Genomic DNA, 230,686 nt, shown 5'->3' with positions numbered 1-230,686 from the left:
TCTGCATTATATGGAGCAAATGCTTTTAACGGTATTATGTTTATGACAAGTAAAAATCCTTTTGATGATGCAGGAATTAGCTTTGTATTTAAAACTGGAATTACTAGTCAAAAAGCTGCTGGAGACAACAATTTTTACGATTCAAGTATTAGAATGGCATATGCTTTTGATGACAAGTTTGCTGCTAAAGCTAGTTTATCTTTCTTAAAAGGAGAAGAATGGCATGCAACTGATTATAGAGATGAAACAGACATGACATCTCTAGATCATTCTACAAATCCTAACTATAACGGTTTAAACGTGTATGGAGATGAAGTTTCAACAAACATGGCTTCGGTAGGTCAATCTTTAGTAGATGCAAATGTATTACCAGCAGCGTTACTACCGTTTATACCTAACCAAGCGGTTAGTAGAACTGGTTATAATGATGTAGATATGATTACTAATGAAGCTAAAAGTGTTAAACTTGGTACTTCTTTACATTATAGACCTTGGGGTAATGATCGTTTAGAGATTATTTGGAATTCAAAATTTGGTATTGGTAGTACTATTTATCAAGGGCAAAATAGATACAATCTTCAAAATTTCTTTATGGAGCAACATAAATTAGAATTTAAAGGAAAAAGTTTTATGGTACGTGGTTACGTTACTTCTGAAGATGCTGGAGATTCCTATGATTCTCGTTTTGCAGCAATTAACATTAATAGAAGATGGAAATCTGATTCAAATTGGTTTGGACAATATGTAGGTACTTATGCGCAAGCAATTGCGGGTGCTATTCCTGGTGTTCCTGCTGGAAACGCAGATGTAGCTCACTCTGTTTCAAGATCTGTTGCAGATACAGGGAGATTAATTCCTGGTACTGCAGGTTTTTCAAAGGCTTTTAATACAGTTAAACTAGACCCTTCTCTGATTACTGGCTCAAAGTTTGAAGAAAAAACAAAGTTATACCATGCAGATGCTAACTTAAACTTACAAGATTACATCGATTGGGCAGAAATACAAGTTGGTGCTTCTTATAGAAAATATATTTTAAACTCTAACGGTACACTATTTACAGATTATGATGGTACTATTGATTATGATGAATACGGTGTATATACACAATTACAAAAGAAAGTATTGGACGACCGTTTAAAAATTACAGCTTCTGCTCGTTATGACAAAGCTCAAAATTTTGATGGAAACGTTTCTCCTCGTTTATCATTGGCGTATGCTGCTGGTGAGGATAAAAACCATAACTTTAGAGCTTCTGTACAAACTGGTTTTAGAAATCCAACTACACAAGATCAATACATTGGTTTAGATGCAGGTAGTGGTATTTTATTAGGTACGGCTCCAGATAATATTGATAGATTTACTTCTAATCCATTTAATTTAGGTATTCCTGCTGGTTTAGCAGGTTATATTAATGGAACAACTGGTTCTTCTATTGGAGCAACTGGTACATTAACAGGTAGAATGGCTTATGAAAACTCTTGGACTGCGTCTTCTGTTGAAACATTTTCTGATAGTGGGAACCCTGCTGACTTAGTTAAATCTGACGTAGAGTTTGTAAAACCAGAACATGTAACTGCTTTTGAAGTTGGTTATAGAGGTATTATAGAAGGTGTTACAGTAGATTTAAACGTGTATTATAACAACTATAAAGATTTTATTGCTTCTCAAAATGTTGTAGCTCCATTATATGGTAGTGTTACATTAGCAGACCAAGTAGATTTAGCTCCTATAGTTGGATCTCCAGTTCCTGTTAATACACCAATTTCACTAATTGCTTTACAAAATGGCGATTTTAAAGGTGTAGCTTTAGATAGTAACTCAGAAGAAGATGTTAGTTCTTACGGAGCTACAATTGGTTTAAATACAAAAGTATTAAACGGTTTTGACCTAGGTTTAAACTATACATACTCTAAACTTAATATTGATGAAGCTTCTGATTTTGAAGCTGGATTTAACACTCCAGAGCACAAAGTAAAATTACAATTTGGTAAAACAAGTGTAATTGAAAACTTAGGTTTTAACGTAAACGTAAGATGGCAAGATGAATTCTTATGGGAATCTTCTTTCTATGATGGTGTTGTAGATGCTAGAACTGTAGTTGATGCACAAATTAACTATAGAATCCCTTCTTGGAAATCTGTATTAAAAGTAGGAGCTGCTAATATTGGCGGTAAAGAATACTTTAGTGCACCAGGTGTTGGAGCTATCGGTTCTCAATACTTTGTTTCTTGGACAATTAATAACTAAGAGTACATTTTTATAAATTAAAAAGGCTTCATTTTAAAATGAAGCCTTTTTTTTGTGATTTTATTTATTGCTATTATCAATCCATTCTTTGATTTTCTGATCGTTTAGAATGTATTTCTTGTATTTATTATCTCTATAACGATAGTAAATAAACAAAGGCATTAGAATAAACGATAAAAAGAATACTCCTAAACCCATTACAATTTGCGCTTTTTCATGTTCGGTTTTTATTAAATAAAAACCTGTACACATCCAAAGAATAAAAATGACAAATAAAATTTTTAATACTGTTTTCATCTATTTAAAAAATTAAAGTAAATTGTTATTCAAAAAATTAATCAATTTGAATTGATATTAATTTGTTAAATACCCATTATGGGTTTCATATTGCAAAGCTACAAAAGTTATACTTTTAGATCATGAAAATAAAATTACTTTTAGCATTATTGTTAATTTGTTCTTGTAAACAACCTAAAGAGAAAAAGGATATGACACCAAAAACTGTAATTGCACATCGTGGTGCATCAGGTTATTTACCTGAACATACGCTAGCTTCTAAAGCAATGGCTTTTGCTATGAATCCTGACTATCTTGAGCAAGATTTGGTGTTAAGTAAAGATAATATTCCAATCGTTATTCATGATATTTATTTAGATGATGTAACTGATGTTGCTTTAAAATTTCCCAATAAAAAAAGAAAAGACAATCGGTTTTATGTTATTGATTTTACATTTGAAGAACTAAAAACACTACAAGTTAGTGAGCGTTTTAATCCAAAAACTGGCGAACAAGTTTATAAAAATCGTTTTCCGAAAAGGAAAGGAAATTTTAAATTACATTCTTTACAAGAAGAAATTGAATTGATACAGGGTTTAAATTTTTCTACTGAAAAAAATATTGGAATATATCCTGAAATTAAAAACCCTGCTTTTCATCTTTCTGAAGGGAAAGATATTTCTAAAATAGTTTTAAATATACTTTCTGATTATGGCTACAAAAACAAAAAAGATACCTGTATTTTACAATGTTTTGACGCCAAAGAATTAGAAAAAATAAGAAAAAAGTATAAGTCTGAATTATTCTTAGTACAACTTATAGAGTTTCCTGAAGAAACAAAACAATTGAACCATTTTGCAACCTACGCAAATGGAATTGGGCCTTGGTACAAACAAATTTTAGATAAAAAAGTTGATGATAAATGGACGTTTACTTCTTTGGTTTCTGATGCTCATAAATTAGATTTAGTTGTACATCCATATACGTTTAGAGCAGATGCTTTAGACGAGTTTTCTTCTTTTGATGAAATGGTGCAAACAATTCTTTTTGAAGCGAATGCTGATGGCGGGTTTACAGATTTTCCTGATAAAATGGTTTCTTTTTTAAATAAGAGATAGCTTAGTGCCTAGCAATAACAATTAGTTAACAAACAAGTTTAGCCCTGATTGAGCCTTTCGACTTCGCTCAAGACAAGCTAATTGTTTGAGCTCTTTTGAGGAACGAAAAAATCGAGTAGCGAAAGCAGGAAATAGCTTCTTAAAAAACTAACTTGTTACTTCTATCAATTTATTTCTATAGGCTGTTAATAGCTTCGATTTTGATATAAAGCCAACATACTTATTCCCTTTTAAGACAGGTAAATTCCAGGCATCGCTTTGCTTAAATTTTCGCATTACTTTTTCTGGAGAATCGTTATAGTTAATGATTGCTGGCGCACTTTTCATTAAGGTTTCTACAGTTAAACTGTTGTACATTTCTTGCTCAAACATTACAGGTCTAATATCATCTAACAAGACAATTCCTAAAAATTGTTGGTCTTTATCTATAACTGGAAAAATATTTCTAGTGGAATTTGCAACCGCTTTTTTAAGCATTTCTCCAAGTTTCATTTCTGGATGCACTGCTTTAAAATTAGTTTCTATTAAGGTTTCTAAACGCATCATCATTAATACGTTTTTATCTTTATTATGTGTAATAAGTTCTCCTTTCTTAGCTAATTCTACGGTGTAAATTGAGTTAGAAACAAAGTACTTAGTAAGTGCAAAAGATATTGCAGCTACTAACATTAATGGTACAAATAAATCGTAACCGCCCGTAATTTCTGCTATTAAAAAAATGGCGGTTAAAGGCGCGTGTAAAACTCCTGCCATTAATCCTGTCATACCAATTAAGGTAAAATTGGTTTCAGAAACATTAAAGCCAAATTGATTGATAATTTTTGCAAATACGTTTCCAAGTGCACTTCCCATTACCAAAGTTGGAATGAAAATACCTCCAACTCCACCAGCTGCAAACGTTGTTGTCATTGCAATTGCTTTAAACAATGTAACTATTAACAGGAAAATAATAACCATCCAAACGTTAGAGAAATCTATGTCGTACGGAATATCTTCTAAGGCAGCAACGGCATTACCTTCTAGTAAATTATTTATTAATCCGTAACCTTCACCGTATAAAGGTGGAATTAAAAATAACAACAACCCAATTACAATTCCACCAAAAACTAATCTGTGAAATGGGTTTTTAAAGCGTTCAAAAAAGTGTGTGATTTTAAAATATATTCTAGAAAAATAAACAGATGCAATACCTGTTCCTACACCTAATAAAACATAAAACAATATATCTTGTATGGCAAAGCCTTCTTGTAAATCTACACCTAATAAAACATCCTTTCCTAAGAAAAAATACGAAGTTACTACTGCGGAAACCGATGCTAATAGTAATGGAACCAAACTTGCAAAAGCCAAATCTAAACTAAAGATTTCTACTGCAAAAATAATGGCAGCAACGGGCGCTTTAAACATGGAAGACATTGCTCCTGCAGTTGCACAACCAATTAATAACATTCTAGTTTTGGTATTCATGTGAAACAGTTGCGCTACTGTAGAACCTAAAGCAGCTCCTGTACTAACTGCTGGACCTTGTAAACCGGCCGAACCTCCAAAACCTACCGTAATTGGCGCAGTAATTAAAGATGCATAAATTTTATACTTTTCTATAATTCCGCTGCGTTTAGAAATGGAATGTAAGGTTGTAGAAATACCATGACCAATTTCTTTTTTTATAACGTATTTTTTGATGTAAAACACTAGAAATAATCCAATAATTGGAAATATAAAGTACAAAGAGTAATGGTATTCTTTAATTAAATTTCCTTCTAAAACATCTTGAAAAAAGAAGGTTAAGTTCTTTAAAACTAAGGTTCCTAAACCAGCTAAAAAACCAACCAAAATACTTAAAACATACATAAATTGATGTTCAGAAATATGTTTATATCTCCAAATAAGAATTTTTCTAAATATGCTTTTAATTGATAACATCTATGCAAATATAAACTTACAAGCGGTAAATTAACATTCTATAAAATCTTTTATTTACTTTTATCGTTATAAAATATTTTTATGCTTAAAAAATTATCACTTCCAACGCCACATACTATTCTACTAATAATTACTGCTGCTGTTACGTTGTTAACGTGGCTTGTACCTGCAGGTAAGTATGATACTTTAAAATATAATTCAGATACAAAGCAATTTGTAAAAACACATTTAGAAGTAACAGAAAACTTACCTGGAACGCAAGAAACATTAGAGAGTTTGAATATTAAAATTCCGTTAGAAAAATTTGTTTCAGGCGGAATATACAAACCCATTAGTATTCCTGGAACCTACAACCAATTAGAAGCTAATTCGCAAGGTTTTATCGATTTAATAAAAGCACCAATTAAAGGAATTATAGCTTCGTCTGATATTATTCTATTTGTTTTAATTTTAGGTGGAATGATAGCAATTATGAACTTTTCAGGAGCTTTTGATGCCGGAATTGCAAGTTTAGCTTCCTCTTTAAAAGGACGAGAATATTGGTTGATTATTGTGGTTACAACATTGGTTGCTCTAGGTGGAACAACTTTTGGTTTGGCGGAAGAAACCATTGCTTTCTACCCTATTTTAATTCCCGTTTTTCTCGCCGCAAAATACGACGCTATTGTAGCGTTAGCTTGTATTTACATTGGTTCTAGTATTGGCACAATGTGTTCAACTGTAAATCCGTTTAGTGTAATTATTGCTTCTGATTCCGCAGGAATAAATTGGACAACAGGCTTTACAGGAAGATTATTAATGTTAATTGGTGGTGTTGTAATCTGCTTAATTTACATTATTCGATATGCTAATAAGGTTCAAAAAGACGCATCGAAATCTATCATTTTTGATCAAAAAGAAATGATTGAGAATTTATTTGGAAGCTCTACAGACTCTAATCAAAAATTGAATGGTCGTTTACGTTTAATCTTAGTAATTTTTGCGCTTTGCTTTGTAGTAATGATTTATGGCGTTTCTAGCTTAGGTTGGTGGTTTGAAGAAATGACTGCTGTCTTTTTAGTTGGGTCAATTATAATAGGAATTTTAGCTAAAATTAAAGAAACTGCATTTGTAAATACATTTATAAAAGGAGCTACAGATTTATTAAGTGTCGCCTTTATTATTGGTATTGCAAGAGGTGTTTCCGTAATTATGGAAAACGGATTAATTAGCGATACACTTTTATACAACGCAAGTACAATTACCGAAGGTATGTCTAAAGGAATTTTTGCAAACGCCATGCTATTTATCTATTCTGGTTTGTCATTTTTTATTCCAAGTTCTTCTGGAATGGCAGTTTTAACAATGCCAATTATGTCTCCATTAGCAGATACTGTTGGCGTTGGTAGAGAAGTTATTGTAAACGCGTATCAATACGGAATGGGTTTATTTGCATTTATCAATCCAACCGGATTAATATTAGCCTCTTTAGCAATTGTAAAAATTGGTTACGACAAATGGTTGAAATTTGTATTGCCTTTAGTATTAATACTTACCATTTTTACAATGATAGTTTTAACGATTCAAGTATATTTATAAAACACAAAAAATCCGTTCTAAGTTTTAGAACGGATTTTTTTATTATCTCTTTTAATTCCTTATTTCTTACTCAAAAAATCGGTTCCTAAATAACCATCATCTTTGTTATAATACCAAGCTCTATTCTTCGGAAACTTTATATCGTTAATCGTTTCTTCTTCGGTTAATAAAATATATTCTCCATCGTTTTTAGATTCATCTTTAAAAAACTGATAGATTTCCATTCCGTAGTTCTTCGGATTAAAATAAAAGTACCAAGTATCTTTACCAACTTCTTTTTCATAGGATACTTTTAAAACCAAGTATTCCTTTCCTTTAAAGGTTTTACGTTCCGTTTTTGGGTGAATTATAGTTCCGTTGTCTTTTAACTTCATTGGTAAACCATACAAATACGTGTAATAATTTTTATACATATTTGCGCGTTCGCAACTTAATTTGTTTTCCTTTTTAATTTCTTCAGAAGGAGTTTCTCCATTAAAACCAATAGTACAGTTTTCTTTTTCAACCGTATATTCTGTAGTATTTTCTCCTCTTGATGCTTTTACATAAAAGTATTCCTGCGGAAGATTAATTTTAATTTGACTTTTTCTCTCACCGCTTTTTGGTGTTTTCATAGAAACAAAAAGTTCGCCATTAAAAGTGTTCCAATTTCCATTTGGATCGTGGTATTCAATTGCTTTTTCTACTAATTGTTCTCCTGTAAGTTCTTGTGAAACTCCTTGAAAAGCGAATGCTAAAAATAAAACTGTGATTAATTTTTTCATTCTATAAAAATACTAAAAAATCCCAACCTAAAAAGATTGGGATTTTGATTTATCTGTTATTCCTGCAAAGGAAGAATCTCTATATAAAACAGAACAATTATAAACAAGATTCCTGCCTTCGCAGGAATGACAAGTGTTATTCTTCAATAGCTAACTGAAGGCTCAATTCTTTTAATTGTGTATTATCTAAAACTGCTGGCGCATCAATCATAACATCTCTACCTGAGTTATTTTTAGGAAAAGCAATAAAGTCTCTAATAGTTTCTTGACCACCTAAAATAGCAACTAATCTATCCAATCCAAAAGCTAAACCTCCGTGTGGTGGCGCTCCGTATTCAAAAGCATCCATTAAGAAACCAAATTGTTCTTTTGCTTCTTGTTCTGTAAAACCTAAATGTTTAAACATTATGGCTTGTGTTTCTTTATCGTGAATTCTTATAGAACCTCCACCAATTTCGTTTCCGTTTAAAACTAAATCGTACGCGTTTGCTTTTACATCTCCAGGATTAGTGTCTAATAATTCTAATTGTCCTGGTTTTGGTGATGTAAATGGATGGTGCATTGCATGATAATGTCCAGTTTCTTCGTCTAATTCTAACAATGGAAAATCTATTACCCAAAGCGGAGCAAATACTTTAGGATCTCTCAAACCTAAACGTTCTGCCAATTCCATTCTTAAAGCAGACATTTGCGCTCTTACTTTATTTGTATCTCCAGATAAAACACACACTAAATCTCCAGGTTTTGCACCTGTAATTTCTGCCCATTTTGCTAAATCTTCTTGATCGTAGAATTTATCTACAGAAGATTTGAATGTTCCGTCTTCGTTAACACGTGCGTAAATCATTCCTAAAGCACCAACTTGAGGTCGTTTTACCCACTTAATAATATTGTCTATTTCTTTTCTTGTGTATGCATTTCCGCCAGGAACAGCAATACCAACAACCAACTCAGCCGAATTAAAAACTCCAAAATCTTTATGTTGTGTAGCTGCGTTTAACTCGCCAAACTCCATTCCAAAACGAATATCTGGTTTATCATTTCCATACAAACGCATAGCATCATCATATAACATTCTTGGGAATTTATCCACCTCAACATTATTCACTTCCTTTAATAAGTGACGTGTTAACCCTTCAAAAATTTCTAAAATATCTTCTTGCTCAACAAACGCCATCTCACAGTCAATTTGTGTAAATTCTGGTTGTCTGTCAGCTCTTAAGTCTTCATCTCTAAAACATTTTACAATCTGAAAATATTTATCCATTCCACCAACCATTAACAGTTGTTTAAAGGTTTGTGGCGATTGTGGTAATGCGTAAAACTGACCCGAATTCATACGTGAAGGCACCACAAAATCACGTGCTCCTTCTGGCGTAGATTTAATTAAATATGGTGTTTCAACATCAATAAAACCTTTATCTGTCAAGTATTTTCTAACTTCCATAGAAACCTTAGAACGGAAGATTAAACTGTCTTTAACAGGATTTCTTCTAATATCTAAATACCTGTATTTCATTCTAATATCTTCACCTCCATCCGTTTCATCTTCAATAGTAAACGGCGGTAATTTTGCTTGGTTTAAAATCTCTAATTTAGAAACCAATACCTCAACATCTCCAGTAGCTATTTTTGCGTTTTTAGATTCACGCTCAATAACAGTTCCGGTTACTTGAACAACAAATTCTCTTCCTAAAGATTTCGCCTTTTCCATCATTTCTTTTGGAGTGCGTTCTTCATCAAAAATTAATTGTGTAATTCCGTATCTATCACGTAAATCTACCCAAATCATAAAACCCTTATCGCGGCTTTTTTGTACCCAACCTGATAAAGTAACTTCGTTATTTATGTGTGACGCTCTTAATTCGCCACAAGAATGACTTCTATACATTTCTCTTCAAAATTTGCTTCCGCAAAGCGGAATTTCCTAAAACTGTTCTCGGAGTTTATTTCCGATTCTAAAGCTGCAAATTTAAACAAAACCTAAGAATATTAAGTAATTAAGAAACTCATTTGTTGGTAGAATCTTATTTAAACTTTTTGCTTCAAATTTAAAAAAACTAAATAATATTTTTTTTAGTTAGGAATCCTTACTATATTTGTATCATAATAATTCAAATTTATATAACATGAAAAAATCAATTTTTTATCACGCAGGATGCCCTGTTTGTATTAGTGCAGAACACGACATTGTTACACTTGTTGGAGAATCTAACGTAGAAATAGTTAATCTTGGAGAAGACCGAAGTAAATTAGATACCGCAGAAAATGCAGGTGTTAAATCTGTGCCTGCATTGGTAACGCCAAACGGAAATGTATTGCATATTAATTTTGGTGCATCTATGGCAGATGTAAGAGGTTAATAATGAAAGTTTCTGTTTACGATACGTATGTTAAAAAAGATTGTGGGGCGCTAATGCATTTTGATATTTTGGTTGAAACAAACACTTCGGTTAATGATGTTTACAAATATGGAAAAGAGTATTTAACACTAAAAAAAGTACAACAAACTAATCTTAGTACAAAAAAATGTAGGTTTTGTCATATTGAAGAAGCCCCCAAGAAAGTAATCGATTCTATTAATAAAGAAGGATTTTACATTATTGAAATGGAAAATTGCAATTAATATAATTAGGATTACTAACTTTGCCTATCAACTTTAAAGTTGATAGGCATTTTTATGAAGAAGGAAAACAAAATAACTCAAATAGATAAAAATACTAATGTAACCAACAAGATTGTTGTTGGTTTACAACGTATTTCTGAAGCTTTTAAGGTATTACTTTGGGAAAAAGCAAAAGAGTTTGGGTTGAGTCCAATACAGATCCAAATTCTTATTTTTATTCAAAATCACAAAGCAACCTATTGTAATGTAAGTTATTTAGCTAAAGAATTTAATGTAACCAAACCAACAATTAGCGATGCAATTAAAGCCTTAGAAAAAAAGGAAATGATTGTAAAAGATTACTCTTCTTCTGATAGCCGTAGCTACACTATTTTCTTATCTGAATTAGGAAAAAATACGGTGTTAAAAAATGACGATTATGGAAACCCTATTTATTCAGAGATAGAAAAAATACCACAAAAAGAACAAGAAAAATTATTTTCTACATTGAGTTCTCTGATTTATCAGTTAAACCAAAAAAACATTTTAACAGTTCAAAGAACTTGCTTTGCTTGTAAGTTTTATTCAAAAAACAATAAGAAACATCATTGTAATTTACTTGAAAAAGAATTATTAAATTCTGAAATTAGATTGGACTGTGATGAGTTTGAAAACGCTTCTTAATAATTCTTTTGTAGATTTGTTTTTATGAGTGTAATTAATCTTCAAGAAAAATTTAAACTTTTTTCAGACCATTGGTCGCCCAAAAAAGTAGGTGAATTAAACGGACAACAAATATTACTAGCAAAACTAAAAGGCGAATTCGTTTTTCATAAACACGATAATGAAGACGAGCTTTTTATGGTAGTAAAAGGTTCTTTAGATATTGAATTACGTGATAAAACAGTAACTTTAAACAAAGGTGAATTCTATATTGTTCCAAAAGGAGTAGAACACAAACCTATTGCAAAAAAAGAAGTACACATAATGCTGTTTGAACCACTTTCTATAAAACATACTGGAGATATAATTGCTGACATTACCGTGGAAACCTATGAATCAATTTAGGAAAACACCCCTAATTAATTGATTTTCAATAAAATCACTGTTTAAATTCGTACATTTGGAATGCCCTTATTTATGAATTCATACTTCTTGGGCAATTTTCTGATAGAAAAACAAGATTGGGAAGTAACAATTCTTTTACGAATCTAAACTTTATTATCATGAAAAAACTACTCATTCTTGTATTCGGTATTGCTTCCTATTTTATCTTTTTTGCAACATTTTTATATTCCATTGCCTTTGTAGGTAATCTTTTTGTAACTAAAACAATTGACACTGGAGAAACAAGTTCTTACGCAATTGTTATCAATTTATTATTGCTTACCGTTTTTGCATTACAGCATAGTATTATGGCAAGACCAGGTTTTAAAAAATGGTGGAATACTATTTTTGGAGCTTCAATGGAAAGAAGTATTTATGTACTCTTTTCAAGTTTAGCACTGATTTTAATCTATTGGAAATGGCAACCAATGACAGCAATTGTTTGGAATGTTGAAGGAGAATTATACGCAACAATTATAACTTGTATTTTCTGGTTAGGTTGGGCAATTGTACTAATTTCTACTTTTTTAATAAGTCATTTTCATTTATTCGGATTATTACAAGTATTCCAAAACTTTAAAAGTAAAACACTAACAGATCCACAATTTAAGATGAACTTTTTTTACAGTTTAGTACGTCATCCACTAATGTTAGGTTTTGTAATTGCATTTTGGGCAACGCCCATTATGACACAAGGTCATTTACTTTTTGCAGCAGTTACAACTATCTACATCTTTGTTGCTGTTAAATTTTTAGAAGAAAAAGATTTACTAAAAATACATGGAGAAAATTATAGAGATTACCAAAAGTCTACACCAATGATTATTCCTTTTACAAAGTTTAAAAAATAAACAATCACACTAAAACACATTCTAAAGCCGCTTTTTTAGCGGCTTTTTTATTGTAACTTTACAGCTTTATATCAGGATATATGTCAAAATTATATTTAGTACCAACACCAATCGGAAATTTAGAAGACATTACTTTTAGAGCTATTAGAGTTTTAAAAGAAGTCGATTTTATTTTAGCAGAAGACACACGTACAAGCGGAAAACTCTTAAAACATTTTGAGATTGCTACGCAAATGCACAGTCATCATATGCACAATGAGCATAAATCTATTGACGGTGTTTTAAACCGATTAAAAAACGGAGAAACTTGCGCACTAATTTCTGATGCTGGAACTCCTGCAATTTCTGATCCTGGTTTTTTATTAACCAGAGCTTGTGTACAAAATAATATTGAAGTGGAATGTTTACCTGGCGCAACAGCTTTTGTACCTGCGTTGGTAAACTCTGGTTTGCCAAATGATAAGTTTGTTTTCGAAGGTTTTTTACCCGTAAAAAAAGGAAGACAAACGCGTTTTTTAGCGTTGGCAGAAGAAACTAGAACCATGATTTTTTACGAATCTCCTCATAAATTAGTGAAAACGTTAGGGCATTTTATAGAATATTTTGGAGCAGATAGACAAGTTTCAGTAAGTAGAGAACTCACAAAAATGTTTGAAGAAACCATTAGAGGAACTGCAACTGAGGTTTTAGCGTATTACACAAACAAACCTCCAAAAGGTGAAATTGTTGTAGTGGTTGAAGGGAAGAAGTAATCAATTTAAATGTAACAATTGTCAGTTCGAGCGCAGGAGAGAACTTAATAAAAAAACCTCCAGAACCTGAAGACAAATCTATCACAAATTTTTACTTGACAAGGAAGATTTGTAAATATCAAATCAAGTTTTTTTATCCTTACTATCAAAAAAATAATATTTCTTTTTGGTTTTCTTTATAAAATCTCCAGACTCTTCGATAGTTGAATTAGGATAAATTTGATTGATTTTATCCATCTTTTTTAAAATTGACTTTTCATCTATAACTTTAATTATAACTCGAATTACTCCAGTTACAACTGTAGATATAATTAGTATATAATGCCATGTTTCCATAATTTCCAATTTTGTTTTGCAAAAGTAATTTCAACTTTACTTATTTATTCTTTTTTTGAAACTACAATTCCGTAGTTTCACTTAATTAATGAATTCAAGTATACTATTATTGAAGATTTCAAAAAAGGACATTAAAATCGCACTTAACTAAACCTCTTTAAAAACAATGCTTTCAGGGAATTATAGTATTATATTGCTAAAATATTTTATTAAAATTTAAATCTTCCTTAATAATGGTAATCTAGTTTTTTACAAATTTAAAAATCTGAATGTAATTTCTTAAGACATGTAATTTTATAAAACACAAAAATTAAAAAAGTAAGAACCAAAAATAAGGACAAAATTAACTTAAAAACACAAATAATTAATTAACAGTTAGTTACGGGTTCTAAAAAACAAAACTTACATCTTCATATTTTGTTCTTTTCGTGAAAAAAACTATATTATAATTTCTAATAAAAAACTAAATGATAATCCAAGAATTCAAAACCAAATTAAAAGCGAATCCAACTTCCATAGTATTTGCAGAAACCATGCAAGTAATTGAAGACAATTATACGTTTACGCCAACAGTTTTTACAAATGGAGGCATTAAAAACAATGCTGGAGAAAATTCAGGTTCTTGTAAGTTGTTTGCGTTTGCAAAGCTTCAAAAACTACAAAAAAAAGAAGCACTATTTTGTTTTGGTGAACATTATAAGAATGTTTTAGAAGACGAAAACGGAACAAGTCATCAAAATATTAGAAACTTTATGAAATCTGGTTTTGAAGGTTTGTCTTTTGAAAGTGAAGCTTTAGCTTTGAAAAGTTAGCATGTCATTTCGAAATGAGAGAAGAATGAACGATTGAGAAATCTCACTCATTTAGACACAAAAGAGATTCCTCTTCCTTCGTCATTCGGAATGACACTGGATTTGTCATTTCGAAATGAGCTTTTTTGCGATTGAGAAATCTCAGAATAATTTAAAAAAGATTCCTCATAGTACCTCTGTCGGAATAACAAAAACTTATACTTTTAATAAATGCAAAACCTACTTTCAGAAATAAAACAATGTACCATTTGCGAACCTCATTTAGATTTGGGCGCAAATCCTGTTGTTACGGGTCATAAAAAATCTAAAATTGTAATTATTGGTCAAGCTCCCGGAACAAAAGTTCACAAATCTGGAATTCCGTGGGATGATGCCAGCGGAAAACAATTACGTAAATGGCTCAATGTTTCTGATGAAGATTTCTACAACGTAGAAAATTTTGCAATTGTACCTATGGGTTTTTGTTATCCTGGAAAAGGAAAAACTGGCGATAAACCTCCACGAAAAGAATGCGCTCCACAATGGCACAAACAATTGTTTGACAACATGCCAAATCTAGAAATGATTATTCTAATTGGAATGTATGCGCAAAAATATTACTTAAAAGAAACCGCTAAACGAACGCTTACGGAAACGGTAGATAACTATCCGGAATACTTGCCAAAGTACTTTACGCTTCCTCATCCTTCACCTAGAAATAGATTTTGGCTAACAAAAAATCCGTGGTTTGAAAAAAATGTAATTCCGGAATTGCAAAAAAGAGTCGCTTCAGTTTTAAGTTAATAATTTGTCATTCCGATGACGAAGGAAGAGGAATCTAAAAGATTTCTCAATCGTTCATTCTTCTCTCATTTCGAAATGACAATTATTTTTCATTAATTAATACTTAGAACCATCGTGTTTTCCAACCTCAAAACCATGTTTTCCTAAAAACTGATTTCCAGAATCTATTGCATCTTCCTCTAAAGTTGTTCCCATAGAATCGTTCCAACGGTTTAAATATCCGAAGAGAGAAATTACACCTAACATTTCTACAATTTCACCTTCGTCCCAATATTTATACAGTTCTTCTTTAATTTTTGCATCAACTGCATTTGGCACCATAGAAGCCGCCAAAGAAAAGTCTAAAGCGGCTCTTTCTGCATCAGAAAACGCTGCATGTGTTTTATATTCCCAAATATTATCTAATTGCTCTTGTTCTGCTCCATAACGTTCTGCAGCTCTAATTGCATGTGCTTGGCAATATCTACAACCTGTTGCGTTACTTGAAACCCAAGCAATCATTCTTTTTAAGGCTGAAGTAACTTTTCCTTCATTTGCCATAACTGCTTTATTCAAATTGATAAAAGCCTTAGAAATGGCGGGTCTACGTTGCATAGTTAAAACCGAATTCGGACAAAAACCCAAGGTTTCATTAAAAAATTCTGCTAATTCTTTTGTTTCTAAATCGTGTTCTGCTGATAATGGTGTTACTAATGCCATATTTTATATTTTTAATTGTCTTATTTTTGTATGAAAGCACAATTTAATACATCATTTTTTAATAATCGAGAATTTAACAGCAATTATGAATACAAATACAGTAACTACCGTTTGGACAGAAAAAGTACAATTTGAATCTGACAATCCAAGTGGACATAAATTAACCATGTTTTCTACTTCTGATGAAGAAAATGACAACACAGTTGGTTTTGGTCCAAAAGCATTAATGTTATCTTCTCTTGCAGGTTGTTCTGGATTAGACGTTGTTTCTTTATTGAAGAAAATGCGTGCTGAAGCAGAAGAATTTAAAATTGAAATTACCGCAGAATTAACGGATGAACACCCAAAATTTTACAACAAAGTACAAGTTGATTATCATTTTACTGGAGGTGACTTACAAACTGAAAAAATAGAAAAAGCAGTTAATTTATCTGTAGAAAAATATTGTGGTGTAATGGAAATGTTTCGCCAATTTGCTGATGTAAAAACAGCTATTCATTTACACAAAAAATAAAACTCTCAATTGCTATGAGATGGACTTTAAAACCCAAACCAAATACAGAAACTGTTTCACTTTTATCTAAAGAATTAAATATAAACCCAACGTTAGCAAAATTAATTGCACAACGCGGTATTACTTCTTTTGATGAAGCCAAAAACTACTTTCGCCCAAGTTTAGAAAACATTCATGATCCGTTTTTAATGAAAGACATGGATCTTGCAGTTGCACGTATTGAAAAGGCAATTGCAAACAATGAAAACATTTTAGTTTTTGGCGATTATGACGTGGATGGAACAACTGCGGTTTCATTGGTTGCTTCTTACCTAAGAACCATTTACCCAAATGTAGCAACCTATATTCCTGACAGATATAAAGAAGGTTATGGCGTTTCTTATGCAGGAATTGATTTTGCACAAGACAACGATTTCTCGTTAATTATTGCTTTAGATTGTGGTATAAAAGCCATTGATAAAGTTGCCTATGCTACTGAAAAAAACGTAGATTTTATTATTTGCGATCATCATAAACCTGGAGCAGAATTGCCAAAAGCAGTTGCTGTTTTAAATGCCAAAAGAACAGATTGTAATTATCCTTATGATGAGTTATGCGGTTGCGGAGTTGGTTTTAAACTAATTCAAGCTTTAGGTGAAAAAAGAAACCAAACTATTGAAGATTTTATTCCGTATTTAGACTTAGTTGCCACAGCAATTGCAGCAGATATTGTTCCAATGACTGGTGAAAACAGAACCTTAACTTATTTTGGTTTACAAGTCATAAATTCTGAGCCTAGAAACGGAATTAAAGCAATTATCAATCAAGTTAAAAAAGAAGAGTTAACCATAACAGATGTAGTTTTCACAATCGCTCCGCGGATTAATGCCGCAGGAAGAATGAAACATGGAAATTATGCTGTTGAATTACTTACCGAATTAGATTTTGATTCAGCTGTAAAGTTTGCAGGCGATATTGAAAAATTTAATTCAGACAGAAAAGATTTAGACAAAAAAATTACACAAGAAGCATTGCTTCAAATTGAAGAAAACAACGAACAAGAACGTTTTACAAGTGTTGTTTTTGATGAAAACTGGCACAAAGGTGTTATTGGAATAGTTGCTTCAAGATTAATAGAGAACTACTACAGACCAACATTAGTTTTTACTAAAAGTGGCGATAAATTGGCAGCTTCTGCTCGCTCTGTAAAAGGGTTTGATGTATACAATGCATTAGAAGAATGTAGCGAATTTATTGAGCAATTTGGCGGACATAAATACGCAGCAGGTTTAACATTATTACCAGAAAACTATGAGAATTTTAAAAATAAGTTTGAAGAAGTTGTTGCAAAAACCATCGATAAAAAATTATTATCTCCAGAAATTTTAATTGCTGCAGAGATTGATTTATCAGAAATAGATCAGAAATTTTTTAACATTGTAAGCCAAATGGCACCTTTTGGTCCGCAAAATATGAAACCTGTTTTTAAAACTTCAACTGTTAGAGATAATGGTTATGGAAAACAAGTTGGTGCAGATAAAAGTCATCTAAAATTGAATGTTTTTCAGGGTGATAACAAGCACACTTTTAATGCAATTGGTTTTGGTTTAGGTAAGAAAATAGCTGAAGTACAAAACGACTTTGATATTGTTTATACTTTAGATGAAAACGAATGGCAAGGCAGAAAATCTATTCAATTAATGCTAAAGGATTTACAATAAAACAACTCCTTTCGGCTCTTTAAACTACTTTGTTTCTTTAATTAAATACATATAAACTGGATAATGATCTGAATAACCACCAATGTAAGTTCCCCAAGAAAAACTTCTTTTTGGGTAACCTTTATATTTTCCGCTGTTAGTAGTTAAAAACTGTTTATTAAAAATGCCAGATTTAAACATTTTATAACTAGAAAAATCTTTTTCTCCTTTATCTAATAACGGAGAAGTAAACATAATTTGATCAAATAAATAAATTTTATCTCTAAAACTCAAAGTACCAAACCCTCTGCGATACATGTCTTCATAAGGATTGTAAATATCTCCTTCACTCACATTATTCTTTTTAGTTTTTGTTTTTAAAACCGATTTAAAACTAGAGTTTATTGGGTCATCGTTAAAATCTCCCATAATTATAATCTTCGGATTTTCTTCTTTCTCTTTAATTTTTTCAATTATTTGAGAAACTTTATAAGCTGCTTTTTCACGATACGGATTGCTTTTTGCTTGTCCGCTTCTACGAGAAGGCCAATGATTTACAATTACATGTATTAATTCATCATCTAAATAACCAGTAACCAATAAAATATCTCGAGTATTTTTCTTAAAATTATCTGCATAAATATTCGGGTTAAAAGCCTCATAATGAACTGGCTTAAAATATTTTGATTGATATAATAAAGCTACGTCAATTCCTCTCTCATCAGGAGAATCAAAATGAATTACTTCATATCCTTTTTCCTTTATGAAGTCGGTTTTTGTTAAGTCTTCTAAAACTTGTTTGTTTTCAACTTCAGCAACACCCAATATAGCAGGACTTGTATTTGATTTTTCTTTACCCAATTGTACAATTACAGAAGCCAACTTGTTTAATTTATCCTTATAAACAGCTGTTTTATCTCCTTTAATCTTCATTATCGGACTTGCTTCATCATTCTTTAAAGTGTCATTTACTGTATCAAATAAGTTTTCAAGATTGTAAAAGGCAACTGTTCTAATAGTGTATTTTTTGTCTTTCTTTTCTTGAGAAAAACCGGTAAACACTGTTAAAAATACAATAGAAAAGAAAATTATTTTTTTCATTTTTTCAATTTAGGATAACAAAGGTAAAACAAATTTTAGACCAATTTTAACTTTCATGCAATAAGCACATTAACTAAACATTATTATTTTTTCATTATATTTATAACGCTATAAAAAAGAAAAACTATGAGAAAAATTATGTTCTCAGTGTTTTTGGGTGCCTTATGTTTAAGCGCAACTGCCCAAAACACTGTTAAAGGAATTATTTTAGATAATAATTCAGAAAAACCGCTACAAGATGTTCTTGTTCATGTAAATGAAAACACAGTAAAAACTACAAATGGTGTTTTTTTATTTCAAAATTTACCCAACGGAAAATACTTATTGGTAATAACCAAAAAAGGATACGAAACTCAAAAATATCCTATCAATTTATCTGGAAAAACAATAGATTTTGGTACAATTTTGCTTTATTTAGATGTGTTAGAAACAGAAGATTTAAGCACAATTACAATTTCTGATGATGAGTTAAATGATGATGTAAGTTCTGCAGATAACATTTCTGGCTTACTACAATCATCACGAGATGTCTATTTAAAAACCGCCGCATTTGAGTGGTCTTCTTCATTTTATAAAGTTCGTGGTTTAGGCTCCGAAAACGGAAAATTACTTATAAACGGCATAGAAATGAACAAGCTCTATAACGGAAGACCACAATGGAGTAATTGGGGCGGTTTAAACGATGTTTTACGAAATCAGGAATTAAGTAATTTCTTAACTCCTTCTTCTCAAACATTTGGAGGTGTTTTGGGTACAACCAACATTAATGTCCGAGCTTCAGCAGCAAGGCCTGGAAGTAGAATTACATATTCTTCTTCCAACAGAAGCTACAGTAACAGAATTATGGCTTCTTATAATTCTGGTGTGAATAAAAACGGTTGGGCATTTACTTTTTCTGCAGGAAGAAGGTTTGGAAATGAAGGTTTTGTAGATGCTACTTCTTATAATGCAAATTCATTTTTTGCTTCCGTTGAAAAGAAAATTAACGAGAAACATAGTATAAATTTTACAGGAATTTATGCCCAAAATAAAAGAGGAAAGTCGTCACCGAATACACAAGAAATTTTCGATTTAAGAGGCATAAAATACAACGCATATTGGGGTTTTCAAAATGGAGAGAAAAGAAATTCGCGTTTAAAAAGAATTGAAGAACCTATTTTAATGTTGAATCATTATTGGACAATTTCCGATAAAACTACACTAAACACAAACATTTCTTATCAGTTTGGAGAAATAGGAAATAGCCGATTAGATTATAACGGAAGTACATTCGATTCTAATTCTGTTGATGGAAATGGAGATCCTTATATTCTCGATTTAGATGGCGCAAATCCAGATCCAACGTATTATCAAAAATTACCAAGTTATGGCTTGCGTGAAGGTTTTTCTAATGTCTATGAAATGGAACAGGAATTTCTAAACAACGGACAAATAAACTGGAACAATTTATATACAGCAAATGCGAACGCAAATTCGGCTTATGTGCTTTATGAAGATAGAAATGATGATAAACAAATTACTGTAAACACAATTTTTAACACCGAATTGTCCGACAATATTACATTTAATGGTGCTATAAACTTCAAACAATTAAAATCGGAAAACTTCGCAAGTGTCTTAGATTTATTAGGAGGAAATGGATATTTAGATGTTGATGTTTTTGCAGATTCGTTTAGTGGAAAACAAAATAACTTACTAAATCCATTACATATTGCTGATGTTGGAGATAGATTTAAATATAACTTCAACCTTACTTCAAGCGTGTTAAATGCTTTTGCACAAGCACAATTTAAATACAATAAATTAGATTATTATGTTTCAGGAAACGTTTCTCAAACTACACATCAACGAGAAGGATTATTCCAAAATGGAGGCTTTTCAAAAAACTCTTTAGGCAAATCTGCAGCACAAAATTTTACCAATTTTGGTGTAAAAGGAGGTTTAACATATAAAATTACTGGTCGACATTTAATTGACTTTAACACAGCTTTTATAAGTAAAGCACCAACTTTACAAAACACGTTTTCTAACTCTAGAGAAAATAACAATGTTGTAGATAATTTACAAAGTGAAAAACTACTTTCTGTAGATGCTAGTTATATTTTAAGAACTCCAATTGTACAAGCAAAACTTACAGGTTTTTATGCTAAAACAGAAGATGCAACAGAAATTTCTTTCTTTTTTGCTGATGGAATTGGTGGAGATAACACTGCTTTTGTACAAGAAATATTATCTGATATCAGTAAAAAACGTTTTGGCGCTGAGCTTGGTGTTGAAGCAAAAGTAACACCTACAATTACCTTAAAAGGCGCTGCAAACTTTGGTCAATATACCTATGATAATAATCCAAATTTATATTTAACTACCGAAAATAATGAAGACTCAAAATCTGCAGGATTTATTAACGGAAGAAAAGATTTAGGAAAGTCAAACTTAAAAAATTACAAATTAGCAGTTGGTCCGCAACGCGCATATTCCGTAGGTTTTGATTATCGAGATCCAGATTATTGGTTCTTTGGCGCAACTGCAAATCATTTAAGTAATACGTTTGTTGATGTTGCTCCACTAACAAGAACTAGCAACTTTGCCGATGATGGCGGAACTCCTTTTAATGATTATGACGAAACCATAGCAAGGCAATTATTACAACAAGAAAAATTTAATGATTACACGATTGTAAATGCTGTTGGAGGAAAGTCTTGGAGAATTGGTGACCAAAAGTACATTGGATTTTTTGCAAGCATTGGAAATATTTTTGACACCAAATACAAATCTGGCGGATTTGAACAAGGCAGAAATGCAAACTACAGACAATTAAGAGATGACAAAGCGTTAGACAAACAAGTTTTTGGGAACAAATACTGGTACGGAAGAGGAACTACTTATTTCTTAAATGTTAATTACAGATTTTAATAAAATGACTTCAACAATTTAAAAAATTCAAAAATGAAAACTCAAAAATTATATATCCTACTTTCAATTCTAACAATCACTTTTACTAACTGTGTTAAAGATGATAATTTTACCAATCCAGAAATAACGATAACAGAACAAACCGAAATTGCAGAAAATGCAGCTTTAAATGGTTCTATTTCAAAAATTCAAACAGATTTAATTCAAGAATATAACTTAAACGGAAGTATTATTTACACCTATCGAGAAAACGACATACCAACTTATATTAGCGGTTACGTAGTTTCTAATTCGGCTGCTGGTAATTTTTATCAGACTCTAATTGTACAAGATAAAATTGAGAATCCGACTGCTGGAATAGAAATTATGATAAGCAGCAATACCTTAAGTGAAACCTATTCTTTTGGACAAAAAGTATACATTAAACTAGACGGATTATCTGTAAGTTATGATGATGGAGAATTTGAAGCTGACCCGAATCTATTTGGTGCAACAGGAAGTTCTAATGTTCCTGGAAAATTCTCTTTGGGTTTAATAGATCATACAGGTCAAGTTGAAAATATTCCTTCAACTACTTATCGAGATTATGTTGTTAAATCATCAATAATTGAAGAGATAAATCCAACTTCAATTAAACTAGAAGAAATTGAGCAGAAACATATAAACACCTTGGTTACATTAGAAAATGCTCAGTTTGAAAAAAGTCAACTCGGGAAAACTTTTTCAAATGAATTAAATGATACTTTTGATGGATTTAGAACCATTTTTGAATGTGAATCTCAAGCAACTCTATTTTTACAAACAAGCACATTTGCTAGTTTTAATTCCAATACTATTCCGTCTGGAAAAGGAAAAGCTACCGCAATTTTATCTAAAGATTATAGAGCAGAATTATTTGTATTAATTGCTTCTTCACCTGCCGATTTAGATTTTTCAAATCCTGATAGATGTGATCCACCGGTTTTAGAATGTGGAACAGTAAATTCTAATGGAACTACCACTGTTTATGATGAAAATTTTGATGGTATCTCTTCTACTTCAGCTTTATCAAGTGCAGGTTGGACAAATATTAATATTAACGGCGGAAGTAATTCGTACAATGTAAGAACCCGAAGCGGGAATAAATATGCAGAAATATCTGCTTATAATTCTGGCGAAGATCCTATGGAAGTTTGGTTGGTAACGCCAAGTATTAATCTAGACGCTTCTACAGATGAAATATTATCATTCGACACAAGAACGGGTTATAACAATGGCGCTGCATTGTCTGTGTGGATTTCCTCAGATTTTACAGGAGATGTAACTACGGCAACTTGGGTACAATTAGATGCAGAACTTGCCGATGGTCCTTCAAATGATTATCAAGCTAATAATACAAATTCTGGAGATTTGAATATTTCTTGTTTGTCAGGTAATGTTCATGTAGCTTTTAAATATTTAGGAGCAGATGGCGGCGTTACCACAACTTTTCAAATTGATAATATAAAAGTTACTGGAAACTAAACTTCCTCTTTTATAAACAAAAAAGCCAACTAAATAGTTGGCTTTTTGTATTAATTTAAATTTCGTTTTTCTATAAAAAATCGTTTTAATAATTGAGAACATTCATTCTCTAAAATACCGGAAACTACTTTTGTCTTTGGATGAAGAGTTGTTCCTAAAATCTTAAAACCACGTTCTGGCTCAGAAGCGCCATACACAATTTTACCAATTTGGGTCCAATAACTTGCACCTGCACACATTTGGCAAGGTTCTAAAGTTACATACAAGGTGCAATCTTTTAAATATTTTCCGCCTAAAAAATCTGCCGCAGCAGTAAAAGCTTGCATTTCTGCGTGTGCTGTAACATCCGTTAATGTTTCTGTAAGATTATGGGCTCTTGCAATAATTTGATCTTTAAAAACCACAATAGCACCCACAGGAACTTCACCTTTATCAAAAGCAACTTCTGCTTCTTGATAGGCTTTTTTCATAAAATAAGTATCGTCAAAAGGTTGTATCATAATGCCGTAAATGTAAACAAATTATCTAAAAAGGTACATTTAAAAAGGCTGTCATTCCTGCGTAGGCAGGAATCTCAATGTAAATTAGTTCTAAATATTACAAGATTCCTGTTTTCACAGGAATGACAGAAAACTAAATTTGAAGTTGTACTTTTGTTTTTCAAATGAAGAACTTATTAAATACTATTTCTTTTCCTTTGGATGTACGCAAGTTACAACCGGAACAATTGCCAGAATTGGCAAGAGAATTACGTGCATTTATAATTGATATTGTTGCTACAAAAGAAGGTCATTTAGGAGCTAGTTTAGGTGTTGTGGAATTGACGATTGCACTACATTATTTATTTAACACACCAAGAGATTTATTAGTTTGGGATGTTGGTCATCAAGCGTACGGACATAAAATTTTAACAGGAAGAAAAGACGTTTTTCATACAAACAGACAATTAAATGGTATTGCAGGTTTTCCTAACAGAAGTGAAAGTGAATATGATGCTTTTGGCGTTGGACATTCATCTACCTCAATTTCTGCAACCTTAGGTATGGCAATTGCTTCCGCCTTAAAAGGAGAAATAAAAAAACAACATATTGCAGTTATTGGAGATGCTTCTATTGCTAGTGGAATGGCTTTTGAAGCCTTAAATCATGCAGGAGTAAGTGATGCAAACTTGTTAATTATTTTAAATGATAATGCTATTGGAATTGATCCATCAGTTGGTGCGTTAAAAGAATATTTAACAAAAGTTAAAACCGATAAAAGATTAGCAGTTCAAAATAATATTATAAAAGCTTTAAATTTTGATTATTCAGGCCCAATTGATGGTCATAATTTTGATGAATTAATTGCTGAATTAACACGATTAAAATCAGTTAAAGGCCCAAAGTTTTTACATATAATTACTACAAAAGGAAAAGGTTTACCGCAAGCGGAAAAAGACCAAGTTACGTATCACGCTCCAGGAAAATTCGATAAAATTTCTGGTGATGTTTTGCCTAAAGCTGTAAGTGAATTTACTAAATATCAAGATGTTTTTGGAAAAACAATTGTTGAATTAGCAAAACAAAACGATAAAATTGTTGGTATTACACCCGCCATGTTAACAGGTAGTTCGCTAAAATTAATGCTGCAAGAATTTCCAAACAGAACTTTTGATGTTGGTATTGCAGAACAACACGCAGTAACACTTTCTGCAGGAATGGCAACACAAGGTTTAGTTCCGTTTTGTAATGTATATTCTACTTTTTTACAGCGTGCTTACGACCAGATTATACATGATGTTGCCTTACAAAATTTACCTGTAATTTTCTGTTTAGACAGATCTGGTTTGGTTGGGCAAGATGGGGCAACACATCATGGTGTTTTTGATATTGCATATTTACGTTGTATTCCTAACTTAATAGTTTTTGCGCCTAGAAACGAAATTGAATTGCGTAATATACTTTTTACTGCTCAAACTGGCTTAAAACAGCCTATTGCAATTCGATATCCACGTGGTTATGGCGAGATTGAAAATTGGCAACTTCCGTTTGAAGAAATTGAAATTGGAAAAGGAGTTTGTTTAAAAGAAGGGGGAAATGTTGCTATTTTGTCTATTGGGACCATCGCTAACAGCGTTTCTAAAGCTCTTTTAAAGCTTGATAACAGCACTGAATCATCTCATTATGATATGCGTTTTATTAAGCCTTTAGATGTAAAATTATTGCATACTATTTTCAAAAACCATAAAACAATACTTACTGTTGAAGACGGCACAATAAAAGGTGGGTTTGGTTCTGGAATTTTAGAATTTGCTTCAGAGAACAACTATTCTAACACTATAAAATTATTGGGTGTTCCTGATACTTTTATTGAACACGGAACTGTTGAAGAGTTGCAAGAAATTTGTGGTTTGGATGTGCAGTCTATTCAAGAAGAAATAGAAGGTTTACTTGAATAAATTTATAACAATCAAGACTAAAATTAAAACAATAAAAGCTATAAGATCTCTCTTTACCATTCTTTTATATGTTTTCCCCTTATCATTATTTTCTTTATGAACTTTCTTTGTTCTAAAATAATCTTCGTTAAGCTTTTTATTCATTGACATATTCGAAAATAAAAAAAGCGAACCAATTGGTTCGCTTTTTTTATAAAAATTTAATAATTTTCTAATTATTCAAAGCTTCCGCTCCACCAACAATCTCTAAGATTTCATTGGTAATTGCCGCTTGACGTGCTTTGTTATACGTTAATAATAACTCGTCACGTAATTCTTTTGCGTTATCTGTTGCTTTGTGCATTGCAGTCATACGAGCACCGTGTTCTGATGCAAAACTATCTCTAATTCCTTTGTATAATTGCGTTTTTAAAGATTTTGGTATTAATGCTAATACTATTTCTTCTTTAGATGGCTCAAAAATATAATCTGAATTTGTAATTGCTTCTCCGCCTTCAATAGGTTTTATTGGTAAAAATTGCTCTACTTGTGGCAATTGAGTAGCGGCATTTTTAAATTGATTGTAAATGATTTCTATTTTATCATAGGTACCATCTACATATAAAGCCATTAATTTTTCTGCAATTTCTGCAACATTATCAAAAGTTAAATCATCAAAAACATCGTTTCTGTTTTCAATTACTTTATTTGTTTTTGATAAAATATCATCTCCTTTTTTACCAATTGTAAAAAGGTCTACAGTTGCATCGCTGTATTTTTGATTGATTGTTTTAACTGTTTCTTTTATAATTGAAGAGTTAAAACCACCACACAAACCTCTGTTAGAAGTAATTGCAACTAATAACACATTATTTACTTCTCTTTGTTGAGAGTAAGCACCTCCAGCATCAGAATCTAATGTTGCGCTTAAGTTTTGTAACAATTCGGTAAGCTTAGAAGAATATGGGCGCATTGCCGTAATAGCATCTTGGGCTTTTTTCAACTTTGCTGCAGATACCATTTTCATAGCACTTGTAATTTGCATTGTTGAACCAATAGAAGTAATTCTGTTACGTATTTCTTTTAAGTTTGCCATTGTTTATAATTAGGTGTTAGTAGTTAGTGTTTAGTAGTTTGTACTATTTACTAACTACTAAACACTAATTCCTAATTTTTAATATTTACTTGAAATTTCTTTTGCTACTGCTGTTAATGTATCAGTAACTTCATCAGTTAATTTACCTGATTTTAAAGTATCTAAAGCATCTCTATGTTTAGCATTTAAGTAAGAAATAAAATCTTTTTCAAATTCTTTTACTTTGTTTACTGGTACATCTTTTAACAAGTTTTTAGAACCTGCATAGATAATTGCAACTTGATCTTCTACTGAAAAAGGATCGTTTTGAGCTTGCTTCAAAATTTCAACGTTACGTTGTCCTTTAGAAATAACATTCATTGTTGCAGCATCTAAATCTGAACCAAACTTAGCAAACGCTTCTAATTCACGGAACTGAGCTTGATCTAGTTTTAAAGTACCAGATACTTTTTTCATTGATTTAATCTGAGCGTTACCACCAACACGAGATACAGAAATACCTACGTTAATTGCTGGACGTACACCAGAGTTAAATAAATCTCCATCTAAGAAGATTTGCCCATCTGTAATAGAAATTACGTTTGTTGGGATATATGCTGAAACGTCTCCTGCTTGTGTTTCAATAATTGGTAATGCAGTTAAAGAACCTCCACCTTTTACAATTCCTTTTAAAGAATCTGGTAAATCGTTCATTTCACTTGCAATTTTATCGTCATTAATAACTTTTGCAGAACGTTCTAATAATCTTGAGTGTAAGTAAAATACATCTCCAGGATACGCCTCACGTCCCGGTGGTCTTCTTAATAATAAAGAAATTTCACGGTAAGCAACAGCTTGTTTAGATAAATCATCATAAATGATTAAAGCTGGTCTTCCTGAATCTCTAAAGTACTCTCCAATTGCTGCTCCTGCAAATGGTGCATAAACTTGCATTGCTGCAGGATCTGATGCATTTGCTGCTACAATCGTTGTGTATGCTAAGGCACCTCTTTCTTCTAACATGTTTGCAATTGCTGCAACTGTAGAAGCTTTTTGACCAATAGCTACATATATACAGTATACTGGCGCACCAGCATCGTAAAATTCTTTTTGATTTAAAATGGTATCAATAGCAACTGTAGATTTACCAGTTTGACGGTCTCCAATAATCAACTCACGTTGACCACGACCAACAGGAATCATTGCGTCAATAGATTTAATACCAGTTTGTAACGGTTCTGTTACAGGCTCACGATAAATTACACCTGGCGCTCTACGCTCTAATGGCATTTCGTAAGTTTCCCCTTTGATAGGACCTTTTCCATCAATTGGACTTCCTAAAGTATCTACAACTCTACCTACAATTCCTTCACCTGCTCTTAAAGAGGCAATACGTTCTGTACGTTTAACTGTTGATCCTTCACTAACTCCTGTAGAAGCTCCTAATAATACAACTCCAACGTTATCTTCTTCTAAGTTTAATACAATACCTTCAAGTCCGTTTCCGAAATCTACTAATTCACCGTATTGAACATTAGATAAACCATATACACGTGCGATACCATCACCTACTTGTAATACAGTTCCTACTTCGTTTAAAGAAGCTTTTGCTTCGAAGTTTGTTAATTGTTGTTTTAAAATTGCTGAAACTTCAGCTGGTTTAATTGCCGCCATCTGTTATAATTTGATGTATAATTAAATTTTTGGGATAAAATGACTGTTGTCAAATTCCTTTCTTAATTCACTTAAATGATTAGAGATACTTGCATCATATTGCACATCTCCTACTCTTAATATAAATCCACCTAAAATAGTAGGATCTATAGTATTCTCCAGGCTAGATTTATTGCCTGTTAGTTCTTCTATTTTAGCATGTACTTTAGCTTCCATTTCTGGTGTTAAAGCAACTGCTGTAGTAACTTTAGCTACTTGCGTACTTCTAAAGTGTTCAAAAATTACAGTATACTGCTTTGCAATAGACTCCAACATTGATAAACGTTTGTTTTCTTCTAATAAATTAAACAAACCTGCTATTACACTATTAGAGTTTTCTGCAAATAATGCGTCTAATACTTTCTTTTTGTCTGAAGCTTTAATAACTGGACTTGCAAGCATTGTCTCTAAATCTTTGCTTTCATCAATAGTAGCAGCAATAACTTTCATGTTATCGTTTACTTCTGCTTCACTAGAATGATCTTTAGCAATATTTAATATAGCTTTTGCGTATCTTAATGCTGGTCTAGATTGTTTCATTACCGCTTCTTAGTTTAAAGTAACCTCTTTTAACATACCTTCTACCAACTTAATTTGATCGTCTTTAGAAGCTAATTCTTTTCTGATTACTGTTTCTGCTATACCAATAGATAAATCCGCTACGTTCTTTTTTATCTCAGCTAATGCAGCTTGTTTTTCTTGCTCTATAGATGCTTGTGCACTTTCTATTAATTTAGAAGTTACTTCTTTTGCATCTTCTTTTGCATCTGCAATCATCTTTTCTTTAATCTCACGAGCATCTTTCATCATTGCATCTCTTTCTGCACGTGCTTCTTTGATTAATTTTTCGTTATCTGCTTGTAAATTTTGCATTTCTTTACGTGCATTTGCTGCAGCTTCTAATGCATCTTCGATACCAGACTCTCTTTCTTCAAGAGAATTCATAATTGGTTTCCAAGCAAACTTTGCTAATAAAAATAATAATACAAGTAAGATTACAGCTTGCATTGCAAATAATCCTATTGAAAAATCATTAAAAATATCCATACTACTAATTTTTTATGCTGTTTAATTTTTTAAAAAACACTTCTGTAACCAACCGTTACAGAAAGTGTTTTTGTTTCTGTGTATTGAAAAAATTATTTTCCTAAAAGTAAAGCACCAAATGCTAAACCTTCTAATAATGCTCCAATAATGATCATCGCTGTTTGGATTTTACCAGCAGCCTCAGGTTGACGAGCAATTCCTTCCATTGCTTTTCCTCCAATTTGACCTAGTCCGATTCCTCCACCGATTACGATTAATCCTGCTCCAATTAAATTGTACATACTAATTGATTTTTATTAAATTAAACAAACTTTTACTATTACTTTCAATTCCTTAATGATCATGTGCATGATCGTGCTCTTCTACTGCCATACCAATAAATAATGCCGATAACATTGTAAAGATATATGCCTGCAAAAAAGCTACTAATAATTCTATAACTGTTAAGAACAACGTTAATACAAATGATATTCCTGTAGCTCCAACGGTTCCAAATTGTGCTTTCAATAAAATCATTAACGCTGCAATACCCATTACTACTGAGTGACCTGCTGTAATATTTGCAAATAAACGCACTAATAATGAAAATGGTTTAATTAACAAGAAACCTGCTAATTCTAATACTGCTAAAATAGGTCTTAATAACATTGGTACACCTGGCATCCATAATGTATGTGCCCAGAAATCTTTACTACCGTTAGTTATGTATATTATAGTTGTAATTACAGCTAAACAAACTGTTACTGCAATTTGACCTGTTACGTTAAAACCTAACGGAGTTAAACCTAATAAGTTTAATATCCAGATAAAGAAAAACACCGTTAATAAATAAGGCATAAACTTTCTATATTTCTTTTCTCCAATATTTGGTTTTGCGATATCATCACGAACATATAACACTAATGGTTCTAGTATACGACCAACTCCTGTAGGAATTGCTCCTTTCTTGTATCCTTTAGCTAAAGAACCAAAACCTAAAAACATTAATAATGCTGCTAATAATATTCCGAATACACTTTTAGTTATCGAGAAATCTAAAACTTTATGTGCATTTGTTGCGTGGTGTTCTCCATCAAAAGAAACCGTAGATGCACCTGCGTCTAATTCGTAAATCTTACCGTGAATTTTAGTTAATTTTGTATCGCCTTTTTCAACTAACACATGACCATCATCATTATGATGAAACTCCGAAGACATAAAGGTCTTTAAACCGTTACTTGTCCAAACAATAACAGGAAGTGGAAAACCAATATGTTTTCTTTCACCCGCATCATTTGAATACGAAAACAACGAAAAATCGTGAGAATCTTTAAGGTGGTGTTGAATATACTCTTTAATACCTTTTGGAGTATTAATTTGACCATCTTTATCAGAAGAAGGAGTATCTCCCCCAGCAAAAGCTGTAAAAGATGTAAACACTATTGTAAATAATACTAAAAACTTGATAGATTTTGTTGCTATCGCCATACCTTAAATTAAATATAGAATTATGCTTCCTAAAATTCGGTGCAAAGGTACATAATAAATTAAAAATACGATAGATTTTTTAAGTTAGTTTTTAGAGTTTTTTTTTATGCCCAACAATTACTAAGAAAAATAGTGAACTAATTGCTATTCAATAGTTTTGACACTCCTATTGCTTCACTAATTAAAAAGATAAATAACGGAATCACTAAAGAAACCCTTTCTACTTTTGTTAAGTCTACTTCCGTAAAAACTGACGCTTTAAAAATTAAAACAAAGAAACCAAGTTTTAAAAACACAGAGGCTAAGTAAGCATAACCTGCTTGATTTGGTATTTTAAAAAACACCAAAACCACTAAAGTAAAGACTATTGCAGATGCAATTAGGTGAAATAAATAAACTTTTAAAAGTGAATATGATAACTGAGAATTAAACAAATCGAGCGATTTACTATGACCTAAATAACTTATTAGAAATACAATTATAATAGCCGATAAAAAAGGAAGTATCTTTTTAATCATTAGTTTTAGAAATTTTAGAAACCTGCATAATTACAGAAAACATTGAGACAAATACAGCGAGTAATGTAACTCCCTTGGTGTAAGCATCATTTTCATTTGGGTATTTTTGATCCAAATATTCACCTAACAAATTACCTAAGTAAATTGTTAATCCCATTTGAAAAGCAATTCCTGTAAAGCGAACAAATTTATTAAGCGGTTGCCTTTTCTTTGTCATTTTTTAATTCTTTTACAGCACCTTTCATACTACAAGTTGCATTAAATGTAGCTCCTGGTTCTACAGAAAGTTTACCAATAACAACATCTCCAGAAATAGTTGCAGTTCTTTTTACCGTTAAGGTTTTAGATACTTTTAAATCTCCAGAAAACCCACCTTCAATATCTGCATTTGCACAAATTACAGACCCTGTAACAAGACCTTTTGCACCAATTACAACACGTCCATCAGTAGTTAAATTTCCTTCTAAAGTTCCATCAATCCTAAAATCTCCATCAGAAGTTATGTTACCAATAATTTGTGTGTTTTGTGCTAAAATATTTCTTTCTGAAGATTTTTTTTGTTCGTTAGTAGTTTGGTCTTTTTTAAACATTTTAAATAATTGTAAGGGTTAATTTAATTGTTTTACTATTTCTTTAGCTTTTTTCCCTTCTTCTGTATTTGCATATGTTAATGCTACAAACTCCATAGCTGTTTTGTAGGTTTCTTTATCTTTTATTTTACCAATTGCGTAGGCTTTTAGTAAATCGAATTTCGGCAATAAATTAGATTCTAAAATAGTTGGCAGCAACACATCAATCTTCGTTATTACCTCATCAAACTTATTCTCTTTATATAAATAATAAATATCTTTATAAGCATCTGCTATTTTATCAACCTCTTCATCTTGTGCTAATTTTTTGGTTGGATACTTTATAATCTGAGCGTATTTTGTGTCTGGATACTTCGTTAGAATAACGTTTTTATACTCGTTTGCTTTCGGGCTATTTAACGATGTATAAATTTGATACAAATGATAATTTATTGGCAGATTTAATCGTTCGTCTGTATTAACCGTTTGCAAACGTTCTAAGTTTTTAATTGCTAATTGCGGATTTTTAAATTGCTCTTTATAAATTAATCCTAATTGATACAACGCATCATTTCGTTGAAACGTTAAACTATCAATAGCTACTTTATCTGTTGGAATTGTTTCTAAATAAGTTGCCAACTCGTAACGCTTATTAGTTTGATTGTCAGCATCAACATCAGTATCATTAGAAGAAACTGTTGTTTTATCACTCCAACGCCAATTATCTTCTAAAGACCTTGTTCCCCAAACTCTTTGAAATTCCGCTTCACCAAAAGCCTTTGCTTGTGTATTATAAAAATACCATTTTCCGCTATTGTTTGTTGTTGATATTGAAGATCCTCCGCCAAAAGAATTACCAAAAGAAAGTGCATTTAATTGTTGTTGCGCATTTTCTTCATCTTGCTTTTTAATCTTAGCAATATAGTTTTCAAAATATATTTTTTGTTCACCTTCAGGTAAATTAGCAATATGTAAAATGCTATCGTTTATTTTTAAAACGTTTTCATATTTACCCAAAGAAGCCAAAGATTTATGTCTTCTCTTTACTTTTCTTATACGTTTTTCATTCACAACATCTTCAGTTGCAACTTGTAAAACACTGTCGTAAAAAACACTTGCTTTTATAAACTCAGCATTTTTAAAATGAATATCACCTAACTTTTCAAACGTGTATGTTTTTTGATAATCATCTGCATCTTTTGCTTTTAATGATTTTTGATAATATGAAATTGCATCTGCAATACTATCTTGATTTTCATGTAAAACCGCAACGTGGTAATACAACTTATCTAAATACGGACGATTATCTCTATTCTTAATCAGCTTTTCAAAACGCTTTATTAACGCTACTGAAGAAGAATCTGCCGATGTGTTTTTTACCAATTCTATGTTAGAATGAATGCGGTATTTATATGGCATTTTCTTGAAGTCTGCCAATTTTTGAAACACTACAATTGCAGAATCTTTTCTATCTAACTCACTATAAACTTGCCCTAAAATGAATAAATTACGAGCAGTTTGCTCTTTATTTTCATGTGTTCTAGTTGCAAGCGTTAAGTGTTCTATTACTTTCTGAATTGTATCTGTCTTCGCATACGCCATTGCCATTGCAGTGTGTGCTTGTTCTTTAATTTCGTCGGTTAGTTTATCGTCTCCTTCTTGAACGTCTAACAATAATTTTAAAGATTCTATTGCTAATTTTTCATTTTCTAAACGAATATTAGTTTTTGCTCTCCAAATCTTTGTCTCGTTAATTAAATTAGCATCCGGATATTCTGCAATTACATAATTTAAGGCTTCTAAAGCCGGAATAAAACGTTGTGTATAATAACGCGATTTACCCAAAAGTAAATACGCATCATCAATTTGACGATTACGTTCTCTACCTTTTATATTCATGGAATGTTTCTGAACCGCTTTTATCGCTTTTTCTTCTGCTAGTTCAAATGAAGTTAGATTTTTATTCTCGTCTTCTTCTCCTATAGAATTTTTGAATTTTGGCGCTTGAATTTTAGTGTCCTCAAACGTTATTGGCTCAATTAATAAGCGTTTCCAGTAATTATCTTTGTGTTTGCTGCTTATTTCTTCCAAGCCTTTTATAAACGCTTGTTCTCCATTAAAAAGCACGTTGTATTTTGTGGTTAATGCGTGAAAATTACGACTAACAAGAGTGTCTTTTCTTGTGCTACAAGATAAGACTGCAATTAAAAGGACTGCTAAAAGGACTGTTTTCTTAAGGTTTTTCATAAAAAAATTACGCTCTAACATACAACTAAAATCAATGATTATTATTGTAATGAGAGCGTAAAAATAGGAATAAAAAAGGATTTTTTTGCTTACGCAGAAAAATAGCTTTCTAATTCTGTTAAAGTTTCTTGAGATGTTGCTATATCTTTTACCACATTTCCTTTGTCTAAAACTACAATTCGTTCGCAAACTTCGGTTACATGCGTTAAATCGTGACTAGAAACTAAAACGGTTATTTCTTTGTCTTCCGTTAGCTTTTTAATCATCGTTTTTAAACGTATTTGCGTTGTTGGATCTAAGTTTGCAAAAGGTTCATCTAAAATTACAACTTTCGGATTGCCCATCATTGCGCCAACAATTCCTGCTTTTTTCTGGTTTCCTTTACTTAAATCTCTTAAGTATTTTTTCTTTCCAATGATTTCTCCGTTAAAAAACTCATCAAACTGACTTAAAAATGTTTTTACATCGGCTTTGTTCATTCCGCGTAAATCGCCAATAAAATCGAAATATTCATCTGGAGTTAAATATCCAATTAAAAAACTTTCATCTATAAAAGAGCTTGTAAAAGTTTTCCATTCTTCACTTTTATTTACAACAACTGTGTTATTAATAATTTCGCCAGATGTTGGTCTAATTAAATCTAACAACATATTAAAAAAGGTAGTTTTTCCTGCTCCGTTGTTACCAACTAACCCGAAAGATTGTCCTTTAGGAATTTCTAACGATTCTATATTTAATACTTGTGCTTTTCCGTATTTTTTGGTGATGTTATTTGCTTGTATCATTTTATATATTGAATTAAAGTTGGTTAGTCTTGTTGTTTAAATCCGTGAATGGTTGCGTACTTCTTTTCTTGATATTTCTTTTCAATAAAACTCATAATTGGGTTTTTTAATAGTAAAGAAACAACTCCAATAAGTGCAATTGCAATAATTGCGGCATTAAAACCTAAGAAATGATTTACAATTGCATACACTATTATTGGTAAAACAAGTACCGGAATCATAACCAAAAACTGTGCTGCACTTGTTCCTTGCGTATTTGCTAATCCTCCTGAAGAAAGTTCAATTCTTTTTTTATTAAATGCGCCCATATACAGCATTATTAATGGTGTAAAACCTAAATTGAAGAAAAAACCGGCAACAATTAATAAGTATTTATGTATTCCGAAGTACAAATAAGGTGTACATAAAACGAATAAAATAACCGTCATTACAATCATTAAATACCATTTGCTTTCTAGAAATTTTCTGTACGAAAGATTTTGAGTCATTAACATTCTATAATGTTCACTGTCCCAAGCCGGAACAAACTGACCATAATTCATACTAAAACCAGCTGTTACAAAAATAGCTCCGTATAATTGCATTACTTCCATGTCTTTATAACTTTCCATGGTAAAGAACATTAATCCGAAGAGTAGAAAGAAAAACGACATAAGAAAAACCGTTTTTGTTCTTTTGTTTCTCCAAATTAGTCGCATATCATTTTTAATAAACGGAGCAACGCTACCCAGACGATCTACAAAAGATAAATCTGAAGTATTAACTTCTTGATTTTCTGTTTTTACAGCACCATCTAAATATATAACGTTCGATAATTGTTTAAAATTTAAATAATATAAAATTCCAGCAAAAATTACTCCTATAATTGATAGTAATGGGTTTTGATACACTGCATAAAATAGATCACCAAAGAAACCTGTTACGTTTCCTAATTCATATTTAAAAGCGAGCCACAAACCACCTAAAAGAGCAACTAAAACTCCTAAAGCAATGTTGTTTTTGTTGATTAAAAAATTAGTAAAATTGAGGCAAATAGCCAACATAATCATAAAAAATGTCCAACCAACAACGCCTGCAACATTATAACCTTCCATAATTAATACAATAGCAAAAGGTATGTATAAAACTAAAGAACCGAAATTGAAAAATGAAAAAACAGATTTTGTTAACACATAGTTTACCAGTTTGTTTTTCTTAATTGGTAAAGCCAACATTGGCTTAATATCCATTACTGGAATCTTTTGCATTAAGTACCTAAAAATTAAATCGGAAATGACCATGAAAATCATAAACTGATTGACCAAAACAAATGGATCTTTACCTGGAAATAATTCCTCTAAAATAGAATATCCTTTAGCTCCTAAGAATAAAAAGTTTACTAAAATAATAATAGCAAAAAAAGCCATGAGGATTTTTATTCCTACATTTTTTCCAAATGAAGCAGATCTAAAAAACTGCTTCCATTCTAAGTTTAAAAAGTGTGAAATCATTGGTAGTAAATTAGTTTGATTATCTAATAAGTAGCAAACGAATTCATTTTGTTACAAAGAATTAACCATTTTATATTCTGGGTAGGTTTCTTCTAAGAGTTCTTGAGCTTTTTGAGGCATTAAAAAACCAGTGACGTAAAATAGAATTGAAATAGCTACCGCAACAAAAGAAATTAATAATATAATATGGTTTTCGAGTTGAGAAAAATCAGTTTTAAAAGCATTAACCAGGTTAAAACTATTAATAAACATAATTCCAGAAAAACCATTTCTTGTATCGCCTATCATTGCTTCTAATAAAAAAACTTTGTCTTTCTTTTGTTGTTTTTGCTGTTCTTTTCTTCTGATATATAGGTTTCTTAAATCAATTACAACTAAAATAAATAAAACACCTAACAATATATATTGCGAAAACGGAATTTGTAACAAACAAAAAAGCCCTAAAACAAGCGTTAATGTTGTAATAATTTTAGGCATTGTATACCATTCTTTAAAAAAACGCCACATAATCTTTCTATACCGTTTATTCATTTGTTTTTGCTTGGCTTCTATAACATCCATAAAACCAAAAATTCCGAATTTTTTGAAGGAAGTATCTCTCGCTTTTTCAAAGGAAAGCTTTGGGCTTTCTTCCCAAATTTGCTCTATATCATTTGCTAAATGATCTACCAACTCTGTTTGTACATCGTAATGATACACGTAATGTTTTCTGGTGAATTTATATAGGTTTTGTATGTTTTCTTGGGTTAGTTTCATTCTTATACAATTACGTTTGGATATTGTTGTTGTACTTCTTTTTTATTTTGATAATATACATATTCTCCAGACCAGAATAATAAAAACAATAAAACATATGCACCAATATGTAGATAATTATGATTTTTATTTAACAAGCTTATTTCACCTCTGTTATTAAAAAGCTGAAGAATAATAACAAATGAATGAAAAAAGGTTACAAACCTCATTGTCATGTTTAAAGTTAAAAATGTTCTTTCTTTTTTGCTTCTTTTCATACCTATAAAAGCTAAAGAAAAAGTTAGAATTAAGGCGAAAAAATTTAAACCTAAGAAGAAATATTCTTTATTTTCAACAACATCCATTATTTGAAGTAAAACAAAAAATAAAGCAATAGAAATTATCACTTTAGGAAGTTTAAAAAACGTCTTAAAATTTAAAAACGTCTGTTTTATAAAACGTTTGTGAGTAGATTTTGTCTTAGTTTCCAACAGTTTTTTAAATCCATTATCACTAAATTTCTTATGTTCTTCTACAATTGCATTTTTAAAATATAAATTTGGTTCTTTCTCTAATCTATATTCTAAAATTGATGCAAAATGGTCTACAATTTCCATTTTTACATCATAATATTTTATTCCGCAAGCGGAAATATAATTGTCTATTTGTAAAACTTGATCTTTTGTTAATTCCATAGCGTTAGTTTAACAAGTGTTTGTACTTTTCTAAAATAATTTTACGTTGTTTTCTTAAAACTATAAATGCCGCTAAGCCATAAATAATTGCAAATGAAGCATAGATTGTGAATAAATAACTATTGGACATTAAGAAATATTTAAACTCAAAACCATCTGCTAGATGAATCATAAGAAAAGGTAACCATATTTCTGCTCCTAAATACTTTACCTCATCAACTTTACTTAATTTCTTTTTATTTATCATCCCAAAAAAAGCAGATAATAATAAAATTACAGATTGAAGAATCAAAAAAGTTCCCCAAAGCCATTTATTATTTAGTTTTTCAGCTAAAAAATAAAACATGCTAAAAACGGCAATAGAAATTGGTAACAATTTTAAATCAGTAAAAAAATCGAAAAAATGATTCCACGTTTGTTTTCCGTAGGTTTTTTTAAATTCGCTTACCCTTCGGTTTGCAAATCTTCTTATAAAACCTAATTCATTAGATAAATATTGAGATAAATTTCCGTTTTGTGTTGTTGCTTCAAAGTCAGAAATTAAATGGTCTATTAATTCAATTCTAACTTCATCTTGGAAATTTGGATATTTCCTTTTCAAATAATCTTCCAAAAAAGCGAGTTGCTTTTCGGTTATTTCGTATTTATTTTCCATCTTACTCCAAGCTAAATTTAGGGTTTACCAAATGCTGCATCGTTTTTAAAAACTCTTGCATTTCGGCTAATTTATTGGCAGTTTCTTTGGTTCCACTTTCGGTAAGCTTGTAATATTTACGCAATCGGTTCCCTACTTTTGCAACCTCAACATCTAACAAACCTTCGGCTTCTAATTTATGTAAAGCAGGATACAAAGCACCTTCGGTTATTTTGAGCTCGCCTTTGGTTAATTCTTTTACTTTCTGTGTTATTTCGTATCCATACATTTTATCATTTTGTGCCAAAAGTTTTAAAATGATGGTTTGTAAAGAACCTTTATATAATTTCTGATTTCCCATATTTTGAAATGTTTAATCGTGTAATTGTTGTTTTCTGTTTCTAATTACCAACAACATTGTTATAATTAAAAAGACACTTCCTAAAATTCTGAGCCAAAACCCAAGATTCATATCATCTGAAGTAAACATAAAATTAAGAATTATTAATACTGTACTTATAATAATTAAAATCACTGGTAAATTATTTTTTTTCATGTTATAAATTGATTTTATTCAATCGTTTTGCAGTTGCAGTCACTTCGAGTGATTTCTGTTTTTCTACCGAAATTGTATCGAGAAGTCTTTTTTGTTCTCGACTACGCTCAAACGGACATTTAAATTTTCCTTTTCAATAAAAAAGATTGCTTCGTAAACTAGCAATGAAAGTTTTTCTTGCCGTAAATATATACATAATTTTCTTATGTATAAAATTCTTAGGTATACATTTATTAAAATGCTAACACTTGGTTTGTTAGAACTTCGTTATTTTTGCAATTCAAAATTTAAGAATGAATACATTTTACAAACTAAAAATAAAAGAACTAATACAGGAAACTAAAGATGCAGTTTCTATATTATTTTCTGTTCCTTCGGAATTAAAAGAATTATTTTCATTTAAAGCTGGACAATACATTACCATAAAAAAAGAACTAAACGGAGAAGAAGTTAGAAGAGCTTATTCTATCTGTTCTTCACCTAAAAGTGGCGATTTAAAAGTTGCTGTAAAAGCGGTAGAAAACGGGTTGTTCTCTGTCTACGCAACTACAGAACTAAAAGCTGGTGATGCGTTAGAAGTACATCCTCCAGAAGGGAAGTTTATATTGAATTCGCAAGCAGCTAAAAACTACATTGCGTTTGCTGCAGGAAGCGGAATTACACCTGTTTTATCCATGATTAAAACGGTTTTAGAAGAAGAAAGTACTTCAAAATTCACATTGGTTTATGGAAATAAAATGGCGGATAGCGTTATTTTTAAAGACGAATTAGAACATCTTGCTGCAGCATACCCAAATAATTTTAAACTACACACAATCTTTAGTAGAGATAAAGTGAAGAATGCTTTACAAGGTAGAATTGATAGTAGCGTTTGTAAGTATTTTGTAAAAAATATGTACAAAGAAACTACATTTGATTCGGCTTATTTATGTGGTCCAGAAGAAATGATTACAGCAGTTACCGAAACTTTAAAAGACAACAACTTTACTTCAGAAAATATTCATTTTGAATTATTTACAGCTTCTTCTGATGAAGAAAATATTGGTAAGATTAAAGATGGAGAAACTACCGTTACTATTTTGCTAGATGATGAAGAAACTACCTTCACTATGAAACAAACCGATGATATTTTAGCAGCAAGTTTACGTAATAAAGTGGATGCTCCGTATTCTTGTCAAGGTGGTGTTTGTAGTTCTTGTTTAGGAAAAGTTACAGAAGGAAAAGCCGTAATGACTAAAAATTCAATTTTAACGGATTCAGAAGTTGAAGAAGGTTTTATTCTTACTTGTCAAGCACACCCAACTACTCCAAAAATTGTAGTAGATTTTGATGATGTATAATTCAGTTTGCAGTTTTCAGTAGCAGTAAACGGTTAATGTGTAAGTAAAAATCTGAGTTTTATAAATTGTATATTTGGATTCTCTTTGATTATTTTCTATGGATATTTACGATTTTAAAAATGCTTTTTTTGTAGGAGTCTTTATGGCTTTTATGATTGGCCCTGTATTTTTTATGCTGATTAAAACCAGTATTTTAAAAGGTGCTAGAGCTGCTTTTGCATTTGATTTAGGAGTAATTTTAGGCGACATTACTTTTATATCAATTGCATATTTTGGAAGTAGAAGTTTATTAGAGAAAATAAAAGACGATCCAAGATTATTCTTAATTGGCGGTTTGGTATTAGTTGTTTACGGACTAATAACGTACTTGGACAAGAGCAACAAAAAGGAAGCTGATGAAACCGAAGTAAAAGTACCGGAAGAAAACAACTATTTTAAATTACTGATAAAAGGATTTTTCTTAAACTTTATTAATATTGGTGTTTTAGCAGGTTGGCTTGGAATAATGGTTATTGTTGGCCCAACTTTAGACATGAATCCAGTTTCAATTTTTTGGTATTTTGTTATAGTTATTTTAGGTTATGCAGTTACAGACTTAGGTAAAATACTACTAGCAAAACAACTTAGAGATAAAATGACACCTTTAGTTATTTATAGAATAAAACGCGGAATGGGAATAATGCTCATCGTTTTTGGAGCTATTTTAATGCTAAAAGGCTTTATTCCGAAGGAAAAAATAGACAACTTGATTGACAAAGTTGAGATAAAAAAATAAGCGAAGTTTTCACTTCGCTTATTTTTTTTGAGTTATAAGTTAGTAATTACTTTCCAAAAGTATTGTTATCCATTTTAACGTCAGCCATTAATTTAGACTTGTCAATTTCAACAGATTTTACTGTTTTAGAAGTAGTAAAACTATACGTTGGATGTGCCCAAGTCCAGTCTTTTAAAACTGTTGCGGCTGTTGGTTTTTGACCTCTCATAATTCTTAATGGAATATTAAACTCTTCCGAAGAACCATCTGCATACGTTACAGAAACATCTATTGGCATTGGCATTTTACCAATTCGTTCCAAAGTTATTTTGTTTCCTTCAACAGCTTTAACACCATAATCAATTGTATGCGTTGTTTGCGTCCATTCGTTTAAATACCAATCTAAATGAATTCCAGAAACTTTTTCCATACTTCTTTTAATATCATTTGGAATTGGGTGTTTAAAAGAAAAGTCAGTAAAGTATTTTTTTAATCCTTTTGCTACATTTTCTTTCCCAATAACATATTCTAATTGGCTTAAGAAAAGATTTCCTTTAGAGTAACTTGCCATACTATAAGCCGCATTTGTGTTATATCTATCTGCATGAGTACTCATTGATTCTTCAATATTGTTTGCAACAATACCAAAATAATGTCTATAAGAACCTACTTGAGGATTTTCTATATTTCTACCACTAACTTTATTCATTGCTTTGTTAGAAATATGAGTTGTAAAACCTTCATCCATCCAAGGATGTAAACTTTCATTTGTTGCTAACAAAAATTGAAACCATGTATGTGCCAATTCATGAGATGTTACTCCTAATAAACTTCCAAAAGAACGTTCTCCAGTAATTAATGTAGACATTGCATATTCCATTCCACCATCTCCACCTTGTATAACTGAATATTGCTTGTACGGATATTGACCAACATTTTCACTGAAATATGTCATTAATTCAGCCGTTTTAGGTTGTAAATTTTTCCAATTTTCTAAATACTTTGCTTCTAAAGTTTTCTTGTATAAAAAGTGTAAATCGATTCCATTATTCATTTTAAAAGTATCGTGAATATATTCTGGATCTGCTGCCCATGTAAAATCGTGCACGTTTGGTGCTTTAAAATTCCATGTTAATTTTTCTCCTGAAGGAAGATTTAAAGACTTGTTTTTGTCTTCATAACCATGACCAACTTCTTGTGGGTTTTGTAAATATCCACTTCCTCCAACTACATAATTTTTATCAATATGAAGTGTTACATCAAAATTTCCCCAAACTCCGTGAAATTCACGAGCAATATAAGGTGGTGTATGCCAACCTTCAAAATCGTATTCTGCCATTTTAGGATACCATTGGCTCATAGATAAAGCAACGCCTTCACTACTATTACGCCCAGAACGTCTAATTTGAACTGGTACTTGCGCATCAAAATTCATAGAAAAGGTTGCACTTTCTCCTGGTTGAATTGGTGTGTTTAAAGTTACTTCTAAAATTGTACCAACAGTTTGGTGCTCTACTGAAGTTCCATTTTGAGAAAGGGTGTTTACTTTAATGTATCCAATTTCAGAAGGACTTAATTTACTTATTCTATCCCCAATTTTTTTACTTGGATCTTTTATGTTTCTAGAACGAACATCCATTTGAGAACCTGGCTGAAACGCATTAAAGTACAAGTGATAAAAGACTTTATTTAACGCATCAGGAGAATTATTGGTGTAAACCAACTCTTGTTTTCCTTTATATTGATAGTTGTTTACATTCATATCAATATCCATAGTATAATCTACATGTTGTTGCCAATAAGCATCACTTTTTGAAGTAGTTGTAGTAACAGTTGAGGTTTTTACTGATGGTTGTTGAGTTGTTTCTGTATTAACTTTTGTTTTTACTGAAACACAAGAAATCATTACTGATAATGTTAATCCGAAGAAAAGTGTTTTTTTCATTTTTATAAATTTATGTTAGAAAAAACGTCATTGTTTGCTGAATTTTTTCAGTGCACAATGACGTTTTATTTAAAAAATCAGCCTGCGACTGTTTTATTATTTTCCATTTACCATTTGGTCTGCCATTACTAAGGCATTGTACGCATTTACAACACGTCCAGAAACTGATAATGTAGAAAAAGGAACTAATTTCCCTTTAGGATTTTCTCTACTTCTTGAACCTGGTTGTAAAACTTCTAAATCAATTTTAGTTCCAGAATTCATTAAGATACGCTTCACCTGACTTGCTGATAATTGTGGGTAGTAAGAACGAACTAAAGCTGCAACACCTGCAGTTGCTGGTGAAGCCATTGAGGTTCCACTGAATTTTTTATATTCACCTTCTGGTGTAGTAGAATGTACTTGAACTCCAGGAGCAAAAACATCTACATTTATTTTACCGTAGTTAGAAAAACTTGCTGGTAAGTTTTCATCATAATTAGCGCTCATTGCACCAACAGTTAAAAAGTTATTAGAAACTTCGTTTAATAAATCTGGTGCATCATTAGGAAATGTTTTTTCAACATCGATGTTTTTACCATCGTTTCCTGCTGCATTTACAATTAATACATCTTTAGAAGCAGCGTATTTAATTGCATCATAAACCCATTCTTTATTTGGTGAAAATGCTTTACCGAAACTAGTATTGATAACTTTTGCTCCATTATCTACTGCATATCTAATTCCTAATGCAACATCTTTATCGTATTCATCTCCATCAGAAACTGAACGAACTGCCATAATTTTTACATTATCTGCAACACCATTCATACCAACACTATTGTTACGAGTTGCTCCAATAATACCTGAAACGTGAGAACCGTGTGCTTCTCCTTTTTCTGAATGACCAGAGTTACCATTTCCATAACCTGGTTTATCTTTAATGTCATACGCATTATCACCAACTGGAGTTCTATAATCTGTTTTAAGATTATCTCCTTTGATAGTTTTATCCGCAGTATCAACTAACTTAGTTAATTCTTTTCTTGCTTCTGATAAAGACGGTAAACCAAAACCATACATCTGTTTTGCTCCTGCAACAGCCATTTTTAAAGTTTCGTCAGTTGGTGTAAGCGCTAAAACTTGTTCTTTTGTATAATCAGCTTTTCCAAAATGTTTAGTTAAAGCATCATCAGCCATGGTTACTCCTGCTAATATTTCAGTATAACGTGATTTATTTGCTTTAGCTCCGTCAACTTTTGTTTTTTGAAATGCTTTTACTTCAGCAAGTGTCGCCGCATCAGCAATAGAAGGATTCATTAAAATACGTTCATATTCTAAATGTTCTTTATATGTATCACCTAAAAAGTTCCAACCGTTTATGTCATCTACATAACCATTGTTATCATCATCTTTTCCATTACCTGCAATTTCTCCTTTGTTTACCCAAGCAACATCTTTTAAATCTTCATGTTTTAAATCTGTACCAGAATCTACAACTCCAACAACAACCTCAACACCTTTTTTACCTGCTAAAAAGGTATACGCTTTATCTACACTCATACCAGGAATAGTATCAGTAGCTAAATCTAAATGTTGCCAATTATCTTTTTCTGAATCTGTTAATTTTGCTTTTTTTGCTGAAATTAATACTGCATTTTCCATTCCTGTTGGAACTGCAACATTAGTTAAATTACTAACTGTTTTACAACTAGTAAAAGCAACAGCAGCAATTGCTGTATAAAAAATTGGTTTTAAAATTCTCATATGTATATTCTTAATTTAATGTAGGTATTTATATAATTTTTAGTTGAAAATATCTGTAAATTTATGACTCTCTTTTAATCGAACTCCTTTTTCGGTATGTTGTACTGTACAAATTTCATTGTAAGCGTCGTGTTCTAAAAACAGAAAGTAATCTCTATCTGCAGCTTCATTTAAAAAATCTGCTTTTTCTTTAATCGTTAATAACGGACGTGTATCGTAACCCATTACGTATGGCAAAGGAATATGACCAACTGTTGGTAATAAATCTGCCATAAAAACAATTGTTTTTCCTTGGTATTGAATCTTCGGAAGCATTTGTTTTTCGGTGTGTCCATCCATAAAAAGCACATCAAAACCAACTTGATCTTTAGTGTTTCTATGTACAAAGTTTAATTGACCACTTTCTTCAATAGGTAAAATATTTTCTTTTAAGAAAGACGCTTTTTCACGTGGGTTTGGTTCTACTGCCCAATTCCAATGACGATCATTAGACCAAAATTTTGCGTTTTTAAATGCTGGCTCGTAGCCTGTTTTGTCTTTGTTGAATTGTATTGAACCTCCACAATGATCAAAATGTAAGTGTGTTAAAAAAACATCAGTAATATCATCTCTATGAAAACCGTGTTTTGCCAAGGAAGCATCTAGAGTAAAGTCTCCAAACATAAAATAATATCCAAAAAACTTTTCAGATTGCTTGTTTCCCATTCCAGTATCTACTAACGTAAGTCTATTTCCATCTTCAATAAGCATGCAACGCATACTCATATCAATCATATTATTAGCATCAGCAGGATTGGTTCTTTGCCAAATAGATTTTGGAACAACGCCAAACATTGCACCACCATCTAACTTAAAATTACCTGTTTCTATTGGATAAATTCGCATAGTTTACAAATATGCGAAAATTTAACTTAACGTTTTGTTAAGAAAAACAAAAAAGCAACTCGATTGAGTTGCTTTTTTTTAAACTAAAAACTCAAATAAATTGGGTTTATCGTTAAGATATTCACCAAAAAAATTATGTTTTTTCATTTTTGTTATTAAGGGTTCTAAGTCTTTTGGCGATTTTAATTCTAACCCAACTACCGCAACATCATTTTCTCGATTTACTTTTTTGGTATATTCAAAATGTGTAATATCATCTGTTGGATTTAAAATATTTACAACAAAATCTCTAAGCGCACCAGCTCTTTGCGGAAACTTTACAATAAAATAGTGTTTTAAGTTTGCATACAATAATGCACGTTCTTTTATATCCGCAGTTCTTGTAATATCATTATTAGATCCACTAACAACACAAACTACGTTTTTACCTTTAATTTCATCTGCAAAATAATCTAAAGCCGCTATACTTAAAGCACCTGCAGGCTCCACTACAATTGCATCTTTGTTGTACAAATCTAAAATTGTCTGACAGATTTTTCCTTCTGGTACCGTAATCATATCGTGCAAATTCTGTTGACAAATTGCAAAGTTTAAATCTCCTACTTTCTTAACTGCTGCTCCATCTACAAAGGCATTAATTTTTTCTAAAGCTGTATTTTTTTTATTTCTGATTGATGTTAACATAGAAGGTGCTCCTTCTGGCTCTACACCAATTATTTTTGTTTCTGGAGATAAATACTTAAAAACAGATGATAAACCAGATGACAAACCTCCGCCACCAACTGGAACAAAGACATAATCTATTTTTTTATCAGTCTGATTTAAAATTTCTAAACCAACTGTAGCTTGTCCTTCAATAACTTTTTCATCATTAAAAGGATGAATAAAAGTTTTACTTTTTGCTTCGCATTCTATAATTGAAGCATTGTAAGCATCATCAAAAGTATCGCCTTCAATAACCACATTTACAAACTCTTCCCCAAACATTTTTACTTGTTCAATTTTCTGATTTGGAGTAGGCAAAGGCATGTAAATTGTGCCTTTTATTTGGAGTAATTTACACGATAAAGCTACACCTTGTGCATGATTTCCTGCGCTTGCACAAACAATTCCATTCGCTTTTTCTTCAGCGGTTAAAGAGGCTATTTTATTGTAAGCTCCTCTAATTTTATAAGAGCGTACAACTTGTAAATCTTCCCTTTTAAACAAAATATTGGCATCAAACTTTTTTGAATTCTGTAAATTTTGAGTTAATGGAGTAATAGAAGCTACATCTTTTAATTTTAAAGAGGCAGCTTCTATATTTTTAATACTTGGAAAAAAAGTTGTTTTGGTTTCCATAAATGGAATTATGCTTCGGTTTTAATTACTTTCATTGCTGTCATAGAAGCTCTTAATTTTGCTCCTACTATTTCTACTGGATGGTTTCTAATAATAGCATTTATTCTAATTAACTCTTGGTTATCAACTCCATTTTCTGAACTAAAAGATTTACCAATAACATTCGTTTTCACATCCTTCATAAAGTCTGTTAATAAAGGCTTACAAGCATGGTCAAATAAATAACAACCATATTCTGCCGTATCAGAAATTACACGGTTCATTTCTGCTAATTTCATTCTTGCAATTGTATTTGCAATTAATGGCGTTTCGTGTAAAGACTCATAATATGCAGATGCATCTATAATTCCAGAATCTGTCATTGCCTCAAAGGCTAATTCTACACCAGATCTTACAAAAGCAACTAATAATGTTCCATGATCAAAGTATTCTTGTTCTGGAATTTCATCAGAAGTAATTACTTGTTTTTCAAAAGCAGTTTCTCCTGTTGCAGCTCTCCAAGTTAATAGATTTATATCATCATTAGCCCAATCTTCCATCATGGTTTTTGAAAAATGACCAGTCATAATATCATCCATATGTTTCTGGAACAACGGACGCATAATGTCTTTTAATTCTTCAGAAAGTCTAAACGCTTCTACTTTTGCAGGATTAGATAATCTGTCCATCATATTGGTAATTCCACCATGCTTTAAAGCTTCCGTTACAGTTTCCCAACCATACTGAATTAATTTTGCAGCATAACCTGGTTCAATTCCTTCTTCAACCATTTTATCAAAAGATAAAATTGCTCCTGTTTGTAACAAACCACATAAAATAGTTTGTTCTCCCATTAAATCAGACTTTACTTCAGCAACAAAAGAAGATTCTAAAACTCCTGCTCTGTTACCTCCAGTTGCTACTGCATAAGCTTTTGCTTGTGCCCAACCTTTTCCTTCTGGATCATTTTCTGGGTGAACTGCCGTTAATGTTGGCACTCCAAATCCTCTTTTATATTCTTCTCTAACTTCAGAACCTGGGCACTTTGGTGCTACCATAATTACTGTTAAGTCTTCACGAATTTGCATTCCTTCTTCTACGATATTAAAACCGTGAGAATACGATAAAGTAGCTCCTTTCTTCATTAAAGGCATTACAGCATTTACAACATTTGTATGCTGCTTATCTGGTGCTAAATTAATAACAACATCTGCAGTTGGTAATAACTCTTCGTAAGTACCAACTGTAAAATTATTAGATGTTGCGTTAATATAAGACTGTCTTTTTTCACTTATTGCAGCTTGTCTTAAAGTATAAGAGATATCTAATCCAGAATCTCTCATATTTAAACCTTGATTTAAACCTTGTGCACCACAACCTACAATAACAATTTTCTTCCCTTTTAATGCTGCTACTCCGTCTTCAAATTCTGAAGCGTCCATAAAACGACATTTTCCTAATTGTTCTAATTTCTCTCTTAATGTTAATGTGTTAAAATAATTTGACATTTTTTTTTATTTAGTTGTGTTTGATTAGAATAGAGAAAAAAGAGGAGAGAATAAAGACTAATTGTGTTCGATTATCTGTATTTTTTCTTTTCTCTATTTTCTTTACTCTATTTTTTATTTTAGTTGTTGTATGTTTCTAATAATTCTGATATTCTCATCTCATCTTTAGTTACTGCTATAAGACCAGAACGTGTATATTGCATAATGCCATAAACACTTAATTGCTCATGTAACTCTGCTATTTCTTCTTTTTTTCCTGATTTTTCTAACACAAAAAAATCTGTATTAACAGTTACAATTCTTGCGTGACTATTTTTAATAATATTCTGAATTTGAGGCTCTTCAAACAACAATTCAGACTTTACCTTAAACAAACCAGATATTTGATAAATAACTTGATCTAGTGTATGATAATAAGCTTTTATTACTTCTACTTGTTTTTCTATTTGTCCGATAATTTTCTTAACATCAACCTCTATCATATTTACCACAATCGTAAATCTAGATACATTATCTATTTCTGAAGGAGAAATATTTAAACTCTCAATATTAATGTGTCTTCTTTGAAAAATTGCTGAAATTCTATTCAACAATCCAATATTATTTTCAGTATAAACTGATATTGTATAAAGTTGTTTTTCTGTACTCATGCTTTTAAGTTCAAGGTTTAAAGTTTAAAGTTTCAAAGTTGCTACTCTTCTCTTTAATCTTTGTTCTTTATTCTCTTTTCTTAATTCTTTTTTACTCTAATCTAACATCTGAAACACTTGCTCCTGTAGGAATCATTGGAAAAACATTTCCTTCTTTTTCTACACAAACTTCTAAAAAGTAAGCTTCTTTACTTTCCATCATTTCTTTAACAGCATCTGCTAAATCTTCACGTTTAGTAACTTTTCTTGCTTTTATATAATAACCTTCTGCAATAGCAACAAAATTTGGATTCACCATTTCTGTTGATGCATAACGTTTGTCAAAAAACAATTGTTGCCATTGGCGAACCATTCCTAAGAAATCGTTATTTAAAACCACTACTTTTACAGCTGCTTTTTGCTGAAAAATAGTTCCTAATTCTTGAATTGTCATTTGATAACCACCATCACCAGAAATAGAAACAACCTCTCTATCTGGAGCAGCCATTTTTGCACCAATTGCTGCGGGCAAACCAAAGCCCATTGTACCTAATCCACCAGAAGTAATATTACTTTTGGTTTTGTTGAATTCTGCATATCTACAAGCAATCATTTGATGCTGACCAACATCACTTACAATTGCAGCGTTACCTTTACTCTGAACGTTAATTTGATGCAGCACTTCACCCATTGTTAATCCTTCTTTCGTTGGATGAATATCATCTTTAATCACTTTTTCATACTCAATAGCGTATAAATCGGCAAATTTTTGACGCCATTCTGGATGCGAATTTTCGTTTAATAATGGTAACAACAACTCTAAACTTGCTTTTGCATCACCTAAAACTGCAACATCAGTTTTTACGTTTTTATCTATTTCTGCTGGATCAATTTCAAAGTGAATTACTTTGGCCTGCGTTGCATACGTATCTAATTTACCAGTTACACGATCATCAAAACGCATACCAATTGCTATTAAAACATCGCAATCATTAGTTAAAACATTTGGCGCATAATTACCATGCATACCAACCATACCAACATTTAATGGATGTGAAGTTGGAATTGCAGAAGCCCCTAAAATTGTCCATGCAGAAGGTATTCCTGCCTTTTCAATAACCGCTTTAAACGCTTCTTCCGCTTCACTTAAAATAACACCTTGACCCCAAACAACTAATGGTTTTTTAGCAGCATTAATTAATTTGGCAGCTTCTTCTACAGAAGAAATTTCTGTTTTTGGTACTGGATTATAACTTCTTACTCTTGTACATTTTTCATAAGAAAAATCAAATTCATCTAATTGTGCATCCTTTGTAATATCGATTAAAACAGGTCCTGGCCTTCCGCTTTTTGCAATGTAAAATGCTTTTGCAATTGCAGCAGGAATGTCTGAAGCTTTAGTTACTTGGCAATTCCATTTTGTAACCGGAGTAGAAATACCAACAATATCTGTTTCTTGAAATGCATCCGAACCTAATAAATGAGAAAAAACCTGACCCGTAATACACACCATTGGTGTAGAATCTATTTGTGCATCTGCAATACCGGTAATTAAATTGGTTGCTCCTGGACCAGAAGTTGCTATACAAACACCAACTTTACCAGAAATCCTAGCAAAACCTTGTGCAGAATGTGTTGCACCTTGTTCATGACGTGTTAAAACGTGATGAATTTTATCTTGATACTTAAATAACTCATCATAAACCGGCATAATTGCTCCACCAGGATAACCGTAAATTATTTTTGTGTCTTCAGCTATTAAACATCTTACAATTGCTTCGCTACCAGAAATTCTTTCTGTAACTGTTGTTGTATTTTGTTCGTTTTTTATGGTTTGTGTTTCCATATTCTTATATTTTTAGATGAAAGAGTAGAGATGATAACATAAAGACTTTACAATCTTTTACTTTTCTCTATTTTCTTATTTCTCTCTTCTTGATTCTTTTATTATTCGTCAGTTATACATCCTTTAGATGCAGATGCTACCATTTTAGCATATTTGTACAAAATCCCTTTTTTATGCTTTAATGCTGGTGCAACCCATTTTGCTTTTCTTTCTGCTAATTCTTCTTCAGAAAGTAAAACATTAATAGAGTTGTCTTCTGCACTAATTCTAATTTTATCACCTGTTTCAAGAATTCCAATAGTTCCTCCAGATTGTGCTTCTGGTGTAATATGTCCGACCACAAAACCATGCGTTCCTCCAGAAAAACGACCATCTGTAATTAAAGCTACAGATTTTCCTAAACCTGCTCCCATAATTAAAGAAGTTGGTTTTAACATTTCTGGCATTCCTGGTCCTCCTTTAGGTCCAACATACCTTATGACGACTACATCTCCTCTTTCTACTTCTCCGTTAGAAATACCTGTATTTGCTGCTTGCTCTCCATCGTAAACCACTGCTTTTCCTTCAAAAAGCAACCCTTCGTTTCCAGAAATTTTTGCAACAGCTCCTTCTTCTGCAAGGTTTCCATAAATAATTTGAATGTTACCTGATGATTTTAATGCTTTATCTTTTGGAAAAATCACATCTTGATCTTCAAACTCCATAGCCTCAACATTCTCTAAATTTTCTGCTAATGTTTTTCCTGTAACCGTTAAACAATCGCCATGTAAATAACCATTGTCTAATAAATATTTCATAATTGCTGGTGTACCACCAACTCCATGAACATCTTCCATTAAGTATTTTCCAGATGGTTTTAAATCTGCAATTAATGGCGTTCTATCACTTACTTTTTGAAAATCTTCTAATGTAAATTCAATATCTGCTGCGTGTGCAATTGCTAAAAAGTGCAATACTGCATTTGTAGATCCTCCTAATGCATTTACAATTGCGATTGCGTTTTCTAAAGACTTTTTAGAAATAATATCAAGCGGTTTTAAATCTAATTCTAATAAGTTTTTAATAGCTAAAGCAGTTCTTTCTGCTTCCGATAATTTATTAGGATTTTCTGCTGGTATAGATGAATTATAAGGCAATGCAAAACCCATACATTCAATAGCAGAAGCCATTGTGTTTGCAGTATACATTCCGCCACAAGCACCTGCGCCTGGAATTGCTCTCTTTATAATTTCTCTATATTCGTCTTCTTCTATTTCTCCTGCTACTTTTTGACCTAAAGCCTCAAAAGCTGATACTATATTTAATTTTTTTCCTTTGTAATTTCCTGATGCAATTGTTCCGCCATACATCATAATTGACGGACGATTTAAACGCAACATGGCAATTACGGCTCCTGGCATATTCTTATCACAACCAACCACAGAAATCAACGCATCATAACTTTGTGCATTCATAACAGTTTCTATAGAATCTGCAATAATATCTCTAGAAGCTAATGAATAATTCATACCCGAAGTTCCCATAGAAATTCCGTCTGAAACACCAATTGTATTAAACCCTAAACCTACTAAACCCGCAATTTTAGATTCCACTTTTACTTCTGCAGCCAAGTTGTTTAAGTGCATATTACATGGATTACCATCGTAACCTGTACTTGCAATACCAACTTGCGCTTTGCTCATATCTTCATCAGTTAAACCTACAGCGTACAACATTGCTTGAGATGCTGGCTGAGATTCGTCTTGTGTTAATCTTTTACTGTGTTTATTCAAATTCATTTTTAAACAGCTTTATTGCTTTGATTTTTCGAAATTATTTTATTCTCTTATTATTAACGCTACTTATTATTGTTTTAAATGATATCTATTGAATAGATTTAAAACTTAAAAACCTAAATATCAAATTATTACAAGTGTTTTATTGTAATATTCAAAACATTAAAAAGGTTGTTTTTTAATTAAAAAAACATAAAATTATATAAAAAGGCTTCCTAAAAAATTAGGAAGCCTTTTTATAAAATATATAATACACTTCCTATCCTTGTAAAAAAATTACAATGACAATAATAGAAATGATATTTATAATTTGTTTTCTCACTTTATATAACAAATATTTAAAATATTTATTGAATTATCCTAACTGAAGTGACGTTTTTAGTGAATTATTTTTAATTTCTCAAAAAAGAGGATTAATTATTTTTTTTATTCTTGAATCAATGAAAAAAGGGCTTATTTTTTTTCATATTCATAAAAATCAATGTTTTATAAAAAATAAATCGATTTTATTTTTGTTAGAAACAAAAACATTATAGATTTACACCATGATTACTTCATTAAATAAAAACGAAAGACCCACAAGTTTACCAACAGGTAAACGACGTCGCTAATGCACTTCTTAAAATGCATTTTAGTTAATAGTTTTTATTTTTTTTTACAATGAACAATTTATCACCTTCTTTTTTATCTCTAAGTAACGTTATTTTAAACAATAACAAAGCTTTATTACGCTGTATTTCTACACGACGCCCGTAAGGGTATTCTTTAATTACTGAATTAGGTGCGTCCAATTCTTCATTCAAAAACAACTTAATATTTACTTATAAATTAAAAAAACCAATTACAATGGAAATTGTTATTGCAAATAAATCACATACTGTTTACGCAGAAATTATCTGTAAAACCATAGAAGAAGCTTCTAAGGTAAGAGGAACTGGTATTGCTAAAAGAAAACCAGAATATGTTGCCACTAAAATGGAAAACGGTAATGCTGTAATTGCTTTAGATAACGACAAATTTGCTGGATTTTGCTATATAGAAAAATGGGGACATGGAAAATTTGTTGCCAATTCTGGTTTAATTGTGCATCCAGATTTTAGAAATAGAGGTTTAGCAAAAAAGATTAAACAAGTTATTTTTAATCATTCTAGAACAAAATTTCCAGATGCTAAAGTTTTTAGTATTACAACAGGTTTAGCTGTTATGAAAATGAATAGCGACCTTGGTTACAAACCTGTAACATTTTCTGAATTAACAGACGATCAATCTTTTTGGAATGGTTGTCAAACTTGTAAAAACTATGATATTTTAACAAGAACAGAACAAAAAATGTGTTTATGTACAGGAATGCTATACGATCCTGCTAAAAAAGAAAAAACAGGAAGTGAATCAAAAAAACATGATAAAAAAGTGTGGACAAGATTAAAAAATATTAAACAATCTATGTTCCTTAAAAAGGATAAAAAATGAAAAAATTAGTAATAGCTTATAGTGGTGGTTTAGACACTTCTTATTGTGCAGTAAGTTTATCAAAAGAATATGATGTGCATGCGGTTAGTGTAAATACTGGTGGTTTTACAACTGAGGAGATTAAACATATAGAAAGTAACGCGTATAAAATGGGTGTTACAACTTATAAAAATATTGATGCCGTAGCAACTTTTTACAACAAGGTAGTAAAATATTTAATTTTTGGAAACGTGTTAAAAAATAGTACATATCCGCTTTCGGTAAGTGCAGAAAGAATTATACAAGCCATTGAAATTATAGAATATGCAAAAAGTATAGATGCTGAATATATTGCACACGGAAGTACTGGCGCAGGAAACGACCAAGTGCGTTTTGATATGATTTTTCAAACATTGGCGCCAAACATTAAAATTATTACTCCAATTAGAGATCAAAAACTAGCTAGACAAGAAGAAATAGATTACTTAAAGTCTGAAGGAATTGACATGAATTGGGAAAAATCGAAATATTCTGTAAACAAAGGTCTTTGGGGAACAAGTGTTGGTGGTGTTGAAACTTTAAAGTCTGAAAAGCCTTTACCTAGTGAGGCATATCCTTCTCAATTAGAAAAAGAAGGGGAAGAAAAAGTAACATTGACCTTTAAAAATGGCGAATTTGTTGCTTTAAACGGACAAGAAAATAAACCAGAAGTAAATATTGAAAACCTAAATAATATTGCTTCAAAATTTGCAATTGGTAGAGATATTCATGTTGGAGATACTATTGTTGGTACAAAAGGAAGAGTTGGTTTTGAAGCTGCTGCTGCTTTAATTACGGTAAAAGCACATCATTTGTTAGAGAAACATACTTTAACAAAATGGCAATTACAGCACAAAGAATATTTGTCTAGTTTTTACGGAATGCACTTACACGAAGGTCAATATTTAGATCCTGTAATGAGAGATACCGAAGCGTTTTTACAAAGTTCTCAAAAAATGGTTTCTGGTAATGTAGTGGTTTCTTTAAAACCGTATCATTTTTCTTTAGACGGAATTATTTCTGACCACGATTTAATGTCGAGTGCTTTTAGTACCTATGGTGAAGAAAATAAAGCTTGGACTGCGGATGATGCAAAAGGATTTATCAAGATTTTAGGAAATCAGAACAAAATTTATAGACAAGTAAACAATTCATAACTATGTTACAAGTAGGAATTATAGGAGGAGCAGGTTATACAGCTGGTGAATTAATCAGATTGTTATTAAATCACCCGGAAACAAATATCAATTTTGTGTTTAGTACTTCTAATGCTGGCAACAAATTATATAAAGTACATCAAGATTTGGTTGGTTCTACGGAAATTAGCTTTACAAGTGAAATAAATGCAGATGTAGATGTTTTATTTTTGTGTTTAGGACATGGAAATTCAACTGCTTTTTTACAAAAAAACAGCTTTTCTGACAATACAAAGATTATAGATTTAAGTAATGATTTTAGATTATTGGCTGATAAGAATTTTGAAGGAAAAGAATTTGTGTATGGTTTACCAGAATTAGATAAGGAAGCGATAAAAACAGCAAAATATATTGCAAATCCTGGTTGTTTTGCAACGGCTTTGCAATTGGCAATTTTACCTTTAGCGGCAAATGGTTTGTTAAAAGATGATGTTCATATTAATGCAGTTACAGGCGCAACTGGTGCAGGAACTTCGTTTTCTGCAACTACACATTTTACGTGGAGAGATAATAACTTCTCGCATTACAAAGCATTCAACCATCAGCATTTAGGAGAAATTAATCAGACTGTAAATCAATTACAAAACGATTTTAATTCCGAAATTAATTTTATGCCAAATCGTGGTGATTTTTCTAGAGGAATTTTTGCAACTACGTACACAAAATTTGAAGGTTCTCTTGAAGGTGCCAAAAAAATATATAAAGATTATTATAAAGATGCTGCTTTTACATTTATTTCTGATGAAAGTATCTTTTTAAAGCAAGTTGTAAACACCAACAAATGTTTGGTGCAACTAGAAAAACACGGAAATAAATTATTAATAACAAGTACAATTGACAACCTTTTAAAAGGAGCTTCTGGTGCCGCAATTCAGAATATGAATTTGATGTACGGTTTTGAAGAAACGTTAGGTTTAAATTTAAAGGCAAATTACTTTTAGTAGTAACTAGCTCTCGCGTTAGCGATTGAAGTGACATCCTTTTTTTGCTGCCATAAATGGCAAAAAAAGATATAACGGAAAGCGCGACTTGGTCCTGAATGCTTTCAGGATAAAGTAACGCCAAAAAAATATTTATTATGAAAATAGCAATTATAGGAACAGGAAATTTAGGAAAATCTATTGCAAAGGGTTTAATTACCAACAACGCAATTACTAGTTTATACTTAACCAAAAGAGATTTAGAAGGAATAAAGGAGTTTGATGGTTATAAAAATGTGTATTTAACTACAGATAATATTGAGGCTGTTAAACAATCTGACATTATTATTTTTGCTATTCAACCTGCTCATTTTGAAGGAATTTTAAATGATGTTAAGCCTTTTTTATCCGAAAAACATGTTTTAATTTCTACAATTACAGGGTTTTTAATCCCTAAAATTGAAGGAATAGTTGGTAAAGACAAATTTATTATTAGAGCGATGCCAAATACAGCAATTGCTGTGGGTAAATCGATGACGTGTTTGTGTAGTAATGAACAAGGTGAAAAACGCATTAAGATTGCGGAAGCTATTTTTAATCGTTTAGGACATTCTTTGAGTATTCCTGAGAGTCAAATGCAAGCTGCAACGGTGGTTTGTGCAAGTGGAATTGCCTTTTGGATGCGCTTAATTAGAGCAACTACGCAAGCGGCAATTCAGTTAGGTTTTGACGCCAAAGAAGCACAAGAATTGGCAATGTTTACAAGTGAAGGAGCTGCTAATTTGTTGATAACAAATGGAAATCACCCAGAAGAAGAAATTGATAGAGTTACTACGCCACAAGGTTGTACAATTGAAGGTTTAAATGAAATGGAACACAAAGGATTGAGTTCTTCTTTAATTCAAGGAATGGTTGCTTCGTTTAATAAAATTAATAACATCAAAAAAGAACAGATTTAAAGTTGAAATCTGTCATTTAGAGCATAGCGGAGATTCTTAAAATTGTAGATTCTTCGGTTATTCTTCCCTCTGAATGACAAACAAAAAAAGAACAAATATGAGTTTATTTAATGTATATCCACTTTTCGATATCACTCCTGTAAAAGCAGAAGATGTGTATGTTTTTGATGAAAATAATACCAAATATTTAGATTTATATGGCGGACATGCTGTAATTTCTATTGGGCATTCACATCCTAAATATGTAAAACACATTAGTGAGCAAGTTAGTAAATTAGGTTTTTATAGTAATTCTATTCAGAATCCGCTACAGGTTGATTTAGCAACTAAACTTGGCAAATTATCTGGCTGTAAAGAATATCAATTATTTTTATGTAATTCTGGTGCAGAAGCCAATGAAAATGGGTTAAAACTAGCTTCATTTCATAACGGAAAGAAAAAGGTGATTGCTTTTAAAAACGGTTTTCATGGTAGAACTTCTGCTGCTGTTGCTGCAACAGATAATGCTAAAATTGTTGCGCCAATTAACGCACAACAAGAGGTAGAAATTTTAGAATTAGGAGATTTAGTTGCTCTTGAAAAATCTTTAGCTAAAAACGATGTTTGCGCTGTAATTATAGAGTTTATACAAGGTGTTGGTGGTTTAGATGAAAGTACCGCAGAATTTTACGAAGCAATAAACACGCTTTGTAAAAAGTACAATACGTGTTTTATTGCCGATGAAGTGCAGTCTGGTTTTGGAAGAACTGGCGATTTCTTTGCCTTTCAAAAATACAATGTTACTCCAGATATTATCTCTATTGCCAAAGGAATGGGAAATGGTTTTCCGATTGGCGGAATTTTAATTCATCCAGATATTAAAGCTTCTTTTGGTTTATTAGGAACCACTTTTGGCGGAAATCATTTAGCTTGTGTAGCTTCTTCAACCGTTTTAGAAGTTATTGAGGAAGAAAAATTAATGCAAAATGCAACAAAAATTTCTGCTTATTTTATTGAAAAAGCGAAAGAAATTTCAGAGATAAAAAACATAAAAGGACGTGGTTTAATGTTAGGATTGGAATTTGATTTTCCTATTGCAGAGCTTCGTAAAAAATTGATTTTCAATCAAAAAATATTTACAGGAAGTGCAAAAAATCCTAATTTATTAAGAATTCTTCCGCCTTTAACCATCAAAAAAGAACATGTTGATGCACTTTTTGATGCTATAAAAAGTGAACTATCATGAAAAAATACACACATATAGACGACATTGACAATATTAATTCTTGGATTGAAGAAGCAAAAGAAATCAAAGCAAATCCATTAAAAAATATAGCATTAGGAAAAAATAAAACCTTAGGATTATTGTTTTTTAACTCAAGCTTACGTACGCGTTTAAGTACCCAAAAAGCGGCATTAAACTTAGGAATGAATCCGATTGTGATGAATGTTTCTGGTGATGCTTGGGGAATTGAATTTGAAGATGGAACTGTAATGAACGGAACCACAGCAGAACATATTAAAGAAGCTGCAGCAGTGGTTTCTCAATATTGCGATGTAATTGCAGTTAGAGCATTTCCTAGCTTAACTGATAAAGAAAAAGACGAATCTGAACAGGTTTTAAATTCGTTTGTAAAATATGCTTCTGTGCCAATTGTAAATATGGAAAGTGCAATAAGTCATCCGCTTCAAGGGCTAACAGATGCACTTACAATTTCTGAAAACTCAACAAAAAAGAGACCAAAAGTAGTTTTAAGTTGGGCGCCACATGTTAAGGCATTACCACATGCAGTTGCTAATAGTTTTACACAAGCAATGCAAAAAATGGATGTTGAGTTTGTAATTGCAAACCCAGAAGGTTATAATTTAAATTCAGAAATTACCAAGAATACTCGAATTACTCACAACCAAAACGAAGCTTTTAAAGATGCCGATTTTGTGTACACCAAAAACTGGAGTTCTTATGATGATTACGGGCAAGTTTTAAATACAGACCCTAATTGGATGATTACTAAAGAAAAAATTGATGAAGCAAAGTTTATGCATTGCTTGCCTGTTAGAAGAAATGTTGTGGTAGAAGATGCTGTTTTAGATAGCGATTCTTCTTTGGTTATTGAACAAGCAAATAATAGAACGTATGCAGCGCAATTGGTTTTGAAAAAAATATTAGAAGACTTGTAAAGTTTTCGTAATTCTGAACTTGATTCAGAATCTAACAATAAACAAAAAGATACTGAAACAAGTTCAGCACTTATGGAAAAACTATCAATCATAAAAATTGGCGGAAATATTATTGAAGATGAAACTTCTTTAAATGCTTTCTTAAAATTATTTTCTAACCTAGAAGGAAATAAAATTCTCGTTCATGGAGGCGGAAAACGTGCTACTCATATTGCATCTAAACTAGGTATTGAATCTAAAATGGTAAATGGTAGACGTATTACTGATGGAGAAACTTTAGAGGTAATTACCATGGTTTATGGAGGTTTAGTCAACAAAAATATAGTGGCTAAATTACAAGCTTTAAACGTTGATGCAATTGGTTTAACAGGAGCAGACATCAACAGTATTCAATCAGAAAAAAGACCTGTAAAAGAAGTCGATTTTGGTTTTGTTGGTGATGTTAAAAAAGTTGCATCTAATTCAATAGATAAACTAATTAAAGCCGATTTTACACCTGTTTTTTGTGCAATTACGCATGATGGAAACGGACAATTATTAAACACAAACGCCGATACCATTGCAAGTACAATTGGTGTTGGAATGAGTAAAATCTACGACACTTCAATTTACTATTGTTTTGAATTGAATGGTGTTTTAAAAGATTTTAATGATAAAAATTCAGTTATAAAAACTATAAATGCTGACACCTACAAAGAATTATTAACAACTGAAATTATTACTGACGGAATGATTCCGAAAATAGATAATTGCTTTGATGCTTTAAATAATGGAGTGTCTAAAGTACATATTGGAAATACCGCTATGTTAACAAAAGAGAACGACAATTTTACAACTATTACATTATAAAATGAATATCGAAAAATTAACAAAAAACGCAATTTCACTTTTAAAGAATTTGATTGAAACACAATCATTTTCTTCCGAAGAAGAAAATACAGCCAAACTTATTGAAGCTTGGTTTCTAGAGAACGAAATTCCGTTTAAAAGAACTAAAAATAACATTTGGGCAACCAACAAACATTTTGATAAAAGTAAACCAACATTATTATTAAACTCTCACCACGATACTGTTAAACCAAATTCTGCTTATACAAACGATCCTTTAAAAGCGATTGTTGAAGACGGTAAATTGTATGGTTTAGGTTCAAATGATGCTGGTGGTTGTTTGGTTTCTTTAATTGCAACTTTTACCAACTTTTACGCGCAAGAAAACCTAAAATATAATTTGGTAATTGTGGCTTCTGCAGAAGAAGAAAGTAGTGGTCCAGATGGATTAAACAGTATGCTTTCTATAATTCCACACATAGATGTTGCTATTGTTGGAGAACCTACTTTAATGAACTTAGCAGTTGCAGAAAAAGGTTTGGTTGTTTTTGATGCTGTTGTAGAAGGAACTCCAAGTCATGCTGCCCATCCAAATAACAACAATTCAATTTATAATACTATTGAAGTTTTACAATGGTTTAAAGATTTTAAGTTTGAAAAAACTTCTGAAGCTTTAGGTGATGTAAAAATGACAGTCACTCAAATTAACGCTGGTAAACAGCATAATGTTGTTCCAGCACATGTAGATTTGGTTCTGGATGTTCGCGTTAATGATGCCTATTCTAATCAGGAAATTGCAGATCTGTTACAAGAAAAATCACCTTGTACCAAAATAACACCTAGAAGTTTACGATTAAATTCGTCTTCTATTTCTACTGAACACGATTTAGTAAAAGCAGGAATTGAAATGGGAAGAGAAACCTATGGTTCTCCAACCTTATCAGACCAGTCTGTATTAACTTGTCAATCTTTAAAATTAGGTCCTGGAGACAGTACACGTTCTCATTCTGCTAATGAATTTATTTATTTAGCTGAAATTGAAGAAGGAATTAAAATATACGTTGAATTGTTGAATAGAGTAATTGTTTAATTAGGCTGTCATTCCTGCGAAGGCAGGAATCTCAAAATAAATTAGACCTAACATTAATAAGATTCCTGCCTACGCAGGAATGACAAAATATAAAAATTATGAAGTTGTGGGATAAAGGATTTTCAATAGACAAACAAATAGAAAACTTTACGGTTGGTAATGATAGAGAAATTGATATTCACATTGCAAAATATGATGTTCAGGCTTCTTTGGCACACGCAATAATGCTAGAATCTATTGGTATTATTACTGCTGAAGAATTAAAAGACCTTAAAAAAGGCTTACAAGAATTAGCAAATGATATTGAAAACGGAACGTTTGTTATTGAACCTTCTTTTGAAGATGTACACTCTAAAATTGAATGGGAGTTAACAAATAAACTAGGTGAAGTTGGGAAGAAAATTCACACTGCACGTTCTAGAAACGACCAAGTTTTAGTAGCACTTCAATTGTATTACAAAGAAAATTTAGCAGTTATAAATGATAAGACTAAAACCTTATTTGATACGCTTTTAGGTTTAGCTGAAACACACAAAGAAAGTTTATTACCTGGTTATACACATTTGCAAGTAGCAATGCCATCATCATTTGGGTTATGGTTTTCTGCGTATGCAGAATTGTTAATTGATGATGTATATGTTTTAAATGCCGTTTCTAGAGTTGTTGATCAAAATCCTTTAGGTTCTGCCGCTGGTTATGGTTCTTCTTTTCCTATTGATAGAGATTTAACCACCAAAGAATTAGAATTTGCAACAATGAAATATAATGTAGTTGCAGCACAATTAAGTCGTGGAAAAAGTGAGCGTTCTATTGCATCTGCATTAGGCGGATTGTGTAATACCATGTCTCGTTTTGCAATGGATGTTTGTTTGTATATGAGTCAGAATTTTGGTTTTATTTCTTTTCCTGATGAATTAACAACAGGAAGTAGCATTATGCCACACAAGAAAAATCCTGATGTTTTTGAATTAATCCGTGGAAAATGTAATAAAATTCAGGCATTACACACAGAAATGGTTATGATTACCAACAATTTACCAACAGGTTATCACAGAGATTTTCAGTTATTGAAAGAAAACATTATTGCTGCTTTTGAAGATGTAAAAGATATTTTAGACATCTTTAATTATTCAATTCAGCAAGTAATTGTAAAAGATATTGATTTGAATGATGAGAAATATCAATACTTATTTACGGTAGATTCAATAAATAATTTAGTAGTTGAAGGCATGTCTTTTAGAGAAGCGTATCAACAAATTGGCGGACAAGTACAAGCAGGAACTTACAAACCAGATTTAGGAAAACAACACTCTCATGTTGGTAGTATTCATAATTTGAGTTTGGATAAAATTCGTGAGAAATATCCGAAGTAAGAAAAATTAAAAATCCCCAGAACTTATCGTTTTGGGGATTATTTAATACTAAATATAAATTCTTAAGCTAACAATTCTTTTTGAAAAGTAGCAAGTGAACTTCCTAATTTAAAAGTATAACCTACTTTAGATAAACCATATTCAATAGCACTTAATGTAGTTGTAATATCTGCTGCATTAATAGAACCCATGTGACCAACTCTAAAATATGTTGCTTTTATTTCTGCATGTAATCCACCAGCAATAATAACACCTAATTCTCCTACTTGCTTACGGAACTCATTACCATCAATTTCTCTTGGGTAATAAATTGCTGAAAGCGTATTTGCCGTGATTTCTGTTGAATTTGGAACTAACTCTAATCCAATTGCTACAATTGCTTTTTGAAAAGCCTTCGCGTACTTTTTATGAACGTTTGTTCTATTTGTAATTCCTTGTTTGTTAATCAACTCTAAACTTACCTCCAAAGCTCTTATTAAATTAACAGCTGGTGTGCCAAAATAAGATGGTTTTCTATTTTGATATGCTTTCATAATTGGCAACCAGTTTTTCCAATCGGAATAATAACTTTGTACTGGTGTTTTTCTGTTTTTCCAAGTTTCCATTGCTTTAGGTGAAGCAACTAAAAGTGCTAAACCTGGCGGAACTCCAATTGCTTTTTGAGATCCTGTAAAAACAATATCTATTCCCCAATTATCTTGCTGAATTTCTTCTCCTGCAACAGAGCAAACTCCATCTAAAATACTTAATGCATTGTATTTTTTAGCAAGTGCCGCAACTGGTTTTGGGTCTACTAAAACTCCTGTAGAAGTGTCTACATGAGTCATAGTTACTAACTTGTAATCTTTATTTTTTAACTCAGTTTCTATATCATTTAAAGAAACAACGTCTCCAATAGCAGCTGTAAGAACAGTTACATTTGCTCCGTAAGTAGTAAGAATATCTTTAAAACGTTCTCCAAAATATCCAGTAGAAATTACTAATGCGTTTTCACCTTTTTCAATTAGGTTAGAAATTGCCATATCCATTGCTAAAGTACCGCTACCTGCAATTAAAAATGGCTGTCCATTTGGAGATTGCCATACATTTTGTATTAAATCTAAACAATTTCCAAAGGTTTCTATAAAATTGGGCGCAACATGACTTGTAGTTGCTTCTCCCATTGCTCTTAATACAGATGGTTCAAACTCAATTGGACCAGGAATCATTAATAACTTTCTACTTTTCATTTTTGAACTTTTGTGATTTCTATAAAAATAAGTTTTTTTACAATCCTACCAAATCTCCTTCTTCATTTTTTGTAGCTAAATCAGATTTACCCATTAAATAAATATCTACTTGACGCGCTGCTTCTCTTCCTTCAGAAATAGCCCAAACAATTAAAGATTGACCTCTACGCATATCTCCTGCAGTAAATATATTTGGAATGTTAGTTTGATATTTTCCATACGTTGCTTTATAATTAGAACGAACATCTCTTTCTAAGCCTAATTTATCTGCAATAGTGCTTTCTGGACCTGTAAAACCTAAAGCCAATAACGCTAAATCGCATTTCCAAGTTTTCTCAGTACCTGCAATTTCAATTAGTTTTGGACGTTCACCCGGAACCATTTCCCACTCAACATTTACTGTTTTCAAAGCAGTAAGTTTTCCTTTTGCATTGGTAACAAATTCTTTGGTATTTATTAACCAGTTTCTTTCTACACCTTCTTTATGAGACGTAGATGTTTTTAACTGTAATGGCCAATATGGCCAAGGTGTTGCTGGTGATCTATGTCCTGGAGGTTTTGGCATAATTTCGAAATTAACTACCGATTTTGCTCCTTGTCTGTTAGATGTACCAATACAATCTGATCCTGTATCTCCACCACCAATTACAATTACATTTTTATCCGTTGCTAAAATTTGATCTTTTACTTTTTGACCAAAAACAACTTTTGTTTGCTGTGTTAAAAAGTCCATTGCCTGTACAACTCCAACTGCATCAATTCCTGGTGTTGGTAAACTTCTTCTTTCCGTAGCTCCTCCACAAAGTACAACTGCATCAAACTTTTTTAAGTCTTCAACATCATAATTAACACCAACATTTACGTTCGTTTTAAAGATAATTCCCTCAGCTTCTAATATTGCTAAACGACGATCTATAATACCTTTTTCCATTTTAAAATTAGGAATTCCGTAACGTAATAATCCTCCAATAGCATCATCTCTTTCAAAAACAGTAACGGTGTGTCCTGCTCTATTTAATTGTTGTGCTGTTGCTAAACCTGCTGGTCCAGAACCTACAACTGCAATAGTTTTACCTGTTCTTACTTTTGGTGGTTGAGGCTTAATCCAACCTTCTTTAAAAGCACGTTCTACGATGTTTTTTTCAATATTTTCTATTGAAATTGGATCTTCAATAATACCTAAAACACACGCTTGCTCACAAGGAGCAGGACATAAACGTCCTGTAAATTCAGGGAAATTATTTGTTGAATGTAATATCCACGATGCTTTTTGCCATTCACCTTGGTGAACCATGTGATTAAAATCTGGAATTAGATTACCTAATGGACAACCACTATGGCAAAATGGAATTCCACAATCCATACAACGAGAACCTTGTTCTGCCATGTCTTTATCCTTTAAAGGAACTGTAAACTCATTATAATGCTTTACACGATCCTTTACTGGCTTGTAAGACTCATCTTTTCTTTCGAATTCTTTAAAACCTGTTACTTTTCCCATTGTTCTATACTGTTTCTAATTCTTCTACCATTTGTACTTCTGTCTCTAAACGTTTTAGAGCACGCTTGTATTCCGTTGGCATTACGCGAACAAAATTCTTTAAGCTTGTTTCCCAGTTAGCTAATAATTTTTCACCTAATTTACTTTCTGTATATTTTACATGCTTTTCAATCATGGCTTTTAAATCATTTGCATCTTTCTTGAGAATCTTTTCAAACTCAATTGTTTCGGTGTTACATAATCCGTTTACAAACTTATTTTCTGGATCATATACATAAGCGATTCCTCCACTCATTCCTGCAGCAAAGTTTCTTCCTGTTTTACCAAGAACAACTACTTTTCCTCCTGTCATATACTCACAACAGTGATCTCCAACTCCTTCTACAACTGTTATTGCTCCAGAATTTCTAACAGCAAAACGTTCTCCTGCAATTCCATTTATATATGCTTCTCCACTAACTGCTCCAAACAAGCAAACATTACCAATAATGATATTGTTTTCTGCAATAAAATCTGCTTTGGCTGGTTTTTTAACAATTAATTTAGCTCCAGATAAACCTTTTCCTAAATAATCGTTTGTATTTCCTTCTAGCTTAAACGTTAAACCAGGTGCACCAAAAGCTCCAAAACTTTGACCTGCTGAGCCTTCAAAATTTATATTCAATGTGTCTTCAGGTAAACCTAAATGACCATATATTTTTGAAATTTCATTACTAACAATAGCTCCAACTGTACGATCTGTATTACTTATTGGATAGGAAAGTGCCATTTGCTCTTTTCTATACAATGCTCTGTGCGAATCTTTAAGAATTGTAAAATCTAAAACATTATCTAAATTATGATCTTGTTTTTCAGAATTTTTAACAGGCATTTCTCTATAACCAGCTGGTCTGTGTAAGATTGAAGATAAATCTAAACCTTTAGCTTTATAATGACTAATTGCTTTATTTGCATTTATTTTATGTGTTTGACCAATCATTTCATCCATAGATCTAAACCCTAATTCAGCCATAATACTTCTTAATTCTTCTGCTATATAATAGAAGAAATTAATAACGTGTTCTGGTGTTCCTTTAAAGTTTTTACGCAACTCTTTATCTTGTGTTGCTATACCAACTGGACACGTATTTAAATGACATTTACGCATCATAATACATCCTGAGGCTACTAAAGGAGCTGTTGCAAAACCAAATTCTTCTGCTCCTAATAATGCTGCAATTGCTACATCTCGTCCTGTCTTTAATTGACCATCACATTCTACAACAATTCTACTTCTTAAATTATTAAGCACTAAAGTTTGTTGTGCTTCGGCTAAACCAAGTTCCCAAGGTAAACCTGCGTGTTTTAAAGATGTTAAAGGTGATGCACCTGTTCCACCATCATAACCTGCAATTAAAACTACATCTGCTTTTGCTTTAGCAACACCTGCAGCAATAGTTCCAACACCAACTTCTGATACTAATTTAACATTAATTCTTGCTTCACGATTTGCATTTTTTAAATCGTAAATTAATTGTGCTAAATCTTCAATTGAATAAATATCGTGATGCGGAGGCGGAGAAATTAACCCAACAAACGGAGTTGAATTTCTTGCCGATGCAATCCATGGCAATACTTTTTCACCCGGTAACTGACCACCTTCTCCAGGTTTTGCACCTTGTGCCATTTTAATTTGAATCTCTTTAGCATTGGCTAAATAATGAGAAGTTACTCCAAAACGCCCAGAAGCTACTTGTTTAATAGCAGAATTTCTACTGTCTCCATTTACATCTGGTTGAAAACGTCTTCTATCTTCTCCTCCTTCTCCAGAATTAGATTTTCCTCCAATTCTGTTCATTGCAATTGCTAAGTTTTCATGTGCTTCACGAGAAATTGACCCGTAAGACATTGCTCCCGTTTTAAAACGTTTTACAATTTCTGTCCAAGGTTCTACCTCATCAATAGAAATTGGATCAATATTATTAAATTCGAATAAACCACGAATGGTCATTAAATTTTTTGATTGCTCGTTGATGGTTTTTGCATATACATCATAACTTGCTTGATCGCTTAACCTAACAGCTTGTTGTAATTTTGCAACAGTAGTTGGGTTAAATAAGTGCTTTTCTCCGTTACGTCTCCATCTGTAATCACCACCAATGTTTAAACCTAAACTCTTATTAACTTCTGTAGTTGGATATGCGTGTTTATAACGTAAATTAATTTCTTTTTCAATTTCATACAATCCAATTCCTTCAATTCTAGAAGCTGTGTATGGGAAGTATTTTTCCACAAATTGAGAATTAAAACCTACAATTTCAAATATTTGAGAACCTCTATAAGAATGTAATGTTGAGATTCCTATTTTGTTCATCACTTTTAAAATACCTTTTCCAATAGCAGTATTAAAATTATCAACCGCTTTTTGCTCGTCCATTCCAGTTATAAAACCTTCTTTTACTTGCGATCTAATAATTTCATTTACCATATATGGATTCACAGCACTTGCTCCATAACCAAATAAAGTTGCAAAATGATGTGGCTCTCGTGGTTCTGCTGATTCAATAATAATATCGAAATAAGAACGCTTACGTAAACGATTCATTTGATGATTTACATAAGAACAAGCTAATAAAGCAGGAATTGGAGCTAAATCTTCATTTACACCTCTATCTGATAAAATTATAATGTTAGTTTTTCTATCTAGTGCTTTTTCAATTTGAACAATAATATTGTCTAAAGCGTCTTCTAGTCCATTAAGCCCTTTATCTTTTTGATATAAAATACTTACAGTTTCTGCCTTAAAACTTTCAACAGAAATATTTCTTATTTTATCTAAATCGTCATTAGAAATTACCGGGTTTTGGATTTTTAATTTTCTACATTGTCTTTCTGTAATGCTGAAAATGTTTCTGTCCTTACCTAAGGACAAACTAATGTCTGTTACTATTTCTTCACGAATTCCGTCTAAAGGCGGATTCGTTACTTGCGCAAATAATTGCTTAAAATAGTTTGAAATTATTTGAGGTTTGTTAGATAAAACTGCCAAAGGAGTATCAATTCCCATAGAACCCAAAGCTTCTTTAGATTTTTGAGCCATTGGCGTAATTACCTCTTGTATATCTTCAAACGTATAGTTAAATAAACGTTGCCTTGTTCTAATATCGGTAGTTTCTACTGGGCAAGTTTCACCAGTATAAGGTAAATCTTTTAAGTGCAATCTTGTTTTGTCTAACCACTCTTGATACGGTCTTTCTTTAACAATTTTACTCTTTATTTCTTCGTCATTTATAATTCTACCTTGGTTCATGTCTACTAAAAACATTTTACCTGGTTCTAAACGTCCATGACTTTCTACATCTTCTGGTGCAATATCCACTACACCAATTTCTGAAGACATAATTAATTTACCACTTTTGGTAACTGTATATCTAGACGGTCTTAATCCGTTTCTGTCTAATAAGGCACCAATATAATTTCCATCTGTAAATGGTACAGAAGCTGGTCCATCCCAAGGTTCCATAATACAAGAATTGTACTCGTAAAATGCTTTACGCTCTGGAGACATTGTTTTGTGTTTTTCCCAAGCTTCAGGAATCATCATCATCATTACTTCAGGTAAAGAACGCCCAGTATGTGTTAACAATTCAACAACCATATCCATTGAAGCTGAATCTGATTTTCCTGGTAATATAATTGGAAATAACTTTTCTATTTGTGGTCCAAAAACATCACTTTTCATGATTTCTTCTCGAACACGCATTCTACTAACATTACCACGCAATGTGTTTATTTCACCATTTTGACACATAAATCGAAAAGGTTGCGCTAGCTCCCAAGTAGGCATTGTGTTGGTTGAAAAACGTTGGTGTACTAATGCTAAACGTGTTACTAAATCTGTTGCTTGTAAATCTTTATAATACGGCCCAATATCTTCAGGCATTATAATACCTTTATAAATAAGTGTATTGGTTGATAAACTAGACACATAGAAATAAGAACTTTGCGACATTTTTGAGTTCGCAATGGTATGTTCTGTTATTTTACGTGCAGCATATAGTTTTGCATTAAAGTCTTGTTCAGAAACCTCATTAGATTTTCCAACAAAAAGTTGTTCTATATTTGGTTCTGAAGCTAAAGCTATTTCTCCTAGTTGAGTAGAATCTACTGGCACTTCTCTCCATCCAATTACAGAAAGACCTTGTGCAATAATTTCTTTTTCAAAAGTATCTTTACAAAACTTATATTGGTTAATGTTTTTTGGTAAAAACACCATTCCAACAGCATATTTTCCTTTTACAGGAACCTTAAACCCACAAACTCTTCTAAAGTACGCATGCGGTATATCTATTAACAATCCTGCTCCATCTCCTGTTTTTCCATCAGAACTTACACCTCCACGGTGTTCTAACTTCACAAGAATCTCTAATGCATCATGTATTATTTGATTTGTCTTCTCTCCTTTAAGGTTACAAATAAACCCAGCTCCGCAATTTTCATGTTCAAATTCGGGCAAATAAAGTCCTTGCTTCTTCAGCATATTCAAAAAAAATTTAAAGGCTTTTACGCCATATTACACCTCTAATATAAACCCAAGTATTCAATTAAAAAAAAAGTTGAATCACTTTTCCGAAATTCACAATTTGAAGGTAAAAAAAAGAATTATGCATATTAAAAGATGCTTTTTTCTATCAAATAAGCAATGCGTAAAATTCAATAAATATTGATTTTTTATTGCGAAAAATTTGATAAAAATTAAATTTTAATGAAAATAATTCATGAAAAATTAAATTTTAATGAAAATAAAATAATTTCAAAATATCAATTTTATAAAAAATAATACCAAAATTTATCATACTCAATAATTTTTATATGTTAAAATAACAGAATCATAAAAATGAAATTTCTGTGTCCATATATTTTTTTTTGAAGCATTTTTTGAGATAGATTTGAGGGCTTAATACATAAACTAAAACAACTTAATTATGAAAAAAATTATTTTTACTTTATTATTAGCAACTAGCTTAATAGCATCTGGACAAGAAAAAGTAGACAAAGAAGAAAAAGGCAAATTTACCTTAAGCGGAACCGTAGATGTGTATGGAACTGCAAATTTTGTAGATGGATCTGGAACCCCTGGAATACTAATTGCTAATCCTGGAAATGCTAATGGATTTGGTTTAGGATTTGCAAATACTGTATTTGCTTATACAAAAGGAAAAACTGGTGTTGTAGCAGATATTGCTTTTGGACCAAGAGCAGATGATGCTAATATGGCTGGAGCAATAAACCAATTATATGCTTACTATGAGGTAAGTGATAAAGTAACAATTACTGCAGGTCAGTTCAATACTTTCTTAGGCTATGAAGTTATTAACCCTTCAGCAAATTTTAACTACACTGTTTCTTACTTATTTAATGCAGGTCCTTTTTCTCATACAGGAGTTAAATTAGATTATACTTCTTCTGAAGACTTATCTTTTATGCTTGCACTTACAAATGCACACGGTATTTCTAGTGCTGATGGTAACTTTGGAGGAGATATGCAAATTGGTGGTCAAATTGGGTACAAAGGCCAATTCTTAAACGTAATTTACGGTTCTGATGGATCAGCGGATGATGCTTTATATTTAGATTATACAGGTGGTTTTGATTTATCTGACACTTTCTTTTTAGGAATAAATGCTGCTTATGCAAATTCTTCTGATACAGATTCTGGTTATACAGGTGCTGCTTTATATTTACAAAATACTTTCTCAGATACTTTTGCTTTAGGTTTACGTCCAGAATACTTTAAAGTAAGTGCTGGAACTGCAGATGCAGATGTGTTTGCTTTAACTTTAACAGCTAATGCATCTTTAACTGATAACCTAAAATTAATTACAGATTTAAGATATGATTCTTCGGAAGATGGATTAATAGAAGCTTTTGCGGCAGAAAAAAGCGTATCTGCATTAACATTAGCTGCAGTTTATTCTTTCTAAAAAAAACAAATTAACTAACTAATAATTTTAATTATGAAAAAAATTGAAGCAATTATCAGAAAATCGAAGTTTTCTGTTGTAAAAAAAGCATTACATGATGTAGATGTAAACTTCTTCTCTTATTGGGATGTTACTGGTTTAGGTAACGAAAAAGAAGGTCACGTTTACAGAGGTGTAAGTTATAGTACAAGTGATATTCAACGTAGATATTTATCTATAGTTGTTAATGATGATTTTGAACAAATAACTATAGATGCCATACTTAAATCTGCTGCTACAGGAGATGTTGGTGATGGTAAAATATTTGTATCAGATATCTCAGAAGCATATCGAATTCGAACGGGAGAAAAAGGAGGAGGAACTTTAAAGAAAATATCTAAATAAAAAAAACATGGAAATTTTTACTACAAATAATGTGTGGATGATGATCTGTACAGCACTAGTTTTCTTTATGCATACAGGTTTTGCATTCTTAGAAATTGGTTTAACAAGACAAAAAAACACAATAAACATACTATTTAAAAATATCTTTATTATTACTGTAGGGTTATTGCTTTACTATTTAGTAGGGTTTAATTTAATGTATCCTGGTTTTGCTGAAGGATCAGCAGGAGTTTTAGACTTTGCTGGTTTTGGTATTGCACCTCCAGAAAATGGAATGACTCCAGAATATGCAGATGGAGGTTATACTTGGTGGACAGATTTCTTATTTCAAGGAATGTTTGCAGCAACAGCAGCTACTATAGTTTCTGGTGCCGTTGCAGAAAGAATGAAAATTGGACCTTTTATGATTTTTACAATAATCTATGTAGGATTAATTTATCCAATTGCTGGTTCATGGAAATGGGGTGGAGGATTCTTAGACCAATTAGGTTTCTATGATTTTGCCGGTTCTACACTTGTTCACTCTGTTGGTGGTTGGGCTGCTTTAGTTGCAGTTTGGTTACTTGGATCTAGAATAGGTAAATTTAAAGACGGTAAACCGCAAGCAATTCCTGGACATAATATTCCTTTAGCAACAGCAGGTGTTTTAATTTTATGGTTAGGTTGGTTTGGATTTAATGGAGGTTCTGTACTTTCTGCAGATCCAGCATTAACATCTTTAACGTTAGTTACAACATGCTTAGCTGCTGCTGCAGGTGGTGTAGTTGCTGCTTTAGTTTCTTTTATCAGGTATAAGAACTTAGATTTAACAATGTTTTTAAATGGTATTTTAGGAGGTTTAGTTGGTATAACTGCTGGTGCAGATGTAATGACACCAGAAAGCGCTATTTTAATTGGTGCTATTGCTGGAGCACTTATTGTATTTGCGGTTAGTTTTGTAGATGCAATTAAATTAGATGACCCAGTTGGAGCAATTGCTGTACACTTAATCTGTGGTATTTGGGGTACGTTAGCTGTTGGTATCTTTTCTACAAACCCAGATCATAAATTTTTAGCACAATTAACAGGTGTTGTTTGTTATGCTGCAATATGTATTGTATCATCTTTTATAATATTTTTCACCTTAAAGAAAACAGTTGGAATTAGAGTTTCTGAAAGAGAAGAATTAGAAGGTCTTGATGCTCATGAACACGGTATGGATGCTTATCCAGACTTTAGATTGAACGAGCATTAATTTTAGTTAAATTCAAAATAAAAATCTCGAAACATATTTGTTTCGAGGTTTTTTTATGCCATAATTTTTTCAAAATGAAACCAAAAAAAGGCCTGTCAAGTTTTTAAAATTGACAGGCCTAACTTTATTAATTATTATTCTTTCTTATGCAGAATTTCTACTAGCATTTATATTACCAAATAGAGAACGTGTAACAAGTTTCTCATAAACTTTTATTTGTTCTTCATCTTTAGTTTCTGCTTTTTCAAGCTCCTGTATTTTCTTTAAAGCATATTGCTGTATTGTTAACAGTGGTAAAACTATAGACTCTCTAACTGCAATAGAGGCACTTCCTGCCGGCTCTTCTTGCATAAGTTCTGTATAACCAGTAAGTTTTAGAAGTAATCGTTTAGAAGTTTTGTATTCTTCATAAATAACATTCCAGAAACCACCGTACTCTTCATCTTCACTCATGTATTTTGTTAAATCAAAAAATGATTTTGATAACGACATCATGCTGTTTTCAATCAATGTTTTAAAGAAATCAGAAGTTTTAAATAAAGTTTGTACTTTTTCAAATGTATTTGTGTCTTCATAATGTTTTAAAGCAGTACCAACTCCAAAAAAGCCAGGTACATTTTGTTTTAACTGACTCCAAGAACCTACAAAAGGTATTGCTCTTAAATCTTCGAAAACTAAACCTTCTGCCTTTCCTCTTTTTGATGGGCGACTTCCAATATTAGTTTTTGCATAATATTTTAAAGTACTCATGTACTCTAAATACGAAATGAATTTTGGATGCGCCTTAAAATCTGAATATGCCTTATAGCTTCGTTCAGATAAATCTGTCATTACTTCTCTATTTTCAGGAAGCATACTTAAATCTTTATCGCTTAAACTATTATAAATACCTGAACTAATTAATTGTTCTAGGTTGTATTGAGACGAATCTAATGTTCCAAAATTAGAACTAATTGTTTGTCCTTGTATTGTTAATTGTACTTCTTTATCTTCAATTGTTGGTCCTAGAGAAGCATAAAAATTATGTGTTTTTCCACCACCACGAGCTGGAGGTCCACCACGACCATCAAAGAATATAACAGTAACACCGTATTTTCTTGAGATTGTAGTTAGGTTCTCTTTTGCTTTATAGATTGCCCAATTTGCCATTAAATAACCACCATCTTTTGTTCCATCACTAAAACCAAGCATAATTGTTTGCTTGTTTCCTCTAGATTTTAAATGCGCAGCATATTCAGGATTTGTATACAAATCTTCCATTACTTGAGGCGCATTTTCTAAATCTGTAATAGTTTCAAATAAAGGCCCAACATCAACTGTTAATTTATCTTGAAAAGCAACTAATTTTAGCATTGCAAACAACTGCATAACATGTAAAGTTGTTTGATTATTACTAATAATATAACGGTTTGCTGCTACTTCACCATTTGTAGTTTGAATGGTTTTTATAGCTTTCATTGTATTTAAAGCCTTCAGCGTTTCTTCATCTTTAATTAAAGATAAATCTACTGCGCCTTCAACTTTAGACAATAATTTTACTTGTTCGCTTTCTGGTAAATCATGATAATTTTTAGGAAATATAGCACTACCACTTTCAATTAAAGCGTTTACCATATCATTAAAAAACTGTTCGTGTTTTCTACTATCTTGTCTAATATCTAAATTTGCAAAATGGAATCCGAAAAGGTGAATTTTATTCAATAAACTATTTACTTCAGTAACATAAAGCGATTGATGTTTATCAATAATTACTTGTTTTATTTCCTTTAATTCAGAATTAAAAGACGTTAAAGTTAAATCTGATTCTTGATTAGTAATCATTTTATATAACTCACGTTCTAATATAGTTATACGGTTTTCTACATCTTCAAATGTTAATTTTCTTCTTAATCTTCTAATGTCACGATAATAGTTTTTAATAACTGTTTCTCGTAATCTATTAGCTACTTTTAATGTTATTTCTGGAGTTACAAATGGATTTCCATCTCTATCTCCTCCTGGCCAAAAACCAATATTTATAATATCATTATTAATGTGTTCTCCGTCAAAAATATTTTGTTGAATGTAATCGTAAATTGACCCAAAAGATTTATAAAACACATTTTCTAAATACCATATTAAACTAACAGCCTCATCATAAGGTGTAGGTTTTTCATGTTTAAAAAATGGGGTTTTTCCTAACTGTGCTAAAAGATCGTTTATTTTAAGTAAATCATTTTCACGTATAGCTTCAGTTAAATCAGTAATAATACCTAAAACTGAACCTGGATAAAACTGTGTTGGATGGGCCGTTAATACAATACGTACTTTAAATTCTTCAAGGTAAGCTTTAAGTGCTTCTAATTTATTTTCAGCAGTTGCATTTTCTTTTAAACTACGCAACGTTCCAATACCATCCATGTTATTCACAAATGGAAAAGCAGCATCTTCAATAGCATCAAATAATACAACTTGACGCTCTATATATTGAATGAATCTGAATAATAAATTAGTCTGACTCTCTTTTGATCTACTAGATTGATATTTTTTAAAAAACGTTTCTACAATAGTTGTAGGGTTATCTTTTTGAGAAAATCCTTTCTGGCAAGTCTCATGGAAAAGTGGTAAAAGAGCACCTGTTTTAGTAATTGTATCAAAAGGCAAAGTCATAAATATACTGTTATATATCTGATATTTAGACAGTACGTTTTGATTAAACCTTATGAGTTTTGGTTGTGTTGCCATTGAATTTATATTATGGTAGATTGTCCTAAATGAATATTCTTAAAATTAAGATTAGAGTCATTTGGGTTAGAAATATAATCAGCTATAAAATCTCCAACTTTAGAAGTAGATACATTATGATCTGCATTAATATCTGGAGTTGTTATATTAAGAATTAGCGCTTTTTCAACTGCTTTTCTAATTAAATCTGCTTCAGCAAATAATTCAAAATGATCTAAAAGCATTGCTGCAGATAAAATAGAAGCAATTGGGTTTGCAATTCCTTTTCCTGTAGCCTGAGGATACGAACCGTGTATTGGCTCAAACATTGCAAATTTATCACCAACCGACGCCGAAGCCAATAAACCAATAGAACCACCAATTACACTAGCTTCATCACTAATTATATCTCCAAACATATTTTCAGTTAAAATAACATCAAACTGCTTTGGGTTTAAAATCATTTGCATTGCTGCGTTATCAACAAATAAGAAGTCTAATGCTACTTTTGGATAATCTTTTGCAACCTCTGCAACTACTTTTCTCCACAATCTAGAACTTTCTAAAACATTTGCTTTATCAACCAAAGTAACTTTGTTATTTCTAGATCCTGCTGCTTTAAAAGCTAAATGAGCAATACGTTTAATTTCTGGTTTTGTGTATAAACATAAATCCGAAGCCGTATTTCCATCTTCACTTAAATACTTTTCGCCAAAGTAAATTCCGCCAGTTAATTCTCTATAAATACTAATATCTGTACCTTCAATAATATGCTTTTTTAAAGGCGATTTATCTAATAATGTTTCATAAGCCTTAACAGGTCTTATGTTTGCATACAAACCTAAAGACTTGCGTAAACGTAATAAACCCTGTTCTGGACGTACTTTTGCATCTGGATTATTATCATATTTTGGATCTCCAATAGCTCCAAATAAAATAGCATCTGTTGCTTCGCAAACGTCTAATGTTTTTTCTGGTAACGGATTTCCTGTTTCATCAATTGCAATTGCACCAACGGGTGCGTGCTTATACGTAAATGTATGATCAAACTCTAAAGCAATTGCATTTAAAGCCTTAATTGCCTGTTCTGTTACTTCTGGACCAATACCATCTCCTGGTAAAACTGCTATTTTTAATTTCATCTAATTATTTATTTTGTTTGGGCGTTACTTTATCCTGAAAGCATTCAGGACCAAGTCGCGCTTTCCATTATATCTTTTTTCTCGTTCCTAAAAAAAAGGATGCCACTTCAATCGCTAACGCGCCTATTAAGAATTTGCATTTTCAAAAGCCTCAATCACTGCCTTTTTACTTAGCAAGTAATCAATATCGTCATAACCATTAATCATACAAGTTTTTTTGTACGCATCAATTTCAAATGACTCAGACAAATTGATATTATTTACAGAAATAGTCTGTGCTTCTAAATTAACATTTATTACTGTTTCTGGAGTGTTTTCTATCGTTTTTAAAAGTTCTTTTAAAAAACTTTCTGAAACCTGTACAGGTAACAAACCATTGTTTAGCGCATTACCTTTAAAAATATCAGCAAAAAAACTAGAAACAACTACTTTAAAACCATAACCGGTTAAAGCCCAAGCTGCATGTTCTCTACTAGAACCACAACCAAAATTATCTCCAGCTACTAAAATTGTTCCAGAATAGTTAGCATTGTTTAAAGCAAAATCTGTATTTACAGAACCATCTTTTTGGTATCTCCAATCTCTAAAAACATTGTCTCCAAACCCTTTTTTATCTGTTGCTTTTAAAAAACGTGCAGGTATAATTTGGTCTGTATCTACATTCTCAATTTGTAACGGAATTGCCCTAGAATTTAATGTTGTAAACTTTTCCATATTAATTAAGTTGTTTTGTAATATCAATAATTTTTCCTTCCACAGCAGTTGCTGCCGCTACTAACGGACTTGCTAAAATAGTTCTAGAACCTTGTCCTTGTCTTCCTTCAAAATTTCTGTTTGATGTAGAAACGCAATATTCACCTTGCGGAATTTTATCATCATTCATTGCTAAACAAGCCGAACAACCTGGTTGTCTTAATTCAAAACCAGCTTCATCAAAAATATCTTTTAAGCCTTCTTCTATAATTTGAGATTCTACTTGTTTACTTCCTGGAACCAACCAAGCAGTAACGTTTTCGGCTTTTTGCTTTCCTTTTATAAAGTTTGCAGCAACTCTAAAATCTTCAATTCTAGAATTGGTACAACTACCAATAAACACGTAGTTAATTGGTTTATTTATCAAACTTTCTCCAGCTTCAAAATTCATGTATTCTAAAGACTTTTTAAAAGAAGCATTGTCTTCTACAGGAATATTTTCAGTAATTTTAATTCCCATTCCAGGATTAGTTCCATAGGTAATCATTGGTTCTATATCTTCTGCATCAAAAGAGTATTCTTTATCAAAAGTTGCGCCTTCATCAGTTGGTAATGTTTTCCAATGTGCTACTTTTTTATCAAAAGCTTCTCCTTTTGGAGCATATTCTCTACCTTCAACATAATCAAAAGTGGTTTGATCTGGAGCAATCATTCCTCCACGAGCACCCATTTCAATACTCATATTACAAACTGTCATTCTTCCTTCCATACTCATTTCTTCAAAGACATTTCCTGCATATTCGCAAAAATATCCTGTTCCAGAATTGGTACCTAATTTAGAAATAATATAAAGAATAACGTCTTTTGGTAAGACGCCATTCTTTAATTTACCATTAACCGAAACTCTTAAACTTTTGGGTTTTGTAAGTAACAAACATTGACTCGCAAATACTTGTGCTACTTGACTTGTTCCTATACCAAATGCAATAGTTCCGAAAGCACCATGAGTTGAGGTATGACTATCTCCACAAACCATAGTCATTCCCGGTTGCGTAATACCTAATTCTGGAGCCATAACATGTACAATGCCATTATATTTATGACCTAATTCAAATAATGTGATGTTATTTTTATGGCAATTTTTTGATAATTGTTCTAGTTGTTTTCTAGATAATTGATCTTTTATGGGTTGATCTTGATTTTGTGTTGGTGTATTATGATCTGCGGTTGCAACAATCTGGTTTGGTCTAAATACAGGAATTCCGCGATCTTCTAATTCATTAAAAGCTTGCGGACTTGTTACTTCGTGTATTAAATGTTTGTCTATATATAGAACCTGCGGTCCATTTTCTATAGTGTCTACAACATGTGCATCCCAGACTTTATCAAATAGTGTCTTCTTCATCTATGCAGAAATTATTTGTTTGTATATTTTACTAGTTTCTATTATTTGATGAATGTCTGCATCATTAATTTCTTTCTTTTTATCTGCAAAAGTTAAAAAGCTTGCATAAATTTCATCTAATTGTAATTTTGTTAATTCGTATCCTACGTTTTTAGCTCTATACGCCAAAGCTGCTCTACCACTTCTAGCTGTTAAAACAATAGCAGATTCTGTTACACCAACGTCTTTAGGATCTATAATTTCGTACGTTTCACGGTTTTTTATAACGCCATCTTGGTGAATTCCAGAACTGTGTGCAAATGCATTTGCACCAACAATTGCTTTGTTAGGTTGTGTATAAATACCCATACTGTCTGAAACAAGTTGGCTCATTCCATACAACATTTGTGTATTAATATTGGTGTTTAAATTTAGATAAGGATGTTGTTTTAAAACCATAACAACCTCTTCTAAAGCAGTATTTCCTGCACGTTCTCCAATACCATTTATTGTACATTCAATTTGGCGAGCTCCATTTATAACACCTTCAATAGAATTAGCTGTTGCTAAACCTAAATCGTTATGGCAATGGCAAGATAAAATTGCTTTTTCTATACCCTTTACGTTTTCTTTTAAGTACTTAATTTTGGCACCATATTCACTTGGTAAACAATAACCTGTTGTATCTGGAATATTTAAAACCGTTGCACCCGCTCTAATTGCAGCCTCGCAAACTCTTGCTAAATATTCATTATCTGTTCTTCCAGCATCTTCTGCATAAAACTCAACATCTTCAACAAAAGATTTTGCATATTTTACAGCATTAAAAGCGCGTTCAATTATTGCATCTTTATTAGACTTAAATTTATGAAATATATGTGAATCTGAAGTTCCAATTCCTGTATGAATTCTTGGTTTTACAGCATATTTTAAAGCTTCCGCAGCTACTTTTATATCATTTTCTACAGCTCTAGTTAAACCACAAACTGTAGCGTTTTTTACTATTTTAGAAATTTCTTCTACAGATTTAAAATCACCAGGACTAGAAACCGGAAAACCAGCTTCAATAACATCAACTCCAAGTTGATCTAGCTGTTCTGCAATAATAACTTTTTGTTCAGTGTTTAATTTACAACCAGGAACTTGTTCGCCATCACGCAGTGTTGTGTCAAATATTTGGATTTTATCGTTATTCATTATCTAAAATAATTATCATTATAGAATCAAATGTATATATTGGCTATTCATAAAAGTTTACTCTTAAAAACTTTTCACGACATCAAGTTATATAAATAAAAACATAAAACACTAATTAACAGTATTTTAAATGAATTTTTTTACAAAATCTAACCAACAAAATGATGCTTTATTTGTACTAATTCAGTCTTTAACCAAGTCAGAAAAGCGTCAATTTAACTTGTATATTGGTAGATTAGGCGGTAATACTGATGCTAAATTTTTTATTTTATTCAAATTTTTAGAAAAGCAAAAAAAGTATGATGAAAAAGCTATTTTAAATAAAGGAATTGTAAGTAAGCAACAATTATCTAATTTAAAAGCGCATTTATACAAACAAATATTGGTTAGTTTACGTATGAATCCTGCTCACAAAAACATAAGAGTTCAGGTACGTGAGCAATTGGATTTTGCTACTGTTTTATATCAGAAAGGATTATATAAACAAAGTTTAAAATTACTTGATAAAGCAAAAACACTTGCTATTGATAACGAAGAAAAAAACATTGCTTATGAAATTGTTGAATTAGAAAAAATAATTGAAAGCCAATATATAACAAGAAGTATTGACACAAGAGCAGATGAGCTTACAATACAAGCCAAAGAACTAAGTCAACAAAACGTACTTACCAGTAAATTATCTAATTTATCTTTACAATTATACGGTGTTTTATTAAAAACTGGTTATGCTCGTAATGATGATGAACTTCAAAAAGTAAACAATTATTTTGATTCTCGATTACCTGATTTTGAGTACAAATCTTTAGGTTTTAGAGAGCGCCTTTGGTTATATAAAGCGCATTTATGGCGAAGTTTTTTAACACAAAACTTTATAAACGGATATAAATATTCTTCTAGCTGGGTTAATTTATTTAGAGAATACCCAAAAATGATTCAATTAAACCCTGTTTTTTATCTAAAAGGGATTAATTATTTATTGGAATCTTTATTTATTATTCAACATAAAAAAGAATTTAATAAAGAGTTAGCTTTATTTGAATCCGCTATTAAAGAAGACCAAATTCCTATAAATGGAAATACTGAAATATTAATTTTTCAGTATCATTATGCCAATCAACTTCACAAACATTTTTTAGAAGGAACCTTTAAAAAAGGTGAATATTTAGTTGAAGAAATTAATAAAAAAGCACTTGAATACAATAATAGATTAGATAAGCATCACATAATAACCTTGTATTATAAAATTGCCTGTTTGTATTTTGGAATGGGAGAAAACAAGAAGTGTATCGAATATCTTTCTAAAATAATTAGCGCTAAAAACCTATATGTTGGCGAAGATTTACAGTGTTTTGCAAGGATTTTAAGTTTAATTGCACATTATGAGTGTGGCTTAGATTATCATTTAGAAAAGCAATTTAAAGAAACCTATAAATTCTTGCTAAAAATGGAAAACCTACAAGAGGTTCAAAAAGAGTTTATTTTCTCTATAAAATCTCTTCAAGATGTTTTTCCTAATGAAATGAAAAACGAATTTAAGAAGATTCATGGCCGATTAAAAGTGTACGAAAATCATCCTTTTGAAAAAAGAGCTTTCCTTTATTTAGACATTTTATCTTGGCTAGAAAGTAAGATTGAGAACAAACCTATTGCTCAAATTATTCAGGAAAAGAGCGCTAAAAAGTAAAAAACTCTAAAAATCTTACGATTAATAGAGTTTTTTTGAGGTGTCTAGCGGATACCGAAGTATTTTTTTATTAGTTTTTACTTATTCTTAAAAAGACTAAAAACCTTATTAAATATAGGGATAATGACATAGTAAAAACATATAAATAATAATTGACACACAAAACGTGGGTAATATTGTGGGTAATATTGTAAATAAAAAACATTAAATTTGCAATATAAATAAACAACATATTGGCTAACATAAATTTTAAATTAAACAACGGAAAAGCTACTGAAAACGGAAAAGAGTATTCGATTTACATTAGATATAGGTTTGGAAGAAAAGTAGATATTAGAAAAGCAATAGGCTTTAAATCAAAACCAGAAGATTGGAATAGCGAAAAACAAGAAGTAAAAAATAGAATTCATTTAAAAAATCGTGTTAAAGTCAATAATCTTATCAAAACTTTAATTAGAAGAATTGAAGATTTCGAAGACAATCTTATCCAAAATGGTAAACAACCAGATCAAAAATATGTTGAAAGAAACTTTAAATCTTTCTTTGGAAATAATGATGATAAATCAATTCCAAAAAATTTATTTGATTTTATTGATGCTTTACAAAAGCGTCCAGATATAAAAAAAACTAAGGCTAGTGGAACGTTAAAGAATTATTTAATTACTGAAAACATACTAAAACGATTCAACAAAGAAGTTTATAAAATCGATTTCGATAATATAGACATAGATTTTTATAACGATTTTATAGATTGGTGTGAAAAACAGAATCTAACTAGGAATTACATTGGCAAACTCATTCAAACTTTTAAATTTTTCTTAAACACAGCTACATTAGAAAAAATTAATACTAATTTAGAATTTAAGAATCCTCGTTTTAAAGTTATCAGAGAAGAGGTTGATAATATTTACTTATCTCTAGAAGAACTAAATAAAATTTACAAATTAGACTTATCCCATCATCCTAAATTAGACCAGTCAAGAGATCTATTTTTAATTGGTGCATACACAGGATTGCGTGTTTCAGATTTTAATTACCTCAATAAAGAAAATATTTACGAATATAATGGGGAAACGTTTTTAAATGTAAACACTAAAAAAACACCAAAAAAAATAATAATACCTCTACGTCCAGAAATAAAAGAAATTCTAAATAAACATGGTGGTCAACCACCAAAACGAATGCCAGACCAACAAATAAATTACAAAATAAAGGAAGTATGTGAAAATGCAGGTATAGATGAGAGAGTCAGCACAACAAAAACTATTGGCGGAAAAAAAGTAACAACAAAAAGCTTTAAATTTGATCTCGTAAAGACTCACACTGCTCGTAGGTCATTTTGCACCAATGCATATCTGAGCGGTATGAATCCAATCGACATTATGCAAATTAGTGGGCACTCCAGCGAAAAAACCTTTTTGAACTATATAAAAGCAGATGCTTTACAAAAAGCAGTTAAAATAGGTTCACATCCTTTTTTTAAAGGAGAAAACAATCACGAAAAATTAGTTAAATAATGACTTTCAAAGAATTAGAAAATGAAATTGAAGACATAATGATTCTAAAGGCAGATGATTTAAAAGAAATTTCAGAAAAAGAATTATTAAATTTCATAAAAAAATTAAAAAGGAATCAGAAAAAGGTTGACATTTTAAAAGAACATAAAAACCACTCTAATGTCACTTTAAATGCTGAAAAACGTAAACTCTATATAGAAGAAAAAATTGATGAGATTGAAGAAGTATTAGAGTCTTTAACTAAAAAAGAAGAGCTTCAAAAATCATTTCCAGAAAAAAAGAAAAGAGGCTACACTTTAAATCAAAAATTTGAAATTCTCAGAAAGACAGGTTACATAGAACTAATATTAGAAAGATTTGATACAGAGCTACAATATGAAATTTTTAGTAAACTTTTCGATTGCAATATAGATACTGCAAGAAAAATTCATTGCGGTACCTATAGAAAAACTAATGATGTTAATCCCTTAGAGTTTGAAAAATTTTTAAAACAGATAAAACTTAATAAAATATAATTTGGCACTCCTTTGGCACTAAAAAAAAGTGCCACACACTGATTCTCTCTTTCTTTGTAGTGGAAAAATTAAATCCATTATAAATGATCAAATCAACAATTATTCAATTATCGCCAAAAGAATTGGCAAACTTCATTAGCTGTGAGCTAAAAGCAGAACTTATAAAGCTCACAGCAAATCCTAAAATTAAAAATTTAATTTCTACGGATAAACCTCACTTGACCCGAAAAGAGACTGCAAAATTTTTCGACGTCAGCCTAAACTGCATAAACGATTGGAGTAAAAAGAATATTCTAAAGCCTTTTAAAGTAGGACAAAGAACTTATTTTAGAAAGTCAGATTTACTCGATACATTATTTTCCTGCAAATAGCCAGTAATCTATTGACTATTATTTTACAACCTATATAGGAATAAAAATTACAAGCAGTTATCTCTACCTAAAGTAGAAACATCATTTTTTTATAAACCAAATTTTTATGCCAATTAGTAATTTCTGATTGTAATGAATCATAAATACTAATTTATAAGATAACATCTTAAAAAAACAAGTAAAATTATTAAACACAAAACAACTTTGAAAAACTCAACACCAAAAACCCAAAAGGTAAATCACTCTTTTCCAGTAGAAATATTCCCAAATAGTATTCAGGAATTGATTAAAGATGCTGAAAAGACAGAAGGATATTACCCAGACTATCTGAGCGCTGGAATTTTATCTAACGTTGCAACTGCAATGGGCTCTAATTTTAGATTAGACAATGGTTCCTATGACAGTCAACCTATCTTATGGTTAGTTATTGTAGGACAATCTGGAGGTGGTAAAACTCATCCATTAAACTTTGCAAAAAAACCTATTGAAGAAAAAGACAAACAGAATTATTTAGTTTTTCAAACTTCAATGAAAAAATATAATGCAAGGGATGACAAAAAAGGCAATAAACCCAGTTATGTAAAATCAATTTTAAGTGACTTTACTCCAGAAAAACTTGCTGAAAATCTACAGCATAACGAAAAAGGAGTATTAATATTTAAAGACGAACTTATTGGCTGGATAAAAAGCTTTGATCAATATAGAAAAGGTGCTGATCAACAGCTGTACTTGGAATTATTCAACGGAGGAACTTTGTCTGTAGACAGGGTGTCAAAACCATCTATAAGAGTAGAAAAAACTAATGTAAACGTTTTGGGAGGAATTCAACCTTCAGCATTGAAAGATATGGCTAAGAACAACAGAAATGACGATGGTTTTTTAGCTCGATTCCTATTCGTTTATCCAATAAAATCTAAACCTAATTTATTCTCTGGAAACAAAATACAGTCTAAACATACAGATGGTTACAAGAAATTTATTCACGATATCTATAATGCTGATAATATAAATTTAAAAGCTTCTTCGAGTCAAATTAAAATTTATCAAAAATGGCAACACAAAAAAGTTAAACAATATCATAATGATGATTCTCAATCTAAAATACAAGCAAAATTGCAGACTTATGTTTGGCGTTTAGCATTAATTATAGAAATAATGGAGCAAGCTAACTGTAACAAGTTTACAAATACAATATCCGACACAAGTATCGAGAAAGCAATAAAGCTTGCTGAATACTTTAGAATGACTGCAATTAAAGTGTATGATAAAATATCACCATCGAGTCCTTTAGATAGTTTACCAAAGAACAAAGCTGATCTCTACAAAGCTTTACCTAAAAAATTCAAAAGAAGCGAAGTATTACCCATAATAGAAGAACATAATATTAAAGGAGGTACAATAAATCGTTTTTTAAGCAACAACGAACTTTTTATAAGATTAGATGGTAATGGAAACTATGAGAAAAGAGTATAGTGCGTTGACCATGTTTACCATAGTTGACCAAAACCAAAAAAGACTACAACCCCTACTATCATTGAGATTAACCAACATTACCACGTTTACCTCAACTGTATAAAAAACTAAAAAAAAGAATTAAAAAAAAAGAATAATATCCGAAGAAAAATACATGAGAATGTACAGTACTACTGAGAGTGTTTTAGTAAAAACAAATAATAATAAATAATTATTTCAGACAAAGAAAACAACTAAATGGAAATTTAAATCAATTGGACAAGAAAAATTGAAGATGTCAAAAATCGGGAGCCCTTATAGTTTCTTATAATAACATATATGCCCCCCGATTTTTTCAACCTCAATCCCAACAAGGGGTGCAAATGTGTTTTTGAAAATAAAAATCAAGATTTAAAAAATTATAAAACAGATTAGAAGAATTTAAAATTTCAAGCTATTTATTTAAGTTTAGTCTACCTACCATTTTACAAGTTTCAAAATGTAATTTCCATTTAAGAGAATAATTAATAATCAAAAAAATAAAAGAATCATGTTAAATACAAAAGAACAAAAAGTGGATTTATACCACAAAAAAACGAATCAATTACATTTCGAAATAATCTTTGCAGAGGTTATTAAAGAAAGAAACATTAAAGAACACTCAATTTACCTAACTAACGAATTGGAATACGAATTATTCAAAAAAGATCCTCTTGCATATTGCAATGTCGTTTTTAAAAAAGAAAAACCTAGCATATTCTATGAACTTGATTTATTCCACGCTCGCTTATTACATAGAATCAAACCAAATTATATAAAGCTACTAAAGCTAAGAGGTTATTAAAATATGATAGACTTCTGCGATAATATAGAAATAAGGAAACATGTAAGAGAATTTACCAAAGAAATACATTGGCGAAAATTTATAAATGTTTTTGAAGAAGCGATGAAATCTATACCAAACTCTCACAATAATACATTCGATTTTCAAAAAATACAACATATTAAATGTAAAAAAAATCCTTTGGAATACATTGAATTCTTTAATTCAAGAGACAAATATTTAATATATTTTAAAATTTGGATTTATCAATTAAGAATTACTCCTACTTAATATAATCACAATGGTTAACTTTACATAAAGAATAAAAGCAACAAGAAACGATTACCATTTCTTGTTGCTTTTTCTTTTTTATCTCTCCAAAAAAGATATAATTTCACTCATCATATTCTCCCATGCAAACCACGAAAGCCAATTAAAATAATTGGTTTCGTCTGTTGGACTTGGTTTGTTTTCTAGTCTTCCGCATCCATTTTCGAATTCTTCTAACATTTGTAATATTGGTAAATGATGCTTTTTTGCAAAAGCTACAGTATCCACATAATAAATCATACCAGACACAGATCCGCTATTTGCAGAGTAGTAATCTTGAGGATACTTTTTAATTAAAGACCAATCTACATCACCTTGTTTCAATATTTCCTTATGAAAATTTGGATGTGAACTATAATTTTCTAAAAACTCTTTTTTACTTAAATTAGACATAATATTTGTTTATATCTAAGGTTTTTAAAAGCTTTATTAGTTCTTAAAAGAACAAAAAACTTATTTCCTAGTATTTCAAATTACAAGACACACTTTTATTACTAGATAAATATAAATAGAAACGTTATCAAGATTATTAGTACATACAGAAATTACAACTATTCAAATTTATTCAAAAGTGATTGAGAGAATAGTTAGTGATAATATGGCTTCATTAAGAATTAAATTATAGAGAACCGTTTAAAGAATAAAAATATCGAAATCAGCAGATAAATTTGAAGTTTTAATTTATTAACATATCATTTAATCTATTTTAGTTCATTTTTGTACCTTTGTAATTAGAATGACAAAGTTTTCTCATAAAATATTAGCTGTTTTAATGTCGTTTGTAGTCTTATTTTCTACAACTTCATTTGCTATCACAAAACATTTTTGTGGAGATACTCTTGTAGATACCGCTATTTTTTCTGAAGCTTCTTCTTGCGGAATGGAAATTGAAAAAGCAGATTCTACTAATATTTCTGGTTGTTCAATAGTTAAGAAAGATTGTTGTAATGATGTTCAAATATTAATTGATGGTCAAGATGAAGTGCAACTTCAAGTTGATAAAATATCTTTAAACCAAGAATTATTTCTAGCTTCGTTTATCTACACATACATTAATCTCTTTGAAAATTTAGAGAATAATATATCTTCCTTTGAAGAATATGAGCCGCCACTCGTCATAAAAGAAATCTTCAAGATTGACGAGACTTATTTAATCTGATTTTTAAGCAATAGACTGTAATATCCTATAACTGCAATGTTATAAGGATAAATTGTTGTATTCGGTGTTTTTCCAACACCAATTTTAATTGTTTAAATATCAAAACTAATGCTAAATAAAAGCATAAAATTTCTAATAGAAAATAAACTTGTATCCGTTTTACTACTCGTCCTTTTTGTAGGTTGGGGAACTGTAAATGCTCCTTTTGATTGGAAAATTCCATTTTTACCAAGTAATCCAGTCTCGGTAGATGCCATTCCAGATATTGGAGAAAATCAGCAAATAGTTTTTACAAAATGGGATGGTCGTTCACCGCAAGATATTGAAGACCAAATTACATATCCTTTAACCACTTCCCTATTGGGTATTCCAGGAGTTAAAACAATTCGTAGTTCTTCTATGTTTGGTTTCTCAAGTATCTACATCATTTTTGAAGAAGATATCGAATTTTATTGGAGCAGAAGTAGAATTTTAGAAAAACTAAATTCATTACCAAGTAATTTATTACCAGAGGGTGTAAATCCTGCTTTAGGTCCAGATGCTACAGGATTGGGGCAAATTTTTTGGTACACGCTTGAAGGTCGTGATGAAAAAGGAAATGTTACAGGTGGTTGGGATTTACAGGAATTACGAAGCATTCAAGATTACTATGTAAAATATGGATTATCATCTGCAAGCGGAGTTTCTGAAGTTGCCTCAATTGGTGGCTATGTTCAGGAATATCAAGTGGACGTAAATCCTGAATTAATGCGACAGTACAACATTAGTTTAAATCAAGTTGTAAAAGCTGTTAAAAGTAGTAATCAAGATATTGGTGCGCAAACTTTAGAAATCAATCAAGCTGAATATTTAGTACGTGGGTTAGGGTATATAAAATCCATTGAAGATATTGAAAATGCTGTTGTTACTTCAGAAGATTTTACAGCCATCAAAATAAAAGATATTGGTAAAGTTTCTTTAGGTCCAGCAACAAGAAGAGGATTGTTAGATAAAGAAGGCGCAGAAGTAGTTGGTGGTGTTGTAGTTGCAAGATATGGAGCAAATCCTATGGAAGTAATTACAAATGTAAAAACTCAAATTGAAGAATTAAAAGGAGGTTTACCTTCTAAAGTTTTAGCTGACGGACGAACATCACAAGTAACAATTGTTCCTTTTTATGATAGAACAGAATTGATTGAAGAAACTTTAGACACACTAAATGAAGCGTTAACATTAGAAATTCTGATTACCATTTTGGTAATTATTGTAATGGTTTTTAATCTTCGGGCTTCTATTTTAATATCTGGTTTATTACCTGTTGCAGTATTAATGGTATTTGTTACGATGAAACTATTTAATGTAGATGCAAATATTGTAGCACTTTCAGGTATTGCGATTGCGATTGGTACAATGGTTGATGTTGGCGTAATTCTCGCCGAAAATATGATTCGTCATTTAGATGATGAAAAATTACAAAGCAGTGAAAATGGTACAAAATACACTACAGATCAAATAATTTACAATGCAACTGCAGAAGTCTCTGGAGCAATATTAACAGCCGTTTTAACTACAATTATCAGTTTTGTACCTGTATTTACAATGATTGGCGCAGAAGGTAAATTGTTTAGACCTTTAGCGTTTACCAAAACAATGGCGCTATCAGCATCTTTAGTTATTGCTTTATTTTTAATTCCGCCATTTGCAGCCTATTTATTTAGAAAAACAACATTAAAAAAATCATTTAGCCATATTGTTAATATTGCTTTAATAATCGCTGGAATAGTAATTATAATAAGTGGGTTTTGGTTAGGAAGTATTTTAATTGCTTTTGGAATTAACGGTTTATTTGCTGTTTTAGGAAAGCTGAATGAGAAAAAAAGCAATCTTATAAATATCATTATTTCTTGTACTGCTATTATATTCTTACTTGCAGAATATTGGCGACCATTAGGTTTTGACAGAAGTATCTTCATCAACTTGATTTTTGTAGCCATTATTTGCTTTGGTATTTTAGGAATATTCTCGGTTTTAAAAAACTATTATAGACAAATTCTACAATGGGCATTAGCAAATAAAGTGTTGTTTTTAACGATACCAGCATCAGTTCTTGTATTTGGATTTTGGATATTTTATAACACAGGTAAAGAATTTATGCCCTCTTTAAATGAAGGTTCTTTTTTATTGATGCCAACCTCAATGCCACATTCTGGTGTCGAAGAAAATAAACGCGTTTTACAGCAATTAGATATGGCGGTAGCCACCATTCCAGAAATTGAAACTGTGGTTGGAAAATCTGGAAGAACAGAATCCGCTTTAGATCCTGCACCTTTGTCAATGTATGAAAATATGATTCAGTATAAATCTGAATATATGCGCAATGCTGAAGGAAAAAGGCAACGTTATAAAGTAAATAATGATGGAGTTTTTGAACTAAAAAATGGAAAATTTATTAAAAACCCTAATAATTCAGAAAACGCAAATTTCACGAAACTTAAACATTCTCAACTTATTGAAGATAATGATGGTGAATTTTATAGAAACTGGCGACCAGAAATAAATAGTCCAGATGATATTTGGAATGAAATTGTAAAAGTCACCAAACTACCTGGTGTTACTTCTGCTCCGAAATTACAACCCATAGAAACAAGATTGGTAATGTTACAAACAGGTATGCGTGCGCCAATGGGAATAAAAGTAAAAGGACAAGATTTAAAACAAATTGAAGCTTTTGGGCTGCAATTAGAAATCCTTTTAAAACAAGCTGAAGGTGTTAAAGTAGAAGCTGTTTTTGCGGATAGAATTGTTGGAAAACCTTACTTATTGATTGATATTGATAGAGAACAAATTGCACGTTATGGAATTTCTATTGAGGATGTTCAGAATGTTTTAAAAGTTGCAGTTGGAGGAATGCAATTGACCCAAACTGTGGAAGGAAGAGAACGTTATGGAATTCGAGTACGTTATCCAAGGGAATTGCGTAACAACCCAGAATCTATAAAAGACATTTATATTCCAGTTGAAAAAGGCAATCCTGTTCCTTTAAGTGAATTAGCAACCATTAGATACGAACAAGGTCCACAAGTAATTAAAAGTGAAGACACTTTTTTAGTAGGTTATGTCTTGTTTGATAAAATATCTGGTTTTGCAGAAGTTGATGTGGTAGAAAATGCACAAGCTTTATTTCAACAAAAGATAGATTCAGGAGAATTAATCGTGCCAAAAGGCATCAACTATAAATTTACAGGAACCTATGAAAACCAATTACGTGCAGAAAAAACATTATCCGTTATAGTTCCATTAGCATTGGCAATTATTTTCTTGATTTTATATTTTCAGTTTAAATCGGTTTCTACATCACTTATGGTTTTTACAGCAATAACAATTGCTTTTGCTGGTGGGTTCATTATGATTTGGTTGTATGGTCAAGATTGGTTTTTCAATTTTAGCTTTTTTGGAGAAAATATGAGGGATCTCTTCAATATGAAAACCATCAATTTAAGTGTGGCGGTTTGGGTAGGTTTTATTGCATTGTTTGGAATTGCTACAGATGATGGTGTCGTTATGGCAACTTATTTAACACAAACTTTTGAACGCGAAAAACCTGCTGATAAAAAGAGCATTCGAGCTTCAGCTTTGGTAGCTGCACAAAAAAGAATTCGTCCGTGTTTAATGACCACTGTAACTACAATTTTAGCCTTGTTACCTGTTTTAACATCCACAGGAAAAGGAAGCGATATAATGATTCCAATGGCAATCCCAATTTTTGGAGGAATGGTCATAGACATCACTTCTTACTTTCTTTTACCTGTTTTGTATAGCTGGAGAGAAGAGATAAAATTGAAAAGAATAACGAAAAAAGAAAATCAAGAACCAAGACAAATCGTTAATTAAAATGAAAAATATAGATAGAAAATTTCAGTTAATCTTTACTCTTTGTTCCCTTTTCTTTTTTCTTAACATTCAAAGTCAAGAATTGCAAAGCTATTTAGAACAAGCAATGGCAAACAATCCAGCAATTCAAAAATTTGAATTGCAATACAATATTGCTTCCGAAAAAGTAAACGAAGTTAACACGCTACCAAATACTGAATTTGGCGTTGGCTATTTTGTAAGTGAACCAGAAACAAGAACGGGAGCACAACGTTTTAGAATATCTATAAAACAAATGTTGCCTTGGTTTGGAACTATTACCTCAAGAGAAAATTATATTTCTTCAATGGCAGATGCTAAATATGAAAATATTGTAATTGCTAAACGTAAACTAATTACTTCCGTTTCGCAGTCCTATTATAATTTGTATGCAAATAAGGCAAAGCAAAAGGTATTAGAAAAAAATATAAAACTCCTCGAAACTTACGAAACATTGGCATTAACATCGGTAGAAGTTGGTAAAGCATCAGCTGTAGATGTGTTACGCTTACAAATGCGTCAAAATGAAATGCAGCAACTAAAAGATGTTTTAGAACAACAATTTTTAGCTGAACAAACTAATTTTAACAAGCTCCTAAATCGCGATAAATCAGTTACAGTAAATGTGATAAATGAGTTGAATATTCCTTCAGAAAATTTCGAAATAAACACAGACAATTTAGTTTTACACCCAGAATTATTGAAGTATGATAAGATTTATCAATCTGTAGAAAAATCAGAATTATTGAATCAGAAAGAAAACAATCCTATGATTGGTTTTGGTTTAGATTATGTAAATGTTGCTAAACGACCTAATATGAGTTTTAGTGATAATGGTAAAGATATTTTAATGCCAATGGTTTCTGTTTCCATTCCTATTTTCAATAATAGTTACAAATCGAAAACCAGACAAAATCAATTGCAACAACAAGAGATTTTAGCGCAGAAACAAGAACGTAAGAATACCTTAGAAACAATTTTAGACCAAGCAATAAATAACCGTATTTCCTCAAGAATAAGTTATAAAACACAAACTAAAAATCTAAAACAAGCGAAGAATGCTGAAGAAATTCTAATAAAAAGTTACGAAACAGGAAGGATTGACTTTAATGATGTTTTAGATATTCAAGAATTGCAATTGAAGTTTGAAATGAATCAAATTAAGTCGATTAAAAACTACTATTTACAAACAACAATTATTAATTATTTAATTCAATAAAAATGAAACACATATATCATATTCATGGAATGACTTGCAATGGCTGTAGAGGTCATGTAGAAAAAACACTTTCAGAAGTTGCGGGTGTTTCAAAAGCAATAGTTGATTTAGAAAAATCTGAAGCAACCATAGAAATGGATGCTCATATTAAAATAGAAACTTTTCAAGAAGCTTTAAAAAATGATGGTGGACGATATAGTATTCACAAACAAGGAGAGCATCAACATATAAAGGAAGAAAAAAAGGAAGTTCTTAAGGGAAAAGGAACGGGTACTTTTTATTGCCCTATGCATTGTGAGGGTGAAAAAACGTATGACAAACCTAGTGATTGTCCAGTCTGTGGTATGGATTTGGTTGAAGAGCAAAATCTATCAACAACAAATTCAGAACAATGGACCTGCCCAATGCACCTAGAAGTTGTAAAAGATGAAGCTGGTGATTGCCCGATTTGTGGAATGGATTTAGTGCCAATGGAGGCTGATAGTTCTGCCGAAGAAAAAGCATATAAAAAATTATCTAAAAAGTTTTGGATTGCAGTTGCGTTTACATTGCCAATTTTCTTTATAGCAATGAGTGAAATGCTAATGAATAATCCATTATACGATATTTTAGAGCAGAAGAACTGGAATTGGGTTCAGTTTGTTCTATCAATTCCTGTAGTGTTTTATGCAACTTGGATGTTTTTTGAACGTGCTTATAAAAGTATAAAAACTTGGAATCTAAATATGTTTACACTTATTGGCATTGGTGCTGGTGTAGCTTGGTTGTTTAGTTTTTTCGGAATGCTTTTTCCTGATGTTTTTCCAGATCAATTTAAAACTGAATTTGATGCTGTACATGTTTATTTTGAAGCTACAACTGTAATTTTAACATTGGTTTTAATGGGGCAATTATTAGAAGCTCGTGCGCATAGTAAAACAAATTCTGCTGTGAAAGAACTTTTAAAATTAGCACCCAATAAAGCAACCAAAATAGTAGATGGTAAAGAGGTGGAAGTATCTATTGATAAAATAGAATTAGATGATATTCTAAAAGTGAAACCAGGTGATAAAATTCCTGTCGATGGTAAAATAACAGAAGGTCATACAACTGTTGATGAATCTATGATTACAGGAGAGCCTATTCCTGTAAACAAATCCGAAGGAGATAAAGTAAGTAGTGGTACAATAAATGGGAATCAGTCTTTTTTAATGAAAGCCCAAAAAGTGGGTAGTGATACATTACTTTCTCAAATTATTCATATGGTAAACGATGCCAGTAGAAGTCGTGCGCCTATTCAAAAATTAGCAGATACGGTTTCTGGTTACTTTGTACCAGTAGTTGTTTTAATTTCTCTAATTACATTTATAGTTTGGGCAATTTGGGGACCAGAACCAGCGTATGTGTATGCTTTAGTAAATGCAATCGCAGTTTTAATTATTGCCTGTCCTTGTGCGTTAGGTTTGGCAACTCCAATGTCTGTAATGGTTGGTGTTGGTAAAGGTGCTCAAAATGGAGTGCTCATTAAAAATGCGGAAGCTTTAGAGAAAATGGATAAAGTAGATACGCTAATTGTTGATAAAACTGGAACAATTACCGAAGGTAAACCAACTGTAGAGAAAATTGGTTCTTTTGATGATAATTATACTGAAAATGAGGTTTTAAATTATATTGTTTCTTTAAATTCAAATAGTGAACATCCTTTAGCAGAAGCTACTGTAAAATATGGAAAAGAGCAAAATGCAGAAATTATAAAATCCAATTCTTTTTCTGCGGTTACTGGTAAAGGTGTTGAAGCTATTATCAACGATAAAAAAATATCGTTAGGTAATCCTAAAATGATGGAATACGCAAATGCAAAAATCTCATCAGAAATGGAAGAAAAAGCAGCTTCTTTTCAAATGCAAGGAAAAACAGTTTCTTATTTATCAAGAGACAAAAACGTAATTGGTTATGTTGTTATTGGAGATAAAATTAAAGAAACCAGTGCAAAAGCAATTAAAGAATTGCAAGAAATGGGAATTGCAGTAATTATGTTAACTGGAGATAATTACAATACTGCTAAAGCAGTAGCGACAGAATTAAATTTGACAGATTTTAAAGCAAGTATGTTGCCAGAAGACAAACTAAAGGAAGTAGAAAAATTACAAGAAAAAGGAAATGTTGTTGCAATGGCAGGAGATGGAATTAACGATGCACCAGCTTTGGCAAAAAGTGATGTTGGTATTGCAATGGGAACTGGAACTGATGTTGCTATTGAAAGTGCAATGATAACTTTGGTAAAAGGAGATTTACACGGAATTGTAAAAGCAAGAAATTTAAGTGATGGCGTTATGAAAAATATTAAACAAAATCTATTTTTTGCACTTATTTATAACACTTTAGGAGTACCAATTGCAGCTGGTGTTTTATTTCCTTTTTTCGGAATATTATTGTCTCCTATGATTGCCGCTTTGGCAATGAGTTTTAGCTCGGTTTCTGTAATTGTAAATGCTTTAAGATTAAGAACAATTAAAATTTGATAATATGAAAAAATTAATAATAGTACTTGTATTAATAACAACCATCTTTAGTTGTAAAAATAAAACCAAAAAAACTGATAATAATGAACATAAAAATCATTCTACAAAATCAGTGAAAGAGAAAATACCAAAAAAGAAAGTATTAAGTCCACATCAATCTACAATGGCTATGATTGGAAAAGCTCATATTCATATCGATTATTCTTCTCCTGGTGTTAGAGGAAGAATAATTTTTGGTGGTTTAGTTGGTTATGATAATGTATGGCAAGCAGGTGCTCATAATGCTACTTGGATAGGAACAAATAAAGATTTAATAATTAATAATGAAATGCTTCCAAAAGGCAAGTATGGTTTCTTTACAATTCCATCTAAAGGAGATTGGACTGTTATGATTAACAAAAATTGGGATCAACACGGCAAAGATGAATACGATGCTAAAGATGACGTAATTAGATTTAAAGTTACCCCTACTCTTTCAGATAAAATCACTGAACATTTAGAATATAAAGTAGAAAAAACTGGAGACACAGAAGGTGCAATTACACTGGTTTGGGAAAAAGTAACAATTAATTTTCCATTTAAATTAAATAAATAAAAAAGATGAAAAAATTTGCAATTTATATTATTCTACCAGCTCTTGGGCTACTTTTAGGATATTTTCTCTTCGGAAATTCTTCTGAAACAAATACTCATAAACACGATGAAGTTTCTACAAAAAAACAAATGTGGACGTGTTCTATGCATCCGCAAATTATGAAACCAGAAGCTGGCGATTGTCCTATTTGTGGAATGGATTTAATTCCTGCAGAAAGTAGTGCTGAAGGTTTAATGGCAGACCAATTTAAGCTAACAGAAAATGCGATGGCTTTGGCTAACATTCAAACTTCTACTGTTGGAAATGGTAAAGCTGAAGACAATGCCATTAAATTATCAGGAAAAATTGTAGAAAACGAAGAAGCAAATACAGTTCAGGTTAGTTATTTTTCTGGAAGAATAGAAAAGTTGTATGTGAATTCAACAGGAGAAAAAGTTAGAAATGGGCAACTGTTGGCTACTATTTACTCGCCAGAATTATTTGCTGCACAGCAAGAATTAATTACAGCTTCGTCTTTAAAAGAAACGCAGCCTGCATTATACAAAGCTGTTCGTAATAAGCTAAAATTATGGAAACTTTCAGAATCTCAAATCAATCAGATAGTAACATCTGGTAAAGTCAAAGAAAATTTTCCTGTGTATGCCACTGTTTCTGGTACAGTTTCAGAAAAGTTAGTAGAACAAGGAGCATATATTAAACAAGGGCAGCCATTGTTAAAAATAGCAAACCTAAACACACTTTGGGCAAATTTTGATGTTTATGAAAATCAGATTGGTTTTTTTAAAAAAGGGCAAGAAATTTTTATAACTACAAATTCTAATAAAGAAATTACCGCAAAAGTAGATTTTATAAACCCTGTTTTAGACTCCAAGACAAGAACTGTAAAATTAAGAGTTGTGCTTAATAATAGAAATAATGAATTGAAGCCAGGAATGTTTGCTGAAGGAAAAATTAAAGGAATCAGATCTAATAAGGAAGCAATTATTTCTATTCCTGCATCTGCAGTTTTATGGACAGGAAAACGCTCTGTGGTTTATTTAAAAACGAATGAGAATGAGCCAGTTTTTGAAATGCGTGAAATTACATTAGGTAATAGAATTGGAGATAACTACGAAATTTTAAAAGGTCTAAAAAATGGTGATGAAATTGTAACCAACGGAACGTTTACTGTAGATGCAGCTGCACAATTACAGGGTAAAAAGTCAATGATGAATCAAAAAGGTGGCAAAGTAATGACAGGTCACGAAAATCATCTTGGTATGGATAATAATACTTCAACCGAAACTAATAATTTCAACAAAAATGAAATAATAGAAGTTTCTGTAGAATTTCAAAATCAACTAAAAACAGTTTTTAATAATTATATCAACTTAAAAGATGCTTTGGTTAAAGATGATGCTAATAAAGCGATGTCAGCATCAAAAGTAATATTAGAAAATATATCTAAAGTTGATATGAAATTGCTGAAAAATAATGAAGCTCACAAAAGCTGGATGTCTTTAAAAGGAAAAATAAAAGCAACTACCTTTTCAATTTCTAAAACATCAGATATTGCAACCCAAAGACTTCATTTTATGCAGCTTTCATTAAGTTTAATGGATGCTATTCAGGTATTTAAAATCAACCAAAAAGTATATGTAGAGTTTTGTCCAATGGCAAATAGCAACAAAGGTGCGTATTGGTTAAGTAAAGAAGAAGTGGTAATGAACCCATATTATGGCGATGCAATGTTAAAATGTGGAGAAGTAAAACAAGTAATAGAATAATAAAAAATCAATTAATAATTAAATTTTAAACAAATGAAAAAAGTAATTTTAAGTTTAGCAATTATTACAGCTACAGTATTTACAAGCTGTAAAAGTGAAGGCAAAAAAGAAACGAATACGAACAAAACTGAAGTTTCTAAAGAAATGGCAACTACAGGTATTACCTTTGGAGTTAGAGGAAACTGTGGTATGTGTAAAAGCACCATTGAAAAAGCAGCAAATAATGTTGAAGGTGTAGCAACTGCTACTTGGGATGTTAAAAAAAAGAAAATTGATGTTTCTTTTGATGGCACTAAAACAAATGCAATGGAAATTCACAAAGCAATAGCAGCTTCTGGCTACGATACTGAAAAATCAAAAGGAGATTTAAATGCTTATGACGGTTTACCTGGTTGTTGTAAATATGATCATAGTATGGGAATGAATCAATAAACCTATAAATAGAAGAAGTGCTTTTTTATAAAAAAGCACTTCTTCTAAAATTATTAGTTGAGCTTTCTTATTTGCACAACCATTGCACTAATTAATTTATATCTTTGTTTAAATGAAATATTTAGCCTTCATATTATCAATTTATATTTTAGCCCTTAATTTAGCACCTTGCGAAGATTATGCTGCGCTTGATAATGAGGTTCAAACAGAAATTTCACAGGTAACCGACAGTGATCATCAACATCAAGATTCAGACTTATGTTCTCCTTTTTGTATTTGTCAATGTTGCCATATTAGTGCGATAGATTTCAAATTTGTTGATGTAAACATTAACATATCCTACATTTCTACAAAAGACTTTTTCTACCAAAATGGTACAGAAAAAGATTTTACTACTTCAATTTTACAGCCACCAAGGGCATAATTCAGTTTCTTTTTAAGGATAATTATATCCAATTTAGAACCTAAAGGTTCTTGAAATTTCGGGTAATTCTATTTTTTACATCAGAATTGTATCGAAAAGTTTAACTGAATTAACACATTTTCTATGATTAATAAAATCATTGATTTTTCAATCAATAACAAATTTATGATTGGTTTGCTAACGCTTACCATTATTGGAATAGGTATTTGGAGTATGACACAAGTACCAATAGATGCTGTTCCAGATATTACAAATAACCAAGTACAAGTAATTACACAAGCACCTAATTTAGGAACAGAAGATATTGAGCAAATTATAACCTATCCAATAGAGATAGCAATGAGTAATTTACCTAATGTCCAAGAAATTCGTTCAATTTCTCGTTTTGGTTTGTCTGTGGTTACCATCGTTTTTGATGATGATATGGGAACATATTTACCTCGTCAATTAGTTGCTGAAAAACTTAACGACATCAAAGAACAAATTCCTGCTGGTTTTGGAGAACCTTCAATGGGACCAATTTCATCTGGTTTGGGAGAAATATATCAATATACATTAAAAGTAAAACCTGAATTTAAAGACAAATATTCGGTTACGGATTTACGTACGATGCAAGATTGGATTGTACAACGCCAAATGGCAATGGTAGAAGGTGTTGTAGAAGTGAATGCAATTGGTGGTAAAATTAAACAGTATGAAGTTGCTGTTGACCCAAACGAATTACGTGCAATAGGATTAACAATTACTGATGTCTTTGAAGCGCTGGAAAATAACAACCAAAATACAGGTGGTGCATATATCGAAAAAAACCATCAAGCTAATTTTATACGTGGTGAAGGATTGGTGCGAAGTTTAGATGATATAAAGAAAATAACAATAAAAAATACGAATAATATTCCAATTACTATTGGCGACATTGCCAAAGTACAATTTGGTTCAGCTATTCGTTATGGTGCATTAACACAAGATGGTGAAGGAGAAGTTGTAGGTGGTTTGGTAATGATGCTTAAAGGAGCTAATTCAAATGATGTAATAGAAAATGTAAAAGTTCGAATGGCTCAAATTGAAAAATCTTTGCCAGAAGGTGTGATAATTGAACCTTTATTAGACCGAAGTAAGCTAATAGCTGAAACAACATCAACTGTAGCAACAAACCTTATTGAAGGTGCATTGATAGTGATTTTCGTTCTTATTTTCTTATTGGGAAACTGGCGAGGTGGCTTAATAGTAGCTTCAACAATTCCATTATCATTATTATTTGCTTTTATATTGATGAATGCATTTGATGTTTGGGCAAATCTAATGAGTTTAGGAGCAATTGATTTCGGTATTATTGTAGATGGTGCAGTAATTATAGTAGAAAGCACCGTTTTTCTCATTGCATCAAAAGTATTAAAGAAAAGGAAATTAACATCCAAAGAACGTGATGGCGTTGCAGCAGATGCTTCAAAAAAAATGATGAATGCTGCCTTTTTTGGTCAGCTTATTATTCTAATCGTATTTCTGCCAATATTGGCATTAGAGGGTATTGAAGGGAAAATGTTTAAACCTATGGCATTGACTTTCATTTTTGCAATGATTGGTGCAATGGTTCTTTGTTTGACCTATGTGCCAATGATGTCTGCCTTAATTTTAAGAGCTCCAAAGTCAGAAAAAAAATCTTATGGAGATAAATTTGTGCATTGGGTAGAACGTAAATACCAACCTTTATTAGAAAAAGCAATAAAAAAAGGAAAACTAATAATTGGTGTTTCTGTTATTTTATTTGGGATTACTGTTTTTATGTTTACAAGAATGGGGGGCGAGTTCATACCTCAACTTGATGAAGGCGATATTGCTTTTCACGCTATTTTAAAACCTGGTAGTTCATTAACTGAAACTATTGAAACGACAACAAGGATTGAGCAAATTGTTAAAGCAAAGTTTCCAGAAGTTGAAAAAATTGTAAGTCGAATTGGTGTTGCAGAAATACCAACAGATCCTATGCCTATGGATATTGCAGATATTTTTGTGATTTTAAAACCAAAAAGTGAATGGACTTCAGTTAATTCTAAAGACGAACTCATTGAGCAAATGAAAGAAGCTGTTGAAATAATTCCTGGTGTTAATTATGAATTTACGCAACCCATTGAAATGCGTTTTAACGAATTATTAGAAGGTGTTAGAGAAGATATTGCTATAAAAATTTATGGTGAAGATATTAATGTGTTATCTCAAAAAGCAGAAGAAATATCTAAAATTATTGCAGGTACAGAAGGTATTGGTGATATGAAAGCAGAAGCTACAACTGGCTTACCACAAATTACAATTACGTATAACAGAAATAAATTAGCCCAATATGGTCTTCAAATAAATAAAATGAATCAATTGGTTCAATCTGCTTTTGCAGGTGGAACTGCAGGTATCATTTTTGAAGGAGAAAAGCGATTTGATTTAGTAGTAAGATTAGATGCTGCCAATCGTAAAAACATTTCTGATGTTCAAAATTTATATATCAATTTACCGTCTGGAAATCAAATTCCACTTCGTGAAATTGCAGATGTAAGCTATAAAGCTGGTCCAATGCAAATAAGTAGGGACAATACAAATAGAAGAACCTATGTAGGGATAAATGTTAGAGGAAGGGATGTAAAATCTTTAGTAATGGAAATAAAATCAAAGTTAGATGCGCAATTAGAATTACCTACAGGTTATTTTATTCGTTATGGTGGTGCTTTTGAAAATTTAGAACGTGCCAGTAATCGTTTACTAACAGTTGTACCCATTGCGTTATTACTAATTTTTGTACTCATTTATTTTGCTTTAAAATCATTACCACAAACTTTAATGATTTATATCGCAATTCCAATGGCAACTATTGGTGGTGTATTTGCATTATGGTTAAGAGATATGCCTTTTAGTATTTCTGCAGGTGTAGGCTTTATTGTTTTATTTGGTGTTGCAGTTTTAAACGGATTGGTAATGATTAGTGGTTTAAATGAACTAAAAGAAGAAGGTGTAACTAATTTAAAAGATAGAATTATAGAAGGCACAAAACGAAGAATTAGACCTATTATGTTAACAGCTTTTACAGATGTATTAGGTTTTTTACCGATGGCAATTTCGGCATCAGCTGGTGCAGAAGTGCAACGACCTTTAGCAACGGTTGTAATTGGTGGTTTACTAACTTCTACATTGTTAACATTATTCATTTTACCAATTTTATATCATTGGGTAGAAAACAAATCATTCAAGTTCAGGACAGATAAAAAAATAATTACAGTTACAGCAATAGTAGTTTTTATGTTTTTCTTACCAATAAATGGAAACGCACAAGAAATTAATGATACGTTGCCAACTATTTCAATGAATGAAGCGGTTAAATTATCAAAAGAAAATTTTCCGCTTTTAAAACAAAAGCAATTAGAAATTAGTAAACAAGAGCAGTTAAAAAGTACAGCTTACGATTTTGGAACCACTCAAGTTTTTACTGGAGGTGAGGAAATTAATAACGGGAATGGCATTTATACAACTATCGGAATTGGTCAAAGCAACATTGATGTGTTTGGTGTTTCTGCAAAAAAACGATTGCAAGAGCAACGCATTCAATTAGCTCAAAAAGCGTTTCAACTTTCAGAATTAGATTTAGAATTAGAAGTAAAAAAGGCGTGGGCAAATGCTTTTCAGAGTAAAAGGAAATACAATTTATACAAAGAATTAGATTCCATTTATACCAACTTTGAAAAAGCTGTAGCTTTAAATTACGAAGTAGAAGCCATTTCAAGATTGGAATATGCAGCTGCAAAAAACCAAGCTTTACAAATTCAAAATAAATTTATGAAATCTAAAAGCGACTATAATATTGCATTAAAACAGCTAAATTTATGGTTGATTTCTGATGCTTTTTTTACTGTTTCTGATGATTTTGAAATTACTAATGGAATTAATGTTGAATCTTTTAATCCAGAAAAACATCCAATATATAGTATTGCTCAATTACAGGTAGCAGAGGCAGAAGCAACATATAAAGCTGCTAAAGCAAACAGTTTACCCAAGCTAAATCTTCAAGCAGGTTTGCAAAACGTAAATGGTAATACTGGTTTTTATACCTATCAAGCAGGAATTTCAATTCCTTTTTTATCAGGAACAAATAAAGCAAAAGTAAAAACGGCAAAAATTGATACTGAAATTGCGGAAGCCAATATTCAATTTAAAAAACAAGAAGTACAATCGAAGTTTAAACAATCAAAAGAGAATTATCAAAAATGGAAAAAAGCTTGGTTCTTCTATAAAATGGAGGTGTTACCTCTTGTAAAAGAACAAAAATTGGGAGCTTTATTTGCTTATAAAGAAGGAGAGATAGATTACACGAGGTTTACACTACTCATAAAAGAAGCTATTCAATCTGAAATAGAAGCACAAGAAGCATTAATAAATTATTTAGAAAGCACATTTCAACTACAATATTTTAATCAATAAGACAATGAAAAACACACAATATATAATTTTAGCACTACTAACAGTTTCATTTTTAGTTGTTGCTTGCGGAAATAAAGAAAGCCATAAGGAAGGTGATGGTCATTCCCATAACGAAGAACAAAAGATTGAAGAAAACGATGACCATAGCGAAGGCGAAGAAGTGATGCTTTCACAACAACAGTTTGAAGCTTTAAAAATGAAGATAGACACCATTGCATTGCGTAATATGAGTGGTTATGTAGAAGCAAATGGCACATTGGAAGTACCACCACAAAGTGAAGCAGCAATAACTTCTGTAGTTGGTGCAAATGTGTTATCCATAAAAGTGATTGAAGGAGACAAAGTGAATAAAGGTCAAGTTGTGGCATATCTTTCACATCCAAATATTATTCAAATGCAAACCGATTATTTGAATGCTTTTAGCAATAGTAATTTTTTAAAGAAGAACTTTGAGCGTCAACAAAAATTATATGATGCAGGAGTTGGCTCTGGTGCAAATTTTCAAAAAGCAGAAGCTGAATATGATGCCTCAAAAGCGATGGCAAACGGTTTAGAAGCACAATTAAAACTATTAAACATAAACACCTCATTAGTTAAAAATGGAACAATTGCTCAAAGTATTTCACTACGCAGTCCTATTGAAGGCTATGTGCAAAAGGTTGAAGTGAAAACAGGTCAGTATGTAGAACCACAAACCGAACTTTTTGAAATTGTAAACACACATCACGTTCACGCTGATTTAATGGTCTTTGAAAAAGATGTGTATAAAGTTAAGAAAGGTCAAAAAGTAAGCTTTAATATACAAACAATGCAAGATGAAGAATTAACAGCAGAAATCTATTCCGTAAGCAAAACATTTGAAGATGACCCTAAAGCAGTACACGTACACGCTGAAATTGAAAACAAGAAAGGTAACTTAATTCCTGGAATGTATATTCAAGGAAAAATTCAAACAGAAAACACACAAACTATGGCATTGCCCGAAAGTGCGATAGTAAAAGAAGGTGATAAATTTTTTGTGTTTTCGGCAGAAAAAGAAAATGACGATTGGAGTTTTAAACCAGTTGAAGTGCTTTTAGGAGCAAAAGATGGCAATTGGATAGCTATTCAATTTTCTGAAGATATAAAACCAAATACAAACTTTGCTTATAATAATGCCTATTATTTAATAGCCGAAATGAAAAAAGGCGAAGCAGAACACGAACATTAGATTATGCAAACCATAGAACAATTATTAGAGTTAAAAAATATTCGCGTTACGGCAATGCGTTTATTGATTTATAAGTTTCTTGCAGAGAAACAAGTAGCAGTAACATTAAGTGATATTGAAAATGCTTTTGAAAAAGCAGATAGAACTACATTGTACAGAACTATTAAAACATTCGAGGAAAAAGACATTGTACATCAAATAGATGATGGTACAGGTATTACCAAATATGCTTTATGTGAACAAGGTTGTAGTTGTGATATAAATAAAGATTTACACTTACATTTCCATTGTAACAATTGTAATGAAACCATTTGCTTAACAGACCATAAAATACCAAAAATTAAAGTGCCTGATGGCTTTGTTTCAGAAAATGTAAACTTGGTTGTAAAAGGTATTTGTGATAAGTGTAGTAGATAACAAATGTACTTCCATTGCACTTACTATTAGATTATTTTTATAAAAAATTAGTGGATATGAAGTTTAATACTAAAATACCTAAACCTCTTAAACAGGCTTATAATGAAGAATTAAAACTATACAGTTTATGTTTAGAAAATAAGCAGTATAATAATGCTTGGTATCATTTAGAACGCAGTCATATAATAGGGCAATCTTACCCTATAGAACATACCTATTCACATTGGCTAATGCTAAAATTTGGATTTATGCAAAAAGATACTAAAGAAGTACTCGGTCAAATTATTAGGTTACTTGTTGGTGGTTGGAAATCATTTATTGACCACGTGCCACTTGGTAACACAGGCGGTGCAAACGTACCACCATTAAAATCTATGATTATACCTAATGATATTAAAAATTTATTCAATTCAAAATGAAGAAAAAGAAAGTCAATTTAAGAGATTTAAAACCAAATTCAAAGGAACAACATTCTCACGATGATGGTCACGACCACGGAGATGGTAGCGCATTCAAAACATACATTCCTGCTATCATAAGTTTTGTAATGTTAATTGTAGGTATCGCTGTAGATTATTTTGATGTGATTCCTCAATTTAAAGGATGGATTCGAGTAGTTTGGTACACTTTAGCATATATTCCAGTTGGATTTCCAGTAATTAAAGAAGGATGGAAAAGCCTTATAAAAGGCGATGTTTTTACCGAGTTCTTTTTAATGTCTATTGCCACGATTGGTGCATTTATAATTGGTGAATATCCAGAAGGTGTTGCAGTAATGCTATTTTATGCAGTAGGAGAATTATTTCAAAATGCAGCAGTAAATAGAGCAAAAGGAAATATTAAAGCATTATTGGATGTTAGGCCAAAAGAAGCCAATGTATTTCGTGATGGTGACTATATAAGTGTGTCGCCAGAAGCTGTAAATATTGGAGAGAAAATTCAAGTTCGTGTAGGTGAAAAAATTCCATTGGATGGTATTTTATTATCCGAAAAAGGGTCTTTCAATACAGCAGCTTTAACTGGTGAAAGCAAGCCAGATACGATTTCAAAAGGTGAAAAAGTATTTGCCGGTAGCATTAATATGGATGGTGTAATAGAAATCGAAACTACAAAAGAATTTAAGGATAGTTCAATTTCTCGAATTCTACATATGGTGCAGAACGCAACAGCTCGTAAATCTAAAACAGAATTATTCATTAGAAAATTTGCTCGTATCTACACTCCTATTGTGGTTTATTTGGCTATTGCGATAACATTTTTACCATACTTTTTTGTAGATGATTATGTGTTTAGAGATTGGCTATATCGTGCATTAATATTTTTAGTAATTTCCTGTCCTTGTGCCTTGGTTATTTCTATTCCTTTAGGATACTTTGGTGGTTTGGGAGCAGCTTCAAAAAATGGAATATTGTTTAAAGGCGCTTCATTTTTAGACGCTATGACCAAGATAAATACATTGGTAATGGATAAAACTGGCACTGTAACAAAAGGAGTGTTTAAAATTAAAGAAATTAAAGCCATTAATTGGGAAGAAAAAGAGTTTATGAAATACCTAATGGCAATGGAAGAACAATCTACACATCCTATTGCAAAAGCTATTTTAGAATATAAAGCAGATGGTAAAGATTTTCAAGCTTCAGAAGTATCGGAAATTGCAGGTAAAGGTTTAAAAGGGATTGTAAATGGTAAAACAGTTTTAGTAGGAAATAAAGCCTTAATGTCTTCTAATAATATTGATGTTCCATCTGAAACGGAATCTATTGTAGAATCTATCGTTTTAGTTGCAATCGATAATCAATTTGCAGGTTATGTTGTGATAGCAGATGAACTAAAAGAAGATGCAAAAGAAACAATTACCAATTTACATAAAGTAGGTATTAAAAAAATAATGATGCTTTCTGGGGATAAGGATTCTATTACGCAAAAAGTAGCTACAGAACTAAATATTGAAAAAGCTAAAGGCGGTTTATTGCCAGAAGATAAATTGAATGAAGTAGAAAAATTAAAACAAAATTCAGAAAATAAGATTGCTTTTATTGGTGATGGAATTAATGATGCGCCTGTTTTGGCTGCAAGTGATGTTGGTATTGCAATGGGTGGTTTAGGTAGCGATGTTGCTATTGAAACAGCAGATGTAATTATTCAAACAGATCAACCTTCAAAAGTGATAAAAGCAATTCAAATTGGTCGTTCTACAAGAAAAATTGTATGGCAAAATATTGGATTAGCATTTGGTGTAAAAGTGATTGTGTTAATTTTAGGAGCTGGTGGATTAGCTACAATGTGGGAAGCCGTTTTTGCAGATGTAGGTGTGGCTTTACTGGCAATTCTGAATGCGGTAAGATTACAGAAAATGAAATGGTAAAAAACTATAGGTTTCTATGTTCTAGCATTTCATTTTTAACAATTTCTAAATCTTTTTTAAGTTGTTCTAGACCATATTTCTCTATTTTTAAGACTTTAATTTTACAACATCTTTTAAATTTATTCTCACTACAAATTGGACATAAATCATTATTCCCAACTTTAAGTTTTCCTATTCCAACATGAATGATTTTTTCAATATATAAAAGATTGTCTGTTTCTAATTCTTCTTTATAAAATTGTAGAATACCTTTTTCGTGATGTGCAAACTCTCCATTAGCATATTTTCCAGTTTTTAATTTATATTGATGGTTCGCAAAAAATGGATAAATAAACTTTTTATAAAAATTGATTATATTTATTCCACTTCGTTGTTCTAAAATTAGTTTATGAGGTATTGCAAGACAGCACAAACCTTCATCCGATATATGAAAATCCCAACTTCTATCAATATTTTTAGATGTTTCAACAACTATAGGTGTAACGTGAGGATAATTTTTAGTTGGTACAAATACATTGATATCATAATTCCCCCAAAGCACATCATCCACATCAAAAACATCAATAAATCCACTTAAAACAACACAGCTTTCATTTTTAGTGATTTTAAAATTATAATATGTGTTTAGAAACTCATGTATGTCTTTTTTAAGTGCAGAATTCATTAAAAATTATAATACGGTTTATTTACCTCTGCAATAGGACTTAAAAGGACTGGATTTAATACTGGCGCTTTGGTATTTCCAATATTTAAAATTAGATCACTATCTATATTTTGTTTTGCAAAATCATTATCCACTAAATATCTTTCCCAATTAAAATCATATTGATTATAAAACCGTCCATCTTCATAATCCCAAATAGGTTTCGACTTTACTTTAAAATACTTATCAGAAGAAGAAATTTGATTTATAATATTTTGCCCTGTAACGATTCCGTTTGAGGTTGCATTAGCTTGCATTTTAGGAGCAAGACTTGTGTGTAAACTACACGTGGTAACCTCACCCGAATCTCCTAAACCAGAATACATCCAAAGTACTTGGTTATCGTGCCCTAAATCAACTCCTGCTCTAGTATATATATCTTTAATTCCTTTTGAATCAAAATAGTCTTTTAAATCATTTTTTACAAAATAAGAAATCATTGCAAAAGCTTTTAAAGCATCTTTTGTAGCTTGTTTTTTTTCAATATTTTTTCCACCAAAATAAACCATCAATCCATCACCCTGTATTCGATGGACATAACCACCACATAGATTTACGGCAAAAATAGATGCCTTAATAATACTTTCTGTAATCAAAGCTACAGTAGCTAAAGCAAAATTATTGTAAAGTTGTGTGCTCTTTTTCACATCAACAAAAGCAGAAATAATCCAATGTTTTTCTGTGTTATTGGTGTATTTTAGATTTGCAAAATCAGGATGATTTCCTAATCTTGGTAAGTTCTCAATTGCTGGTGTATTTAGTCCTTTTACTAAACGCGAAGATTCATTTAGATTCTTTAAACCTGGTAACTCATTCCGTAATTCGTTAATGTAACTTGTGTCAAAATCTGATTCTGGCTGTTTTGAAAAAAGTTTAATATAATTATTTCTCGGATCTTTATCTACTGCTTTTTTGATAACATCCAAATATGGATTGAAAATACTCATAATTTTTAATTTTATAGATTGATTAATATTGTTATAAAAATTAATAAAAGCATAAAGAATTGTGTAACCAATAATATACCTGCTAATTTTAATTTTGTGAATTTTTTTGTCAAACCTTGCGAAAGAGCAAAAGTTTGTGATCTTAAATCTTTTAACTCTTCCTTTTTAGTGTAATTTTTAGAAGTTTTATTGAATTCAGATTGTGTCATTTTAGATATTGCTCCAAAATAATAGATAGATTTTGGTTTAGATGAAAAAAATGGAATACTCGCAATAGATAATACGATTAGATTTACGATACCAGTAAGAAGTAGTAACCAAACAGTAACTTGACCTAAAATAATTAAATCCTTAACTATATTTGTCTGTGTAAGTAAGACAATAATACCACCAGTTATAAAAGTATTAATGGCAATGTAAACAGCAGATTTATTATTAACACTATCAAAATAATGGTCAAATCTATTTATAGTATATTTCAATCTATCTTTTTCCATCTCCAGTAGTAATTAATTTTAAAGTGACTAAACCAGCCAGTATTAAAAAACCATTAGTAACTTGGTTGCTAGTTTCTTTACCATATTGTACCCAATTAGCAAAATGTTCACAATTAAAGCCTAAAAAGCTGTAAGGGTGTCCTAGCTTTTGCTTAACTCTAAATATGGCTTCTCTTGCATCTAATTGTGTTCCAGTAAATTCTCTAATTTCAATCGGTTCGTAAACTTTAAGTAATTCATAAAGTTCATTTTGTGTTACTTGTTTTACACATCCTTTTAAATTTCCAACAAATATCCCATTACCTAAATAGACGATGTAGTGATTTAGAATTCTTCCTAAACCAACTCTTTTTTTAGCTACGATAACATCTATTGGTTTTAAGCTATTTAATAATCTATTATAATCTTCCATAACTTAATTTTCTTTTCGAACTCCTTTAAAAGGTGTTTTACTTGATGTTTTACCATCCATAAAACGTCCAGTTTCTGAATCTCTTTTTATCCATATATCTGTTTTTGGGTTCTTTACTTGTGAGCGTCCTTTGACTGCTCCATGTCTGCGGTTATCTCCGCTTTTACCATTTGTTGCCATCTTAATTAAATTTTGTATATTTTAACATTTTTAAACCTCTACTTTAGAGGTGCTATGTATATATGAACAAAGTGTGACAAAAAATATTTGTCACGGAAAACACATATCATTATAATGCTATTGGATATAGAATTTCATTTATTAATTATTTCAGAAAAAGAAACAAATTCCAAAGAAGCTAAAGTTTCTTTTTCTAAAATTTATGAGTATTACAGATTGTTTTTATACAATGTAATAATGAAAAATATTAACTACAAATCACATAAAGAAGAATTCTCCAAAACGATACTAAATGAAGTATTTCATCATGTTTGGAACAATCCATTAGATTGGGATTATAAACCAGATAAACACAAATCATCAGACTCTGGTTTTAAAGCTTATTTAGCTACAATTGCATACTATAAGAGATTAGAGTATTTAAGAAATAATGAATCATATTTAAAAAATGAAACATCTAAAATTGATGATACCAACAATGATTGGCTTTTTAATTTAAAAGATGATGAGTACGAAGTTTTAGAAAAGGAACTGCCTAAAAAAAATAATCAATTAGATGTAATTTTAGCCAATCTTGATTCTAAAAAAAGAGACATCGTAAGTGTATACTTTCAACATTATGAAGAAGGAAAAAAAATGAGAAGTGAAAACATAGAGTTAATGGAATCCATGTTTGAAACTACTTGGGATAATATACGTCAAATAATTTCACGTATTAAAAAACAAATTAGAGAATCTATCAAAAAAAGCAATTAAAAATTCAGTAAAATGGAAACAAATAGCAAAAAAGATATTGGACAACTATTGAAAAAATTTGGTTACTCAATGCCCCAATCTGAAGAAGAAATTATAGCTTTTGAAAATAAATTTACAAAGGATTTTGAATCTCCTAAAGAGTGGTCTTCTATTGAAGATATAATAAGTAAAGAAATTTCTGTCACAAAAAAAGTAATAAAATTAAATGAAAATAAAGCTATCATTCCATTATCAATGGCAGCGAGAGAAGGTAAAGAAATCACAAACGCAATAAGAGAAAAAATGATTAAAGATAAAAATGAAGCGAAAAAATGATTTTCTTTCTCAATACGATGTTGTTAACTTAAATGATTTAGCAAGCGATATTTCAGATTATTACTTTCCTGACAGTCAAATCGACCCTATAATTTTAGCTGAAAGAAAAAAGATCCCTTATAGTTTTGGGAACTATTCTGATGCATTTGACGGTTTATTAGAATGCTCCAATAGAAACTTTCATATTTATATTAATATTGATAAATTAGGTCATGCTTATTCAGAAAGAGCTCGTTTTACTTTTGGTCACGAATTAGGGCATTATTTTATAGATGACCATCGAAATGCACTATTAAAAGGACTATCTCCAAGCCATTGTTCATTAACAGGTTTTAAAAGTAGAAATAGAGCCGAAAGACAAGCAGACTTTTTTGCTTCCTGCCTATTAATGCCAGAATCTAGGTTTAGAAAGTATTGTTCAAATAAAAAATTTGAATTTAGAATAATACAAGAATTAGCAAAAAAATTTGGTACCAGTATTTCAGCTACAGCTTTAAGGTTTTGTTCTATTGGCTCTCATCCAATAATGGTAGTTTATGCTTATGAAAATAATATTAAATGGTATTGGTCTTCAAATGATTTTCCTTTTAAGTTTTTGAAATTTGGTAAAGATAGACTTCCAGAAGATACGGTTGCTGGCGAGTATTTTAATTTAGGTAGAAAATTCAATAATACTCAAAAAGTTTTTGCTATGGATTGGTTTAATATTTGGAAAGATAGCCAAGCTGAAAAACCATTTTACGAACATTGCTTAATGAATAATAAACACACATTTAGTATAATTTGGGAAGATTAAAATCCAGATAAACTAAAAACATTTTCTTCGAAACAATTTCTTTATAGTTTCTTAAAAAGCACCTTCCAATGGAATCCCAGTAAAAAGTCATTTGGACAAAATAGTACAGAAAGAGCAGAAGAAATCATCGCAGATGAGTTAATCTATGAAATGATAAACCCAGAGACATTCATTAAGAAATTTTTAGATATTTCAGGAAGAGGTATTTTACCAAATAAAATAAACCAGCCCAAATATTGGGCTGGTTTATTTTCTCTTAATCTAAAATGTTTCTTCTTTTTCTCATCCAAATAAACATTAGCTGACATCCGTCACTTATCATTCTGGAAATTAATTCGTTTGAAAAATCTCTTTGATCCATAATTTTATTATTTTTAATTATTAGTATTATTAAGGATCTATCAACTAAAAAAAGACCTTTTTTTGTTTGTTTTTCTCATTACAAAAAATTAGATTTTCAATAAAATATAAAAAAAGAAAGAAATTGAAATGAGTAAATCGAGTATCAACGTGTATTTTATTTTCCTTAAAACGAGATAACTAGTCATAAACCTCATCAGAAATAAACTTAAGAAAAAAGAAAAATAAATTTTTGATAAAGGATTAATGAGATTTTCACTTTCAAAAACTAGTAAAGATTTAAAATCTCTAGTGATTCCACAAGTTTTACAAATCACATTGTACTTTTCTTTATAATAACAAGAAATTTGAAAGTTATAAAAAATAATAAAAACTATCAGAAATATAACAATCAGAGAAATATTTATCATTAAATAAGCTCTATTTGTCTTCAATTAATTGTTTTGAAACCCCATTCACATATACATTAATTACATCCAACTCTTTTGACAGTTCAGATCCTTTAAAGCCACTGATATCATCAACTTTAATATTCTTTCTATAGTGTTTTAAATACTCTCCAGATAAAGGAATATAAGACCAATGCCATCTTTCTATATTATAACCTTTTCGACCATTTACTTTGGATACGTAAACCTGAAAAAAACCATATTTATTTGCGTTTTTTACTAACCAGTCGTATTCTTTCTTACCTATCCCCTTATCAAAATAAGAATTGTTGAGGTTATTTAGGTCTATATCAGTTCCCCAGTGATGTCTAGAAGTTGAAGGCATCGAGCTATATTCTAATATTTTTTTTGCTCTATTTATGGGTTTCAAGTTTTTATACCGCTCCCATTTTCTTTCCCAAATTGATTTCTGTTCGTAGAAATTTCGTGTTCCTGAAATGATTTTTAAATTAATACCTTCTAATTTTGCAGAATTAAACATTCTAACGAACGACAAATAAGTTTCTCTTTTAATATATAAAGTTTTAGAAGAATGCATCTTTTTTACTTTTACAAAAGAAGTATCCTTTCTGTAATTAAACTTTCCTAAAATAAAATTTTTATCGAATTGATTTTCAATTTCTTCTTCTATAGGAACAAAAACTGAAATATTGGAGACTATTTCTTCAACTTTCTTTTGTTCTTTACAAGAACAGATAATGATAAAAAGCATTAAAATTCTTTTCATTTTAATTTTTATCAAAACAGCATCCATGAATCCATCCAACATTTCCTGAAGGTGTTTTAACTTTATACCAATACTCATCAATTTCCTTTCCTTTAATAGTAACAGTTATTTTCTGCTCAGATTTTTGGTTTAAAAATTCAACTTTGGTATCTAGTGGAAGATTTTCAATTTTTTCTGCATCTAAATCTGGGCTTGTTCTTACTCTTAAATTATCGACAGTTATATTGTAAATTTTATTAACCTCAATTTTTTCTTCAGAAACCTCTTCTACTAATGCTGTTTTTGGAGCTTCCACATTTACAATTTTCGACACTTTTTCTATTGGTTTAATATCTTCGTTGCTCAAAATTCCAGAAGCTTTAACAGCTTTAATTCTTTCGTTTTTCACTCTATTATTTACTTCTTCACCCATACCACAATTAGCACCTGTAAAATCAGCAATTCTGCTTTTCTTTGTAGTTTGAGTGTTTAATTCTGGATAAAATATAAAACTATCGCTACAATATTTACCATAGCCATCCCCATCGCTTCTGCTAGACTTAAGAAGATAACCTTTTATATTAACAGTTTCTTTTAATTCACCATTTGAAAATAACATAAATGCTTCTTCAACATGAAAGGCACTTATAGTTATATAAATATTATCGTACCTACTTACATAATTTATTCCCTCAGATTCATACATTTTTCTTCTAGCAACTTCAACCTTTTTCACCTTTAAATTGTAAGATATCCCATTTTCGCCTGTTACTGAAGAATTATCAGAAAAGTAGTTGACCTTTTTAATTTTTGCTTTTCTCTCATCATCTACTATTACGGTAGATACAGGTTTTGTTTCTTTCTTCTTAAAATCTATTGGTTCACCTCCATTTTCTACAATTGTTTTATTTGCTTCTTTAATTAATTCGTCACCTAAAGCATTCATAGCAGCGTATTGAGAATAAGCAATACCACAACCCAATAAAGAAGTTATTAAAGCCCCAACAATTAAACCTTTTTCATGGTTATGCTTTAATGTTATTACCAAACCTATCAGCGAAATTGATATTGCAATTATTCCAAAGAAAATAGTAAACAAGCCAAAACATGGAATAAAGGATACTAATAACGTAACAATACCTAATACCAAACCTGTTATTCCCAATCCTTTTGATAATGATTGGTATTTTAATTCTTGAGAGCTTTCTTTTTTCATGTTTAGATTTTTTAAATTTTAAGCAAATATATATAAAAAGGTTGTAAACAACCCATTGTTTACAATTGGTTATATATAATTGATTGTAAGCACCTTTGATTTATGTTAAAGCGAAAACGAAAAAAAGAAATACCTATATTCTGTATAGAATTAGGAAAACATATTAGAGAATTAAGAAAAATAAATAATTTAAGCATAGAAGAAATTGCGTTTAAAGCTGAAATTGATGCTCAAAACTTAAGAAAATACGAATTAGGTAAACAAGAGATGAAAATTTCTATGCTTAAAAGAATTGCAGATGCTTTTGGAGTTTCTCCTTCAGAACTGATAAAGTTTAACGAAGATTAATCTAAAAAATTTATTTAGCTGTATATATTCTTTACTTTTGTTGCTATAAGAACTTCTATTCCAATTTAATTAAAGGATACAGTAAATAATACTTTTTTATTAATGCGGGTAAAATCGTGGGTAAAAAATAAAATAAAAAACCCTTAACTAGTTTAAAGTCAAGGGTTTATTAAAAATAATTGAGGTGTCTAGCGGATTCGAACCGCTGTACATGGTTTTGCAAACCATTGCCTAGCCACTCGGCCAAGACACCTTTTAAGTTTTAAAACAAATAACAAGCTGTTTTAAGGATTGCAAATTTACGTAAATTTACAAGTATTACAAGCATTTTTTAATTTTAACGCTTTTTTGTTAAAACAATAACTACTTCTGCTACGTTTCCGCCTATTGGTGGATTTATTTTAGCAACACTAACTTTTGCTCTTCGTATCATTCTAATTTCTTTAAAAAAACGTGTTAAAATGCGCTCTGCAACGTGTTCTAGTAACTCCGATCGTATTGCCATTTCTTCTTTTACAATATGATTTAAATGCACATAATCTACCGTATCTACTAAGTTATCTGTTTTAGAAGATTTTCTTAAAGATGCTTTTATTTCTACATCAACTCTATATTCTGAACCAATTTTCTCTTCTTCATCTAAACATCCATGGTTAGAAAAAAGGCGTATGTTGTTTACTTGTATAATTCCCATAATGGCAAATATATCAATGTTTTTTAGTTTCCAAAGAAATCAAAAATATTACTTAATGCAGAAGTTGGAGCTTTATAAAACTCTGTATAACTACACCTTTTACAGGTAACACTTGTAAATTTTTCACTTTGAATGTTAAAAAACTTCGTCCAAAAACCTCCTGTTGCACGCATTTGTCCAACTTTATAGTCTTTTGAATTACATTTTGGACACGTATAATTTAATGGTTTACTCATAATTAAAAGTTATGTATACTTATTAGAGTGTAAAAACTTAAAATTGTTACATTTTATTTAACTTCAAACTCTTGTGCTTCTCCATTTAATTTAACGGTGTACTTTCCTTTTGGTAAATAAAACACGTTGTTTTTCGCTGCTACAACTTCAGTGTCTTTATTCTTTTTAGTATATTTTTTTCTTCCTTTTTCAGAAAAAGAAACATCAAACTTAGCCTCATTAAAACCCTTATCTGCATTTACTGTAAGTGTATTTACTTTTATGTTTTCAGAAAAAACATCTAATGTAACCTCTTTATCAGAATTTACATAAAAAGGAATAATCATTTCAGGCGTATTAGCTGGTCTCCATTGACTCCAAGAACTTCCCCATCTTTTACTTTTTTTAATATCATTTATTGAAAAAAGATGCGTATTTTTTGCTAAAATAGTTTCAGAAACTCCTTGTATAGTTTCAATATTTGCCTTGTAAATACTTCTTCCGTGCGTACCAACAATTAAATCTTTTGCTGTTGGCTGAATCACCAAATCGTGCACAGCAACATTAGGTAAGTTGTTACTAAACATTTCCCAAGAATTTCCTTGATTAAAAGAAACATACAAACCATTGTCTGTTCCCAAATACAACACATTTTCGTTTTCTGAATCTTCTTTTATAACGTTTACAGCAGCTGTTGGTATGTTACTACTTATACTTTTCCATGTTTGTCCATAATCTTCAGAAACATAAACGTAGCTTGTAAAATCATCAAATCGATATCCGTTTAAAGTTGCATACACACGTTCTTTTTTAAATTTTGAGGCAATTACTCTTGAAACCCAAAAATTTTGTGGTAAATTATTAGAAATGCGTGTCCAGCTTCCACCACCGTTCTTTGTAATGTTAATATAACCGTCATCTGAACCTGTATAAATTAAACCAAATTGAAATGGACTTTCAGAAATACTGGTTAACGTTCCGTATGCTACATTTCCTTCTTTTCCGCCAGCGGTTAAATCTTCAGAAATTTCTTCCCAATTATCTCCTTTATCTAAAGAACGGTGTAATTTATTTCCTCCTAAATATAAAATATCTTGATTGTGTTTTGATAAATGAATTGGAGTTTGCCAGTTAAAACGATATGGTTTTTCGTCTTTTTTTGGTTTTGGTTGAATATATTCTTGTTCCTCAGTTTCTAGATTTAAACGATAATAATTTCCAAATTGATAACCTGTATACACAATATTCGGATTTCTATCATCCACCTGAACCTGCATTCCGTCTCCTCCCATAATTGATTTATATGGGTTTTGACCTGTTTGATGCCACCTTTTATCAATTCTTGCGTTATTAGGGCCAAACCAAACACCGTTATCTTGCAAACCACCATACACATTATAGTTTTTTTGATTGTCTGCATATACCGTATAAAATTGTCCAACGGCAGCATTGTTTAATTTAATCCAATTTTCTCCATCATCATAAGAAATATTTAAACCGCCATCATTTCCTTCAATTAAATGCCCTGATTTTTTAGGATTTACCCATAATGCTTGGTGATCTGCATGTACGTTTTCGCTGCTAATAGACGTAAATGTTTTTCCTCCATCTTTAGATTTAATAATACCAACACCTAAAACATAAATACTATTTTCATCTTGTAAGTCTACTCTAATTTCACCAAAATAATATCCATAAGAACTATAAATACCATCTAAATAACTTGTGTGCTGTTTTTTCCAATTTTTACCACCATCTGTTGTTTTAAAAACTTCGGCACCAATTACTGGTTCTTCAAAAGCAATAGCCATTTCATTTTCTAAAAAGGTCATTAATTCTTTTGGCTTAACACCTCCAGGTCTTAATAATTGTTTTGCATTTTCTGCTCTAAATTTTTCTTGAAAACCATAAGCTTTTAAATAATTATCTAAAGTTTTGTTTCTTAACGCTAAAACATCGGCAGAACTTAAATTTTCAAATTGTTTTTTAGAAAAATTAAAAGATGTTGTTTTTTTGCCTTCGGATTTTCTTCGGTATTGACTATCATGTAAAGCATACACAATGTTTTCATTAAAAACCGCTAACCCAATTCTACCAACTCCTTCTCCAACAGGAAAACCGCTTTCATCAGAAATTTTAGTCCAAGTATTACCTGCATCTGTAGATTTATAAATTGAAGAATTTTTTCCATCACCATCAAAATTCCAAGCTTTTCTTTCTCTTTCCCAAGAAGCTGCATACATTATATTAAAATTTTCTGGTGCTATTGCAACATCTATAATTCCTGTATTTTCATCAATAAATAATGTTTTACTCCAAGTTTTTCCTCCATCAGTGGTTTTAAAAATACCTCTTTCGGAATTTGGAGAATATAAATGACCAATAGCTCCAACAAGAACTTCATTTGGATTTTTTGGGTTGATTAAAATTCGCCCAATATGATGACTGTCTAGCAAACCTACATTTTCCCAAGTTTTCCCTTTATCCGTAGATTTTAAAATACCAATTCCGGCATAACTAGAACGCGAAGAATTATTTTCTCCTGTTCCTACCCAAATAGTTCCGCTATTCCAATCAACAGCAATATCACCCACATTTTGTGTTGGCGAGTTGTCTAAAACTGGCGTAAGCGTTGTTCCGTTATTGTTTGTATACCACAATCCGCCAGAAGCATAACCCACATAAAACTCTGTTGTATTATTAGGATTCACATCAACATCTACCACACGACCACTCATAACCGTAGGTCCAATATTTTTAAATGGAATGTTTTTTACAAGTGATGTTTTAGCTAAAGCTGTTTTTTGTTTTAACGCATTTTGAACAACGTCTGTAGAAGTAGCAGTATTTTGAGCACATAGTGTTGTTGAAATCAACAACACTAAAAGTTGATAGATAGTTTTCATTAGTTTGGTTTTTAAACGTTGAAATTACGAGAAAGGTTTTACCTAAAAAAAAAATTAAGAATTATTTAAGAGTTTTAAACACAATGTATAACACCAATAATTTTATTAAGTTTGTAATAAATGAACAAACCTATAAACATATTTATTCTTTCTGTTGGAGAAAAAATTTACTCCACAAATCGTATTTATCAAGAAGCTAAAAAGAAAGGACATTCTGTACGAATTATAAATCACACCAAATGTTCCATAAAACTCTCTGGAGGTAAGCGAGAAATTGTTTACGAAGGAGAAAATATTATTGATATTCCTGATGTAATTATACCAAGAATTGGTGCTTCGGTTACGCGTCATGGTGCTGCTGTTGTTAAGGAGTTTGAAATGAACGGTATTTTTAGTACAGCACGTTCTTTAGGTATAATTAGAGCTCAAAATAAAGTAAGAACACTTCAAATTATGAACCGAAAAGGAATTCCGATTCCTGACACACTTTTTTCGGTAGATACAGACAATATAAAAGAGCAAATAGAATTATTGGGTGGTGCGCCAGTAGTTATAAAACTACAAGAAGGTACGCAAGGTGTCGGTGTTATGTTGGCAGAAAGTAAAAAATCTGCCAAATCTATTATTGACACCATGTATAGCATGAATAATAGCATTTTATTGCAAGAATTTATTAAAGAAAGCAATAGTGAAGATTTTAGGGCTTTTGTAGTAGGAAATAAAATTCTTTCAGCAATGAAACGTAAAGGTTTAGACGATGATTTTCGCTCAAATATACATCGTGGCGGAAGTGGTTCTGTAGCTGTTTTAACTGAACAGGAACAAAAAATGGCAATAAAAGCTGCAAATTATCTAGGTTTGCCAATTGCAGGTGTAGATATTATAAGATCTAAACGTGGACCTTTATTAATTGAAGTAAATTCTACACCAGGTTTACAAGGAATTGAAGCGTATACAAAAGTAAATATAGCTGAAGGAATTATTAATTATGTGGTAAATAAATGTTTGAAAAAGAATTTAAAAACGAAGTAGTAGAAATACGTGGTCAAAAAGTTGGTTTAGGAGAATCTAAGCTAATAAAAATACCAATTGATAGATTACCAACTGGAACGTTAATTGAAATTCCTGTCTATATTTTTAATGGTAAAAAAGCAGGGCCAACTGTTTTATTGCAAGGTGGTTTGCATGGAGATGAAGTTAATAGCATTGAGTTGGTAAGACGATTATTGATTGACAAATCTTATAAAATTCTTAGCGGCTGTGTAATAGTGGTTCCATTATTAAACATTTTCGGGTTTATAAATTTATCTAGAGACATGCACGGTAAAGATGTTAACCGAAGTTTTCCAGGCTCAAAAACGGGTTCCTTAGCTAGTAGAATGGCATATTATTTAATGAAAGAATTAACTCAAAATGTAGATTTCGGTATCGATTTTCATACTGGTGGTGGGCAACGAAGTAATTTTCCACAGATTAGATATACTCCAGAAGATAAAAATGCAGCAGCATTAGCAACAACCTTTAAAGCGCCAATGATGTTTGGGTCAAAATTAATTGCCAAATCTTTTAGAAACTCTTGTTACAAAAAAGGGATTCCTATAATTGTTTATGAAGCTGGAGAATCCCTCCGATTAAATGAAGAAGCCATTCAACAAGGAATATACGGAACACTACGTGTGCTTAGAAGTTTTAATATGATAAGTAGCAATGTTAAAATTCCTGAAGGAGAAAAATCAATTATTATAACCAAACGAAAATGGATACGCGCCAAAGTAGCTGGGCTTTTTAATTTGAAGGTAAAAAATGGTGAAGAAATAAAAAAAGGGCAAATTCTTGGTTTTATTATGGATACCTATGGCGAAACAAAGTTTGCAGTAAAAGCACCTCAAGACGGTTATATTATATCAGTAAATTTCTTTCCAATAGTAAATATGGGAGATCCTCTTTTTCACTTTGGAAGCTAACAATCAAACTCTTAACCTTTCAACAATTAATCAGTTTTGTAAATAATCGTAATTTTTTTGTTATATTTAGAATCTATTAACTAATTAAAAACAACTAAATTACTATTGAGTTAATCATCAACCAAAAATCAACGAGAAAAGATGCTTTTTAAGCATCTTTTTTTATGCGCTAAAATCAATTTTAATAGCTGTACCTTTGCAAACTCATAGAAATACCAATAAACCGTGTATTTCTAAACAAATAACTATGACATTTAAATCTTTAGGATTAACTGACGCTTTATTAAAAGCCATTGAAGAAAAAGGATATACAACTCCATCACCAATACAAGAAAAAGCAATTCCGCATATTTTAGCAGGTAAAGATGTTTTGGCATCTGCACAAACCGGAACAGGAAAAACAGCTGGTTTTACCTTACCTGTTTTACAATATTTATCGGAAACTAAACATCCAAAATACAGACCAGTACGTGCTTTGGTATTAACTCCAACAAGGGAATTAGCTGCTCAAATCTTAGAAAATGTAAGAGAATATAGTACACATTTAGACATAAAATCTACCGTTGTTTTTGGTGGTGTAAAAGCAAGCGGACAAATAGCAACTTTAAGAAGAGGTGTAGATATTTTAGTAGCAACTCCTGGTAGATTATTAGATTTACACAGCCAAAAAGCCGTGTCTTTTAATCGTATTGATGTGCTTATTTTAGATGAAGCTGACAGAATGTTAGACATGGGTTTTGCTCGTGATTTGAATAAAATAATGAGTTACTTGCCTGCAAAACGTCAAAATTTGTTGTTTTCAGCTACTTTTTCAAAAGAAATTAAAAGACTTGCTGAAGGGATTTTAAAAAATCCTGTTATGGTAAATGCGGCACCGCAAAATTCTACCGCAGAAATGGTTTCTCAAAAAGCCTATTTAGTTGATAAAGGCAAAAAAACACAAGTAGTTACCAACTTAATTAAAGATGGAAATTGGAATCAGGTTTTAATCTTTACAAGAACTAAACATGGAGCTAATAAATTAACAAAAAAATTAATTGGAGCAGGTATTTCTGCAGCTGCAATTCACGGAAATAAAAGTCAAGGTGCTAGAACAAAAGCGTTAAAGAGTTTTAAAGAAAATACCATAAGAGTTATGGTAGCAACCGATATTGCTGCTCGTGGATTAGACATTCCGTTATTACCACACGTAATTAATTTTGAGTTACCAAATGTACCCGAAGATTATGTACATAGAATTGGTAGAACTGGTAGAGCTGGAGCAAGCGGACAAGCTATTTCTTTAGTTTGTAGCGAAGAAACTGAATATCAAGCAGAAATAGAAAAGCTACTTAAGAAAAAACTAGAAACCGAAATAATTGAAGGCTTTGAACCAACAGATACTGCTGGCCCAAAACGTGCTGCTACTCAGAAAAAAGGTTCTTTCAACAAAAAGAAAAAAGGTGTTGGCGCTTCTCATAGAGGCGGTTCTGGAACAAAGAAAAAAAGACCGTCAGATGGAAATTCTGAAGGAGCTGGTAGAAACAGATCTAGAAATAGACGTAGATAAAATTTAGATTGACAAAATACAAAGCATCTTTTATTTATCGGTTTAAACTTGTACTTTTGATTTTTATAAAAACAAATCAACAATGAAATACCACCAAATAGACCGCAACTTATTTATAGAAAATCGTAAAAACTTTGCTTCAAAAATGAAGCCGATGAGTTTAGCTGTTTTTAATTCTAATGATATTTATCCGATTTCAGCAGATAGTACGTTGCCTTTTGAACAACACAGAGATATCTTTTATTTAAGTGGTGTAGATCAAGAAGAAAGTGTTTTGGTATTGTTTCCTGATTCTCCGAAAGAAAAATTTAGAGAAGTCTTATTTTTAAAAGAAACTAACGAGCATATTGCTGTTTGGGAAGGTGAAAAATTAGACAAGGAAGCGGCTTTAAAAACAAGTGGAATTAAAACTGTTTTCTGGTTACAAGACATCGAAAAAGTGTTTGCAGAAATGATGGCCTTGGCAGAAACTGTTTACATAAACACCAACGAACATTACCGCGCAAAGGTTGAAACTGAAACTCGCGAAGACCGTTTTACAAAATGGTTATTAAATAAATATCCTGCACATTCGGTTGCTAAAAGCAGTCCTATTTTACATCGTTTACGCTCTGTAAAAAGTAAGATTGAACTCGATTTAATGCAACAAGCCTGTGACATTACCGAAAAAGGTTTCCGTAGAATTCTAAACTTTGTAAAACCAGATTGTTGGGAGTTTGAAATTGAAGCAGAGTTTATGCACGAATTTTTAATGAATCGTTCTAAAGGATTTGCCTATACACCAATTATTGCAAGCGGAAATAATGCAAATGTGTTGCATTATATTGAGAACAACCAACAATGTAAAGCGGGCGATTTAATTTTGTTTGATGTTGCTGCGGAATATGGAAATTACGCTTCAGACATGTCTAGAACAATACCAGTTTCTGGTAGGTTTACAGACAGGCAAAAAGCAGTTTATAATGCTGTAAATCGTGTTAAGAATGAAGCTACAAAAATGCTTGTTCCTGGAACAATTTGGGAAGATTATCATGTAGAAGTTGGGCATTTAATGACTTCAGAATTGTTAGGTTTAGGGCTGTTAGATAAAGCCGATGTACAAAACGAAAACAAAGATTGGCCAGCGTATAAAAAATATTTTATGCACGGAACATCGCATCATATTGGTTTAGACACGCACGATTATGGTTTGCTACACGAACCAATGCAAGCAAACATGGTGTTTACCGTAGAACCTGGAATTTATTTACCAGATGAAGGTTTTGGAATTCGTTTAGAAGATGATGTTGTTATTCAAAAAACGGGAGAACCTTTTAATTTAATGCGTAATATTCCTATTGAAGCAGATGAAATAGAAAGCTTAATGAATTAATTTTATTTTAAAACAAAAAGGCTTCATTTTTTAATGGGAAAAGAATACATATACTCAAATTACACATACAATAGTAAAAATCCTTTAGCTAGGTTTTCTCATAGAAAAAGGTTTTTAATTGGGTTGAATATTATTTTTGAAGAAAAATTTAGCACCATTTTAGATTATGGTTCTGGAGACAATAAGTTTTTAAAAGAAATTCTAAAGCGAGATAAAAACATAGAACTGAGTGCTTACGAGCCTATAATGGCTAATCAATCTACAAGTAATATTAAAACCTATACTAAATTAGAACAATTAAATTCTAAAGTTTTTGATGTTGTAACTTGTTTTGAAGTGTTAGAACATTTTAACGAAAAAGAACAGCAAAAAATGCTTTCTTTTTTTCATAAAAAACTTAGTAACGGCGGAAGATTATTAATTTCTGTACCTATTGAAATTGGATTCCCTTCTCTTATAAAAAACATAAGAAGAATGGGATTTGGTGGAAGTTTTTCTGGAAATTTAAAGAATACTTTGAAGTGCTTTTTAGGAATGGAAGTCCCAGAAATCAGGAATGCTGAAGGTTATATTTCTTCTCATGTTGGATTTAATCATAAAAAATTAGAAGCTCTTTTTCACAATCAATTTGAAATAGTAAAAAGGAGAAACTCACCTTTTGGCAAACTTAATTCGCAACTTAACTCGCAGGTTTTTTATCTACTTAAAAAAAGATAAAACTTAGTTTTTCTTTATATTCGCACAAATTAAAAGAGGTATGCTGAAAATCTTTAAAAGAGTAAGTAATTAAATATTATTATATAGCTATGAAAAAACATTTTTTGATTGTACTTTTTTTGATTTCAATTCTAACCTACTCGCAGGAAAAAATTCAAGAACCTAATTTTATAGGAGAAGCTTTTATTCTCAAATCAGATAACACCCCTTTAGTAATGGAAAAACAAAACGTAAAACTTAGAACTGGCGCTGGTTTTAGTATTGCTCTTGTTACTGTTGCTAAGACTAAAACAAAAATTAGGGTAGAAGGTTGTTGTTCAACCGCTATATATAACCCAGAAAATGAAATTAAAATTGTTGTAAGAGCTGTTGATAATGAAACAGACCCAATGTCTATCGTAAACATTTTTAAATTTAAAAGAAAGAAGAAGAAAAGACTAGCAGAATTAGCTTCTTACGGTATTTGGTCTAGTTCAACTAACAATCTTGATCTTTTAAAATTTAAAGGTGAAAAATATGGTGAAAAATCTTATTTATTAACAATCAATAAGTTTGATAGAGACAGTGAATATGGGATTATCGTTACAAATCCAAATTCATTAGATGAAAAAAGAGCAATTGTTTCAACATTTGCAATTAAATAAAAAAATATTTTATATAAATAACCAAAAAACCTCATCAAATTGATGAGGTTTTTTTATACTTTAAAACACAATGTGTTTACATTTTCTGTAACCATGCTTTCGCATCAACTTCTGCTTTAATAATAGCATTTAAGTCGGCAATTGCAACACGGCTTTGTTCCATTGTATCTCTATGACGTATGGTAACTGTTTTATCTTCTAATGTTTGATGATCTACAGTAATACAAAACGGTGTTCCGTTTGCATCTTGTCTTCTGTAACGTTTACCAACTGCATCTTTTTCGTCATAAAACACGTTAAAATCCCATTTTAAATCGTTTAAAATCTCACGTGCAACTTCTGGTAAGCCATCTTTTTTAACCAACGGTAAAACCGCTGCTTTAAATGGTGCTAAAACTGCTGGTAATTTTAAAACGGTTCTTGATGTTCCGTTTTCTAAAGCTTCTTCTTGCAAAGAATTAGAGAAAACAGCTAAAAACATTCTGTCTAAACCAATTGAAGTTTCTACTACATAAGGAACGTAATTTTTGTTTTCTTCGTGGTCAAAATATTGTAATTTTTTACCTGAATATTCTTCGTGTTGTTTTAAATCGAAATCTGTTCTTGAGTGTATTCCTTCTAATTCTTTAAATCCGAATGGAAATTGAAACTCAATATCTGCTGCTGCATCTGCGTAATGTGCTAATTTATCATGGTCATGAAAACGGTAATTATCGGCGCCCATTCCTAAAGATAAATGCCATTTCATTCTGTTTTCTTTCCAGTTTTCGTACCAAACTTTTTGTGTTCCTGGCTTAATAAAAAACTGCATTTCCATTTGTTCAAACTCACGCATTCTAAAAATAAACTGTCTTGCAACAATTTCATTTCTGAAGGCTTTACCAGTTTGTGCAATTCCGAAAGGAATTTTCATACGCCCAGTTTTTTGAACGTTCAAGAAATTCACAAAAATACCTTGTGCTGTTTCTGGACGTAAATATACTTTTGTAGAATGTTCTGCAGAAGCACCTAATTGGGTTCCAAACATTAAGTTAAATTGCTTAACGTCTGTCCAGTTTTTAGAACCTGTAACAGGATCTGCAATTTCTAATTCTTCAATCAATAATTTAACATCTGCTAAATCTTCATTTTCTAAAGATTTACCCATTCTTGCTAAAATAGTAGTGATTTTTTCTTGGTATCCAACAACACGTCCGTTTGTTGCAAGAAATTCTTCTTTATTAAAAGCATCACCAAAACGTTTTGCAGCTTTAGCAACTTCTTTATTTATTTTTCCTTCAATTTTGGCGCAATAATCTTCTATTAAAACATCTGCTCTATAACGTTTTTTAGAATCTTTATTATCAATTAACGGATCGTTAAAAGCATCTACGTGTCCAGAAGCTTTCCAAACGGTTGGGTGCATTAAAATTGAGGCGTCTAAACCAACAATGTTTTCGTTCATTTGAACCATTGCTTTCCACCAATAATCTCTAATATTTTTCTTTAACTCTACTCCGTTTTGAGCATAATCGTAAACCGCACTTAATCCGTCATAAATTTCAGACGATTGAAATACATAACCGTATTCTTTTGCGTGCGATAATACTTTCTTAAATTGATCTTCTTGTTTTGCCATAATGACCGCAAATATACAGTAATCTAAAAAAAATCAATAAAAAATAAGTTACTTTATACAGCGATAAACAAATGCTGGTGGAAAGTTAAGTGGTTCAAATTCTAATTTAATTTCTTCGGAAAAAACTTTAGATAATTTTTTAAAATACGTTAATGAATATTGATACTGCATAAACGTACCTTTTGAAGCTAAAACTTTATACGCTTTTTCTAAAATTTCTGTTGAAATGGCATCAGGAATTATAGTAAACGGTAAGCTAGAAATAATATGGTTTGCTTCTGAAAATCCTAGTTTTGCTAACTCTTCTTCAATTTTTTCAGCAGAAGTATTTAAAACAACCAATTGCTTATTTTTAATCTTCAATAAATCTTTATAAAAATTATCGTTAATTTCAAAACAAACCAAAGTTGCTTTTGGGTGTAGTTTTTTTAAGATTTGTTTGGTAATTACACCATTTCCAGCGCCTAATTCTACAACAACATCTGTGGTTGCAAAATCTATTTTAGCAATCATTCTTTTTGCCAAAAAACGAGAACTTGGAGTTACCGTTCCAGATGTTTTTAAACTTTTTACGGCTTCTTTAAAAAATTTGAGTCTGTTTGTCAAAAAGATTTGTTTTGTTTAACTTTAGCAAAAAACGCTGTGTAAATATGCAACTTTTAAAAGACTTTTTCCAATTATTTTACCCTAATTTATGTACAACTTGTAATAATAAATTGTTAAAAGGAGAAACTGTAATTTGTTCTTTTTGTAGGCACGACTTGCCCATTATTAATCATACAGACTATAAAAATAATAGCGTTGCTCAAACTTTCTTTGGTAGAATTCCTATTGAAAAAGCTACTTCGTTTTTATATTTTAGAAAGGTTGGTAAAACGCGCGAGTTAATTCATTCTTTAAAATATAAAGGTAATGAAGAAATTGGCACTTTTATAGGAAGTTGGTTTGGAGAAATTTTAAATGAAAGTAATCAATTCTCTGATGTAGATTATATAATTCCAGTTCCTTTGCACAAAAAAAGATTGCAAGAGCGCGGTTATAATCAACTTACAAAATTCGGCGAAGCTTTAAGTGAAATTTTAAATACCCCGTATAACAACAACGTTTTAATCAGAATTTCTTCAACCAAAACACAAACTTACAAGCAACGTTTTGAACGATTTTCTAACTCTCAAACAAATTTTACACTCTCCGATTTTACCAAATTTAAAAACAAACACGTTTTACTAATTGATGATGTAATTACAACAGGAGCAACACTAGAAAGTTGCTGTAATGAATTGTTAAAAACAGAAAATATTAAAATAAGTATTGTTACAATGGCGTTTACAGAATGATTTTGTTTCTTTGTTGTAAATATTTTTTTGTGAAAAACGTTTCAAAAATTTTACTTTTCTCTTTAATGGTTCTTGCATTGTATGATTGTGCTAGAAAAGGAAGGCCTGAAGGTGGTCCAAAAGATGAAGCTGCACCCATTTTGGTAACTGCAAATCCGCCAAACGAAACTATTAAATTCAACAAGAAAAAGATTAGACTTTATTTTGATGAATATATTGTTCTAAAGGATTTAAATAAACAATTGGTTGTTTCTCCACCAATGAAAAATCCGCCGTTGATAACACCTCAAGGAACTCCAAGTAAATATATTAATATTGAAATTTTAGACACACTAAAACAAAATACTACCTACACTTTTAACTTTGGTAATGCAGTACAAGACAATAACGAGAATAACAAGTTAGAGAGTTTTAAATATGTTTTTTCTACGGGAGATTATATAGATTCATTAACCTTAAAAGGTGTGGTTAGAGACGCATTAGTAGAAGATTTAGCTAAAAGCACAAGTGTTTTATTGTATAAGTTAGATTCTACTTTTACAGATTCTATCATTTATAAAAAGAAACCCCTGTATGTTTCTAACACGTTAGATTCTAACAATTATCAATTTACTAATTTACAAAAAGGGAACTATTTGTTATTAGCACTTAAGGAAGAAAATAACAACTATATTTTTAGCTCAAAAACAGATAAAATTGCCTTTTCTATAGATACTATTTCTTTACCTAGAGATAGTGTTGTAAATAAAGAATTAGTGCTATTTAAAGAACTACAACCGTATAAATTTAAACGCGGTAAAGAAGTAACTAAAGGTAGAATTCAATTTGGTTTTGAAGGAGAAAAAACTGAAATGAAAATTAACCTTTTATCTGAAGTGCCTGAAAATTTTAAGGCTTTTACCCAATTTGAAAAAGGTAAAGACACTTTAAATTATTGGTTTACACCTATTGAACAAGATTCTTTAAATTTTATTGTTTCTAACACTAATATTAAAGACACGACAACTGTTTTTCTTCGTAAGAAAAAAATAGATTCTTTAAATGTTTTAGCGTCAGCAAATGGCAATTTACACTTAAACGACACCTTGTTTTTTAATACAAACAACCCAATTGTAAAAACAGATGACACTAAGTTTTCTTTGGTTGATAAAGATACTGTAGCGGTAAAATTTCAACTAAAAAAAGAAGCAATAAATAAATACGTTTTCCATTTCAATAAAGAACCATCCAATAAATACACTGTAAAAGTATTACCAAATGCTTTTACTGATATTTATAACACAACAAATGACTCTATCAAGCTTTCACTTAAAACAAAAGCAATTGACGATTATGGAAGCATAATTTTAGAAATTGAAAATCAAACGGAAAGTCCAATAATTTTAGAGCTTTTATCTAAAAGCAAAGAAGTAGTTTCTAAAAAATATATAAAAGACTTAAATAAAGTTGAATTTTCTTTGTTAGAACCACAAACATATACTGTTCGCGCTATTATAGACACTAATAAAAATAATAAGTGGGATACCGGTGATTTCTTGCAAAAATTTCAACCAGAACAAATTATTTACTTCGACAAAGAATTAAAAATAAGAGCAAATTGGGTTGTAAATGAAACATTTACTATAAAATAAGTCTATTTTAAACCAAAACTTTAACTAACTTTTATATATTTGTTTTTAGACCCCTAAATAAAGAATCTTTTGAAATCCCTAATTTCAACCTTAATTCTACTTTTTAGTTGCTTTAGCCTTTTTGCGCAAAAGTACACTTTCGATAACCAACACTTAACACACGATATTGGTGTGTTTACTGGTGTTTATGCTATGCAATCTGATTATGGCCAACGATATAACTTTCAAAGTGAAGTTGGTAATGCTGCAATGTCTATAAGTTTAGTTCATTACCTTACTTTTTATAATAGAAATGCGCGTTGGAATGCGCGTTATAGACTTATTGATGATATTGCCATAAAAACGGAAATCAATTATATGACAACGGATAATTTACGTCATCATGGTAAATACGTTGAAGCTGGTGGCGGTCCTTTTTCTAATAGGCAGAAGCTTAGAGACATGAGAGGTTCTGTAAGTATCTTTAATTTTGGTGTTAGTGGAGAATATCATTTTAATGATTTACGTTCATTTAGTGCTTATTATTCTGAGTATAAATGGAATCCTTATGTTAGTTTAGGTATAATGTATTCTATGTATGAAAACGATTTAACAACTGAACATGGAGATGGAGATTGGAGAAGTGACCCAACTTTATTATACACTAAGTGGCAAGATTGGAGAGATAGAGCTGTAGGTAAAGGAAGTACAGGTTCAGCTGTTTTAGGAGCTGGAATAAGATATAAATTAACCGAAAGAATGGATTTATCTGCTCTAGGGCGTTGGCAATATTTCTTTTCTGACAATGTCGATGGACTAAACGCAAAGAATCGTCCAGAAAACAAATACAATGAATGGGCAATTAGTTTACAAGTTGGTGTTATTTGGCACTTAAATTTCTCTGATCCATTACGATTATTCTAAAAAGCAAAACATAAAAAAAAACCACAACTAAGTTGTGGTTTTTTTTATATACTTCATTCTGCCAACTTATTTCTTAGCCCAAGAATCTCGTAAACCAACCGTTTTATTGAATACTAAATTTTCTGCAGTTGAGTCATTATCAACATTAAAATAACCTAGACGTTGAAACTGAAAACGTTCACCAATTTTAGCAGTTTGTAAACTTGGCTCTAAATACGCCGTAATAGTTTCTAAAGAACTCGGATTTACAAATTCCATAAAATCTTTGTCTTTATGTCCGTCAGGAGCTTCATCATTAAACAACCTGTCATAGACTCTAACTTCTGCTTTAATAGCATGTTTTATAGAAACCCAATGCAAAGTTCCTTTTACTTTACGCTTGCTTTCTTCTGTATCCATTCCCGATTTTGTTAACGGATCGTATGTACATTGTATTTCTGTAATATTTCCATCATCATCTTTTGTACAACTATTTGCTGTAATAAAATAAGCGTTTTTTAAACGAACTTCTTTCCCTAATTTCAATCGGAAAAACTTCTTATTTGCTTCTTCTCTAAAATCTTCGCGCTCTATATAAATTTCTCTTGAAAACGGAACTTCTCTGGTTCCAAAACCTTCTTCGTAATCGTTATAATTAGCATCTAACATTTCTCCATCTCCTTCAGGATAATTAGTAATTACAACTTTTACAGGATCTAAAACCGCCATTACTCTTTTGGCTGTTTTATTTAAATCTTCTCTAATTTTAAACTCTAATAAAGAAACATCAATTACATTCTCTCGTTTAGAAACTCCAACCGTTTCAATAAAACTTTTTATTGCAGCTGGTGTATAACCTCTTCGTCTTAAACCAGAAATTGTTGGCATTCTTGGATCGTCCCAACCAGAAACAATTCCTTGTTCTACCAACTTCATCAACTTACGTTTACTCATTACTGTATAACTTAAGTTTAAACGAGAAAACTCACGTTGTTTTGGCGGATTAGGGTATTCATTCTTGCTAAATTCATACACATTATCGCGAAACCAATTATATAGTTTACGATGTGGTTTAAATTCCAAAGAACATAATGAATGTGAGACTTGCTCCATATAATCACTCTCTCCGTGTGTCCAATCGTACATCGGATAAATACACCAATCTTTACCCGTTCTATGATGTTCTTTGTATAAAACACGATACATTAATGGATCTCTCATTAACATATTATCATCTGCCATATCAATTTTTGCACGTAAAACGTGTTCACCTTCATTAAACTTACCATCTTTCATATCTTGAAATAACTGTAAGTTTTCTTCCACAGAACGATCTCTAAACGGACTGTTTGTTCCAACCCGAGTTGGTGTTCCTTTTTGCTCGCGCATTGCTTCCGAAGTTTGACTATCAACATACGCTTTTCCGTCTTTAATCATTAAAACTGCCCAATCATACAATTGTTGAAAATAATCTGAAGAATACAATTCGTTTTCCCACTTATAACCCAACCAAGCAATATCTTCCTTAATTGCATCTACATATTCCTGCTCTTCCTTTGCAGGATTTGTATCATCAAAACGCAAATTTACAGGTGCATTGTATTTTTCACCCAAACCAAAACTAATTCCTATGGCTTTTGTGTGTCCAATATGCAAATATCCGTTTGGTTCTGGTGGAAATCGGAAACGTAAGTTTTCTTTTGGCATTCCATTTGCCAAATCCTCTTCAATAATTTGTTCTAAAAAATTTAGCGGTTTTTTCTCTTCAGTCATTTTCTAAAAATTGAAAAACAAAATTACGTTTTTTTTATCACCTTAAACAGTCTATAACAGTTTTTTGGACGTTACCTAAAGGTCGGGCTTTCCGCACTCGCTTTTTTGTTTAAAAAAACAAAAAGAGCTCAAACAAACGCTACAATCCCTAACGCAGAGAAAACCTGAGTTTTTATCAAAAAATTGTCCTAAAAACAAAAAAACCGCCAAAAGGCGGTTTTTAATATCTATAAAAGGTTAAATTACCTTATTCAAAATCACATTCTTTACCTAAGTGTTCAAACTTAGCTAACTCTTCAATTAAGCCATTATTTACATTTCCGAAAACTTCGTAAGCAATTTTACCTAATGGTAAGTGTACTGGAGCTTCTTCTAATTGTGCTAATTTATAAATTGCATCTGCTGCTTTTACTGGATTACCTGGTTGGTTACCACTTAAGTTTTGTAAACCTCTAATGCGTTCTCCAACAGTACTTTCGTAATCTTCAATTTTAGTATTATCGTAAGCAGCTGAACTTCCTGCCCATTCTGTTCTAAATGGTCCTGGCTCAACATTAGTTACCTTAATATTTAAAGGCTTTAATTCTGCCGCTAAAGCTTCTCCAATACCTTCTAAAGCAAATTTAGAACCATTATAGATTCCTAAACCCTGAGAACCAACACGTCCTGCAATAGAAGTTATGTTTATAATATGCCCCGAACGTTGTTTACGCATTTGTGGTAAAACTTCTCTAATAGTAGTTAAAACACCAAAAACGTTTACTTCAAACTGTCTTCTTACTTCTGCGTCAGAAATTTCTTCAACACTTCCCATAATACCATAACCGGCATTATTAACAACTACATCTATTTTTCCGAATTTATCAAAAATGGTTTTAACACCATCAATAATCATTTGTGTATTAGCAACATCTATAAGTACTCCAAAAGAATTTCCTGGACTTTCATTATTAAATGCGGTTACTTGTTCTTGTTTTCTAAAAGTTCCTACAACAATTTGTCCTTGCGATAATACTTCTTTAGCTAATTGTTTACCTAATCCTGATGATACACCAGTAATAAACCAAACTTTTTTTTCTGTACTCATTCTTACGTTTTATAATCTTGCAAAAATACTAAAGTTTATATTGTTATAACCCTTTGTTCATGTTAAATTCATTTTAAATAATCGTTTAATTAGGTATTGTTCTTTATAAAACAAACGTATTAAAAAACATATCGCCTGTATTATCAAATTTACTCTATTTAAACCCATTCTAAATATTCAACAAAAAAAAAGAGTTTGTTTGTGCAAGTTTAGTTTTAGCCTTAAATTTGTTTTGATTAATCAACAATAAAAACTCAATGGGATTATTAAAATCTTCTATCGGAAGAAAATTTGCCATGGCAATTTCCGCCTTATTTTTAATGGTATTTTTACTGCAACACTTTGCAATCAATTTAACTTCAATCTTTCCTAACGAAGGAAAAACCTTTAACGCTTTGTCTCATTTTATGGGAACAAATCCAATTGTACAATATGCAATTCAGCCAATATTACTAATTGGTGTTATATTTCACTTTGTAATGGGGTTTGTTTTAGAAGCAAAAAACTGGAGTGCACGTAAAATTAGCTATGCTAAAAATAATGGAGGCGCAAATTCTACTTGGATGAGTAGAAACATGATTTGGTCTGGTTTAGCAATTTTAGCATTTATGGTGTTACACTTTATCGATTTTTGGTTTCCAGAAATGAACACTAAATTTATTCAAGGAGATTGGTCTGGTTTACATGATGGTGAATTAAGATACTTCCACGAATTACAACACAAATTTTTAAGTCCAGCAAGAGTTGTAGCTTATGTAGTTGCATTTGTCTTTTTAGCATTGCACTTATTACACGGTTTTAACTCAGCTTTCCAATCTGTTGGAGCAAACAATAAATACACTAAAGGATTGAAAACATTTAGTAAAATTTATGCTATTGGTATTCCTGTAGGATTTATCATTATTGCATTATTTCATCACTTCAATCACTAATACAAAAACGTATGGCTTTAGATTCAAAAGTACCAAAAGGTCCATTAAAAGATAAATGGACAGATTATAAAAATCATATTGATTTAGTAAATCCTGCCAACAAACGTAACATAGATGTTATTGTAGTTGGAACAGGTTTAGCAGGTGGTTCTGCTTCTGCAACTTTAGCAGAATTAGGCTACAATGTTAAAGCATTTGCTTATCAAGATTCTCCACGTAGAGCGCATTCAATTGCTGCTCAAGGAGGTATTAACGCTGCCAAGAACTATCAAGGAGATGGAGATTCTTTTTACCGATTGTTTTACGATACCGTAAAAGGTGGAGATTATCGTTCTCGTGAAGCAAACGTTTATCGTTTAGCGCAAGTTTCTGCAAATATTATTGACCAATGTGTTGCACAAGGAGTTCCTTTTGCACGTGATTATGGTGGTTTATTAGACAACCGTTCTTTTGGTGGAGTTTTAGTTTCTAGAACTTTTTACGCTAAAGGACAAACTGGTCAACAATTATTATTAGGAGCATATTCAGCAATGAATCGTCAAATTGCTCGTGGAAAGATTGAAATGTTCAATCGTCACGAAATGTTAGACGTTGTTAAGGTTGGTGGAAAAGCTCGTGGAATTATAGCACGTAACTTAGTTACAGGAGAAATCGAACGTCACTCTGCACACGCAGTAGTTATTGCTTCTGGTGGATACGGAAATGTATATTTCTTATCAACCAATGCAATGGGTTCTAACGCAACTGCAGCTTGGAAAATTCATAAAAAAGGAGCGTATTTCGCAAATCCTTGTTATACTCAGATTCACCCAACGTGTATTCCTCGTTCGGGAGATTATCAATCTAAACTGACATTAATGTCAGAATCATTAAGAAATGATGGTCGTATTTGGGTTCCTAAAAGTATGGACGATGTAATGGCAATTAGAGAAGGTCGTAAAAAACCAACTGATTTGTCTGAAGATGAAAGAGATTACTATTTAGAAAGAAGATATCCTGCATTTGGTAACTTAGTTCCACGTGATGTTGCCTCAAGAGCAGCAAAAGAGCGTTGTGATGCTGGTTACGGAGTAAATGCAACTGGAGAAGCTGTGTATTTAGATTTTAAATCAGCTATTTCTCGTTACGGAAAAGAGCAAGCAAAATTACAACACATAACAAATCCTTCGGAAGCGAAAGTATACGAATTAGGACAAGCTATTGTGGAGGCTAAATATGGAAACTTATTCCAGATGTATGAGAAAATTGTTGATGAAAATCCATACAAAACGCCAATGATGATTTATCCTGCAACACACTATACAATGGGTGGAGTTTGGGTAGATTATAACTTAATGACAACTGTAGATGGATTGTATTGTATTGGTGAAGCAAACTTCTCTGATCATGGTGCAAACCGTTTAGGAGCTTCTGCATTAATGCAAGGTTTAGCAGACGGTTATTTCGTATTACCATATACAATTGGAGATTATTTATCTAATGATATTCGTACTGGAAAAATTTCAACGGAAACGCCAGAGTTTACAGCAGCAGAAAATGAAGTTAAAGAACGTATCGATTTCTTCATCAATAATAAAGGAGAACATTCTGTAGATTATTACCACAAGAAATTAGGAAAAATTATGTGGGAAAAATGTGGAATGGCACGTAACGAACAAGGTTTAAAAGAAGCTATGGCAGAAATTAAGGCTTTACGTGAAGATTTTTGGAAAAACGTAACTGTTCCTGGTGATGCTAACGAAATGAATCCTGAATTAGAAAAAGCTGGTAGAGTAGCAGATTTCTTAGAATTAGGAGAGTTATTTGCGAAGGATGCATTAAATAGAAACGAATCTTGTGGGGGTCACTTTAGAGAAGAATCTGTTGAATTAGACGGATTACAAAAAGGTGAAGCAAAGCGTAATGATGAAGAGTATGCGTATGTTTCTGCTTGGGAATATAAAGGAGAACCTGCAGACGCAGTTTTACACAAAGAAGAATTAGAGTTTAACGATATTGAATTAAAACAACGTTCATACAAATAAGAAGATATTATGAATTTAACACTTAAGATTTGGCGTCAAAAAAACGCAAGTGATAAAGGGAAAATGGTAGATTATAAAATATCTGACATTTCTGAACATATGTCTTTCTTAGAAATGATGGATGTTTTAAACGAACAAATAATTAATTTAGGTGATGAACCTGTTGCATTTGACCATGATTGTCGTGAAGGAATTTGCGGAATGTGTTCTATGTATATTAACGGTGAAGCACACGGTCCAGATCGTGGTGTAACTACATGTCAGTTACACATGCGTTCTTTTAAAGATGGTGATACAATTACAATTGAGCCATTTAGAGCAGCAGCATTTCCTGTAATTAAAGATTTAGTTGTTGATAGAAGTTCTTTTGAACGTATTCAACAATCTGGTGGTTATATTTCTGTAAATACTTCAGGAAATACACAAGATGCAAACGCAATTCCTATTTCTAAAGAAGCTGCAGATAAAGCAATGGACGCGGCAACTTGTATTGGTTGTGGAGCTTGTGTTGCAACGTGTAAAAACTCTTCTGCAATGTTATTTGTAGGTGCAAAAGTGTCTCAATATGCTTTATTACCACAAGGACAGGTTGAAGCAACTGATCGTGTTTTAAACATGGTTGCACAAATGGATGCTGAAGGTTTTGGAAACTGTACAAACACTGGTGCTTGTGAAGTTGAATGTCCTAAAGGAATTTCTTTAGAAAACATTGCAAGAATGAATACTGAATTCTTAAAAGCGTCTTTAAAAGGATAATTTTAAATTTTATATAAAACAAAAATCCCGAGTTTTTCAACTCGGGATTTTTTTATGTATTGTTTTTTGTTTTTACAAATCTCGTTGCTTCTCTTTCACTAAATAAGCATATACAGGAAAATGATCTGAGAAACCACCTTTGTACCAAGGACCAATGAATGTTCTAAACGGGCTTCCTTTTAATTTACCTTTAGCAATACGCAACCATTTTTTATTAAAAACTTCAGCATGTTTAAAATGTAATTTTCCAGGTTCAGAGTTTAAAAAATTCTTACTTAGAATAATTTGGTCGAATAAGTTCCATTTTTTATTATAAGTTAAAGTTCCAATTCCTTTAGCAAAAAGACTTTCCATAGGATTGTAGAAATCTGTTCCAACTAAATGTTTTTTTACACTTTCACTTGTTGGATCGTCATTAAAATCACCCATTATTATAATTTTAGCAGCTGCATCTTCTGCTTTAATTTCTTCAATTATAGTTGTATTTAATTCTGCTGCTTTAATTCTTTTTGGTTTTGTTTCTTCTTCTCCATCTCTACGAGAAGACCAATGATTTACCAAAATAGTGATGCGTTCTCCTTTTAAATTCCCTGTAACTCGTAAAACATCTCTTGTGTAATCTCTACTTCCGTCGCCTTCATCAAAATAAAGCGGATACGTTTTAGAAGATAACAATTCAAAAATTTGCTTGTTATACAAAAGTGCAACATCAATTCCTCTTTCGTCAGCAGAATCATAATGCACAAAATCATAATGATATTTTGCTAAATTTTTATGCCTAATTAAGTCTTGTACAACTTGGCTATTTTCTACCTCAACCAAACCAACAATTGCTGGCGGATTTTTAGAACGTTTGGTTCCCAATTGAGAAATTACAGACGTTAACTTCTTAACTTTATCGTTATACCTTTTATAACCCCAACGTCTTTTTCCTCCAGATGTATAATCATCATCATGGGTTTTAGGATCGTCTTTTGTGTCAAATAAATTTTCAACATTATAAAATGCAATCGTAAAAATATCGTCCGAATTATTCTTAAATAATGATGATAAAAGTGAAGCCATTAAAAGGGTTTTAATTATTAATCGATGATAAAATTACAACATTTATCTACTACTTCTAATAAATGAGTTGGAAGACTTTTTTCTTTCCATGGATGACTGGCGCCAAAAACATGATTTGCTCCTTTAACAACCTCAAATTGACTGTTAGAGTTCCATAAATGCTGATTTTCGCCTTCTTTTATAAAAATTGAAGTATCGTTATCTCCATGAATTATTAAGTGCGGAATTTGAAGGTTTTCAATAGCTCTTTTTATGGTTAATCTTTCTTCGTTTTCTTTAAAATCTAAGTAAAACTGATAAAAATGTGGCATTTGTTGTTTTGTTCTTCCGTTTACAACATATTTAACACCATCTTTTTTCCATTGTTCGAGATCTCCACTTGTAGAAGATCTACTTCTAAAATCGGAAACACCTGCCAACGTAATTACTTTTTTTATACGAGTGTTTTCTTCAGATTTTATAGTTACAATTCCGCCTGCTCTGCTATGACCAATTAACGAAATGTTGTTTTTATCTGCTTCATTTTTAAAATCGGTATTTGTAGAAATCCAATCAATTACCGTTTCTAAATCGTCTAATTCTTTGGTGTAATTATTATTTCCGAAGGCTTCTAAATCTGGAAAATCTATGGGTTGTTCAACAGTTCCTCCATTATGAGAAAAATTGAATTTTACAAAGAAAAAACCTGCATTAGCAAATGCTTCTGCCATTAAATTCCAAGCTCCCCAATCTTTAAATCCTTTGTAACCATGACAAAAAACAACAATTTGTTTTGGTTGGTTGGTTTCTTTGTAGAAAACATCAATTAAGATGGGTTTGTTATACTTGCCTTGTAAAATAGTGTTTTTAATGATTCTCATATTGTCAAAAATAACAAATTAATTGGTGTTAAAACTATCGGTTGTTTTGCGTTAGTGATTGCAATGGCATCCTTTTTATGCTGAACTCGTTTCTGTATCTTTTTTAAAAAAATCAATTCTTTTGCATTGTAACAGATGCTGAAATAAATTCAGCATAAATAAAAAGATATAATGGAAAGCACGACCGAAGGGAACGCCCATAAAAAAAGCACATCGAAATTGATGTGCTTTTTAAATATTTATTAAAGTGTATTCTTAAATTACACCTTGATCTAACATTGCGTCGGCTACTTTTATAAAACCAGCAATATTTGCTCCTTTTACGTAGTTTATATAACCATCTTCTTCAGTACCAAACTTTAAACAAGCAGTATGAATAGAATGCATTATTTGGTGTAGTTTAACGTCTACTTCTTCTTTGGTCCAGTTTAGTTTCATTGCGTTTTGAGACATTTCTAATCCAGAAACTCCAACTCCTCCTGCATTTACTGCCTTACCTGGTCCGTATAAAATTTTAGCTTTATGAAACTCGTGAATAGCCTCTGGAGTACAACCCATATTAGAAACCTCAGCCACATATTGCACACCATTTGCAATTAGCTTTTCTGCATCTTCTCCATTTAATTCGTTTTGAGTAGCACAAGGCATTGCAATATCACATTTTACGCTCCACGGTTTTTCATTTGCATGAAAGGTAGCTTCTGGAAACTCATCGGCATACGGAGAAACTATATCGTTATTACTAGCTCTTAAATGTAATAAGTAACTTATTTTATCTTCATCTAATCCTTTTTCGTCATAAATATAACCATCAGGACCAGAAATTGTAACTACTTTTCCGCCTAATTCTGTAATTTTTAAAGCAACACCCCAAGTTACATTTCCAAAACCTGAAAGCGCAATTGTTTTACCTTTAAAATCGTCGTTTTTAGTTTCTAACATTTCTTTTGTAAAGTAAACTCCACCAAAACCTGTAGCTTCTGGTCTAATTAAGCTTCCTCCCCAATTTAAACCTTTTCCTGTAAAAACACCTGAGTTTTCTTGCTGTAGTTTTTTAAACATCCCATACATAAACCCTATTTCTCTAGCTCCGGTTCCAATATCTCCTGCTGGTACATCTGTACTTGGACCAATCATTCTCCATAGTTCTAACATAAATGCTTGACAAAAACGCATTATTTCGGTATCTGATTTTCCTTTTGGATTAAAATCCGATCCTCCTTTTCCACCACCCATTGGTAAAGTGGTTAATGCATTTTTAAATATTTGTTCAAAGCCTAAGAATTTTAAAATACTTAAGTTTACACTTGGATGCAATCTAATACCACCTTTGTAAGGGCCAATAGCATTGTTAAATTGTATTCTGTGGCCTAAATTTACTTGTACATTTCCAGAATCATCAATCCAAGAAACTCTAAATGTTAAAATACGATCTGGTTCTACTAAACGTTCAATAATTTTGGCCGCTTCATATTGTGGATTTTCATTATAAATCGTTTCAATAGATTCTAAAACCTCTTTAACAGCCTGTAAATACTCCTGTTCATTAGGATGTTTTGTTTCTAGGTTTGTTAAAATTTCTGTGACATTCATATTAATATAATTAACAACTATTTATAGTATAATTTTGATAACAAAAATACATTTTTAAAATTGAATTTTAATCAACAAATTTTGTTGTGTTTTTAATCTTTAACAAAAAAATAACTCTTTTGTAAGAATATGTAATTTAAGCACCGTAATGATGATGATATTTTATCATATATTCATTTTACATAAATCCCTCGGGTGGTAATTCTTCTTCTGTATTTTCTTCATTTACTTGTAAATCTTCTAATGAAATACCTGCTTTAAAAATTGCTGCTTTATTATTAGTTCCATCTAAAACGGCTGTTAATGGATTTTTAAATGAAATATGGCGTAAATAAGAATCTTCAAAAACGGCTTCTTTTTCATTTAAATATTCTACATCAAAAAAACCATCATTTATAAATGGATTTATAGTTAAATAACCCACTTTAAAGGATGTTAAGTTTTGAAAAAAGTGTGTTCCTTGACTTGGATCTATTCTGAAATCATTTAAACCAGATTCTACAATTATTTTTGCTGCTGAAATTTGAGACCAAAGTACAGGTATTCCTAACCAAGAATCACTAGAACCCCAACGTCCTGGACCAACCAAAATGTAAGGTTTGTCTGCTTCAATAAATTTTTTATTTATGGCTTCTACTGCTTTTGCTATGTCTCTTGTATTGGCAGGATTAAATGTATTAGGTTTTACATAAACTACATCACAAATATTTTCATACTTTCCATTTCCTAAGGCAGATTCAGAATAAATTATGGTATCTGAAATTTCTAATTTTTCGGGTAATTTACTAACTGTTTCTACACTTTCTACAATAGGTCTTATTTGTAGAAAACTGAATTCTTTTGGTTTTCCTGAAGGAACATCTAGTTTTACTGCGAATTCTATTTCTATAGGATTTCTCATTTCTCGTTGCCCAATTCGTAATAATTCCTGTAAAATTTCTGGTAACGGAAACGTATTGTATTTTAAAATATTATCGAACGTAATTACTCGAATTCCATCGTGCATTACACCTGGTCTAATAGAGTTATTTTGTAAATCGTAAGTAGATGCTACAAACTTTAAAGAACCATGGTTTTCTGCTTTTCTAATGGTTATTTTCTTTTTATTAACCGATTCGGAAGTAGATGTTTTATAACTATTTGGGTCTAAATCTAAACCGTAAAAATATTGCTGTGTGTCTCTTTGAGTAGAGCCTGGAGAAGATAATTGAAGTACTTTTTTGGGATGATAGGGCGAAAAACGTAAAGATTGTCCTCCACCTACAATTAATTCACCTAAACCTAAAGCAATATTAGCAATTCCTTCATTTGGTTTTTCATCTCCAATTGGATAAAAGTTAATAGAACGCGCTACGCCAGATATATTTGGGTAATATACATCTTGGTATTGTTTACCGGTAACTTCCTGTAAAATTACAGCCATTTTATCTTCTTCTATAGTATGCGATATTGCTTTTAAATATAGTTTACTGTTTTCGAAAAAAGATGAGGCTATCACAGATTTAATTGCATTAGAAACCATTTCAACTTTTTTATCAATTTCTGAATCTGGAATCATATAAGTTGAAAAAACTCCTGCAAAAGGCTGGTAATTAGAATCTTCCAATATACTTGATGATCTTACAGCAATTGGACATTTAGTAGTTTTTAAAAATGCTTTAATGTCTTCTAAAGCCCATTCTGGTAAATCTTTAGAAATAAATTCATTTAAAATTTTATCATCATCTGAACATTCAGCAACAAATTTTATTAATTTATGTGTATCAATAAATTGATCAAAAACATCTGTACTTATTACAACAGTTCTTGGTATTGTTATACTTACATCTTTATATTTATTATATAAATTATTTCTCTTTAAGAATGAATCTATAAAGGCTAAACCTCTTCCTTTTCCTCCTAAAGCTCCTTCTCCAATTCTTGCAAACCCAACAAACTCATCATATTTATGTTTGTTAAATTTTACAATTACACCTCTAGACCTGTAAGTTCTATATAATTTAATAGCGTTAATTAAAAACTCTCTAATTTGATTGCTGTTTTCAAAATCGCTATGTTCTATTGTACTTAATAAATCTGCTAAAGGAAATAGCGCTCTCGATTTTAACCATTTAGAGAATTCACTTCTTGTTGCATGATACATTAAACAATCTTCCGTAACAATTTTTATTGCTTTTTGAAATTCGCTTAAATCTTTAACTGCCGCTAGGACCTTCATCTGTGTTGGGTCCCAAAATTCGAAATCTCCAAAAGCAAAATATTTAACAATATAGTTTCTTATATCTACACCTAAAGTTTCGGAATGTTTGTATAAAAACTTTCCTTTCAATTCTAAAGCTCGTTTTTCATTGTTTTCGTCTGAAGATTGAATTAAAAATGGAAAATAACGTTTATAATTTCGCACATATTTTAAGAACAAAAATCCGGCATCTTTGTTTCTAACTCCATCTTTAAAATAATTCACATCCGATATTACACCTAATAAGTTATCTTTATAAGCGTCAAATAAATGCATTCCTTCTTCAAAAGTTGTGGCTAACAAAATTTTTGGTCTTCCTCGCATTAACAACATTTTCCGTTGTTCATTTAACCCTTCAGACATTATTTGTTGGGTTTGTTTAAGAATAACTTTATATATAAGTGGAATGTACCGTGAATAAAATTTAAGTGAATCTTCTACTAATAAAATTGCCTTTACACCAACTCCATTAATATCAACTTCGGCATTCATTCTATCTTCAGTTAATTTTATGATAGCTAAAAATATATCTGCATTCCCATTCCAGTGAAAAACAAAGTCTATTATTCCTGTATTCCCTTTTTGTAGTTTACTTCTTAGTAATGATGAGTGATGACTTAATGCAGCAATTGGCACATTTGGGAAGGCTTCCTTAATTATTTTTGATGTTTCAAATGCTTTATAATTACCAATGTCTAACCAAGTGATAACAATATCAATTTTATGCGAATTCATCATCTTAATAGCTCTTCTAGCAGAATTAGCATGCACAAAATTTGGGGGATATCTTAAGTTTAAAGATGTATATTCATTAAAAATTCGTTCTTCAATTCTACCATCTTCTTCAAGCATGTAAAAATCGTAATTAGAACAAACAATTAATACTTGATTAATTCTTTTCTTCATTAACTTATCGAAAGTAACTTCTTTAAAAGCGTAAGATTTTAAATTCTCTATTATATTTTCTTTCATATTAGTTCCTTTGATTATTGACATACAATATATAAATTATTTAAAATAAAAAAGCGCTTCAAAAATGAAGCGCTTTTTTATTTTATTAAGATTTTGTTACACAACTCCTTGGTCTAACATAGCATCTGCTACTTTAACAAACCCAGCTACGTTTGCACCTTTAACGTAATCTACATAACCATCTTCTTGTGTTCCATATTCTAAACAAGAAGCGTGAATGTCATTCATAATTCCATGTAACTTAGCATCAACCTCTTCTCTTGTCCAATTGTAACGTAAAGAATTTTGGCTCATTTCTAAACCAGAAGTTGCAACTCCACCAGCATTAGATGCTTTTCCTGGTGCAAATAAGATTTTTGCTTCTTGAAAAACTTGAATAGCTTCAGGTGTAGAAGGCATATTTGCTCCTTCTGCAACACAAATACATCCGTTTGCAACTAATGTTTTTGCTTCTTCTCCGTTTAACTCATTTTGAGTTGCACATGGTAAAGCAATATCTACTTTTTCTGACCAAGGACGTTTTCCTTCGTTAAAAACAGCATTTGGATATTCTTTAACGTATTCAGAAATTCTTCCTCTTTTTACGTTTTTTAATTCCATTATAAAAGCTAATTTATCAGCATCAATTCCGTCAGCATCAAAAATATATCCTTTAGAATCTGATAAAGTAACTACTTTTGCTCCTAATTCTGTTGCTTTTTCAGTTGCATATTGCGCAACATTCCCTGAGCCAGAAATAGCAACCGTTTTTCCATTAAAAGAGTCTCCATTGGCATTTAACATGTTTTGTGCAAAATATACGTCTCCATAACCTGTTGCTTCTGGTCTAATTAAAGAACCACCCCAAGCTATAGCTTTACCTGTTAAAACACCAACAAACTCGTTGCGTAATTTTTTATATTGACCGAACATAAATCCAATTTCCCTTCCTCCAACACCAATATCTCCTGCTGGTACATCTGTATTTGCCCCAATATGACGAAATAATTCGCTCATAAAAGCTTGACAAAATGCCATTACTTCTCTATCCGATTTTCCTTTAGGATTAAAGTCAGAACCACCTTTTCCTCCACCCATTGGTAAAGTAGTTAGTGAGTTTTTAAACACTTGTTCGAAACCTAAAAATTTTAAAATAGATAAGTTTACAGAAGGATGAAAACGCAAACCTCCTTTATAAGGTCCAATTGCAGAATTAAACTCAACTCTATAACCCCTATTAACTTGTGTTTCTCCACTATCATCTACCCAAGGCACACGGAACATTAATGTTCTCTCTGGCTCAACCATTCTTTCTAATAGTTTTTTCCCTTGATACTTAGGGTTGTCCTCTATAAATGGAATTACAGTTTCTGCCACTTCATGTACAGCTTGTAAAAACTCTGGTTCATGCTGGTTACGTTCTTTAACGTAATCCATAAAAGCATTTATTTTAGACTCCATAATTTTATATATATATTTTTATGATTATGATAATTTACACAACAAATATAGTTTTTTTCTTTTTTTTAATTTAATTATAAAATTTATTTTACTCCAATTGAAGTCTTACAGAAAACAACTACTATTTTCATTTAAAAATCATAAATTTGCAACTTAATTTTGATGTAATGTTAGACAAGATAAAAGAGTTGATTGGTGATGTAAATGCTTTTTCAGGAGTTTCTTCGGAAGAAATTGAAGCATTCAGAATTAAGTTTTTAGGAAGTAAAGGAATCTTAAAAGATTTATTTGCTGAATTTAAAAATGTACCTAACGACCAAAAAAAGGAATTTGGACAAACAATAAACACTTTAAAACAAGCTGCGGAAGCTAAAGTAGCTTCTTTAAAAGAGGCTTTAGAAAACGCTGTTGAAGAAAAAGGAGTTTATGGAGATTTAACGCGTCCGTCTGAACCTATTGAGTTAGGTTCTCGTCATCCAATTTCATTAGTGAAAAATCAAATTATTGAGGTTTTTAATAGAATTGGTTTCACCGTTTCTGAAGGACCTGAAATTGAAGATGATTGGCACAATTTTACAGCCTTAAATTTACCAGAATATCATCCGGCAAGAGATATGCAGGATACTTTTTTTATTGATAAAAATCCTGACACTTTATTAAGAACACATACTTCTTCGGTACAAGTTCGTTATATGGAAAACAACGAACCTCCAATAAGAACTATTTCACCAGGAAGGGTTTTTAGAAATGAAGATATTTCTGCGCGTGCACACTGTATTTTTCATCAAGTAGAAGGTTTATATATAGATACAGATGTTTCTTTTGCAGATTTAAAACAAACACTTTTATACTTTACAAAAGAGATGTTTGGAAAATCTAAAATACGTTTACGTCCTTCTTATTTTCCGTTTACTGAGCCAAGTGCTGAAGTAGATATTTATTGGGGATTAGAAACCGAAACAGATTACAGAATAACTAAAGGAACGGGTTGGTTAGAAATTATGGGTTGTGGAATGGTAGATCCAAACGTACTTAAAAACGCAAATATAGATCCTACTAAATACTCTGGTTATGCATTTGGAATGGGAATTGAACGTATTGCCATGTTGTTATATCAAATTCCAGATATTAGAATGTTTTATGAAAATGATAAACGTTTTTTAGAACAGTTTAAATCTGTTTTATAGTCATCTCAAAATATTTTAAAGCCGGTAATTATACCGGTTTTTTTATTTAACAATAAATTAACTTCGTTTAGTTCGGTTTGTTCCGAACCAATATATTACATTTGCAGAGAATTTTACTGTAGATGAATAATTTCTATTCAGGACAGTATTAAAACTAATAGAAATGAAAGAAATTTGCCAAGAAAAAATGCGATTAGTTGAAAAACTTGGAGTGCATTTAGAAAATAGAGAGAACTTAGCTCCTGTTGCCGCTCGTATTTTAGCCTATGTAATTCTTACAGGCAAAAAAGGTGTAACTTTTGAAGAAATGGTAACAACTCTTTGCGCAAGTAAAAGTACAATTTCTACACACATAAATCATTTACAGGATTTAAACAAGATAGAATACTTTACTAAGACTGGTGATCGTAAAAAATACTTTGTCATCAATAAAGATTCAGTTGTTCAGCATATAGATAATCTTATAAGTGAATGGCAAGAAGTAAGAGAGTTACATTTAGAAATAAAAGAATATAAAAAAAGTATAAACCAACATAAAATAGAAAAAAAAGAAGAAAAATTTGATTTAAATTTTCATAATGACTATATCAAATTTATCGACGGAGCAACAGCTTCAATAGAAGAGTTAAGAACAAAAATAATAGAAAAAAAATTCGATTTTTAAAAAAAACATAATGATTACAAATAAAATACATAACATATTAGTACTAAGTTTAACCTTAGTTATAGTAAGCTGTGGAAAAACAGAACAAAAACAAGCAGTAGTAAAAGCTCCTCTTGCTTCATTTCCTGTTTCACAGATTGAAAGTAAAACCGTAACTGGTTTTACAGATTATCCTGCAACAATAGAAGGAATAGTAAATAGTGATGTAAGAGCAAAAACATCTGGATATATAGAAAAAGTGTATGTAGATGAAGGTCAAAAAGTACGTAAAGGCCAAATGTTATTTAGGTTAGAAACACAATCTTTAAGTCAAGATGCTGGAGCAGCAAAAGCTAGGGTTAATGTTGCCCAAGTAGAAGTAGATAAATTAATTCCGCTTGTAGAAAAGAACATTATAAGTGCAGTTCAATTAGAAACTGCAAAAGCAAACTTAGCGCAAGCAAAAGCAAACCTAAGTGGTGTCTCTGCCAATATTGGGTATGCAACTATTAAAAGTCCTATTGATGGTTATGTAGGTGCTATTAACTTTAGAGAAGGAGCTTTAATTAGCCCAAATGATGCAAGGGCATTAACAACAGTTAGTGAAATTGATAAAGTTTATGCTTTTTTTAGTTTTAATGAAGCACAATACATCGATCATTTACAACGATCTGAAGGTCAAAATAAAGCAGAACGTATTAAAAACTCACCAGATTTAAGCTTGATTTTAGCTAATGGAAAAGAATATTCAGAAAAAGGGCGTATTCAAACTAGCACAGGTCAAATAAACCAAAACACAGGTACTATTAAGATTAGAGCAACTTTTAACAATCCTAATGAAATTTTAACCAATGGAAACAGTGGTAAAATAAGATTTCCTATTGAATATAAAGACGCTATTGTTGTACCACAAACTGCAACTTTTGAACAACAAGGAAATATTATGATATTTAAACTTGGAGAAGGTAACAAAGTAGCAACTTCAATTTTAAAGGTAAAAGGAACGGTAGATAATTTATATGTGGTAGAATCTGGAATTACTACAAATGATAAAATTATAATTTCAGGAGTTGGAAAACTAAGAAATGGAATGGAAATTTCTCCATTAGAAACTTCTTTTGAAGAAGCTATAAAACCAGTTGCAACTTTATTCAGAAATTAAATAACAACCAAACATATTAGTCATGTTAAAAACATTTATTGAAAGACCAGTTCTTTCGACAGTGATATCTATTATCATAGTTTTACTAGGAGTTATTAGTATAACTAGCTTACCTATAGAAGAATACCCTGATATTGCACCACCAACAATAAAGGTGATAGCAAATTATACAGGAGCAAATGCAGAAACTGTATTAGAAAGTGTAATTGTACCAATCGAAGAGCAAATTAATGGTGTAGAAGGTATGACATACATTACCTCTACAGCTTCTAACAACGGTACCGCAGAAATTACAGTATATTTTGATCAAGAAATTGATGCAGATATTGCTGCAGTAAACGTACAAAACCGTGTATCTAGAGCAACACCTTTATTACCACAAGAAGTTATTCAAACAGGTATTACAACTCAAAAGCAAGAAACGAGTGCGTTAATGTTTATTTCGATGTATTCTGAAAGCGATAATTACGACGCTACTTTTATTCAAAATTACTTAAAAATTAACGTTATACCAGCAATGCAACGTATTAGTGGTGTTGGTGATGTAAGCGTATTTTCTCAGCAAGATTATGCGATGCGTATTTGGTTAAATCCAGAAAAATTAGCGTCTTATAACTTAATTCCTTCTGATATTTCTGCAGCTATTGCAGAACAAAATTTAGAAGCAGCAGCAGGATCTTTAGGTCAGAATAACGGAGAATCTTTTTCATATACATTAACCTATAGTGGTCGTTTTAAAGACGAAGCACAATACAGCGATATTGTAATTAAAGCCTTAGGAAACGGAGAATTTTTACGTTTAAAAGATGTGGCAACTATTGAGTTAGATGCACAATCTTACGCATCAAATGCAATGAGTAAAGGAAATCCTGCAGTTTTTATGGGAATTTTTCAAACCAAAGGATCTAATGCACAAGAAATTATAGAGAACATAAAAGTAACTTTAGAACAAGTAAAGGCAGATTTACCTGAAGGATTAGATGTTTTTGTTCCTTATGATACAAGTTTATTCTTAAACGCTTCAATTGATAAAGTAATTACCACTTTATTAGAAGCTTTTTTATTGGTTTTCTTAGTGGTTTTTATCTTCTTACAAGATTTGAGATCTACATTAATTCCTGCAATTGCAGTTCCAGTTTCAATTATTGGTACCTTCTTTTTCTTGAATGTTTTTGGATATTCAATTAACTTATTAACGCTTTTCGCTTTAGTATTAGCAATTGGTATTGTGGTTGATGATGCCATTGTAGTTGTAGAAGCCGTACATGCTAAGATGGATGAAGGAGAAAAGAATCCTAAAAAAGCGACACTTACTGCAATGAACGAAATTTCTGGAGCCATAATCTCAATTACTTTGGTAATGGCAGCAGTATTTATTCCAGTAACTTTTGTAACAGGTCCAACAGGTGTTTTTTATGAGCAATTTGGAGTTACTCTAATTATTGCAATTCTTATTTCGGCAGTAAATGCTTTAACATTAAGTCCGGCATTATGTGCTTTATTATTAAAAACGCATAAAGAGGATGAGGAGTTAAAAGGAAAAGGGCCATTAAAACGTTTTTACACTTTATTCAATCGTGGATTTAATGCTACAGTAGAACGTTACGGTAGATCGCTTCAGTTTTTATACAAAAGAAAATTTGTATCTGTTTTATTATTAATTATAGCTGTTGTTGGAATATTTTGGGCTTCATCTACAACACCAACAGGATTTGTACCTAATGAAGATAGAGGAATTATTTTTGCAAATATAGAATTACCTCCAGGAGCATCTTTAGATAGAACAGATGCTGTGTCTAGAAAATTATACGATCAAATAGAAGGTATAGATGGTATTGTAGCAGTTAACTTTATTAAAGGTAGAAGTTTAATTAGTGGAGCTGGTAGTAACTTTGGTTTTGGTATTATAAAACTTGAAGATTGGGCAGATAGAACGGATCCATCACTTTCAGCACAAGCAATTACAGGAAAATTATTTGGTGTAGCAGCAGGAATTCCAGATGCAAACATCATCTTCTTTTCTCCACCAAGTATTCGTGGTTTTGGTAATTCTTCTGGTTTCGAAATTAACTTACTAGATAAGTTTGGTGGCGAGTTTGCTGATTTAGATAAAGCTAATAAAGATTTTTCTATGGCATTAATGAGTCATCCAGAAATTAAATATGCAACATCTGCATTCAACACAAACTATCCTCAATACGAAATGGAAGTTAATGTGCCTTTAGCAAAAGAAAAAGGAGTTTCTGTAACTAGTATATTTTCAACATTGCAAGGATATATTGGAGGAATTTATGCTTCTGATTTCTCTAGATTTGGAAAACAATTTAGAGTGTATATTCAAGCGTTACCAGAAGACAGAGCAGATGAAAATGCGTTAAATAGCATGTATGTAAGAACTGAATCTGGAGAAATGACACCAATTACACAGTTTGTAACTCTAAAACGAGTTTATGGACCACAATCGGTAACGCGTTTTAACTTGTTTAATTCTACTATGATTTCCGGTGCTACTAATGACGGTTATAGTACAGGTGATGCAATTAGAGTTATTGAAGAGGAGGTTGCAAAATTACCAAGTAATTATACCGTTGCTTATTCTGGTTTAACCCGTGAGGAAGTTAATGCAGGTAACCAAACAGCATTTATTTTTGCTTTAAGTATCTTATTTGTGTATTTCTTATTAAGTGCACAATATGAGAGTTATTTATTACCATTTGCAGTTGTATTATCATTACCATTTGGTGTATTTGGAGCGTATATAAGTACTAAGTTTTTAGGGCTAGAAAATAACATTTATTTCCAAATTGCATTGATTATGCTTATTGGATTACTCGCCAAAAATGCCATTCTTATTGTAGAATTTGCGCTAGCTAGGCGAAAAAATGGTGAAAGTATTGTTGATGCTGCAATCCTTGGAGCAAAGTCACGTTTACGTCCAATTTTAATGACCTCTTTTGCCTTTATTTTAGGATTAATGCCATTAGCATTAGCAAAAGGTGTTGGTTCTGAAGGAAACAACTCAATTGGTTCTGGAGCAGCTGGAGGAATGCTTATTGGTACTATTTTAGGAGTTTTTGTAATTCCTATCTTATTTATATTATTTCAATGGTTACAAGAAAAAATTTCTGGAAAACCAGCAGTACAAACAATAGAAGAATAAAAAGATGAAATCAATTATAAAGAAAAATAATCTTCAAAAAGGACTTGTTTTAATTACAATGTCCTTTATACTACAAAGCTGTTTTGTAGCAAAAGATTACGTAAGACCAGAATTAAATACTGAAACTGAAGCGCTGTACAGAACAGAAAATTTATCTAAAGATAGCGTGTCTATTGCAGATGTATCTTGGAAAAAATTGTTTTCAGACCAATACCTTCAACAATATATTGCAGAAGGTTTACAAAACAATATGGACGTTCGTATTGCTTTACAACAAATAATATCTGCAGAAGCATATGCTAAGCAAGGTAAAGCAGGTTATTTACCTTCTGTAAATGTAGGAACAAACTGGACACATCAAGTGCAATCTAAAAACACTCAATTTGGAGCTTTTTTAACAGATAGATCTACAGATCAGTTTGATTTAACTGCAAATCTATCTTGGGAAGCAGATATTTGGGGAAAAATAAGAAGCAATAAAAGAGCTTCGCAAGCAGCTTATTTGCAAAGTGTTGCTGGTCATCAATTAGTAAAAACACAATTGATCTCTAGTATTGCAAACACTTATTACAATCTTTTAGCTTTAGATGCGCAATTAAAAATAACAAAGCAAACCATAGCAACAAGAGAAAGTGGTGTTACAACTATAAAGGCATTAAAAGATGCTGGTCAAGTAACTCAGGTTGCTGTAGATCAAAATATTGCACAATACAATAGTGCAAAAACTTTACAAGTAGATATAGAAAGTGCTATTTTTAAAACTGAAAACACGTTAAGTATTCTATTGGGAAAAACACCTCAAAATTTTAAGAGAGGTACTTTAGATCTTCAGAAAATAGAACAAGAAATTGTTCTTGGTGTACCTTCTAAATTGCTAAGTAATAGACCAGATGTAATGGCGGCAGAATTTGGATTAATTCAATCTTTTGAGTTAAGTAACGTAGCAAAAAGTAACTTATATCCATCATTAACACTTACAGCAGCTGGTGGTTTTCAAAGTTTGGAAATAGATGACCTTTTTAACTCAAATTCTTTATTTACAAACATTATTGGGGGGTTAACACAACCAATTTTTAATAAGAGAAAGCTAAAGACACAAAGAGAAGTAGCTCTTTCACAACAAGAGCAATCTTTACTTCAATTTAAAAAGACTTTATTAATTGCTGGTAGTGAAGTTTCAAATGCTTTATTCTCTTACGAGTCTGAAGTTAGAAAATTTGAATTTAGAAAAAATGAAGTTGAAGCGCTACGTAAAGCAGAAAGCAATTCAGAAATTTTACTTAAAAATGGATATGCAAATTATTTAGACCTATTAACAGCAAGACAAAGTGCATTAAGTGCAGAACTTAATATTATAGACAGTAAACTACAACAATTAATTTCAATTGTAGATTTATACGAAGCTCTTGGTGGAGGTTGGAAATAAATAAATTATTATGATTACTAAAGTAGATTTGTTAAAGTTTTCTATCACTAAATTTACCCAATGCGGAAGCAAGCAAGTAACGTTAGATGAAATTGCAAATACGCTTGGTATTTCTAAAAAAACAATTTATACTTTTTTTAATAATAAAGAAGAACTAGTTACTTCAAGTTTAGAGAGTTTATTAAATGAATATAGAGAAGATATAAATAGCGTTGTTACAGAAAACAGTAACGACCCTATATTATGTGTAGTGTTGATTTATGAAAAAGGGTTTGAGTATTTAAAATACTTTAAACCCTCTTTCATTTTTGGTTTAAAAAAATATTACCCAAAAGCACATACTTTATTTGAAGAATTTATTGAAGAATTATCTAAAAAATCCTATAAATTACTCAAACAGGCACAAGAATCAGGTGATATTAAAGAAGATGTTAATATAGAATTAATTGTAAAAATTTACTTCTTAAGAATTGACAAACTTGTATTTAAAGAAAATAATTTGTTTGAATTCTATTCAAAAAACGAACTCTTTAAACATTTAGTTACCTATAATTTAAAAGGAATAATTACTCCTAATTATTCTAACTCTTATTTTGAATAGTTTACTATTTTTACACCATGAAAAAAGACATCCAAATACCAGAAGTTACCGACGTAGAAGTTGCAGTTGTTTATGAATACAATGATATTTATAAAACAGATGATTGGAACGTTTACATTATCAATAAAAAAAATATTGATTTAGAAATGGTTGTAATTGTTACACAGGGTTTTTCTGAAACAAAAACAACGTCTTTAATGCGTAAGAAATTAGATATTCTTCCAGCTAATTCTTTTGCAAAAATTGAATTTATTCAACCCGAACTATTCAAACTACACAATCGTTTTCAGGTTACTTTTTTTGAAGGAAATACTTTATACGACAAAACTTTTTTATTCGAAAAAGACACTATTAAAGAAGGTGCTTTACGTATGATTTCTGTAATTAAAAAACGTGGAATTTTAGCGAAATAAGTTTATTTTTCTATAGAAAAAACAATGCTAAAATCGAAAAAAACATTAAAATAAAACCACTATAAAGTAAAATAGTGTTTAATTGAAGAAATACGCCTGAATTATTGTTTTTATCTTTTCTATCTCTTTCGAATTTATAATAAGATTTTCTACCTAATAGATAAAGTATAATACCAAATATTAATATTCCAAATTCAATCATTTAACTCTTTTTTATTTACCCAAAAAAACCAATAATTAAATACATAATAACAGTAATTACGCCACCAATTAACGCATAAGGCAATTGTGTCTTTACATGATCTATATGATCACTTGCCGAAGCCATGGATGCAATAATAGACGTATCCGAAATAGGAGAACAATGATCTCCAAAAATTCCGCCACCCAAAGTTGCAGCAACAATTATGGTAATATCTGAACCATGAATGTTTGCCATAGGCACAGAAATTGCCAACATAATAGCAAAAGTTCCCCAAGAAGTTCCTGTTGAAAATGCAATAAAAGAACTAATAATAAAAACTACCGCAGGCAGTAATTCTGGCGACAACCAATCTTTAGTAACGTCTGCTACATAAATACCTGTTTCTAATGTCTTACAAGCATCTCCAATAGCAAATGCTAACAACATTAACAAAGCTAAAGGCATCAACTCACTAATTCCTTTTAAGGTTAAACTCACCATTTCTTTCGGTTTCATTATTCCTTGTATAAAATACATTAGCATTGCTACCAAAAGTGCAGTAATAACTGCATATAAAACGGATGATGACCCAGAGCCATTTCCGATTGCTTGCTGCACGTGATTTAAAACTGATGTTGAACTTTCTACAGCACTCCAACCTGTATAAATCAAATTTATTGGCATCATAAAAACCATTACCAATAATGGAACAATCATATTATAAGCTTTTGCTTTAATACCTTCTTTCGGTGGATACGAAGTTACTTCATCTGAAACCATTGGTTTAGAATTTGGATTCATCAATTCACCAGTTTCTTTGGTTCTTTTTTCGGCTTTAGCCATTAATTTAAAATCCTTTTTCGAGAAAATGACAATAAAAACAATTGCAATTGCCAACAACGGATAAAAATTATATTTAATAGAACTAATCAATACCGAAAATGGTTTTTCTATTCCTTGCGTTAATAACAATCCCATAATAAATGCGCCCCAAGCATTAAATGGAATTAAAATAGATGATGGCGCTGAACTTGAATCGGCAATATATGCGAGTTTTTCCCTCGGTACGCCTAGTTTATCAAAAATAGGTCTGTATAAAGTTCCTACTGTTAAAGAACTAATGCTTGTTTCAACAAATAACAACAAACCCGTTACTGTTGCTAAAACTTGTACCATAACTCTACTATAACCTGCTTTTTTATTTTCAAACTTCACCATCCATTTTTGTAAGAGATTTACAAAACCTTCAACACCTTTCGAGTATTGAATAAAAATTAACAAAGCACCAACTAATGCACTAAACATTATGGTTCTGGTGTTTCCTTTAGATTGAAAAACGTCTACCATTCCTTCAATCATAGACATTGTTCCTATAATTGGATTCCAACCTTCAATAATTAACCAAGAAAACCAAATACCAAATAATAGTGCTATATAAACTTGCTTAGTTCTTAATGCTAAAATAATTGCCACAATTGGTGGCAAAACTGATAAAAAACCATATTCCATAAAATACTTTTTTAAGAATTTAAAGGTATACATTAATGTCTATACTTTTAGGTTGTTTTTCTAATTTCATATTTTGTAAATTGCTGTTCTTATTTAAATCAGCAAATGACAAATAAATACATCGTAGCTTTAGATCAAGGAACTACAAGTTCTCGTTCTGTAATTGTAAACGAAAACGGGCAAATTGTTGGAATGGCACAGCAAGAATTTGAACAGATTTTCCCCAATTCTGGTTGGGTAGAACACAATCCATTAGAAATCTTAGAAAGCCAACTTTCAACCTTAAAAAAAGCGATAGCAATTGCTAATATTTTACCTTCAGAAATTGTTGGAATCGGAATTACAAATCAACGTGAAACTACTGTAATTTGGAATAAAAATACAGGAAAACCAATTTACAACGCAATTGTTTGGCAAGACAAACGAACTGCGGATATTTGCGAACGATTAAAGAAAAATGGATTCGAAAATCACATAAAAAAAACAACAGGTTTAGTAGTTGATTCTTACTTTTCAGCCACAAAAATTAATTGGATTTTAAACAATGTTGAAGGTGCGAAAAAAGAAGCAGAAAACGGAAAACTCCTTTTTGGAACCGTAGATTCTTGGTTGCTGTGGAATTTAACCAACGGAGAAATACACGCAACAGATTACAGCAATGCTTCACGAACCATGTTATTCGACATTAAAAATTTATGTTGGGATGAAAAAATTCTTACCGAATTAAACATTCCAAAATCGATGTTACCCGAAGTAAAACCTTCGTCTTTTAACTTTGGAAGTTATGAATTGGATGGAAATGAAATTCCGATTGCAGGAATTGCTGGAGACCAACAAGCAGCACTTTTTGGACAAGCTTGTTTTAATAAAGGTGAAGCAAAAAACACCTACGGAACAGGCTGTTTTATGTTAATGAATACTGGAACAGAGTTAGAATATTCTAAAAACGGATTGCTAACAACCATTGCTTGGGGAATTGATGACAAAGTTTATTATGCACTCGAAGGAAGTGTTTTTGTAGCAGGTTCTGCAATTCAATGGTTGCGTGATGGCTTAGAAATAATCAATTCAGCAAAAGAAAGTGAAAAATTAGCAAGTTTAGTAAAAGGTGAAAATCCAGTTGTAGTTGTTCCTGCATTTGCAGGTTTGGGTGCTCCTTATTGGGACATGTACGCTCGTGGAGCTGTTTTTGGATTAACACGTGATACTGGGAAAAATCATTTAATAAAAGCTACTTTAGAGTCTTTAGCCTATCAAACAAAAGACATTTTAGATGTAATGCAAAAAGATAGCGAAGTACAATTAACATCGCTAAAAGTTGATGGTGGCGCGTGTGTAAACAACTTAATAATGCAATTTCAGGCTGATATGTTAAATGCTGAAGTAGAACGTCCAGAAATTATTGAAACTACGGTTATGGGCGCTGCTTATCTAGCAGGAATTTGTGTAGGTTTATGGAAACAAGAAGATATTCTTACAAGGCGAAAAATTGATAGAACTTTTACACCTACTTTTTCCGAAGAAAAAAGAACTCGATTGTATAAAAAATGGCAAAAAGCTGTTGAAAGAACTAAAAATTGGATTGACTAATGGCAAAATTCACAAACAAAATAACCAAGAGAATACAAACTTTTATTGAAGCACAAAAACTATTTTTTGTCGCAACTGCACCAAAAGATGGTCGTATTAATTTATCTCCAAAAGGAATGGATTCTTTTCGAGTTTTAGATGAAAAAACTGTGGCTTGGTTAAGTGTTACTGGAAGCGGAAATGAAACCTCTGCGCATTTATTAGAAAACGGAAAAATGACAATTATGATGTGTGCTTTTGAAGGTGCTCCAAATATTTTGAGACTCTACGGAACAGCTATTGAAGTTTTACCAAAAGATGAAAAATGGACTGATTTAGTAGCTAATTTTCCTGAGATTCCTGGAACACGCCAAATATTTGTAATGACTATAGATTCTACACAATCTTCTTGCGGAATGTCAATTCCATTTTATGAATACCAAGGAGAAAGAAATGAATTAAATGATTGGGCAGCTTCAAAAACAGAAGATGAATTACAAACCTATATTCAAGAAAAAAATTCAGAAAGTATTGATGGTTTGGTTACAAAAAAGTAATTATTCTTTCATTTTTTCTTCAAAAATAAATAATTGGAACAGCTCAACATTTAAAGCACTTGCAACCTTTAGCAACGTTTTAATAGTTGGATTTGTTCTTCCTGTTTTAATTCTTTGTAATGCATTCTCTTCCATGTCAGATTTAATAGCCAAATCGAACTGAGTTAAGTTTTGTTCTTTTCGGTGTTTTTTAATCTGCTTTCCTATTTCTTTAATAAAAAGGACTTCTTTAGAATACATTTATATCGCTTTGCGATACACCGAAATTAGAAGTACTCTAAAATTTTTAAGCCAACATTAATGTTGATTATGGTGTTTTTTATATGTTAGTGGAATAAAATTGAAAGTTGCTATGAACTCTTTCTTCCTTAAAAAAGGTTATTCCTACATAACTTTAATTGCTAAATTAAATATTAATTCTTAAATTTAATTATATGAAAAACAGAAAAATTAACTTTCTTAAACTTGGAATATTGCTCTTTGGAGTTTCTTTATTATTTTTTAATTGTGAAAGTGAAATTAACCTTATAGAAAACAACACATCAATACCAACAGTTTCAGAGTCAAAAAACTTTCTTTTAAACAGTAACAATTCTTTTAATGCTAGAGAAGAGTCTAGCACTTTTATTGATAGAATTGATTGGAACAACTCTAAAGAAGAGTTTTATAAAGAAAATACTGAGTTGCTTTATTCTCCAATACAATTAAAAACTACTAAAGCAAAATCTTTTGTGGCTTCTATAAAAGTAGATGGCATAATTGATAATAGAATTATAACCTTACTTTATGATAATGATAATAGTCCAAAAATATTTTCTGGTACAATCTTCATTCATACTAAAGAAGGTAAACTTGCTGAAGTTTATAAATATAAAAATGGTGAAAAAGATGTAAAATATATCGTAAGAGAAACCGATAGTTCATCTCAAGCTAGGTCTTCTAATGATTCTGAATGTTTCGATTATGATGTAGGTGGATTGATTTGGGCAGTTGAGAGACAATGTATTGATTTTGCTTTTGAATTATCAACTTGTGTTACAATCAACGCAAGTGTATCTACAAGTGATGGAAGTGGAGGCATAAATTCATGGCATGAACCTATAGATTATTTAAACGATGATTTTAACAGTGGTGACGATAACATAAATAACAATGACCTTACAGATGGTGGTAGTAATTGGTATACTCCTAATTGTGGTGAAGGTTATATTTTAGATGATAGAATTGATACTTCAAAACTTACCGGAAAGGCAGAATGTCTGAATGAAAAACTGAATAAAAACGGAAACACGTTTATTAAAGATATTCTTAAAAAATTTCAAGGAGATTCTGAATTTGATATAAATATAAAATCAGTAGATAAAGTATTTAGAAATAATACAACTATTGAACTTAATGGAAAAACAATAGAAGCAGTAAATAATGTTATAGAAATTCTTATAAGTACAAACAAACTTTCAAGTATGCCTGCTTTAGGTGCTGCTAGAACTTTAATACATGAGTATATTCATGCCGACATGTTTAGAAAACTAAACACTAGAAACCCCACAAGTGGAGATTTAGACTTTAAGTCTACATATGACGAATTTGAAAATGGTAATTTTCAAGCTACTCCACAACATGAATCTATGGCTAAATTATATGTAAATTTAATTAGAGATGTATTAAAAAAATTCCATAAAAATGTCTTAGTGGGAGACTATAATTATCTTACAAATAACGGAAATAATCCATTACCGGATAGTTTTTATGAAGCCTTAGCTTGGCAGGGACTTAAGGAACATAATGTAAAAGTTTATACCGATTTGTCAACACCTAAAAAGAATGAATTGACAAATAGTTTAAATGCTCATTACCATAGTACAACTAAAAACTGCCCTAATTAATTATGAAAAATTTATTCTTATTATTTATTCTTTTAGCTTTTAGTCAAAAAAATGTTTTTAGTCAAAAAAAAGATACACTATTTTTTAAGTTAAACCCTAAGTGTATTGATGTTAAAAAAAATTATGAAGGTGTACATTCATTTATTATAAAAGATGAGGAATTTGTTACATCAGCTTTTAATGAAATCGTAAAAGAAGATTTATTTTTCTTTACACAAGCTGATTTTCCTCCAAAGACATATAAACTTAAACCAATAAAAATATACAAATTAAAAAAATTCATAAAGGAAAATAGACATATGCTTAAAGAAAAGTCTACTAACAAATTAGATGCTTATAAGATAATGGAGTTCTTTGATAAATATGTTGTTTTTTTTAAAAAAGAAAAAAACACTTTCATTAAAGTAAGAGTACATACAACATTATCTGAGTAAAGATCTCTATGATTCAATGGCTTTTGGTAGATTATTTTATGAAGATTCGAGTGGAAATATAGTAGAAACGGACTCATTTAAAGAGTTAGAACCAATTCAAGCAGATAGGGAAATTATAATAACAATTATAGAAAATGAACAAAATGGAAATGGAGATTCAAAAGGTGAAAAATGTGAAAAATGTGATTAAATTTTACTTATTTATTTGTTTATTTAATATAATAAATTTGTCAGCTCAACAAAAATTAAAAGGAAACTATTCTTCAGTGGATGGAATTGGTGTTTTTTTTAAAAATTACTCATTTGACGAAGACAGTGTATTCATTTATGAAGAAGGTGGTGATTTAGGTGTAATAAAATATGGTAAAGGACATTATATAATCAAAAATGACTCTTTACTATTAAATTATGATTTAACTCAATTAAAGGAAGAAAGTTATTTTACAGCAAAAAAATATTATAATTCAAAAGACTCTATTAAGGTTAGATTAAACATCTATAATTTTGATAGAAAACCATTATATAATATTCAAATTTATTCTCAATCTAATTTAAAATCAACAGAGTCTGATAAAAATGGTAATGCAATTTTAATTTTTAAAAAAGGCGAATTTAAAGAGATTATTGAAATTCATATTGATGGTGATTTTTTTGCAAAACAAATTATATATTTACATAGAAATTCCAATTATATTGTAGACGTTTTTATGAGTAAGTCTAAAATTATTGGTTTTGGGCACCCAAGAGCAATAAAAAACGAAATTATTAAGTATAAAATTATTGAAAACAATAAAAAGTGTTTAAAATTAAAAAAAGAGAATAAGATAGTAACGTATAAAAAGTTATAGGTTAAGTTATTTTTTTAGAAAAAATTAAACCCTCAAAACATAAAATGTTTTGAGGGTTTAATAATATCTTGTTGTTTCTACTTTAAAGCATTCAAACCCGTTACATCTAAACTAATAATTCATACGTATATTAATACTTATTATTTTAGTTATCCAGATTTTATAAAAAAATCATTTTAAGATAAATTACCTAAATATGCAACAAATAATTATACTAACTTAACTCATCATAACTTCATGAGTCAATATGTAGAAGCTTTAGCTTATTCATTAAGTGCATATGACAATCACAGACAAGGTATTGAATATTACACAGCGATGTCTTGGGCTGGTTTAGAACAATCAGATGCTTATGAAGCATTAAGTAACAAAACAGAAATCCAAAAGATAATTAGAAATGAACGAGAAGCTAGATCTGGGGCTAAAAGCACTAAATGTTAATAAAATTATTGTATTTTTTCTAATTACATTTATTATTTCCTGTGTCACAAAAAGACCTGACATAGTTAATAAAACATATAAATTAAGGAAATATAAATCAAAAAGTGGTTTTACTAAAATTGTTATTAATGCTTATGATAATGAAACACTAGAATTAATACCTGCCAATGTTGAAATCAATGATTTATTTTTTAAAATAAAATATGAAAACAATAAATTTATTCCTTTAGAAATCATTACAAACCCTAATAGTCAATTAAATATTGAAGTTTCTAGTATTATGAGGCATACAGTAAATATTAATAGTTTTATAATTAAAAAAAGTGATTCAATTATTATTAATACTTATTTAAAAAAAGATAATAGACCTTTACATTAACTTTTTAAAGAAGGGTTAAAACTAAGTTTTAACCCTTCTTTAAAAAAAAACATTAACATAGAAAACTACTTAAAAGCATTTAAACCAGTAACATCAAAACCTGTAATTAATAAATGAATATCGTGTGTACCTTCATAGGTGATTACACTTTCTAAATTCATAGAATGACGCATAATAGAATATTCTCCAGAAATTCCCATTCCGCCTAACATTTGTCTTGCTTCTCTGGCTATTTTTATCGCCATGTCTACATTGTTTCGTTTTGCCATAGAAATTTGCGCAGACGTTGCTCTATCTTCATTTCGTAAAACACCTAAACGCCATGCTAATAATTGTGCTTTGGTGATTTCTGTAATCATTTCCGCCAACTTTTTCTGTTGCAATTGAAACTGACCAATTGGCTTTCCGAATTGCATTCTTTCCTTAGAATAACGCAACGCAGTATCATAACAATCCATTGCAGCACCAATTGCACCCCAAGCAATTCCGTAACGAGCAGAATCTAAACAACCTAAAGGTGCGCCTAAACCAGATTTGTTTGGTAATAGGTTTTCTTTTGGAACTTTTACATTATCAAAAATTAATTCTCCAGTAGATGATGCACGAAGAGACCATTTATTATGTGTTTCTGGCGTAGAAAAACCTTCCATACCTCTTTCAACTATTAAACCATGAATTCTTCCTTCTTCATTTTTAGCCCAAACTACTGCAACTTGACAAAAAGGTGCATTGGAAATCCACATTTTTGCGCCGTTTAATAAATAATGGTCGCCCATATCTTTAAACTTAGTTTCCATTCCGCCAGGATTAGATCCATGGTTTGGCTCTGTTAAACCAAAACTTCCCATCCATTCTCCAGAAGCTAATTTTGGTAAATATTTTTTACGTTGTTCCTCATTTCCGTATTTCCAAATTGGATACATTACTAAAGAAGATTGCACTGAAGATGTGCTACGAACACCAGAATCTCCACGTTCTATTTCTTGCATAATTAAACCGTATGAAATTTGATCTAAACCTGCACCACCATATTCTTCTGGAATATAAGGCCCAAAAGCACCAATTTCTGCCAAACCTCCAATAATTTGTGTTGGAAATTCTGCACGTTGTGCATAGTCTTCAATAATTGGAGAAACTTCTTTTTTTACCCATTCTCGAGATGCATCTCTAACTAATTTATGTTCATCAGTAAGTAAATCATCTATATTGTAATAATCTGGAGCTTGAAATAAATCTGGTTTCATACGTTGCTATATTCTTAGTTTTATATTGTAAAAATAGGAATAAAAATGATTTTTTAGCTTTGTTTTGGTATGTTTGTAAAAGATGAAATTTACACTAGGGAAATTAGAGCGCCTAAAAAGCAAAAAATTAATAGAAAAACTATACAAAGATGGTATTTCTATAAAATCGTATCCTTTACGAATTGTTTACCTTCAAACGGAACATACTTCTAGTTTTCCTGCTCAAGTTGGTGTTTCTGTTTCTAAAAGAAATTTTAAACACGCTGTAGATAGAAATAGAATTAAAAGATTACTAAGAGAAAGTTATAGAAAACAAAAGCACACGGTATACAACGCTGTAGAAAAACCGTATGTTTATATGATTTCGTATCTTGCCAAAGAGGAAGTTCCTTATACTGAAATTGAGACTAAAATGGAGAGTTTACTTGCTAAATTCATCCAAAAAATAGAAAAAGAAAATGATGAAAAATAAAAAAACTACAGGCTTATTTTTAGTGGTTTTAATAGCAATTTCTTTTGCTTTTAAACAATCACCATTTTTTGAAATAGCAAAACAAATAGAAATATATAATACGTTATTTAAAGAGTTAAATATAAATTATATAAATGAAATTAATCCAGGAGATTTAACAGATAAATCCATAAAAAACACACTTAAAAACTTAGATCCTTACACCAATTTCTTTAACGAGCAAGATGTAGAAGATGCCCAAATTAGAAGAGAAGGTGAGTATGGCGGCATTGGAATTTCTACTTTTTATGATAAAAATGGAATTACAGTTTCAGAAGTTTACGAAGGTTTTTCTGGAGATAAAGCTGGTTTAAAAGCTGGAGATATTATTTTTAATGTAAACAATCAAAATTTAGAAGGTTTAGAACGCGAACAACTTTCTTCAATTTTAAAAGGTATTCCAGGAAAGAAACTTGCTTTAAAAGTTAACAGAAATGGAACAACTTTAGATATTAATTTACAATTAGATAAAGTTGTAATAAACCCGGTTCCTTTTTCTAATATGATAGATACTGAAACTGGTTATATTGTTTTAACAAGGTTTAACGCAATTGCATCTTCCGAAGTAAAAAAAGCTTTTATTTCTTTGAAAGAAAAAGGAATGAAAAAATTGGTTTTAGATTTAAGAGGAAACCTTGGAGGATCGTTGAGAGAAAGCATAAATATTGTTAACTTTTTTGTTCCTAAAGGAAGTAAAGTAGTAGAAACTCGTGGTAAAACGCAAGCTAACAGTAGCACTTATAGAGGAAATAAGGCTCCTTTAGATTTAGAAATTCCGATTGTAGTTTTAATAAACGGACGTTCTGCTTCAGCATCAGAAATTGTTTCAGGAGCGCTACAAGATTATGATAGAGCCGTTATTTTAGGAGAACGTTCTTTTGGAAAAGGGTTGGTACAACGTTATTTTCCGCTAAGCTATGGAACACAAGCAAAAATTACAATTTCTAAATATTACACACCAAGCGGAAGATGTATTCAAGAACTAGACTATGGAAATAGAGATTCAAAAACAGGCGAAGTTCCAAAGTTTTCTGACGGAACCGTAAACAAATTTACTACTACTAACGGAAGACCTGTTTATGATGGTGGTGGCGTTACACCAGACATAAAAATAGAACACACTAAAAAAACAGCAGCAACAGAAAATTTAATAAAATCAAGAGCAATTTTTCATTTTTCTACAGATTATTTAGCTAAAAACAATGCTGTAAGTATAGAAAATTACACGTTTTCAAATACAGATTTTAATCAATTTAAAAATTACCTTCTTACACAAGACACAACATTTGTTACCAAACAAGAAAAGTTATTTAAAGAAGCTTATAGCTCAGTTGAAAAAAATGGTTTTATCTCTAGTGATTACGAGAAAATTCAACAAAAATTAAAACAAGAAAAAGTAGCCGAAATCACAAAAAATGAAGACGTTTTATCAGAAGTACTTCAAAATGAAATTTTAGAACAAAAATTTTATAAAAAAGGAATGTATGAACATCATTTAAAATTCGATAAAACAATAAAACAAGCTGTTGATTTGCTTAATAATCAATCAGAACTCAATACTATTTTGAGTAAGTAAAATTACTACCTTTACATTTTAAAATAAGAAATGATACAAACTAAACATAAAGAACGTACACGAGCACAAGAATCTACCAACGCAATTGAAAAACTATACATAACAATGCGCCACTTATTTAGTCGTGGATTTTATAAACCAATGGGTGTTTCTGGAGAAACGCTAAGAAAATCGTTACTTTCTTTACGACCAGAAATTTATGGTTCTATTGCAGAAGATCGCGTAGAATTAAACGGTTTGGTTTACGTTATAGAGCGTTTACCAGAAGGAATTGAAGAATGTCAGTTTATAAATTTAACAGCAGATGAAGGCTATAAAGACTCACATTTTAAAGCAATAATTCCTCCAAAAAGAAGAAGAAATTGTTATAGAATAGACAAAGATCAAATGAATATTGAGATTACCAGAGGAAGATCTGAAATCTATGATATTTTAACACACCTTACTTTTTTATTCATAGAATCTCACAAGATAAAAGATCGAGTTTTATTAAATGAAAATAAAACCTATACAAGAGAATGGGCTAATTTAGAAGATGTTGTTCTAAATAATAAGAAACTTACAGAAAAAGAAAGAGAAGTAACAACAGTACATCTTGGTAATATTTTAGGAAGAACATACCAAGAAGTTGCAAATATTTACGACACTTTTTCTAGTGAAGAAAACCCTGATCGTTTTTTTCAAATAATATATTGGTTGGGTAAATTAGCTATTAATGAAACTTTAGACAACAATAAACGTACTGTAACATTCAGTTCTGTTTTAGTTGAAGAAATTGGGCATCATATTTATGGAGAAATTTGGGCAAACGACATTAAAAAAACATTGTTAGAAAACAATTTATTACAAAGACCAATTCATATTATAAGTGCCAATATGCACAGTGTTTTAAATTCTATTTATGCGCACAATGCATTACCATCTGAAGCAAAAAAACATACTGGTTTTGGTTTATATGAATTATTAAGTGATAATGACAGTAAACCTTTACAAACAAAGGTTAAAAACTATGCATCTAAAAATGGGCTTATTTATTTAAAAGATCAATCTGGTACAAATATTAATGTGCAAATTATAGATACAGATTGTATCAATTTTACAAATGTTCCGTTTGAGAAACACCATTCTAAAGAAGAAAAACCTGTAATTGTGGTTATGGATTATGCTTTTGGAGAACAAGCTTATGAAACAATGGACGAACTCTTAAAACCTTACAAAGTAAATGGAGAAAAAATTCATTTAGATGTAAAATCTGTTTCAATAATGGGTAAAGCAGGAATTTTAGAAGGTGGAAAAGGAGATATTATGATTCCTTCTTCACATATTTTTGAGGGAACTGCAGATAATTATCCATTTAAAAACGAACTTTCTAAAGAAGATTTAGAAGGTTTTGGAGTTAAATCTTTTGATGGTTCTATGGTTTCAGTCTTAGGAACTTCTTTACAAAATAAAGAGCTATTAAAGTTTTTCCACGATTCTACTTGGAATGTAATTGGTTTAGAAATGGAAGGTGCACACTATCAAAAAGCAATACAATCTGCCTCAAAAATTAGAGGGAATATTTCAGAAAATGTAAAAGTACGTTATGCATATTACGCATCAGATAATCCTTTAGAAACTGGAGCAACATTAGCTTCTGGTGGTTTGGGAATGAGCGGTGTAACACCAACTTATGCTATTACTCAAAAAATATTAGAACAAATTTTTTAATAGTTTAAACTATGTCAAACAATCCAAAAAACAACGACGAAGAAATAGAAATAGGTTCTTTGTTTGTAATTTTAGGTAACGGAATTCAGCGGTTTTTCAATTTTATAGCAAGTATATTTAAAAGTTTTTTTCATTTCTTAATTAAAACATTACTGTTTCTTAAAAAAAACGCAATAAAACTAGGTGTTGCAGCTATTGTTGGAGGAGCAATTGGATTTATTTTAGAGTTGAATAAAGATCAACATTATGGAGCGGATATGTTGGTGCAACCCAACTTTGAAAGCTCTCGTCAACTGTATAATAACATAAAGTATTATAACGACTTAGTAAAACAAGAGGATAGTATTTTATTAGCTAAGACTTTTAAAATTTCTACTACGGAAGCCGCTTCTTTAAAGAAATTTGAAATGTTTCCTTTAAAAAGCGAAAATGATATAATTACTGCTTATGATGAGTTAATACTTGAAGTAGATACACTTACTGCAAAAAGTTACTCTTTTGATAAATTTAAAAGAGCTTTTACTGATTATGATTATAAAACGCATCAAATACAAGTAAAAGCAACTGATAAAAATGTTTTTGGCAGTTTAAGTGGTGTAATTATTTCTTCAATTGTAGAGAATGAATATTTTAATAAAGTTAAAAATCTAAACAACGAAAATCTAAATAGAACGGATTCTTTATTGCGTAAAGATTTAGTGCAAACGGATGCATTATTAGCCGTATATAAAAGCGTGCTGTTAGAAAAAGCTAAGAAAGATAATGCTGCTACTAATATTGATTTAGGTGGAAAGTCTTCTTCTACAAAAGAACTGGAACTTTTTCAAACCAAGAGGTCTTTAAATGAAGAATTAAAAAGGGTAACTGATGATAAATCTGGAAAATCTGAAGTAATAAACGTTATTTCTAAACTACAATCTCACGGTTATAAAATTACAGGTATTTCAAAAAATTTAGGATTTCAAATTGCAGCTTTGTGTGTATCACTTATGATACTATTTCTATTGTTATTACAATTAAATAATTACTTAAAAAATTACAAAAAGTAAGTAATGCAAACAATTTTAGTAACAGGAGGAGCTGGTTTTATTGGGAGTAATTTTATCCCTTATTTTCTTGAAGAAAATACAGATGTACACATTGTAAATGTAGATCTTCTTACCTATGCTGGTAATTTAGAAAACCTTTCTGAAATTGAAAAAAACACAAGATATACTTTTGAAAAAGGAGATATTTGTGATCGTAATTTTATTCAATCTCTTTTTGATAAATATAATTTTAAAGGTGTTATTCATTTTGCAGCAGAATCTCATGTAGATAATTCAATTAAAAATCCAGATGCTTTTATACAAACCAACGTTTTTGGTACGTTTACGCTTCTAGATATTGCAAGAAACCACTGGATGAAAGCTCCAAATGAATATAAAACAGCATTTTTAAATGCTAGATTTCATCATATTTCTACTGATGAAGTTTATGGAACCTTGGGAGAAACAGGTTTGTTTACTGAAGAAACTCCGTATGCGCCAAACAGCCCATATAGCGCTTCCAAAGCATCTTCAGATTTTTTGGTACGAAGTTATTTTCACACGTTTGGAATGAACGTTGTTACCACAAATTGTTCAAACAATTACGGACCAAAACAACATGATGAAAAGTTAATTCCAACAATTATAAGAAAAGCTATTTCTGGTGAAAACATTCCCATTTATGGAGATGGGAAAAACATAAGAGATTGGTTGTATGTTTTGGACCATTGTAAGGGCATCAATTTGGCTTACAAAACAGGTAAAACTGGAGAGACCTACAATATTGGCGGTAAAAACGAACGTAACAATTTGTATATTGCAACTACTATTTGTAATTTATTAGATGAAATTCAACCTAAAGAAAAATCGTATAAAGATCAAATTAGTTTTGTAACAGATAGACCTGGACACGATTATAGATACGCAATAGACGCTTCTAAAATTGAAAAGGAATTGGATTGGAAAGCAGAAGAAAATTTTGAAACTGGTATCATTAAAACCATAAAATGGTATTTAAACAACTATAAATAATGAAAGGAATTGTACTTGCAGGAGGTTCAGGAACACGTTTACACCCACTTACTTTAGCGGTTAGTAAACAATTGATGCCTGTGTATGATAAACCCATGATTTATTATCCAGTTTCTACTTTAATTTCAGCAGGAATTAAAGATATATTAATTATTTCTACACCACAAGATTTACCATTATTCAAAAAATTATTAGGAGACGGTAAAAGTTTAGGATGTAATTTTCAATATGAAGTTCAAGAAAACCCAAACGGATTAGCTGAAGCCTTTTTAATTGGTGAAGAGTTTATTGGAAACGATAAAGTTGCACTAATTTTAGGCGATAATATTTTTTATGGAACAGGTTTAGCAGAATTGTTAAAATCTAACAACAATCCTAATGGCGGAATTATTTATGCATATCATGTTCACGATCCTGAACGTTATGGTGTAGTTGAGTTTGATGGTGATGGAAATGCCATTTCTATTGAAGAAAAACCTAAAAAACCCAAATCTAATTACGCAGTTCCTGGGATATATTTTTATGATAATAACGTTGTAAGTATTGCTAAAAATATACAACCAAGTAAAAGAGGTGAGTTAGAAATTACAGATATTAACAAAGAGTATTTAAAACAACATAAACTTACAGTTTCAATTTTAGATAGAGGAACTGCTTGGTTAGATACAGGAACTTTTGCTTCTTTAAATCAAGCTTCGCAATTTGTACAGGTTATAGAAGAACGCCAAGGTTTAAAAATAGGTTCAATTGAAGAAGCTGCCTACAAAAGTGGTTTTATTTCTAAAGAACAGTTACATAAGCTAGCAAAACCACTACTTAAAAGTGGTTATGGTAAGCATTTATTAGAAATTTAATGATTGTTACAAAAACACATTTACAAGATTGTTTTGTTATTGAACCAAAAGTTTTTGGTGATGATAGAGGTTACTTCTTTGAAAGTTTTAATAAACAAACATTTAAAGAAAAAACAAGTTTAGAAATTAACTTTGTTCAAGATAACGAAGCGTTTTCTAACAGAGGTATTTTACGTGGTTTGCATTTTCAAAAAGGAGCTTCTGCACAAGCAAAATTAGTAAGAGTTATTAAAGGAAAAGTATTGGATATTGCTTTAGATATTAGACCAAAATCTAAAACCTACGGAAAATACTTCTCTCTTATTTTATCAGAAAAAAATAAAAAACAGCTATTTGTGCCACGTGGTTTTGCGCATGGATACTCGGTTTTGGAAGACAATACTATTTTTGCATATAAATGCGATAATTATTACGATACTTCTTCTGAAGGTGGAATTATTTACAACGATTCTAACTTAAAAATAGATTGGATGTTAAGTGAAAATGAAATTATTCTTTCCGGAAAAGACAAAACACTTCCACTTTTAAAAAATATAGTTTTATAAAATGCGGTTTTTAAAAAACCTCATAAAAAACGATAGCTTTAAAGAAGTTTTATCGGGCAGTTTTGCAAGTTTTATAACCAAAGCTATTGGTATACTATTAAATTATTTTTTAATCTTTTACATCTCCAATAAAATAGGAGTAGCTTCTGTTGGGTTTTATAATATTATTCTTATTTCTCTTTTTTTAGCAACAATTTTATGTACTGGCGGATTAAATTATGCTATAATACCTTTATTACATCGCTTTTCTTCAAACAAAACAGAATTATACAGTAGGAGCTTATCTATACTCTCTATATTGCTTTTAATCGCAGGGTTATTAATTTATCTTTTATCTCCTTTAATTAACAATTCTTTATTTTCAGATTTTAAAGCATACAACCCGTATGTATTAATTTTATTGGTTGCTTTGTACGTTTTTCAATATTTTAATATTGAATATATTAGAGGGAATAAAAATATTATTGTTTCAGAAAGTCTTAGGAACATTGTTTTTCCCCTGGTTGTTATAATAGGAATTATTTTTAGTGTTTCTTCTTTTCAAGATTACTTTAATTTAATTTTGTTTAGCATTTTTGCCGCTACCATAATTACGTTAATTCCTTCTATTTATTTCGCTTTAAAATCCGCAAAGAACACTGCTGAAAAAAGTTTTGATATTAGCAAAAACACACTGTTAAAAACTGCCACTCCATTAATGATTATGGGTTTAAGTTCTTTTTCTCTTTCGGAAGCAAGTCTTTTCTTTTTAAAATATTATTATGATATAAAGGCTGTTGGAGATTTTACAATTATTTATAAAATTAGCATTACAGCTTGTTTGGTTTTTACCATAGCTTTTGCAATTATTGGCCCTAAAATTGCTGAATTATTTTGGTCTAAGAAAACCTATGAGCTTCGTAAATTATTTGTGTCTTCTTTAAAAATGATATTCTTTGCAACACTTCCTGTTTTTATTGTAGTCTTATTTTTTCCTTCATTTTTTCTAAGTATTTTTAATCTTTCCGCAGATTTTACATTAGAATTAATAATTATGTTGGTTGGACAATTCTTATATGGAATTACTGCAATCTTTGGATTATTTTTAATGGTTACAGACAAGCAAAAAATATATAGAAACATTTATATAGTTTCTGCTATTTTAAATCTTATTTTATGCTTTGTATTAATTCCTAAGTATGGAGTTTTGGGAGCATCAATAACTGTAGCTATTAGTTATGTTTTTTTAAACATACTTTGCATATATTCTTTTTATAAAAGAAATTTATTGGTTTGAAAAAACATTTAAAATATTACATAAACGAAAAAGTTATTCTTAATACAATCTTTGTATTATGTTTTTTTATTTATTTAAAAAAACTACCTATTGGTGTAGAAACACAACCTTTTATCTTGTTTTTTTTAGGATTAGTACTGGTTTTTTTCAATAAAATAAAACTTGCTTTTTTAGATCAGTTTTTAGTTTTACACCTTATCATTCTTACCGTATATTTTACAATTCAATTTATATTATATCAAACAGGTTTAATAGCTTTTTTTACCTATTTAGTTGGGCCCGTTATTTATTTTTCATTTAAAAACAAAATACATTTACTTTCATTAAAAAAAGTAAAATATATTTCTTTGCTTTTTATTGTTTTGGCATCTGTTATTTTTTTTAAAATTCCATTGTTGTATGATTTTATAAAGTGGTTCTATTCCTTATTTATTCCTCGTCCTGGTTGGATTGATGGAGATTCTATAAGAGGTTTCTCTTTAATAGCTCCAGAACCAAGTTATTTTGCTTTTCCAGCGGTTTTGTTGCTTGTTTTGTTAGATTTATTTCAATACAAAAGTAAATCAGTAAAATGGTATAAGATAGCGCTACTAATCGTTATTATTTTATCCAAATCGGCTTTAGTTTTTCTATATGTATTTATTTATATTTTCTTTTTTTACTTAGGAAATAAGCCTTTTGAAATGCTGAAAAAAATTTCTCAACAGAAAATAATAATATTTTCTTCAATTTTTTTAGTATTAATAATTGCATTATTTTTTATTGATAGTCGTGTTTCTCAGGTATTTAATAATGTAACCGACTATTTTTATAAAGAAGATGGGTTTAAAAAATTACTACTTGCGGAACAAAGTGGAAGTACACGTTTTATAATTAATTACTTTGGTTTTACCTCAATAGAATTTGCGCCATTTGGTTGGGGAATTGGAGAGTTTCAAAACAATTTTAAAATTATCGGTAATCAATTTCCAGAAATAATGTCTAAACATTGGATCTTTAAAACAGCAGTTCTCTATAATACTCCTCTAAAAGCCCAAACCTATTTTGCAAATCTTGCTGGAGATTTAGGCATTTTTTCAATTGCGGGTTTTATATTTGTATTTTTAAGTATCTTTAAAAATACTGGAAATAACATTAAAAGAGGTTTACAGTGGTTAGTTCCTATAATGTTAATTTTGGTTCAAGGACAAATTAGCAATCCAATACCATGGATTTTGCTAGCTATTATTAACTCTAATAATTTAAGAAAAGAACTCGTTGGGAAAAGATAAATTATTACTCATTTTTTTTAGAGCACCCTATCCTTTATTAAGCGGTGGTCAAATACGTATGTATCAAAACTTACGCATTTTATCTAAACATTTTGACATAGATCTTTTGTTTCTAACTGATGGTCCTGTTGAAAATTCAACCATAAAAGAATTAAGTAAATACACAAAAGATTTACATTGGTATACATTTAAAAAGAGCCAATATTATTTAAACACTTTAAGAGGTCTTTTTACTTCAGATCCATTACAAACAAATTATTTTTATAGTAGAAAAGTACAAAAATGGATAGATAGAAACATTAAAAAATATCCTTATGTTTTTTGCCATACAATAAGAACAACTAAGTATGTACAAAAACATTCTAATACTATTAAAATTGTAGATTTTGTTGATGCTATTTCTATGAATTACGAAAAAGCGTATCAAAAAAAGAATTTTGGCTTGTGGAAATTACTCTATTATATTGATAAAAACAGATTAAAAAGATACGAGGAAAGAATCTTAAATGAGTTTGATAAATCTATTATTATTTCTAATGTAGATAAGGAGTATATTTTATCAGAAAACTCTAAAAAGAGTATAAAAGTAGTACCAAACTGTATTTTTCCAGATATCGTTAAAAACAATTATACTATACCAGAGAAGCATAAAATTTGCTTTATTGGAAAAATGGATTATGAGCCTAACCAAACAGCTGTATTTTATTTTATTAATAGGATTTTACCTCATGTTGTAAAGAAAAATCCAACAATAAAATTTGAAGTTGTTGGTGTACAACCAACAGAGCAAATTAAAAACTTATCTGTACATAATAATATAAATGTAACAGGTTATGTAGAAGATATAGAAAGAGAAATTAAAGAATCTAAAATAATTGTAGCTCCAATGGTTTCTGGAGCAGGAGTTCAAAACAAAATTTTGCAATCCATGTACTTAAAAAAGTGCGTTGTTACTACAAATTTAGGCGCAGAGGGACTTGTAAATGTTACTAATAATGAAATAATTATTGAAGACAATCCAAGTGCGTTTGCAGAAAAAATAAACTACTACTTAGCAAATAAAGACTTAAGAGATGCTATAGGGATTAATGCAAAAGAATATATTAAAAAAACTTTTTCAGAAGAAAAAGTAGAACAATTGTTAAAAGAGTATTTAATTGATTAATGCATCTTTTTAAAAACATAAAATGGGAATATGTTGGCCTACTAGTTTTGGCTTGTTTTCCAATTTTTCCTTTTTTTTTAGTTTCCGTTGCAATTGCTATATTTTCGCTATTTTCTATAATTAATTACTTTGTTTACAAGCCTAATAGAAAGAGTTCTCATTTCAACATAACTTTTTTTGGCATCCAAATTGCATTTTTTTTGTTTCTAATTGTAGTTTCAGGATTTAAAGATGGTTTTTCTTCAACATTTAAATATTTAGAACCCTCTATTTCACTACTTATTTTCCCTATTATATGGTTTATTACTCGATCAGAAATTACTAAAAAACAACAAATAACAATTCTTAAAACATTTGTAGTTAGTTCCCTTTTATTAGGTGTTTATATTATTGGATATTCTAGTTACTATTCACTTTTAAATGGAACTAAATTTATTGTTTTATCTGAAGAAATTCCTGTGTTAAGTATTCATCCACATTATGTTGGTTTGTTCTTTTTTATGAGTATTGTAATTTTACTTTTTAAACAATTAAAGTTTAAAAAAGCTATTCAATTTTTACTCATCACTTTTTTTACTTTTTTAATACTAACGATGGCTTCTAGAGCTATTTTGTTGGTTTTGTTATTGTTATTAGTAATCGAGTTTTTTAGAAATAAAACAACTTATAAAAATAAAATAATAGCATTTTTAATAGTTATTTTATCAATAAGTACTGCCATTTATTTCATTCAACCTTTACAAAAAAAAGTAGTAGAAGTAGCTTCTGCAAAGCAATTTGAATTACCAAATAAAAAATGGCCAACTTCGGCACAAATAAGAATCGGTTTAAATCATTGTACAGCACCAATTATTAAAGAAAATTGGATTACTGGAGTTGGAATTATATCTTTTGAAAGAATTTTGAATGAATGTTATTCTAAATTTAATAATGCAGAAAAAATACATTACAATTCTCATAATTATTACTCTTTTCTCATAGGAAGTGCCGGTATTTTGTGTTTACTTTTATTTTTGTTGATGCTTTTTTGGCATTATAAAATCAGTTTAAAACAAAAAGATTGGGTATACTTTTACTTTTTGGTACTAATTACATTGTCTTTGTTTACTGAAAACATTTTATCTCGTGTTTATGGAGTAGTATTTATGCTGTTTTTTATGACTATTTTTGTAAAAAATCCACTAAAATCGAACCCAAAAAAGTAGACATATCAGCAACTATTGTTTTGTATAAAAACGATGAAAAAACACTTCAACATACAGTTGATTGTTTTTTGAAAACACCATTAACAAAAAAACTTTTTTTAGTTGATAATTCCCCTACAGATATTTTAAAAAAAATAGCCAACCATAAGGACGTTATTTATATTTTTAATGATAAAAACCTAGGTTTTGGTTCCGGACATAATACAATTATAAATCAGTTAGAAAACCTTTCTAATTATCATTTAATTCTAAATCCAGACGTTTCTTTTTCAGAAACAGTTATTCCTAACTTATGTACTAAATTGTCCGCTGAAAGAGGTGTTGCTATGATTGCTCCAAAAGTTGTTTTTTCTGATGGAAAACATCAATATTCTTGTAGAAAGTACCCAAAACCAATCGATTTAATTAGTAGAAGATTAGGTATTTTTAAGTCTAGAAATCACAAAAAAGAATACCAAGAGAATGACTTATCAAAACCATTTTATCCAGAATTTATCTCTGGTTGTTTTATGTTGTTTAAAACGGTAGATTTTGTTAATCTTAAAGGCTTTGATGAACGTTATTTCCTATATTTAGAAGATGTAGATATTTGTAAAAAAATTGACCAAAATAATTCAAAAAAACTCTTTTATCCGAAAGAACAAATAACACATATTGCAGATTTTGGTTCTTCTAAAAACCTACGTTTATTCTTTTTTCATATTTCTTCTGCAATCAAGTATTTTAATAAATGGGGTTGGTGGTAACTTTCATATATTTGCAACAACAACACAACAAATAACAATGAACATATTAATTCTTGGCTCTGGCGGTAGAGAGCACGCTTTTACATTAAAACTTACTGAAAGTAAAAAAGTAAACACCATTTTTGTAGCTCCTGGAAACGCAGGAACACATAAAATAGCAACCAATTTAAACATAAATCCAACAGATTTTAATGCGGTAAAAGACGCTGTATTAAAAAATGATATTAAAATGGTGGTTGTGGGTCCAGAAGCGCCTTTAGTAGAAGGTGTTCATGATTTCTTTCTCGCTGATGCAGCATTGAAAAACATTCCAGTAATTGGTCCTAAAAAAGACGGAGCATTGTTAGAAGGATCTAAAGATTTCTCTAAACAATTTATGCAAAAACATGGTGTTCCAACAGCAAAATACCAGTCTTTTACCAAAGAAAACTTAACAGATGGTTTTGCTTTCTTAGAAACATTAGAACCGCCTTATGTGTTAAAAGCAGATGGTTTAGCTGCTGGAAAAGGGGTTTTAATTTTAAATTCTTTAGCCGAAGCTAAAACCGAATTAGAAGAAATGGTTGCTAATAATAAGTTTGGAGAAGCTTCTACAACCGTTGTTATTGAAGAATTTTTAAAAGGAATTGAATTGTCTGTCTTTGTTTTAACTGACGGAAAAAACTATAAAATTTTACCTTCAGCTAAAGATTATAAAAGAATTGGTGAAGGTGATGCTGGTTTAAATACGGGCGGAATGGGCGCAATTTCTCCTGTTCCTTTTGCCGATGATGCTTTTTTAAATAAAGTGGAAGAATTAGTGGTTAAACCAACGATTAAAGGCTTACAAAAAGACGGAATAGATTACCGTGGTTTTATTTTTATTGGCTTAATGAACGATAACGGAAATCCTTCTGTAGTAGAATACAACGTTAGAATGGGTGATCCGGAAACTGAGGTTGTATTACCAAGAATTGAATCCGATTTATTTGAATTGTTCGATGGTGTTGCTAATCAAAATTTAGACACAAAATCGTTTTCTGTAACGCCTAAAACAGCAACTACAGTTATGTTAGTTTCTGGTGGTTATCCTGAAGCTTACGAGAAAAACAAAGAAATTACTGGTTTTGATAACGTAACCGATTCTATTGTTTATCACGCAGGAACAAAGTTAGAAAACGATACAGTTTTAACAAATGGAGGTCGTGTAATGGCAATTACTTCTTTTGGAAATACCATTGAAGAAGCCTTAGAAAAATCTTATAATTCTATCGAAAAAATTTCTTTTGAAAAGATGAATTTCAGAAAAGATATTGGATTTGATTTAGTTTAAAAATATTTTTATTTGGGCGTTTTAACAGGCTTTCACTACTCGCTTTTTTTAGTGTTTCGACTACGCTCAACAACCAAAAAAGAGCTCAAACAAACCGTTCAATCCTTAACGCACTTTTTAAGCAGTAAAATAACCACTTAAAATTTAAGTCTTATTTATAAACTTGGTAGTATTTAAATTGAATAATAAATGAATTCTGCCCAACGGAAAATAATTATTGCGCCCTTAAATTGGGGTTTAGGTCATGCAACTCGTTGTGTGCCCGTTATTAATGCAATAATTTCAGAAAAATTTATTCCAATAATTGCTTCTGATGGAAATGCTCTTGCTTTTTTACAGAAAGAATTCCCAGGTTTAAAAACCATAGAACTTCCTAGTTATCATATTAAATATGGTAAAAACTTAAAATTAAATTTACTTTTTCAAGCTCCAAAAATTTGGAAAGCTGTACAAAAAGAACGTGTTATTATTGATAATTTCATTAATGATAACAAAGATGTTGTTGGTGTAATTTCTGATAATCGACTTGGTATAAGAAGTACTAAAGTTCCTTCAGTTTACATAACACATCAACTAAATGTTTTATCGGGTGTTACAACTTTTTTAACTAGTAAAATTCATCAAAAATTCATCAAAAAATTTGATGAATGCTGGATTCCAGATACTAAAGAGCAATTATTTTCTGGAAAATTGTCTTCAACAAATACTGTTAAAAACATAAAGTACATTGGAGTTCTTAGTAGATTTCAAAAAGAAAATCTTCCAAAGTTAAATCATATTTTAATAATTCTTTCAGGTCCAGAACCTAACAGAAGTTTTTTAGAACTGAAGCTAAAAAATGAATTTTCAAATTATAAAGAACAAGTAATTTTAGTTCAAGGAAAAATAGAGGACGTTCAAAAAATTTCTGAAAAAAATAATATTAAAACCTATAATTTTATGCTTTCTGATGAGCTTCAAAATGCTATAAATTCTTCAGAAATAATTATTTGCAGAAGCGGTTATTCTTCAATTATGGATTTAGCTGTATTGAATAAAAAAGTATTTTTTATTCCAACTAAAAACCAATCAGAACAAGAATATCTAGCAGCTTATTTAAAGCAAAAAAATATGGCTCCTTTTTGTTCTGAGGAATATTTTACAGTTGAAAAAATATTAGAATTATCAGGCTATTCGGGTTTAAAATCTAAAGAAACTATGCTAAATCCAACCTTATTTAGCCTTTTCGAGCGTAAAAGAAAACTCTGAGCCTTCACCATACGTACTTTTTAATAAGATAGTTTCGTTATGGGCTTCAATAATGTGTTTTACAATAGACAAACCTAACCCAGAACCACCTTGTTCTCTAGATCTACTTTGATCTACTCTGTAAAAACGTTCAAACAGACGAGAAATATGTTTTTGTTCTATTCCTTCTCCATTATCTGAAACTTTAATTATAAATTTATGCTCATTATAACTTTCAATAGAAACCGTTGTAACTCCTTTAACTGTACCGTATTTAATTGAATTTACTACTAAATTAATAAGTACTTGTTGAATTTTTTCTATATCTCCTTTAACATAAATTGGAAATTCATAAGTTTTATCGAATTGTAAAGATATACTGCGTTTTTTTGCCTTCATTTCAAACAAATCGAACACGTTTTGTACCAATTCTAAAATATTAAAAGGTGCTATATTTATTTTTAATTCATTAGTTTCTAACTTGGTAATCATGTCCAAATCTTTAACTATTGAAGTTAATCTTTCTACTCCTTTATTAGCTCTTTCGAGGTATTTTTTCCTAATAACTTTGTCTTCTGCAGCACCTTCGATTAATGTTAAAATATAGCCTTGAACTGTAAAAAGTGGCGTTTTTAATTCGTGTGCAACATTGCCTAAAAAATCTCTTCTAAAAGAATCTCTTTCTGTTAAATCTTTAATTTCAATAGCTTTACCTTCTACGTAATCTTGCACACTTTTAGAAAGTGTTTCTACATCTGTGGTAATGTTATCTCGTTTTAAATCGTTAACATCTAAAATTGAAATATCTTCATATACTTTTTTAATTCGCTGGTATATAAAGTGTTCCGCTCTATATTGAATAACAAAAAAAGCTACTATAAACAGAACAAATGCAAATGTTATTACTGAAACTATTCCAAAAGATTTAAATAAAAAGTAATAAGAAATTAAAGCAATGGCAACCGAAATTAGCGTTAAGTATAAAGATGATCTAAGGGCGTATTGATAGGTTTTTTTGACTTTCATTAAGCCAAAATTAAGAGTCTTCTCCTTCTAAAACAAACTTATAGCCAACTCCTTTTACCGTTTTAAAGAAATCGTCTCCAATTTTTTCTCTTAGTTTTCTAATATGAACATCAATTGTTCTTCCTCCTACAACTACTTCGTTTCCCCAAACACTATCTAAAATAACTTCTCTTTTAAATACTTTTCCTGGTTTAGAGGTCAGTAAAGAGAAAAGCTCAAATTCTTTACGTGGCAAAACAATTTTTTTGCCAGCTTTAAAAACAACGTATTCTTCTCTATTTATAACAATATCTCCAATTGTTGTAGTTGTACTTGCTTCTTCTGCTGTTTTTAATCTGCGTAATAAAGATTTCACTTTACTTACTAAAACCTTTGGTTTTATTGGTTTTGTAATATAATCATCTGCGCCAGCATCAAAACCTGCTACTTGAGAATAATCTTCTCCTCTTGCTGTTAAAAAAGAAATAATTACGTTTTCTAAGTTTTTAACTTTTCTAATTTTTTCACATGCTTCAATACCATCCATTTCAGGCATCATTATATCTAATAAGATTAAATGTGGAGTTACTTTTTTAGCTTGTTTAACAGCTTCTATACCATTTTTAGCCGTAAATATTTGATATCCTTCAGATTTTAAATTGTAACCTACAATTTCTAAAATATCTGGTTCATCATCTACTAGTAAAATTTTTATATTCTTAGTTTTCATTATTTTTTTAATTGAAACAACCAAAAATAACGATAAAAAGCTAAACATAGCGGTATAACATTTAACTTAACGTTGATTTAATATTACAGCAACCTTAAAAAAACATCTTAATTAAAAGAGTTTTAGTTCTGTTATTTTCTTTGTATTTTTATACGAAAAGAAAAAGATGCTAGAAAAAAAGAAGGTGCAAAATATCTTATTTTTAGATATTGAAACTGTACCTCAACAAGAAAAATGGACTGATGTTTCTATTGAAATACAAAAGTTATATGCTGCTAAAACAAAATATCAACGTAAAGAAGAGTTTACACCAGAAGAATTTTATGACAGGGCAGGAATTTGGGCAGAGTTTGGTAAAATAATCTGTATTTCTGTTGGTTATTTTGTTGAAATAAAAGGAAAAACACAATTTAGAGTTACTTCTTTTTATGGTGATAATGAACATGAAATATTAATTAACTTTAAAGGATTGTTAGATAGTCATTTCAATAAGAAAAATCATGTTTTATGTGCTCATAATGGTAAAGAATTCGATTTTCCATACATTGCTAGAAGAATGATAATTAACCGAGTTGAATTGCCAGAAAAACTTAATCTTTTCGGAAAAAAACCTTGGGAAATTGCACATTTGGACACCTTAGAGCTTTGGAAATTTGGCGATTATAAACACTATACTTCGCTTAAATTACTTACTACTATTCTTGGAATTCCTTCTCCAAAACAAGATATTGACGGAAGTGAAGTAGCTAACGTATATTACAAGGAAAAAAACTTACCCAGAATTGTAGAATATTGTGAAAGAGATACTGTAGCTGTTGCACAATTACTTCTTCGTTTTTTAAACAAGCCGTTAGTAAAGGATAATGAAATTATTAGCGTTTAACCTTCTAACTTCATAGAAAGTTCTAACCAACGCTCTTCTTTTGTTTCCAAAGAAGAAATTATCTCTTGTAATTCTTGCGATTTTTCTGCAATTTCTTCAGGAGATATTTCAACATTTAGAAATTGTTCTTCAATAGTTTTTTTTCTTTTTTGAAGGCTTTCTATATCTTTTTCTAACAAGCCAAACTCTCTATTTTCATTAAAACTTAGCTTTCCTTTTGGTGCTGATTTTTGCTGAACTTCTTTGGGTTTGTTTTCAGTCTTTTTTTCTGCCTTCTCCTTTGGCTTAGAGCTTTCATATGCTCTATAATCTGAATAATTTCCAGGAAAATTCTCAACTACGCCTTCTCCTCTAAAGACAAATAAACCGTCAACAATTTTATCCATAAAATATCTATCGTGAGAAACAACTATTAGGTTTCCTGGAAAATCTAGCAAGAAATTTTCTAAGACATTTAAGGTAACTACATCCAAATCGTTTGTTGGCTCATCTAAAATTAAAAAATTTGGATTCTGGATTAAAACTGCACATAAATACAAGCGTTTTTGTTCTCCTCCAGAGAGTTTTTCAACAAAATCATATTGTTTTTTCTTATCAAACAAAAAGCGCTCTAATAATTGAGAAGCAGAAATTCTTCTTCCTTTGGCTAACGGAATTTCCTCTCCAAATTCTTTTACAACTTCAATAACTTTTTGTCCTGGTTTTACAACAATTCCGGCTTGCGTGTAATAACCGTACTTTACAGTTTCTCCTAAAACAACTTTCCCTGAATCAACTTCAGATTTTTGTGTAATCACATTTAAAAAAGACGATTTACCAGTTCCGTTTTTGCCAATAATACCAATGCGTTCTCCACGCTTAAAAACGTATTCAAATCCATCTAAAATCTTCTTTTCGCCAAAAGCTTTAGATACCTTATGAAGTTCTAAAATTTTGCTTCCTAAACGTTCCATGTTAATTTCTAACTGAACTTGATGATCTTGTCTACGTTGGTGTGCTTTTTCTTTTATTTTGTAAAAATCGTCTGTTCTTGACTTAGATTTAGTTGTTCTTGCTTTTGGTTGCTTTCGCATCCAATCTAATTCCTTTTTAAACAAGCTTTTTGCTTTGCTTAAATTAGTTGCTTCTAAAGCTAAACGCTCTTCTTTATTTTGAAGATAATATGAGTAATTTCCTTTGTATTTATATAGTTTTCCTTGATCTAATTCTATAATTTCATTACAAACACGTTCTAAAAAATAACGGTCGTGTGTTACCATAAAAAGGGTGATTTTTTCTTTAGCAAAATATGCTTCTAACCACTCAATCATCTCTAAATCTAAGTGATTTGTTGGCTCATCAAGAATTAATAAATCTGGTTTGCTAATTAGCACAATTGCCAACGACAATCTTTTACGTTGACCTCCAGAAAGCACAGAAATCTTTAGCGATAAATCGTCTAATTTTAACTTAGATAGAATTTGCTTGTATTGTGTTTCAAAATCCCAAGCATTGTATTGTTCCATTAACTCAAATGCTTCTTGATATGCATCACCATCATCTGGATTTAATAACGCTTTTTCATATTGCTTTACAATAGATAAAATTTTATTATCCGTAGAAAAAATAACCTCTTCAATAGTTAAATTTGGATCTAACTCTGTGTTCTGAGCTAAATACGCAATATGAATACCTTTTCTACTAACTACTTGACCAGTATCTGACGTGTCTAAGCCAGCAATAATGTTTAAGATTGAAGTTTTTCCGCTCCCGTTTTTAGCAACAAAAGCAATTTTTTGGTCTTTATTTATTCCGAAGGAAATATCTTGAAATAAGATTTTTTCTCCATAAGATTTTGCAATATTTTCTACCGATACATAATTCATGTGCCAAAAGTAACTAAAAAACCTCGAGCAGATGCCCGAGGTTTAAAATTTGAATTATTACTTTTTTTATTTTTTTACTAATTTAGATGTTATAGATTTTTGACCATCATTAACTTCTATAATATACACACCTCTCTGTAAGTCACTTACATCAATAGTACTGCTTGTAATTTTTCCTTTTTTAACAACTCTACCAATTGTATTAATCATACGATAAGTTAATTCTTTATTTCTTCCGTATTTAACTTGAATGTAATTTGTTGCTGGATTTGGATAAGCAGTCAATTTTAATGAAGCTTCGTTTCCTAAAGGATCTCCTTTTGGATCAGAAAAAGTTGTGTAATAAGTTGATGAAGAAGCTGACGATATAATATTTACCGTATAGTCTTCTACTTCTCCGTCTGCAAAAGTCTCACAAGCTGTTTGCGCTGCATTGTATTTCATTGAAACACGCATTCTTGTTTGTCCTAAAAGTGCGTTTGCCGGCACTGCTACATTTGCAGATAAGTTATTTGCACTTGAAGAAGATCCAGAAACAACTTTTTCATTATCATCAAAAGTTCCGTCTTGGTTAAAATCAATCCAAACTGCCCAATGTTCTGTATAAGCTGTACTTGCAAATCCTGCACTAACAATCATTCCGTTAGTTCCACTACCTTGAACAAGTGTTGCTGTTTTAGAAGTGAAATCTCCATATCCAGCATTTGCTCCAGATGCATTTGTCATTCCTCCTAATTCCACATTATCAATCCATTCGTAGGTAACTCGATTTCCTTTTGAAGCACAATAAGAAACTTGATTTCCTAAGGTTGTAAAAGTTACTGTATTACTTAAATTTGACGTGTTTCCTTCAGCATCTTTTGCACTTACAGTATAAGAATAAGATGTATTTGCAGTTAAACCTGTAATATTTGCAGATGTTCCTGTTACAGTTCCAATACTTGTTCCTGTACTAAATACTTCATATCCTGTTACACCTACATTATCTGTAGAAGCAGACCAGTTTAAAGTTGCAGTTGTTTGCGTTACACTAGAAGCTGATAAACTTGTTGGTGCAGTTGGCGCTTGTGTATCTGCATTAACATTAACGGTTCTACTAACTTGTGTTGCTGCATTTCCTGCTGCATCACTTACGTTATAGTTTAAAGTATATGAACCTGCAGAAGATGTGTTTACATTTCCTGTAGTAACAATACTTGAAGTTAAATTTCCGTCTATATTATCTGAAGCTGTTGCTCCTGGATCTGTAAATGCATCTCCAACCGTTAAATTCATTGTTGAAGAACCATTAAGTGTTATAACTGGCGCAGTTGTATCTGCAACATCTCCAACTAAATTTACAGTATAATCTTCTGTTTCTCCATAATTATACGAACCACATGCAGATGGAACTGCATTATATTGCATAACAACACGCATTCTTGTAGAACCTGTTACGGCAGATGTTGGCACTGTAAATGAGCCGCTAACTGGCGTAGTTTGCGATGCCGCTTTTGTCCAAACAGTTTCTCCACTATCAGAAAAATCTCCATCTTTATTATAATCAATAAATACGGCATAACCTTCGTTATATAAAGTTCCTGTCCAAGTTGGCGTTATTGTTATTGTTGAAGAAGTTCCTTTTGTTAAATTAGTATTTATTGAAGAATAATCTGCATACCCACTTGATGAAGCTCCTGTTGTATTATTAATACTTCCAAGAACAACTTTACCTATATATTCATCTGCAACGCTATTTCCGTTTGAATCACAATAGTTTAATTGTACTTCTGTAGTAGTAAAACTTACTGAATTAGAATACCCAGATGTAGAATTATCTGGACATTTACTTCTTACTTGTACTTGATAAGATGTTTGAGGTGATAATCCTGATAAAGACTTAGAAGTTCCTGATTCAGAAGATGTGGTCCAAGAAGAAGTTCCTGTTTGACGATATCTAAAATCATAAGAAGTTCCTGTTACTGCATTCCAAGAAATAGAGGCTGTCGAAGAACCAAATCCGTCAATAGTAAAATTTGTAGGTGTTGTAGCATTACAAACAACTGGAGTTCCAGTTAAACCTGTTACTACCAAAGAATAATTTTGACTTCCGCCAGTTAAAGAACCTTTATGCGTAACTGTTATTGTGTAAGTTCCTGAAGCATTAGCAACATCAACTCTTTCATAAGGATCTTTAGTATTATCTCCTTTACCATTAGTTGTAACTCCTGTTAATCTCCAAGGTGTATAATTTGTTCCGCCTTTAGAAACTCTAACATCTAAATCGTTTACTAAAACTGAAGAAGTAGAGTTTGTAGCCGTTGAAGCTGTACCTGCTCTGTCTGTCCAAGAAATTGAAGCCATTAAATCACTAACTCCATCAGAATCTACAGTAATTTGATAAGATTGACCACTTGTTAAAGTTAATTCTTCAATTTTAGATTCATTTCCATTTTCTGTAATTGCTTCTGCTGCTCTTTTAGTGTTCATTAAACCCCAACCAAATACTGCATCTGGACCATTTGATCCTGCATCATCTGCAGTATGAAGAGCTAATCCTTTTAAAGTAGCAGCTTTCATAAACGAACCATTTACATTATTAGCATGTTGTTGTAATAATATTAACGAACCCGCAACATTTGGTGATGCCATTGATGTTCCTGTAATACTATTATATGCTGTATTACTTGTTTCATAAGTTGAATAAACTCCCGTTCCATTTCCAGTAATATCTGGTTTTATACGATAATCATCTGTTGGTCCTTCACTACTTGAACTATTGATAGTAACCGAAATTAAATTTCCGTTTGCATCAATATTTGCATCATTTGCATTTGCTACAACTAAACCATTTTTTGCAGTTGCATGACCTGATAGTTTATCATAAGAAGAATTTCCAGCTAATGGAGCTCCATTTGCAGAATTATCATTTCCATCATTTCCAGCAGCAACAACCATTAAATAGTTTGGTGCATTAAACATAATGTTATCCCAATCTCTAGAATCTGTAATATATCCTCCAAAATAATAATCTGGAAGCTGAGGTTGACCTTGTTGGTTTCTTGCCGCAAAACCATAAGAGTGATTAGAAACTAACATTCCGTTTGAAGCAGCACTTGTAGCTTCAGAAGTGTCATTATTCCAATCATACCCAACTGCTTTTGCGTGTGGTGCCATACCTTTTGCATTTGCTACAACACCTGAAGCCATAATTGTTCCGGTTACGTGAGCAGAATGGTAATGTAAAGCTGTTGTTCCATCTCCAATAGAGAAACGGTTATTTCCTCCAGCTCCATCATATTCTTGATGCGAAGCTCTAGCCAAACCACCATCCCAAACGTGAGCAGTCATGTTTTGACCCATTAGATTTAAACCCAATGAACCACCATTATTTAAATGATCTGTTCTTGTAGATTTTGCAGCAGCAACATTAAATGTGGTGTAATAAATTGGCTTGCCATTTACTATTTTTTGTAATTCCAACATACGTCCGTCTTGTGTGGTAAACTTAGTTTTCCATCCTTTTTGACGTGCAATTTCTATTGCTTTTTGTTTTACTGTTGATGAATTTTTTTTGAAAGAATTTTCAAGTTTTTGTAGTTTTTCAAGATTATACCTGCTCTTGATTTTGTTTATCTCTTGTTTATTTTGAGCACTAACTAAAGTTGCTCCCATAAGGGCAAGAGAAAAAAACAAAGCATTTTTAAAGTACTTTTTTCTCATAATTAAAGGGGTTAAAATAGGGTTAATTAAAATATTATTAATAAAAAAAGATTTTAATTGAATTATACTTTAAAATATTTGGGTTTTTTTATCAATAGCTTAACAAATATATTATTATTTTATTAATAACAAAATTTTAACGTTTTTAAATTAAAAAAACATTACGCAAATTAAATTAATCAACTACATATCAGTTGACTACACAAAAAACCTCGAGTAGCTACCCGAGGTTTAAAATTAAAAGTATCAAATTGATATTACTTTTTCACAAACTTAGTTGTAAATGTTTCTTCATCATCTGTTAACTCTAATAAATAAATACCTCGTTTAAGAGTACTTACATTAATTGAATTGTTTCTAATTGATCCTGAAGTAATTACTTGTCCTAATAAGTTAGTAATTCTATATTTAGATTGAATAGCTCCAAAATTAGGGTTGATGTTAATAATATCAATTGCTGGATTTGGATATAACATAGTGTCTCCCTCAAAATCTGAACTTCCAGTATCTGAGAAATTAGAATATCCTGCAACCATATTTATAGAGTTTGCTGTGTTTCCACCATTACCAACAATACCTGTAATTGTAACTTGATCTATATAAATATGATCTGCATTACCACTTGCATCATTTTGGAATCTAAAAGCAGAATTACTCGCAAAATTAACATCTGTACTATTTAAAGTAACTGTTGCAGAGTAGTAATTATTATTCTGAAAAGATGTTCCTCTAGCCCAAACTCCAACAGTGGCCCAAGATGAACCATTGTAAAAACGTAACCAAAAGTCTTCATTATTTTCCATTGAATACGAGTAGAAATAGAAATTAACCTCAACTTGATCATAACTTGTTAAATTGAAAGGTTGTGATGTCATTGCAGATGCTACTCCAGAATTATCTCTTAAGCGAATTGATTTTGTTCCTTCAAAAGAACGAGAACCTGAATATCTTTTACAATCAACTCCACCGTCAGACCAACCATCCCAACCAGATTCAAAAAACCCTTCGTGTAAAACTGTTGTAGAACCAGTTGAACCTCCTGGAGTTGTAAACGTTTCCGTATTACTTGTTGATGAAACATTTCCAGCAGCATCAAGCGCTCTTACCGTGTAAGAATAAGCTGTGTTTGCTGTTAAACCTGTAATATTTGCTCCTGTACTAGTAACAGTACCTATACTTGTTCCATTACTAAACACTTCATAAGCTGTTACACCAACATTATCTGAAGAAGCATTCCAAGATAAGGTAGCTGTTGTTTCTGTAATATTAGACGCCACTAAATTTGTTGGAGCCGTTGGTGCTTCTGTATCTCCAGCTGGCTCATCAACATTTACTGTTCTAGTAACTTGTGTTGCTGCATTTCCAGCTGCATCACTTACATTATAATTTAATGTGTAAGTTCCAGCTGATGCAGTATTTACGGTTCCTGTTACAACAATACTTGACGTTAAATTTCCATCTACATTATCCGTTGCTGTTGCTCCTGGATCTGTAAATGAATCTCCAAGAGTTAAATTCATTGTTGAAGAACCATTTAGCGTAATTATTGGAACTGTAGTATCTGCTACAGCATTTACATTTACTGTTCTAGAAACCTGTATTGCTGGATTTCCTGCAGCATCACTTACGTTATAATTTAATGTATATGTTCCTACAACAGATGAATTAACAGTTCCTGTAACCACAATACTTGATGTTAAATTACCATCAATATTATCTGATGCAGTTGCTCCTGGATCTGTAAAAGAACTTCCTTGATCTATATCCATCGTAGAAGTACCATTAAGTGTAATTACTGGCGCAGTTGTGTCTGGTGTTCCACCAACTAAGTTTACGGTATAATCTTCCGTTTCTCCATAATTATAAGAACCACAAGCAGACGGAACTGCATTATACCTCATAACAACACGCATTCTTGTTGCTCCTGTAATTGCTGATGTTGGCACTGAAAATGAACCACTTACCGGTGTTGTTTGTGATGCAGTTCTTGTCCAAACTGTTTCTCCACTATCAGAGAAATCTCCATCCTTATTAAAATCTATAAATACTCCGTAACCTTCGTTATACAAAGTTCCTGTCCAAGTTGGGGTTATTGTTATTGTTGAAATTGCTCCTTTTGTTAAATTAGTAGAAATTGAGCTATAATCCGCATATCCACTAGAAGATGCGCCTGTTGTATTATCAATACTTCCAATATTTACATTGCTAATATATTCATCTGCTACACTATTCCCGTTAGAAGCACAGTAATTAAGTTGTACTTCAGATGTAGTAAAGTTTACAGAACTACTATACACTGAATTTCCTGAATCACATTTACTACGTACTTGAACTTCATAAGAAGTTGTGGCAGATAATCCGCTTAAAACAGTTGAAGCTCCATTAACAGCATTAGTTGCCCAAGAAGTTGTTCCTGCAACTCTATAACGAACATCATAAGATGCTGCTGGAACTGCATTCCAAGAAATAGTAGCTCCAGTTGCAGAAACGTTTGTTGCGTTTACTCCTGTTGGTACAGTTGCATTACAAACAACTGGTGTTCCTGTTAAACCTGTTACTACTAAAGAGTAGTTTTGACTTCCACCTGTTAAAGAACCTTTATGAGTTACTGTTATTGTATAGGTTCCTGTTGCTCCTGCAATATCAACTCTTTCATAAGGATCTACGTTATTGTCTTGTTTTGCGTTTGTTGTTGCTCCTGTTAATTTATAAGGAAAATGTGTTGTTCCTCCTTTAGTAACTCTTATATCTAAATCATTAACTAAAACTGGTGTTGTAGAGTTTACTGTTGTATTTGATGGACCTGCTCTATCTGTCCAAGAAATAGAGGCTAATAACGGATTTACGCCATCAGAGTCTACCGTAATTGTATATGTTTGTCCAGAAGTTAACGTTAATTCTTCAACTTTAGATTCGTTTCCATTTTCTGAAATAGCTTCAGCAGCTCTTTTCGTATTCATCAATCCCCAACCAAAAACTGCATCTGGACCAGAAGCTCCAGCATCATCAGCTGTATGTAAAACTACACCCTTTATTGTAGAAGCTTTTGCAAAAGAGCCTCTTATATTATTTGCGTGTTGTTGTAATAATAATACTGAACCTGCTACGTTTGGCGACGCCATTGACGTACCTGTAATTGAATTATAAGCTGTATTACTACTTTCATAAGTAGAATAAACGCCTGTTCCGTTTCCGGTAATATCTGGCTTTATTCTAAAATCGTCCGTTGGTCCTTCACTGCTTGAACTATTTATAGTCACAGAAACCAAATTTCCATTAGCATCAATATTTGCGTCATTAGCATTTGCTACAACTAAATTATTTTTTGCTGTTGAATGTCCTGTTAATTTATCAAAACCAGAACCTCCTATTGGGTTATTATTTGCTGTGTTGTCATTTCCATCGTTTCCTGCTGCAACAACCATTAAATAGTTTGGCGCATTAAATAAAATTTCATCCCAATCTCTTGTTTCATCAATATAACCACCAAAATAATGTTGAGGTAATTGTACTTGTCCAAATTGATTTCTCGCCGCATAACCATACGAATGATTAGAAACTAACATTCCGTTTGCAGCCGCAGAAGTTGCTTCTGCTTTATCACTATTCCAGTCATAACCAACAGCATTTGCATGTGGCGCCATTCCTTTTGCATTTGCATTTACACCAGAAGCCATAATAGTTCCTGTTACGTGTGCTGAATGATAATGTAAAGCGGTGGTTCCATCTCCAATTGAAAAACGATTAGTTCCTCCAGCTCCATCGTATTCTTGATGCGAAGTTCTTGCTAAACCTCCATCCCAAACGTGAGCTGTCATGTTTTGTCCCATTAAGTTTAAACCTAATGAACCACCAGAATTTAAATGATCTGTTCTTGTAGATTTTGCTGCATCTACATTAAAAGTTGTATAATAAATTGGTTTTCCATTAACAACTCTTTGCAATTCTAACATTCGACCATCATTGGTGGTAAATTTTGTTTTCCAACCACGTTGTTGTGCAATTTGTATAGCATTTTGCTTATCCGAAGATGCTTTTTGTTTAAATGAGTTTTTTAAAGTTTGAAGTTTCTCAAGATTATATCTACTTTTAATTTTGTTAATTTCTTTTTCGTTTTGAGCACTTAAAGTAGAGGCTCCAAAAACAATAAAAAGAAAAAACAATATGTTTTTAAAGTACTTTTTTTTCATAATTTGTAGTTTTAAACGGTTAGTTTATTTTTGTTTTTCATAGTTAAAATCACTTTTTAAAACATAATTTGTAATAAAGCAACGATTTTTACAATAAATTGGCAGTAAATATAACTTTTATGTAAGAATTTATAAAGAGTGAAAACACCCATTTATTTTCACTTAACAATTTAACTTTCAGAATTATAAATTACATTTGTTACTTATGCTTGAAGTAAAAAAATTATCCATCTCTTTTAACAACAATACCGTTGTACACAATCTTAATTTTAAATTACAGAAAAATAAAATTTTGGGTATTGTTGGTGAAAGCGGAAGCGGAAAATCGGTAAGTTCTTTAGCGTTATTAGGTTTATTACCAAAACAAGCAACTATTGAAGGCGAAGTTTTGTTTGAAGAAAACAACCTTTTAAGTTATTCTGAAAAAGATTTTCAGCAAATAAGAGGAAACAAAATAGCCATGATTTTTCAAGAACCAATGAGTTCTTTAAATCCAACGTTAACTTGTGGCTTTCAAGTGGCAGAAATTTTACAACAACATACCCAACTTTCTTCAAAAGAGATAAAAGCAGCTGTTCTTTCTCTTTTTGAAAAAGTAAAATTACCAAGACCAGAAGCAATTTTTAGTTCATTTCCACATCAAATTAGTGGCGGACAAAAACAACGTGTTATGATTGCCATGGCAATTGCATGCAAACCACAAATTTTAATTGCTGATGAACCAACAACTGCATTGGATGTTACGGTTCAAAAAGAAATAATTTTTTTACTGAAAGAATTACAGCAAGAAAATGGAATGAGTATTTTATTTATAACGCACGATTTAGCCTTGGTTTCTGAAATTGCTGATGAGGTTCTTGTAATGTACCAAGGAAAAGTTGTAGAAAAAGGCACCGCAAAACAGGTTTTTAAAAATTCGAAGGAAAACTATACAAAAGCCTTAATCAATTCTAAACCCAATTTAGAAGAGCGATTAAAAACGCTTCCGACTGTAACAAATTTTATTGAAGAAACGGTAGATTCAACTATTTACACAAATGAAGAACGCGAAGCTTTTCATCAAAAAATATATGCTAAAAAACCCTTATTAGAAATTATTAATCTTGAAAAGCATTTTATTTCTAATGGTTCTTGGTTTGGTAAAAAAGAGATTGTAAAAGCTGTTAATGATGTTTCATTTAAAATTTATGAAGGTGAAACTTTAGGTTTGGTTGGAGAATCTGGTTGCGGGAAAACTACTTTAGGACGCACAATTCTTCAACTTGAAAAAGCAACATCTGGACAAATTTTTTACAACGGTAAAGATATTTCGAACTTAAAAAATTCAGCATTTAAAAGTTTAAGAAAAGAGATTCAAATTATTTTTCAAGATCCTTTTTCATCTTTAAATCCAAGAATTTCAGTCGGAAAAGCAATTATGGAACCCATGAAGGTTCATAATATTTTATCTTCTAACAAAGAACGTAAAGCCTATGTTTTAGAATTGTTAGAAAAAGTAGGTCTATCGGCTGAACATTTTAATCGTTTTCCGCATGAGTTTTCTGGCGGACAACGACAACGAATTGGAATTGCAAGAACCATTGCATTACAACCTAAATTAATTATTTGTGACGAATCAGTTTCTGCACTCGACGTTTCAGTACAAGCACAAGTTTTGAACTTATTAAATCAGTTGAAGGCAGAATTCAACTTTACCTATATTTTTATTTCGCATGATTTATCTGTGGTAAAATACATGGCAGATCAATTAGTAGTTATGAATAAAGGGAAAATTGAAGAAATAAATGATGCTGATGTTATTTACACCAACCCAAAAACAAGCTACACAAAAACCTTAATAGATGCAATACCTAAAGGAATTTAACTTTTTTCTATCATAGAATTAATAGTATATTGCAATGTTATTTAAAATAAAAGAATTTATATGAAAATTATAGTCCCAATGGCAGGAATAGGATCGCGTTTGCGTCCACATACATTAACAATTCCTAAACCATTAACCGTTATTGCCGGTAAACCAATTGTACAACGTTTGGTTGAAGATATTACTTCGGTTGTGAATCAGAAAATTGAAGAAATTGCCTTTATTATTGGACCTGCTTCAAAAGGTTTTCCTGCAAATACTGAAGAAAAATTAAAAGAAATAGCCACAAAGTTAGGAGCAAAAGGTTCTGTATATGTTCAAAATGAAGCATTAGGAACTGCACACGCAATTCATTGTGCTAAAGAATCTTTAAGCGGGCCATGTGTTGTTGCTTTTGCAGACACCCTTTTTAAAGCAGATTTCACATTAGATGCAAATACTGATGGCGCAATTTGGGTAAAACAAGTTGAAGACCCAAGTGCTTTTGGTGTTGTAAAATTAAAAGATGGTGTAATTACTGATTTTGTTGAAAAACCAAAGAATTTTGTTTCAGACTTAGCTATTATTGGAATCTATTATTTTAAAGATGGCGATAAGGTGCGTGAAGAAATTCAGAATTTAATTGATAATGATATTAGGCCTTCTGGAGAATTTCAATTAACAGAAGTATTAGAATCTTTAAAACAACAAGGAGCACAATTTATTCCTGGAAAAGTTGATGCTTGGATGGATTGTGGTAAAAAAGACCCAACAGTAGATACAAATAAACAAGTTTTAGGTTTTGAACATGCAGACGGCAACAATTTAGTAGCTAAAGACGTTGTATTAGAAAATTCAGAAATTATACAACCTTGTTTCGTTGGTGAAAACGTAGTACTTAAAAACACTAAAATTGGTCCTTTTGTTTCAATCGGAGCAAATAGTGTGGTAGAAGATTCTACAATTGTAAATTCTTTAATACAAAGCAATGTAGAAATTTCAAACGCCAATTTAGACAATGCAATGATTGGTAATAATGCAAAATATAATGGTAACTACACATCCGTAAGCATAGGTGATTATACAGAACTTACATAAAAATATAGTTAGAAGTTGGAAGTTGGAAGTAAGCAAAAAGGCATTATTGTCTTTTTTCTTACTTCTGTTTTCTTTTTGCGCTTTTTCTCAAGATAGTATTCCGGCAAATATTCCCGTTACTGAGAAAAAGAATTTAGAATTTCAAGAGTATTTCTTTAAGGCACTTTCAGAAAAATCCATTAGAAATTATCAAAAAGCAATCGATAATTTAGAGGAATGCAACACATTAATTCCAAATAATAAGGCAGTATTGTTTGAGTTATCTAAGAATTATTTATTACTAAACAAACCTTTTGAAGCCTTAGAATACGGAAACTTAGCCTTAGAAAAAGATCCAGAAAATCTATGGATTTTAGAGCATCTTGTTGCTATAAATAAAAAAGATAGAAATTATAAAGACGCTATTAAACTACAAGAGAAAATAGCTAAAAAACATCCAAAGAAAAAACAAGCTTTAGTTTTTTTACATTTACAAAACAGAGATTTTGTTTCCGCAAAAAAAACATTGAATGAACTTGAAAATGAAAAATTGCTATCTGCCAGATTACGAAGAATTAAAGCAAATTTAGAAAAACCTAAAGCAGTTAAAAAGACAAAGGAATTAACAAAAACAAACCCACAAAATTTAGATTTGGTAAAGCAGTTTGAAAGTGATAAATCTTTTAACTCCTTAAAAAAATTATTAGAGAAATTAGATTCTAATAATGATACAGAACTAGTAAAATATAGCCAAAACGGAATCGGTTTGTTCCCAGCGCAACCCTTTGTGTATTTAATGAATGGAAAAGCACTAAACAAACAAAAACAATATAAAAAAGCATTGGAAAGTTTACAAAATGGCATCGATTTTGTAATTGATGACCCAAAAACCGAAGCTATTTTTTATACAGAAATGGCAAACGCTTATCAAGGTTTAGGAAAAACCAAAGAAGCTGATAAGTTTAGAAAAAAAGCTAAACAATGAAAATTATAAAATATCTATTTGTTTTTACACTACTAATTACAGCATGTAAATCTAGTAAAAACACTGTAAATACTAACGCAATAGCTAAAAAAATGTCTGCAAAAAAAGTTGCAAAAAAACATCTCTCAAATAGTTTTAGTAAGAAAACTATTGATGCTAAATTGCGTGTAAAATTCAAGAATAACAAGCAAAATGAAAGTTTTTCTGTTAGGATGAAAATTATTAAAGATGAAGTAATTTGGTTAAAAGGTTCTAAAATTATTTCAATTTTTAAAGCGAAGATTACACCAACTAAAGTGAGCTATTATTCACCTTATGCTAAAAATTATTTTGAAGGCGATTACTCTTTAATTAAAGATTTTTTAGGAACAGATATTACTTTTGAAGAACTACAAAATATCTTTTTAGGGCAAGCAAAAATTGAAAATAAAGGAAAAGAACACACGGTAGAAATAGTTGACAACGCATATATTTTATCGCCAGAAGAACAATTAGCGCTGTTTGATCGATTTATTCATGTAAATCCAACTCATTTTAAATTAGATAAACATGTTTTGGTAAACGATTTAAAAGGTCAGAAATTAGATATTACGTATCCTAGCTACTTGCAAAAAGAAGCAGAGGTTTTTCCTGAAAATATTCTTATAAATGTTACTGAAAACAATAAGTTTACCAATATTGATATTGATGTGAAATCAGTAGTTTTTGACACCAAATTAAGTATTCCTTTTACAATTCCTTCAGGTTATAAAAAGTTAAATTTTTAGTGAATTCAAAAAGAAACATAGCATTTTTATTCCTTCTTTTAAGTGTTGGATTCTCTTCTTTCAGTCAAACTAGAAAGCAGTTAGAAGCACAACGAAAAAAGATAAACAAGGAAATAAAACAGGTTAATAAATTAATTTTTGAAACCAAAAAGAAAGAAAGAAGCGCTTTAGAAGATTTAAAAGATATTAATCAGAAAATTTCTGTTAGAAAAAAACTGATTAACACCATAAACTTAGAAGCTAAAGTACTTTCTAAAGAGATTTCTACCAATCAAAAAGAGCTAGCAAAACTTAACCAGAAACTTACAGATTTAAAGGCAGATTATGCCGATATGGTTTTTAAATCATACAAAAGTAAATCGCAACAAAGCAAAACTATGTTTTTGTTGTCTTCTCAAAACTTTTACCAAGCTTACAAACGTTTGCAGTATATGAATCAATATACTTCTTACCGAAAAAAACAAGGTGAAGAAATAGTTGTTCAAACAGAAATAGTTCAAAAATTAAACGATTCTTTATTGTATCAAAAACAAATAAAAGACACGTTGATTTTGGTTGAAAAGGAGCAAAAACAAAAGGTTGAAATTGATAAAAAGAACCAAGAACAGTTAGTTTCTAAAATAAAAAAGAAGGAAAAAAAGTATAAAAGAGAACTTCAGAAAAAAATTAAAGAAGAAAAACGCGTTGCTGGTAAAATTGATAAAATTATTAGAGATGCCATTGCTAGATCTAACAGAAATAGAAAAAAAGGCACAAAGAAATCTGCCGGATTTATTTTAACTCCAGAAGCAAAAGCATTAGCTGCAAAGTTTGAACAAAACAAAACAAAACTTCCTTGGCCTGTAGAAAAAGGCTTGGTTACAAGAAAATTTGGTATTCAAAAACACCCAACAATTGGCGGAATTACCATTAATAGCACAGGAATACATCTTACTACAGAAAAAAGTGCCAAAGCAAAAAGTGTTTTTAACGGTACCGTAATGGCTATTCAGCTTGCTTCCGAAGGAAAAAGATCTGTTTTAGTAAAGCATGGTAATTATATAACTGCTTATAATAATCTTGCAAAAGTGTATGTTAAAAAAGGTAGTAAAATTACTACTGGTCAAAATCTTGGAGAAATTTTTACAGATAAAGTTACTGGTAAAACTACATTAGTTTTTGTGTTGTATCAGAATACAAAAAAATTAAATCCAATTAGTTGGTTGTTAAAACGCTAACTTATTTATCTTTAAAACATGAAAAACGCTGCAAACTTTATAATTGTTACGGTTGCTATAATTACAACTTTAGTAATGGGAAAAGGAATTTTAATTCCGTTTGTGTTTGCGCTTATTTTTTGGTTTTTTACACGAGAAATTAGAAAAACAATCTACAAATTACCGTTTGCTAAAAAGTTTATACCTAAATGGTTAAGTAACATTTTAGTGTTTTCTATAATCATTTTATTTTTTGGTTTTATTTCAGAAATTATTACCAATAGTATTTCTAATTTAACAACTTCTTACAGCAAATACGAACCCAACGTAGAAAGAATTATTACCGATTTAGGTAGTTATTTTCAAATAGATATTTTTAAATCTATAAAATCTGTTGTTGGAGATTTTGATTACGGTTCTGTTTTAGGCGATGTTGCAAATGGTATTAGCAGTTTACTTGGCGATACTTTTATGATTGTTATTTATGCGCTATTTATCTTTTTAGAAGAAAGTAGCTTGAAGGTAAAACTAACAAAAATGTTTACTTCAAAAGAAAACTATAATCAACTACAAGAAATGCTAGGTAAAATTGAATTTTCAATTTCAAATTACTTGCGTTTAAAAACCTATGTAAGCGTTTTAACAGGTGTTTTAAGCTATATAATATTGATTATGGTTGGAATTGATTCTGCACCGTTTTGGGCGTTCTTAATCTTTCTTTTAAACTATATACCAACAATTGGTTCTTTGGTTGGTACGGTTTTTCCGGCGGTTTTTAGCTTAATTCAGTTTGGAGAGTTTACACCGTTTTTAATTGTATTAATTGCTGTTGGAGCCATACAAGTAATTGTTGGAAATGTAATTGAACCTAAATTATTTGGTAAATCTTTAAATTTAAGTCCGTTGGTAACCATTTTAGCCTTGGCAATTTGGGGGCAAATTTGGGGAATTACAGGCATGATTTTATCCGTGCCAATTACAGTAATTATGATGATAATTTTTGCACAGTTTGATAAAACAAAATCCGTTGCAATTATGCTTTCTGAAAGCGGAAATATAGATCAGTTTAGTAAAAAAATTACTATATAAATAAGGCTTTTAGCTCTGTAGCTTCCTTTGGGTTTAATTTTCCGGCAAGAATTAAACTTAGTTGTTTTCTTCGTAAAGCGCCTTCATATCTTTCTTTTTCTAAATCCGTTTCTGGTGTAATTTGTGGAATTGGAACTGGTTTACCTGTTTCATCAACAGCTACAAATGTGTAAATTCCTTCGTTTACCTTAGTTCTTTCTCCAGATTGGCGATCTTCTATCCAAACATCTGCATAAATTTCCATTGAAGATTTAAACGCTCGCGATACTTTAGCTTCAATAGTTACTACACTTCCAACAGGAACGGCTTTATTAAACGCAACATGATTTACAGATGCAGTAACAACAATTCTTCTAGAATGACGACGGGCTGCAATACTACAAGCTCTGTCCATTCTTGCAAGTACTTCTCCACCAAAAAGGTTTTCTAAATAATTTGTTTCTCCTGGTAAAACTAAATCGGTAAGTGTTGTTAAAGATTGACTTGGTGTTTTTGCGCTCATCAAAAAAATATTTTGCGCAAAGATAGGTTATTCAACAAAAAAATAAGCTTAGAAAAGGACTGGAATTAGTCTAACTTTTTAATTAACAACCAAGCGTCTTTAGATATCGTTTTTTGAATCTTATAAAGGCTGTTTATAGCATCATTTTTATCAGAAAAACTATTAAAAGTAACTTGTGTTAAACCCCATTTATTTTTCCCGATAACTTTAGCATTAAATCCTTTTTCTTTCAATTGATTTGCTTTTTTAGCAGCATTTTCCGGAAACTCAAATGCACCTGCAATTATATGAAAGTTTTTAGGCGTAGCTTTACTAACATTTAAGTTAATTGTTGGTAAAGGATTGTCTATTACAAATGTTGCTTGTTGTATTTTTTTAGCAACTTCTTGTTGTTGTTTTGCAAAATGTTTTTGTTGCTTATTTTGCTCATAACCAGACCAACCAGCAAAACCTAATGTTAATAAAATAGCAGCTGTTGCAGCATATTTTACAAATAAAGGAATTACTTTTTTGTTGTCTTTAGAAGTTGTTTCTACAACCGGAATTAATGGTTTTACTTCTTCTTTAAATCTTGTAATTGCAGAAGATTCAAAAGAAGCTAATCCAAACGATTCTGTTAAATAATTAACGGTTGTATTTGGTTCAAAAACAACTTGTTTTTCTTCGTTTAAAGATAATTTTCCAACTGAAGAAACTTCTATTGAAGATGTTTTTAAAGTTGTTTGCCAATTATTTACAGTGTCAGTTACGGTCTTTAAAGCCGCGTCAAACGATATATTTTCTGCTTTTGCAATATAATTCACCAACAAACCATCATTATGCTTTAAGTGTGCATTGAATGAAATTTGCTTTGCAGGTGGATAAAATGTGTGCGTGTAATTGTTAACTTTTGCGCCAATTCTATTGGTTACAAAACCTCCAAAATTTGGTACAATAACACAATCGTATCTGTATAATAAATCGTTGATGTAATTTGCTAATGGCATATTACAAATATATTAGAAATGGTGTTTAGTTTTACAATTGTTGTCCAAAAATTATCAACATTTTTTTGTATATTGATACTCAATTTTTTAACCCATAATGGGCATTAAAAAAAGCTATGTATACGGCTATTTTTTAGAAACATTGTTTTTAAAATTAACCTAGTTCGTAAAATTAAGAGAAATGAAAAAAGAAAAATTGCTGGCTGTATTAAGACTACAGGCCACAAATAATGTTGGAGATATTCTGGCAAAAAAACTCATTGCCACTGTTGGTGATGTTGAACAAATTTTTAAAGAAAGACCTGCAACACTTCAAAAAATAAACGGAATTGGAAGTTTAATTACGACTAATCTTTTTGATAAAAAAAATCAAATACTTGCTGAAGAAGAACTAGCTTATATTGAAAAAAATAACACTCAGTATTCTTACTTTTTAGAAGATAAGTATCCAAGTAATTTATCGCAATGTATTGATGCTCCTATTTTATTATTTAATGATGGAAATGTTGCACTTTCCGATAAAGTAATTTCTATTGTTGGTACCCGTAATATTAGTTCTTACGGACGTGATTTCTGCAATAATTTAGTGGCAGACTTAGCGGAATATAATCCAATAATTGTAAGTGGTTTTGCTTACGGAATAGATATTTGCGCACATAAGGCAGCTATAAAAAACAACTTGCAAACTATTGCGGTTTTAGCACATGGATTTGATCAGGTTTATCCGAAAACGCATAAAAAATATATTCATCAAATAAATGAAAAAGGCGGTTTTTTAACCGAGTTTTGGCATAATGAAAACCCACTGAGAGAAAATTTTTTAAAAAGAAATAGAATAGTTGCAGGCATTTCTAAAGCCACCATTATTATAGAATCTGCCAATAAAGGTGGTTCTTTGGTTACCGCAGACATTGCCAATTCTTACAATAGAGATGTGTTTTCTGTTCCTGGAAGAACTACGGATGTTTATAGCAAAGGTTGTAACAACCTCATCAAAAACAACCAAGCGCATTTATTAACTTCTGCAGAAGATATTGTAAAAATGCTAAATTGGGATATTAGCACTAAAACTGCTGCTCCAAAACAAGAAACGTTGTTTATTGAACTGGATGAAACCGAACAAAAAATATACGATTATTTACAAGAAAACGGCAAACAATTATTAGATGTTATCGCTTTAAACTGCCATTTACCAACGTACAAATTAGCTTCTATTTTGGTTCAAATGGAATTAAAAGGAATTGTAAAACCTTTACCAGGAAAAATGTTTGAAGTGTAAGCCTAAAAACCACAAAAATGTTAGCCCTGATTGGAGTGGCATCCTTTTTGTTTTTCACAAAAAGATATAACGGAAAGCAGGAAATAGCTTCTAAAAAAATTAAAACACAACTTCTTTTGTCTTATTTTTGAAAAAACCTTTTTTAAATGGCTTCCGAAGAAAAATTAATGTCTAAAAAAAAACCAGCTTTTCCTATTAGTGAAATGCTGAATGAATATTTAAAAAAACACAATAGAACTATAAAAATTCCTATTTTTTATGATGATTTACTGCGTTTTCAAGGATCTATAGTTGTTTATGATAAAAATGATGAAGATACACTTTGGGTAAGAACTTATTATAGCGAATTTGATAGAGCAGAAATTGATAATAGTTTAAAAAAAATCTACACACTTTTACATTCAGATGGTAATGATGATACAATTCCTTTCTTAAATATTGATGCTATAGATTATTGTACGTTTGGTAATTCTAAACCTTTTAGAGTAAAGGTTAGAAATATTTTAAATGATAATTACACCTATTTTTATGTAAAAAAAACAGATGCTTCTAGAGTTTATGGTTTAGAGTTAGAACATATTTTATCGCCACAAAACATGAACTTTTTAGTTTACAAAGACACGTTAATTGAAGAACATATTGCTGGTATTCCTGGAGACGATTTTATTAAAGATTTTTTACCAAAATGTACAGAATCTGAAAAAGCTCAGATAGCAAAAGAATTTGTAAAATTTAAAGAAAGGTGTTTTGTTCGTTTGTTAGGAGATATGCGTTCTTACAACTATGTAATTACACCAACGCACGATTTTGACCATATTGTATATAAAATAAGAGCCATAGATTTTGACCAACAATCTTTTGAAGGAAACCTAAAAGTTTACAATTTACAGTTTATGAAAGAAAACTTTAAAATGGTAGAAATGGTTGGTAAAAAACTACAAAACAGTTCTATTTTACAATATAAAATAGAAGAACGTTCCTTTATGGCAAAACGTATGATTACTGCACCTAAAAGAACGGCTCATTTAATAAAATGCATGAAAAATGATACTATTTCTTTTCCAGAAAATGTAACACAATTAAAGCAAGATTTAATTAATTATGTTGGAGATATTGCTTTTAAAAAAAACCAAAATATGGGAGAAATTTTAGAAACTATCCTAGAGTTTGTAAAACGTAATTATTTAAACATTAGTACTAAATAGTTTTTTTAGAAGCTAATTCCTGCTTTACGTTATATCTTTTTTATGAAAACCTTGTGTTAATCGTTTTTTTTTTTTTAGGTTTGAGTGTTTTTTATAGAATTTAGCTATTTCTTTAAAAAATATTGCTAGCAAACCCTAAAAAAAGAAAATTAAAAATTGCGCACTTTCTTTTATTAGTTTTTTTTAAGATCTTAAATCATGATCAAAAAGATAAATTTTAAAAAATTCATCTTTTTGATAGAACACCTATTTATTAATTTTTAAAAATAACAATTATGAAAAAAATATTAGTTTTAATTGCTGTTGTATTTACAACAAATGCCTTTTGTTTAAATAATAACATAGTTGAAGATCCTCATACTGTTTTAACTTCTTGTGGAACTAGTTTTGAATATGATGATTCTGGTATGTCTACAGATGAAATGTTTGACGCAGCAGAAAGTATTGAGTGGTTAGATTGTGAAGGAGGTAGAGAGATGCTACAGAATCTTCAATATGCATTTTAATTAATTCAAAATAATAATTGGTTTGGAGTTTCCAGACCAATTATTTATATTACAAACATAACGTCTATGAAAAAATATTTTACCCTTTTATTTTCATTTGCTGTTTTTATTTGCTGTGGACAAAATATAAATTACGAATTTACTTACAATGTTTCTGTACAAGCGGATGCTACAGATATAAACTCAACTTATAAAGAAAATATGACTTTATTTGTTAGTAAAACAGAAAGTATATATATAAGTCCTATCAAAATAATTGTAGATTCAGCTAGAATTGCTATTAAAAAAAGAGGTGGAAGTCTTTATGAACTTTCAGAAATAAAGAAAAAACACCCTAAAAACAGAATACAATCTTCCATAAAAAAAAGATACAGAACAAAAGAAACAACTTACCAAAAAAAGGTTTTAGCAAAAACCATTGAAATAAAAGAAAAAGTGCCTTCTTTTAATTGGAAAATAGCCAATGAAACAAGTACAATATTAGGTTACAAATGTCAGTTGGCTCTCTTAGCTTATAAAGGAAGAAATTATAAAGCTTGGTTTAGTACCGCTATCCCAATACAAGATGGTCCATGGAAGTTTTATGGGTTACCTGGATTAATTTTTAAAATTTCTGACAATAAAAATCATTATTCTTTTACACTTAAAGAAATTAAAAAAGGAACAGGTAAAATACCAAAACAATTAACAAAAAATTTGGTAATACAAACTACTTCTAAAAATTATAATAAAGCTGTTAAAGGGATTTTAAATGAGTTTGCAAATAAAGCAATTGGTGAAACTAGAGTTCGTTTAAAAAGAGATTTTAAAAAAATAGGTGAGAAAGGAAATCCAATTGAACTTGAAGATTAAGCTACTATATTCTTTATTAATAATTAGTAATTTTTGCTTAGGACAAACCGTCATTAAAGGTATTATTTTAGGGGAGCAAAATATTCCTTTAGAAAATGCAACTATAATTATTTCAAAAATAAATGATGAATCTATTATAGGGTATACTATTTCTAATATAAAAGGAGCTTATTCTTTAAGCCTAAAAAAGACTAATGTTGATAGTTTAAACCTTAAAGTGTCTTTTATTGGTTTTAATTCCAAGGAAAAAAAAATCTCCAACACTTCAGCAACCTATAATTTTTTATTATATGAAAGCAATGAACAATTAAAAGAAATAGTTCTAAAAAACAAACCAATTGTTCAAAGAGGAGATACTTTAAATTACTCGGTTAGTAAATTTAAAAATCAAAAAGACCAAGTTATAGCTGATGTTTTAAGAAAGTTACCTGGTATTGAAATACAATTAGATGGAAAAATTTTATATCAAGGAAAACCAATACAGAAATACTATATAGAAGGATTAGATTTATTAGAAGGTAAATATAATTTAGCTAACAACAATCTTCCTGTTGATGCAGTTTCTAGAATACAAGTATTAGAAAATCATCAACCTATTAAAATACTAGATAGTGTTGTCTTTTCGGATAGAGCATCATTAAATATAAAATTAAAAAAGAAAAACATATTAATTGGTTCGGCTGAATTAGGTACAGGTTTTACACCATTATTGTGGGATGCAAACATTACACCAATGTTTTTTTCTAAAAACAAACAAACTATTATAAGTTATCAAAGTAATAATACTGGTTATAATGCTAAAAAGGATTTAAAAGCATTAACTTTTGATGAGTTTATGCAACAACTGAAAAGTAAAGCAAAACCAATAAATTGGGTACAAATTTCTCCTATATCTAGACCTTCTTTCTCTGAAAAAAACTGGCTAGATAATTCTATTCATTTAATAAGTACAAACTACTTACAAAAATTAAAAAATCAGTATCAATTAAAAACAAATATTACTTACGCAAACGATTTTCAAAAAAAAGTAGGTACAGTAAACACAAGTATCTTTACCATAAATGATACCATAACTATTAATGAAAATAAAAAAAACGAACTAAAGTTTGATGAATTAAAGTCTAAATTTATTCTTGAAAAAAATACTAAAAAAGGGTATTTTAAAAACACATTAGATTATAATATTTCTTGGAATTCAGAAACAGGGAGTGTTAATAGTAATCAATTGAATCAAACAGTTCGTAAACCTAATTCTCAAATAAATAATAGTTTAAAGTGGATATTTCCCTTTAAAAAGAATTTAATAACAGCTAACTCTCAAGTATTTTATAATACAAACTCAAACACTCTTAATATAAAACCCGGTCAGTTTGAAAGTTTATTAACAAATGATAATCCTTATAACCAATTAACGCAAAAAGTATCACATCATAATTTTTATACAAATAATTCATTTGTTATCACAAAATTGTACAACCACTTTACCTTAAAACAAAAATTAGGGTTTGATTATCAAAAACAACAATTAAATAGTGGTGTTTTTATTGATAATTCTTCTGATAAAATTATTGATAATACTTTTGTAAATAATACTGTATTTACTGAAAGTAATTTTTACAGCTCAACATCCATTTTATTTGAAAACAACTTTTTTAAAGCTAAAATTGGGTTGCCTTTACGCTATTTAAAAATTAATAGAAAGGAAAAAAATACTTTTCAAAATAATAAACTTAATGAAGTTGTTTTTGAGCCAAGCATCAATTTATCAAAAGAAATTAATGCATTTTGGAATATAAGTACCGTAGTATCAAGAGAGAAAAATTATGGAAATTTACAAGAATTGTATACAGGATATATTATAAATAATTATAGAAATATAAAAGCATATACTTCGCAAATCCCTACAAACACAAAAATTAAAAATAAATTTAATATTGCTTATAAAAATCTTGTAAGAGGTGTTTTTGTTGATGGATATTTTATGAATACTCATAATACATCAAACCTAATATATCAATATGATTACGATAATAATGGAACTGTTTCAATTTCTTCTATTGAAAAAGAAAACACTCGTAAAAACTATAACTACAGTCTAAAAATAAGTAAATATTTATCGAACATAAATACAACTTTTGCAATAAAAGGTAGTTTGTTAATTTCAAAAAACCAACAATTTTTAAATAATACTTTAACTGAAGTAAGAAATCAACAAAAACAACTTATAACAACGTTAGATACCGATATTCTAAACTGGATAAACATCAACTCTAACATTACTTTAGTATATGCTGATAATTCTTATAGTAATAATCAATTACAGCAAACAAAAAGATTAAATTTAAATACAGATGCAACTTTTTTTATAAATGATAAACAACTACTTACTTTAAATTTTGAACACTATTCTAATAACTTAATTACCAATCAAAACAATAATTTTTTTAATGCAACGTACAGACGCACTTTTTCAAAAAAAAGAATAAATTTTGAATTAAAATGGAATAATATTTTAAACACATCTGTATATGAAAATATTTTTATTTCTGATTTTTCTACAGTAAAAACTACTTATCGTTTAAGACCAAGTCAAATAACAGTAGGTTTAAAATTTCGATTTTAATCCTCAACAACCTCCATTGGAGAATAAATTTTTACAGCATTTTTTAAAACCTCTTCTTTATTCAACGTCATTTTTTTAAGCTTATAATTGGTAAAATCTTCCATTTGAGAGGTGGAATGTTTATCGCCAATATTTGCATTAGATCCGTATGAATTTATGGTTTCTAATTCCACACCATTTTCTCCAAAACGGATTAATTCTATATGAGATTCTCCTGCAAAAGCTCTGTAAGTTTTGTCGGTTTCATTAACTTTTTTAGCATAAATTGCTGCTAAAACATCTGGCGCGCCGCCAATTGGTAAATTTACATTTCCACGAGTGTGTCTTTGTAATTCACCCAATTCTATTTGTAAAGAACCATAGTTTTTTAACAATTCTTCTTTAGCTTTTGTAATTCCAAAAACACAATCTTCTAAAGTGATAGAACCTCTTCTAACTTCTCTACCTTCATCTATTCTTTTTTGATTTAAATGCATCCAAGTTAAAATATACAAAGCAGCAGTTTTATTGGTTTTATCGGTTTTTCTATCCCAAGTATTTAATAGGGTAATTGCGTCAGAAATTTCTGGATAATCAGACGGATTTAAATGCATTAAATCCTCTAAATTTAACGCAGTTCGTGTCATCATTTTCTTTGGATATTGGTTATCGTATTTTATGGTTTTAAAGTCTTCATAAGAAATAGAATCGTATTGTTCCATCAACTCTAAAAAACGAGAACTTCTATTGTTTTCCATTCCTGTAATTTGATAACCCATTCGTTTATTCAACGTAGTTTCTTTAAAATTATTGACAGAATCCGTTGCCGAAAATGGCGAATTATTAGTGTTAAAAACCCAACCGCTAGACGGATTTAAAACCTGCGGCAAACTATCAAAAGGTACCAATGTGTTATTCCATAAAGTTTTTGTAGTGTTTCCTGGCAATACTTTGCTCCAATCATAATCTGGATTTCTTTCCGGGAAACTTCCGTTACTTACATAATAAATATTGTCTTCTTTGTCTGCATAGACAATGTTTAGCGCTGCAATTCCTCTCATTTCAAGTGCTTGTTTAAATTCTTTAAAATTACTGGCTTTGTTCATTCTAAACCATTGTTCAGCCATTTTTATAGATTGACCAACCACAAAACGCCAAGCAAAAACGCCATCATCGGTTTTAAAAGTTGGTCCGTATTTGCTTCGATAAATAGTTCTTGAAATAGGAATTTTAACAGGTCCGAATTTTAACCAAGACCAGTATTTTTTTTCGGTTAATTCTACCCATTCATCATCAAATTTGTAAAAATCTTCTTTTTCTGGATGCATTTCAAGTTGATACACATCAGAAAAATCTGCATGATTTACCGTGTGCGCCCAACCTAAATTTTCGTTTGCTCCATGGAAAATACAGATTCCGCCAGCAAACGTTCCACCTAAAATATTCATTCCTTCTTCAGAAATTAAATGCGCTTCGTACCAAGAATACCAACCTTCCAACGGTTGATGAGAATTTACAGCCAAGTATGTTTTTCCATCCGTAGTTTTGTTTTTAGAAAAAGCAAAAGCGTTAGATCCTTTAGGAACATCGCTTTTTAAATCTTTGATAATTGTGCCGCCTAAAATCTTTTTTAAATCGTCTCCAGCATGTGAAACTTCTAAATTTCCTAACAAATATCCTGTAATAATATCTGCTCCTGTTAGCGGAAATAAATCGTCTAACAACACTTTTTCTGGATGCAATGTTGCGTACGCATTTACACCAGCTACAAAACTTTCTAAATATTTTTTAAAATCGCCTGTAACATCAGTATTGTATTTTTTATCAGCAATTTCTTTTAAACCCATAAATTTAATTCCGAAATCTGCCACCAAACCATCTTGACCTTTAATTTCTCCCAACATTCCTTTACAAGCTGCCATTAATTCTTGGAAGGTTACAAAATCGTCTTCGCATTGTGTCCATGCTAATCCGTAAGCAACTTCTGCATCGGTTTTAGCCATAATATGTGGAACTCCGTAGGCATCTCTTGCAATTTTATATTGGATAACTCTTTCCCTTCAGGTTTAGAAGAACAACTAAAAATGAGTGTTAAAATAAAGAAATATAAAAGTTTACGCATTGTTTGGGTTTTGATTATGCGTAAATATAAACAAAGTTATTTTTTACTACGGATACTTTCAATTATAACAGTTGCTAAGATTAAACTTCCTCCTAAAAAAGTATTTAAAGTAGGTATTTCTTTCAAAAAAAAGAAGGCTAAAATAATTCCGAAAATGGGTTGTAAACTACTAATTATACTAGCTGTTGAAGCTGAAAAGAATTTTAAGGAATGTAACATTAAACTGTGGCCAACTGCTGTTGTTAAAAATGCTAGTAATAATAAATACGGAAACTGACTTTCTAAACCAGACAAATCCATAAAAAACAAGGTTGGTACTAACAAAATTGAAATAATTACTGTTTGATAAAACATAAGCATTGTACCATTATAATTAGCAACATGTTGCTTTAAAATCAGAATTCTTACCGCATAACAAAATGCAGAAAAAACACCAAAGAGTATTCCTTTTACTTGCATACTTTCAACACTAAGTTCTGGTGTTAAAATGTATAAACCTAGCAAAACCAATAACCCCAAAAGTATGTAAATGGGATTAAATTTCACCTTTAAAAACAATGGTTCTAACAACGCAATAATAATAGGAAATGTATATAAAGATAAAATTCCTAAAGCTACATTAGATAATTTTAAAGCATAAAAATAAGTAATCCAATGTGCAGCCATTAAAACACCGCTAATAAAAAAAGGTTTGTAATCTTTAGATGATTTTATTTTTAAATCTATCTTTTTATACCTGCAAAAAAGGTATAAAAATACCATTGCCAACGCAGAACGAAACCAAATAATAACTTCGGTTGGCATGGCAATATACTTACCCAAAACACCAGAAGTACTTATAAAAAGTGTTGCTAATAGTAAACCCGAAAGGTTTTTTGCGTGTGTGTTTTCCATTAAACTTTTTCTAAAATTTTTAAAGCCGTTTTTACGGAATCTATTCTGATAAAAGTAATTAATAATCGTAAACCTTTAGAGGTTTGTTTCTCTTTCATCACACAACTTTTAGGATTTCTTTGAACATAACTCAACATTTTTGTAAATGATTCTGTTTGATAAAAATCACTTTGTTGATCAGAAATATAATAACCAACCAAGCGTTTTTGCTTTAAAATTATCTTCTCTAATCCTAATTCTTTTGCCAACCATTTAATACGAACTGAATCTAACAAATCTTGAACTTGCGTTGGTATTTCTCCAAATCTATCCACTATTTCTGTTTCAAAAACTTGCAATTCTTCTTCTTTTTCTAAGTTTCCTAATTTGTTATATAAACTTAATCTTTCTGTTACAGAGTTTACATAATCATCCGGAATAAGAATTTCAAAATCGGTATCAATTTGCACCTCTTTCACATATTCTTTTGGTTTATTTTTCTCTTCAGGATAGAGTTCTTTAAACTCATTTTCCTTCAACTCTACAATTGCTTCATTTAATATTTTTTGATAGGTTTCAAAACCAATATCATTAATAAATCCGCTTTGTTCTCCACCTAATAAATCTCCAGCTCCACGAATTTCTAAATCTTTCATGGCAATATTTAAACCGCTTCCTAAATCGGAAAATAACTCTAAGGCTGAGATTCTTTTTTTGGCGTCATCTGTCATCATATGATGTGGCGGCGTTATAAAATAACAGAATGCTTTTTTGTTAGATCGACCAACTCTACCACGCATTTGGTGTAAGTCTGAAAGCCCAAAATTATTGGCATTATTGATAAAAATAGTATTCGCATTAGGAACATCTAAACCACTTTCAATAATAGTTGTAGAAACCAAAACATCAAACTCATTGCTCATAAAACCGAGCATTAAACTCTCTAGTTTTTTTCCATCCATTTGCCCATGACCAATTCCAATTTTAGCAGACGGAACCAAACGCTGAATTAACCCAGCAACTTCCTTAATATTTTCAATTCTATTATGAATAAAAAAGATTTGACCTCCACGAGAAATTTCATACGAAATAGCATCACGAATTGTTTCTTCGCTAAAACGAATAACGTTTGTTTCTATTGGATGACGATTGGGTGGCGGAGTTTTTATAACCGATAAATCTCTTGCCGCCATTAAACTAAATTGTAACGTTCGTGGAATTGGCGTTGCGGTTAAGGTTAGCGTATCAACATTTTCTTTTATGGTTTTAAGCTTGTCTTTTACGGCAACTCCAAACTTCTGTTCTTCGTCAATAATTAATAGTCCTAAATCTTTAAATTTTATCTTTTTATTGGTTAATTGATGTGTTCCTATCACGATATCTACACTTCCGTCAGTTACACCTTCTAAAACACCATTTCGTTGCTTTGTGGTTCTAAATCGATTCAGATAGTCTACAGTAACAGGAAACTCTTTTAAACGCTCTGAGAAGGTTTTAAAATGTTGAAACGCTAAAATTGTTGTTGGAACTAAAACAGCAACTTGTTTTCCATTGTCTACTGCTTTAAATGCTGCTCTAATTGCAATTTCTGTTTTACCAAAACCAACATCACCACAAACCAAACGATCCATAGGTTGTTCTTTCTCCATATCTGCCTTAACATCTTGTGTAGATGAAAACTGATCTGGAGTATCTTCATATATAAAACTTGCTTCTAACTCATGCTGCATGTGCGTATCTGCACCAAAAGAAAAACCTTTTTGCAGCTTCCTTTTTGCATACAATTGAATTAAATTAAAAGCAATATGTTTAACTCTCGCTTTGGTTTTCTGTTTGATTTTTTTCCAAGCGCCAGAACCTAATTTGTAAATTTTAGGCGCTTTTCCATCCTTTCCATTGAATTTAGAAACCTTGTGAAGCGAGTGAATACTTACATATAAAATATCTCTTTCTCCATAAACAAGCTTAATAGCTTCTTGTTTTTTTCCTTGAACATCTATTTTTTGAAGTCCTGCAAATTTTCCAATTCCGTGGTCAATATGTGTAACATAATCGCCTTTTTCTAGCTTATTTAATTCTTTTAAAGTGATGGATTGCTTTTTTGCATATCCGTTTTTTAGTCTGAATTTATAATAACGCTCAAAAATTTGATGATCTGTATAACACACAATTTTTGCGTCTTCATCTATAAAACCTTTATAGAGTGGAAAAACTATGGTTTCATAAAAAACTTCTTGGTCTGCATCATCAAAAATATCATGAAAACGTTGTGCTTGTTTTTCGTTGGCACATAAAATGTAGTTTGTAAATCCGTTTTTATGATGCTCATTTAAATCTTCAATTAATAAGTTGAATTGTTTATTAAAAGAAGGTTGGGGTTTAACAGTAAAATTGACACTTTTTGGTAATTCTGAATCATGTTTTGTTGTTCCAAAAGTTACCAAACTAAAATCTTGTAATTGATTTTTTATGAAACTTCCATCACAAAATAATTCTGATGGTTTAGAATGGTTTATTTCTTCTGAAAGAGTTCCAAAAGCCTCTTCCGCTTTAGCGAAAAATTTGTCTAAATTTCCCGCAATTATATCTACATTTTTAGCAAAAATTACTGTTTTAGACGAAATATATTTTAGAAAACTTTCCCTTTTTTCTTGCAGTGTTTTATTCTCTACATTGGGCATTATACTGGCTTTCTTCAATTTTTCTTTAGAAAGCTGAGTTTCTATATCAAAGGTTCTAATGCTATCTACTTCATCTCCAAAAAACTCAATTCTAAAAGGTTCATCATTAGAAAATGAAAAGACATCAATAATTCCTCCTCTAACAGAAAATTCTCCTGGTTCTGTAACAAAATCTACACGTTTAAATTTATATTCAAACAATACTTCGTTTACAAAATCTGGAGAAAGGTTTTCTCCAACAGTTATTTTTAACGTGTTTTTTTCGAGTTCTTTTTTTGTAACTACTTTTTCAAAAAGTGCCGTTGGATAGGTAATTATTACGGCTGGTTTTTTTCTTGAATTAATTCTATTTAAAACCTCTGATCGTAATAAAACATTGGCATTATCTGTTTCTTCAATTTGATAAGGTCTTCGGTAAGAACCTGGATAAAAAAGCACGTTTTTTTCGCCCAATAATTGTTCAAAATCGTTTAAATAATAAGCAGCCTCTTCTTTATCATTAAAGATTAATAAATAGGGTTTATCTGCTTGTTTAAAAGTTTCTGAAATAACAAAAGACAACGACGAACCCACCAAATTCGATATTTGAAAATGGCTTTTTTCGTGTTGTAGCTTGGTTAAAATCTGCTGTTTCTTAACAGATTGTTGATAGTGGTTTACAATCGTCTGTTTGCTCAACGTAAAAATATTTGCTGCAAAAATAAAACATTATTTATTAATGATTTTTTTGTGACCTTTTTGTAAAAAAATGCCTCTTAATTAATAACTTTACATTTTAAAACAAAAAATTATGTCAATATCAGATTTATATTCAAGCGGTAAACACAAACAAGAAATTGGGCACTTTGCAAGTGTTGTAAAAATTGCAAAAGCAGACGGAAAAATAAGCGAAGGTGAAGAGAAATTATTACTAAGAGCTGCCAAAAAATTAAATATTTCTTTAGAGGAATTTAAAATTATTACAGCAAATCCAGAAAAATTCCCGGTAAATCCTCCAGTGAGTTATGACGAAAGAATTGAGCGTTTATTTCGTTTAACAAAAATGATTTTTGCTGATGAAGAAGCAGAACTTGTTGAAGTAAAATTAATGCGTAAAATTGCTGTAGGTTTACATTTTTCTACTGAGAACGCAGAAAAAGTTTGTGACGAAGCAATACATTTAGTTTTAAATGACAATGATTTAGAGAGCTTTACTGAAGCAATTAAGGCTGTAAATAAAATTTAAAACACCTTTTTAAATACTAAACCTTTTAAAAAATAGTTAATTTAATAACTTAACCCCCAATGTTATGAATAAAACCTTTTTAGCACTATTTTTATTAGCTTCCTTCTTTGTAAAAGCTCAAGACACAAAAAATACTTGGCAAATTGGAGTTAGTACATCAATAGTAAAATTTGGTGAAAGTGACGCTTCTTTTATTGAAGATCAATATCTTTTTCAAATACCAAGACTTAACTTAACAATGCCAATTAATGAGCGTTTATCTGTTGATGGTGCTTTATCTTTTAATACCATTGATAATTTTAGTTTAGTTCAAAATTCTGCAAAATATATTTCTGCAGATTTTTCTTTACGATATAATATAGATCAACTGTTCGATAATTTTTATCCGTATGCTTTTGCAGGTGGAAGTTTAGTAAAATCTAATTTAAGTATGACTCCAACATTAAATATTGGTGCTGGAAGTACGTATTGGTTTCTAGAAAACTGGGGAGCAAACGGTCAACTTTACTACAAGTATTCTTTTGAAGGTTATGAAAGTATGCGCTCTCATTTACAAGGTACAATTGGTATTGTTTACAATTTAGGAGACAGCTTGTTTGGTGGAAGAGGACACTCTGGAAAACCTTGTTTTTAATATAAAAACCACATAGTTACATAGTAAAACGAATACTTTACTTCAATATTAAATGATAAAAAAAGATCTCACAGATTTAAAATCTGTGAGGTCTAAATTTTTAAAAAAACTATTTTTTTAGGATAATTTTTCAATACTTGTCTTTATTCTATTAATGGTTTCTTGTTTACCAATAAATTCAATTATATCATATAAATGTGGTCCTTTCATGGCACCAACTAAACTAAGTCTTAGTGGCTGCATAACTTTACCAAAACCTATTTCTTTAGACGTTATCCACTCTTTAACTATAGTTTCTATATTTACTGAAGAAAACTCTGAAACTCCTTCAATAACCTCAGATAACTCTTGCATCAATTCAGCTGTTCCTTCCTTCCAACTCTTTTTTGATGCTTTTGCATCGTATTCAGTTGGAGTTTCAAAAAAGAAATTAGATAAATCCCAAAAATCTGACACAAAAGTTGCGCGTTCTTTAATTAAAGAAACTACTTTTTCTGCGTTGTTTTTAGCTACTGAAATCCCTTTTTCTTCTAAAATAGGAAGAAATAAGTCTGTTAATTCAGCATCCGTTTTAGTTTGTAAATATTGTTGATTAAACCACTTTGTTTTATCTGGACTAAATTTTGCTCCAGATTTACTAACTCTATCTAAATCAAAAACTTGCGTTAGTTCTTCCAACGAAAAAATTTCTTGTTCTGTTCCAGGATTCCATCCTAATAAAGCTAACATATTTATAAACGCATCTGCAAAATAACCATCTTCTTTATAACCGCGAGAAACATCGCCTGTTTTTTCATTTGTATATTCCAACGGGAAAACTGGGAAACCTAATTTATCGCCATCACGTTTGCTTAATTTTCCTTTTCCGACTGGTTTTAAAATCAACGGTAAATGTGCAAATTTTGGCGCGCTCCAGTCAAAAGCTCTGTATAATAATATATGTAAAGCCATTGATGGTAACCATTCTTCTCCACGAATTACGTGTGAAATTTCCATTAAGTGATCATCTACAATATTTGCTAAATGGTACGTTGGCATTCCGTCTGATTTAAACAAAACCTTATCATCTAAAACATTAGTATCAATTTTAATTTCTCCACGAATTTCATCATTCATTACCAAAATTTCATCTTGAGGTGTTTTAAAACGGATTACATATTTATCTCCAGCTTCAATTTTTGCCTGAACTTCTTCCGAAGAAAGTGAAAGAGAATTGTTTAATTTTTCTCTATTGTGCCAATTATAAATGAATGTTTTTCCTTTTTCTTCGTGATTTTTTCGATGAAAATCTAGTTCTTCCGAAGTATCAAAAGCAACATACGCCCAATTATCTTTCAATAATTGATCTGCATATTGTTTGTATAAATCTTTTCTTTCAGATTGTCTATATGGACCAAATTTTTCATTCTTATTTGGACCTTCATCAAACGGAATATTACTCCATTCTAAAGCGTCTATAATATATTGTTCTGCATTTTCAACATAACGGGTTTGGTCTGTGTCTTCTATTCGAAGTACAAAAGTTCCGTTATATTTTTTAGCAAATAAATAATTAAATAAAGCAGTTCTTACACCACCAATATGTAAAGGTCCTGTTGGACTTGGGGCAAAACGAACACGTACATCTTGAGTCATTTTTTTCTAAATTTTAATGGCACAAAGATAGTTATTAAGATGGAAGTGAGTAGTTAGATAGTACAAGAAATTTACTTACAAAAAAACGCTATTGTAATATCATTTTTTACAAAAATTTATAATGAAATCCTGCACTTATTGCTGGTGTTTGCGGTATTCTTCTTCCTCCAAAAGCTAAACCAACCCCTAAATTAATCCCAAATTTTGGGTTTACTACAAATGTAGGTTTAATACCAAAAGCTGCATAACTTTTGTTGTTAACATATAGACCCGTTAATTTATTTTCTTTAGGAATAATAACAGATCCATTTGTAAATGATGCTAAACCATCTGCAAAACCTGCCATAGTTAGCCAAGAAGTAAGTTTATAACCTATTTCTCCTCCAATTTTAAACGCAGAACTATACTCATTTGTTCTAAAATCTGCGCCAACATAGGTTTGTACATACCAAGAATTAGAGCTTTTACCAGCGCTAATCATTGGAGTAATTGTCCATGCATCATAACCTGTTCTTACTCCCGAATTTGTATGATATCTACTTGTACTAGTTTCAAAACCAACTTGACCGGTTATTAACCATTTTTTATTGTAAAAGTTATGTTTTACCCCAAACAAGATATTCCCCATAGATGTTAATGTTCCTTTTGTGGTTATTGGGTTAGGTGTAGATTTTACAAGATTTTCTGCTTTCACTGTTTTTATAGGTAATGCTGTAAAAAGTGTAGTTTTATTACTGATACCATATTCTGCGTAAATACGTAAAGTGTTGTCTGTAATTTGTCTTTCCGTAGCAACTTCTGGGTTTCCAAAAAGTGCTTTATACTTTGGTATTGTTGTAAAAGATAATTGTGTATATAATATTCCTTTATTTTGGGTCCATGGACTTTGTGAGAAAATAGAAAGCGTAAAAAGGAATATAAATAGTGTAGTTAATTTTTTCATAGATAGTAATTTTGTTTGGTTAAAACATTAATATAAATACCTAAGTTATTCAATAGTTTACTGATAATCAAAAATATATCTAAAAAACAGTGTAAATCCTGTAAAAAAAGAAAGAGGTTTTGCAATGCAAAACCTCTTTCTTTTAAGAAAAAATATTTTTTATTTTTTTTACTTAAAACTTATGATATAACCCAAAACTTAAAGCGGGTGCTTTTGCTACATTGTTTCCAAAAAAAGCGCCACCAAAACCAGCGTTTATACCATATTTATCAGAAAATTCATAAATAAATTTTGCTCCAAAAGCTCCGTATTCTTGATCATTAACATACGTTGCTGTGTAACTGTTTGATGTTGGTAAGATAACATCTCCATTTTCAAAAGATTTTACAATATCAATAAAACCAATTAACCATAAGTCCTTACCAATTTTTCCTCCATATTCTCCACCAATTTTAAAATTTGAGCTGTAATCATTGGTTCTTACATCAAAACCTACAAAACTTTGAAAATAACTATTTCCTAAGCTTTTTCCTGCTAAAAACAAGGGTGTAAATGTCCAAGCATCATAACCTGTTCTTAAACCAGAAGGCTGATCAAAGCTTCCTGTATTGGCTTCAACACCAATTTGCCCAGAAAGTATCCAATTTTTACTATAAAAATTATGTTTAACACCAAATTGAATATTACCTAATGTATTTTTTGTCCCTTCTGTTGTTAATACTAAAGGAAGAACTAATGACATATCTTCTGTGAAATCTCCTGATTTTAACATTTTAAAAGGAACATTTGCAAATAATGTGGTTTTATCATTTAACCCAAATTCTCCATATAACTGAAGCGTATTATCAGATATTTCTCTTTGTGTATCATAGTCCGGATTGCCAAAAATCGTGCTATATGTTGGTATTAAAGAGAACGATAACTGCACATATCCTTCATTTTTTTTCTTTGTCCAAGGGCTTTGAGCAAAAAAAGAAAGTGAAAAGAATACTAATAAAATTGTTGTTACTTGTTTCATAATTTTTTGTTGTTTACGTTCATTAGTACTGTATTTTTGTATATCCTTACAACAGCTTTAACATAAATTTGTTCTAAAAGTACTATTTTTATTGACTGAATTATGAATGGATACGAAAAAATAAAAGAGAAACTACAACAGTTTTCTCGTAAATACTATACAAACGAGTTAATAAAAGGAAGCATTTTATTTGTTTCTTTAGGGTTACTATACTTATTATTTACGCTGTTTATAGAGTATTTTTTGTGGTTGAAACCTACCGCAAGAACCATTCTTTTCTGGGTATTTATTATAATTGAATTGGCTTTACTTATTCGATTTATATTTTTTCCACTTTTTAAATTATTTGGTTTACAAAAAGGAATTTCTGAAGAAGAATCCTCAAAAATTATTGGTAATCATTTCCCGGAAGTAAGCGATAAATTATTAAATATTTTACAGCTTAAAAACGAAAATAATCAGTCGGAATTATTATTAGCAAGTATTGATCAAAAAGCAAACGAATTACAACCCGTAGTTTTCACTAAAGCAATTGATTTTCAGAAGAATAAAAAGTATTTAAAATACGCAATTATTCCATTATTACTTTTCGGATTAACATTTTTAACGGGTACAAACGGTGCTTTAACCCAAAGTTTAGAACGTGTTGTAAACCACAGAACAGCTTATACGCCGCCAGCTCCTTTTCTTTTTTCTTTAAAAAATGATGCTTTAGAAGTTATTCAAGGAAAACCCTTTTCTGTTTCTATAGAAACGGTTGGAAAAGTTTTACCTGCGGAAGCAAAAATATACTTTAATAATCAAGAATATTACTTGCAAAATAAAGGTGGTGGATTGTTTTCTTACACTTTTTCAGAAATTAATGAAGATGTAAATTTTTATGTTGAAGCAAACGGAATTCAGTCTGAAAACTTCACCATAAATGTGATAAAAACACCAACTATTCAGCAATTAAAAATGCATTTGTCTTATCCCAACTATGTTGGAAAACGAAACGAAACTATTTCTAATACTGGAAATATTACAGTTCCTCAAGGAACTGTAATAAACTGGCAAGTAACTACAAATCAAACAGATAGTATTACTTTTTTATCAGAAAACAACAAAGTTTATTTTGACAAAAAAGCTGAAAATAGTTTTACGTACGCTAAAAGAATACGACAAGGAATTAATTATCAAATAGCGACGTCTAACAACAACCTTAAAGAGTACGAAAAATTGCAATATTCTGTTGCTATTATTAGAGATGAACATCCAACAATTGCGGTAAAATCTAATATTGATAGTATTTCTCGTGGTCCAGTTCAATTTGCAGGTCAAATTGCAGATGATTATGGTTTACGTAAATTAGAATTGGTGTATTACGATGAGAAAAATCCGCAGGCACAACAAACTTTTAAACTGCCAATTACAAAAGAAAATATTCAGAATTTCTTTTATCAATTTCCTGACGGAATTACTTTACAAAGCGGAATTGATTACGAATTCTTTTTTCAGGTTTTTGATAATGATGCTGTAAACGGAAATAAAAAAACAGCAAGTAAAATATTTTCTTATCGAAAAAAGACTGAAGAAGAAGTAGAAGATGAGTTGTTAAAAGAGCAAAAAAATACGATTGACAACTTGCAAAATTCGCTTGAAAAGCAGCGAAAAAACAAGAAAGATTTAGAAAAAATTCAGTTCGATTTACAAAACAAAAAGAACATGAATTGGAACGATCAAAAGAAAGTTCAAAACTTAATAAAGCGTCAGGAACAATATCAAGAAATGATGCAGCGTCAAACAGATCAGCTAAAAGAAAATTTTGATGAGAAAAAGGAGCAAAACGATCAGCTTCAAGAGAAAAAACAAGACCTAAAAGAACGTATTGAAGAGCTTAAAAAAATAGCGAAAGAGAAAAAACTCTTAGACGAATTGCAAAAAATGGCTGAAAAGCTAAACAAAGAAGAGTTGGTTAAAAAAAGTAAAGAATTGGCTCAAAAAAATAAACAGCAAGAAAAAAGTTTAGAGCGTATTTTGGAAATGACTAAGCGTTTTTATGTAGAGCAAAAAATGAATCAACTTGCTAATAAGCTTGAAGATTTAGCTAAAAAACAAGAAGAACTTGCTAAAAAAGATGCAACAAAAGAAGAGCAAGAAAAACTAAATGACGAATTTAAAAAAGCACAAAAAGAGCTAAACGAACTTCAGAAAGAAAACAGTAAATTAAAGGAACCAATGGATGTTCCTTCAATGAAAGAATTGCAAAAAGAAGCAGAAAAAGAACAACAAGAAGCTTCTAAAAATTTAGAACAACAAAATAAAGAAGGAGCAAAGAAGAATCAGAAGAAATCTGCTAAAAAGATGAAGGAAATGAGCCAGAAGATGCAAGAAACAATGCAAATGATGAGCCAACAAATGCAGGAAGAAAATAAACAAGATTTACGTCAAATATTAGAAAACTTGGTTACTTTTTCATTTGAACAAGAAGATTTAATGAAATCTATAAATGGTACTTCTGCATCACATCCAAATTTTAGTAAAAACTTAAAGAAACAATATCAATTAAAAACATATTTCAATCATATTGATGATAGCATTTACATGTTATCAATTCGTGTTCCTAAATTAACTACTGAGGTTCAAGATTTATTAGGAAATGCACATTATAACTTAGATCAATCTTTAGAAAATTTTGCCGAAAATAGATTTTCTTCAGGTGTTTCTAATCAACGTTATGTAATGACGTCGACAAATACCATTGCAGATATGTTGAGTAATTTCTTAAATGCCATGAATAATCCAAAACCTGGAAGTGGTTCTGGTGGAAAAGGAAGTGGAAAATCTTTTAGTTTGCCAGATATAATTCAAAAACAAGAAGATTTAATTAAGAAGATGCAAGATGGAATGAAGAAAGGTGAACAAGGTAAGCCAAAAGATGGTAAAAAAGGGAAAGATGGAAAACCAAAAAAAGGCGAAAATGGAAAACCTGGACAAGGTGGAGAAGGGGAAAAAATGAATGGAGAATTGTACGAAATTTACAAGGAACAAAGTAAATTAAGGCAACAATTACAAGACGCTATTAAACAAGGAGGAGAAGGAGCTGGAGAAGCTAAAAAAGCGCTCAAAAAAATGGAGCAGTTAGAAAATGAAATACTTGATAAAGGTTTTACTCAAGGAACTTTAGAACGTATGCAAAAAATGAATTACGAACTCTTAAAATTAGATAAAGCAACTTTTGAACAAGGCAAAGAAAAAAAGCGAAAAGCAAATACAAACTTACAAGAGTTTGAAAAGAACAAAGCAAAGCAACTTAAATTTAAAAAGCTGTTTTACAATCAAACAGAGATTTTAAATAGACAATCCTTACCTTTGCGCCAGAATTATAAAAAGAAGGTGCAAGAATATTTTTCTGTGCCTGTAGAAAAAGAAAAATAATTTTAATCCTTTTGTAAAATGAAAAGATTTTTGATTGTAGTTTTTACGACGTTATTTATTTGTAAAACTTGGGCAAATACTATTATAAATGGTGTTATTAAACTACCTAAACATTTTAAAGTTGAAAACACTTTTTCAGGTGATTTATCTGATAATAAATCATTTCATTTAGTTTTTTCAAAAAATAAACAAAACAAACAATATACGGTTCATTCTTATATTTTTGATGGAGAAAATATAGAAGAAATTACACCTTTAGAAAACGAAAAACCTTATGAAGTTGTTTCTTTTCATCAACAAAATAACGAACTAACGCTGCTTTTAAGCTTTGAAAAAAAGAAAGAAAGTTTCTTGAAAAAAGTTGTCGTTAATATAGAAACAAAAGAAGTAATTGAAAATTTACCAATTGAACATAATGATTATAGCGCATCATTTAGAGAAGTGAACCGTTCAGTATTATTATATGAAACTGATGAGAAATTATTAATAAAAGAATATAAAGGAAGTAAGGGTGTAAGCTTTAGTGAATTTGTTTATTCTGGAAAAAAAGATAAAATAAAGAAGTATTTTAAAGACAATTCTTTAATCCCTATTAAGACAAACGAGTTTGTTACAAATGGTGCAACTTCTGCTTTAAGAGGTTATTTAAACGATAAAACCATCACCGTTACAAAAGAAAATGAAGATGATAATATAACAGAAGTATTAGCAGTAAACTTCAAAAATAGTTCAATATCGTTTTCAAAAATTAAATCTTTTAATAATTCTAATGGTGACAAGGAATTTAAAAAATCAACTTCATATATTAATAATAATAAATTATTTCAATTAGGATTAAGTAAAAAATTAGGAAAAATTAAGATTACAGATCTGCAATCGGAAAAAAAATTAAACACCATTAATTTAGATGCTTCTTTAGTTTCAAAAATTAAAGGAAATAAAGAGTTTCAAGGAATTGAAAATTTTCTTAAAAATGCAGGGAAAAATAAATACAACTCAACAATTACTGTTAATAAAACTAACACTAACAAAGTTAGAGTTAGAGTTGATTATGTAGATATTTCATATAACTATCATTATAATTGGTGGTGGCATCATCAACAATTTATGATGTGGCATCAACAACAAACTATGCAAAATATTCAAATAAATGTTCCAAGAGGTTTTGGACCAAGACAGCCTGATGAATTACCTTTTGAAACCGCAACAATAAAGAAGGAAAAGCGTTTTTTTGAACTACTAATTGATACAAAAGGTTTAACTTCTGAAGAAGATTTACCTGAAACTACTTTTAAAGAAATTGATAAAAAAAAGTATATAAATAGAGTAGAAGAAAGTAAAACTTTCAAAAATATCTCTACATGTTTTTTAGAAGATTCTTTCAGGTTTATAGGTTATTCAAAGAAGTTAAAAGGTTTTATTATTCAATCAAATAAAATTAAAGAATGATAGCCTTTAATTACGAAACAGAATTTAAGTTAGTTGATGAAAAATCAACAGAAAATTGGATTGCTAATTGTGTTGAAAAAGAAGATTTTGAATTAGGAGAAATCAACTATATATTTTGTGATGATGCTTATTTACACAAATTAAATGTAGAATTTTTAAAGCATGATACACTTACAGATATTATTAGTTTTGATTATACAATGGGTAAATTAATCAGCGGAGATATTTATATTTCTGTGGAAAGGGTAAAAGAAAACGCAAAAGATTTTGAGGTTTCTTTTACAGATGAATTACATAGAGTAATTATACATGGAATACTTCATTATATGGGTTTTAAAGATAAATCTGAAGAACAAAAAACAATAATGAGATCCAAAGAAAATGATTGTTTATTAACATTAATTAACTAATAATCAGTTAATTATATTATACGTTTCACGTGAAACATAAGAAGAAATGAGTTTGTTTACAACAACATATGACGTAATAGTAGTTGGTGGAGGTCACGCAGGAAGTGAGGCAGCAGCAGCTAGCGCAAACATGGGTGCGCACACTTTATTAATTACCATGAATTTACAAAACATTGCTCAAATGAGTTGTAATCCTGCTATGGGCGGAATTGCAAAAGGGCAAATTGTAAGAGAAATAGATGCTTTAGGAGGATATAGCGCAATAGTTACAGATAAAACTGCTATTCAGTTTAAGATGCTTAATAAGTCTAAAGGACCTGCAATGTGGAGTCCAAGAGCACAATCTGATAGAATGCAATTTGCAGAATGCTGGAGAACTATGTTAGAAGAAACTGAAAACGTAGACTTTTATCAAGATTCTGTTAACGGATTATTGTTTGATGGAGATACAATTATTGGTGTTAAAACAGCTTTAGGATTAGAAATAAAAGCTAAAACTGTTATAATTACCGCAGGAACTTTTCTAAATGGATTAATACATATTGGAGATAAAAGCTTTGGAGGAGGAAGAGCAGGTGAAGGAGCTTCTAAAGGAATTACTGAAGATTTAGTTGCAAAAGGCTTTGAATCTGGACGAATGAAAACAGGAACACCACCAAGAGTTGATGGTAGATCTTTAGATTATTCTAAAATGACAGAGCAACCTGGTGATGAAATTACAGAGAAATTCTCATATTTATCAACTACAAAAACACTACAAAAACAACGCTCTTGTTACCTAACTTATACCAATCAAAAAGTACACGATTTATTACGTGAAGGGTTTGATAGATCTCCAATGTTTAATGGTAGAATACAATCTACCGGACCAAGATATTGTCCTTCGGTAGAAGATAAAGTAGACCGTTTTGCATCAAAAGATAGGCACCAGATATTTGTAGAACCAGAAGGTTGGACTACAGTTGAAATGTATGTAAATGGTTTTTCTACATCACTTCCAGAAGACATTCAAGACAAAGCAATTCGCGCTATTGATGGGTTTGAAAATGTGAAGTTTTTACGTTATGGTTATGCTATAGAATACGATTATTTTCCACCAACACAATTAACACATTCATTAGAAACTAAGCTCATTAAAAACTTGTTTTTTGCAGGTCAAATTAACGGAACAACTGGTTACGAAGAAGCAGCTGCACAAGGTTTAATGGCAGGTGTAAATGCCGCATTAAAAACACAAGGAAACGAAGCTTTTATTTTAAAAAGAAACGAAGCTTATATTGGTGTTTTAATAGACGATTTAATTACAAAAGGAACTGAAGAACCTTACAGAATGTTTACTTCTCGTGCAGAATATAGAACACTTTTAAGACAAGATAATGCCGATTTAAGATTAACTCCTTTAGCATTTGAGTTAGGTTTAGCCTCTCAAGAAAGATTAGATCGTGTTAAAGAAAAGCAACATAAAGCAGATATATTAATTAAGTTTTTACAAGAAACAAGTGTAACAAAAGAGGAGATAAATCCTATTTTAGAAGCTAAGGATTTAACGCTAATTAATCAATCTATGAAGCTGTATAAAATTGCAGCAAGACCGCAATTGAACTTTTCTGATTTTAATTCTATAGCCAAATTAACAACGTTTTTAAATGAAAATTCTATAGATAAAGAAGCTATTGAACAAGCTGTAATTCATTTAAAATACTCTGGATATATAGAGAAAGAAAAGAATAATGCAGACAAATTGAATAGGTTAGAAAACTTAAAGATTCCTTCTTATGTAGATTACACACAGATTAAATCTTTATCAACGGAAGCAGTTCAAAAACTCACAAAAATTAAGCCTGTAACAATATCTCAAGCGGGAAGAATAAGCGGAGTTTCACCAAGCGATATTTCTGTATTATTGGTTTACATGGGAAGATAAAATTAAGAATGTTCCTCGTGGAACAATTTTAATTTCATCTTTATTTTTCGTTAAAATAAAAAAGATTCTGAAACAAGTTCAGAATGACAAAACAATGTTTAAAAAAATGAATGTTCCTCGTGGAACATCTTATATTTTAATTTGAATACAATTAACTTTTACAACAATACAAAACCGTATTTAACAACCAAAGATTATTCAGTTTCTCAAGAAGTTTTTCAACTTGAAAAAAATGAAGAGTTTGATATGTTAGTTACAATTCCTGTTCCTAAAAACGTATCGAGTTATTACGAAAGTGAAAATTACATTTCTCATACAGACGGAAAAAAAGGTGTGTTTGAAAAAGTGTATCAACTTGTAAAAAACTACACGTTAAAAAAGAAATTGAAATTGATTAATTCATTCAATTCTGAAGAAAAAACAATTCTAGATATTGGTGCTGGAACAGGAGATTTTTTAGCAACTTGTAAAAATAATAATTGGCAGGTTTTAGGAATTGAACCAAATAAAAAAGCACGTGAAATTGCAGTTTCAAAAAACATCAATTTACAAGAAGATATATTAGCATTAAAAAACAAAAAGTTTGATGTTATTACACTTTGGCATGTTTTAGAACATGTAGAAAATTTACAAGAATACACTAAACAATTAAAAGAGCTTTTAAAAGAAAACGGAACTTTAATTATTGCAGTTCCAAACTATAAAAGTTACGATGCTAATCACTACAAAAAACATTGGGCAGCTTTTGATGTTCCAAGACATCTTTGGCACTTTTCTCAAACCTCAATTTCTAAACTATTTTCCAAGGAAAATATTAAAGTAGTAAAAACGCTTCCAATGAAATTCGATTCGTTTTATGTTTCGCTTTTATCAGAAAAATATAAAAACGGGAAGATGAATCCGTTTAAAGCATTTTGGATTGGTTTTACTTCAAACAGAAGAGCAAAACGAACTAATGAGTATTCTTCTCTTATATATGTCTTAAAAAACAAGTAAAATCAATTTACTTACACTTTAATTTAAAGTTAAATAAGAAAACATACAAATACATTACCGAAAAAAGAAAACCCTTTAAAACGATTGTTTTAAAGGGTTTTTTAATAAAAAATATTTATTAAAACAGTGATTATATATAAATTTTAATTATTTAATAAATAAACACCAAAAATTGCAATTATAAAATAAACTGCCAATGTCATAGCTCCAGCATAATCTTTTGCTAAACGTTGACCTATTAATAAAAATATTAAACTTAAAGCGGCAAGTTCTGTTCCAATTAAAGCAACGTTAGAATCTCCAGTTGTAATTATGTGAAAAATTCCTACCAACATCATTGCACCTGCAACTAATTCCATCACTAAAATAATAGCTACTAAAATTGAAGTAAATTTTTCTAAAGGAGAATCTTTAAAGTGTCCTCTAATAAAAGATACGTTTCCTTGCCAATCTGTAACTTTATCAATTCCTGATTGTAAAAAAGTAACAATTAAAAAAAGTAAGATTAAAATTTCTGTTATGTAATTCTGTATGTTTTCCATTGAGTTTGGTTTTCAGCAAAAATAAATATTTAAAAATCAAAATGTAACATTTTTAAAATAATGCGTCAAATAATTAACTACTGGAATTCAGTATCTTTACAAAAAATCATTTATTAACTAAATAAAAAAATTAACTATGGTATTTTTAGCACCTTTTATTTTTATTGGGATTATTATTATATTCTCATCATTTTTTATTGTAAAACAACAAACTGCTGCAATTATTGAGCGATTTGGTAGATTTGAAAGTATTCGACAATCAGGTCTTAGGTTTAAAATACCTTTGGTTGATAGAATTGCTGGTAAATTAAGTTTAAAAATTCAGCAATTAGATGTAATAATTGAAACAAAAACATTAGATGATGTTTTTGTAAAGTTAAAAGTATCGGTACAATACAAAGTAATTAAAGAAAAAGTGTATGATGCATTTTATAAATTAGATTATCCGCACGATCAAATTACTTCTTATGTGTTTGATGTTGTTCGTGCCGAAGTTCCAAAAATGAAATTGGATGATGTTTTTGTTAAAAAAGATGACATTGCAATTGCTGTAAAATCTGAATTAAATGATGCAATGATGACTTATGGTTACGATATAATTAAAACATTAGTAACAGACATTGACCCAGATGCACAAGTAAAAGAAGCAATGAACCGTATTAATGCATCTGAACGTGAAAAAATTGCTGCTCAGTTTGAAGGAGATGCACAACGTATATTAATTGTTGAACGTGCAAAGGCCGAAGCTGAAAGTAAGCGTTTACAAGGACAAGGTATTGCAGATCAAAGACGTGAAATAGCTCGTGGTTTAGAAGAATCTGTAGAAGTTTTAAATAAAGTGGGTATCAATTCTCAAGAAGCATCAGCTTTAATTGTTGTTACGCAACATTATGATACGTTACAGTCTATTGGACAAGAAACAAACTCTAACTTAATTTTATTACCAAATTCTCCGCAAGCGGGAAGTCAAATGTTAAACGATATGGTTGCAAGTTTTACTGCAAGTAACCAAATTGGTGAAGCAATGAAGAAGCAAAAACCTAAGAAATTAGATAAATAAGAAGAAAAGTGAACAATTTAAAATTAATAATAATAGCTTTATTAGTAAGTTTTACTACATTTTCTCAAACAAAGGAAGATGCTATAAGAGATGCTAAAATAACGTCAAAAGCTACACTTAGTGAAGATTTTAATACAGTTTTAAAGCATACGCTTCCTTCAGTAACTAAGTTAATGGGAGGAAAAGAAAAGGCTTTAAATATAATTGAAATAGCTTTTAAAAATATGAAAGGACAAGGTTTTATATTTGAAAAGGCTGATGTTGTAGCTGTTTCTGAAATTGTTAAGGAACAAGGTCAATATAGATGTTATATTGAAAATCTTAATCAGATGAAAATGCCACATATGAGGATTAAATCTAAAAGTTTTTTACTAGGTATTTATGATGATGAAGGAAAAAAATGGTGGTTTATTGAAGCAGAGAAAATGAAAAATAAAGTTGTCTTAGATCAAATATTACCAAATTTTGAAACATCTTTAAATATTCCTAAAGATGAAATGACAACTGAAAAATTATAAAATAGTCAAAATATTAATCATCTCCATCAATTCTATAATTATAGAATTGATGGAGATTTTTTATATTAACACATAAGATTTTAATAATTTAGCATCTTATATTCATATACATGAAAAAAATATTAGACTGGTTATCTATACCTTATTATTTTAATTCTTCTAATAAGTTTAAAATTACAATTAGCTTTTATATAGGGTTATTTGTATTCATTTTTTTATATTTATTTAAACCGTTTAATTTAATATCATTAGAAGGTTTACTATTAAAATACACTTCAGCAATAGGTTTAATAACATTCTTCGGAGTGTTTTTTGTGTTATATATACCTGCATTAATATTTAAGACTTATTTTAATGAAGATAATTGGACAATTGGTAGAAACTTATTACTAATAATAGTTGGAATTTTTTTTAATGGTATTCTTATATGGTATTTAAGTAGTAATATTAAAAGTTCAGAAAATTTTGAAAACCTAAACTTATTAACTTTCTTAAAATATACTTATTTAGTTGGTACAATTCCAGTAGTGTTTTTCATCTTTATAAATGAAAAAAATGTACGTGAAAAAAGAGAAAGGAGAGCCCATGATATAAATAAATACAATAAAGAGAAAAGAGAATTAGAGAAAAAAGAACTGGATTTAAAAGCTGAAATATTTTCAGAAAATAAAAAAGAAAGTATTTCATTTAATATAAATGATTTGGTTTATATAACTTCTCAAGGAAATTATGCAAGTTTATTTTTAAGAAAAGAGAAAGAAATAAAAGAAAAGATATTAAGGGTAACTTTAAATAAAGTAGAAGAAAAATTAAAAATTTACCCAAACATAATACGTTGCCATAAGTCTTATATTATAAACGCTAATTTTATAATAGATATCAAAGGAAATGCTAGAGGTTATATTTTAAAATCAGATATTATTCCTATGGACATTCCTGTATCAAGAAGTTTTTCTAAACAGTCTTTACAAAAACTACTAAAATAAGTATTCCCATTTATCCCAAAAAGGGCTTAAAGCGTCCTATTTGTAACAAACATTTATATATCTAATTTAGTAGGTATATATTTGTAGACATAAGTATTTAAATAAATATTGGGGGATATTGTTTAAAATACAAAAAACAAAAACCCAACCTTTAATTAGGTTGGGTTTTTTATTTTAATAAGATAAAAATAAGTAGTTATTTTTTATCTTCAATTTGCTCATCTTCTTTAGTAGCGTCTTTAAATTCTTTAATTCCGCTACCTAAACCTCTCATTAATTCTGGAATCTTCTTTCCTCCAAACATTAACAAAACTAATACTACAACTACAGCAATTTGCCATGGTCCAATAAATCCAAAAAGTATATTAAATGTATTCATTTGTTCTAATTTTTAACGCTACAAAGATAGTAAATTAAGTTCGCTGTTCTATAACACCACCAATTACTTTTTTATCTTTTAAAACTTCTGGTGTTCCTTTATAATAAATAGAACCTCCAAAAGTTACTTTTAAGTCTAATGTTTCACTTGCTTTAACTTCTGCTTTTGCACCAGAACCTGCACGTATAATAGACATTGTTGATGCTTCTAAATTATAACCATGATAAACTCCACCTAAATCTACATCTACTTCTTGGTTTTTAGTTGTTCCAGATAGTTTTAAGATTCCTCCAGAAGAAGATTTAACCTTTAAATGCTTCGTTTTAACCACTAAATTGATAAAAGCACCTTCTTGAGCCTTTACTTCAATTTGAGGCTGGCTTATTTCTTTTCCTGTAATAACAGCGCCTTCATTTGCATCAATAATTGCAATCTTTTTGTTATAGAAAAGTTTAATTTGAACTTTTCCACTTGCTGATGTTTCTGGAAATTTTAAAGAAAATTTTAAAGTATTACCACTGTTTCTAATCTTTACTTTTTCTGCTTTTTCTCCAGTGATTTCTACTTCTTGTTTATCTGATTTTATAAGTTCAACTTCAATACCGTTGTATACTTTTAATTCAGAAAAATCTGTTATAGTTTTTGTTATTTTTGTTTGTGCTGATGCTATTCCGGCAATCAAAAACAAACTTATTATTGCTAATTTCTTCATATTTAATTTCATTAGTTACTATACATAACCAATTATTGTACCATTTATTTTAATGGCAAATATTATAAAATATTGTGAATTGAAACTAATTTATTGAACTTTAACAGCTGTTCCGGTAATTGAAACTAGTAAAGTAGCAGAATTTGCTAAAGGTTCTACATCTAAATTTATACCTACAACTGCGTTTGCACCTAGTTTTATGGCATTGTCTTTTAAATTTTGAAATGCCTTTTCTTTTATAGATTCTAAACCTAAAGTATATTTTTCGTAATATTTAGACATGCTAAACATGTCTTTAAAAGACATTTTAGTTCCATTAGATGAATAACTTGAATCATAAGCAGAACCAGTTACAATACCTAAATAATCTACTATTTTATGGTTTTCTATATTGTTTGTTGTTGTTAAAATCATGTTTTAAAATTTTAATTCAGTAAAACTTTTTGTTTTAATTACTTTTCCTTGTTGTGGTTTACTTATGGTTTTAATAAGTATATAGATAAAAAATAAAGTTACGAGTCCTCCAATAATTAAAGATCCTGTTGGACCTAAAAAATCTGCAATACCAACAAATATCTTTTTTATTAAACCTCTTCTACCTGATGTTCTTATTTCTTCACCATTTTGAAGACTTAACGCAATAGTGTGTAAAAAATAAGTTATAGCACCAAAAATTAATGTTCCAATTACTGCTGGTTGAATTTGTTTTATAAGCGAGTAATCTTTAACCTTTGTATCTTTAAGATTTGGGATTAAAAAAGATTTAATTTCATTATAAATTGATGATTCTAAAGGTAACTCAATATCTTCTTTATCATCATCTTTTAAATTAATTTCTAAAGTTGAATTTGTGTCAATAAAAATAAATTCTTTAATATCATCTACATATCTTTCTATACGTACTTCAGTTAATTTTTTATCGTTAATTAACTCATCTATATTTACTTCTTTTGGTTTTTCAGTTAACCAAACAGATTTTTCGGTAAGAATTAAATAAAAGTTAGTTGTTTCAGATT

At 30.6% G+C, this 230,686-nt stretch carries 198 protein-coding genes and 1 tRNA gene (2 of these 199 cut by a window edge); 116 read left to right on the top strand and 83 right to left on the bottom strand.

Annotated features, from left to right (window positions below; genetic code table 11):
- Positions 1-2,247: the 3' portion of a TonB-dependent receptor gene (locus tag LPB136_RS11795; protein ID WP_072556518.1), read on the top strand. It extends 636 nt beyond the left edge of the window; 2,247 of the gene's 2,883 nt are visible here — the last part of the coding sequence; the start codon falls outside the window, past its left edge; the stop codon is at positions 2,245-2,247.
- 60 nt (positions 2,248-2,307) lie between these two features.
- On the opposite strand, the gene LPB136_RS11790 is transcribed toward LPB136_RS11795, so the two are convergent.
- Positions 2,308-2,544, bottom strand: a complete 237-nt coding sequence (locus tag LPB136_RS11790; protein ID WP_072556517.1) for a hypothetical protein — start codon at positions 2,542-2,544, stop codon at positions 2,308-2,310.
- 122 nt (positions 2,545-2,666) lie between these two features.
- Between LPB136_RS11790 and glpQ the strand changes: the two genes are divergently transcribed.
- Positions 2,667-3,641: a glycerophosphodiester phosphodiesterase gene (gene glpQ, locus LPB136_RS11785; RefSeq protein ID WP_072556516.1), complete on the top strand. Its 975-nt coding sequence runs from the start codon at positions 2,667-2,669 to the stop codon at positions 3,639-3,641.
- A gap of 147 nt (positions 3,642-3,788) precedes the next feature.
- Here the strand turns inward: glpQ and LPB136_RS11780 are convergent, their stop codons facing one another.
- The gene (locus LPB136_RS11780) at positions 3,789-5,564 is read right to left on the bottom strand and encodes a chloride channel protein (protein ID WP_072556515.1); all 1,776 of its coding nucleotides are present in this window, start codon (positions 5,562-5,564) and stop codon (positions 3,789-3,791) included.
- 81 nt (positions 5,565-5,645) lie between these two features.
- On the opposite strand from LPB136_RS11780, the gene LPB136_RS11775 reads away from it, so the two are divergent.
- On the top strand, positions 5,646-7,142 hold the full coding sequence (locus tag LPB136_RS11775) for a YfcC family protein (protein WP_072556514.1): 1,497 nt from the start codon (positions 5,646-5,648) through the stop codon (positions 7,140-7,142).
- Positions 7,143-7,201: 59 nt separating this feature from the next.
- On the opposite strand, the gene LPB136_RS11770 is transcribed toward LPB136_RS11775, so the two are convergent.
- Complete coding sequence (locus LPB136_RS11770; protein ID WP_072556513.1) at positions 7,202-7,906, bottom strand: DUF6503 family protein; 705 nt, start codon at positions 7,904-7,906, stop codon at positions 7,202-7,204.
- Positions 7,907-8,042: 136 nt separating this feature from the next.
- The gene (gene aspS, locus LPB136_RS11765; protein ID WP_072556512.1) at positions 8,043-9,797 is read right to left on the bottom strand and encodes an aspartate--tRNA ligase; all 1,755 of its coding nucleotides are present in this window, start codon (positions 9,795-9,797) and stop codon (positions 8,043-8,045) included.
- A 238-nt stretch (positions 9,798-10,035) separates the two neighbouring features.
- On the opposite strand from aspS, the gene LPB136_RS11760 reads away from it, so the two are divergent.
- The 6 genes from LPB136_RS11760 (at position 10,036) to rsmI (ending at position 13,221) form a co-directional block, all read left to right on the top strand.
- Positions 10,036-10,269 carry a thioredoxin family protein gene (locus LPB136_RS11760; RefSeq protein ID WP_072556511.1) on the top strand — a complete coding sequence of 78 codons (234 nt, stop codon included), beginning with the start codon at positions 10,036-10,038 and terminating at the stop codon, positions 10,267-10,269.
- 2 nt (positions 10,270-10,271) lie between these two features.
- Positions 10,272-10,532 carry a DUF2024 family protein gene (locus LPB136_RS11755; protein WP_072556510.1) on the top strand — a complete coding sequence of 87 codons (261 nt, stop codon included), beginning with the start codon at positions 10,272-10,274 and terminating at the stop codon, positions 10,530-10,532.
- A 54-nt stretch (positions 10,533-10,586) separates the two neighbouring features.
- Positions 10,587-11,195, top strand: a complete 609-nt coding sequence (locus LPB136_RS11750; protein WP_072556509.1) for a MarR family winged helix-turn-helix transcriptional regulator — start codon at positions 10,587-10,589, stop codon at positions 11,193-11,195.
- 24 nt (positions 11,196-11,219) lie between these two features.
- Positions 11,220-11,579 carry a cupin domain-containing protein gene (locus LPB136_RS11745; RefSeq protein ID WP_072556508.1) on the top strand — a complete coding sequence of 120 codons (360 nt, stop codon included), beginning with the start codon at positions 11,220-11,222 and terminating at the stop codon, positions 11,577-11,579.
- Positions 11,580-11,737: 158 nt separating this feature from the next.
- Positions 11,738-12,469 (top strand): methanethiol S-methyltransferase, encoded by a 732-nt coding sequence (mddA, locus tag LPB136_RS11740; RefSeq protein WP_072556507.1) that lies wholly within the window; start codon positions 11,738-11,740, stop codon positions 12,467-12,469.
- Between the two features lie 80 nt (positions 12,470-12,549).
- A complete protein-coding gene (rsmI, locus tag LPB136_RS11735; protein WP_072556506.1) occupies positions 12,550-13,221 on the top strand; it encodes a 16S rRNA (cytidine(1402)-2'-O)-methyltransferase in 672 nt (223 codons plus the stop codon).
- Between the two features lie 123 nt (positions 13,222-13,344).
- Here rsmI and LPB136_RS11730 read toward each other — a convergent pair whose 3' ends face one another.
- A complete protein-coding gene (locus LPB136_RS11730; protein WP_072556505.1) occupies positions 13,345-13,557 on the bottom strand; it encodes a hypothetical protein in 213 nt (70 codons plus the stop codon).
- 467 nt (positions 13,558-14,024) lie between these two features.
- Here LPB136_RS11730 and LPB136_RS11725 point away from each other — a divergent pair, with 467 nt between their 5' ends.
- Positions 14,025-14,369: a HopJ type III effector protein gene (locus tag LPB136_RS11725; RefSeq protein ID WP_072556504.1), complete on the top strand. Its 345-nt coding sequence runs from the start codon at positions 14,025-14,027 to the stop codon at positions 14,367-14,369.
- 210 nt (positions 14,370-14,579) lie between these two features.
- Positions 14,580-15,152 carry a uracil-DNA glycosylase family protein gene (locus LPB136_RS11720; protein WP_072556503.1) on the top strand — a complete coding sequence of 191 codons (573 nt, stop codon included), beginning with the start codon at positions 14,580-14,582 and terminating at the stop codon, positions 15,150-15,152.
- A gap of 96 nt (positions 15,153-15,248) precedes the next feature.
- On the opposite strand, the gene LPB136_RS11715 is transcribed toward LPB136_RS11720, so the two are convergent.
- The gene (locus tag LPB136_RS11715) at positions 15,249-15,851 is read right to left on the bottom strand and encodes a carboxymuconolactone decarboxylase family protein (RefSeq protein WP_072556502.1); all 603 of its coding nucleotides are present in this window, start codon (positions 15,849-15,851) and stop codon (positions 15,249-15,251) included.
- Between the two features lie 85 nt (positions 15,852-15,936).
- Here LPB136_RS11715 and LPB136_RS11710 point away from each other — a divergent pair, with 85 nt between their 5' ends.
- Entirely contained in the window at positions 15,937-16,365 is a 429-nt protein-coding gene (locus LPB136_RS11710) for an OsmC family protein (protein ID WP_072556501.1), read from the top strand.
- Positions 16,366-16,379: 14 nt separating this feature from the next.
- Entirely contained in the window at positions 16,380-18,065 is a 1,686-nt protein-coding gene (recJ, locus tag LPB136_RS11705; protein ID WP_072556500.1) for a single-stranded-DNA-specific exonuclease RecJ, read from the top strand.
- A gap of 24 nt (positions 18,066-18,089) precedes the next feature.
- Here the strand turns inward: recJ and LPB136_RS11700 are convergent, their stop codons facing one another.
- Positions 18,090-19,145 (bottom strand): endonuclease/exonuclease/phosphatase family protein, encoded by a 1,056-nt coding sequence (locus LPB136_RS11700; protein ID WP_072556499.1) that lies wholly within the window; start codon positions 19,143-19,145, stop codon positions 18,090-18,092.
- Between the two features lie 126 nt (positions 19,146-19,271).
- Here LPB136_RS11700 and LPB136_RS11695 point away from each other — a divergent pair, with 126 nt between their 5' ends.
- Together LPB136_RS11695 and LPB136_RS11690 are read left to right on the top strand one after the other, a co-directional pair.
- Positions 19,272-22,058 (top strand): peptidase associated domain and porin domain-containing protein, encoded by a 2,787-nt coding sequence (locus LPB136_RS11695; RefSeq protein WP_072556498.1) that lies wholly within the window; start codon positions 19,272-19,274, stop codon positions 22,056-22,058.
- A 33-nt stretch (positions 22,059-22,091) separates the two neighbouring features.
- The gene (locus LPB136_RS11690; protein WP_072556497.1) at positions 22,092-23,561 is read left to right on the top strand and encodes a DUF5689 domain-containing protein; all 1,470 of its coding nucleotides are present in this window, start codon (positions 22,092-22,094) and stop codon (positions 23,559-23,561) included.
- A gap of 50 nt (positions 23,562-23,611) precedes the next feature.
- Here LPB136_RS11690 and LPB136_RS11685 read toward each other — a convergent pair whose 3' ends face one another.
- Positions 23,612-24,061, bottom strand: a complete 450-nt coding sequence (locus tag LPB136_RS11685) for a nucleoside deaminase (protein ID WP_072556496.1) — start codon at positions 24,059-24,061, stop codon at positions 23,612-23,614.
- A 164-nt stretch (positions 24,062-24,225) separates the two neighbouring features.
- Between LPB136_RS11685 and dxs the strand changes: the two genes are divergently transcribed.
- A complete protein-coding gene (gene dxs / locus LPB136_RS11680; RefSeq protein WP_072556495.1) occupies positions 24,226-25,998 on the top strand; it encodes a 1-deoxy-D-xylulose-5-phosphate synthase in 1,773 nt (590 codons plus the stop codon).
- 211 nt (positions 25,999-26,209) lie between these two features.
- Here the strand turns inward: dxs and atpG are convergent, their stop codons facing one another.
- From atpG to LPB136_RS11595, 17 genes are all read right to left on the bottom strand, one after another.
- Positions 26,210-27,073, bottom strand: coding sequence for an ATP synthase F1 subunit gamma (gene atpG, locus LPB136_RS11675; RefSeq protein ID WP_072556494.1), 864 nt, complete (start codon positions 27,071-27,073; stop codon positions 26,210-26,212).
- 78 nt (positions 27,074-27,151) lie between these two features.
- A complete protein-coding gene (gene atpA / locus LPB136_RS11670; RefSeq protein ID WP_072556493.1) occupies positions 27,152-28,726 on the bottom strand; it encodes a F0F1 ATP synthase subunit alpha in 1,575 nt (524 codons plus the stop codon).
- A 21-nt stretch (positions 28,727-28,747) separates the two neighbouring features.
- Complete coding sequence (gene atpH, locus LPB136_RS11665) at positions 28,748-29,305, bottom strand: ATP synthase F1 subunit delta (protein ID WP_072556492.1); 558 nt, start codon at positions 29,303-29,305, stop codon at positions 28,748-28,750.
- A 9-nt stretch (positions 29,306-29,314) separates the two neighbouring features.
- A complete protein-coding gene (locus LPB136_RS11660; protein ID WP_072556491.1) occupies positions 29,315-29,812 on the bottom strand; it encodes a F0F1 ATP synthase subunit B in 498 nt (165 codons plus the stop codon).
- Positions 29,813-29,904: 92 nt separating this feature from the next.
- A complete protein-coding gene (atpE, locus tag LPB136_RS11655) occupies positions 29,905-30,093 on the bottom strand; it encodes an ATP synthase F0 subunit C (RefSeq protein ID WP_053973883.1) in 189 nt (62 codons plus the stop codon).
- 52 nt (positions 30,094-30,145) lie between these two features.
- Entirely contained in the window at positions 30,146-31,279 is a 1,134-nt protein-coding gene (gene atpB / locus LPB136_RS11650; RefSeq protein WP_072556490.1) for a F0F1 ATP synthase subunit A, read from the bottom strand.
- 137 nt (positions 31,280-31,416) lie between these two features.
- On the bottom strand, positions 31,417-31,797 hold the full coding sequence (locus tag LPB136_RS11645; protein WP_072556489.1) for a DUF6168 family protein: 381 nt from the start codon (positions 31,795-31,797) through the stop codon (positions 31,417-31,419).
- On the bottom strand, positions 31,790-32,014 hold the full coding sequence (locus LPB136_RS11640; protein ID WP_072556488.1) for an AtpZ/AtpI family protein: 225 nt from the start codon (positions 32,012-32,014) through the stop codon (positions 31,790-31,792). The genes LPB136_RS11645 and LPB136_RS11640 overlap by 8 nt, the downstream gene beginning before the upstream one ends.
- Positions 31,989-32,387, bottom strand: a complete 399-nt coding sequence (locus LPB136_RS11635) for a bactofilin family protein (RefSeq protein ID WP_072556487.1) — start codon at positions 32,385-32,387, stop codon at positions 31,989-31,991. Before LPB136_RS11635 ends, LPB136_RS11640 begins: the two co-directional genes overlap by 26 nt.
- Positions 32,388-32,405: 18 nt before the next feature.
- Positions 32,406-34,613, bottom strand: coding sequence for a type IX secretion system periplasmic lipoprotein PorW/SprE (porW, locus tag LPB136_RS11630; RefSeq protein WP_072556987.1), 2,208 nt, complete (start codon positions 34,611-34,613; stop codon positions 32,406-32,408).
- Between the two features lie 89 nt (positions 34,614-34,702).
- On the bottom strand, positions 34,703-35,398 hold the full coding sequence (locus LPB136_RS11625) for an ABC transporter ATP-binding protein (RefSeq protein WP_072556486.1): 696 nt from the start codon (positions 35,396-35,398) through the stop codon (positions 34,703-34,705).
- 23 nt (positions 35,399-35,421) lie between these two features.
- Positions 35,422-36,888: a DUF5687 family protein gene (locus LPB136_RS11620; RefSeq protein WP_072556485.1), complete on the bottom strand. Its 1,467-nt coding sequence runs from the start codon at positions 36,886-36,888 to the stop codon at positions 35,422-35,424.
- A 51-nt stretch (positions 36,889-36,939) separates the two neighbouring features.
- The gene (locus tag LPB136_RS11615) at positions 36,940-37,644 is read right to left on the bottom strand and encodes a hypothetical protein (RefSeq protein WP_072556484.1); all 705 of its coding nucleotides are present in this window, start codon (positions 37,642-37,644) and stop codon (positions 36,940-36,942) included.
- A gap of 2 nt (positions 37,645-37,646) precedes the next feature.
- Complete coding sequence (locus LPB136_RS11610; RefSeq protein WP_072556483.1) at positions 37,647-38,318, bottom strand: hypothetical protein; 672 nt, start codon at positions 38,316-38,318, stop codon at positions 37,647-37,649.
- A 4-nt stretch (positions 38,319-38,322) separates the two neighbouring features.
- Positions 38,323-38,973: a hypothetical protein gene (locus LPB136_RS11605; RefSeq protein WP_072556482.1), complete on the bottom strand. Its 651-nt coding sequence runs from the start codon at positions 38,971-38,973 to the stop codon at positions 38,323-38,325.
- 1 nt (position 38,974) lies between these two features.
- The gene (locus tag LPB136_RS11600) at positions 38,975-39,313 is read right to left on the bottom strand and encodes a PadR family transcriptional regulator (protein WP_072556481.1); all 339 of its coding nucleotides are present in this window, start codon (positions 39,311-39,313) and stop codon (positions 38,975-38,977) included.
- A 12-nt stretch (positions 39,314-39,325) separates the two neighbouring features.
- Complete coding sequence (locus LPB136_RS11595; protein ID WP_072556480.1) at positions 39,326-39,508, bottom strand: hypothetical protein; 183 nt, start codon at positions 39,506-39,508, stop codon at positions 39,326-39,328.
- A gap of 293 nt (positions 39,509-39,801) precedes the next feature.
- Between LPB136_RS11595 and LPB136_RS11590 the strand changes: the two genes are divergently transcribed.
- Positions 39,802-40,848 (top strand): 2Fe-2S iron-sulfur cluster-binding protein, encoded by a 1,047-nt coding sequence (locus LPB136_RS11590; protein WP_072556479.1) that lies wholly within the window; start codon positions 39,802-39,804, stop codon positions 40,846-40,848.
- 97 nt (positions 40,849-40,945) lie between these two features.
- Positions 40,946-41,623 (top strand): LysE family translocator, encoded by a 678-nt coding sequence (locus tag LPB136_RS11585; protein ID WP_072556478.1) that lies wholly within the window; start codon positions 40,946-40,948, stop codon positions 41,621-41,623.
- Positions 41,624-41,669: 46 nt separating this feature from the next.
- Here the strand turns inward: LPB136_RS11585 and LPB136_RS11580 are convergent, their stop codons facing one another.
- The 8 genes from LPB136_RS11580 to ilvD all read right to left on the bottom strand — a co-directional run bounded on the left by LPB136_RS11580 (position 41,670) and on the right by ilvD (position 53,259).
- A complete protein-coding gene (locus tag LPB136_RS11580) occupies positions 41,670-43,547 on the bottom strand; it encodes a M1 family metallopeptidase (RefSeq protein ID WP_072556477.1) in 1,878 nt (625 codons plus the stop codon).
- Positions 43,548-43,643: 96 nt separating this feature from the next.
- Positions 43,644-45,293 carry a S8 family peptidase gene (locus LPB136_RS11575; RefSeq protein WP_072556476.1) on the bottom strand — a complete coding sequence of 550 codons (1,650 nt, stop codon included), beginning with the start codon at positions 45,291-45,293 and terminating at the stop codon, positions 43,644-43,646.
- Positions 45,294-45,332: 39 nt separating this feature from the next.
- Positions 45,333-46,178, bottom strand: a complete 846-nt coding sequence (locus tag LPB136_RS11570) for an MBL fold metallo-hydrolase (protein WP_072556475.1) — start codon at positions 46,176-46,178, stop codon at positions 45,333-45,335.
- A 78-nt stretch (positions 46,179-46,256) separates the two neighbouring features.
- Positions 46,257-47,519 (bottom strand): threonine ammonia-lyase IlvA, encoded by a 1,263-nt coding sequence (gene ilvA / locus LPB136_RS11565; RefSeq protein WP_072556474.1) that lies wholly within the window; start codon positions 47,517-47,519, stop codon positions 46,257-46,259.
- An 8-nt stretch (positions 47,520-47,527) separates the two neighbouring features.
- Positions 47,528-49,006, bottom strand: coding sequence for a ketol-acid reductoisomerase (gene ilvC, locus LPB136_RS11560; protein WP_072556473.1), 1,479 nt, complete (start codon positions 49,004-49,006; stop codon positions 47,528-47,530).
- Positions 49,007-49,125: 119 nt separating this feature from the next.
- Positions 49,126-49,656 carry an acetolactate synthase small subunit gene (ilvN, locus tag LPB136_RS11555; protein WP_072556472.1) on the bottom strand — a complete coding sequence of 177 codons (531 nt, stop codon included), beginning with the start codon at positions 49,654-49,656 and terminating at the stop codon, positions 49,126-49,128.
- Between the two features lie 91 nt (positions 49,657-49,747).
- Positions 49,748-51,481: a biosynthetic-type acetolactate synthase large subunit gene (gene ilvB, locus LPB136_RS11550; RefSeq protein ID WP_072556471.1), complete on the bottom strand. Its 1,734-nt coding sequence runs from the start codon at positions 51,479-51,481 to the stop codon at positions 49,748-49,750.
- A 101-nt stretch (positions 51,482-51,582) separates the two neighbouring features.
- The gene (gene ilvD, locus LPB136_RS11545) at positions 51,583-53,259 is read right to left on the bottom strand and encodes a dihydroxy-acid dehydratase (RefSeq protein ID WP_072556470.1); all 1,677 of its coding nucleotides are present in this window, start codon (positions 53,257-53,259) and stop codon (positions 51,583-51,585) included.
- Between the two features lie 843 nt (positions 53,260-54,102).
- Here ilvD and LPB136_RS11540 point away from each other — a divergent pair.
- The 9 genes from LPB136_RS11540 (at position 54,103) to argH (ending at position 63,270) form a co-directional block, all read left to right on the top strand.
- Entirely contained in the window at positions 54,103-54,726 is a 624-nt protein-coding gene (locus LPB136_RS11540) for a GNAT family N-acetyltransferase (RefSeq protein ID WP_072556469.1), read from the top strand.
- Positions 54,723-55,901 carry an argininosuccinate synthase gene (locus tag LPB136_RS11535; RefSeq protein ID WP_072556468.1) on the top strand — a complete coding sequence of 393 codons (1,179 nt, stop codon included), beginning with the start codon at positions 54,723-54,725 and terminating at the stop codon, positions 55,899-55,901. The genes LPB136_RS11540 and LPB136_RS11535 overlap by 4 nt, the downstream gene beginning before the upstream one ends.
- 2 nt (positions 55,902-55,903) lie before the next feature.
- Positions 55,904-56,881 (top strand): N-acetyl-gamma-glutamyl-phosphate reductase, encoded by a 978-nt coding sequence (gene argC, locus LPB136_RS11530; RefSeq protein WP_072556467.1) that lies wholly within the window; start codon positions 55,904-55,906, stop codon positions 56,879-56,881.
- Between the two features lie 137 nt (positions 56,882-57,018).
- Positions 57,019-57,819, top strand: coding sequence for a pyrroline-5-carboxylate reductase (gene proC / locus LPB136_RS11525; RefSeq protein ID WP_072556466.1), 801 nt, complete (start codon positions 57,019-57,021; stop codon positions 57,817-57,819).
- Between the two features lie 97 nt (positions 57,820-57,916).
- The gene (locus LPB136_RS11520; RefSeq protein WP_072556986.1) at positions 57,917-59,044 is read left to right on the top strand and encodes an aspartate aminotransferase family protein; all 1,128 of its coding nucleotides are present in this window, start codon (positions 57,917-57,919) and stop codon (positions 59,042-59,044) included.
- Positions 59,041-59,979, top strand: coding sequence for an N-acetylornithine carbamoyltransferase (locus tag LPB136_RS11515; RefSeq protein ID WP_072556465.1), 939 nt, complete (start codon positions 59,041-59,043; stop codon positions 59,977-59,979). Before LPB136_RS11520 ends, LPB136_RS11515 begins: the two co-directional genes overlap by 4 nt.
- A gap of 72 nt (positions 59,980-60,051) precedes the next feature.
- Positions 60,052-60,828 carry an acetylglutamate kinase gene (gene argB, locus LPB136_RS11510; protein ID WP_072556464.1) on the top strand — a complete coding sequence of 259 codons (777 nt, stop codon included), beginning with the start codon at positions 60,052-60,054 and terminating at the stop codon, positions 60,826-60,828.
- 1 nt (position 60,829) lies between these two features.
- Positions 60,830-61,897 (top strand): M20 family metallo-hydrolase, encoded by a 1,068-nt coding sequence (locus LPB136_RS11505; RefSeq protein ID WP_072556463.1) that lies wholly within the window; start codon positions 60,830-60,832, stop codon positions 61,895-61,897.
- Between the two features lie 98 nt (positions 61,898-61,995).
- Entirely contained in the window at positions 61,996-63,270 is a 1,275-nt protein-coding gene (gene argH / locus LPB136_RS11500; protein WP_072556462.1) for an argininosuccinate lyase, read from the top strand.
- A gap of 62 nt (positions 63,271-63,332) precedes the next feature.
- Here the strand turns inward: argH and LPB136_RS11495 are convergent, their stop codons facing one another.
- The 3 genes from LPB136_RS11495 to gltB are packed head-to-tail and all read right to left on the bottom strand — an operon-like array spanning position 63,333 to position 70,519.
- Positions 63,333-64,499, bottom strand: coding sequence for a pyridoxal-phosphate-dependent aminotransferase family protein (locus LPB136_RS11495; protein WP_072556461.1), 1,167 nt, complete (start codon positions 64,497-64,499; stop codon positions 63,333-63,335).
- A 37-nt stretch (positions 64,500-64,536) separates the two neighbouring features.
- On the bottom strand, positions 64,537-66,000 hold the full coding sequence (locus LPB136_RS11490; protein WP_072556460.1) for a glutamate synthase subunit beta: 1,464 nt from the start codon (positions 65,998-66,000) through the stop codon (positions 64,537-64,539).
- Positions 66,001-66,004: 4 nt separating this feature from the next.
- Positions 66,005-70,519: a glutamate synthase large subunit gene (gene gltB, locus LPB136_RS11485; protein ID WP_237267389.1), complete on the bottom strand. Its 4,515-nt coding sequence runs from the start codon at positions 70,517-70,519 to the stop codon at positions 66,005-66,007.
- A gap of 445 nt (positions 70,520-70,964) precedes the next feature.
- On the opposite strand from gltB, the gene LPB136_RS11480 reads away from it, so the two are divergent.
- Genes LPB136_RS11480 through LPB136_RS11470 form a run of 3 tightly spaced genes read left to right on the top strand, consistent with a single transcriptional unit; the run spans position 70,965 to position 73,581 of the window.
- A complete protein-coding gene (locus LPB136_RS11480) occupies positions 70,965-71,963 on the top strand; it encodes an outer membrane beta-barrel protein (protein ID WP_072556459.1) in 999 nt (332 codons plus the stop codon).
- Positions 71,964-71,996: 33 nt separating this feature from the next.
- Positions 71,997-72,347 (top strand): P-II family nitrogen regulator, encoded by a 351-nt coding sequence (locus LPB136_RS11475; protein ID WP_072556458.1) that lies wholly within the window; start codon positions 71,997-71,999, stop codon positions 72,345-72,347.
- Positions 72,348-72,354: 7 nt separating this feature from the next.
- Positions 72,355-73,581, top strand: a complete 1,227-nt coding sequence (locus LPB136_RS11470; RefSeq protein ID WP_072556457.1) for an ammonium transporter — start codon at positions 72,355-72,357, stop codon at positions 73,579-73,581.
- A 144-nt stretch (positions 73,582-73,725) separates the two neighbouring features.
- Here LPB136_RS11470 and LPB136_RS11465 read toward each other — a convergent pair whose 3' ends face one another.
- The 5 genes from LPB136_RS11465 to LPB136_RS11445 form a co-directional block, all read right to left on the bottom strand.
- On the bottom strand, positions 73,726-76,305 hold the full coding sequence (locus LPB136_RS11465; RefSeq protein ID WP_072556456.1) for a phosphoenolpyruvate carboxylase: 2,580 nt from the start codon (positions 76,303-76,305) through the stop codon (positions 73,726-73,728).
- 5 nt (positions 76,306-76,310) lie between these two features.
- Complete coding sequence (leuB, locus tag LPB136_RS11460; RefSeq protein WP_072556455.1) at positions 76,311-77,426, bottom strand: 3-isopropylmalate dehydrogenase; 1,116 nt, start codon at positions 77,424-77,426, stop codon at positions 76,311-76,313.
- A gap of 126 nt (positions 77,427-77,552) precedes the next feature.
- Positions 77,553-78,140, bottom strand: coding sequence for a 3-isopropylmalate dehydratase small subunit (gene leuD, locus LPB136_RS11455; protein ID WP_072556984.1), 588 nt, complete (start codon positions 78,138-78,140; stop codon positions 77,553-77,555).
- A 1-nt stretch (position 78,141) separates the two neighbouring features.
- A complete protein-coding gene (gene leuC / locus LPB136_RS11450; RefSeq protein WP_072556454.1) occupies positions 78,142-79,524 on the bottom strand; it encodes a 3-isopropylmalate dehydratase large subunit in 1,383 nt (460 codons plus the stop codon).
- Positions 79,525-80,700, bottom strand: coding sequence for a 2-isopropylmalate synthase (locus LPB136_RS11445; RefSeq protein WP_072556453.1), 1,176 nt, complete (start codon positions 80,698-80,700; stop codon positions 79,525-79,527).
- Between the two features lie 130 nt (positions 80,701-80,830).
- Between LPB136_RS11445 and LPB136_RS11440 the strand changes: the two genes are divergently transcribed.
- From LPB136_RS11440 to LPB136_RS11410, 6 genes are all read left to right on the top strand, one after another.
- On the top strand, positions 80,831-82,384 hold the full coding sequence (locus LPB136_RS11440) for a hypothetical protein (protein WP_072556452.1): 1,554 nt from the start codon (positions 80,831-80,833) through the stop codon (positions 82,382-82,384).
- 233 nt (positions 82,385-82,617) lie between these two features.
- Positions 82,618-83,901 carry a site-specific integrase gene (locus LPB136_RS11435; protein WP_072556451.1) on the top strand — a complete coding sequence of 428 codons (1,284 nt, stop codon included), beginning with the start codon at positions 82,618-82,620 and terminating at the stop codon, positions 83,899-83,901.
- Positions 83,901-84,416 carry a hypothetical protein gene (locus tag LPB136_RS11430; protein ID WP_072556450.1) on the top strand — a complete coding sequence of 172 codons (516 nt, stop codon included), beginning with the start codon at positions 83,901-83,903 and terminating at the stop codon, positions 84,414-84,416. The genes LPB136_RS11435 and LPB136_RS11430 overlap by 1 nt, the downstream gene beginning before the upstream one ends.
- 83 nt (positions 84,417-84,499) lie before the next feature.
- Positions 84,500-84,787, top strand: coding sequence for a helix-turn-helix domain-containing protein (locus tag LPB136_RS11425; protein WP_072556449.1), 288 nt, complete (start codon positions 84,500-84,502; stop codon positions 84,785-84,787).
- A gap of 204 nt (positions 84,788-84,991) precedes the next feature.
- On the top strand, positions 84,992-86,260 hold the full coding sequence (locus tag LPB136_RS11420; protein ID WP_158009636.1) for a DUF3987 domain-containing protein: 1,269 nt from the start codon (positions 84,992-84,994) through the stop codon (positions 86,258-86,260).
- 826 nt (positions 86,261-87,086) lie between these two features.
- Positions 87,087-87,353, top strand: a complete 267-nt coding sequence (locus LPB136_RS11410; protein ID WP_072556446.1) for a hypothetical protein — start codon at positions 87,087-87,089, stop codon at positions 87,351-87,353.
- 78 nt (positions 87,354-87,431) lie between these two features.
- Here LPB136_RS11410 and LPB136_RS11405 read toward each other — a convergent pair whose 3' ends face one another.
- Positions 87,432-87,785 (bottom strand): DUF7222 domain-containing protein, encoded by a 354-nt coding sequence (locus tag LPB136_RS11405; RefSeq protein WP_072556445.1) that lies wholly within the window; start codon positions 87,783-87,785, stop codon positions 87,432-87,434.
- Positions 87,786-88,128: 343 nt separating this feature from the next.
- On the opposite strand from LPB136_RS11405, the gene LPB136_RS11400 reads away from it, so the two are divergent.
- The 13 genes from LPB136_RS11400 to LPB136_RS11340 all read left to right on the top strand — a co-directional run bounded on the left by LPB136_RS11400 (position 88,129) and on the right by LPB136_RS11340 (position 107,826).
- A complete protein-coding gene (locus tag LPB136_RS11400; protein ID WP_237267388.1) occupies positions 88,129-88,551 on the top strand; it encodes an HYC_CC_PP family protein in 423 nt (140 codons plus the stop codon).
- A 108-nt stretch (positions 88,552-88,659) separates the two neighbouring features.
- Complete coding sequence (locus tag LPB136_RS11395; RefSeq protein ID WP_072556444.1) at positions 88,660-92,421, top strand: efflux RND transporter permease subunit; 3,762 nt, start codon at positions 88,660-88,662, stop codon at positions 92,419-92,421.
- A gap of 1 nt (position 92,422) precedes the next feature.
- Entirely contained in the window at positions 92,423-93,658 is a 1,236-nt protein-coding gene (locus tag LPB136_RS11390; protein ID WP_072556443.1) for a TolC family protein, read from the top strand.
- A gap of 2 nt (positions 93,659-93,660) precedes the next feature.
- Positions 93,661-96,159, top strand: coding sequence for a heavy metal translocating P-type ATPase (locus tag LPB136_RS11385; RefSeq protein WP_072556442.1), 2,499 nt, complete (start codon positions 93,661-93,663; stop codon positions 96,157-96,159).
- Between the two features lie 4 nt (positions 96,160-96,163).
- Positions 96,164-96,754 (top strand): DUF2911 domain-containing protein, encoded by a 591-nt coding sequence (locus LPB136_RS11380; RefSeq protein WP_072556441.1) that lies wholly within the window; start codon positions 96,164-96,166, stop codon positions 96,752-96,754.
- 5 nt (positions 96,755-96,759) lie between these two features.
- Entirely contained in the window at positions 96,760-98,520 is a 1,761-nt protein-coding gene (locus tag LPB136_RS11375) for an efflux RND transporter periplasmic adaptor subunit (protein WP_072556440.1), read from the top strand.
- A 33-nt stretch (positions 98,521-98,553) separates the two neighbouring features.
- Positions 98,554-98,952, top strand: coding sequence for a heavy-metal-associated domain-containing protein (locus LPB136_RS11370; protein WP_072556439.1), 399 nt, complete (start codon positions 98,554-98,556; stop codon positions 98,950-98,952).
- 112 nt (positions 98,953-99,064) lie between these two features.
- Complete coding sequence (locus LPB136_RS11365) at positions 99,065-99,376, top strand: DUF6660 family protein (protein ID WP_072556438.1); 312 nt, start codon at positions 99,065-99,067, stop codon at positions 99,374-99,376.
- Positions 99,377-99,499: 123 nt separating this feature from the next.
- On the top strand, positions 99,500-103,834 hold the full coding sequence (locus tag LPB136_RS11360) for a CusA/CzcA family heavy metal efflux RND transporter (protein WP_072556437.1): 4,335 nt from the start codon (positions 99,500-99,502) through the stop codon (positions 103,832-103,834).
- Between the two features lie 4 nt (positions 103,835-103,838).
- Positions 103,839-105,044, top strand: coding sequence for an efflux RND transporter periplasmic adaptor subunit (locus LPB136_RS11355; RefSeq protein WP_070236305.1), 1,206 nt, complete (start codon positions 103,839-103,841; stop codon positions 105,042-105,044).
- Positions 105,045-105,047: 3 nt separating this feature from the next.
- A complete protein-coding gene (locus tag LPB136_RS11350; RefSeq protein WP_070236304.1) occupies positions 105,048-105,461 on the top strand; it encodes a Fur family transcriptional regulator in 414 nt (137 codons plus the stop codon).
- 56 nt (positions 105,462-105,517) lie between these two features.
- A complete protein-coding gene (locus LPB136_RS11345) occupies positions 105,518-105,880 on the top strand; it encodes a DUF3703 domain-containing protein (RefSeq protein WP_070238185.1) in 363 nt (120 codons plus the stop codon).
- Positions 105,877-107,826, top strand: coding sequence for a heavy metal translocating P-type ATPase (locus LPB136_RS11340; protein WP_072556436.1), 1,950 nt, complete (start codon positions 105,877-105,879; stop codon positions 107,824-107,826). Before LPB136_RS11345 ends, LPB136_RS11340 begins: the two co-directional genes overlap by 4 nt.
- Before the next feature lie 4 nt (positions 107,827-107,830).
- Here LPB136_RS11340 and LPB136_RS11335 read toward each other — a convergent pair whose 3' ends face one another.
- The 5 genes from LPB136_RS11335 to LPB136_RS14080 are packed head-to-tail and all read right to left on the bottom strand — an operon-like array spanning position 107,831 to position 110,565.
- On the bottom strand, positions 107,831-108,490 hold the full coding sequence (locus tag LPB136_RS11335; RefSeq protein WP_072556435.1) for a hypothetical protein: 660 nt from the start codon (positions 108,488-108,490) through the stop codon (positions 107,831-107,833).
- A complete protein-coding gene (locus tag LPB136_RS11330; protein ID WP_072556434.1) occupies positions 108,490-109,476 on the bottom strand; it encodes an adenylate/guanylate cyclase domain-containing protein in 987 nt (328 codons plus the stop codon). The genes LPB136_RS11335 and LPB136_RS11330 overlap by 1 nt, the downstream gene beginning before the upstream one ends.
- An 11-nt stretch (positions 109,477-109,487) precedes the next feature.
- Positions 109,488-109,973, bottom strand: a complete 486-nt coding sequence (locus LPB136_RS11325; RefSeq protein ID WP_072556433.1) for a Pycsar system effector family protein — start codon at positions 109,971-109,973, stop codon at positions 109,488-109,490.
- A complete protein-coding gene (locus LPB136_RS11320; protein WP_072556432.1) occupies positions 109,960-110,385 on the bottom strand; it encodes a lecithin retinol acyltransferase family protein in 426 nt (141 codons plus the stop codon). The genes LPB136_RS11325 and LPB136_RS11320 overlap by 14 nt, the downstream gene beginning before the upstream one ends.
- Positions 110,386-110,388: 3 nt before the next feature.
- Positions 110,389-110,565, bottom strand: coding sequence for a hypothetical protein (locus LPB136_RS14080; RefSeq protein ID WP_204218332.1), 177 nt, complete (start codon positions 110,563-110,565; stop codon positions 110,389-110,391).
- Positions 110,566-110,679: 114 nt separating this feature from the next.
- Here LPB136_RS14080 and LPB136_RS11315 point away from each other — a divergent pair, with 114 nt between their 5' ends.
- The 3 genes from LPB136_RS11315 to LPB136_RS11305 are packed head-to-tail and all read left to right on the top strand — an operon-like array spanning position 110,680 to position 112,432.
- Entirely contained in the window at positions 110,680-111,321 is a 642-nt protein-coding gene (locus tag LPB136_RS11315; protein WP_072556431.1) for an RNA polymerase sigma factor, read from the top strand.
- A 12-nt stretch (positions 111,322-111,333) separates the two neighbouring features.
- Entirely contained in the window at positions 111,334-111,636 is a 303-nt protein-coding gene (locus LPB136_RS11310; RefSeq protein WP_072556430.1) for a hypothetical protein, read from the top strand.
- Positions 111,620-112,432 carry an ImmA/IrrE family metallo-endopeptidase gene (locus LPB136_RS11305; protein WP_072556429.1) on the top strand — a complete coding sequence of 271 codons (813 nt, stop codon included), beginning with the start codon at positions 111,620-111,622 and terminating at the stop codon, positions 112,430-112,432. Before LPB136_RS11310 ends, LPB136_RS11305 begins: the two co-directional genes overlap by 17 nt.
- 780 nt (positions 112,433-113,212) lie before the next feature.
- Here LPB136_RS11305 and LPB136_RS11300 read toward each other — a convergent pair.
- Positions 113,213-113,968, bottom strand: coding sequence for a M15 family metallopeptidase (locus tag LPB136_RS11300; RefSeq protein ID WP_072556982.1), 756 nt, complete (start codon positions 113,966-113,968; stop codon positions 113,213-113,215).
- A 1-nt stretch (position 113,969) separates the two neighbouring features.
- The gene (locus LPB136_RS11295) at positions 113,970-115,163 is read right to left on the bottom strand and encodes an SH3 domain-containing protein (protein ID WP_072556428.1); all 1,194 of its coding nucleotides are present in this window, start codon (positions 115,161-115,163) and stop codon (positions 113,970-113,972) included.
- Between the two features lie 102 nt (positions 115,164-115,265).
- Here LPB136_RS11295 and LPB136_RS11290 point away from each other — a divergent pair, with 102 nt between their 5' ends.
- Positions 115,266-115,511, top strand: coding sequence for a helix-turn-helix domain-containing protein (locus LPB136_RS11290; RefSeq protein ID WP_072556427.1), 246 nt, complete (start codon positions 115,266-115,268; stop codon positions 115,509-115,511).
- A 182-nt stretch (positions 115,512-115,693) separates the two neighbouring features.
- Here the strand turns inward: LPB136_RS11290 and LPB136_RS11285 are convergent.
- The 4 genes from LPB136_RS11285 to LPB136_RS11270 all read right to left on the bottom strand — a co-directional run bounded on the left by LPB136_RS11285 (position 115,694) and on the right by LPB136_RS11270 (position 119,326).
- A tRNA-Cys gene (locus LPB136_RS11285) sits at positions 115,694-115,764 on the bottom strand.
- Between the two features lie 84 nt (positions 115,765-115,848).
- Positions 115,849-116,205 carry a dihydroneopterin aldolase gene (gene folB / locus LPB136_RS11280; protein ID WP_072556426.1) on the bottom strand — a complete coding sequence of 119 codons (357 nt, stop codon included), beginning with the start codon at positions 116,203-116,205 and terminating at the stop codon, positions 115,849-115,851.
- 23 nt (positions 116,206-116,228) lie between these two features.
- Entirely contained in the window at positions 116,229-116,441 is a 213-nt protein-coding gene (locus LPB136_RS11275; protein WP_072556425.1) for a zinc ribbon domain-containing protein, read from the bottom strand.
- Positions 116,442-116,494: 53 nt separating this feature from the next.
- Complete coding sequence (locus LPB136_RS11270; protein WP_072556424.1) at positions 116,495-119,326, bottom strand: VPS10 domain-containing protein; 2,832 nt, start codon at positions 119,324-119,326, stop codon at positions 116,495-116,497.
- A 120-nt stretch (positions 119,327-119,446) separates the two neighbouring features.
- Between LPB136_RS11270 and LPB136_RS11265 the strand changes: the two genes are divergently transcribed.
- From LPB136_RS11265 to LPB136_RS11240, 6 genes are all read left to right on the top strand, one after another.
- On the top strand, positions 119,447-120,358 hold the full coding sequence (locus tag LPB136_RS11265; RefSeq protein WP_237267387.1) for a RimK family alpha-L-glutamate ligase: 912 nt from the start codon (positions 119,447-119,449) through the stop codon (positions 120,356-120,358).
- Positions 120,328-121,290, top strand: coding sequence for a succinylglutamate desuccinylase/aspartoacylase family protein (locus tag LPB136_RS11260; protein ID WP_072556423.1), 963 nt, complete (start codon positions 120,328-120,330; stop codon positions 121,288-121,290). The genes LPB136_RS11265 and LPB136_RS11260 overlap by 31 nt, the downstream gene beginning before the upstream one ends.
- 247 nt (positions 121,291-121,537) lie before the next feature.
- A complete protein-coding gene (locus tag LPB136_RS11255) occupies positions 121,538-122,839 on the top strand; it encodes a DEAD/DEAH box helicase (RefSeq protein WP_072556980.1) in 1,302 nt (433 codons plus the stop codon).
- Between the two features lie 82 nt (positions 122,840-122,921).
- Positions 122,922-124,211 carry an aminopeptidase P family protein gene (locus LPB136_RS11250; protein WP_072556422.1) on the top strand — a complete coding sequence of 430 codons (1,290 nt, stop codon included), beginning with the start codon at positions 122,922-122,924 and terminating at the stop codon, positions 124,209-124,211.
- Positions 124,212-124,244: 33 nt separating this feature from the next.
- Entirely contained in the window at positions 124,245-124,928 is a 684-nt protein-coding gene (locus LPB136_RS11245) for a class I SAM-dependent methyltransferase (RefSeq protein WP_072556421.1), read from the top strand.
- Positions 124,929-125,017: 89 nt separating this feature from the next.
- Entirely contained in the window at positions 125,018-125,572 is a 555-nt protein-coding gene (locus LPB136_RS11240; protein ID WP_072556420.1) for a hypothetical protein, read from the top strand.
- Positions 125,573-125,648: 76 nt separating this feature from the next.
- Here LPB136_RS11240 and LPB136_RS11235 read toward each other — a convergent pair whose 3' ends face one another.
- Positions 125,649-127,190, bottom strand: a complete 1,542-nt coding sequence (locus tag LPB136_RS11235; protein WP_072556419.1) for a glycine--tRNA ligase — start codon at positions 127,188-127,190, stop codon at positions 125,649-125,651.
- A gap of 48 nt (positions 127,191-127,238) precedes the next feature.
- Positions 127,239-127,796 carry a class I SAM-dependent methyltransferase gene (locus LPB136_RS11230; protein WP_072556418.1) on the bottom strand — a complete coding sequence of 186 codons (558 nt, stop codon included), beginning with the start codon at positions 127,794-127,796 and terminating at the stop codon, positions 127,239-127,241.
- A gap of 44 nt (positions 127,797-127,840) precedes the next feature.
- Between LPB136_RS11230 and LPB136_RS11225 the strand changes: the two genes are divergently transcribed.
- The 3 genes from LPB136_RS11225 to LPB136_RS11215 all read left to right on the top strand — a co-directional run bounded on the left by LPB136_RS11225 (position 127,841) and on the right by LPB136_RS11215 (position 131,061).
- Positions 127,841-128,527 (top strand): ComF family protein, encoded by a 687-nt coding sequence (locus tag LPB136_RS11225; protein ID WP_072556417.1) that lies wholly within the window; start codon positions 127,841-127,843, stop codon positions 128,525-128,527.
- A 29-nt stretch (positions 128,528-128,556) separates the two neighbouring features.
- Entirely contained in the window at positions 128,557-130,158 is a 1,602-nt protein-coding gene (locus LPB136_RS11220) for an Ig-like domain-containing domain (RefSeq protein ID WP_237267386.1), read from the top strand.
- A 69-nt stretch (positions 130,159-130,227) separates the two neighbouring features.
- The gene (locus tag LPB136_RS11215) at positions 130,228-131,061 is read left to right on the top strand and encodes a THC0290_0291 family protein (protein ID WP_072556415.1); all 834 of its coding nucleotides are present in this window, start codon (positions 130,228-130,230) and stop codon (positions 131,059-131,061) included.
- Positions 131,062-131,127: 66 nt separating this feature from the next.
- Here the strand turns inward: LPB136_RS11215 and LPB136_RS11210 are convergent, their stop codons facing one another.
- On the bottom strand, positions 131,128-132,813 hold the full coding sequence (locus tag LPB136_RS11210) for a glutamine--tRNA ligase/YqeY domain fusion protein (RefSeq protein ID WP_072556414.1): 1,686 nt from the start codon (positions 132,811-132,813) through the stop codon (positions 131,128-131,130).
- Positions 132,814-133,060: 247 nt separating this feature from the next.
- On the bottom strand, positions 133,061-133,900 hold the full coding sequence (locus LPB136_RS11205; protein ID WP_072556413.1) for an oxidoreductase: 840 nt from the start codon (positions 133,898-133,900) through the stop codon (positions 133,061-133,063).
- Positions 133,901-134,157: 257 nt separating this feature from the next.
- On the opposite strand from LPB136_RS11205, the gene LPB136_RS11200 reads away from it, so the two are divergent.
- From LPB136_RS11200 to LPB136_RS11190, 3 genes are read left to right on the top strand one after another with little or no spacing between them, the layout of a single operon-like run.
- On the top strand, positions 134,158-134,832 hold the full coding sequence (locus LPB136_RS11200) for a succinate dehydrogenase cytochrome b subunit (RefSeq protein ID WP_072556412.1): 675 nt from the start codon (positions 134,158-134,160) through the stop codon (positions 134,830-134,832).
- A gap of 11 nt (positions 134,833-134,843) precedes the next feature.
- Positions 134,844-136,856: a fumarate reductase/succinate dehydrogenase flavoprotein subunit gene (locus LPB136_RS11195; RefSeq protein WP_072556411.1), complete on the top strand. Its 2,013-nt coding sequence runs from the start codon at positions 134,844-134,846 to the stop codon at positions 136,854-136,856.
- Positions 136,857-136,865: 9 nt separating this feature from the next.
- Positions 136,866-137,612: a succinate dehydrogenase/fumarate reductase iron-sulfur subunit gene (locus LPB136_RS11190; protein ID WP_072556410.1), complete on the top strand. Its 747-nt coding sequence runs from the start codon at positions 136,866-136,868 to the stop codon at positions 137,610-137,612.
- Between the two features lie 72 nt (positions 137,613-137,684).
- Here LPB136_RS11190 and LPB136_RS11185 read toward each other — a convergent pair whose 3' ends face one another.
- The 5 genes from LPB136_RS11185 to gdhA (LPB136_RS11165) all read right to left on the bottom strand — a co-directional run bounded on the left by LPB136_RS11185 (position 137,685) and on the right by gdhA (LPB136_RS11165) (position 145,781).
- On the bottom strand, positions 137,685-138,677 hold the full coding sequence (locus tag LPB136_RS11185; protein WP_072556409.1) for an endonuclease/exonuclease/phosphatase family protein: 993 nt from the start codon (positions 138,675-138,677) through the stop codon (positions 137,685-137,687).
- A gap of 17 nt (positions 138,678-138,694) precedes the next feature.
- Positions 138,695-139,537, bottom strand: coding sequence for an alpha/beta hydrolase family protein (locus LPB136_RS11180; RefSeq protein WP_072556408.1), 843 nt, complete (start codon positions 139,535-139,537; stop codon positions 138,695-138,697).
- A gap of 255 nt (positions 139,538-139,792) precedes the next feature.
- Positions 139,793-141,130 (bottom strand): NADP-specific glutamate dehydrogenase, encoded by a 1,338-nt coding sequence (gene gdhA, locus LPB136_RS11175; RefSeq protein WP_072556407.1) that lies wholly within the window; start codon positions 141,128-141,130, stop codon positions 139,793-139,795.
- 178 nt (positions 141,131-141,308) lie between these two features.
- On the bottom strand, positions 141,309-144,365 hold the full coding sequence (locus LPB136_RS11170; RefSeq protein WP_237267385.1) for a PEP/pyruvate-binding domain-containing protein: 3,057 nt from the start codon (positions 144,363-144,365) through the stop codon (positions 141,309-141,311).
- Positions 144,366-144,437: 72 nt separating this feature from the next.
- Positions 144,438-145,781 carry an NADP-specific glutamate dehydrogenase gene (gene gdhA, locus LPB136_RS11165; protein WP_072556406.1) on the bottom strand — a complete coding sequence of 448 codons (1,344 nt, stop codon included), beginning with the start codon at positions 145,779-145,781 and terminating at the stop codon, positions 144,438-144,440.
- Positions 145,782-145,948: 167 nt separating this feature from the next.
- Between gdhA (LPB136_RS11165) and pheS the strand changes: the two genes are divergently transcribed.
- From pheS to LPB136_RS11130, 7 genes are all read left to right on the top strand, one after another.
- The gene (gene pheS / locus LPB136_RS11160) at positions 145,949-146,968 is read left to right on the top strand and encodes a phenylalanine--tRNA ligase subunit alpha (protein WP_072556405.1); all 1,020 of its coding nucleotides are present in this window, start codon (positions 145,949-145,951) and stop codon (positions 146,966-146,968) included.
- Between the two features lie 163 nt (positions 146,969-147,131).
- The gene (locus LPB136_RS11155) at positions 147,132-147,632 is read left to right on the top strand and encodes a GbsR/MarR family transcriptional regulator (protein WP_072556404.1); all 501 of its coding nucleotides are present in this window, start codon (positions 147,132-147,134) and stop codon (positions 147,630-147,632) included.
- Positions 147,633-147,642: 10 nt separating this feature from the next.
- Positions 147,643-148,773, top strand: a complete 1,131-nt coding sequence (locus LPB136_RS11150; protein ID WP_072556403.1) for an efflux RND transporter periplasmic adaptor subunit — start codon at positions 147,643-147,645, stop codon at positions 148,771-148,773.
- Between the two features lie 22 nt (positions 148,774-148,795).
- Complete coding sequence (locus LPB136_RS11145) at positions 148,796-151,933, top strand: efflux RND transporter permease subunit (protein WP_072556402.1); 3,138 nt, start codon at positions 148,796-148,798, stop codon at positions 151,931-151,933.
- A gap of 4 nt (positions 151,934-151,937) precedes the next feature.
- Positions 151,938-153,359, top strand: a complete 1,422-nt coding sequence (locus LPB136_RS11140; protein ID WP_072556401.1) for an efflux transporter outer membrane subunit — start codon at positions 151,938-151,940, stop codon at positions 153,357-153,359.
- Positions 153,360-153,369: 10 nt separating this feature from the next.
- The gene (locus LPB136_RS11135) at positions 153,370-153,960 is read left to right on the top strand and encodes a TetR/AcrR family transcriptional regulator (protein ID WP_072556400.1); all 591 of its coding nucleotides are present in this window, start codon (positions 153,370-153,372) and stop codon (positions 153,958-153,960) included.
- A gap of 17 nt (positions 153,961-153,977) precedes the next feature.
- Positions 153,978-154,373, top strand: coding sequence for a hypothetical protein (locus LPB136_RS11130; RefSeq protein ID WP_072556399.1), 396 nt, complete (start codon positions 153,978-153,980; stop codon positions 154,371-154,373).
- Positions 154,374-154,590: 217 nt separating this feature from the next.
- Here LPB136_RS11130 and LPB136_RS11120 read toward each other — a convergent pair whose 3' ends face one another.
- Complete coding sequence (locus tag LPB136_RS11120) at positions 154,591-156,099, bottom strand: Na+/H+ antiporter NhaC family protein (RefSeq protein ID WP_237267384.1); 1,509 nt, start codon at positions 156,097-156,099, stop codon at positions 154,591-154,593.
- 72 nt (positions 156,100-156,171) lie between these two features.
- Between LPB136_RS11120 and glpK the strand changes: the two genes are divergently transcribed.
- On the top strand, positions 156,172-157,656 hold the full coding sequence (glpK, locus tag LPB136_RS11115; protein WP_072556396.1) for a glycerol kinase GlpK: 1,485 nt from the start codon (positions 156,172-156,174) through the stop codon (positions 157,654-157,656).
- The gene (locus LPB136_RS11110) at positions 157,656-158,192 is read left to right on the top strand and encodes a pyridoxamine 5'-phosphate oxidase family protein (RefSeq protein ID WP_072556395.1); all 537 of its coding nucleotides are present in this window, start codon (positions 157,656-157,658) and stop codon (positions 158,190-158,192) included. Before glpK ends, LPB136_RS11110 begins: the two co-directional genes overlap by 1 nt.
- Here LPB136_RS11110 and LPB136_RS11105 read toward each other — a convergent pair whose 3' ends face one another.
- Positions 158,193-158,432: a helix-turn-helix domain-containing protein gene (locus LPB136_RS11105; protein ID WP_072556394.1), complete on the bottom strand. Its 240-nt coding sequence runs from the start codon at positions 158,430-158,432 to the stop codon at positions 158,193-158,195. It lies immediately after the preceding gene.
- Between the two features lie 194 nt (positions 158,433-158,626).
- Between LPB136_RS11105 and LPB136_RS11100 the strand changes: the two genes are divergently transcribed.
- The 6 genes from LPB136_RS11100 to LPB136_RS11080 all read left to right on the top strand — a co-directional run bounded on the left by LPB136_RS11100 (position 158,627) and on the right by LPB136_RS11080 (position 162,180).
- On the top strand, positions 158,627-160,078 hold the full coding sequence (locus LPB136_RS11100) for a hypothetical protein (RefSeq protein WP_072556393.1): 1,452 nt from the start codon (positions 158,627-158,629) through the stop codon (positions 160,076-160,078).
- A 2-nt stretch (positions 160,079-160,080) separates the two neighbouring features.
- Entirely contained in the window at positions 160,081-160,512 is a 432-nt protein-coding gene (locus LPB136_RS11095; protein WP_072556392.1) for a hypothetical protein, read from the top strand.
- A gap of 16 nt (positions 160,513-160,528) precedes the next feature.
- Positions 160,529-160,702: a hypothetical protein gene (locus LPB136_RS14035; protein ID WP_158009635.1), complete on the top strand. Its 174-nt coding sequence runs from the start codon at positions 160,529-160,531 to the stop codon at positions 160,700-160,702.
- A 37-nt stretch (positions 160,703-160,739) separates the two neighbouring features.
- A complete protein-coding gene (locus LPB136_RS11090) occupies positions 160,740-161,360 on the top strand; it encodes a hypothetical protein (RefSeq protein ID WP_072556391.1) in 621 nt (206 codons plus the stop codon).
- 237 nt (positions 161,361-161,597) lie between these two features.
- Positions 161,598-161,801, top strand: a complete 204-nt coding sequence (locus LPB136_RS11085; protein WP_072556390.1) for a hypothetical protein — start codon at positions 161,598-161,600, stop codon at positions 161,799-161,801.
- Positions 161,758-162,180, top strand: a complete 423-nt coding sequence (locus LPB136_RS11080; protein ID WP_072556389.1) for a hypothetical protein — start codon at positions 161,758-161,760, stop codon at positions 162,178-162,180. The genes LPB136_RS11085 and LPB136_RS11080 overlap by 44 nt, the downstream gene beginning before the upstream one ends.
- 65 nt (positions 162,181-162,245) lie before the next feature.
- Here LPB136_RS11080 and LPB136_RS11075 read toward each other — a convergent pair whose 3' ends face one another.
- Positions 162,246-163,424 carry an acyl-CoA dehydrogenase family protein gene (locus LPB136_RS11075; protein WP_072556388.1) on the bottom strand — a complete coding sequence of 393 codons (1,179 nt, stop codon included), beginning with the start codon at positions 163,422-163,424 and terminating at the stop codon, positions 162,246-162,248.
- 82 nt (positions 163,425-163,506) lie between these two features.
- Here LPB136_RS11075 and rnpA point away from each other — a divergent pair, with 82 nt between their 5' ends.
- From rnpA to LPB136_RS11005, 14 genes are all read left to right on the top strand, one after another.
- Positions 163,507-163,896 (top strand): ribonuclease P protein component, encoded by a 390-nt coding sequence (gene rnpA, locus LPB136_RS11070; RefSeq protein ID WP_072556387.1) that lies wholly within the window; start codon positions 163,507-163,509, stop codon positions 163,894-163,896.
- On the top strand, positions 163,883-165,511 hold the full coding sequence (locus tag LPB136_RS11065) for a S41 family peptidase (protein ID WP_072556386.1): 1,629 nt from the start codon (positions 163,883-163,885) through the stop codon (positions 165,509-165,511). Before rnpA ends, LPB136_RS11065 begins: the two co-directional genes overlap by 14 nt.
- 30 nt (positions 165,512-165,541) lie before the next feature.
- On the top strand, positions 165,542-167,221 hold the full coding sequence (locus tag LPB136_RS11060) for a DUF6909 family protein (RefSeq protein ID WP_072556385.1): 1,680 nt from the start codon (positions 165,542-165,544) through the stop codon (positions 167,219-167,221).
- 11 nt (positions 167,222-167,232) lie between these two features.
- Positions 167,233-168,270, top strand: a complete 1,038-nt coding sequence (locus tag LPB136_RS11055; RefSeq protein WP_072556384.1) for a hypothetical protein — start codon at positions 167,233-167,235, stop codon at positions 168,268-168,270.
- Between the two features lie 3 nt (positions 168,271-168,273).
- Entirely contained in the window at positions 168,274-169,281 is a 1,008-nt protein-coding gene (gene rfbB / locus LPB136_RS11050) for a dTDP-glucose 4,6-dehydratase (RefSeq protein WP_072556383.1), read from the top strand.
- On the top strand, positions 169,281-170,135 hold the full coding sequence (gene rfbA, locus LPB136_RS11045) for a glucose-1-phosphate thymidylyltransferase RfbA (RefSeq protein WP_072556382.1): 855 nt from the start codon (positions 169,281-169,283) through the stop codon (positions 170,133-170,135). The genes rfbB and rfbA overlap by 1 nt, the downstream gene beginning before the upstream one ends.
- Complete coding sequence (gene rfbC / locus LPB136_RS11040; RefSeq protein ID WP_072556381.1) at positions 170,135-170,680, top strand: dTDP-4-dehydrorhamnose 3,5-epimerase; 546 nt, start codon at positions 170,135-170,137, stop codon at positions 170,678-170,680. Before rfbA ends, rfbC begins: the two co-directional genes overlap by 1 nt.
- A 1-nt stretch (position 170,681) precedes the next feature.
- A complete protein-coding gene (locus tag LPB136_RS11035; RefSeq protein WP_072556380.1) occupies positions 170,682-171,956 on the top strand; it encodes an oligosaccharide flippase family protein in 1,275 nt (424 codons plus the stop codon).
- Positions 171,953-173,227: an O-antigen polymerase gene (locus LPB136_RS11030; protein ID WP_072556379.1), complete on the top strand. Its 1,275-nt coding sequence runs from the start codon at positions 171,953-171,955 to the stop codon at positions 173,225-173,227. The genes LPB136_RS11035 and LPB136_RS11030 overlap by 4 nt, the downstream gene beginning before the upstream one ends.
- A complete protein-coding gene (locus LPB136_RS11025) occupies positions 173,214-174,392 on the top strand; it encodes a glycosyltransferase family 4 protein (protein WP_072556378.1) in 1,179 nt (392 codons plus the stop codon). Before LPB136_RS11030 ends, LPB136_RS11025 begins: the two co-directional genes overlap by 14 nt.
- A gap of 200 nt (positions 174,393-174,592) precedes the next feature.
- Positions 174,593-175,597 carry an O-antigen ligase family protein gene (locus LPB136_RS11020; protein ID WP_158009634.1) on the top strand — a complete coding sequence of 335 codons (1,005 nt, stop codon included), beginning with the start codon at positions 174,593-174,595 and terminating at the stop codon, positions 175,595-175,597.
- A 20-nt stretch (positions 175,598-175,617) separates the two neighbouring features.
- Positions 175,618-176,343 carry a glycosyltransferase gene (locus tag LPB136_RS11015; protein WP_418361241.1) on the top strand — a complete coding sequence of 242 codons (726 nt, stop codon included), beginning with the start codon at positions 175,618-175,620 and terminating at the stop codon, positions 176,341-176,343.
- A 37-nt stretch (positions 176,344-176,380) separates the two neighbouring features.
- On the top strand, positions 176,381-177,655 hold the full coding sequence (purD, locus tag LPB136_RS11010; RefSeq protein WP_072556375.1) for a phosphoribosylamine--glycine ligase: 1,275 nt from the start codon (positions 176,381-176,383) through the stop codon (positions 177,653-177,655).
- Positions 177,656-177,844: 189 nt separating this feature from the next.
- Complete coding sequence (locus tag LPB136_RS11005; protein ID WP_072556374.1) at positions 177,845-178,903, top strand: glycosyltransferase; 1,059 nt, start codon at positions 177,845-177,847, stop codon at positions 178,901-178,903.
- Here LPB136_RS11005 and LPB136_RS11000 read toward each other — a convergent pair.
- Both LPB136_RS11000 and LPB136_RS10995 read right to left on the bottom strand, forming a co-directional pair.
- Positions 178,868-179,908: a sensor histidine kinase gene (locus LPB136_RS11000; RefSeq protein WP_072556373.1), complete on the bottom strand. Its 1,041-nt coding sequence runs from the start codon at positions 179,906-179,908 to the stop codon at positions 178,868-178,870. The genes LPB136_RS11005 and LPB136_RS11000 overlap by 36 nt on opposite strands.
- Before the next feature lie 10 nt (positions 179,909-179,918).
- Complete coding sequence (locus LPB136_RS10995) at positions 179,919-180,617, bottom strand: response regulator transcription factor (protein ID WP_072556372.1); 699 nt, start codon at positions 180,615-180,617, stop codon at positions 179,919-179,921.
- A gap of 166 nt (positions 180,618-180,783) precedes the next feature.
- On the opposite strand from LPB136_RS10995, the gene LPB136_RS10990 reads away from it, so the two are divergent.
- Positions 180,784-181,500 carry a 3'-5' exonuclease gene (locus LPB136_RS10990; protein WP_072556371.1) on the top strand — a complete coding sequence of 239 codons (717 nt, stop codon included), beginning with the start codon at positions 180,784-180,786 and terminating at the stop codon, positions 181,498-181,500.
- Here LPB136_RS10990 and LPB136_RS10985 read toward each other — a convergent pair.
- The 3 genes from LPB136_RS10985 to LPB136_RS10975 all read right to left on the bottom strand — a co-directional run bounded on the left by LPB136_RS10985 (position 181,497) and on the right by LPB136_RS10975 (position 191,257).
- Entirely contained in the window at positions 181,497-183,365 is a 1,869-nt protein-coding gene (locus LPB136_RS10985) for an ABC-F family ATP-binding cassette domain-containing protein (RefSeq protein ID WP_072556370.1), read from the bottom strand. The genes LPB136_RS10990 and LPB136_RS10985 overlap by 4 nt on opposite strands.
- Positions 183,366-183,431: 66 nt before the next feature.
- Complete coding sequence (locus tag LPB136_RS10980) at positions 183,432-187,067, bottom strand: GEVED domain-containing protein (protein WP_072556369.1); 3,636 nt, start codon at positions 187,065-187,067, stop codon at positions 183,432-183,434.
- Between the two features lie 257 nt (positions 187,068-187,324).
- A complete protein-coding gene (locus tag LPB136_RS10975; RefSeq protein ID WP_083426215.1) occupies positions 187,325-191,257 on the bottom strand; it encodes an immunoglobulin-like domain-containing protein in 3,933 nt (1,310 codons plus the stop codon).
- Between the two features lie 205 nt (positions 191,258-191,462).
- On the opposite strand from LPB136_RS10975, the gene LPB136_RS10970 reads away from it, so the two are divergent.
- The 6 genes from LPB136_RS10970 to LPB136_RS10945 are packed head-to-tail and all read left to right on the top strand — an operon-like array spanning position 191,463 to position 198,214.
- The gene (locus LPB136_RS10970; RefSeq protein WP_072556368.1) at positions 191,463-193,121 is read left to right on the top strand and encodes an ABC transporter ATP-binding protein; all 1,659 of its coding nucleotides are present in this window, start codon (positions 191,463-191,465) and stop codon (positions 193,119-193,121) included.
- A gap of 60 nt (positions 193,122-193,181) precedes the next feature.
- On the top strand, positions 193,182-194,198 hold the full coding sequence (locus LPB136_RS10965) for a sugar phosphate nucleotidyltransferase (RefSeq protein WP_072556367.1): 1,017 nt from the start codon (positions 193,182-193,184) through the stop codon (positions 194,196-194,198).
- A gap of 22 nt (positions 194,199-194,220) precedes the next feature.
- On the top strand, positions 194,221-195,162 hold the full coding sequence (locus LPB136_RS10960; RefSeq protein ID WP_158009633.1) for a tetratricopeptide repeat protein: 942 nt from the start codon (positions 194,221-194,223) through the stop codon (positions 195,160-195,162).
- A complete protein-coding gene (lolB1, locus tag LPB136_RS10955) occupies positions 195,159-195,929 on the top strand; it encodes a lipoprotein insertase outer membrane protein LolB1 (RefSeq protein ID WP_072556365.1) in 771 nt (256 codons plus the stop codon). Before LPB136_RS10960 ends, lolB1 begins: the two co-directional genes overlap by 4 nt.
- Positions 195,929-197,146 carry a murein hydrolase activator EnvC family protein gene (locus LPB136_RS10950; RefSeq protein ID WP_204218330.1) on the top strand — a complete coding sequence of 406 codons (1,218 nt, stop codon included), beginning with the start codon at positions 195,929-195,931 and terminating at the stop codon, positions 197,144-197,146. Before lolB1 ends, LPB136_RS10950 begins: the two co-directional genes overlap by 1 nt.
- An 18-nt stretch (positions 197,147-197,164) precedes the next feature.
- On the top strand, positions 197,165-198,214 hold the full coding sequence (locus tag LPB136_RS10945) for an AI-2E family transporter (RefSeq protein WP_072556364.1): 1,050 nt from the start codon (positions 197,165-197,167) through the stop codon (positions 198,212-198,214).
- Here the strand turns inward: LPB136_RS10945 and LPB136_RS10940 are convergent.
- Positions 198,207-198,716: an acyl-CoA thioesterase gene (locus tag LPB136_RS10940; protein WP_072556363.1), complete on the bottom strand. Its 510-nt coding sequence runs from the start codon at positions 198,714-198,716 to the stop codon at positions 198,207-198,209. The two genes, LPB136_RS10945 and LPB136_RS10940, sit on opposite strands and share 8 nt — an antisense overlap.
- A gap of 65 nt (positions 198,717-198,781) precedes the next feature.
- Positions 198,782-199,702: an HU domain-containing protein gene (locus LPB136_RS10935; protein WP_072556362.1), complete on the bottom strand. Its 921-nt coding sequence runs from the start codon at positions 199,700-199,702 to the stop codon at positions 198,782-198,784.
- A 181-nt stretch (positions 199,703-199,883) separates the two neighbouring features.
- On the opposite strand from LPB136_RS10935, the gene dprA reads away from it, so the two are divergent.
- The 5 genes from dprA to LPB136_RS10910 all read left to right on the top strand — a co-directional run bounded on the left by dprA (position 199,884) and on the right by LPB136_RS10910 (position 206,167).
- Complete coding sequence (gene dprA / locus LPB136_RS10930; protein WP_072556361.1) at positions 199,884-200,981, top strand: DNA-processing protein DprA; 1,098 nt, start codon at positions 199,884-199,886, stop codon at positions 200,979-200,981.
- 146 nt (positions 200,982-201,127) lie between these two features.
- Entirely contained in the window at positions 201,128-202,186 is a 1,059-nt protein-coding gene (locus LPB136_RS10925; protein ID WP_072556360.1) for a hypothetical protein, read from the top strand.
- A 275-nt stretch (positions 202,187-202,461) separates the two neighbouring features.
- Complete coding sequence (locus LPB136_RS10920; RefSeq protein ID WP_072556359.1) at positions 202,462-202,692, top strand: hypothetical protein; 231 nt, start codon at positions 202,462-202,464, stop codon at positions 202,690-202,692.
- A gap of 66 nt (positions 202,693-202,758) precedes the next feature.
- Complete coding sequence (locus tag LPB136_RS10915; protein ID WP_072556358.1) at positions 202,759-203,544, top strand: GLPGLI family protein; 786 nt, start codon at positions 202,759-202,761, stop codon at positions 203,542-203,544.
- Positions 203,534-206,167: a carboxypeptidase-like regulatory domain-containing protein gene (locus LPB136_RS10910; RefSeq protein WP_072556357.1), complete on the top strand. Its 2,634-nt coding sequence runs from the start codon at positions 203,534-203,536 to the stop codon at positions 206,165-206,167. The genes LPB136_RS10915 and LPB136_RS10910 overlap by 11 nt, the downstream gene beginning before the upstream one ends.
- Here the strand turns inward: LPB136_RS10910 and LPB136_RS10905 are convergent.
- The 3 genes from LPB136_RS10905 to mfd form a co-directional block, all read right to left on the bottom strand.
- Entirely contained in the window at positions 206,164-208,182 is a 2,019-nt protein-coding gene (locus LPB136_RS10905; RefSeq protein ID WP_418361248.1) for a penicillin acylase family protein, read from the bottom strand. The genes LPB136_RS10910 and LPB136_RS10905 overlap by 4 nt on opposite strands.
- 122 nt (positions 208,183-208,304) lie before the next feature.
- Entirely contained in the window at positions 208,305-209,162 is an 858-nt protein-coding gene (locus LPB136_RS10900; protein WP_072556355.1) for a DMT family transporter, read from the bottom strand.
- Positions 209,162-212,500: a transcription-repair coupling factor gene (gene mfd / locus LPB136_RS10895; protein WP_072556354.1), complete on the bottom strand. Its 3,339-nt coding sequence runs from the start codon at positions 212,498-212,500 to the stop codon at positions 209,162-209,164. The genes LPB136_RS10900 and mfd overlap by 1 nt, the downstream gene beginning before the upstream one ends.
- 112 nt (positions 212,501-212,612) lie before the next feature.
- On the opposite strand from mfd, the gene LPB136_RS10890 reads away from it, so the two are divergent.
- Entirely contained in the window at positions 212,613-213,047 is a 435-nt protein-coding gene (locus LPB136_RS10890; RefSeq protein WP_072556353.1) for a hypothetical protein, read from the top strand.
- A 64-nt stretch (positions 213,048-213,111) separates the two neighbouring features.
- A complete protein-coding gene (locus LPB136_RS10885) occupies positions 213,112-213,681 on the top strand; it encodes a hypothetical protein (RefSeq protein WP_072556352.1) in 570 nt (189 codons plus the stop codon).
- A 117-nt stretch (positions 213,682-213,798) separates the two neighbouring features.
- Here LPB136_RS10885 and gltX read toward each other — a convergent pair whose 3' ends face one another.
- The 3 genes from gltX to LPB136_RS10870 all read right to left on the bottom strand — a co-directional run bounded on the left by gltX (position 213,799) and on the right by LPB136_RS10870 (position 217,277).
- Positions 213,799-215,316, bottom strand: coding sequence for a glutamate--tRNA ligase (gene gltX, locus LPB136_RS10880; protein ID WP_072556351.1), 1,518 nt, complete (start codon positions 215,314-215,316; stop codon positions 213,799-213,801).
- 106 nt (positions 215,317-215,422) lie between these two features.
- Positions 215,423-216,259, bottom strand: coding sequence for a hypothetical protein (locus tag LPB136_RS10875; RefSeq protein ID WP_072556350.1), 837 nt, complete (start codon positions 216,257-216,259; stop codon positions 215,423-215,425).
- A 172-nt stretch (positions 216,260-216,431) separates the two neighbouring features.
- A complete protein-coding gene (locus tag LPB136_RS10870; RefSeq protein ID WP_072556349.1) occupies positions 216,432-217,277 on the bottom strand; it encodes a hypothetical protein in 846 nt (281 codons plus the stop codon).
- 102 nt (positions 217,278-217,379) lie between these two features.
- On the opposite strand from LPB136_RS10870, the gene LPB136_RS10865 reads away from it, so the two are divergent.
- From LPB136_RS10865 to LPB136_RS10845, 5 genes are all read left to right on the top strand, one after another.
- The gene (locus tag LPB136_RS10865; protein ID WP_072556348.1) at positions 217,380-220,694 is read left to right on the top strand and encodes a DUF4175 family protein; all 3,315 of its coding nucleotides are present in this window, start codon (positions 217,380-217,382) and stop codon (positions 220,692-220,694) included.
- An 18-nt stretch (positions 220,695-220,712) separates the two neighbouring features.
- Positions 220,713-222,143, top strand: coding sequence for a hypothetical protein (locus LPB136_RS10860; protein ID WP_072556347.1), 1,431 nt, complete (start codon positions 220,713-220,715; stop codon positions 222,141-222,143).
- A complete protein-coding gene (ybeY, locus tag LPB136_RS10855) occupies positions 222,140-222,553 on the top strand; it encodes an rRNA maturation RNase YbeY (protein ID WP_072556346.1) in 414 nt (137 codons plus the stop codon). The genes LPB136_RS10860 and ybeY overlap by 4 nt, the downstream gene beginning before the upstream one ends.
- A 46-nt stretch (positions 222,554-222,599) precedes the next feature.
- Positions 222,600-224,477: a tRNA uridine-5-carboxymethylaminomethyl(34) synthesis enzyme MnmG gene (gene mnmG, locus LPB136_RS10850; protein ID WP_072556345.1), complete on the top strand. Its 1,878-nt coding sequence runs from the start codon at positions 222,600-222,602 to the stop codon at positions 224,475-224,477.
- Between the two features lie 150 nt (positions 224,478-224,627).
- Positions 224,628-225,473: a class I SAM-dependent methyltransferase gene (locus LPB136_RS10845; protein ID WP_072556976.1), complete on the top strand. Its 846-nt coding sequence runs from the start codon at positions 224,628-224,630 to the stop codon at positions 225,471-225,473.
- Between the two features lie 143 nt (positions 225,474-225,616).
- On the opposite strand, the gene LPB136_RS10840 is transcribed toward LPB136_RS10845, so the two are convergent.
- Positions 225,617-226,015 (bottom strand): DoxX family membrane protein, encoded by a 399-nt coding sequence (locus LPB136_RS10840; RefSeq protein WP_072556344.1) that lies wholly within the window; start codon positions 226,013-226,015, stop codon positions 225,617-225,619.
- A 136-nt stretch (positions 226,016-226,151) separates the two neighbouring features.
- Between LPB136_RS10840 and LPB136_RS10835 the strand changes: the two genes are divergently transcribed.
- The 3 genes from LPB136_RS10835 to LPB136_RS10825 all read left to right on the top strand — a co-directional run bounded on the left by LPB136_RS10835 (position 226,152) and on the right by LPB136_RS10825 (position 228,579).
- Complete coding sequence (locus LPB136_RS10835; RefSeq protein WP_072556343.1) at positions 226,152-227,075, top strand: SPFH domain-containing protein; 924 nt, start codon at positions 226,152-226,154, stop codon at positions 227,073-227,075.
- A gap of 8 nt (positions 227,076-227,083) precedes the next feature.
- A complete protein-coding gene (locus LPB136_RS10830; protein ID WP_072556342.1) occupies positions 227,084-227,593 on the top strand; it encodes a hypothetical protein in 510 nt (169 codons plus the stop codon).
- A gap of 110 nt (positions 227,594-227,703) precedes the next feature.
- Positions 227,704-228,579, top strand: a complete 876-nt coding sequence (locus LPB136_RS10825; RefSeq protein WP_072556341.1) for a LytTR family DNA-binding domain-containing protein — start codon at positions 227,704-227,706, stop codon at positions 228,577-228,579.
- Positions 228,580-228,775: 196 nt separating this feature from the next.
- Here LPB136_RS10825 and tatA read toward each other — a convergent pair whose 3' ends face one another.
- The 4 genes from tatA to LPB136_RS10805 all read right to left on the bottom strand — a co-directional run.
- Positions 228,776-228,958 (bottom strand): twin-arginine translocase TatA/TatE family subunit, encoded by a 183-nt coding sequence (tatA, locus tag LPB136_RS10820; protein WP_072556340.1) that lies wholly within the window; start codon positions 228,956-228,958, stop codon positions 228,776-228,778.
- 34 nt (positions 228,959-228,992) lie between these two features.
- Complete coding sequence (locus tag LPB136_RS10815; RefSeq protein WP_072556339.1) at positions 228,993-229,670, bottom strand: head GIN domain-containing protein; 678 nt, start codon at positions 229,668-229,670, stop codon at positions 228,993-228,995.
- Positions 229,671-229,760: 90 nt separating this feature from the next.
- Entirely contained in the window at positions 229,761-230,084 is a 324-nt protein-coding gene (locus LPB136_RS10810; protein ID WP_072556338.1) for a YbjQ family protein, read from the bottom strand.
- 3 nt (positions 230,085-230,087) lie between these two features.
- Positions 230,088-230,686: the 3' portion of a hypothetical protein gene (locus tag LPB136_RS10805; RefSeq protein ID WP_072556337.1), read on the bottom strand. It continues 22 nt past the right edge of the window; 599 of the gene's 621 nt are visible here — the last part of the coding sequence; its start codon lies beyond the right edge, outside the window — the gene reads right to left on this strand; its stop codon occupies positions 230,088-230,090.

The sequence above is a fragment of the Tenacibaculum todarodis genome, from assembly GCF_001889045.1.
Taxonomy (GTDB): domain Bacteria; phylum Bacteroidota; class Bacteroidia; order Flavobacteriales; family Flavobacteriaceae; genus Polaribacter; species Polaribacter todarodis.
Note: the sequence above shows the minus strand (reverse complement) of the source record. Positions and strands in the feature narration are given on the sequence as shown.

Excerpts from the sequence above, each read along its gene's own strand:
- LPB136_RS11790 (WP_072556517.1), bottom strand. The coding sequence starts at position 2,544 with ATGAAAACAGTATTAAAAATTTTATTTGTCATTTTTATTCTTTGGATG.
- glpQ (WP_072556516.1), top strand. The coding sequence starts at position 2,667 with ATGAAAATAAAATTACTTTTAGCATTATTGTTAATTTGTTCTTGTAAA.
- LPB136_RS11780 (WP_072556515.1), bottom strand. The coding sequence starts at position 5,564 with ATGTTATCAATTAAAAGCATATTTAGAAAAATTCTTATTTGGAGATAT.
- LPB136_RS11775 (WP_072556514.1), top strand. The coding sequence starts at position 5,646 with ATGCTTAAAAAATTATCACTTCCAACGCCACATACTATTCTACTAATA.
- LPB136_RS11770 (WP_072556513.1), bottom strand. The coding sequence starts at position 7,906 with ATGAAAAAATTAATCACAGTTTTATTTTTAGCATTCGCTTTTCAAGGA.
- aspS (WP_072556512.1), bottom strand. The coding sequence starts at position 9,797 with ATGTATAGAAGTCATTCTTGTGGCGAATTAAGAGCGTCACACATAAAT.
- LPB136_RS11760 (WP_072556511.1), top strand. The coding sequence starts at position 10,036 with ATGAAAAAATCAATTTTTTATCACGCAGGATGCCCTGTTTGTATTAGT.
- LPB136_RS11755 (WP_072556510.1), top strand. The coding sequence starts at position 10,272 with ATGAAAGTTTCTGTTTACGATACGTATGTTAAAAAAGATTGTGGGGCG.
- LPB136_RS11750 (WP_072556509.1), top strand. The coding sequence starts at position 10,587 with ATGAAGAAGGAAAACAAAATAACTCAAATAGATAAAAATACTAATGTA.
- LPB136_RS11745 (WP_072556508.1), top strand. The coding sequence starts at position 11,220 with ATGAGTGTAATTAATCTTCAAGAAAAATTTAAACTTTTTTCAGACCAT.
- mddA (WP_072556507.1), top strand. The coding sequence starts at position 11,738 with ATGAAAAAACTACTCATTCTTGTATTCGGTATTGCTTCCTATTTTATC.
- rsmI (WP_072556506.1), top strand. The coding sequence starts at position 12,550 with ATGTCAAAATTATATTTAGTACCAACACCAATCGGAAATTTAGAAGAC.
- LPB136_RS11730 (WP_072556505.1), bottom strand. The coding sequence starts at position 13,557 with ATGGAAACATGGCATTATATACTAATTATATCTACAGTTGTAACTGGA.
- LPB136_RS11725 (WP_072556504.1), top strand. The coding sequence starts at position 14,025 with ATGATAATCCAAGAATTCAAAACCAAATTAAAAGCGAATCCAACTTCC.
- LPB136_RS11720 (WP_072556503.1), top strand. The coding sequence starts at position 14,580 with ATGCAAAACCTACTTTCAGAAATAAAACAATGTACCATTTGCGAACCT.
- LPB136_RS11715 (WP_072556502.1), bottom strand. The coding sequence starts at position 15,851 with ATGGCATTAGTAACACCATTATCAGCAGAACACGATTTAGAAACAAAA.
- LPB136_RS11710 (WP_072556501.1), top strand. The coding sequence starts at position 15,937 with ATGAATACAAATACAGTAACTACCGTTTGGACAGAAAAAGTACAATTT.
- recJ (WP_072556500.1), top strand. The coding sequence starts at position 16,380 with ATGAGATGGACTTTAAAACCCAAACCAAATACAGAAACTGTTTCACTT.
- LPB136_RS11700 (WP_072556499.1), bottom strand. The coding sequence starts at position 19,145 with ATGAAAAAAATAATTTTCTTTTCTATTGTATTTTTAACAGTGTTTACC.
- LPB136_RS11695 (WP_072556498.1), top strand. The coding sequence starts at position 19,272 with ATGAGAAAAATTATGTTCTCAGTGTTTTTGGGTGCCTTATGTTTAAGC.
- LPB136_RS11690 (WP_072556497.1), top strand. The coding sequence starts at position 22,092 with ATGAAAACTCAAAAATTATATATCCTACTTTCAATTCTAACAATCACT.
- LPB136_RS11685 (WP_072556496.1), bottom strand. The coding sequence starts at position 24,061 with ATGATACAACCTTTTGACGATACTTATTTTATGAAAAAAGCCTATCAA.
- dxs (WP_072556495.1), top strand. The coding sequence starts at position 24,226 with ATGAAGAACTTATTAAATACTATTTCTTTTCCTTTGGATGTACGCAAG.
- atpG (WP_072556494.1), bottom strand. The coding sequence starts at position 27,073 with ATGGCAAACTTAAAAGAAATACGTAACAGAATTACTTCTATTGGTTCA.
- atpA (WP_072556493.1), bottom strand. The coding sequence starts at position 28,726 with ATGGCGGCAATTAAACCAGCTGAAGTTTCAGCAATTTTAAAACAACAA.
- atpH (WP_072556492.1), bottom strand. The coding sequence starts at position 29,305 with ATGAAACAATCTAGACCAGCATTAAGATACGCAAAAGCTATATTAAAT.
- LPB136_RS11660 (WP_072556491.1), bottom strand. The coding sequence starts at position 29,812 with ATGGATATTTTTAATGATTTTTCAATAGGATTATTTGCAATGCAAGCT.
- atpE (WP_053973883.1), bottom strand. The coding sequence starts at position 30,093 with ATGTACAATTTAATTGGAGCAGGATTAATCGTAATCGGTGGAGGAATC.
- atpB (WP_072556490.1), bottom strand. The coding sequence starts at position 31,279 with ATGGCGATAGCAACAAAATCTATCAAGTTTTTAGTATTATTTACAATA.
- LPB136_RS11645 (WP_072556489.1), bottom strand. The coding sequence starts at position 31,797 with ATGATTAAAAAGATACTTCCTTTTTTATCGGCTATTATAATTGTATTT.
- LPB136_RS11640 (WP_072556488.1), bottom strand. The coding sequence starts at position 32,014 with ATGACAAAGAAAAGGCAACCGCTTAATAAATTTGTTCGCTTTACAGGA.
- LPB136_RS11635 (WP_072556487.1), bottom strand. The coding sequence starts at position 32,387 with ATGTTTAAAAAAGACCAAACTACTAACGAACAAAAAAAATCTTCAGAA.
- porW (WP_072556987.1), bottom strand. The coding sequence starts at position 34,613 with ATGAAAAACCTTAAGAAAACAGTCCTTTTAGCAGTCCTTTTAATTGCA.
- LPB136_RS11625 (WP_072556486.1), bottom strand. The coding sequence starts at position 35,398 with ATGATACAAGCAAATAACATCACCAAAAAATACGGAAAAGCACAAGTA.
- LPB136_RS11620 (WP_072556485.1), bottom strand. The coding sequence starts at position 36,888 with ATGATTTCACACTTTTTAAACTTAGAATGGAAGCAGTTTTTTAGATCT.
- LPB136_RS11615 (WP_072556484.1), bottom strand. The coding sequence starts at position 37,644 with ATGAAACTAACCCAAGAAAACATACAAAACCTATATAAATTCACCAGA.
- LPB136_RS11610 (WP_072556483.1), bottom strand. The coding sequence starts at position 38,318 with ATGGAATTAACAAAAGATCAAGTTTTACAAATAGACAATTATATTTCC.
- LPB136_RS11605 (WP_072556482.1), bottom strand. The coding sequence starts at position 38,973 with ATGGAAAATAAATACGAAATAACCGAAAAGCAACTCGCTTTTTTGGAA.
- LPB136_RS11600 (WP_072556481.1), bottom strand. The coding sequence starts at position 39,313 with ATGGGAAATCAGAAATTATATAAAGGTTCTTTACAAACCATCATTTTA.
- LPB136_RS11595 (WP_072556480.1), bottom strand. The coding sequence starts at position 39,508 with ATGAAAAAAAATAATTTACCAGTGATTTTAATTATTATAAGTACAGTA.
- LPB136_RS11590 (WP_072556479.1), top strand. The coding sequence starts at position 39,802 with ATGAATACATTTTACAAACTAAAAATAAAAGAACTAATACAGGAAACT.
- LPB136_RS11585 (WP_072556478.1), top strand. The coding sequence starts at position 40,946 with ATGGATATTTACGATTTTAAAAATGCTTTTTTTGTAGGAGTCTTTATG.
- LPB136_RS11580 (WP_072556477.1), bottom strand. The coding sequence starts at position 43,547 with ATGAAAAAAACACTTTTCTTCGGATTAACATTATCAGTAATGATTTCT.
- LPB136_RS11575 (WP_072556476.1), bottom strand. The coding sequence starts at position 45,293 with ATGAGAATTTTAAAACCAATTTTTTATACAGCAATTGCTGCTGTTGCT.
- LPB136_RS11570 (WP_072556475.1), bottom strand. The coding sequence starts at position 46,178 with ATGCGAATTTATCCAATAGAAACAGGTAATTTTAAGTTAGATGGTGGT.
- ilvA (WP_072556474.1), bottom strand. The coding sequence starts at position 47,519 with ATGGAAACCAAAACAACTTTTTTTCCAAGTATTAAAAATATAGAAGCT.
- ilvC (WP_072556473.1), bottom strand. The coding sequence starts at position 49,006 with ATGTCAAATTATTTTAACACATTAACATTAAGAGAGAAATTAGAACAA.
- ilvN (WP_072556472.1), bottom strand. The coding sequence starts at position 49,656 with ATGAGTACAGAAAAACAACTTTATACAATATCAGTTTATACTGAAAAT.
- ilvB (WP_072556471.1), bottom strand. The coding sequence starts at position 51,481 with ATGGAAACACAAACCATAAAAAACGAACAAAATACAACAACAGTTACA.
- ilvD (WP_072556470.1), bottom strand. The coding sequence starts at position 53,259 with ATGAATTTGAATAAACACAGTAAAAGATTAACACAAGACGAATCTCAG.
- LPB136_RS11540 (WP_072556469.1), top strand. The coding sequence starts at position 54,103 with ATGGAAATTGTTATTGCAAATAAATCACATACTGTTTACGCAGAAATT.
- LPB136_RS11535 (WP_072556468.1), top strand. The coding sequence starts at position 54,723 with ATGAAAAAATTAGTAATAGCTTATAGTGGTGGTTTAGACACTTCTTAT.
- argC (WP_072556467.1), top strand. The coding sequence starts at position 55,904 with ATGTTACAAGTAGGAATTATAGGAGGAGCAGGTTATACAGCTGGTGAA.
- proC (WP_072556466.1), top strand. The coding sequence starts at position 57,019 with ATGAAAATAGCAATTATAGGAACAGGAAATTTAGGAAAATCTATTGCA.
- LPB136_RS11520 (WP_072556986.1), top strand. The coding sequence starts at position 57,917 with ATGAGTTTATTTAATGTATATCCACTTTTCGATATCACTCCTGTAAAA.
- LPB136_RS11515 (WP_072556465.1), top strand. The coding sequence starts at position 59,041 with ATGAAAAAATACACACATATAGACGACATTGACAATATTAATTCTTGG.
- argB (WP_072556464.1), top strand. The coding sequence starts at position 60,052 with ATGGAAAAACTATCAATCATAAAAATTGGCGGAAATATTATTGAAGAT.
- LPB136_RS11505 (WP_072556463.1), top strand. The coding sequence starts at position 60,830 with ATGAATATCGAAAAATTAACAAAAAACGCAATTTCACTTTTAAAGAAT.
- argH (WP_072556462.1), top strand. The coding sequence starts at position 61,996 with ATGAAGTTGTGGGATAAAGGATTTTCAATAGACAAACAAATAGAAAAC.
- LPB136_RS11495 (WP_072556461.1), bottom strand. The coding sequence starts at position 64,499 with ATGAAAAGTAGAAAGTTATTAATGATTCCTGGTCCAATTGAGTTTGAA.
- LPB136_RS11490 (WP_072556460.1), bottom strand. The coding sequence starts at position 66,000 with ATGGGAAAAGTAACAGGTTTTAAAGAATTCGAAAGAAAAGATGAGTCT.
- gltB (WP_237267389.1), bottom strand. The coding sequence starts at position 70,519 with ATGCTGAAGAAGCAAGGACTTTATTTGCCCGAATTTGAACATGAAAAT.
- LPB136_RS11480 (WP_072556459.1), top strand. The coding sequence starts at position 70,965 with ATGAAAAAAATTATTTTTACTTTATTATTAGCAACTAGCTTAATAGCA.
- LPB136_RS11475 (WP_072556458.1), top strand. The coding sequence starts at position 71,997 with ATGAAAAAAATTGAAGCAATTATCAGAAAATCGAAGTTTTCTGTTGTA.
- LPB136_RS11470 (WP_072556457.1), top strand. The coding sequence starts at position 72,355 with ATGGAAATTTTTACTACAAATAATGTGTGGATGATGATCTGTACAGCA.
- LPB136_RS11465 (WP_072556456.1), bottom strand. The coding sequence starts at position 76,305 with ATGGCAACACAACCAAAACTCATAAGGTTTAATCAAAACGTACTGTCT.
- leuB (WP_072556455.1), bottom strand. The coding sequence starts at position 77,426 with ATGAAATTAAAAATAGCAGTTTTACCAGGAGATGGTATTGGTCCAGAA.
- leuD (WP_072556984.1), bottom strand. The coding sequence starts at position 78,140 with ATGGAAAAGTTTACAACATTAAATTCTAGGGCAATTCCGTTACAAATT.
- leuC (WP_072556454.1), bottom strand. The coding sequence starts at position 79,524 with ATGAAGAAGACACTATTTGATAAAGTCTGGGATGCACATGTTGTAGAC.
- LPB136_RS11445 (WP_072556453.1), bottom strand. The coding sequence starts at position 80,700 with ATGAATAACGATAAAATCCAAATATTTGACACAACACTGCGTGATGGC.
- LPB136_RS11440 (WP_072556452.1), top strand. The coding sequence starts at position 80,831 with ATGAATTTTTTTACAAAATCTAACCAACAAAATGATGCTTTATTTGTA.
- LPB136_RS11430 (WP_072556450.1), top strand. The coding sequence starts at position 83,901 with ATGACTTTCAAAGAATTAGAAAATGAAATTGAAGACATAATGATTCTA.
- LPB136_RS11425 (WP_072556449.1), top strand. The coding sequence starts at position 84,500 with ATGATCAAATCAACAATTATTCAATTATCGCCAAAAGAATTGGCAAAC.
- LPB136_RS11410 (WP_072556446.1), top strand. The coding sequence starts at position 87,087 with ATGATAGACTTCTGCGATAATATAGAAATAAGGAAACATGTAAGAGAA.
- LPB136_RS11405 (WP_072556445.1), bottom strand. The coding sequence starts at position 87,785 with ATGTCTAATTTAAGTAAAAAAGAGTTTTTAGAAAATTATAGTTCACAT.
- LPB136_RS11400 (WP_237267388.1), top strand. The coding sequence starts at position 88,129 with ATGACAAAGTTTTCTCATAAAATATTAGCTGTTTTAATGTCGTTTGTA.
- LPB136_RS11395 (WP_072556444.1), top strand. The coding sequence starts at position 88,660 with ATGCTAAATAAAAGCATAAAATTTCTAATAGAAAATAAACTTGTATCC.
- LPB136_RS11390 (WP_072556443.1), top strand. The coding sequence starts at position 92,423 with ATGAAAAATATAGATAGAAAATTTCAGTTAATCTTTACTCTTTGTTCC.
- LPB136_RS11385 (WP_072556442.1), top strand. The coding sequence starts at position 93,661 with ATGAAACACATATATCATATTCATGGAATGACTTGCAATGGCTGTAGA.
- LPB136_RS11380 (WP_072556441.1), top strand. The coding sequence starts at position 96,164 with ATGAAAAAATTAATAATAGTACTTGTATTAATAACAACCATCTTTAGT.
- LPB136_RS11375 (WP_072556440.1), top strand. The coding sequence starts at position 96,760 with ATGAAAAAATTTGCAATTTATATTATTCTACCAGCTCTTGGGCTACTT.
- LPB136_RS11370 (WP_072556439.1), top strand. The coding sequence starts at position 98,554 with ATGAAAAAAGTAATTTTAAGTTTAGCAATTATTACAGCTACAGTATTT.
- LPB136_RS11365 (WP_072556438.1), top strand. The coding sequence starts at position 99,065 with ATGAAATATTTAGCCTTCATATTATCAATTTATATTTTAGCCCTTAAT.
- LPB136_RS11360 (WP_072556437.1), top strand. The coding sequence starts at position 99,500 with ATGATTAATAAAATCATTGATTTTTCAATCAATAACAAATTTATGATT.
- LPB136_RS11355 (WP_070236305.1), top strand. The coding sequence starts at position 103,839 with ATGAAAAACACACAATATATAATTTTAGCACTACTAACAGTTTCATTT.
- LPB136_RS11350 (WP_070236304.1), top strand. The coding sequence starts at position 105,048 with ATGCAAACCATAGAACAATTATTAGAGTTAAAAAATATTCGCGTTACG.
- LPB136_RS11345 (WP_070238185.1), top strand. The coding sequence starts at position 105,518 with ATGAAGTTTAATACTAAAATACCTAAACCTCTTAAACAGGCTTATAAT.
- LPB136_RS11340 (WP_072556436.1), top strand. The coding sequence starts at position 105,877 with ATGAAGAAAAAGAAAGTCAATTTAAGAGATTTAAAACCAAATTCAAAG.
- LPB136_RS11335 (WP_072556435.1), bottom strand. The coding sequence starts at position 108,490 with ATGAATTCTGCACTTAAAAAAGACATACATGAGTTTCTAAACACATAT.
- LPB136_RS11330 (WP_072556434.1), bottom strand. The coding sequence starts at position 109,476 with ATGAGTATTTTCAATCCATATTTGGATGTTATCAAAAAAGCAGTAGAT.
- LPB136_RS11325 (WP_072556433.1), bottom strand. The coding sequence starts at position 109,973 with ATGGAAAAAGATAGATTGAAATATACTATAAATAGATTTGACCATTAT.
- LPB136_RS11320 (WP_072556432.1), bottom strand. The coding sequence starts at position 110,385 with ATGGAAGATTATAATAGATTATTAAATAGCTTAAAACCAATAGATGTT.
- LPB136_RS14080 (WP_204218332.1), bottom strand. The coding sequence starts at position 110,565 with ATGGCAACAAATGGTAAAAGCGGAGATAACCGCAGACATGGAGCAGTC.
- LPB136_RS11315 (WP_072556431.1), top strand. The coding sequence starts at position 110,680 with ATGCTATTGGATATAGAATTTCATTTATTAATTATTTCAGAAAAAGAA.
- LPB136_RS11310 (WP_072556430.1), top strand. The coding sequence starts at position 111,334 with ATGGAAACAAATAGCAAAAAAGATATTGGACAACTATTGAAAAAATTT.
- LPB136_RS11305 (WP_072556429.1), top strand. The coding sequence starts at position 111,620 with ATGAAGCGAAAAAATGATTTTCTTTCTCAATACGATGTTGTTAACTTA.
- LPB136_RS11300 (WP_072556982.1), bottom strand. The coding sequence starts at position 113,968 with ATGAAAAGAATTTTAATGCTTTTTATCATTATCTGTTCTTGTAAAGAA.
- LPB136_RS11295 (WP_072556428.1), bottom strand. The coding sequence starts at position 115,163 with ATGAAAAAAGAAAGCTCTCAAGAATTAAAATACCAATCATTATCAAAA.
- LPB136_RS11290 (WP_072556427.1), top strand. The coding sequence starts at position 115,266 with ATGTTAAAGCGAAAACGAAAAAAAGAAATACCTATATTCTGTATAGAA.
- folB (WP_072556426.1), bottom strand. The coding sequence starts at position 116,205 with ATGGGAATTATACAAGTAAACAACATACGCCTTTTTTCTAACCATGGA.
- LPB136_RS11275 (WP_072556425.1), bottom strand. The coding sequence starts at position 116,441 with ATGAGTAAACCATTAAATTATACGTGTCCAAAATGTAATTCAAAAGAC.
- LPB136_RS11270 (WP_072556424.1), bottom strand. The coding sequence starts at position 119,326 with ATGAAAACTATCTATCAACTTTTAGTGTTGTTGATTTCAACAACACTA.
- LPB136_RS11265 (WP_237267387.1), top strand. The coding sequence starts at position 119,447 with ATGAACAAACCTATAAACATATTTATTCTTTCTGTTGGAGAAAAAATT.
- LPB136_RS11260 (WP_072556423.1), top strand. The coding sequence starts at position 120,328 with ATGTTTGAAAAAGAATTTAAAAACGAAGTAGTAGAAATACGTGGTCAA.
- LPB136_RS11255 (WP_072556980.1), top strand. The coding sequence starts at position 121,538 with ATGACATTTAAATCTTTAGGATTAACTGACGCTTTATTAAAAGCCATT.
- LPB136_RS11250 (WP_072556422.1), top strand. The coding sequence starts at position 122,922 with ATGAAATACCACCAAATAGACCGCAACTTATTTATAGAAAATCGTAAA.
- LPB136_RS11245 (WP_072556421.1), top strand. The coding sequence starts at position 124,245 with ATGGGAAAAGAATACATATACTCAAATTACACATACAATAGTAAAAAT.
- LPB136_RS11240 (WP_072556420.1), top strand. The coding sequence starts at position 125,018 with ATGAAAAAACATTTTTTGATTGTACTTTTTTTGATTTCAATTCTAACC.
- LPB136_RS11235 (WP_072556419.1), bottom strand. The coding sequence starts at position 127,190 with ATGGCAAAACAAGAAGATCAATTTAAGAAAGTATTATCGCACGCAAAA.
- LPB136_RS11225 (WP_072556417.1), top strand. The coding sequence starts at position 127,841 with ATGCAACTTTTAAAAGACTTTTTCCAATTATTTTACCCTAATTTATGT.
- LPB136_RS11210 (WP_072556414.1), bottom strand. The coding sequence starts at position 132,813 with ATGACTGAAGAGAAAAAACCGCTAAATTTTTTAGAACAAATTATTGAA.
- LPB136_RS11205 (WP_072556413.1), bottom strand. The coding sequence starts at position 133,900 with ATGAGTACAGAAAAAAAAGTTTGGTTTATTACTGGTGTATCATCAGGA.
- LPB136_RS11200 (WP_072556412.1), top strand. The coding sequence starts at position 134,158 with ATGGGATTATTAAAATCTTCTATCGGAAGAAAATTTGCCATGGCAATT.
- LPB136_RS11195 (WP_072556411.1), top strand. The coding sequence starts at position 134,844 with ATGGCTTTAGATTCAAAAGTACCAAAAGGTCCATTAAAAGATAAATGG.
- LPB136_RS11190 (WP_072556410.1), top strand. The coding sequence starts at position 136,866 with ATGAATTTAACACTTAAGATTTGGCGTCAAAAAAACGCAAGTGATAAA.
- LPB136_RS11185 (WP_072556409.1), bottom strand. The coding sequence starts at position 138,677 with ATGGCTTCACTTTTATCATCATTATTTAAGAATAATTCGGACGATATT.
- LPB136_RS11180 (WP_072556408.1), bottom strand. The coding sequence starts at position 139,537 with ATGAGAATCATTAAAAACACTATTTTACAAGGCAAGTATAACAAACCC.
- gdhA (WP_072556407.1), bottom strand. The coding sequence starts at position 141,130 with ATGAATGTCACAGAAATTTTAACAAACCTAGAAACAAAACATCCTAAT.
- LPB136_RS11170 (WP_237267385.1), bottom strand. The coding sequence starts at position 144,365 with ATGTCAATAATCAAAGGAACTAATATGAAAGAAAATATAATAGAGAAT.
- gdhA (WP_072556406.1), bottom strand. The coding sequence starts at position 145,781 with ATGGAGTCTAAAATAAATGCTTTTATGGATTACGTTAAAGAACGTAAC.
- pheS (WP_072556405.1), top strand. The coding sequence starts at position 145,949 with ATGTTAGACAAGATAAAAGAGTTGATTGGTGATGTAAATGCTTTTTCA.
- LPB136_RS11155 (WP_072556404.1), top strand. The coding sequence starts at position 147,132 with ATGAAAGAAATTTGCCAAGAAAAAATGCGATTAGTTGAAAAACTTGGA.
- LPB136_RS11150 (WP_072556403.1), top strand. The coding sequence starts at position 147,643 with ATGATTACAAATAAAATACATAACATATTAGTACTAAGTTTAACCTTA.
- LPB136_RS11145 (WP_072556402.1), top strand. The coding sequence starts at position 148,796 with ATGTTAAAAACATTTATTGAAAGACCAGTTCTTTCGACAGTGATATCT.
- LPB136_RS11140 (WP_072556401.1), top strand. The coding sequence starts at position 151,938 with ATGAAATCAATTATAAAGAAAAATAATCTTCAAAAAGGACTTGTTTTA.
- LPB136_RS11135 (WP_072556400.1), top strand. The coding sequence starts at position 153,370 with ATGATTACTAAAGTAGATTTGTTAAAGTTTTCTATCACTAAATTTACC.
- LPB136_RS11130 (WP_072556399.1), top strand. The coding sequence starts at position 153,978 with ATGAAAAAAGACATCCAAATACCAGAAGTTACCGACGTAGAAGTTGCA.
- LPB136_RS11120 (WP_237267384.1), bottom strand. The coding sequence starts at position 156,099 with ATGTATACCTTTAAATTCTTAAAAAAGTATTTTATGGAATATGGTTTT.
- glpK (WP_072556396.1), top strand. The coding sequence starts at position 156,172 with ATGACAAATAAATACATCGTAGCTTTAGATCAAGGAACTACAAGTTCT.
- LPB136_RS11110 (WP_072556395.1), top strand. The coding sequence starts at position 157,656 with ATGGCAAAATTCACAAACAAAATAACCAAGAGAATACAAACTTTTATT.
- LPB136_RS11105 (WP_072556394.1), bottom strand. The coding sequence starts at position 158,432 with ATGTATTCTAAAGAAGTCCTTTTTATTAAAGAAATAGGAAAGCAGATT.
- LPB136_RS11100 (WP_072556393.1), top strand. The coding sequence starts at position 158,627 with ATGAAAAACAGAAAAATTAACTTTCTTAAACTTGGAATATTGCTCTTT.
- LPB136_RS11095 (WP_072556392.1), top strand. The coding sequence starts at position 160,081 with ATGAAAAATTTATTCTTATTATTTATTCTTTTAGCTTTTAGTCAAAAA.
- LPB136_RS14035 (WP_158009635.1), top strand. The coding sequence starts at position 160,529 with ATGGCTTTTGGTAGATTATTTTATGAAGATTCGAGTGGAAATATAGTA.
- LPB136_RS11085 (WP_072556390.1), top strand. The coding sequence starts at position 161,598 with ATGAGTCAATATGTAGAAGCTTTAGCTTATTCATTAAGTGCATATGAC.
- LPB136_RS11080 (WP_072556389.1), top strand. The coding sequence starts at position 161,758 with ATGAACGAGAAGCTAGATCTGGGGCTAAAAGCACTAAATGTTAATAAA.
- LPB136_RS11075 (WP_072556388.1), bottom strand. The coding sequence starts at position 163,424 with ATGAAACCAGATTTATTTCAAGCTCCAGATTATTACAATATAGATGAT.
- rnpA (WP_072556387.1), top strand. The coding sequence starts at position 163,507 with ATGAAATTTACACTAGGGAAATTAGAGCGCCTAAAAAGCAAAAAATTA.
- LPB136_RS11065 (WP_072556386.1), top strand. The coding sequence starts at position 163,883 with ATGATGAAAAATAAAAAAACTACAGGCTTATTTTTAGTGGTTTTAATA.
- LPB136_RS11060 (WP_072556385.1), top strand. The coding sequence starts at position 165,542 with ATGATACAAACTAAACATAAAGAACGTACACGAGCACAAGAATCTACC.
- LPB136_RS11055 (WP_072556384.1), top strand. The coding sequence starts at position 167,233 with ATGTCAAACAATCCAAAAAACAACGACGAAGAAATAGAAATAGGTTCT.
- rfbB (WP_072556383.1), top strand. The coding sequence starts at position 168,274 with ATGCAAACAATTTTAGTAACAGGAGGAGCTGGTTTTATTGGGAGTAAT.
- rfbA (WP_072556382.1), top strand. The coding sequence starts at position 169,281 with ATGAAAGGAATTGTACTTGCAGGAGGTTCAGGAACACGTTTACACCCA.
- rfbC (WP_072556381.1), top strand. The coding sequence starts at position 170,135 with ATGATTGTTACAAAAACACATTTACAAGATTGTTTTGTTATTGAACCA.
- LPB136_RS11035 (WP_072556380.1), top strand. The coding sequence starts at position 170,682 with ATGCGGTTTTTAAAAAACCTCATAAAAAACGATAGCTTTAAAGAAGTT.
- purD (WP_072556375.1), top strand. The coding sequence starts at position 176,381 with ATGAACATATTAATTCTTGGCTCTGGCGGTAGAGAGCACGCTTTTACA.
- LPB136_RS11005 (WP_072556374.1), top strand. The coding sequence starts at position 177,845 with ATGAATTCTGCCCAACGGAAAATAATTATTGCGCCCTTAAATTGGGGT.
- LPB136_RS11000 (WP_072556373.1), bottom strand. The coding sequence starts at position 179,908 with ATGAAAGTCAAAAAAACCTATCAATACGCCCTTAGATCATCTTTATAC.
- LPB136_RS10995 (WP_072556372.1), bottom strand. The coding sequence starts at position 180,617 with ATGAAAACTAAGAATATAAAAATTTTACTAGTAGATGATGAACCAGAT.
- LPB136_RS10990 (WP_072556371.1), top strand. The coding sequence starts at position 180,784 with ATGCTAGAAAAAAAGAAGGTGCAAAATATCTTATTTTTAGATATTGAA.
- LPB136_RS10985 (WP_072556370.1), bottom strand. The coding sequence starts at position 183,365 with ATGAATTATGTATCGGTAGAAAATATTGCAAAATCTTATGGAGAAAAA.
- LPB136_RS10980 (WP_072556369.1), bottom strand. The coding sequence starts at position 187,067 with ATGAGAAAAAAGTACTTTAAAAATGCTTTGTTTTTTTCTCTTGCCCTT.
- LPB136_RS10975 (WP_083426215.1), bottom strand. The coding sequence starts at position 191,257 with ATGAAAAAAAAGTACTTTAAAAACATATTGTTTTTTCTTTTTATTGTT.
- LPB136_RS10970 (WP_072556368.1), top strand. The coding sequence starts at position 191,463 with ATGCTTGAAGTAAAAAAATTATCCATCTCTTTTAACAACAATACCGTT.
- LPB136_RS10965 (WP_072556367.1), top strand. The coding sequence starts at position 193,182 with ATGAAAATTATAGTCCCAATGGCAGGAATAGGATCGCGTTTGCGTCCA.
- lolB1 (WP_072556365.1), top strand. The coding sequence starts at position 195,159 with ATGAAAATTATAAAATATCTATTTGTTTTTACACTACTAATTACAGCA.
- LPB136_RS10945 (WP_072556364.1), top strand. The coding sequence starts at position 197,165 with ATGAAAAACGCTGCAAACTTTATAATTGTTACGGTTGCTATAATTACA.
- LPB136_RS10940 (WP_072556363.1), bottom strand. The coding sequence starts at position 198,716 with ATGAGCGCAAAAACACCAAGTCAATCTTTAACAACACTTACCGATTTA.
- LPB136_RS10935 (WP_072556362.1), bottom strand. The coding sequence starts at position 199,702 with ATGCCATTAGCAAATTACATCAACGATTTATTATACAGATACGATTGT.
- dprA (WP_072556361.1), top strand. The coding sequence starts at position 199,884 with ATGAAAAAAGAAAAATTGCTGGCTGTATTAAGACTACAGGCCACAAAT.
- LPB136_RS10925 (WP_072556360.1), top strand. The coding sequence starts at position 201,128 with ATGGCTTCCGAAGAAAAATTAATGTCTAAAAAAAAACCAGCTTTTCCT.
- LPB136_RS10920 (WP_072556359.1), top strand. The coding sequence starts at position 202,462 with ATGAAAAAAATATTAGTTTTAATTGCTGTTGTATTTACAACAAATGCC.
- LPB136_RS10915 (WP_072556358.1), top strand. The coding sequence starts at position 202,759 with ATGAAAAAATATTTTACCCTTTTATTTTCATTTGCTGTTTTTATTTGC.
- LPB136_RS10900 (WP_072556355.1), bottom strand. The coding sequence starts at position 209,162 with ATGGAAAACACACACGCAAAAAACCTTTCGGGTTTACTATTAGCAACA.
- LPB136_RS10890 (WP_072556353.1), top strand. The coding sequence starts at position 212,613 with ATGTCAATATCAGATTTATATTCAAGCGGTAAACACAAACAAGAAATT.
- LPB136_RS10885 (WP_072556352.1), top strand. The coding sequence starts at position 213,112 with ATGAATAAAACCTTTTTAGCACTATTTTTATTAGCTTCCTTCTTTGTA.
- gltX (WP_072556351.1), bottom strand. The coding sequence starts at position 215,316 with ATGACTCAAGATGTACGTGTTCGTTTTGCCCCAAGTCCAACAGGACCT.
- LPB136_RS10875 (WP_072556350.1), bottom strand. The coding sequence starts at position 216,259 with ATGAAAAAATTAACTACACTATTTATATTCCTTTTTACGCTTTCTATT.
- LPB136_RS10870 (WP_072556349.1), bottom strand. The coding sequence starts at position 217,277 with ATGAAACAAGTAACAACAATTTTATTAGTATTCTTTTCACTTTCTTTT.
- LPB136_RS10865 (WP_072556348.1), top strand. The coding sequence starts at position 217,380 with ATGAATGGATACGAAAAAATAAAAGAGAAACTACAACAGTTTTCTCGT.
- LPB136_RS10860 (WP_072556347.1), top strand. The coding sequence starts at position 220,713 with ATGAAAAGATTTTTGATTGTAGTTTTTACGACGTTATTTATTTGTAAA.
- ybeY (WP_072556346.1), top strand. The coding sequence starts at position 222,140 with ATGATAGCCTTTAATTACGAAACAGAATTTAAGTTAGTTGATGAAAAA.
- mnmG (WP_072556345.1), top strand. The coding sequence starts at position 222,600 with ATGAGTTTGTTTACAACAACATATGACGTAATAGTAGTTGGTGGAGGT.
- LPB136_RS10840 (WP_072556344.1), bottom strand. The coding sequence starts at position 226,015 with ATGGAAAACATACAGAATTACATAACAGAAATTTTAATCTTACTTTTT.
- LPB136_RS10835 (WP_072556343.1), top strand. The coding sequence starts at position 226,152 with ATGGTATTTTTAGCACCTTTTATTTTTATTGGGATTATTATTATATTC.
- LPB136_RS10825 (WP_072556341.1), top strand. The coding sequence starts at position 227,704 with ATGAAAAAAATATTAGACTGGTTATCTATACCTTATTATTTTAATTCT.
- tatA (WP_072556340.1), bottom strand. The coding sequence starts at position 228,958 with ATGAATACATTTAATATACTTTTTGGATTTATTGGACCATGGCAAATT.
- LPB136_RS10815 (WP_072556339.1), bottom strand. The coding sequence starts at position 229,670 with ATGAAGAAATTAGCAATAATAAGTTTGTTTTTGATTGCCGGAATAGCA.
- LPB136_RS10810 (WP_072556338.1), bottom strand. The coding sequence starts at position 230,084 with ATGATTTTAACAACAACAAACAATATAGAAAACCATAAAATAGTAGAT.